Genomic DNA, 230686 nt, shown 5'->3' on the forward strand with positions numbered 1-230686 from the left:
CATCATCCGCCTCACGCCAGCGCCGATAGAGCAACAGACCCTCTGCCTGACGCAGCTCATCCCCGATCGCGCGGTAGCGTGCCGCCTGGCGGGCCTGCCGGGCGAGTTGGCTCAGTTGATTTGCCAATTGCTCGATCACGTCATCAACCCGCGCAAGGTTGGTTTCGGCGCCTTTGAGCTTCAACTCCGCCTCATGGCGACGCTGATAGAGACCGGAAATCCCTGCCGCCTCTTCCAGAATGCGGCGGCGCGCTTTGGGTTTGGAATTGATCAGCTCAGCAATCTGGCCCTGACGCACCAATGCGGGGGAATGCGCCCCGGTGGAGGCATCGGCAAAGAGCATCTGCACATCGCGGGCGCGCACGTCTTTGGTGTTCACCTTATAGGCGCTGCCCACATCGCGGGTGATGCGGCGCACGATGTCGAGCGCGTCATCATCGTTAAATCCGGCTGGCGCAAGACGTTCGGAGTTGTCGATCTGCAACGAAACTTCTGCGAAGTTGCGCGCAGGCCGCGTGGCGGCCCCGGCAAAAATCACGTCTTCCATACCCCCACCGCGCATGGCTTTGGGACGGTTTTCCCCCATGACCCAGCGCAGCGCCTCCAGCAGATTGGACTTGCCGCAGCCATTGGGCCCGACAACACCAGTGAGACCATCAGCGATGATCAGATCGGTGGGGTCCACGAAGCTTTTGAAGCCGGTCAGTCTGAGTTTGGAGAAGCGCAAATGCTCTGCGGTCCTTGTTTCTGGGGTGATTCCTATGGTTTCAAGGAGTCTGCAGAGGCTTGTGGCGTTGAGTCAACGGCAAACCACAGGATATGGCGAAGCAGGCAGACTTATCCACAAGATATCGACACACCTCCGAGACACAGAGGTTGAAACACAGCTGCCCATCCCTCCCAAGCGCAGCACCGCCTTCGCCGCACGTGCTGACATCCTGTGCGCTTTGTGCGCAGTGCTGTCCTAGGGTGACATGTTTTGGGCCGTAGATTTGCACAGTGCTGGACAGCCTTGCCGTCCACTGCCAGATAGATGGTGAGACACGTGAGGGGAGAGTACATAATGTCACAGAAGTCGAACGGCATAGACGTGGTTGCGGGCGATCCGCGCGAGCCACAGGCCACTGCGCTGTTGCAGGCCAGTCATGCGCTGATGCAGCAGTTGTTTTCAGAAGAAGAAAACCACTACCTTTCGATTGACGAGCTGTGCATCCCCTCCATCCGCTTTCTGGTGGCCAAGGAAGGAGACACAACGCTTGGATGTGTCGCACTGGCCAACAAAGGGGCGTATGGCGAGATCAAATCCATGTTTGTGGATCCCGCAGCACGCGGCAAAGGCATTTCCCACAAGCTCATGCAGCACCTGGATGCAGCGGCGCGCGCGCAGGGTTTGGCAGAGATCAAACTTGAAACCGGCGACAAGCTGAAAGAGGCGCACAGCCTGTATCGGGCCCATGGGTTTGTCGATTGCGGACCGTTCGGCGATTATGAAGCCAACAGCTCTTCTATCTTTATGACAAAAACACTCGATTGACGGGAGACGCGGCAGGGCTTGCCCTCCGTCGCGCGGCGTGGTCAAATTACCTGACCAGTTTGATGCGCTCATTTTGAGCGAAAGGAAAGCCATGCCGTTTCAGAAGGTTCAACCGGAAAAACTCTCCACCTCAGTCGTGCGTCAGATCGAGCTTTTGATTTTACGCGGGATTTTGCGACCCGGAGAACGGCTTCCAGCAGAACGGGAATTGAGCGACCGTCTGGGCGTCTCCCGTCCCAGCCTGCGGGAAGCCATTGCCACCTTGCAGGACAAGGGGTTGCTGACCTCCAAAGCCGGGGCGGGCATTTTTGTGGCGGACGTCTTGGGCAGCGCTTTTTCTGACGCGCTTGTGCAGCTTTTTTCCGCGCATGATGAGGCGGTGTTTGACTACATCGCCTTTCGCCGGGACATGGAAGGTCTGGCAGCGGAGCGGGCGGCAACATTTGCCTCCGACACGGATTTGCAGGTCATTCAGGCGGTGTTTGACAAGATGGAAGCCGCCCACCCCAAGCGGAATCCGACCGATGAGGCGCAACTGGATGCGGATTTCCATCTCGCCATCATTGAGGCGAGCCACAATGTGATCATGCTGCATATGATGCGTTCAATGTATCAGCTGCTGCGCGAAGGCGTGTTCTACAATCGGATGATCATGTTCAAACAGCGCACCACACGCGGTGAGCTGCTGGAACAACACCGCGCCATCAACTCAGCGCTTCAAGCACGAGATGCGCAGGGATCACGCAATGCGGTGATTGCGCATCTGGATTATGTGGAGTCGGCCCTGTCGAACTACAAGAAATCTGCCCAGAACGAAGAGATTGCAAAACAGCGCTATGAGCATGAATTAAGCCGCTAAGGACCCTCCCCCAGCGGCTTTGCCAGCGCCCAATCAGGCCGTCTTACTTGGTCTCGTCGCCGACGTTTTCAGCAAAGGACTTTTCGAAGTCTTTCTGCTGGGCGGCGCTGGCCTCGGTCTGATAGTTGGCTTTCCACTCCGCCATTGTCATGCCGTAGAAAATCTCGCGCGCTTCGTCTTTGCCCATCTCGATGCCACGCTCATTGGCGGCTTCCTGATACCAGCGCGACAGACAATTGCGGCAGAAGCCAGCCAGATTCATCATGTCGATGTTCTGAACATCGGTGCGCTTTTCCATCAGATGTGCACGCAATGTGCGGAAGGCCGCAGCCTCAAGTTCGATTTGGGTCTGTTCGTCCATGTCACTCTCCTCAGAGCATATTTTGTTTATGGCGTAGCAAGCCCACACATGGGCGACAATACACTCACAGCAATTTCAACGCGATCCAAGGCACCAGCGCAAATACGAAGATCAACAGTTTGTAGGTGCCAAGCCACTGAAAATAGAGCGCGGGCAACCTGTCGTGGGACACACCGGTTAAGCGCGCATGGATTGCAGCCACCTTGCCCTGCATCCCGAAAATGGCCAAGGACGCCGCCAACAGCACGCCAATATGGATGACCGACATCCATCCAAAAAAACTTGTGAGCATGTCATGGGTCATGTTCAGCCTCCTTTTCGGCAGTGCTTGTGGGTCACACAATATATGGTGGCCTCAGCGCTCTGACGCAAGGAAGAGGCACAGATACAATCTGCGCTACAACCCGCTTTCCGTGAGTGTGTCCTGCAGCAGTGTGGCGAGACGTTCCGCCCATGCGTTTTGCTGTGCTTCGGTCTCGATTTCATCGTTGCGCAGTTCGATCAGCGCATTCAGGCGCTGTGGCTGCAAGGCATGCTGATCAATGCTGTCACCGGGCAGATCGCCATCATAGGGCTCATTGTCGCCTACGGTCAGATCCTGTTCACGAGACAGGCGGCTCAACAGCGCGTGGCCAAAACGGTCTTCTGGCTTGGCGTGCAGCACGCCAATTTCCCAAGGCCGTGGCGCGCGCCCTTTGAGCTGCGGAGAAAAACTATGCAGGGCAATGATAATCGGCGCCTGCCGCCCTGCCGCGAGGGCCTCCAGAGCGTCGTGATATGGCCTGTAGTGCGTGGCCACCCGGCGTGCAATTTCCCCTTCATCCACATCGCGATTGCCGGGAATGATGGTGCCATCATAAAGGCGCATCACCAATGTCGGGTCGTCCAAGCCGCGATTTGGATCGATACACAGGCGCGAAAAGTTGGTGCAGATGACAGGTGCATCCAAGAGCTCCCCAAGGCGCATCGAGGTGCCCCGCGCACCGACATCATAGGCAATGTGACGCGCCATATCTTCGGCGGGCAGGCCGAGGTCACCCCCTGCAATGTCGCTGGGCACGTGGTTGGAGGCATGATCACATGTGATCAGCCAGCGCGCGGTGCGGTCTTCGCCAAATGTGGAAAACGGAGTATATGTCATGGGTCTGTCATTGCTTTTTGCTGAGAGTTAAGAGAATTCAAGGCAAAAGGGAATTCCGCCGGAGGTAAAACTTGCATTTGTTAGCGTTAACAGGTAGCGCAAAGCGCGAGACTTGCCAGATGGGTGAGACCGCCTGCCGCTGGGCAGGCAAAGCAAAGAAAGACCGATCATGAGACGACTGAGAAACGTGAAAATCGTGGCCACTTTGGGCCCTGCCTCTGAAACCTACGACATGATCCGCGCTTTGCATGAAGCGGGTGCAGATGTGTTCCGTCTCAATATGAGCCACGGCAGCCACGAGGAAATCCGCGAAAAGCACCGCATTATCCGGCAGGTGGAAAAGGACCTGCAAAGCCCGATTGCCATTCTGGCGGACCTGCAGGGACCGAAGCTTCGTGTGGGTGTTTTTGCCAATGGTGCAGAAGATCTGGAAGATGGGGCCAAGTTCCGTCTTGATCTGGACAAAGCTGAAGGCGACATCAATCGCGTCTGCCTGCCACATCCTGAAATTTTTGCAGCGCTGAAGCCTGGCGCGAACCTTTTGGTGAATGACGGTAAAATCCGCCTGCAAGTCGAAGACTGCGGCGATGACTTTGCCAATTGTGTCGTGACCACAGGGGGCACGATCTCCAACCGCAAAGGCGTGAATGTGCCGGATGTGGTGCTGCCGCTGGCCGCGCTTTCAGACAAAGACCGCGATGATCTGGAATTTGTCTGTGGACTGGGCGTGGACTGGCTGGCGCTGTCCTTTGTGCAGCGCCCTGAAGATGTGACAGAAGCACGGGAGCTGGCCCAAGGGCGTGCGGCCATTCTGTCGAAGATTGAAAAGCCCGCTGCTGTCGAAGCCTTTGACGATATTCTGGCGGTGTCTGACGGGATCATGGTTGCGCGCGGCGACCTGGGTGTTGAGTTGCCCGTCAGTGCGGTGCCCCCGATCCAGAAGCGCCTGGTGCGCAAATGCCGCCATGTTGCGAAACCGGTGATCGTTGCGACGCAGATGCTGGAAAGCATGATCGAAAGCCCGATGCCAACCCGCGCAGAGATCTCTGACGTTGCGACCGCGATCTATGAAGGGTCTGACGCCATCATGCTGTCTGCTGAATCTGCGGCAGGCGACTATCCAATTGAGGCGGTGACCACGATGAACAACGTGGCCGTCGAGGTAGAAAACGACCCGACCTACCGCGAAATCATCGAGGCGAGCCGCACGCAGCCGCGCACAGGTGTGGCGGATGCGATTGTGGCCGCGGCACGGGAGATTGCAGAAACCACACAGGTGGCTGCGATTTGCTGTTTCAGCCAATCTGGAACGACTGCCCTGCTGATTGCACGGGAACGTCCACGCGTGCCGATCATCGCCATGACCAGCCTGCGGGGAACCGCGCGACGTCTGGCACTGAGCTGGGGCACCAACTGCGTGATCACATCTAACGTCAGCCGCTTTAAAATGGCGGTTGTGGCGTCGGCTCGCGCCGCGCGTGATCTGGGCTATGCGCAGGAAAGCGATCAGATCGTCGTCACGGCAGGCTTGCCCTTCAACGTACCGGGCACAACGAACATTCTGCGCGTTTCGCCCTGTGACGAGCGTTTGATCTTCAACGTCGATTCAGAGTAGCGTCAGCCGGCAATCAACCGGGCCAAAAAATGATCACCGATTATCTGATCACCATCGCACTTGTGGTTGGGGTGTTTGCCATCCCAGCCATGATTTCCGCTTATGCGGACAATCGTTTGCCCAAAGTACCCTTTGCGATGTTCGTACTGTGTGCTGCTGGCATCGCCACGACGATACTGCTTCATCCGGAGCGCTACAGCCTGCTTGGTTTACCAGATGTTGTGGTGCGCGTGATTGCCGATATCCTGCACTGAGGTTTTCCGCGCCAAATCAGCGAATTCCCCCTTGCACCAAAGTCAGAGCCGCTCTATACGGCGCCTCTATTCGCGCGACCGGCTGGATGGCATGCCGAGTCGCGTTTGTCACCGACCGAATACAAAGGAGACGGAAATGCCTAAGATGAAGACCAAGTCGAGCGCAAAAAAGCGCTTTAAGGTCACTGCCTCTGGCAAAGTGAAAGCCGGCCAAGCCGGTAAGCGCCACGGCATGATCAAACGCACCAACAAATTCCTGCGTGACGCACGCGGCACCACAACGCTGTCCGCACCGGACGCCAAGATCGTCAAGGGCTTCATGCCCTACGACCGCTAAGAGGAGATTGATATATGTCCCGCGTTAAAGGTGGTACCGTAACCCACGCCCGTCACAAAAAAGTCGTTAAGGCCGCAAAAGGCTATTACGGCCGTCGTAAAAATACCTTCAAGGTCGCACGTCAGGCCGTCGACAAGGCGAACCAGTACGCAACTCGTGACCGTAAGAACCGGAAGCGTAATTTCCGTGCGCTCTGGATCCAGCGTATCAACGCTGCTGTGCGCGCACACGACGAAGCACTGACATATTCCCGCTTCATCAACGGCCTGACATTGGCTGGTATCGAAGTGGACCGTAAGGTTCTGGCCGACCTGGCCGTGCATGAGCCCGAAGCGTTCACCGCGATCGTGGATCAAGCGAAAGCCGCACTGGCTGCATAAGCCAAAGCGACAGCAATTTGAAAAGGCTCGGAACGCAAGTTCCGGGCCTTTTTGCTTGTCAGATCCCACGATCAAGGACGTGGCGCCACGTTTCCACATGAAAAAAACAGGAACATATCAAATATCTTAGGAGAACAAATCAGAACAAAAGAAAAACGAATTACCAATTGTTTACCATTTCACCCCCAAGATTGCCCTCGTGGCGTGTGTTGCCGCAAGCGTATTGGTATCTGGAAGTTAACATGGCGCGTATCATCGAGCTGCATTTTTCAAATGACTTGGTTCACCCAGCCGGGGTCGAAGATTTTATTGAAGTGGTCTTGGATCACACAGAAAACGCGGCAAGTTTCATTGTGTCCTGCTACCAAACAGATGGCACCGCACGGACAGAGATCGCACTGACGGAGAGCGGCGTGCTGTCGTCGACGCCGCCAAACTCAAACAAGCAATGCTATGTGATCTCCGCATCGCGGTTTCCTGTGTTGTTTGCCCCCGATGACCGTCGCAGACGTGTCTCAGCCGTTGCGCTGACCGATCTGATATCCGGGCGCGTCGTTTGCTTTGTTGACACGCGCAGCAACAGCATCCCAATTGAGGCGGTCGATGGCGCGGCGGCTGGCGCGATTTCTTCGCGCGCCGCAGCGCGCACTGCTTGGGCTGCGCCTGCACTTGAGATACCTGATCAGCCCGATCTCCCAACGCCGCCAATTGCAAAAATACGCACAACGGGCGGCTTGGCATGCTTTGGCGCGGGCACGCGGATTCGCACTGCAGTGGGCTTTCAACTGATCGAAACCCTTAAGGCGGGGGACCAGATTTGGACCCGCGACAACGCACTTCAACCCCTACAGTGGATCGGCAAACGCACGCTGCCAGCGCGGGGTCAGTTTGCGCCTGTTCAGATCGCCCACGACACCTTTGGCGCCTTCAGGCCGCATCTTGTCGCCCCCGATCATCTGGTGCTGCTGACTGGATGGCGCGCAGAACTGATTTATGGGGAAACGGAGATCCTGATGCCAGCCAAGGCACTTGTCGACAACTGTGACGTCCGCATCGGCCCGAGCGACCAGATCACCTATTATCACCTTGCCTTTGACGCCCCGCAGATCGTCAGCGGCGACGGGGTGCTGAGCCAATGTTTCCACCCAGACGCAGAGCCTGAAGCCTATTGCGCGCAAGCGGGCCGTGCCGAAATGTTTGCCCATTTTCCCGAATTGGCAACAGAGGTTCATGTCTATGGCCGCAACAGCCATCCGACGTCTAAAGCGAGCTTAGGGCCGCTTTTGGTACGCTCCGGTTGATTTTCTACCCGCTCATCCGCCCTTTTGAGCAAAAAAACAACGCAAAGTGAGGGGATCCCCATTCCCCCCACCTGGCGACAGAGGTAAGGAGGCGCCGAAATTTGAGTCGGGCCGCAGATCTACATGCTCGACCCCGCAGCGACGCTGCGCCAACGACACAGGACGATCATGGAAACCACTGCCCACGCCGCCGAGACCGGAGGTGTCTTCGCCTCTTTTACAGACACGCTCGTTCCGATGCTGGAAACCGCTGTGAACACCACCAATGGGGTGCTTTGGGGGTATCTGTTGATGTACCTTCTTATCGGGGCAGGTCTGTTCTTCACGGTCCGCCTGCGGTTCGTGCAGTTTACAAGCTTTCGCGATCAATTGCGCCTGACGGTGGCGTCTCGGGAGAATGATGGCGCAGGTATTTCGCCATTTCAGGCGCTGTCGGTCAGCCTCGCATCACGTATCGGCACGGGCAACCTCGCCGGTGTGGCCGTTGCAATCTCCCTCGGTGGTCCTGGTGCGATTTTCTGGATGTGGATCGTCGCGCTGGTGGGCATGGCCACTTCCTTTTCAGAATCAACGCTCGCTCAGCTATACAAAACGCGCGGCCCTGGCGGCACCTATCGTGGCGGCCCCGCGTTTTACATTGCCCGCGGCCTGAATATGCGCTGGCTTGGCATCATCTTTTCGTTCTTCCTGATCTATGCCTTCGGCCTTGTGGTCAACGCGGTGCAATCCAACTCAATTGCACAGGCCATGAATGAAGCCTTCGAAATCCCGAAAACCGCGACGGGGTTGGTGATTGCCGCCGCCACCGGGATGGTCATCTTTGGGGGCATCCGTTCCATCACACGTGTTGCCGAACTTCTGGTGCCGCTCATGGCCGGGGCGTACATGCTGGTCGCGCTGTATATTCTCGCAACCAATTTCACAGAAATCCCAAGCGTGTTGGCACAAATCATACGCGGCGCCTTCGGCCTTGAAGAAGCGGCGGGCGGTGCGGCTGGTGGCATGACCGCGGCCCTTCTCAACGGAGTGAAACGTGGCCTGTTCTCAAACGAAGCAGGCATGGGCTCTGCCCCAAACATCGCCGCGGCGGCAACACCGGTGCCAAATCACCCTGCCTCTCAAGGTTTCGTGCAGGCGTTTGGTGTGTTTATCGACACCATTCTTGTGTGCACCGCGACAGCGGTGATGATCATTGTATCAGGCGCACATAAAATGGTTGATGCAGAGGGCAACGCTTTGGAAGGCATCGCCATGACCCAACAGGCAGCGGCGGCTTTCCTTGGCCCATTTGGCACCTACTTTATCGCCATCGCAGTGTTGTTGTTTGCATTCACCACCATCATCGCCTGCTACGGATATGCCGAAAGCGGCATGGCGTTCCTCAACCAGGCAGAAAAAAAGCAACTGACCTTGCTGCGCGTTGGCGTGATGTTGTTTGTATTCTGGGGTGCGGGCCAGTCTGTGGCCGTGGTGTTTAACGCGGCAGATATGGCCATCGGGATCATGGCGCTGTTCAATCTTGTGGCGCTTGCGCTGTTGTCGCCGGTGGTGGCGCGGGTTGCGCGTGACTACCAAACCCAGCGCAAGGCCGGTAAAACGCCGAACTTCAGCATTTCTGACCACGCAAAGATCGCGCGTGGTGTGGACGCTGAGATCTGGAAATAACGCTTTAGGCCGGGGCCCCTGCGGGGGCCCTGTGCCTCGACGCTTGCAATCAACAGACCTTGTGGTAGGAGGTCTGCGGTAATTTCTTCACTTGGGACAGCCCTGTCATGGACGATCTGCGCATCAAATACATCGACGCCATTGCCGCCGCTGCGGATGAAGCCGCTCTGGAAGAGCTGCGCCTGCAGGCCGTGGGCAAAAAGGGCGAAGTCAGCCTGAAAATGCGCGAGCTGGGCAAGATGACCCCAGAAGAGCGTCAGGTGGCCGGCCCGGCGCTGAACGCGCTGAAGAACGAGATCAACTCTGCCCTCGCCGCCAAGAAAGTGGCGCTGGCGGATGCGGCGCTGGATGCACGTCTTGCAACAGAATGGCTGGATGTGACCCTGCCGGCGCGCAACCGCCGTGTGGGCACAATTCACCCGATCAGCCAAGTGACCGAAGAGGTCACCGCGATCTTTGCCGACATGGGCTTCGCCGTGGCCGAAGGGCCGCAGATCGAAACCGACTGGTACAACTTTGATGCGCTGAACATTCCTGGCCACCATCCGGCCCGTGCCGAGATGGACACGTTCTACACCCATCGCGCCGAAGGGGACGAGCGCGCGCCGCATGTGCTGCGTACCCACACCAGCCCAGTGCAGATCCGCTCGATGGAGAAAACCGGCGCACCGATCCGCATCATCTGCCCCGGTCGTGTGTACCGTGCGGACTATGACCAGACCCACACGCCGATGTTCCATCAGGTCGAAGGGCTGGCTTTGGGCCGCGACATCTCCATGGCGAACCTCAAGTGGGTGCTGGAAGAATTCTTCTCTGCCTTCTTTGGCACAGAGGTGAAAACCCGCTTCCGCGCGTCGCACTTCCCGTTCACGGAGCCTTCCGCCGAGGTGGACATTCAGTGCAGCTGGGAAGGCGGCACGGTGAAGGTGGGCGAAGGCGACGATTGGCTCGAAGTACTGGGCTCCGGCATGGTGCACCCCAAGGTACTCGAAGCGGGCGGCATTGATCCAAACGAATATCAGGGCTTTGCTTTTGGCATCGGCATCGACCGTCTGGCGATGCTGAAATACGGCATCCCCGATCTGCGCGCTTTCTTTGACAGCGACCTGCGCTGGCTGCGCCACTACGGCTTTGCCTCGCTGGATCAGCCAACACTGCACGGCGGTTTGAACCGCTAAGAACACCCCACACTTATGACGTTAGAGCGCCTGCGGGCGCTCTTTCCATTCTTGCAGACTTCACAGCACCTAACGAGCCTACCGTGACACGCCTCCTTATTGTTGAAAGCAACTCCACCGATCTTTTGGCACAAAGCCGGTCTGCATCCTCTTATTTCCTGAAGGCCTTTCAGGCGCTCATCCCACAGGCGGAGCTGCGGGTGGTGGCCCCGTACGCCGCCCCGCTCTCAGCAAATGTGTTTGATGGCGTGGACGGCATTGTGTTCACCGGCTCCGGGGTGGCTTGGACCACCTGTGATGAGCGCGCGGCACCATTGCGGGACGCGATGGAGATGGCCTTTGCCACTGGCCTGCCGGTCTGGGGATCGTGCAACGGCATGCAACTCGCGGCCTCGGTACTGGGCGGCCATGTGAACGATTCGCCAAATGGGTTGGAATTTGGCCTCGCCTCCGGCGTGACCTTCACCGACGCAGGCAAAACGCACCCGATGTTTGCAGGCCGCAGCTGTGGCCTTGCCAGCCCCTGTGTGCATTCCCATGAGGTGATCCGTCTGCCCGAAGGCGCGGTGGTGCTGGCGTCAAACGGGCATTCCGAGGTGCAGGCCATCGCATATCAGAAAAACGGTGTGGATTTCTGGGGCGTGCAGTATCACCCGGAAATGGCAGCGCTGGATGTGGGCCGAATTGCCAATGCCCTACATCTGAAAGAGGACCACGCCGCCATGGTGCCGGATCTGTTGTCCGCTGACAGCGATGCGGATGCGGCGCGACGTCTGGGGGCGCGGCCCGAGGATTTGACCCCACAGATGCGCATGCGCGAGCTGTCCAACTGGCTGGATTATATCAGCAAGGCCGCCTGACTTAAAACAGGTCTGGCAAAGGTCAAACCCGCCCACAAACATGTGACATGACAGCGCCTCTGCCTTAGGTAGTGTCTGCGCCATGAGATATCTTGCCTTCATATGTGCTGCCACTTTGGCGGCCACCCCCGCTGTCGCCATGGGCCCTTGGAAAGCCTCGTTAGAGCCTTGCGGCGACGCAGTGGCCTGCCCGCTGGGGGAGCGCTCTTATCATGTGATGGAACCTGAGGGTTGGGACGGGGAGAGCCCCTTGCCTGTTCTGCTGCATTTTCATGGCTGGTCCCGCAATGGCATCCACCCACAGCGCTCTGAACGGGTCGGTGCCTCCACCAAACGGCGCGGCGTGCTGCTGGTGACGCCGAACGGGCTGGGCAACAGCTGGAGTTTCTGGCGTGCAGGCTCCCGCGATGTGCCATTTGCAGATGCGGTTCTGGAAGACGTGGCGCTGCGCTATCCGGTGGATGCGGAAAAAATCTATGTCTCCGGCTATTCTTTTGGGTCTGCCATGGCGTGGCGCTATGCCTGCGCCAGCGGTGAGGATGTGGCCGCGCTTCTGGCCATTGCAGGCAGCATTGATCAAAGCGAGGTCTGTGCAGAGGCCCCGGCAGAGGTGCGCCATGTGCATGGGCTGGCGGACACAGTGATGGATTTCCCCATGGGACCGGAAGGAGACACCACCTATCCCGTCGCGCTGTGGCGGCGCGCCTTGGACTGCGCGGCGACAGGGACGGATCAAGGCGACTGGCAGGTGCGCAGCTTTCTGACTCTCAGCCGCACCACATGGGACTGCGCGCGGGGCGATGTGACATTGGATCTGCATCCGGGCGGGCATTTCATCCCTCACGGGTGGATTGGCCGGCAGCTGGACGAGCTTTTGGGCCTCGCTCCGAGCTATCCGTAGACCTGCATTTGCAGCAAGGCTTGCACATAAGGGCAATCTTTGTCATTGCCTGCTGCAACAAACATGGCTTGCCATAGGACACCGGACAGATGAAATTCACGCTTTCTTGGCTGAAAGACCACCTAGAGACCGACGCAAGCGTCGATGAGATTGTTGAGGCGCTCACCGACCTCGGCCTTGAGGTAGAAGATGTGTTCAACCCAGCAGAGCGGTTGGCCGATTTCACGCTGGGCAAAGTGGTGCACGCCGAGAAACACCCGGATGCCGACAAACTGCGCGTCTGTAAGGTGGAAACCGATGAAGGCGAACTGCAGATCATCTGTGGCGCGCCCAACGCGCGCGAAGGCATCACCGTGGTGGTGTGCAAGCCGGGTATGTATATTCCCGGCCTCGACATCACCATCAGCGTGGGCAAGATCCGTGGCGTGGAAAGTTACGGCATGATGGCCTCTGAGCGCGAGCTGGAACTGTCTGACGAGCATGATGGCATCATTGAGCTGCCGTCCGGTGAGGTGGGTGACAAGTTCATCGACTGGCTGGCGGCAAACGATCCATCCAAAGTGGACACGGTGATTGAAATCGCGATCACGCCGAACCGCCCCGATGCGCTGGGTGTGCGCGGCATTGCACTTGATCTCGCGGCACGCGGGCTGGGCAAGATGAAGCCTGCCAAAACCGCAGAGATCACCGGCAGCTACGCCAGCCCGATCACTGTCACCATTGACGAAGACGCAGCCACCGATGGCTGTGAGGTCTTTGGCGGGCGTCTGATCAAAGGCGTGAAAAACGGCCCCTCCCCGCAATGGTTGCAGGACCGCCTGAAGGCCATCGGCCTGCGCCCGATTTCCGCGCTGGTGGACATCACCAACTTCTTCACCTTTGACCGCAATCGCCCGCTGCATGTGTTTGACGCGGACAAGGTCAAAGGCAACCTGCGTGTGCACCGCACCCAAGGCGGCGAGACCCTGATGGGGCTGGATGAAAAAGAATACACCTTCGGCCCCGGCATGGTGGTGATTTCTGATGACGAAGGCGTGGAATCCATCGGCGGCATCATGGGTGGCCTGCCCACCGGTTGTACGGATGAGACCACCAACGTTTTCCTCGAAGCGGCGGTGTGGGATCACGTACAGATCGCCTACACAGGCCGTGGTCTGAAGATCAACACCGATGCGCGTTATCGCAACGAGCGCGGCATTGATCCGGCTTACAATATGCAGGCGTTGGATGACGCGACCCAGATGATCGTCGAGCTGTGCGGCGGTGAGCCGTCTGAGGTTGTGACCGCTGGCACCGTGCCAGATGTGGCGCGTGCCTATAAGCTCGACACAGATCGTGTGCAGTCTCTTGTTGGTATGGAAATCCCGGCAGAAACCCAGCGCGCCACTTTGGAAGCGCTTGGTTTCACCATCGAAGGTGACATGGCCCATGTGCCGAGCTGGCGCCCGGATGTGCGTGGCTCTGCTGATCTGGTCGAAGAGGTGGCGCGAATTGCCTCGCTGACCAAGCTGGAAGGCAAGCCCATGCCGCGCGCCACCGCAGGTCTGCCAGAGCAGATCCTGTCGCCCATGCAGAAGCGCGAACAGATCGCACGCCGCACCACCGCGAGCCTTGGCTACAACGAGTGTGTGACCTACAGCTTCATCGACAAAGCGGCGGCAGAGCTGTTTGGTGGCGGTAGCGATGCGACCATGCTGGAAAACCCGATCTCCAGCGAGATGAGCCACATGCGCCCGTCCCTGCTGCCGGGTCTGCTGCAGGCCGCCGCCCGCAACCAGGCACGTGGTTTCATGGATATGGCGCTATTTGAATGTGGTGCCGTGTTCCATGGTGGCGAGCCGGGTGAGCAGGAAAACCTGCTGACCGGGATTCTGGTGGGCCGCACCGTTGGCAAAGACATTCATGGCGAAAGCCGTGGCGTGGATATCTATGACGCCAAGGCGGATATGGAAGCGGTGATGGAAGCGCTCGGAGCGCCTGCAAAGCTGACCTACAATCGTGGTGTGAATGGTTGGTGGCATCCGGGACGCAGCGCCAAGGTGGGTCTGGGGCCAAAGAAAATACTCGGTGCCTTTGGTGAGATTCACCCGAAGGTGCTGGATGCGCTGAACGTTAAGGGCCCGGTTGTGGCCTTTGCGATCCACATCACGGAAATCCCACTGCCCCGTAAAAAATCCGCCTCCAAAGGTGCTGTGACCATGTCTGACCTTCAGGCGGTGGAACGCGACTTTGCCTTTGTGGTGGATGCGGACGTCGAAGCCCTGACACTGGTGAATGCTGCGGCGGGTGCAGACAAAGCGCTGATTGAAAACGTGCGTGTCTTTGACGAGTTCATTGGCGGCGCGTTGGGTGAAGGCAAGAAATCCCTCGCAATCACCGTGCGCCTGCAGCCCACCGACAAGACGCTGAAAGAAGCCGATATCGAGGCCGTGGCGACGAAGATCGTCGAGAAAGTCAGCAAAGCCACCGGCGGCACGCTGCGCGGCTGACAAAGCTCGGTCAAACCCCATGTCACGCGCCCGCAGAGATCCCTCTTGCGGGCGCGTTTTTTATGCAACCCGTTTTTGATTGCATCCCTGCAAGAGGCGCGGCACCAATGTGACAATCAGAGGAGAGTGTCATGAAGGATATCGCCAAGTTCTGGGACGGGATTGCGGAAAAATATGCCAAATCTCCGATCCGCAATGAGACAGCATATGAGCACACTTTGGGGCGCACGCGTTCTTATCTGAAAGACACAGACACCGCGCTGGAGTTGGGCTGTGGCACCGGCACCACCGCCATCAAGCTGGCGGATGCGGTGGCAGAATTCATCGCCACGGATATATCAGAGGGTATGCTGGAGGTGGGCCGCCGTCGCGCGGCGGAGGCTGGTGCCTCCAATGTCACGCTGCAGAAAGCCACCGCACAGACCGCACCAGAAGGTCCCTTTGATGTGATCTTGGCCCACAACCTGATCCATCTGTTGGACGATCCAGACGGTGATCTGGCAGCCGTCGCAGCGCGTGTAAAACATGGCGGGCTGTTCATCTCCAAAACGCCCTGTCTGAAAGGCAAGGTCGGCTCTTGGAAACTGACGCTGATCAAACTGGCGCTGCCGCTTGCACAGCTGCTGGGCAAAGCGCCGCCCGTCCGCTTTATGTCGGTCGAAGAGCTGGACGCAGCCGTGACAGCCGCTGGCTTTGAGATTATCGAAAGCGGGAATTTCCCCGCATCGCCCCCCAGCCGTTATGTGGTCGCACGTAAAATCTGAAACAGTTTCGCGGCTTTTGCGATTGGCCTGCGCAACCTGCAGCTTTATTTCGAAGGCCAAGCAAGAGAGGATACCCCCATGAGCTTGAATGTTTACCTGTCCGGCGAAATCCACACCGACTGGCGAGAACAGATCATCACGGGCGCCGCAGATCTGAATGTCACTTTCAACAGCCCGGTGACAGATCATGGCGCATCGGATGATTGCGGCGTGGCCATTTTGGGCGCGGAAGACAACAAATATTGGCACGACCATAAAGGCGCGATGGTGAACGCGATCCGCACGCGCAAAGGCATTGAAGATGCCGATGTGGTGGTGGTGCGTTTTGGTGAGAAATACCGCCAATGGAACGCGGCCTTTGACGCCGGATATGCGGCGGCACTGGGCAAATCCATCATCGTTTTGTCGATGCCAGATCAACAGCACGCTCTGAAAGAGGTGCATGCCGCGGCTTTGGCTGTGGCCGAAGAGCCCAAACAGGTGGTGGACATCCTGCGCTACGTACAGACCAGCGCTCTGCCATAGGATGCAATAAAGGGGGCCAAGCGCCCCCTTTTCTTTTTAAGCCTCAGGCCGGGACGGCGTGTTTATCCCCTTTTGCACGGCTGGCCGGGCCAGAAAACGCTCAAGATAGGCGTTCACATTGGGCAGATCGGTCCAGCCGACCAGTTCTTTGGTCTGATAATACTCAAGCGCGTTAAGCCACGGGGCAATGGCAATATCGGCAATGGAATAGCTGCCCGTGATCCAATCACGGCCTTCGAGTTGCTTCTCCAGCACAGCAAGCAAGCGTTTGGCCTCGTTCTGATATCGTTCACGCGGGCGCGGGTCTTCGATTTCAGACCCGGCGAATTTGGTGAAGTAGCCAAGCTGCCCGAGCATTGGGCCAACACCGCCCATCTGGAACATCACCCATTGAATGGCCTCATATTTTTCTGCGGGAGTGGCGCCAATAAGCTTGCCGGATTTCTCCGCCAGATAAATCAGGATTGCACCGCTTTCAAACAGGCTAACGGTTTCACCATCTGGCCCATAGGGGTCAATGATCGCAGGGATCTTGTTGTTGGGATTGAGCGCGAGAAACTCCGGGCTTCTGACATCCGCATCGCTCAATGTGACGAGGTGGGCCTCATATGGCAGCCCGATCTCTTCGAGCATGATCGACACCTTCACCCCATTGGGGGTGGGGAAAGAATACAGCTGCAAAATGCTGGAGTCTGCGGCGGCCCAGCGTCGATTGATCGGATGGTCGGTGATGGATGTCATAGGGGGCTCCTGTTCTGAGACTAAGAGGATAAATAAGCTGAATTCAGCGTGACACCAGCGCCCAAAGCATGCGACAGCGGTACAATCTGGACATTTGGGGGATTAGGCTTGCGCAGCCCCCCGTCTTTAAAGTTAAAATTCCTGCTAAATTGACCAAATAGAGAGTGATTACATGGAAGCGATTGTGGAAGGCGCACAGGGGTTTGCGCCGTTGATTGTGTCTGCCGTGAAGGCACTGGTGGTTCTGGTCATCGGGTGGATGGTGGCTGGATCGGTCAGTCGCATGGTGCGCAACCGCGTGAACAAGACGCCTGAAATCGACCAGACATTGGGCAATTTCGCTGCGAGCATTGTGCGCTGGGTGATCCTGCTGATGGTGTTGGTTGCGATCCTCGGCATCTTCGGGATTGAGGCAACTTCGCTGGTGGCCATGCTGGGTGCGGCCACCCTCGCGATTGGTCTTGCGATGCAGGGCACATTGAGTGATCTGGCAGCCGGTTTCATGCTGATCCTCTTCCGCCCCTACAAGATCGGACAATATGTGGATGTGGGCGGCACCGCTGGCACTGTGGTGGATCTGAACCTGTTTGTCACCGAAATGGTCACACCGGACAACGTGCAGATCATCATCCCAAACGGACAGGCCTGGGGCTCGATCATCACCAACTTCTCTGCACATGACACCCGCCGCGTGGATGTGGTGTTTGGCATCGACTACGGAGATGACGCAGAAAAAGCCAAGAAGATCATCATCGACACTGCCTATGCAGATGAGCGGGTTCTGAGAGATCCGGAAGGCTGGGCGCGGGTGACCAATCTGGGGGACAGCTCGGTAGACATCACCATGCGCGTCTGGTGTAAGGCGGAGGACTACTGGGAGCTGAAGTTTGCCCTCACGCAAGCGATCAAGGAAGCCTTTGACAAAGATGGCATTTCGATCCCTTACCCACATACGGTTGAAATCAAGCGCGAGGCTTGAGCCCAAGCATCCGGTAGAAAACGAAAAAAGGCGCCTGTTTGGGCGCCTTTATTGTCCGATCTACAAATGGTTCGGTACATTCTGCCAAAGTCTGGTGCTCTACATCAGAATGATGTTGGAGAATCCGGACCCACGGCGCAGCGCGTGGACTTCTGCGAATTCGGGATCTTCAATCCAGGCCTTGGCGGCGGCGCGATCTGGGAATGTGAGAAGGACACTCACGGTTGGCGCAGCGTCCCCGCCTTCGATCACTTCGGCCTCTTTGGACACATGCAACGGCGCAGCGCCATGTTTCTTGAGCGCAAGCCCTGCCTTTTCACGATAGGCCTCAAAGCTATCCGGGTTGGTGATTGTCAGATTCACAAATGCGTAGGCAGTCATTTTCATGTCTCCATAGGGTTGGGTTACCTTCTACCTAGGGGCACTGAGTGTGTGAAGAAATGATCATTGATGCAACCTCTCTGTGCATTTATGATCACCCTATGAGCAACTGGGATGATCTAAAATTTGTTCTGGAAACCGCGCGCCAAGGGGGCACCAGCGGGGCCGCGCGCGCCCTTGGGGTCAATCACGCCACGGTTGCGCGGCGCATCTCTGCCGCCGAAACCACGCTCGGCGCACGCCTGTTTGAGCGCCTGCCCAGCGGCTATGTCCCGACGGAGGCAGGCTGGGAAGCGGTGCGTGCTGCGGAAGCCATGCAGGATGTGGAACGCGGGCTGAGTCGGCAGATTGCGGCGCGGGACACAACCATTCGCGGTGCGCTGAAAGTCACCGCACCAGAGCTTTTGATCGCGCGCGTCCTGTCCCCGATACTGGCGGATTTCATCGCGGAGCACCCCGACATTGAACTCTCGCTTGTGGCCACAAACGAAACGGTCAACCTTGCGCAGCGAGACGCAGATGTGGCCATTCGCTTTGCCAAGTCACCGCCCGAAACACTGGTGGGTGTGCGGCTTTTTGAACAGAAGGGTGCGGTATTCGCAAACCACGCCCTGCTGGCCCGTGATGCGGGCGGTGCGGCAGCGCTGGACTGGATCCGCTTTGCGCATTGGCCTGGGCCACCAGAGGCCATCAAGGCGCTGCGTCCGAATTTGCGCACGCGGCTGACTGTGGATGATATGGCCGCCGCCGTCGGGGCCGTGCGCGCTGGGATTGGCGCAACGCGCATGGCCTGTTTTCTTGGGGACAGCGACCCGGCGCTGGCGCGTGTGCCCGGATTGCCGCTCTTTTCCCAAGTTCCGCTTTGGGTGCTGACCCACAGTGATTTACGGCAGGTGCCGCGGGTCCGCGTATTCACACGGTTTGTCACCCAGCGGCTGAAAGCGCTCCAGCCGCTGTTTGAAGGGGCATGCCCTCAGGATTTCAGCGCAAGCGACGGGGAAATCACATCCAAACCCAGCGCCTTGCCCACGGCATAATAGGTCAACTTGCCCGCATGCACGTTCAGACCATTGAGCAAGTGCGGATCCTCTTCACACGCCTGCTTCCAACCTTTGTCCGCAAGATTCAGAAGGAAGGGCAATGTGGCATTGCCCAGCGCCTGAGTGGAGGTGCGTGCCACTGCGCCCGGCATGTTTGCCACACAGTAGTGCATGATTCCGTCGACCTCATAGATCGGGTCCGCATGGGTGGTGGCGCGAGATGTTTCAAAGCACCCACCCTGATCAATCGCCACGTCTACCAATGCCGCACCCGGCTTCATCTCTGAAAGCTGCGCCCGCGAAACAAGTTTTGGGGCCGCTGCGCCGGGGATCAGAACGGCACCAATCACCATGTCGGCCTCACGCACCAGCTCGGCAGTGGCACCTGCGGTGGAATACTGGTTCTTGAAACGGTCGCCAAACACATCGTCCAGATACTTCAGGCGATTGAGGGAGCGGTCCAGCACAGTGACATCTGCGCCCATGCCCGCGGCGATTTTGGCCGCATGGGTGCCCACGACACCGCCGCCAATCACCACGACTTTGGCCGGGGCCACACCGGGCACGCCGCCCATCAAGACGCCACGGCCACCGTTGGCCTTCTGCAAAGTCCATGCGCCAACCTGCGGTGCAAGTCGTCCGGCCACTTCAGACATCGGCGCGAGAAGCGGCAGACCACCATGCGCGTCGGTGACGGTTTCGTAGGCAATGGCCGTGCAGCCGCTTTCCAAAAGATCTTTGGTTTGCTCGGGATCCGGTGCCAAATGCAGATAGGTAAAGAGCAACTGGCCTTCGCGCAGCATCTTGCGCTCTACCGCCTGAGGCTCTTTCACTTTCACGATCATATCCGCTGTGGCGAAGATTTCTTCGGCGGTATCCAGCAACACCGCGCCTGCTGCGCGATAATCGTCGTCAGAGAAACCAGCACCAGTGCCAGCCCCCACCTGAATGATCACCTCGTGACCATGGGCCACGGCCTCGCGGGCGGCATCCGGCGTCATGCCGACCCGGAACTCCTGAGGTTTGATTTCGGTGGGGCATCCGATTTTCATGGGTTTCACTCCTAACTGAACCTAAGGTCAAGTTAAGATGGGCAGGCATGAATGTGCTTCATTTTTAGGCAAAATGAAAACTCGCCAATGCAAGAAACTTCGAATAATGAGGGAAACCACGCAAGGAGCTTTCACATTATGTCTCTCGACCCGACAGATCGTCGCATCCTCACAGTGCTGCAAAAGCAAGGACGCATATCCAACGCAGAGCTGTCGGAACGAGTGAACCTCTCCGCCTCTGCCTGCCACCGCCGCGTGCATCGGCTGGAAAGCGAAGGCTACATCAAGGATTATGTGGCCCTATTGGATCCGCGCAAAATGGACGTGCCCACAACCGTTTTTGTGGAAATCACCCTGTCAGGTCAAGCGGATGAGGTTCTGGATGCATTCGAAAAAGCCGTGGCGCGTATTCCTGATGTGCTGGAATGTCACCTGATGGCAGGGACGGCGGACTACATCCTAAAGGTCGTTGCAGAAAACACCGAGGACTTTGCCCGCATCCACCGGCAACACCTCGCGCGACTGCCCGGTGTGGCGCAGATGCAGAGCTCTTTTGCTCTAAGGACAGTGTTTAAAACAACCGCACTTCCGGTTTGATCCCCACATACAAAACGGGCGGCGCCGATGCACCGCCCGTCTGTTGTCTAAACCAATAGAGTGCTTACTCCGCCGCAGGCTCAAGCTTGTCCTGAGTGCGGGTGTCGAAATCTTCGGCTGCGTGACGTTCGTGCAGTTGCTTGTCCAGATCGCCCCAGCTGCGGTTGACCATCACACCGCGTTTCACGGCAGGGCGGTCGTTGATCTCTTTGGCCCAGCGCTGCACGTGTTCATAGCTTTCCACATCGAGGAACTCTGCCGCCTCATAAAGGCGCCCCAGTGCCAGCGCACCGTACCAGGACCAGATCGCGATATCGGCAATCGTGTATTCATCACCGGCGATGTACTTGTTTTCCGTCAGCTGGCGGTTCAGCACATCCAGCTGACGCTTGGTTTCCATGGCAAAGCGGTTGATCGGGTATTCCCACTTCTCCGGCGCATAGGCGTAGAAGTGACCAAAGCCACCGCCCAGATATGGCGCGCTGCCCATCTGCCAGAACAGCCAGCTGATCATTTCAGCGCGGTTTTCCTTGGGGCCAAGAAAGGCGTCAAATTTCTCGGCCAGATGCAGAAGAATGGCACCGCTTTCAAACACGCGCACTTCTTTGTCGCCACTCAGATCCATCAGCGCAGGGATTTTGGAGTTCGGATTAACATCCACAAAACCAGAGCCGAACTGATCGCCTTCGCCGATGTTGATGAGATAGGCGTCATATTCCGCGCCTTTGTGACCTGCCGCCAACAGCTCTTCGAGCATGACGGTGACTTTCACACCGTTGGGCGTCGCCAGAGAATAAAGCTGAAACGGATGCGCGCCGCGTGGCAACTCTTTGTCATGTGTCGGTCCAGCAATTGGGCGGTTGATGCTGGCAAATTTGCCGCCGCTCTCAGAATCCCAAGTCCAGACTTTCGGGGGGGTGTAGGTTTCAGTCATGCGATCGCGCCCTGTGTATAAAATTGCGTTGTCGTTAACATAAGAACTTCACCCAACTTTCAAACCGTTCGAAGTAAATTGTTTGTCATCAGATTCGGACCCAGCTCCGCCCCTCTGAAGAGACACCTATACAGCCCATCCGTTTTGGTCTATGTGCTGCGCTTCTTGCCACAAATGATGATGAGAGCGGTTCAGTTTTTGAGGGAGCCCGCCGACGCCGTCCTGCTGGCACTCCTCAGATGAAAAGTGAACATCACCGTGAAAACCGCACTTCAGGCCGCGCTTGACGCCAAAGGCTATGACAAACTCACCCAGGTTCAGGAAGCCGTTATGGCCCCGGAACTTGCGGGCAAAGACCTTCTTGTTTCCGCGCAGACCGGATCAGGCAAAACACTGGGCTTTGGCCTTGCGATCTCTTCCACTATTTTGGGCGAGGCAGACGCCTTTGAAGACGCCGCCGCACCGCTGGCGCTGGTCATTGCACCAACCCGCGAACTGGCGCTTCAGGTCAAACGCGAACTGACCTGGCTCTATGCCGAAGCCGGGGCGCGTGTGGCCTCCTGTGTCGGCGGCATGGACATGCGCGATGAACGCCGCGCACTTGCGCGCGGGGCGCATATTGTGGTGGCAACCCCCGGTCGTCTGCGCGACCACATTGACCGTGGTTCGATTGACCTGCTCGATATCCGCGCCGTGGTGCTGGATGAAGCCGATGAAATGCTGGATCTGGGCTTCCGCGAAGAACTGGAATTCATACTGGAGCAGGTCCCGGAAGAGCGCCAGACTCTGCTGTTCTCCGCCACTGTTCCCAAAATGATCGCGGAGCTGGCCAAGAACTATCAGCGTGACGCCATCCGCGTGGAGACCAAATCCGAGCAGAAGCAGCACGCGGATATCACCTATCGTGCGATGACCGTGTTGGATCGCGATGCGGAAAACGCGGTGATCAACACGCTGCGCTTTTATGAAGCGCCCAATGCGATTGTCTTTGCCAACACCCGCGCAATGGTGGCGCGCCTGACAACCCGCCTTTCCAACCGGGGCTTTCAGGTGGTGTCGCTGTCTGGGGAGCTGTCTCAGACCGAGCGTACCCACGCCCTGCAAGCGATGCGCGATGGACGTGCGCGTGTCTGTGTGGCAACCGATGTGGCTGCGCGCGGCATCGACCTGCCCAACCTCGATCTGGTGGTGCATGCCGAACTGCCCAACAACCACGAAACTCTGCTGCATCGCTCTGGCCGGACCGGACGCGCAGGCCGCAAAGGGGTCTCCGCGCTGATCGTCACCCGCAAATCCCGCAAAAAGGCAGAGCGTCTGCTGCGGTGGGCAAAGCTTGAAGCCGAATGGTCTGGCGCACCTTCTGCAGAAGAAGTCAGCACGCAGGATCAGGCGCGTATGTTTGCCGATCCAGACTGGATTGTGGAACCAACTGACTCAGAATTGTCGCTAATTGAGTCTTTGCTTGGCACATTTTCACCTGAACAAGTGGCAGCGGCATATCTGCGGCTTTACAATTCCAAACATTCCGCTCCTGAAGAAATTTCGGAAAGCGATGCAAAGCCAGCGCCGCGCAAAGATTTTGGCCCCTCGGTCTGGTTCTCCATTTCCGGTGGTCGCAAAGCCGGTGCTGAGCCGCGTCGCCTGCTGCCAATGCTGTGCAAGCTGGGCGACCTGACCAAAGACGACATTGGCGCGATCCGCATCAACCCCGAAGAAAGCTATGTGCAGGTTCTGGAGACCAGTGTGGCAGGCTTCCTCGCTGCGATTGGCCCGAACATGACGCTGGAAGAAGGCGCGAAGCTGACGCAGATGGAGAATGCTCCGGTGCTGGAGCGCAGCCCACGTGAAGGGCGAGACGGAGGTAAGAAACCTTTCGGCAAAGGCCCGCGCAAAGAGGGTGGCAAACCCCATCGCGGCAAAGGAAAGTTCGATAAACCGCGCCAAGACCGGGACGAGACCCGCCCTGAGCGCGGCGAAAAGTCTGATTTTCACAAGCCAAAACGCGATAAATTTTCTGAAAAGCCCAACAAATCTGCCGCTCCGGTAGACTGGAACGACGATCCGGCCCCGCGGCAGAAAAAGCCAAAACCTGGTGCGGCCAAGCCGGGTGCCAAGGGTGGCAAACCCAAAGCGAGTTCAAAACCCGCCTATGGTGCAGCCGCAGGCGGCAACGCGGCACCACGTTGGCGCGCAATGGCGGATGGCGCATTGAGCGATGCCAAACCGCACCGCAAGGGCGGCGACAAACCCAAAGGCCCACCGCCTCCCAAAGGCAAAGCCAACAGCAAGAAAAACAAAGCACGTCGTGCGGCGGCGGCATCTGCAGCCGCTAAAGGCAAACAGCGCGGTTAAGCCGGCATAGTCTCTGGCGTCAGCGCCTCAAGGGCGCTGCCGTCTGGCGCGGTCAATGTCAGCATCTGCGTGGCACTGGCCCGCCCCCGCAGGGTGGTTTCTTCCACCTGCGCCAATCCCAACCCCATAGGCAGTGTGATGTCATTGGCGGTTTCTGCATCCAAAATCACCGACAGCCCATGCGCCTTGCAGGCCTCTTGCAGGCGTTTGGCACGGTTGATCGTGTCACCGATGTAGACCACCTGACGCTTCTCCCACCCACATTCCCCAACGGCGACGGGCCCGCCAGCGATCCCCATGCGCAATGAAGGCGCGACGCCGTATTTGTTCATGTAGTGATCATGACGCGCCGCCACGATTTGAAAAATCTCATCAATGCACTGCAGCAGACGCATATTGCCATCCGGTCCGCGATCCAGCCAGCTCATGATGACCTCATCCCCAACATAGTTGTGGATCACGCCCTGACGCTTGGTGATCACAGGATCGATGTCCAAGAAAAACCCAGTGATCATTTCCAACGCTTTCTGATCGCCAAGCTTTTCGGTGATGGACGTTGAGCCTTTCAGATCCGCCAGCACAAAAATGCGGCGCTCCTCAGTGGGGCGTGCGTAGCGACCAAGTAAGAAGTATGTGAGCGTACGCCCGCCAATCAAACGCCGTGCCTGCAACATGAACTGAATAAAAATGCCTGTGCAGAAGGCAAACAGGAAGTCCGGGAACAAACCCTGCTGGAACCACATCACATAGGTGTCTTTATCTCGGATCAGCACAAGATGCGTCGCGGCCAGCGAAAACAGCAAAATACAGCATGTGATCAGCATCCGAAGCGCGAGCCCACGGCGAAATTTTAGACTGCGTTGCCAGCGCCCCACCGGACTGTTGCTGATCCAAACCTCAAGGCCGACGGCAATTGCGGCCACGATGACCCCGCGCACGGCCCCTCGCCACAGCGCCAGAAGGCCCAACCCCCAGCCCATCATATCTGCGAGCACATAGCTGTATACTGCGCCGACGATGGCCCCCACCGTCAGCACAAATACGAAAGATCCCAGGTTGCGAGATAACATGGCTGCCCTCAATCTTTGTGTCGGGACCGCTACTGAAATCCCGGCCTTGTCTGGCACCTAAGCATTAAATGCCATGTTATCAAAAAGACAAACCCCCATAGCCGGGCCATGGGGGTCGTCAATTCTTGTGTCCAAGCTGGAGAGGTGTGCTTAGAGCAAACCTTCACGCTGTGCTTTCTTACGTGCCAGTTTACGGGCACGGCGGATCGCTTCAGCCTTCTCGCGCGCTTTTTTCTCGGACGGCTTTTCGAAATGTTGCTTGAGCTTCATTTCGCGGAAGACGCCTTCACGCTGCAGCTTTTTCTTCAGGGCACGAAGCGCCTGATCGACGTTATTGTCACGAACACTAACCTGCATGTGGTTTTCACCACCTTTCTAAGTTTGAGTTGCAATGAAATTGCAGGAGACCGGCGTATAGCAAGTCACTTCATCTTTGTCTAGTATGGGGGCAACGCTGTATCGACAGGGAGAAAACCCATGACGGACACCCCCACAACTGACCTAAAATCCCGCCTTCTGGACGCGGCAGAGATGCATGTGCCCTTTGATGGCTGGTCTGAGGCCACTTTTACAGCAGCCATCGCAGACAGTGGTGTCGACGCGACGGTTGCGCGCGCGATCTGTCCGCGCGGCGCGGTGGACCTGGCCGTGGCGTTTCACAAGCGCGGTGATTCTCAGATGGTCGAGGCCCTGACAGATGTAGCACTGGCGGAGATGAAGATCCGAGAAAAGATCACCCATGCGGTGCGTCTGCGCCTTGAGCTGTGCCCGGATCGCGAGCTGGTGCGCCGTGGCTCTACGCTTTTTGCCCTGCCACAGCACGCCGCGACCGGCGCGCAGCTGATCTGGGGCACGGCGGATGCCATTTGGAATGCCATCGGCGACAGTTCGCGTGATCTGAATTGGTACACCAAGCGTGCAACGCTTTCTGCGGTCTATTCCGCCACCGTTCTCTACTGGCTGGGGGATGACAGCGAAGGCAACACCGCCACCTGGGCGTTTCTGGACCGGCGCATCGAGAATGTGATGCAGTTTGAAAAAACCAAAGCGCAGTTCAACAAGAGCCCGCTAGGCAAATTGATGAACGCCCCGCTTGTGGCCATGTCAAAGTTCCGCGCGCCCGATTTGCCCAAGAACATGCCGGGCAGCTGGACACCGCCATCACGTTAAGAACCAGCGCTCAAACTTTTCATTCTAACAGTATCACAGGGTGGTCGCCGCTTGCAGCGGCGAGTGCCGCGCGCTTCGCGTTGTTCAAATCCCTCACGTCACTGCCCAAAAGGCTCTGTGCGTGGCGACGCTTGCTCTGCTACAAACTTTCCAACACGCGAGACCAAAAGGGACAGATCATGACAGAGACCATGCGCGCCGTTGAAATCACCAAACCCGGCGCAGCCGACGTGCTGCAGATGGCCGATCGCCCTATTCCTGTACCCGGTGCTGGCGAAGTGCTGATCAAGATCGCCTATGCAGGTGTGAACCGCCCTGACGTTTTGCAACGTGCAGGGCTCTACAATCCGCCCGCCAATGCCTCTGACCTGCCCGGACTGGAAGCCTCGGGCACCATTGCAGCCGTAGGTCCCGGTGTGACGATCTGGTCAATCGGTGATGAGGTCTGTGCACTGTTGCCGGGGGGGGGCTACGCCGAATATGCGCTCACCCCCGCCACTCACTGCTTGCCAATTCCTGAAGGGATGGACCTCAAAGAAGCGGCCTGCCTGCCTGAAACCTTTTTCACCGTCTATTCCAACGTGTTCCAACGTGGCGCATTAAAAGCAGGCGAGCGGTTTCTGGTGCATGGCGGTTCCTCCGGCATTGGCACAACCGCAATTCAGCTGGCAAACGCCTTTGGCGCGCGCGTCTTTGCGACGGCGGGTTCGGATGAGAAATGTCAGGCCTGCCTCAATCTGGGGGCTGAACGCGCCATCAACTATCGCACTGAGGATTTTGTCGAGATCCTGCGCGCGGAAGGGGGCGCAAACCTGATCCTTGATATGGTCGGGGGCGACTACCTGCCGCGCAATGTGAAATGCCTTTCTGATGAGGGCAGGCTTGTGCAAATTGCCTTTCTTCAGGGTCCAAAGGTCGAATTGAACTTTGCGCAAGTCATGATGCGGCGTCTCACGATCACCGGCTCCACTCTGCGCCCGCAAAGCGATCTGGCAAAAGCCAAGATCGCCGAGGCGCTGCTACGAGATGTGTGGCCACTGCTGTCCTCTGGCCAAGTTGCGCCGGTGATGGACAGTGAATTTGCCTTGAGCGAGGCCACCGCCGCGCATCAACGCATGGAAAGCAGCGGTCACATCGGTAAGATTGTAATGAAAGTCGCATAAATCAAAAAAGCCGCCTCAAGAGGCGGCTTTTCTTCTGAATGTCGTGCGCGCTTAGATGGCTGCCTTGCGGCTCTCGTCCAAGTAAATCTCACGCAGACGTTTCGCGATTGGTCCCGGTGAGCCATCCCCCAGCGCGATACCGTCGATTTCCACAACCGGCATGACAAAGGCAGACGCAGAGGTGGTGAACGCCTCATCCGCCTCTTTGGCTTCCTCAATGGTGAACAGGCGCTCTTCGATCTTTAGCTGCGCTTCTGCGGCCATCCGCAGCACCGCCTTGCGGGTGATGCCGTGCAGGATGTCGTTGGACAGCGGGCGAGTCACGATCACACCATCTTTGACGAAATAGGCATTGTTGGAGGTGCCTTCAGTCACATAACCGTCTTCGATCATCCACGCATCATCTGCGCCTGCTTTCTTTGCCATCATCTTGCCCATGGAGGGGTAAAGCAGCTGCACGGTTTTGATGTCGCGACGGCCCCAGCGGATGTCCTCGATCGAGATGATCTTGGCGCCTTTCTTGGCGGCTGGGCTGTCAGCCAGACCAGGTTTGTTCTGCGTGAACAGCACGGTGGTCGGCTTTGTATCTTCGCTTGGGAAAACAAAATCACGATCCCCATCAGAGCCGCGTGTGACCTGAAGATAAATCAACCCTTCGTCGATCTCGTTCAGCTCCACCAACTTGCGATGGATCTCCAATAGCTCTTCCTTGGTGCAGGGTTCCGCCATGTCCAGCTCATCCAGAGAGCGCTTGAGACGCACCGCATGGCCTTCAAAATCAATCAGTTTGCCGCCCAGAACACTGGTCACCTCATACACCGCGTCCGCCATCAGGAATCCCCGGTCAAAGATAGAGACTGTGGCTTCGGTTTCTGGCAGGTATTCGCCGTTCACATAGACGGTGCGGGTCATGATTGGATGCTCCTTACGGGTTGTTTCAACTCCACCGCGATGCGTGTACGCCACGCCCCTTCGCAATGGAACAAAAATCTGGAAAACGAGGTCTCAATCAGCCCCAAAGCGCGACATTGGGCGGATGTACGCCTTTGTCATCAAACAACAGCGGTGTGTCGCGATCTTCGCCAAGCAACAGCGGCCCATCGAGATCAGTGACCATAGCCCCCTGCGCCAGCAAGGTCGCGGGGGCCATCGCCAGGCTAGAGCCCACCATACAGCCCACCATCACCTTATAGCCTTCAGCCACTGCCGCCTCACGCAGACGCAATGCTTCTGTCAGGCCACCGGTTTTATCAAGTTTGATGTTCACCACATCATATTTGCCTTTGAGCTTTGGCAGGCTTGTGCAGTCATGTGCACTTTCGTCGGCGCAAACCGGCACAGGGCGCTCCATGCCGATCAAGGCGTCATCTTCGCCCGCAGGCAGCGGTTGTTCCACCAAGGCAACACCAAGGCGTACAAGGTGCGGCGCCAGATCAGCATAGACCTCCGCGCTCCAACCTTCGTTGGCATCCACAATGATTGTGGACTTCGGCGCACCAGCCCGCACAGCCTCCAGCCTTGGCATGTCATCGGGGGTGCCAAGTTTGATTTTCAACAATGGGCGATGCGCATTTTTTGCCGCTTGCGCCTGCATATCGGCAGGGGCCGCCAGCGACAGCGTATAGGCGGTGATTTCTGGCCCCGGCTTTGGCAGTCCGGCCAGATCCCAAGCCCGCTTACCAGCCTGTTTGCACTCCAGATCCCAAAGCGCGCAGTCCACCGCATTGCGTGCGGCCCCTGCCGGCAACAAATCGTAGAGAGCTTCGCGATCAATCTTTGCGGGCAGGCCTTCGATCTCTTCCGTCACACTTTCCAGTGTTTCATCGTAGCGCGCATAGGGCACGCATTCGCCCCAGCCAACAACGCCGTTTTCTTCGACGCGCACAGTCAGCACTTTGGCTTCGGTGCGGGAGCCGCGCGAAATGGTGAACACCTGCGCCAGTTTGAACACATCGGGGGTGACGGTGATTTTCATGCGGTCCTCTAAGTCCTGTGACTGAAGGGCGCGATACACAGGGCGCGCCTCTTCCTCTTGCCCAAAATATCCCGGGGGTCCGGGGGCAGCGCCCCCGGCTTGGTCTAAGCCAACTTACAGTGCGGCCAGCGCATCCACCAGTTTGCCCGCACCAAAGCGGAACGGATCAGTGGCGGGCAGGCCCATTTCTGCCTCAACTTCAGCAAGATAGGCTTTGGCTTCGTCCTCTGCCATGTGCTGGGTGTTGATGGAAATGCCAACAACTTCGCACGCAGGGTTAGACACTTTGGCCAGCGGCAACGCTGTGTCGCGCAGCTGTTTCAGAGTTGGCAGATCGTAATCTGGCAGGCCACGCATGTGCGTGCGTGTGGGTTCATGTGCCAAAACCAACGCGTCTGGCTGGCCACCATGGATCAACGCCATGGTCACACCAGAATAAGACACATGGAACAGGCTGCCCTGACCTTCGATGTGATCCCAGTGATCTTCGTCGTTGTCAGGTGTGAGCCATTCCACAGAACCGGCCATGAAGTCGGCAATCACCGCATCCAATGGCACGCCGTCGCCGGTGATCAAAATGCCCGTCTGACCAGTGGCGCGGAACGAAGATTTCATGCCGCGCTTGCGCATTTCCGCATCCATGCAAAGCGCCGTGTACATCTTGCCAACGGAACAGTCGGTGCCCACCGCAAGGCAGCGCTTGCCGCTGCGTGTTTTGCCGTTGGCAATCGGATAGTCCACTTCAGGCACACGCACATCATGCAAAGTGCGGCCCGTTGCTTCGGCCACGGCCACCAGATCAGGCTCGTCACGCAGCAGATTGTGCAGACCAGATGCCAGATCAAAGCCCTCTTCCAGCGCCATCACCAGCACTTTTTTCCACTCTTGGGAAATCACGCCGCCACGGTTGGCCACGCCGATCACCAGAGTTTTGGCCCCCGCTTCGCGCGCCTCAACCAGCGTCATGTCTGTCAGGCCCATATCGGCCTTGCAGCCCTCCATGCGGAACTGCCCAACGGCATTTTCCGGGCGCCAGTCCTTGATGCCCTGCGCCACTTTGCCCGCCAGCTGGTCAGGCGCGTCACCCAAAAACAGTAGATACGGTGTCTCGATCATCGCGCGTCCTTCCCTATCGTCATCGCGTAAGTCTTGTTGACCTATAATCTGCGAATTTTGATGCAATTTCCTTGTGAAGCCTGCTCAAATCCCTTCCGACTTCGAAGATTCATTCAAGACGGGACGTCTTTTGTGAATTTTCTTCTACATCTTGATGACATCACAGCAACCTCTCCGCTGGTGCGCCGATTGCGCTGCAACGCGGCGTCGCATCGCCGCATGTGCAAAATATCCTTGCGAAAGGCGGCGCAACTTCATACCACAAACGGGACCCAGAATGTAATTTCATTACCGAGAGACCGACAGAGATGAGCTTCCGTATCCAGCCTGCCGCCCCAGCCCGCCCCAATCGTTGTCAGTTGTTTGGCCCTGCCTCCAACACAAAACTGTTCGCAAAGATGGCCGCTTCGGCAGCTGATGTGATCAATATTGATCTGGAGGATTCTGTAGCCCCCACGGACAAAGACACGGCACGCGCAAACGCGATTGACGCGATCAACACTGTAGACTGGGGCACCAAGACCATTTCTGTGCGCATCAACGGGTTGGACACACCATACTGGTACCGCGATGTAGTGGACCTGCTCGAACAAGCTGGCGAGCGCCTTGATCAGATTATGATCCCCAAAGTGGGCTGTGCCGAAGACATCTATGCTGTGGATGCGTTGGTCACGGCGATTGAGCGCGCTAAGGGGCGCACAAAGCCGATTGCTTTTGAAGTTATCATCGAATCAGCCGCGGGCATCGCCCATGTGGAAGAGATTGCAGCAGCCTCCCCACGCTTGGAAGCCATGAGCCTCGGCGCGGCAGATTTTGCCGCCTCTATGGGCATGCAAACCACGGGCATCGGCGGCACGCAGGAAAATTACTACATGCTGCGTGACGGGCAGAAACACTGGTCTGATCCGTGGCACTGGGCGCAGGCAGCGATCGTCGCGGCCTGTCGCACACATGGTGTGCTGCCAGTCGATGGACCATTTGGTGACTTCTCTGACGACGAAGGCTACATCGCGCAGGCCAAACGCTCTGCAACGCTGGGTATGGTCGGCAAATGGGCCATTCACCCCAAACAGATTGCACTGGCCAATGAGGTTTTCACCCCATCTGAAGCGGCTGTCACCGAGGCGCGCGAAATTCTCGCGGCGATGGAGCAGGCCAAAGCCAATGGTGAAGGCGCCACGGTCTACAAAGGGCGGTTGGTGGATATCGCATCGATCAAACAGGCCGAAGTGATCGTGGCACAAGCCGAACTGATCGCAGCCAGCTAAGGTCAGTCATGACCTGATCAAAAGGCCTCGCCGGTCCGGCGGGGCCTTTTGCCGCCCCTTATGCCCGCTCATCCTTGGGAGAGCCCATCACCACATAGCTGGTGATCGACACCACCTGTGGCACAGTGCCCAGCACATCTGTGTGAAACGACTTATAGGCTGCGAGATCCGCAGCCTCGACCCGCAGCAGATATTCCTTCTGCCCGGTGATATTGTGACATTCCCGCACTTCCGGTGCGTGGGACATGGCACGCTCAAACGCCTTTTGCGCATCTTTGGTGTGCTTACTCAACCCAACCGTGATGTAGGCCACAAATCCTGAGCCCAACGCGGCGCGGTCAAGCACGGCGCGGTACCCAGTGATAATGCCAGCCTTCTCCAGTGCCGCGACACGGCGCAGACACGCAGAAGGCGACAGGCCGACCTTCTCTGCCAGGGCCAGATTGCTCATCCGTCCATCGCGTGACAACTCACGCAATATATGTTCGTCAATTTGATCCAACTTAGTCATAGGTTGTGTAAATAAATTGCAGACGCACAAAAACGCAATCAAATAGCGTGCGAGGTGCGCGAAATTGCCGAAATGACCAACGATGTACTTACCGCCCTCCTCCTCTTTGCCTTTGTCTCCACAATCACGCCAGGCCCCAACAACCTAATGCTGATGGCCTCTGGTGCGAACTTTGGGTTCGCCCGCACGATTCCCCATATGCTGGGGGTCGGTGTCGGCTTTGTTGTGATGGTCGCCCTCGTAGGTCTTGGCCTGATGCAGGTTTTTGACCACATCCCTATGGCACACACTGTATTGACCGTTGCATCGGTGGGGTACCTGATGTGGCTTGCCTTCAAAATCGCACGCTCAGGTGCGCCTGACGAGACCGAGACAACTGGCACGCCGATGACCTTTTTGCAGGCGGCAGTGTTCCAATGGGTCAATCCCAAAACATGGACGATGGCGCTTACTGCGATCACACTTTATGCTCCAGATCGCAGCGTTGTGGCAATCTTGCTCGTCGCAGCGGCCTTTGGGGCTGTGAACCTGCCTTGCATTTCAAGCTGGATCGTTTTGGGTCAGCAAATGCGCCGCCTGCTGACCTCCCCTGCCCGCCTCATGGCGTTCAACTGGACAATGGCGGCGCTGCTTGTGGCCTCTCTTTACCCGGTGGTGTTCTCCGGCTGAGGCCACGCGCTTTACTTCTCTGCCAATGGCATGCAGATCTCCGTGATCAGGTCCTCTGGCGCCGTATCACGGGGATTGTTGAGATAGATCTCATAACATGGCTGATCTGCGGGCTCCTCGCCAGACGCAGGCAGCCAATTGCCATAGAGCGAATGATAGGCCGCGGTTATGCCGGAATATGGCCCCTTGTAGGTCAGCACCGCAGTTTTCCCGCCCGGAAGCGCAAAGTCTTCCATTCCTTCCGGCGTGCCTTCTCCAACAAACTCGGCACCGGCCAAGCTGCGCAGCTCCGCCTCGGGCACAACCTCGGGGCTGTCCCGATACACCGCGATCACCGCGCGTGTATTAGGCCAGAGATTGCGGCTTTCACACATGGCCCCGAAGGCTTCGAAACTTTTGCCAATCTCATGATAGGCGCCTTTGTGTGGCAATCCGACCAAACGGCGGCGAGGTTCATTGCGAATATCTACATCATGCATGGGGTAACGTCCTGTTTTTAAATCTGGGTTGAGCAATGCCACCTGACCCTCTGCGCGATAGGCGGAGGGGCTGAGGCCATAAGCGTCAGAAAACGCGCGCGAAAAGCTGCCCTGCTTGCCATACCCTGCACGCCTGGCGATTTCCGGCAGAGACATTTCGCCCTGCGCCAACCAAATCGCAGCGCGATGCAGACGAATACGACGCACCGCCTGTGCACAGGTTTCACCGGTCAATGCGTGAAACACGCGATGCCAGTGAAACCGAGACATAGCCGCCACATCCGCGAGCGCATCCAGTGACAGATCTCCATCGGTATTGTCATGGATATAGGCCAAAACCCTAAGGATCCGATCTTCGTAGCTGGCAGCCATTGATGGCAACTCCCATTGCACGTGGTTCAGGTTTGCAGGGCAGCATCACAAGCGATCCTGACACAACCCAGATGACATGAAGCCAATTCACAAATCTTGCTAACTTGCGCAAAGGCCCAATTCCATAGCGCGTCCATGGCGCGCACCGTTGCAATTACCCTCCGTCAGCGTCATATAGCGATGACGTACAGACTGCGCCGGGAGTGCCCAATGACCAACTATCTCGACTTCGAAAAGCCACTCGCAGAGATCGAAGGCAAAGCCGAAGAACTGCGTGCACTGGCGCGCCAGAACGAAGAGATGGACGTGAGCGACGAGGCTGCGGCACTGGACCGCAAGGCCGCCGATCTGCTGGAAGAGCTTTACAAGGACCTGACGCCATGGCGGAAATGTCAGGTGGCGCGCCATCCGGAGCGGCCGCACTGTGGCGACTATATCAACACGCTTTTCACCGACTACACGCCACTCGCTGGCGACCGGAACTTTGCGGATGATCTGGCCGTCATGGGCGGTCTTGCACGCTTTGACGGCAAACCCGTGATGGTGATCGGTCAGGAAAAGGGCAACGACACCAAGTCCCGCATCGCCCACAACTTTGGCATGGCGCGCCCAGAGGGCTATCGCAAAGCGGTGCGCCTGATGGAAATGGCCGGTCGATTTGGCCTACCTGTTGTCACCTTGGTGGACACGGCGGGTGCGTACCCGGGCAAAGGCGCCGAAGAGCGCGGCCAATCAGAGGCGATCGCGCGCTCCACCGAAATGTGTCTGCAAATCGGCGTGCCGTTGGTATCTGTCATCATTGGCGAAGGCGGATCTGGTGGGGCTGTGGCCTTTGCGACGGCAAACCGGGTCGCAATGCTTGAGCACTCTGTCTACTCGGTGATCAGCCCCGAAGGCTGCGCTTCGATTCTCTGGAAAGACAGCACCAAGATGCGCGAAGCCGCCGAAGCTCTGCGGGTGACTGCGCAAGATTTGCATCAGCTCGGTGTGGCAGATCGAATCATTACAGAGCCCACTGGCGGCGCACATCGCGACCGTGCAGCGACCATGGACAATGTGCGCAAAGCCATTGCTGATATGCTTGGCGAACTGGAAAACATGCCCGCAGAAGAGCTGATCGCCAACCGTCGCAAGAAGTTCCTGAACATTGGCGCCAAGGGCTTGGCCGCATAAGAGCCCCCCTGAATGCAGACGCGCAATCCGGAGCACCACTCCGGATTGCCATCGATAGGCAAGCGATACTGCACAGACATCTTTAACTGCAGTATTTGGCTACATACGCCCACCTCAATGACATGTTGCGCGAACAAGCACCCGACCACGCCCAGCCGGGATAAGCAGTCCGTTCAGCGCGCCAGAAGCCGAAGGCCTTGCGTCACATCAGAGCGCACAGCGAGCCTCAGCCCCGGCTCATCTCCGGCCTTAAGCGCAGCGATGATCAGGCGATGGTAATGTGGCGGCTCTGTGCGGCGCAACCGCCCGTAAAGCGCGCGCATGGTCGGGCCAAGCTGTAGCCAAACTGTCTCCGCCATTGCCAACATCGCCGGCGCCTGCGCGCGCAGATACAGCGTGCGGTGAAAATCCAAATTGGCGCGTATGTAGCCCACAGCATCCCGCTTACTCACCGCATCCGCCACCGTGCTGTTGATCGCTGTCAACCGATCAATCAAAGCCATATGGGCGCGGGGCAAAGCGCGGCTCGCAAGCTCCACCTCTATCAGCGCACGCAGTGCCGCAAGTTCTTCCAATCGCTCACTTGAAAGTTCGGGCGTCGCCACCCGCCCAGAGCTTGAGAGCGTCAGCGCGCCTTCCGCAACCAGCCGTCGCACGGCTTCGCGCGCAGGCGTCATGGAGACCTCATAGTCTTTGCCAATCCCGCGCAGGGTCAACGCTTCGGCTGGCGCCAATTCGCCATACATGATTTTTGTGCGCAACGCGCGGTAAACGCGGTCATGCGCTGAAGTGGATTGATCTTGAGACGGGCGTGGTTGTGGGATCATGGTGCCGTTGTGATCACAAAGCCCCGCCACGTCAATGGCTCACCCCAAAAGATGATCAGGCGCCATCAAACCTGTAGCGGTGCAAAACTTGCCCATCGGTCCGCAGCCAGCGGCGCGACACCTCGTAGGGGCCATAAAGCCGCGCCACAACATCCCAAAACGCCTGAGAGTGGTTCATCTCCTTCAAATGCGCCACCTCGTGTGCAGCGACATAATCCAACACATCTGGCGCAGCCATCACCAAGCGCCATGAAAACATTAAAGCCCCAGCCGATGAACAGGATCCCCACCGTGACCGCGTGTCCCGCAGCGTCATACGACTGTAAGGTCTGCCCAAGAGCGCTGCATAGTGATCCACCGCTTCAGACAGGCGATGCCTTGCCAGCTCTTTCAGAAAACCCTGTACTTTGCGCCCGACCAAATCCGGGCGCCCCGGCACGGCAATCTCATCGTGCCCCAGCACAACACCCCGTCCAGTCGCCCCAACAACCAATCGATCCCGCCCAGCCACGGGCAATACGGCCCCCGGCGCAACCAGCACCTGTTCAGGTTGCTGCGCCAACTGTCGACGCAGCCAGGCCTGCTTTTCCTCGGCAAAACCGAGCGCCTCTCGCGTACTGACGCCGCGAGGCACAGTCAGAGTGACCTTGCCATCCAAACGCGACACCCGGAGGCTGATGCGCCGCGCGCGTGCAGATTGACGCAACGCCACCGTTAAAGGTGGTGTTCCGGGGATGATATGTTGCGTCATATACGCTCCTTGGCCGCGTTTCCTGTGATACCCTTTGACACGCGGCCCTTGATATGGCACGTGGCGCAAACCGTCGAGAGCGACTCAACCGATTGAAGGGGATTACCCATGCCCAAAGAAGAATGGGGCGTCAAACGCGTGTGCCCAACCACTGGCAAGCGTTTTTATGACCTGAACAAAGATCCCGTTGTCAGCCCCTACACAGGCGACATCGTGGAAGTAGATGCGGGCAAAAGCCGCATGATTGCAGCAGACGCCGAGGATGCCGCAACACTGAAAGCCAAAGCCGCCAATCTGGACGATGCAGATGACGTGCTTGATGATGACGACGCCGTTGATCTGGACCTCGAAGATGATGTTCTGGACGATGACGAGGACGACAACGTTTCGCTCGATGAGATCGCGGACGTGGCCTCAGAAGACGACGACAGCTGATCGTCAGAAAACTGACAAAAAACTTCTCCGGGGCGGAATTTTTCGCTTGAACCCGCCCCGGGATACGCCTAATCAGGCGCACACAGGCTGAGAGGCCTGACAGGTTTGGGGCCTTAGCTCAGCTGGGAGAGCGCTACAATGGCATTGTAGAGGTCAGGAGTTCGATCCTCCTAGGCTCCACCAAACCCTCCATAGACAAGCAAACACAGGTGCTCTGAACGGCGTGTTGTGCTATGAGGAAACGCGTTTGTTGCGATGGAAAGCACCATTGGTCTGTCGCTGCGGGGCGGGAAATCGATCAAATACAAACAATAAGCACACAGTTCTTCGTTGAATTTACTTGGCTTTTCCCGCACATTTTTAGAAACGGAATGTAAATAGACCCACCCATTTAGCCGACTTGAGGCGCTGGACATTAGAAAGCGCAGCACTGGGCGACACAGCCCCTGCTGTGGAACCAAGAAAGGCCCACATGGTGCAGAAGCGATTGGGGAAACTGCCGTTTTCGCCTCCTGTGGGCTCTGTTGTGATTCTATCATTGGCGGCCGTTATCGTTGCCTTTGTTTTTGTGTTTTACCGAATTTGGGTGTCCGAACAGACCGCTGCCATTCGTGAAAGCAGATTTGTCGTACAGATGTATGATCGCGTTCAAAGCAGCATGCTCGCTGCTCTAAAACCTTACGCAGCTTCGGATGCCGCCTATCGCAACGTTTCGATCGACTTCGATTTGCCTTGGGTCGAACAACGCTTCGGCCGTGACATGGGGGCTGAAACAAATTTCAGCGCCGTGTTCATGATTGCACCAGACGACAGCATCGCATTTCAGGACCTATCGCGAGACGATCTTCCGCAAACCATTGAACGCTCAGACATGCCAAGTGTCTGGGAAGCGGCAGAAACGATTCGAAACGCCTATTTAGCAGAGGTGCGAACGCGCACCCCTTCTGACAGCAATTTCTCTGGAAAACTGCGCCAACTCTCTGAGATCCATGCACTGCGATGGGGAGAGCACATCGCACTCGCCGCGAGTTACGCCGTCGTCCCCGACCCTGGCGCAGCACCGCTGGTTGATGAACCACCTTACATCCTGACAGCGCTATGTGTCTTGGACCCAGCAAAACTGTCCCGGATATCCCCGAATGTTTCCCTGGTGGATGTTTCAGAGGCGTCAAGCATTCGTGCAGACCAAAACGCTTTGCTGATCACTGACCAAAACGGGGCGCCGCTTGGCTACATCACATGGCCACCCATGGGACAGGGCACGCGCATCATCGTCGCCGCGGCCCCGCTTTTGGTATTGCTCATTCTCACGATCACGTGGCTGAGCTGGCGGGTGGTGCGTAGCAACGCTGCGGCACAAGAGAAACTCGCGGAAATCGCACTGCAGTCACGCTATGACGCCGACCACGACAACCTCACCGGTTTTTCCCTGCGCGACCATTTCTTCGCGCGCGCAACAGCTGCTCTGGAAGCGCACTCGACGGAGCTACAGGCGCTGGTGTATTTGGATTTGGACAACCTTAAGCACGTGAATGACACGTGGGGGCATGCAGCCGGCGACCATCTGGTTCATTCCGTCGCAAATCGCATCACAGATCGTCTCGGCACACATCAGATCGCAGGACGGATTGGGGGAGACGAATTCCTCATCCTTGTGAGCGGCTTTGCGCAGCAAGCGGAAATCGAAGCGCAATTCAGGGAGGTTTTGCTCGCCCTCAAACAACCGCTCCGGTTTGAAGGTCATCTGATTGAGACATCCGCAAGCGCTGGCGTGGCCTATTTCCCAGAGCATGGCAGCACAATAGAAGAGCTCGTACGTGCCGCTGATGTGGCCCTGAACCGCTCCAAAGACATCAGCCAGTTTGGCATCGCCGTCTTCGACCCAACAATGGACGCCAGCTTGAAAGAGAACAGGGACCTGCGTGCCGACCTCCAGAAAGCGGTACAAAACGGCGAGCTTGAGCTCTTCTACCAACCGATCATATGCGCGCAGCACGGCAAACCTACCCACGCAGAAGCCCTTCTGCGCTGGAACCACCCGTCGCGTGGCCGCATTCCACCGGATCGCTTCCTACCATTGGCAGAGGCAAGTGGGCTGATGCCCGAAATCAGCCGATGGGTCACCCAAACCGCGATCAAGGATGCCGCCGAATGGCCGATGGACTTTGGCGTCAATATCAATGTGAACACATCACAATTGCTAAATGCAGGGTTTCCGCAAGAGATCGGGACACTGCTGGCCCAGAGCAAGCTGCCCCCCGATCAGCTGACTATCGAAATCACAGAGCGTGAGATTCTGGACAGAATCGACGACACCAAATCCGTCCAGAAAGAGCTCACAGACATTGGCGTGCGTTTTGCACTTGATGATTTTGGCACCGGCTATTCCAGCCTCAGCTACTTGCATTTGTATGACTTCCAGACACTGAAAATCGACAAGAGCTTTCTGTCCGGCCCTGACCTGTCTGAAGATGCAAAGGGCCTTCTGTCGACCATGATCAACCTAGGACAGGTGCTCGGCATGACAGTTGTGGTGGAGGGTGTTGAAACCAAGGAACAGCATGATTTTCTTACTGAGTCTGGCTGCTCTGAGTTACAGGGGTTTCTTTTTGCCAAGCCAATGCCTTTGTCGGAGCTGACTGCGCTTTACGGTCGTCAAAGCAAATCCGGCTAGTTCTTGCTGCGAACTCTAGTACGCTCCCCGCTCCGCAAAAATGCCCAAGATCATCCTGCATCTCAAATCGAATGACGCCAACCCAGAGCTGAATGGGTGGCATCTCCGTCTCTATAGAGAGATTGTAAATTTAGGGCATGCTGAAGGCATCGCTGTCGATATTCGGGTACGTGACAGCGACATACGCGTCGGCACGCGCAGTGTTCCAGATGACCGGTTTAACGACGGAAACCTTCACATCATCGATGATCGCTCCGTGAGAGCACCCGGTGTTCTGAATGCTGGCGTCGCATACCTATGGGAGTTTTGGCACCTAGATCCGCATGGAACCAAAGCCTTCTCATCAATTGGAGAGGACACTTACGCCCCCTCCATGATTTCAGATCAGCGCACGGAGACGTTTGCTCGCAATATTAAGCGACGCTATTTGGAGAAGCGGAAGTCGAAATATGACCAGCCCGAAATTCGCGCAGACTTCGCGCCAAAGGCGGTCGCGGTTTTCTTTCAAGGCCAATATCCCCTCAACTCAGGCGCAACGCAGCACTCCGACATTGAGGTGCTGAAGGCAACGCTCCGCGCGACGGGCGATCAGCCGATTGTGGTGAAGCCACACCCAATCTCAAGTGACGCAGCGACAATTGCCAAGGTAAAAGCTCTGGCGCAGCACGATTCACGCATCACGCTGACACACGCGAACGTCCATGACATCCTCCGAGCAAGCATATGTACGGTTTCAATGAATTCCACCGTTGCCCTTGAAGGGTATCTTCACGGTGTGCCTGCAATTTTGTGCGGCAAAGCCGACTTCCACCATCTCGCACACACCGTTACCGATCTGAACAAAATGTCACATGCTCTGAAAAATGCTCTGTCCTCGGAAGAGGATTTGGAACGCTACTTGACTTGGTACTTCCTCAAAAAATGCATCCCGATAAACAGCGGGCAACTCCACAAAAAGATCTGGGAAAAATTTGAAATCGCGGGCTTTCCAAGAGAACGGTTTGGCTAAGTCTCAAACCTCTATCAACGCCCTTTTCCCAGATAACGAGGGCTGCGTGCGTCAGATCGCACACACAGCCCCCAGTAAAAGATGTATGGCGCGTTATAGCCCCTCCGGCTGCCCGACAATGACAAACTGTAGGGCATCACTGTCCAAGAGCTCGCCGGCAACCCGCGCGATATCCTCAGGCGTGACAGCATTCACCTTGTCATTGCGGGTCGCGATGTAGTCGATGGGCATGCCATCCATCTGCATGGACACCATGATCTGGGCAATCGCCCCATTGCCATCAAACCGCAACGGATAGGCACCGGTCAGCAGCGCCTTGGCTTTGTCCACTTCCTCTGCGGTGGCCCCTTCGTTCGCCATACGGGCCCATTCGTCCTTCACAACACTGACCGACTGCGCAACGCGATCGTTGGCAGATGACACGCTGCCCATGTAGACGTTCGCCAGATCTCGCAGAACCAGGTAACTGTAGACCCCATAGGTCAGGCCACGCTTCTCACGCACCTCTGTCATCAAACGGCTTTCAAAGCCCCCGCCGCCCAATATGGTGTTGAGCACATAGGCAGGGAAGAAATCTGGATCGTTCCGATCGATGCCGTTTTGCGCCCACAGGGCGACTGACTGTGGTGTGTCATAGTCAACAACGTCGATGCCGCCCGTGATGGCAACATCTGCTGGCCCAGGCAGGGGCGCGCCTGTCTCAGGCAGATCCCCCAGAAGCGCATCAAGCATGGGGCCCAGCTCTTCTTCAGTGATGTCGCCGACAACACCCACAAACAGCCTGTCTTTGGCGAGTGCCCCCTTATGAGCTGCAGCAATGTCTTCTCGTGTCAGAGCGGCGACGCTTTCAAGTGTGCCTTCACCGGGCGTGCCATAAGGATGGTCGCCATAGACCAATTCAGCCAGACGCGCGCCTGCGATCTGTTCAGGATCTTTCAAATCAGAGCGAATGCCAGACAGAACCTGCTCGCGCACGCGATCCAGAGCGGTCTGCGGAAAGCTCGGCGCCACGAGGGAGCGCCGCAACAGCTCAACGGCCTCTGCCCGGTTTTCTGTGAGCATGCGTGCGGAAATAGAAACCGCATCGGAATGGCTGTCATAGCCAAACTGAGCCGCAAGCTCTTCGCTGGCCCGTGCAAAACCTTGGGCATCCAGATCGCCGGTGCCCTCTTCCAACAAACCGACCATCAGATTGGTCGCCCCACGCTTCCCAGGAAGATCCAAGGATGTGCCGCCCTTGAAACGCAGCTCTAAGGCCACAAAAGGAATGGATGGCTCTTCAACAAGCCATGCCGTGATGCCGCCAGCAGATGTGACTTCTTTGATTTTGATTTCCGCCCACGCAGCTGGCGCGATGACGACAATGGCAATGAATGCATAAACAAAACGGATCATTGGCTCACCTCTTGTTCTTCGGTCATCAGCCAGCCTGTGACGGAAGTGCGCAGATCGAACACCTCTTCCGCCGCGGCCATGATGTCTTCACTCGTGATCGACTGCAAAATCTCTGGCCACTCTTGGATATCCGCTATGGTGAGACCCGAAGTCAGCCCTCGACCGTACCGATTGGCCACGCTTTCAACACTGTCCCGTTCATACACCTGGCTGGCGCGCAGCTGCATCTTCAGACGATCCAGATGCGCCGCGTCAACACCTTCCGCCATGAACTCTGCAACCGCCGCGTCCATCGCGTCTTCGGCCTCCTGCATCCCAATGCCGGGGGCCGGCACCATGATGAGGTTGAAGGTCGTCGCATCAAGTGAGGTGCCGCGATACCAACTGCCAGCATAGACCGATTGCTTTGTCTCAAACTGAAGTTTCTGGCTCAGAACCGACGTCTGTCCACCTCCCAAAAGTTCGGCAAGAAGGGTCAGCGCGGCCGCTTTGCGTTGATCGCCACTGTTGCGCTCAGGAGCCAGATAGCTGCGTGTGACATAGGGTTGCGCCACCCGTGCATCATAAAACACCATGCGTCTTGCGCTGGATTGCGGCGGTTCGCTGGGGCGCAGACGGGGCGGCAAATCTGGATTGGCTGGTATGACGCCATAATATTGATCCGCCAATGCTTTCACGTCTTCAGGCTCTACGTCGCCCGCGACGATCAAGATTGCATTATTGGGCGCGTAATACGTCTCATAGAACGAAAGCGCATCGTCCATATCCAGCGCCTCCATCTCATGACGCCAGCCAATTACGGGAATGCCATAGCGATGGTTGAGATACTGCGCTGCGGTCAGTTGCTCCCGAAACAGGGCCCCGGGGTTGTTCTCAACCCGTTGATTGCGCTCTTCGATGATCACCTCACGCTCGGTCAGAATCTCTTCTTCGCCAATACGCAGATTGACCATGCGGTCACTTTCCATACGCATCATCAGCTCCAGACGATCAGAGGCCACCCGCTGGTGATAAGCCGTCACATCGTAGCTGGTAAAAGCGTTGTCGCGCCCCCCATTGGCAGCAACCGTCGACGAGAATTCCCCCGACTCCATGGTGTCTGTGCCTTTGAACATCAGATGTTCGAGAAAATGCGCAATGCCGGATACACCGGGTTGCTCATCGGCAGAACCCGCTTTGTACCAAACCATATGCATCACCACCGGCGCGCGGTGGTCTTCGACCACAACGACCTGCATGCCATTTTCAAGCTCATAGGTGGTTACCAAATCATCGGCAGCCTTCAGGGGCGCTGACATCCCCACACTGACGGCCACCGCCAACACCATGCGTCGCAACATCAAAATGTCTCCCAACCAATCGCCGCTTAACATCGATACGCAGGACACGCCGTCAGCAGCTCACTTTATATAAAGAGTGACGCCCCAAGAGGGGCGCTTCAAGATCACTTACGTGATTGTGAGCCAACCAATGTCTGGCTCATACGATTGGCTAGGCGCAGCTGCGCATTGGCGTTTGAGATCAATTGCCTGGCGCAGCAGGGGTGCGCACGCCAGCGCGCTTCCAGCGCCACCATTCCTGCCTGTAGTCCAGTGCTTGAGGCTTATAGACCTGTTCGTACAGCCCCTTCTTGGAGACCCGAATGCTGGTAAACCGCCCTCTGCGATCACGGAACTCTTCGTCTTCCTGTGCAACAACCTGCCGAATGTTCGCATCACGCCCATAACGAGAGGAATAGGACACAAGACCAGTATCAGAGTTTGGAACAGCTGTGTTCAAAGGGCTGCGCGCCGCAGCAGAGCCCCCCAAAGCCGCAACAGCATCACCAAGCGGATCTTGATCTGTACGGTTCACGCCTGTGGGCGTGGGCGGCGGCAGCGCGGACAAATCACTGGGAACCACGAGCTCTTTGCTTGGCAAGATGCTAAACTCATCTGGGCCATTGCCCGAGCTTACATTGGAATGCAACGTTCCACCCGATGTGCATCCGGCCAGCGCCAACACGACAGAAACGCCCAAAATCTTCAAACGCGCCACGCTCATATTCACTTCTCCAAGAGCCATTGGCACAGCTTTACCCGATCCCAAAGCGGAGGTCACGTCTCTCTTTTGTTACTCCCAAAAAGGATAAGGCCAAATGCCCCGGCAAAGATCCAAACATCCGCCACGTTGAACGCGTAAGGGTTGTCAATTCCGCAGCAAGACATGTTCAGGAAGTCCACAACAGCGCCAAAAAGCAGTCGATCCACCACATTTCCCAGTGCGCCCCCGATCAGCAGCCCTGCGCTGATCATGCCCCATTTGCCCGGCGGATCTTTGCGCACCCAATGCATCACAAAGCCACAAATCAAAACAGCAAGCGAGATCAGAACCCATTTTGCGGCGGCCGGACTGCCGGAAAACAGGCCAAAGTTAATCCCGTCGTTCCACGCCATATGAAACCGCAAAACAGGCGGCAGAACATCAATCTGCATCACCTCACGCAGATTCAATGCGTTCAACACCAGAAACTTGCTCGCCTGATCCGTGATGAAGGCCCAAAAGCCTGCCCAAAACACAAGACGCATATCCTGCGCCCCCTTTCTGCCTAACTGCCCCAATGTTCTGTGTTGATCACAGAAACGCTGATTTTTAACTTTGCCGATACTCTATGTCACATTTGTTCAATGGAACAAGCGCATTGGCGGATTTTCGCACCCGCCAAGCAACGGCTCGCCAAGCTCAGTTAAGAAAGGCGCAGCCGGGCAACCCCCGGCCACGCACGCTTAAGCTTAGTGGCGGAAGTGGCGCATGCCGGTGAATACCATCGCCAGACCAGCCTCATCAGCAGCTTTGATCACCTCGTCATCACGCATGGAGCCGCCCGGCTGAATCACACAGGCACCGCCCGCAGCAGCGGCTTCCAATAGGCCATCCGCAAAGGGGAAGAATGCATCTGACGCCACAGCGGACCCTTTTGCGGGGCTCTCAGAAAGACCCAGCTCATCGGCCATGCGCTGCGCCTTCGCTGCGGCCACATTGGCGCTGTCCAAACGGCTCATCTGGCCGGCACCTACGCCGACAGTTGCCCCGTCTTTTACATAGACGATGGCGTTGGACTTCACATGTTTTGCCACTTTCCAGGCAAACAACAAATCGTCCAGCTGCTCATCCGATGGCGCAACCTTGGTCACCACCTTCAGATCGTCTCGGCTGACGTAGCCCACATCTTTGTCCTGCACCAGCACGCCCCCGGCGACCTGCTTGTAAGCCGTGATCGCTTCACGCACGTTTGGCAGACCGTCAGTCAGCAAGAGACGCAGGTTTTTCTTGGCCGCGAAAATTTCTTTGGCTTCATCAGACGCGCCCGGCGCAATCACCACCTCAGTGAAGATCTCAACAATCTTGCTGGCGGTCTCTGCATCCAGCGGCTGGTTCAGCGCCACAATCCCACCAAAGGCAGAGGTGCGGTCACAATCAAACGCTTTCTGATAGGCTTCCGCCAAGGTCGCGCCAACCGCCACACCGCATGGGTTGGCATGCTTGATGATCGCAACGGCAGGGCTGTTGGCTGGATCAAATTCCGCCACCAGCTCAAAGGCTGCGTCGGTGTCATTGATGTTGTTGTAGCTTAGCTCTTTGCCCTGCAGCTGAGTGGCGGTTGCAACGCCGGGGCGGCCAGACCCATCGGTGTAGAAGGTCGCTTCCTGATGGCTGTTCTCGCCATAGCGCAAGGTTTGTTTGATCTCACCGGCGAAGGCGCGACGGCGCGGCGCTTTCTCTTCCAGCGCTTTGGCCATCCAATTGGACACGGCGGCGTCATAGGCTGCGGTGCGCGCATAAGCGGTCTGTGCAAGCTTTTGGCGGAACGCAAATGTGGTCTGCCCGTCATTGGCCTCCAACTCGCCCAGAAGCGCATCGTAGTCTTCGACGTCCACAACAACGTTCACGAAGCCATGGTTTTTGGACGCCGCACGGATCATTGCCGGGCCGCCAATGTCGATGTTTTCAATGCAGGTCTCATAATCACCGCCTGCAGCCACGGTGGCCTCAAACGGATAGAGATTCACCACTAAGAGATCGATTGCACCGATGCCATGCTCATCCATTGCCGCAACATGATCATCGTTGTCGCGCAGCGCCAACAGACCCCCATGTACTTTTGGGTGCAGGGTCTTCACACGACCGTCCATCATCTCAGGAAATCCGGTCACCTCGGAAACGTCTTTCACCACGAGCCCAGCATCGCGCATCGCTTTGGCGGATCCGCCTGTAGAGAGGAGCTCGACACCCCGGTTGGAAAGCGCGGTGGCCAGTTCGATCAATCCGGTCTTGTCGGATACGGATAGCAATGCGCGGCGAATGGGGTGGAGATCGGTCATAGGGGCGTGGTCCTTGGGCTCAGCTGTTCAAATCCATCTCATCCCGGTTCAAGTCCCTGATCGCCATGTTGGTCTCATGGGCTTTGCTCAGCGACCACCGGATGCGGGTCGCATACTCCATTGCCACGCCAGATAGAACGATTTGTTTGGTCGCACGCGGCTTTAATCGCCCTTTTTCGAGAAAAACGCTGGCATCCAGCCGCATTTTGGCGATCGCATCGTGCCGGAACACCCATGTCTCGCCACTTTTCAGGGCAATCGAGACGGCAGCACCGCCCATATCAAGGCTCGCATCGACCTCCGGATGTAGGTGAAATGCAATTTCATAAGGCACGCCTTGCAGGGCGCCTTCATCCATCACCTTGTCAAATCGGCGTTTGGCCGCGTCATCCATTGTGACAAGCAAGTCTTCGCCCGCCATGCCCCGCCCATCAAAGGTCAGCTCCAAAGTGCGCGCATGGGTCAGACCATGGGTCTTTACATAGCCGTTGTGCCCGCCTTCAAACCGCAATCCGTCACTGGCATTGCTCATCTGAATAGGCACATCTGTGGGCGCGTCCACCAGCTGCTCCTCGCGCCAGCCTTTGCCCTCTTGGCCAAGCCGTGCGCTGGAAAGCTCATCAATCGTCACGGTGGAATGTGATGGCGTTGCCCGGCCAAACCGCCGCCAATCTTCACCAAAGCTCGCGCCGGATCCGCAATTCACAATCACCGGCCGCCGTCCGCTAGTCAGCTCAAAAGCCAATGTGGAGGCATGCGCATTGGGGGCATTCATGCCACTGGGCGGAACGCTTGCATCCACCACAACGCTGGTACGCCCAGCGCTCAGACGGGCATAACCCATCGCCAACCCATCCGCCTGTCGCGTCTTGTTTCCACTTTCCGCCAGAGCATGGTCCAACCGCCCCTCCAGACCGCGCCCGCCGCCATGAAACCGCGCCAAGCCACCATCCGCATGGCGCAAGGTCCGCAAGGTTGGGGCAATACGTTCTATCGCCCGCAGATGCATATCCGAAGGCGTCTGTCCCGCATCTCTTAGCGCGGCAGCCGCCCAGGTGAGCAACGTGAAAACCTCCAACAACTCTTCAGGATTGCGTGTCGGAATACCGCCTTGCACATCTACCTGCTGCGCGCATTCCTTATCAAGTGCTTTACAGGCAGGCGCCACATGATGCTCCATGCCTTCAAGCGCCAAGCCTGCATAAATCAGCCCGGTCAGCGCTTCAAAACGCGGCAGCCCCGGTGCCGTTTTGTGCCACCGTTTACTTAGGAAAATGGTCTGTTGGCCCAGTGACTGAAAAAAGGCTTCCGACGGGTCGGATCCCTGCGCCCGCAACAAAAAAATCGCATGGCTGATCCAGCGGATCAGACGACGGCCGGTGAGATCAGGAGTCCATCCTGGGCCCGTACCCCGCCCATAAAGGTCGATCCAACTCCAGACCCATTCCTGCGCACGATCCCGCGCCGCCATATCACCAACAGCGGCCAGATCATCAAGCCAAGCGAATCCTTGTAGTTCCTGCGCGAAAACGTCGTCAGGCACATCAATGTCCCAGATCAGCGTCTTGGGGGCGCTCACCAGATGCCCGGCAAATAGAAAATTGCCTGCAACCAACTGCTTACCGCGGGCAAACAGCCCAATGGTGCGTGGCTCAGGCGTGCTGGTGAAACCGGTGGCAGGACGCGCACGCGCACTGCTGCGCGCAGCCACGCGGTGCATCAGCCGCGTCCATCGTGCCGAAAAACTATGTGTTCTGGACATCCACTCTGCCTCTACGCTCTGCTGGCGTTTGTCGGGAGTGTAGCGAGCAGATCGCCTCAAGTCACCGATTCAATCTGCCAATAGAAATCGTGCGTGCCCCATAGACAAACGTCGGGCTGGTCTCTTCACGTCGCTAGATGCCTTTGCGCAACATCGCGACGTAAAAGCCATCCATGCCGCCTCTGTCAGCCCAGAAATCAGGCCGCAGCCGCAGGCCGCCTTCTTCCGTCACCCAAGACGGATCAATCCCGTCGATCAACACCGCGTCTCGATCCACGGTCACATCCGCCCAGCGTTCGACCGCCTCTTCGATCTGAACCTCGCCCTCGTCAGGCAGCAAGGAACACGTGCAAAACACCAAGCGCCCGCCGGGTTTCAACAGGCCAATGGCGTGATCGAGAAACACTTCCTGCATACCGATCAGATCACCAAATTCACTGCCATCCTTGGCAAAAGGCAAATCCGGGTGGCGCCGAATCGTCCCTGTGGCTGAACAAGGCGCATCCAACAGGATCGCATCATATTGACCGTCCTGCGCCATCACATCGCCCACCACGACCTCGGCATTCAACTGCACGCGTTTGAGATTTTCCCGCAGGCGCTCCATCCGCGCGGGATTGTCATCCACCGCCGTAACCTGCGCACCTGTTGCGGCGATCTGCATGGTTTTACCGCCGGGTGCTGCGCAGAGATCAAGCACGGTCTCGCCAGGCTGGGCATTGAGCACACGCGCCGGGATTGCCGCAGCCGCATCTTGCACCCACCATTGCCCTTGTTTGAACCCTTCGAGCGCAGTCACCTGCCCCCCCTCGCGCAGACGCACGGAACCGGTGGGCAGCACCTCTCCGCCAACAGCCTTTGCGACAGCTACTGCATCTTCCTTGGCGGTCAGATCAAGCGGCGCGCCCGCATAATGTGCCGCCTCTATTTCAAGCATGATCTCGGCGTCATAAGCCTGCGCCAGAGGCTTACGCAGCCATTTTGGCAACCGTGGCACACGCAGCTTTGCCCACTCATCGCGGCCCTTGTCATCAATCTTGCGCAGCACAGCATTCACAAGGCCCTTCATGCCCGCTGTGCGCTTAGATTTGCTGACGATCTCTACCGCGTCATTGACCACGCCATGCGCCGCGCCGCCTTGACAAATCTCCATCGTTGCCATGCGCAGCACATTCTGCACCGTCATCGTTGGGGTCTTTTTGAGATGCTTCTGAAGCACGCGATCCGCCCGCTCCAGATTGCGCAATGTGTCGGTGGCCAATCGTTGTGCCCGCGCACGCTCTGCTGGCTCCAGCTTTTGCAAGGCCCCGCCTGCAATCACATCTGACAGCAAACGCCCTTCACCCATCACCTGATCCAAAAGATAAACCGCACTGCGACGGGTCGGGTAGCTGGATTTGGACATGTAAGAGACCTTCAGAGATGGTTGGCCACAACACATGCGTGGCGACAGGGGACTTGTCGTTGTCAGACGGGCGCGTATATCAAGGGTCAGGCTTAAAAGGAACCCTTCTATGAGCGACACATCTCAAACCCGCGATGATTTGCCCGAAGCTGCAAAGCGCGCTCTGGCGGAGGCCGAAGACCGCCGCAAGAAAGCAAAAGAGCTCGAACTGCCGACTGAGCTTGGCGGACGAGATGGGCCTGAGCCGGTGCGCTATGGAGATTGGGAAAAAAAGGGCCTCGCGATCGATTTCTGAGGGCACCTACTCAGGGTTCTCCCACCCCGCAGCGTGGAGCAAGCCCAGAAACCTTTGCTCATGTGCAGCGCCAATATCTGGCGCAAATACACCATGAACCAGTTCTGGCCGGAAGTTTGGCCAGGTTTGCCCTAGCATCGAAATCATTTGCTGTGCCTCATCAAGGCGCCCCTCAGCCTGATACGCAGCGGCAAGGTACGCTGCGCGCACTGCGTTTTGTGCAACACCTTGCTGCAGCGCCAATTCAAAAGACTCAACGGCGGTGGCGTAGTCTTTCAAGTAAAACGCCGCAAAGCCGCGAATGGCTGTGTTGCCTGTCCCAAATGCGCTTTGAGCTGGGTCCGTGACCAGCGCGGCATTTTCGAAGTCACCAGTAAACAGCGATATCAACGCGTGGTAGATCAAATGATGCCGCTGCCCTTGGCTAAGCTCATAGCCTTGTTTGCTGAAGTCCTTGGCCAAGTCCCAGTCGGTACGGGCGTACGCCACCCATCCCGCTGCGGAAAGTGTCCAGGAGTCCTCAGGCGCTAAGGCGCGCGCCTGATCTAACATCGTCTGGGCCTGCCCCAAAAAGACCTGAGACTTGCCGGACCCACGCATTAAGATCGCGATGCTGCCTAAGCTGTGGGCGGCAGTGGCAAAGCTGCCCGAATAGTCGGGATATTGCGCAATCACTGCCTGCGAATGGGCGATCACCCGCTTTTGGCGCGCGATGTCCATAAATGAAAACATATGATCGCGTCCAAGCGCGTCTAAACTGATCGCAGTTGGGGCCTCTAACTTGGCCGCATCTGGCAACAATACACCTTCTGCCTGCTGGCGCGACGACTGCGTCACACTGACCCCAGAGGATTGAGACACCGTTTCGGCCTCCTTGGCATCCGGCAAATATTGCGGAACGACGACAAAACCGATTGCAAGTATCGCAACAACCAACGCCAAGGCCCAATGCCTCTTGAACTTTGGCCGATCAAACGACGATTCAGGATCTTCCTGCAACTCTGCGAAGGTGAGCTCTAGATTTAAACTTGTTGGATCCAGCCGGAAAAGCAACGCATCCCAACGCCCCTCCTCGGCGAAATAGCTCTCTAGCAAAGACGCCAACCGGTGTGCATCCGCGCGCGCTAGGCGCAGCGCTTCATCACCATCAAAGTCCGCATAGAGTATGGGCAGCAACGTCTGGATGGAAACTTGTTCCCCGAGCCCTGCGATGTGTTCTTCAGCCAGAAAGCGCAACAAGGCATCAACGCGCACAATTTTGTGGAACCGGTCACTCGCAATAATACGCGCTACGGCGACGCGAATAATTTCAGGCGCTATCGTATCCACAGCGTGAAGATCGTCATTGCTATCATACATCACTTTCTGTCCAGTTCTGTCCAACAACCATGCTCTTACGGGCGTTCAAACACCCCTTGAATGGGGCGTTGTTGAGTTAGAGCGAAACGATTAAATAGCTGCAAACTTACAAGTCGGGCGCAGCAAGCGCTCTAAAGTATTCCTCCTATTGTAGTCTTTAACGCCCCCCAAACTATTGATGCAGGTCAAATACAAAATTTCCGCACCTCAGTAAAAAACACGACTCGCCCGGGGCGGCTACTTTCAGTCAGCACTGTCTGGGACCGGTCTCGACACCTGATAGAAAAATCGGGGCTGGCGCCCCGACCTGTTTCTTTTCTGCAAAACGCTATAGCCCCAGTGCTTGTCGCCGCTCTTCTGCGAACCCCTGCACCAGGCGATCCGCCACAAGTGCAAGAATCGCCATCGCAGCACCCGCTGTTACGCCAAGCCCCACATCCGCCTGACCCAGCGCCAGGTAGATCGATTGACCCAAACCCGTGGTTCCGATCAGCGCTGCAATCACCAGCATTGCAAATGCATAAAGGATGGTTTGATTGAGCCCCAAAAGGATTGTTGGCGCAGCATAAGGCGCGCGCACTTCAAGCATCGTCTGCCAACGCCCTGCGCCGCTGGCTGTCGCCGCCTCGATCATTTCATCCGGTGTCGTGATCAGTCCATGGCGCGTGTAGCGAACCATCGGCACCACCGCATACATACAGATCGCCAGAAATGCAGAAAACTCGCCAATCTGAAAGAACATCAGCACAGGTATCAAGAACACAAAGAGCGGGATAGTCTGGAGCGTGTCACAGATGGGTCGGATCACCAGCCAGGCACGCGGGCTCATCGCAGACCAGAACCCCAGAAAACCGCCAACCAACGCACAGGCCGCGACCGCCGCCCCACTCAGATAGAGCGACAGAAGCGCACGTTCCCAGAGGCCTGAGATCAGGATCAACCCCAGAAGCAGCGTCACCTGCAACGCAAGCTTGCGGCCGCTCGCAACCCAGCCAAGTGCGGCAACGCCACCTATGAGGATCGGCCAAGGCAGTTGCGCCACGCCAATCTCAAGAACCATCGCAGCGATCATCACAAACCCCGCGCCGGCCACATGCCCTCGCAACACCATCAGGCCCGAAATAGCAGCAAAGACCGCGTAGAACACAAACGTATGCGTGGCCGTCCAGGCAAATCCCCAGGTGAAGGGCAACACGGCGTCAGACAGTCCAATCCGCAGCGGAAGCAGCCCATAAAACATCGCCGAGTTTTTGAGCGCGTCTAAGTTTGTGCCGTAACTTGCCGTGAATTGCCCAACCCCTTGGTCCACAGCTTCGGCCACACCGTCCATTGCTGCAAACCCAGCCGGGTTCCACTCTGCAACCGCCGCCCATACCGCCACAGCTGCGCCAATCGCAAAGATCGTCGCCGCCACGCGCTTATCTTGGGCCGGGCGTGGCTCTGCAAGGGCCGCAGACATACGGTCGATCACCACAGCAAAGACCACGATCACCGATCCTGCCAGAAACGCTGGACCAAACAGCGCCTTGCGCATGGTCAAAAGCACTTCCCAGCCAATGTCTTCAAAGCCACCGATCACGGCGGCAATGATCACCATGCTGAGCGCGGCCATCAGACATTGATTGAACCCAATCATGATTTGTTGAGAGGCCGCCGGCAGTTCCACAAGGAAAAGCTGTTGGCGGCGCGTGCCACCCGCCATCACCGCCGCTTCCCGGATCTCCGGCTCGACACGCTCCAGCCCCAGCAGCACGTTGCGCGCCATCGGAGGGGCTGCAAAAATCGCAGATGCAATCAGCCCAACAACGGGACCGAAGCCAAAAAGCACAAGCAAAGGGGTGAGATAGGCAAATGTCGGCATGGTCTGCATGACATCCAGAACCACATTCACACTGCCTTTGAGCTTGGGATATTCAAACGCAAGGATGCCGATTCCGGCCCCGAGCAACGCCGCCAGCGGCACCGACACCGCCACAAGCGCAAGCGTGTTCATCCCTTCCAGCCAGTAGCCACTGATGACCACAAAGCCAAAGCCAAAGAACGCCAGCGCCGCCATGCGCGCGCCACCGATAAGCCAACCCAAAGCGGTCACCGTGCCAAGCACCAAAGGCCAGGGCGCACCACCAAGCAGGCCGCCAACCCATGTCATCGGAAACGCCAAGAGATAAGAGAACAAACGCGCAATGGGCTTGAAGACATCGAGAAACCCACCCACTACGGTGCCGACCCAATCCGTCATCGGAACCGTCAGTGCGGCAGGCCAAGCCACAAGCCACTCAAACTGCGCCCCAAACGAACGGCAAATAACGGCCACAGCCAAAACAACAATCGCTGCAATGCCACCCTTGCTCAGTTGCAATCCGCGCTGTCCAGAAACGGGCCCTTCCTCTGCGATACTCATGTCTCTTCCGCCTGCAATGCCGCCGCCAGATCAGACGGATTTACCGCCCCCACAAGCGCGCCCTGTGCGTCATGCACCGGCACAGGCTCATACAAAGACATGCATTTCGCGAGCGCAGTTTCGATGGTCATCCCCACCTTCAGACCCGGATCATCTGGCATATTTTCAGGAATATCCTGCGTCATCACGTTCTCAACGCAGCCGTGCCGACCTTTGGGAACATCTTTGGAAAACTCGGCAACATAATCATTCACCGGGTGCAGGACGATCTCTTCGGGCGTGCCAATCTGCACCACTTCGCCGTCTTTCATGATGGCAATGCGGTCGGCCAGTTTCAGTGCCTCTTGGATGTCGTGCGTGATGAACACGATGGATTTTTTAAGCGTCGCCTGAATGTTGAGAAACTCATCCTGCAGCTGCCGCCGGATCAACGGGTCCAGCGCGGAAAATGGCTCATCCAGGAACCAAATGTCAGGGTTCACAGCAAGAGAGCGGGCGATGCCCACACGCTGGCGCTGTCCACCGGACAGATTGCGTGGATATGTATCCTCCCGGCCTTTCAAGTCCACAAGATCCAGAACTTCCAGCGCGCGTGCCCGCCGCTCTGCCTTGCCCATGCCTTGCATTTTCAAAGGGAAACCAACGTTGTCCGCCACCGTCATATGAGGGAACAAACCAAAGTGCTGAAACACCATGCCCAGCTTGTGGCGACGCAGCTCAATCAAACGCTTTTCATCGGCCTGAAGAATGTCTTCACCATCAATGCGCACCGAACCTGCAGTCGGTTCAATAAGGCGCGAAATACAGCGGATCAGCGTAGACTTGCCAGACCCTGACAGGCCCATAATCACAAAGAGTTCGCCGGATTTCACTTCGAAGTTCGCAGCCCGTACGGCTGGAATCAGGCCTTTGTCCTTGAGTGCCTGAGCGGTGGACGCATCGGTTCCGGCTCCGCGTGCATCACGCAGAGCCGTCTGGGCGTTTTCGCCGAAGACCTGCCAGAGGTCTTCGACTTCAATCGCCGGAGCGGTCGTTTTTTGTTCGGTCATTCGGAGTTACTTGATTGCGGCGTCCACGACGGACTTCCACTTGTCTTCGTTTGCACCCATCCAGGCCGCCACAACGTCCTCAACGGACTCGCCGTCTACATCCACTGCGCCCATCATCGGCTGCTGATCTTCCACGGCCAGTTGATAGTTCACCAGAATTTCATGTGCCGCTGGCCACTTGTCTTTCAGTCCCGGCCATCCCGCCTTGAAGATGCGGCTGGGAGAGAAATCACAATCGTTGATCGCATTCGGGTTCGGCCCCCACGCAGGATCGGTGAAGCAAGCGTCTTCGCCTGCGGGCAGGTCTACAAACTGCACGTCATAGGCAGACATCGCCCAATGCGGCTGCCAGAATGTGATCAACAGAGGGGACTTCTTTTCAGTGGATGCACGCAGTTCCGCAATCAATGCGCCTTCGGAACCGGCTGGCACAGCCTTGAATGGCAAATCGAGGCCCGTCATCCGGTCCGCACCAGGCGTGCCCCAGTCCGCAGGGTAATCCACCAGACGCCCCGCTGGCAGGGTTTCAGCGGTCGCGAAGTTGATTGCACAAGCTTTCAGTGCTTCCCAAGCGGGCAGGCCGGGGCAAAGATCGGCAACATGGGCAGGGTAGGCAATGCCTTCACGGGCATTGAGGCCCAGATCAGACAGCTCTTCCAGCTTCCCCTCATCTTTGAGCACAGCGTATTGATCAGACACATTAGAAGACCAGATCTCAAGCGTCGCGTGGATGTCACCATCTGCAATCGCTTGGAATTGGTTCATCATGCCTGCGGTGACATATTCCACATCATAGCCTGCCGCCTTCAGCATTTCCCCTGCCACATGTGTCGTCACATGCTGACCTGTCCACTCGTTCAGTGCCAACTTGATGGGCTCGTTGGCCGCGCCCAGTTCGGCTGCCTGCGCAGATCCTGCTACCGCAATGACCGCCAGTGCGGACAGTCCCGCCTTCAGAATGGTCGTCATGATCTTCTCCCTGTCATCGTTTTTTAAATGGTCATTTAATTTTTTGACTGTCGGCATAAAAACACAGGGGCGCGCACCTGCCAACAAAAAAGACGCAGCCATTGCTCACAACGTCGGGTGAGCAACAGCACGCTGAGAAAAAGAGCACTTTGACACAGCGAACTCGCCGCACGCTTAAGCAGAAATCTGCGCGCAGGTTTTTGTCATGGGCAATCTAACACGATTGCCCAAGCAAGCCGACCCGATTTAAGCAGGCCAAATCTGAATTGCAGACACCCGGGTGTTAGAGCCCCAACACATCCATCATGTCATATTCGCCGGGCTTTTGCCCTTGCCCCCACAGCGCGGCTTTCAGCGCGCCACGGGCAAAGATCGCGCGATCCGTCGCCAGATGACGCAACACAATGCGCTCGCCTGCGGCGGCGAAAAGGACATCATGTTCTCCCACAATGTCGCCACCGCGGATGGCGGTGAAGCCGATATCCCCACGTTTGCGCGCACCGGTGATACCATCACGGCCACGATCGGCGACATCAGCCAAATCAACCCCACGCCCTTCCGCTGCGGCTTCGCCAAGCATCAGCGCCGTACCGCTTGGGGCATCAACTTTATGATGATGGTGCGCTTCAATGATTTCGATATCAAAATCTTCATCCAACGCGGCGGCCACTTTCTGCGTCAGGCGGGTCAACAGGTTCACCCCCAGGCTCATATTGCCCGCACGCACAATCACCGCATGACGGCCACAGGGCTCAAGCTGCGCAATGTCCTCGTCGGTCATCCCTGTGGTGCCAATCACATGCACAGCACGGGCCTGCGCAGCCAGTTTGGCGAAGGCGATCGTGGCCGCTGGCGCCGTAAAATCAATCACCGCCTGCGCTTTGGCAAACGCCTCCAACGGCTGGTCTGTAACCGTCACGCCAAGTGGCGCGCCGCCCATGGCCTCCCCCACATCGCGGCCCACCCAGTCATGACCACTGCGTTCCACCGCGCCGACAAGCTTGGCCTTATCGCTCTCGCAAACCGTCTTGATCAGCATCTGCCCCATACGGCCAGAGGCTCCTGTGATGACGATTCCGGGCAAGTCTTGCATAGCATTCTCCAATGTTTGAGCCGGTGGATCGGCGCTGCCTCTGCTTACAGAAAGCAATCCAGCTTGGCAAAGGGCCACAGAAGCCCTAAGTGGGGAAGCATGGCAAAGAACACATTTTCTGAGGGCCGTGGCCCCTCCCAGCGCCAACTCCGTGTGGGCGAAGTGATCCGACGCACCCTGTCGGAGGTCTTGATGCGCGATGAGTTGCACGACCCCGATCTCAGCCGTCTGTCCATCACCGTCGGCGAGGTGCGCGTGACACCTGATCTATCCATTGCAACGGCCTTTGTGCTGCCTCTGGGCGGCGGCAAACAGGATGAGGCAATCAGCCTTCTGGCAAGCCACAAGGGCGAGCTGCGGCGCATCATCGGTCGCAAGGCGAAACTCAAGCACGCGCCTGATCTCCGCTTCCGCATCGACACAACCTTCGATCAGATGGACGCAACGCGGCGCATGCTGGCTGACGACCGTGTGCAAGCCGACGTCGCCAAATCTGACAGCGAAGAGGATGGCACGTCCTCGTGATCCGGCTTTGGCTCTGTTTTGCACTCATGGCGCTGCCCACTCTGGCCAGCGCTGTGAGCTGCGAAAACGTGAGCTTTGAGCGCAAAAGCTTCACCGTCTGCACCGTCGACGCATCTCAGGAAAACCTGAGGCTGTTCTTACGCGATGATGAGGGCGCAGTCTTGGGCCAGTTCCCAAATGTTGCCCGCAGTCTTCCCCCGCAAGAAACCCTCTCTTTCGCGATGAACGCGGGCATGTACCACGCAGATCGCAGCCCCGTCGGCCACTATGTGCAAGATGGCGCGGAGGAGATGCGGCTGTTGACTGGAGAAAGTCGCGGTAATTTTGGCCTCCTGCCCAATGGTGTTTTTTGCCTGACAGACGGCAGTGCCCGGGTCTACGAGACCCTCGATTTTGCCGCACAGAAACCCATCTGTCGTGATGCCACGCAATCCGGTCCGATGCTGGTGATCGACGGCGCATTGCATCCGCGATTTCTGGTCGACAGCACCTCAAAATTCATCCGCAACGGCGTTGGCACCACATCTGATGGCCAAACTGCCATATTTGTGATCTCTAACAACGCGGTAACCTTCCACGAATTTGGGCGTTTCTTTCGCGATGTGCTGCAAACGCCCAACGCGCTCTATTTTGATGGCAAAATCAGCCGCCTCTATGCGCCACAGCTGGATCGTTCCGACGCCGGTTTCTGGATGGGACCAATCGTTGGCGTGGTCGAAACGGCACCAGCTGTCACTGAATAACTGCGCTGCTCCATTCCTTTATGAACGTGCGCCGCTTGAGCGGATCAAGATAGGTCATCAAAGCAGGCTCCAGCGTGATCACCGTATGCCCGCTTGCATCACTCATAGGCTTGAGCGAGGGCAAAGGAAAAACATCACGGTTGCGGGGCTGTGACTGCATTGCCAACAGATGCCTGACAAAGGCAACGGCATCGTCTTCCACAAAGGTCTGTGCCGTTACAAAAGCTGTGCGCATCATCGTGGTCGGAAAATCAGAAGGTAATACAACTTCCAAATGATCGGCCACATCCAAACGCGCGGCCACGTAACTGCCCAGCACATTATACGCCACAAGCAACTCACCGCTTTCCAGATCGTCAATCATATCACCAGAGCAACAGTATAGCCGGGCCCCCAGACCGCCCATCACCTCCATAAGCCGCCAAAATGTCTCAGAGGCGCGCGCATCCTGAGTTGCAAAAAGATATCCCAAACCAGACTCGCGGACATCATAAGTTCCGACGCGCCCACGAAACAACTCCGGCTGCGCACGCAGCGCCTGAATCAACTCTTGCCGCGACTGTGGTACGGCGCCATCGGGAAAAGCCGCGCGGTTCACAACCACCGTTGCGGGCTCAGACGTAAATGCAAATAAGCTCTTGCGCCACTGCGCCCAGTCAGGCTGATCCAAGTTGGAAATTTGCAAAGCATAGCCATCATTCACAAGCTTTAACTGCAGGTCCATCGCACTTGAAATCACAACGTCATAGTCATTGGGATGCGCCCTGTAGATCTCATCGATTTGCGCGGTTCCAATGACAAAATAGTCAACAGACAGGCCGGTTTTCCCACGTAAGAACGCCTCGATTATTGGCGCAAAAAACGAGGTGTCCGTGCTCGACAATACCCGAAGTTTGCGTTCCGCGGTCAGTGGGCCAAAATGGGTGTGCTCTTCCCAATCTTGCGCCCAAAGGGCCGCTGGCAATAAACAGACCATCAAAGAGAAAAAATAACGCATGCGCCTCCCTCCGGGCGGTTTTCCAGCCTGAGCGTCCCACCGTGTGCTTGTGCCACGTCCTGAGCAATCGTAAGCCCCAACCCCGATCCAATTGTACCGGTCGCATTTGTGCCACGCAAAAACCGCGTGGCAAGGTTGTTGATCTGATCGGGCGGAAACCCTGGCCCTTCGTCTTCTACCAGCACCCGTGGGCCGGGCGAAGCACTCACAGTAATGACGATTTCACTCTCGACAGGCGAATATTTCAGAGCGTTGTCCACCAAGTTACGCAGCGCATTCTGCAGCAGTATCGAATCCGCAGCAACATTCACCTCTGCGTCACTCACCACCGTCAGCGCGATGTCCTTCATCTCAGCAATCGGAGTCAGCCGGATCACAAGATCCTGCACTATCGCCACCAGATCCAACGCCTCTCGCTCCAGATGGTCGGTGCGAAATGTGATCATCGCATGATCCAAAAGCTGTCCAGCCGCGCGGGAGCTTTCGTCGATTGCCCGTACCATGGCCCGCAGGGCCTGACGATTGTCCTCTCGCTCAACCCGCTGCAACGTTGTTTCTGCATGACTGCGTACCGTGGCCAATGGCGTGCGCACCCGATGCGCCGCTTCTGCAATGAAATCTTCTGACTGAGACAACGAGGTGCTCAGGCGCGCCATGAAATTGTTCAGCGAAGACACCAGAGGCCCCATTTCCTGCGGCACGGGCTGGGCCACCGGTGTCAGGTCCTTGGGCCCCCGCCTTGTGATCGAGTGGGTCAGTCGTTCCAACGGACGTATCGTGGTTGACGTGGCCCATGACGCAACCAAAACCGACAACAGGAAAAAGCCCACACCATAGTAGGCAACATTCGATGAAATACGGTTCAGCGTCACCTGCAACGCGTCCCGTGTTTGAGCAACAGATACTGTTACCTGTGTGCGCAAGTCGGCCCCAACCAAAATGCGCGACGCCGATGCAAGGCGAATAGAAGCCCCTCGCATTTCGCCTGACACATGCGTGACCTCCGCGCCAACACGCGCCGGCACAACGGGCAAACTTTCATAGCCAGAGAGCAAGGCACCATCCTGATGAATCGCATAAAACACGCGATCATCCTCTTCGGTGCCCAAAATGGCGAAAGCAGCGTAAGGAAAATCCACCTCAACAACACCATCGCGCAAGATCGCAGCGTCCAAAATTGACGTAACAGAGGCTTCCAAAATGCGATCCTGACCCTGCTGCGCAATTTGCGCCGCATAACTGCGCACCACCACAAACATCAGGATTGAAATGCCAGCAGCCCCTCCAATCAGGGTCAGCGCCAGCCGCGCCCGCAGCGAACCGGAAACATTGGCCGTTTCACGCATGATCGAGCCGATACCCGAGCCCACGCAGCGTGGTAATTTGCAGGCTGGAAGAGGCCAGATGCCGCCGCAAGCGTCCGATGTAGACTTCGATCGCGTTCTCAGAGACGTCCTCGTCATAAGAAAACAGTCTGTCTGCCAATTTTGCCTTGGAAAAGATCTGCCCGGGCGCGTTGATCAGCAGCTCCAGCAAACGCAGTTCTCTGTTGCGCAGAGTCACCGTTTTTGCCCCCACTCTCAACTGTCCAGCCACAGGGTCCAGTGTGACGTCTCCCAATTGCACGGACGCCTGCGCATGCCCCGCATTGCGGCGCAAAACCGCCCGGCACCGGGCCTGCAGTTCCTCATAGTCAAAGGGCTTGGTCATGTAATCATCGGCCCCAAGATCCAGCATACTGATTCGATCACTCACCTGTGACCGCGCTGTCAGAACAATGACGGGCGTGTCATTGTTTCCGGCGCGGTGCCGCTTCAAAAAACCGCGCCCATCGCCATCCGGCAGCATAATATCCAATAAAATTAGATCATAATCCCCGGTATCGACAAAAGCCGATGCATCCGCAATTTTATCTGCGTGATCAACAACATGACCATCCATTTTCAGCCGTTCGCACACCGCGTTGGCCAGATCGAGATTGTCTTCGACCAGCAAGAATTTCATCGAAGCGCGGCCTTTCTTCATCCGTGACAGGTTTGTGACAGGTTGCAGTGATTGAGTCGCCCCAACTGAGCCAGCTTTCGGACAGTTGTCAAATTGGGAGGAAACAATGTTGAAATTTGACATGGGCCGTCGCGCCCTGATGGCGACGGCTGTCGCCGCAATGGCATTTGCCGGTCCTGCACTTGCAGACGGGCACAAAGTTGTGGACAGCATCCACTTTCTGATCCCCGGCGGCGCTGGTGGTGGCTGGGACGGCACCGCACGTGGCACTGGTGAAGCGCTCACCAAAGCGGGCATTGTCGGCAATGCATCCTACGAAAACATGTCCGGCGGCGGCGGCGGCAAAGCCATTGGCTATCTGATCGAAAACGCCGACAGCAACCACGGCACATTGATGGTCAACTCGACCCCAATCGTGATCCGCTCACTGACTGGCGTGTTCCCACACAACTTCCGCGATCTGACATTGGTGGCGGGTACCATTGGTGACTACGCCGCCATCGTTGTGGGCAAAGACAGCCCGATCAACTCCATGGACGATCTGCTGGCCGCATTTGACGCGGACCCATCCGGCACCGCCATCGGCGGCGGCTCTGTGCCGGGCGGCATGGACCACCTTGTGGCTGCCATGGTTATGGAAGCGGCAGGCAAAGACGCGCTGGGTGTAAAGTACATCCCATATGACGCAGGTGGTAAGGCCATGGCGGCGTTGCTGTCTGGCGAAATCGCCGCGCTGTCCACCGGTTTCTCCGAAGCCGTTGATCTATCCAATGCGGGCGAAGTGAAAATCATCGGCGTCACTGCAGATGACCGCGTGTCAGCAGCGCCAGACGCCATGACCATGAAGGAACAGGGCATCGACACCTCTTTTGTGAACTGGCGCGGCTTCTTCGCGGCCCCTGGCCTGCCAGAAGACAAGCTTGCGATGTACCAGGACGCGATCGGCAAAATGTATGACACCAGCGAGTGGGAAGAAGTTCGCGCACGCAACGGTTGGGTCAACATCCACAACAACGGCGCAGACTTCCAAAGCTTCCTTGAGGAGCAGGAAAAGGTCATCGGCGACCTGATGAAAAAGCTCGGCTTCCTCTAAGAGCCTGAATTCACATGTCTAAAGGCAGAGCGGACCCCCGCTCTGCCTTCCTTTTCATACAAAGATGCAGGAGGGCTGGATGGCTCTTGATCGTTGGATCGCACTGATCCTGCTCGGCATTTGCCTGACATATGGCTACGCCGCTTGGTTCACGATGGATGGCAGCCTCGCACCATTCATGAGACGCAACCCCATTTGGCCCAGCACGTTCCCAAAACTGCTGTCCCTCTTTGGCATCATCGCCTCGTCGATCATCCTCTTGGGCTTTGAAAAAAGCGAACCCAAAGAGGCGGACATCGATTACCGCCGACTGCATGAGTACAAACTCGGTCAGGCAATCATTCTGCTCGCACTCATGGTGGCCTATGCGCTTCTGCTGCGCCCCGCAGGTTTCCTGCTGTCCACTAGCGGATTCCTGATCCTGGGCTCCTTCATTCTGGGCGAACGCAAATGGCACGTCATGGTGCCCGTCTCCGCAACCGCCACCCTCATCGTCTGGTACCTCGTGCAAGAAGTACTCGGCATCTACTTGCGCCCGTTGCCGGGCTTTATCGGAGGCTGACATGCTTGAAGGACTTCTGATTGGTCTGCAAACGGCCTTCTCTCTACAAAATCTTCTGATGGTGATTGGCGGCTGCCTGATCGGCACCTTCATCGGCATGCTGCCGGGCCTTGGCCCGATGTCGATCATCGCCATCATGATCCCCGTCGCCATTTCCATGGGCGACCCTTCCGCCGCTCTGATCCTACTTGCGGGTGTCTACTACGGCGCCATTTTCGGTGGCTCGACCTCCTCCATCCTGCTTAACGCGCCGGGGGTCGCGGGCACTGTGGCCTCAAGTTTTGATGGCTACCCGATGGCCAAACAAGGCAAGGCCGGCAAAGCGCTGACCATCGCCGCGATCGCAAGCTTTGCGGGCGGCACCATCGGCGCGCTTCTGCTGATGATTTTTGCGCCCATGCTGTCGTCTGTCGCGCTGCTGTTTCATTCGGCGGAATATTTCGCGCTGATGGTCGTTGGCCTCTCTGCCATCGCGGCTTTCGCAGGCACCGGTCAGGTGGCCAAAGCGTTGATGATGACCGTGCTGGGCCTGATGATGGCCACCGTCGGCGAAGGTGCGCTGTTCAACCTGCCCCGCTTCACCATGGGCATCATGGATCTGCAATCCGGCTTTGGCTTCATCACACTGGCCATGGCGATGTTTGCATTGCCCGAAGCACTGTTCCTTGTGCTCAAACCCCGCGTTGCCAAAGAGGGCGGCGAAGGCGAGATCAAAGAACTGCGCATCTCCCGCGAAGAGGCCAAGGCCATCACCCCGGTGATTGGACGCCAATCCATTCAGGGCTTCTTCATCGGCGTGCTGCCCGGCGCAGGTGCCACCATCGCGAGCTTCCTTGGCTACGCGGTGGAGCGCAACATCGCCCCCAAAGAAGAGCAGGAGCAATTTGGCAAAGGCGCCGTCAAAGGCCTCGCGGCCCCAGAGACCGCCAACAACGCAGCCTGCACCGGCTCTTTTGTGCCGCTTCTGACATTGGGCATCCCCGGATCTGGAACTACGGCGATTCTGCTGGGTGCATTGATTGCACTCAACGTTACCCCGGGCCCGCGCCTGATGATTGATGAGCCACAGGTGTTCTGGGCGGTGATCATGTCGATGTTCATTGGCAATCTGGTCCTGCTGGTCCTGAACCTGCCGCTGATCCCCTACATCGCCAAAGTCCTCTCGGTCCCGCGCAACTACCTGATCCCCTTCATTTTGTTCTTCACCTTGATGGGGGCCTATATCGGGCAGAACAACGCCACCGAACTGCTGATCCTTGTGGGTTTCGGCGTCTGCGCAACCGCGCTGCGCTTTGCGGATTACCCGCTGGCCCCGCTGCTGATCGGCTTCATCCTTGGCGGTATGCTGGAGGACAACTTCGCACGTTCCATGCAACTCTATGATGGCATTGCCTTCATCTGGGAACGCCCGATGACACTGGGCCTTTTGGTCATCGCAGCTCTGCTGGTGCTGCTGCCAAGCTACCGCGCCCGCCGTGCACGCTTGCGGGCTCAAGGTGTGGCAGACGGGGATTGATGCATCCCCCACCGCAAAAACAAAAGGCCGCCGAAACTCTCGGCGGCCTTTTCATTTTGGTCCGGCGTTACGCTGCGGAGAACCCCGCATCCAGCGCTGACAGGATCGTGTCGACCTCCGCCTCCGATATGGTCAGCGGTGGTGACATGAGGATATTGTGCATCCCCAAACGCACCATCGCCCCGGCCTGATAGGTCGCCTCATGTATCTTTTTCATGGTCGCCATATCCATCGGAGTTTTCGCCACCTTGTCAGAGACAAGCTCAATCCCCGTCATCAACCCATGACCACCGCGGATGTCACCGATGATGTCATGTTTCTCCGCCAGCTTTTTCACGCCCTCATAAAGCTGCGTGCCACGGGCGGCAGCATTGGTTTTCAGATCAAGCCGCGTGGTTTCCGCCAAACAGGCCACCACAGCGGCCGAGCCAACGGGATGCGCCGAGTAGGTATAGCCGTGGAAAATCCCAGCCTCCCCGCTTTCATCTTTCTCGAAAACCTCCGCCACTTTGTCGCCCACCAGACAGGCTCCAACCGGGAAATAGCCCGATGTGATCCCCTTGGCCGTGGTCATCATATCCGGCTGCACGCCCCAGTGCCGCGCACCAGACCAGTCGCCAGTACGGCCAAAGCCAGTGATCACCTCATCGGAAATCAGCAGGATGCCGTGGCGGTCACAAATCTCGCGCATCAGCCCCATAAAGCTCGCATCCGGCACAATCACGCCACCCGCGCCCTGTATCGGCTCCATGATAAAGGCGGCAATGGTGTTGGCCCCCTGAAACGCAATCTCATCTTCAAACGCCGCCGCAATATTCTGCGCCAGTTGCGCGGGGTCGGTTTCATGGAAAGGATTGCGATAGGTGTATGGGCTCGGCAGGTGAAAACAGCCCGGCAGCAGCGGCTCATAATTGATGCGGAACCGGTTGTTGCCATTCACAGACGCACCGCCAAAATGCGTCCCATGATAGCCTTTCTTCAGCGACAGGAACTTTGTCCGGGTCGGCTCGCCACGCAAGCGATGATACTGCCGCGCCAGACGCAGGGCGGTTTCGACACTGTCTGACCCACCCGAGGTGAAAAACACACGCGTCATACCATCCGCTTCAAAGAATTCGCGCACCGCATAAGACGCCTCAATCGCCGCCGGATTGGAGGTGCCCGCAAAGGCAGAATAATACGGCAGGTCATAAAGCTGCTTTGCAATAGCCTCTTTCACCACATCATTGGAATAGCCGAGGTTCACACACCACAAACCGCCCACGGCATCGACCGTGGAATGCCCTTCAAGATCGGTGATGTTCACACCCTCGGCGCTCTTGATGATCTTGGGCGCGTGGCTCTGCAAATCCCCCGGCGCACCCATAGGATGCCAAAGATGGCGGGCGTTATTCTCTTTCAGAAAGTTATCATCTTTCATTGTGGTGCTCCCTTGCGTGCGGCGGTTTCTACCCGCGCGCGTCGACTCAATAATTTGATCAAATTATGCGATTGCCGCCGCGCGCTGTCCAGTAAGAGTGCGACATGTCACCCGATTAAACTGGCGCAAAAACGACTGGCGAAAACCCGCAATCTCGGTGGTAGAATCAAACGAGAACATGCTACATTTCGTGACATGCCTGTGGATAACCCCAATATAAGCTCTTCGAACGCGCCAATGCAGCCCGTGATCCGTCAACTTGATGATGCCGCGATCAACCGGATCGCCGCTGGCGAAGTGGTCGAACGCCCCGCCTCTGCGGTCAAAGAGCTGGTTGAAAACGCAATCGATGCAGGCGCAACGCGCATTGAGATCGCTTATGCCGATGGGGGCAAAACCCTGATCCGCATCACCGATGATGGCTGCGGCATCACAGAAGAGCAGCTGCCCCTCGCCCTTTCCCGCCACGCCACCTCCAAAATTGATGGCAGCGATCTGCTGGATATCCACACTTTCGGCTTTCGTGGGGAAGCGCTGCCCTCGCTAGGCGCAGTCGGGCGTCTCAGCATCACAAGCCGCGTGGGCCGCGCCCCGGCAGCCAGCATCACGGTCGAAGGCGGCGCGATGGGCCCCGTCAAACCCGCCGCACTTTCAGGTGGCACCATTGTTGAGTTGCGCGATCTGTTTTACGCCACGCCCGCCCGCCTCAAATTCATGCGCAGCGACCGGGCAGAGGCACAGGCCATAACCGATGTGGTCAAGCGCCTTGCCATGGCGGAACCCTTCATTGGCTTCACCCTGCGCGATGTGACCGGCGGCGGCGAAGGGCGTATTTCTTTCCGCGCAGAGGCCGAAAGCGGCGATCTCTTTGACGCGCTGCACGGTCGTCTTGCGCGCATTCTGGGTAAAGAGTTTGCCGAAAACGCGCTCAAGATTGATGCCGAACGCGAAGGTCTGCGCCTGATTGGCTATGCCGCCCTGCCCACCTATTCGCGCGGCTCATCTGTGGCGCAATATCTTTTTGTGAATGGCCGCCCGGTGAAAGACAAACTTCTGGTCGGCGCGCTGCGTGGGGCCTATTTTGACTACCTCAGCCGGGACCGTCATCCGGCAGCAGCTCTCTTTATCGACTGCGATCCACATCTGGTGGACGTAAACGTCCACCCGGCCAAATCCGAAGTCCGCTTCCGCGATCCCGGGATGGCCCGCGGTTTGATCGTCTCCAGCCTGCGTCACGCACTCGCAGAGGCCGGCCACCGCGCCTCCACCACCGTTGCCGGGGCCACGCTTGGCGCCTTCCGTCCCGAACCTATGGGCGCACTTGGTGCAACACCACAGCCCCACTCATCAGGCCCTGCGCGTGTTTATCAAATGGATCGCCCTTCGCTCGGCGCGCGCACCGCCGCCTATCAGGCACAAGCGCCCTATCCACAATCACCTGTCTCTCAGGATCCGGGATTTGCCGAACTCAGCGAATCCTACAGCGCACGTGTCGAGCCCCTTGAAACGCACGACGCCCCACAGGACGCGCCTGCCGAAGGCCTTCCGCTCGGAGCTGCCCGCGCGCAGGTGCATGAGAACTACATCGTTGCCCAGACTGAAACCGGTATGGTGATTGTCGATCAACACGCCGCGCACGAGCGGTTGGTCTATGAAAAACTCAAGCGCCAGATGGCAGAGAATGGCGTTGCGGCACAGGCGCTTCTGATCCCCGAGATCATCGAACTGTCAGATGGCGACTGCGCCCGCATTCTGGCGGTGGCCACGCCCCTGTCCAATCTGGGCCTCACCATCGAAGCCTTTGGCGGCGGAGCAGTGGCCGTGCGCGAAACCCCGGCCCTGCTGGGCGAAGTCAACGCCCGCGCCATGGTGCTCGACATCTTGGACGAGCTGGACGAAGACGGCGAAACTATGCTGGTGCAAGCGAAATTAGAAGCCATCCTCAGCCGCGTGGCCTGCCATGGCTCGATCCGCTCTGGCCGCCGCATGCGCGCCGAAGAAATGAATGCCCTGCTGCGCGAAATGGAAGCCACGCCGCATTCCGGCCAATGCAACCACGGGCGCCCAACCTATGTGGAATTGAAATTGGCCGACATCGAGCGGCTGTTTGGACGGACCTGATGACCGAATTGACCACCCTGCTTGCCAACACGGACACCGCGTCGCTCTACCTTCTCGGCGGCATTGGTTTTGCCGTGTTGGTGCTATTTGTGCTGCTGCGCAATGGCGCGCAGAACCGCGCAGCCCAGACCGAAGACTTTATCGCTCAGCATATGGGCCAGATGGCGCAACGCGTGGATCAACTGGCCACCGGTCAGGCCCAGCTTGACGGCGGCCTGCGCGCACAGGCGCAAACACAAAGCCAGATTGCCACCTTGATGGAGCAACGTCTGGGCGAAGTGCAGGTCAACATGCACGAGAACCTCGCCAAAGTGCAGCGCAGCACCGGCGAAAACCTCGCCACCATGCAGCAGAAAATGACCGACACATTGGCCGCCCAACAGCTGCAGATGCAGGAAAACCTCTCCAACATGCAGATGCGCACTGGCACCGCGCTCAATGACATGCAGGAGAAACTCAACACCTCGCTTATGGGCAACGCCAAGCAAACGGCAACCTCGCTCACACAGCTGCAGGAACGCCTGCAAACCATCGACAAAGCGCAAGAAAACATCACCCGCCTGTCCGGTGATGTGCTGAGCCTGCAGGACATTCTGTCCAACAAACAGACCCGTGGAGCGTTTGGCGAAATCCAACTGAATGACATCGTGTCTAAAGCGCTGCCCAGCGACAGCTACGCCCTGCAGCACACGCTCTCAAATGGCCGCCGCGCCGACTGTCTGATTCACCTGCCAAATCCACCCGGCCCCATTGTGATCGACAGCAAATTCCCGCTGGAAGCCTATGAGGCCATGCTGCGCTCAGAGACTGAGGCAGAGCTGAAGGCAGGCATCCAGATGTTTAAAACCTCGGTGCGCAAACACATCAAGGATATTTCAGAGAAGTATATCCTTGAGGGTGAAACAGCCGATGGCGCGCTGATGTTTTTGCCCAGCGAAGCGATCTACGCAGAGCTGCACGCCAAATTCCCAGAGCTCGTGCATGAAGGCTTCACCGCACGGGTTTGGATCGTCTCCCCCACCACCTGCATGGCCACGCTGAACACCATGCGCGCCATTCTGAAAGATGCGCGTATGCGGGAGCAGGCCGGAGCCATCCGCAAGGAGCTTGGCCTGCTTTATGCCGATGTTGACCGCCTCGGCACCCGTGTGGACAATCTGGACCGTCACTTTGGTCAGGCCGCCAAGGATATCAGCGAAATCAAGATCAGCGCGGACAAAGCCGGGCGGCGCGCACGTCGGCTCGACAATTTCGACTTCGAAGAGCTCGCACAGCCAGATGATGGCAAAGTTGTCCCTCTCACCAAGCCAGACGCATAACCCATCCGCAAAAATCACATTCAAATACAAGTTTGCGCCATATCAAAGACGCTGCATGATCATCGTATCAATCTGATTGCAGGACTTTTATGGAGGCGCAAAATGCTTGAAATCTCAGCCTGGAAAGTGGCGCAAGTGGTGCTCATGTCGCGTGAGCTTGACCGCGCTGAAGGGGAACTGCGGGCCTTTATTGACCGCCTGAACGAAGACGAACAGGCCAGCCTTGTTGCGATCATGTGGATTGGCCGCGACAGCTTCGCTGCCGAAGACCTCGCAGAGGCAATTATGACAGCCAAGACCGAAAAAACCGTGCCAACCGCGGATTACCTCCTCGGTTCACCGCATGTGTCCGACCACCTAGAGAACGGCATGGAAGAGCTTGGTCTTTCGCTGAGCGATGCCGAAGACGAGCTGGTGCGACGCGGCTAATCACGCCTCTATCTGGGGCACCAGCCACGCAGCCAAGTAAGTTTCCATCCGGTCTCGGGGGGTGGTTGCGTTGTGCAGAGAGCAAAACATCAGTGAAACCGCCTGAATCATAAAGGCCTGAACGCCTTCGGCCTGCAGCTCTGCTGAGATGTCTTTTCGAAACGGACGTGCGCTGAGCCATTTGGCAATCACCTCCGCATGGCGCCCAAAGGTCATGGCGATAGCTCCAATCTCACTTTTGGCCGCCGCCCCTGAATGGCGCAGGATCACATCAAACACATAGCGTTCGCAGCTCATAAACGCGGTGAGCGGCATAAGCGCCTCAACCATCTCTGACACGCTGCGCGGGCTGGGCAGCTGTTCCAGCATGTCGAGATGGCGATCTATTTCCACGCCAATCAGGTGATCCATCAACGCGTCTTTGTCTTTGAAATGGGCAAAAAAGGTGCCTTTCGCCACACCGGCGCGCAACACCACCTCCTCCACGCGCATAGCTTCATAGCCGCCGTCTGAAATGATGGCCGTTGCCGCCGCCAACAACTTGGCGCGGGTCTTTAAGGTACGGGATTGGACAGCTCTGCTCATACCGACTTCTCACACAAATAATGACTGCGGTCAAATTTATATTGACCATGGTCATTTTAGAGTGCACTTAAATTGACCACGGTCAGTATCTAGGAGAATCGCAATGACCCGCACACGTATTTTCGTTTTGAACGGCCATCCTGCCGAAGCTTCCCTGACGGGCGCTGTGGCCAAATCATATGCCAATGCCGCACAGAAAGCGGGGCATGAGGTCCGCTTCACCAACCTGCATGATCTGGAATTCGACCCGGACTACGGCTTTGGTGGTTATGTGAATCAAAAGCCTCTGGAGGCAGATCTGGAAAAGCTTTTGCAAGACATCGAATGGGCCGAACATGTGGTGGTGGCCACGCCCATGTGGTGGGGTGGTCTGCCGGCCAAACTCAAAGGGGTGTTTGACCGCGCCTTCCTGCCCGGCCGCACCTTCGATACGCGCAACACCACAAAACTGGGCCTGCCAGCACCTTTGCTCACAGGGCGCACTGGCCGCGTGCTCCTGCTGTCAGACACGCCAGGCTGGTTCTTCCGCCTGTTTTATCGCAATGCGCTGATTGTACAGATCCAGCAGCAAATTCTGGAGTTTGTCGGCATCAAGCCGGTCAAAGTCACGCAGTTTGCAGGTGCCAGCCATCCCAAAGACGGTGTCGTAGACAAATGGATCAAACGCGCCGCCAAAATTGGGGCGCAAGCGGCGTGACCACACAAAAAAACGGGCCTGAGAGTGCTCCCCTCAGGCCCGCTGCAATGTCATTTGAAAACCATCACGCCTTGTGATCGACGATTTCCAGATGCTGTGCCAATGTGCCGATGTGATCCAGCCAGCTGTTGAACAACGCAGGCTCTGACGGCGCCGCATGCACACCCGGTGCAATCGCGCCATCCAGAACGGATTCGATGGCCAGTGACACCGGAATGGACACAAGTCGCGCCATCGCCGTGCCACGATCGTCACCCCAGGCGTCCATTGCATAGGTCTTGTGATAGACCTCCGCGCCGTCTTTCTCCGCCTTCAGCCCCACACAGAGGATCACACGGTCCGGCTCGCCTTCGTCGTAGGAGTTTTCGTCCCAGAACTGGTCGGACATCTCTTTCAGACGCGCATCGCCTTCGGGGCCGGACAGCGTTTCGATCTCGCGGAACACATCGCCCCAGGCCTCCGCCCAACCGTTCAGACGCAAGGTGCCACGCACGAACTCTTTCACGTTCCAAGCGGGATCAAACTTATAGTCTTCCATGAACGGAATGCTGTCGCGGTTTGGATAAACCTCAAAGCTCTCCGGCGTCGCAAGCGGCGCCTCATAGCTTGAAATCGCATCCCACGGACGATTCACATCAAACGGTTTGCCATCGCGGATCGAACGGGACGGCGAGCGCAGCGCCTTCAGCACGCCCAGCGGCGACCAGCTGAATTTATAGCGAAACGGGTTGGCATGTTTGGGCACACCGCCGCAGTAGCTGATGAAGCTCAGGGTGTTGTCTGCATCAAAGCGCTCAGACGCGCGGTAGTCCGCCACCAGCGCATGCGCCATCAGGTGGTCGATCCCCGGATCAAGCCCCACCTCATTCACACAAGCGATGCCCGCCTCTTTGGCCTTGGCATCCAGCGCTTTCATCTCCGGCGCAATGTAAGACGAGCTCACAAAATGCGCTTGCTTAGAAATGCACAGCTCCGCCAGCGGCACATGCCAGTCACCTGGCAACATGGACACCACGACGTCGCCTTTGGCCAGAACGCCGCCCAGCACGTCAATGTCAAACGCACGGATATCCTGGGTCAGATCGCCCACCGCTTCCTGTGCCTTCTCCACCGTCCGGTTCCACACAGTCACCTCACGGCCTGCTTCAATCAGGCGGCGCAGGCCGGGAATGGCCGACAGGCCGGTGCCACACCAATGAATGGTCATATCTCTTCTCCCCTCAGAGGTCTTTTTCACAAATCTTTGGAATGCGTGATGAAATCAGCTTCCGCGCGGGTCCAGACCCCGCCGCTCAGGTCATCAAGTGTCATCAAGGTCTCAAGCAACTGCGCCGCGTAATCTTCCGAGCTTTCCACCGGCAGCATGGAGGGCAGGTTGTCGATCGCCATTACATCCAACACCGGATCCTGCGCCACGCGCAGCGCGGGCGCCTCCCAGGTTGTGGCCCGATCATAAACCGGCACCGGGTTGTAGTCGCTGTCCGGATCACAGGCCACATCGCCAATCGCCGTCAACTGACGCGCAGCGCTCAGCGCCTCCTGCGGCACAAATACGGGCGTGCCGGGGCGTGCAAAAATACAGTTCAGGAACAGATCATGCGCCAGAATTTCAGGGAACGGCCCACCAGAGGCGGTTTCCGCCATGTCCCATTTGGTCACGTCACAGCCCATCGCCGTCAGCAGATCTGCGGCTCCAGTGCCGACCCGGCCCAACGCGCCAATCACAATGGCAGTCGGGCGCGCCGCATCCAACGCATCAAGCTCAGCGCCAAGGTCGGCCAGCAACGCCTCTTTGCCACTATAGACACCAACCGGCCCACACAGCGCGCCCCGCTGTTGTGCTGCCCAGCTCTTCAACGTGACAGCAGCGCCCGCATAGCCCGCCCAATAGCCAAAGGCCGCAACACGACGCCCGGTCTCATCCACCAGATATTCCAGATCATAAAGCGTGCCGCCACCGGCCTTGAACCGCTTCAGCAGCGCCACACCGGAGTGCTGCCCTTTGAACGCATGGCCAAACATGATGTGGCGATGGGGCAGCGGCGTGCCATCTTCGGGCAGCTCCTTGAGACCAAAGATGATCGCCTCTTTGGGGGCATCCGGCCAGCTGTTCTCAGCCGCGATTTCACAGCCCGCAGCCTTGTATCCGTCGATCGCAATCGCACGCACAGAGCTTTCCTCTACGGTGACGCGAATGCCTTTTTCAATCAGCGCCTTCGCCCCATCCGGCGTCAGCCCGACGCGCTCTTCATTCGGCCGCTGCTCGGCCCGCACCCAAAGATGTGTCATCTGTGCTCCCCTGATAGTTGCGCTCCCATAGATCAGCCCGCCGCGTCAATGACAAGAGGTTGCGCCGATCTCGCAATTTCCGGGTGGCGGTGCCGATGGCCACATGGCACAACGGAGCCAAGCAAAAAGAGGACCACGCGATGGGTTTTGGCAAAGGATGTCACCTGCATCTGATCGACGGATCGGCTTTCATTTTCCGGGCCTACCACGCCCTGCCGCCCCTCACTCGCAAGTCTGACGGGCTGCCAATTGGCGCGGTCTCTGGATTCTGCAACATGCTGCAGCGCTATATCGAAGACAATTCCGGCCCCGATGCCCCGACCCATGTGGCTGTGATCTTTGATTATTCCGGCAAAAGCTTCCGCAATGATCTCTATGACCAATACAAAGCCAATCGCCCCCCGGCGCCCGAAGATCTGGTGCCGCAGTTCCCCCTGACGCGTGACGCCACCCGCGCCTTCAACATCGCCTGCAAAGAGATCGAAGGCTTTGAAGCCGATGACATCATCGCCACCTTGGCCTGTCAGGCCCGCGAGGCCGGTGGCCGCTGCACCATCATCAGCTCTGACAAAGACCTGATGCAGTTGGTTGGTGATGGCGTCGAAATGCTTGATGCCATGAAAAACAAACGCATCGACCGGGATGGTGTGCACGAAAAATTCGGCGTCGGCCCAGAGCGTGTGGTGGATGTGCAGGCGCTTGCGGGCGACAGCGTGGACAACGTGCCCGGCGCGCCCGGCATCGGCATCAAAACCGCCGCGCTGCTGATCAACGAATACGGCTCACTCGAAGAGCTTCTGGACCGCGCCGAAGAGATCAAACAGCCCAAACGCCGCCAGACCCTGATTGAGAAACGCGACCAGATCGAGTTGTCCAAACAGCTCGTGCAGCTCGATTGCGAGATGACGCTCGATTTCACGCTGGATGATCTGGAAGTGCAGGACGCAGAGCCTGACACGTTGCTCGGTTTCCTTGCTGACATGGAGCTGCGCACCCTTCTGAAACGCGCCGCAGATAAGCTTGGCGTCGAAGCACCTGTTGTACCCGAACCCGCAGCATCAGCCGCTGCAACTGTCGAGGACAGCGCCGAAGATGTGCCCTTTGAGGCGGACAAATACGAATGGGTCCGTGATCGTGCCGCGCTGGATCGCTGGATCGCCGCCATCATGAAACGCGGCTATGTGGCGGTGGACACGGAAACCAACTCGCTCAACGAAATGGTGGCCGAACTGGCCGGCATTTGCCTCTCCGTTGAGCCGGGCGAAGCCTGCTACATCCCTGTGGGCCATAAAAAAGGGGCCACCGACGATCTCTTTGGTGGCGATGAGCCGCAAGAAGGGCAGATGCCGCTCAATGAGGTGCTTGATGCGCTGAAACCTGTGCTCGAAGATGCCTCTGTTTTGAAAATCTTCCAGAACGCCAAATACGACTGCAAGGTTTTTGCCAATTACAACATCGCCGTTGCGCCGATTGATGACACCATGCTGCTCAGCTACGCCCTGCACGCAGGCGAGCACAACCACGGCATGGACGCGCTGAGCGAGCGGTACCTCAGCCACCAGCCGATCCCGATCAAATCCCTGCTGGGCACCGGCAAAAGCGCGATCACCTTTGACAAGGTCGCCATTGAAGATGCTGTCAAATACGCCGCAGAAGATGCCGACATCACTCTGCGCCTGTGGAAGCTGTTCAAGCCGAAGCTGCACCAGCGGCAGGTCACACGCGTCTATGAAACACTGGAACGCCCGCTGGTGCCAGTGCTCGCACAGATGGAGCGCCACGGCGTCAAAGTGGATCGCGACACCCTCAGCCGCATGTCCAACGCCTTTGCCCAGAAAATGGCAGGGTTGGAGGCTGAAATCCACGAAATCGCAGGCCGCAGCTTCAATGTCGGCAGCCCGAAACAGCTCGGCGAAATCCTGTTTGATGAAATGGCCCTGCCCGGCGGCAAGAAAGGCAAAACCGGTGCCTATGCCACCGGGGCCGATGTGCTCGAAGATCTCGCAACCGAACACGCTCTGCCGGGTCTCGTGCTCGACTGGCGCCAGCTCAGTAAGCTGAAATCGACCTACACCGACGCACTGCAGGAACACATCAACGCAGAAACAGGCCGCGTGCACACCTCTTATGTGCAGACCGGGGCCAACACCGGGCGCCTCGCCTCTTCCGATCCCAACCTGCAAAACATCCCTATCCGCACTGAGGAGGGGCGCCGCATCCGAGAAGCCTTTGTCGCTGAAGAAGGCAAGACACTGATCTCGCTCGACTACTCTCAGGTGGAGCTGCGCCTCCTCGCGCATATTGCAGAAATCGACGCCCTCAAAGCCGCCTTCCGTGACGGTCTCGACATTCACGCCATGACCGCCTCGGAGGTCTTTGGCGTGCCAATGGAAGAGATGACAAGCGAGGTCCGCAGCCGCGCCAAAGCGATCAACTTTGGTGTGATCTACGGCATTTCCGGCTTTGGTCTCGCCCGCAACCTGCGCATCCCGCGCGGCGAAGCCCAGGATTTCATCAACCGCTATTTTGAGCGTTTCCCCGGCATCCGCAGCTACATGGATGAAACCAAGGAATTTGCCAAAACCCACGGCTATGTCGAAACCTTGTTTGGCCGCAAAATCCACACACCGGAAATCAACGCCAAGGGCCCACGCGCGAGCTTCGCCTACCGCGCCGCAATCAACGCGCCAATCCAAGGCACCGCCGCCGACATCATCCGCCGCGCCATGATCCGCATGCCTGCCGCGATCAAAGATCTGCCTGCAAAAATGCTGCTGCAGGTACACGACGAATTGATCTTTGAGGTCGAGGACAGCGCGGTTGACGATACCATCGCAGTCGCTCGCGACGTGATGCAAAACGCCACAGAACCAGCGATCAAACTGGATGTGCCTCTGATTGTCGATGCTGGCCGCGGCACCAACTGGGCAGAAGCGCACTAACGCGCGCCTGCCATTGGATTCAGCCTGAAATCAACCCGCGCTGCGCCATAGGTGCAGCGCGTTCAGGCCACTACCCCCGCCAATCAAGCCCCTGATCTGTGCGTTTGAGTGGGTTGTATTCTGCGCTCACCGTGCCCTGATAGCCGCTGGCATCCAGCATCTCAAAAAATGCGGGGTAATCGAGGTGTTTGCTTTTCAGCGGCTCATGCCGATCCGGCAGCCCGCCAATCTGAATGTGTTTCACCCGCGCCTTGTGCTTGTCCCAACAGGCCAGCACATCCCCATGGATGCGATGAGCATGATAGGTGTCAAACTGCAGCGCCAGATTGGGCGCATTCACCGCGTCCAGTATCTCTGCGGCGAGATCAAAGCTGTTCAAAAAATACCCCGGCATATCCACGTCATTGATCGGCTCAATCGTCAATTGCTGCTTGGGCGCAAAGGCGCAGGCCCATTTCAGGTTCTCAACAAAGGTCGCACGCGCCGCATCACCGCTTGCCGCGCCCGCCATGATATGCACCACATCCGCGCCCAGCGCTTCGGCATAACGCAATGTGCGCCGAAAATCGCGCTGAAACCGCTCAGACAAGCCCGGCACAGCGGCAAACCCACGTTCGCCGCCCGTGTAATTTGGTGGCGGGCAATTGATCAGCGCCAGTGACAAACCATTGCGCACAAGTTCCCGGCGTGTGTCAGGCGCTGGCACATCATATGGAAACAACACTTCCACCCGGTCAAACCCAGCCTCTGCAGCGGCCTCATAGCGCTCAATTTCGGGAAACTCGGTAAACAGCATTGTCAGATTGGCGGCAAATTTTGGCATGTCTTCCCCCTGCTCACGCGGAGTATTCCAGCTTTGACGCCATCCAAACAGTCTGTTTTTGCGTCACTTTTAGCGAGATCGGCAGGATATCGCCTTAAGCAACCGCCTCTGAGGGCAAAAATGGAAAAAACACGCCTGAGGAGAAGACGCCAAACTGGCTCTCGCCATCCACCTCTTGATGGGTGGCGAGCTCCACAAGCCTGTAAAACGCCTTTCGCGTGATCCGCGCCTCCAGATTGGCACGCACCGTCACGTAGGGCGTTGGTTCTTCGCTTTCGGGGTCAATCTCTACCCGGATCGGGGTCTCAGCCCCCACTGCAACATGATCGCCCACATGAGTTTCAAAGGTCAGGACCTGATCGCCCCCCGCGCCACTCACCTCAAAATCCTCAGCAACAAACGGCACATCTTCAACCGTGATGCCAACCTTCTCCACTGGCGTCACCAGCACATAAGCATCACCATCTTTGCGCAGAATGTTGGAAAACAGCCGCACCATCGCAGGCCGTTTGATCGGGCTGCCCTGATAATACCACGTGCCATCGCGCGCGATGTGCATGTCCAGATCGCCGCAATGGGGCGGGTTCCAAAGATGCACAGGCGCCGGGCCGCGCCCTTTGGCGGCGGCATTGGCGGAGCTGGCGATGGTGTCTGCAGTCACTTTCACAGGAAATTGTTCCCTCATTGCTTTTGCCATTTCATCTGAGAACGCTACTGTCAACGTAGGCAAGTCACCATACGGGAGAGTCAGCATGGCGGATGAGAACGATCTGGTCGCAGAAATCGAAACTCTGGGCACCAAGCTGGCCGCAGCCAAAGCGGCCATCACCCGCCGTTTCATCGGTCAGGAACGTGTCGTCGATCTGACCCTTTCCGCCTTGCTATGTGGGGGCCACGCCCTGCTGATCGGCCTGCCGGGCCTTGGCAAAACCCGCCTTGTGGACACGCTCTCCACCGTGATGGGGCTCAATGGCAACCGCGTGCAATTCACCCCCGATCTGATGCCCGCCGATATCCTTGGCTCCGAAGTTCTTGAGAAAGCCAAAGGCGGCGCGCGCAGCTTCCGATTCGTTCCCGGCCCGATTTTCTGCCAGCTTCTGATGGCCGATGAGATCAACCGCGCCAGCCCGCGTACACAATCGGCCCTTTTGCAGGCCATGCAGGAAAAACAGGTCACTGTTGCCGGCGAAGACCGCCCGCTGGAGGCCCCGTTTCACGTGCTCGCCACACAGAACCCGATTGAACAGGAAGGCACCTATCCTCTGCCTGAGGCGCAGTTAGACCGCTTTCTGGTGCAGATCGACGTGCCTTACCCAGACCGCGACACAGAGCGTGACATTCTTCTCGCGACCACTGGTGTGCAAGAGGATGAGGCCCATGAAGTTTTCACCGCAGACGAGCTGATCGCCGCACAGACCTTACTGCGCCGTATGCCGGTGGGGGAGAGCGTGATGGAGCTGATCCTGGATCTTGTGCGCGCCTGCCGCCCCGATGATGAAAGCGCGAGCGAGGCCGTGCGCGAAAACGTTGCCTGGGGCCCCGGCCCCCGTGCGGCGCAAGCGCTGATGATGACCGTGCGCGCGCAGGCCCTCCTACAGGGCCGCCTCGCGCCCAATGCGCAGGATGTGATCGACATGGCGAGCCCTGTGCTCAGCCACCGGATGGCGCTGACATTTGCCGCCCGTGCGCGGGGCGAATCCTTGCCCGACCTGATCGCGCAAACCGTCGCCCGGTTTGACACCATGGGAGCCGCCGCGTGAACGCAGCCCTGCATCTGCGCAGCCGCGCCGAGACGGAGGCCGCGCGCCTGCCGCCCCTGCTTGCGCAGGCGGATCATCTGGCAGGCACGGTGCTTCTGGGCGAACATGGTCGCCGCCGCGCCGGCATGGGCGACGATTTCTGGCAATACCGCCCGGTCCAACCCGGGGATAGCCTGCGCATGATCGACTGGCGACGCTCCGCCAAATCGGATGCGCAATTTGTCCGTCAACGTGAATGGCAGGTGGCGCAATCCATCATGATGTGGGTCGACACCGCCCCATCCATGCAATTCACCAGCGACCAGAGCCTGCCCAGCAAAGCAGATCGCGCCCGCCTTCTGGCCCTGTCCCTCGCCATCCTGCTCATTCGCAGCGGCGAGCGCGTGGGCCTCACCGGCACCGATTTGCCACCCCGCCGGGGCGAAGCACAGATCCTGCGGCTTGCTGAAATGTTCCTGCGCGATGATCTGGAGGGCGACCTGCCCGACTATGGCACACCAGAGGCCCGCGCCATGCTGCCCCATGCCCGCGCGGTGTTTGTGTCTGATTTCATGGGCGATTTTGATGCCGTCTCGGCAGCCCTTGCCAAGGCCTCTGATCGCGGCGTGCGCGGCGTCTGCCTGCAAATTCTCGATCCCGCCGAGGAAAGCTTCCCCTATCGCGGGCGCGCCATTTTTGAAAGCATGGGCGGCGGCCTCAGCCATGACACCAAGAAAGCCGATGATCTGAAAGACCGCTATCTGGAGCGCCTTGCTCAACGTCAGGCGGCATTGAAAGATCTCTGCCGCGTCACTGGCTGGCTCTATGGCTACCACACCACACAACACAGCGCGCAATCGGCACTGCTCTGGGCGCACCGCGCATTGGAGAAACGCGCATGATTGGCGGGTTGGCCATCGGCTTTGCCACCCCGTGGCTGTTGGCGGCCCTGATTGCGCTGCCGGTACTCTGGCTCATTTTACGCGCAATCCCCCCCGCCCCGATCAAACGTCGCTTCCCCGGTGTGGTTCTGCTTCTGGGCCTGTCTGACGAAGACACAGTGACAGACCGCACCCCGTGGTGGCTGCTCTTGCTGCGCACACTGGCCATTGCGGCACTGATCATCGGGCTGGCTGGCCCGCTCCTCAATCCGCAAAGCCGCGAAGCGGGCAAAGGCCCCCTGCTGATCCTGATGGACGCAAGCTGGGCCTCGGCCCCTGATTGGGAAGCGCGCCGCGAGATGGTGGCCGCGCTGCTGGATGAGGCCGCCCGCGACGGTCGCACCGCCAGCGTGCAGCGGCTGACCATGCCAGAACAGCTGCGCTTCTTGCCAGCCGATGCGCTGCAAAGCCGCCTCGCGGGCGTGACGCCAATGGCATGGGAACCCAACAACGCCACGATGACAGCTTTCGCCGCCACACTTCCTGAAGCCCCCTCAGGTCAGGGCTTTGACACGGTCTGGCTGTCAGATGGTCTTGCACGTGAAGGGCGCGACACCCTGCTCACTGCGCTGCAAGCGCGCGGGGCAGTGCGTGTCATTCAAACCGGCCTGCCCACCACGGGTCTGCTGCCAGCAACATACGAAGATGGGCGCCTTCTGCTCAGCGCGATCCGCAGTCAGAGCGGCCCCGCGCAGGACGTCACCGCCCGAGTGATCGGCACCGACCCCAGCGGCGCAGAACGCGTGCTCGCAACCCTCCCGCTGGACTTTGATCTTGGCGCCACCTCCACCGAAAACGCCATTGTTCTGCCTTCAGAGCTGCGCGCCCGCGTGTCTCGTTTCGAACTTGCGGGCCTGCGCTCCGCTGGCGCAGTGGCGCTGAGTGATGACAGCCTGCGCCGCCGCGAAATCGCGCTCATTGCAGGACGCGACGATCGCGAAGGGCTGCAATTGCTCTCGCCCCTGCACTATTTGCGTCAGGCTCTTGTGCCCAGCGCGGATGTGATCGAAGGCCCGCTTGCGGACATCCTGCCCGCCAATCCAGATGTGATCGTCATGGCAGATGTCGCGATCCTCTCAGATGGCGAAACAGAGGCCATGCTGGCGTGGCTTGAAACCGGCGGTCTGCTCTTGCGCTTTGCCGGCCCCCGCCTTGCCGCCAGCGAAGTCAGCCGCTCCGAAGAAGATCCCCTGCTGCCCGTGCGCCTACGCGCAGGCGGGCGCAGCATTGGCGGCGCGATGAGTTGGGGAGAGCCGAAATCCCTCGCCCCGTTTGATCAGGACAGCCCCTTCTTTGGTCTTGAGGTACCAGAAGAGGTCACCGTCACCGCACAGGTCATGGCCCAGCCGGATCCCACATTGGCGGATCGTGTGATCGCGAGCCTGAGCGACGGCACGCCGCTGGTCACCCGAAAGCCTGTGGGCGAAGGACAGGTTGTGCTCATGCATGTCACCGCCAATGCAGAATGGTCCGGCCTGCCGCTGTCTGGCCTGTTTGTGCAAATGCTGGACCGTCTTGCCGTGCTCAGCGCCGTGGGCACCGACTCCGAAACACAGCTCGCGGGCACCACATGGCAACCATTGAAAGTGCTCGACGGCTTTGGCCGCTTGGAAGATGCACAGACTCTGCCCGGCGTCAGCGGTGAAGCACTGGCTGAGGCCACGCTCAGCGAAACCCTGCGTCCCGGCCTCTATCGGGACGGCGACAAAACCCTCGCGCTTCCGGTTCTTGCGGCTGGTGCCACGCTCGCCCCCGCAACCTGGCCCATCACGGTCCCTGTCGAAGGGCTGCGCGGTGCGGTGACACGTGACCTCGCCGGGCTATTCCTCTCCGCCGCGTTGATCCTGTTGGCCGTCGACGTGCTGGCATCGCTCTTGGTCTCCGGTCGCCTTTGGGGCGCGCGCGCTGCGGCCAGTGTGCTGGCTTTGCTTTTGGTGTCGCCAGACGCATTCGCCCAAGACGACCTGCCCCCACCTGCCAAAGCCATAAACAGCTATGAGGTGGTGCTCGGCCACGTACGCACCGGCAACCCGCAAGTCGATGACACAGCCCTTGCTGGCCTGCGCGGCCTCAGCAATGTGCTGTATTTCCGCACCTCAATTGAACCCGCGACCCCCACCACCGTCGATCTGGAAACAGACGAGCTGGCATTTTACCCGTTCCTCTACTGGCCCATCACCCCCGATCAGCCGATCCCCTCGCGTGAGGCCTATGGTAAGTTGAATGCCTATCTGCGCTCTGGCGGTATGATCCTCTTTGACACGCGCGACGCAGATGTGGCGCGTTTTGGCACCGCCAGCCCCGAAGGCCGCATGTTGCAACGCCTTGCGGCAGGTCTCGACATTCCACCGCTTGATCCGCTGCCCGAAGACCACGTGCTCACCCGCACGTTCTATCTGCTGCAGGACTTTCCGGGCCGCTACATGAACCGCGATGTCTGGGTCGAAGCTGCCCCAGCGGATGCCGAGCGGATCGAAGGCATGCCGTTTCGCAATCTCAATGATGGCGTGACACCTGTGGTCATCGGCGGCAACGACTGGGCCGCCGCCTGGGCTGTCGACACACGCGGCAACACGCTTTTTCCCGTGGGCCGGGGCCGCGCGGGGGAGCGCCAGCGCGAGCTGGCCTACCGCTTCGGCATCAATCTCATCATGCATGTGCTGACCGGCAACTACAAAAGCGATCAGGTCCATGTGCCTGCCCTGCTGGATCGGTTGGGCCAATGACGCGAGGCTGCTCATGACCGGATCTCTGATGTTTGACCCGATCGTGCCACTGTGGCTTCTGGCTGCGCTCGTGGCGCTTTGTACCGTTGCAGTCTCCTTCGCACTGTGGCGCAGACTGAACGGTTGGGGCTGGCGTGGATTGGCGGCGTTTGTGGTGCTGGCCGCTCTTGCAGGCCCCGTCTGGCAAACCGAAAACCGCGCCGCCCTCAGCGACATTGTCCTGATGCTGGTCGATCAGTCCGCCAGCCAGCGCCTTGCAGACCGCCCCAGTCAGACCGAAGCCGCCGCCGCTGAATTGCAAGCCCGGCTTGAGGCCCGCGCCAACACCGAAGTGCGCCGAATCCCCGTGCGTGACGCCAGCGGAGATGGCGGCACCGAAATGATGGCAGCGCTGTCAGAGGCCCTCGCCCAAGAGCCGCAAGGCCGTATCGCAGGCGTCGTCGCCCTCAGCGATGGTCAGGTCCACGACATGCAAGTGGCCCCAGAGCTGCCCGCCCCCTTCCACCTGCTGCTCAGCGGACAATCTGACGACTGGGACCGTCGCCTGATCGTGCGCAACGCTCCCGCCTTCGCCATTCTTGGCGAACCCGTCACCCTGACCCTGCGTGTGGAAGACAGCGGAGCTGCACCGCAAAACGCGGATCGCGTGCCGCTCGATATTTCCGTGGATGGCGAAGAACCGCAACGCTTCATGGTGCCGATTGACCGCGACATCGAACTGCCCGTGACCCTGCCCCACGGCGGGCGCAATGTGATCCAATTCACCGTACCGCCTGCCGAAGGCGAACTCACCGACCGCAACAATGCCGCCCTTGTGCAAATCAATGGCGTGCGGGACCGCCTGCGCGTGCTTCTGGTCTCAGGTGAGCCGCACCCCGGCGGGCGCACGTGGCGCAACCTTCTGAAATCAGACGCCTCTGTCGACCTTGTGCATTTCACCATCCTGCGTCCCCCAGAAAAGCAGGACGGCGTGCCGGTCAGTGAGCTTTCCCTGATTGCCTTTCCCACCCGCGAGCTGTTTCTGGAAAAGATCGACGATTTTGATCTGATCATCTTTGATCGCTACCAGCGCCGGGGCATCCTGCCCTCGCTTTATCTCGACAATGTGGCCCAATATGTGCGCGGCGGCGGGGCCGTGCTTGTGGCCGCAGGTCCAGACTATGCCAGCGCCGACAGCATCTATCGCTCCCCCCTTGCCGATGTGTTGCCCGCCAGCCCCACCGCCCGCGTGGTCGAAGAGGCTTTCCGGGCAGAGATCAGCGACCTTGGCGCGCGTCACCCGGTCACCGCAGGGCTGCCCATGGAGGGCGAATGGGGCCGCTGGCTGCGCCAGATCGAAGTCACCCCAGATGCGGGCGACGTTCTGATGACCGGCACCGAAGGCCGCCCGCTTCTGGTGCTCAACCGTGTCGAGGAAGGCCGTGTTGCCCTGCTGGCCTCCGATCACGCATGGCTCTGGGCGCGAGGCTTTGAGGGCGGCGGCCCGCAGCTCGAACTCCTGCGCCGCTTGGCCCATTGGATGATGGGCGAGCCGGAACTCGAAGAGGAGGCGCTCTGGGCCGAGCCGACAGGTCAAAGCCTGCGCATCATCCGCCGCAGCCTGTCTGAGGAGGTTGGCGAAGTCATCATCACCACCCCGTCTGGCGACACCGAAACCCTCTCCATGAAAGAGGTCAGCCCGGGCCAGTTTGAAACCCGCTATGACGGCGCAGAGATCGGCCTCTATCGCCTCAATCAGGATGACAAAGAAACCGTGGTCGGCCTCGGCCCGGCCGCACCACGTGAGTTTGAGCAAACCATTGCCAGCGCCGAGGTGCTCGCCCCCCTGCAAGAAACGACCCGAGGTGGTGTCCTGCTCCTTGAGGACGGCGTGCCGGGCCTGCGCAACGTGCGTGCGGGCCGCCCCGCTGCCGGCCGCAACTGGATCGGCCTCACACCGCGCGAGGCTTATGAAACGCTCGATGTTGCACGCGCACCTCTGCTGCCAACATGGCTGGTTCTGCTGCTCGCCTCAGGTTTCATTCTCACAGGATGGCTGCGCGAAGGCCGCACCTAGCCGCGACGTGGCAACAGCGCACGCGCTTTGCGCCCTAGGCGGAACAAAAGGCGCGCCTCCCGCGCGGCTTTTGCCTGCGCAGCCTCAAATTTCTGCAACATAGGCAAGCCCAGAGGATCCGCTTCCGGCGCAGGAAAGCTGCGCGGCGCGCTCACTTCGACGCCCAGCCCATGATGCCCTTTGGTGTAGATCTGCACACTCTTGAAAGATTGAGGGGTTTCCGCAATCTCACCCGCAGCTTCACGCGCCTCAATCTCATCCAGCGCGGTTTCAATGTCATCAAAGGCAACACCGGCAAGATCATTGATATCAAACCGCCACCAACGCAGGGCCAGCAGTCGTTCAATCACTGCGCGGTCAAAGCGAAACCGCAGGTGTTGCGCGGGAAGCCCCGCCACAATCGCATAGGGCGGCACATCCTTGGTGACAAAGGCATTGCCAGACACAACCGCCCCATGGCCGATCTTCACCCCCCGTCGAATGGTCGCCCCGCCACCAATCCAGACATCATGCCCAATGGTCACATGCCCCTGCGCACCGGTGTTGTTTTTGGCAGTGCGTGCCACACGGCGGCGTTTGGTGGCTTCTTTTTCGGGCGGATAGAACTTGAACTGCTCATAGGTGTACTGACTTGGCGAGGTCGACAGCCAGTTGGTGGGGTGCTCGCCTTCGCCAATCGTCACGCCAGGGCCAATGCTGCAATAGCGCCCGATCCGATCCACATAACGCACAATCCCCGTGCGCAGATAGGAATACATCCCGATCTCAAGATTTTGATAGTAAAACGCTGGCGCATTGTTCAGCTGACTGGGCGCCTCAAACCGCACGTGCAGATGTTTGCCCCGCGTATCAATCCCCTGCACAACACGCAGCCCCTGCGGCGTCAGCTCCCCAAACGGGCGAAATTCAGAGGGTTTGATGTTGGCCACCTGTAGAAAGCTCTCTTAGCAAAGGTCGCCCCATTTATCGCACAGCCCAGTTAAGGATGCGTTTACCACAAAACGCGCACCAAATGGGCCGCCAAACGCTCAGCCTGAGTGCAATTGCCAAAAACAGGTTCCTTCACCCTCTGTGGCACGCTAGAACGCCAGTGATTGAGGCGTTTAATCCCACTGGAGCAAGAAGATCATGGCACCCAAGCCCGTTGTTTTGTGCATTTTGGACGGCTGGGGCCTGTCTGAGCAAACCGAAGCCAACGCGCCATTTCTGGCCAACACGCCAAATTTTGATGCCATGATGGCCGATGGCCCCCATGCCACACTGATCACCCACGGCCCGGATGTGGGCCTGCCAAGCGGGCAGATGGGCAATTCAGAGGTCGGCCACACCAACATCGGCGCAGGTCGCGTGGTGGCCATGGATCTCGGCCAGATCGATCTGGCGATTGAGGACGGCTCTTTCTTTGAAAACGCTGCTTTGCAGGCCTTTATCGCAACGCTGAAACAGACCGGCGGTACGGCGCATCTGATGGGCGTGGTCTCTGATGGCGGTGTGCACGGTCACATCACTCATGTGATCGCGGCGATCAAGGCGATCACAGACGCAGGCGTGCCCGTGGTGCTGCACGCGGTCACAGATGGTCGTGACGTCGCGCCAAAATCAGCGCTGACCTATATCGACACGCTCATGGCAAACCTGCCCGAGGGCGCCTCCGTCGGCACCGTCACCGGGCGCTACTATGCGATGGACCGCGACAACCGCTGGGAACGTGTGTCTCAGGCCTTCACCGCATGGACAACTGGCACCGCGGCCCACAGCGCTGCAGATGCCAGATCCGCGGTGGAAGCCGCCTACGCCCGCGACGAAAGCGATGAATTCATCGCCGCCACTGTGGTTGACGGCTACACCGGTGCCAAAGATGGCGACGGCTTCTTCTGTCTCAACTTCCGTGCTGACCGCGCGCGCGAAATCCTCGCAGCCTTGGCGCAGCCTGACTTCACCGATTTTGACGCATCTGCCCGCCCAAACTGGGCGACCGTACTGGGCATGGTCGACTATTCTGAGGCCCACAACGCCTATATGACCACCGCCTATCCCAAACAGGATATCAAAAACACGCTGGGCGAATGGGTCGCCAAACACGGCAAAACGCAGTTTCGCCTCGCCGAAACCGAGAAATACCCGCATGTGACCTTCTTCCTCAATGGGGGTGAAGAAACCCCCTCTGAAGGCGAAGACCGCTTCATGCCCAAGTCCCCCAAGGTTGCCACCTACGACCTGCAGCCGGAAATGAGCGCAGATGAGGTGACCGAGAAATTCGTGGCCGCGATTGAGCATGGCTATGACCTCATCGTCACCAATTTTGCCAACCCCGATATGGTCGGCCACACCGGCAGCCTTGAGGCCGCGATGGCCGCCTGCGAAGCAGTGGACAACGGGCTTGGCAAAGTGCGCGCCGCACTTGAAGCCGCTGGCGGCACCATGATTGTCACCGCCGATCATGGCAACTGCGAAGTGATGGTGGATCCCGAAACCGGCGGACCACACACCGCCCACACCACCAATCTGGTGCCTGTGGTTCTGGTCAATGGCCCAGAGGGTACCAAACTGCGCGATGGCCGTCTGGCCGATCTCGCCCCAACGCTGCTGCAGCTGATGGATCTGGATCAACCGTCTGAGATGACTGGGGAGAGCCTGATCTCTTGAGACACCTCCGCACCCTTCTGGCTGTGCTTGGCCTCAGTCTTGCGGCGTCGTTGACGCATGCAGAGACCAATCCCGCAGAGGCCGCACGCCAGGCAGCGTTGCAACTGGAAGAGGCCTCCGTCGCCCTGGCGCAGGCCAAAACCAGCCGTGACCGGGTCAAATCCCTCACATCTGTGGTGCAAGCCTACGAAACCGGTCTTACGGCCCTGCGCGCGGGGCTGCGACGCGCCTCCATTCGCGAGGCACAGCTTGCACGACAGCTCAAGGCACAAGAGGTCGAAATCGCAAGCCTGCTCGGCGTGCTCCAGTCCATGTCAAAAGGCCCAGCACCAGTGATTTTGGTGCATCCCGGTGGCCCTATGGGCACAGCGCGCTCAGGCATGATCATTGCCGATGTCGCGCCCGCTCTTGAAGCCAAAGCCGCACAGGTGCGCCGCGACCTCGAAGAAGTCTCCATTCTGCGCAGCCTGCAGGAGGGCGCCGCAGAAACCCTTCAGAATGGCCTGACCGGCGCACAAGATGCGCGCACTGCATTGTCCAAGGCCATTGCAGACCGCAAAGATCCGCCACTCCGCTTCACCGAAGATCCTGTGCAGACCGCATTGCTGATTGCGTCCACCGAAACGCTTGAAGGCTTTGCCAGCGCTTTGGTGGATCTGCAGGTCGAAGGGCTGCAGGAAATCCATCTGCCTGACGTGCGCGACCGCAAAGGCGCGCTGTCCTTGCCTGTCGCCGCAACCGTTCTGCGCCGCTCGGGAGAGGCCGACGCAGCCGGCATTCGCCGCCCCGGGCTGGTGCTGGCAACACGCCCCGCCGCTCTGGTGGTCAGCCCGACCCCGGCGACAATTCGCTATCGCGGTCCATTCCTGAATTTCGGGAACGTGATGATCCTTGAGCCGCAGCCGGGTGTACTCTTCATATTCGCAGGTCTTGCACAGGTGTTTGGCGATGTGGGTCAGGTGCTGTCCGAAGGCGCACCTGTGGGCTTGATGGGAGGAAATGAATTGGAAACCGGTGCAATTCTCTCACAGTCTGGTGATGACGCTGGCAATGCACGGCCAGAAACGCTCTATATAGAAGTCAGAGAGGGCAAGGCGCCCGTGGACCCGGAAACGTGGTTCCAAACGAATGAGGATGGATAAGCAATGAAGAAGTTCGTCGCCGCCGCGACAGGAGGAATCCTGGCGGGGCTATTGGTCACCACTCAAGTGGCTGGTCCGCTCCTAGCGCAAGAAACCGAACGCAAGACCAACGTCTATGAACAGCTTGACCTGTTTGGTGACATCTTTGAACGCATCCGCATTCAATATGTCGAAGAGGTGGACGAAGCCGACCTGATCGAAGCGGCCATCAACGGCATGCTGACCTCGCTTGACCCACACTCAAGCTATCTGTCCCCCGATGACGCCAACGACATGCGCGTGCAGACACGGGGCGAATTTGGCGGACTCGGCATCGAAGTCACGCAGGAAGAGGGCTTCGTCAAAGTTGTCTCTCCGATTGATGACACCCCGGCGGCCTCTGCTGGTATTGAGGCAGGCGATTTCATCACCCATGTGGATGGCGAAAGCGTTCTGGGCCTGAACCTCGACGAAGCCGTAGAAAAGATGCGTGGCCCGGTGGGCAGCGAGATCGTGATCACCGTGGTGCGCGAAGGCGAGCCGGAACCGTTTGACGTGACCATCATCCGCGACACCATCAAGCTCACCGCCGTACGCTCCCGCACGGAGGGCGACAGCGTTGTGCTGCGTGTCACCACATTCAACGACCAGACCACACCAAACCTTGAGAGCGGTTTTGCAAAACAGGTCGAAGAACTCGGCGGCATAGACAACGTCAATGGCATCGTGCTCGATCTGCGCAACAACCCCGGTGGTCTGCTGACACAAGCGATAAGTGTCTCTGACAGCTTCCTTGAAAAGGGCGAGATTGTCTCCACACGTGGCCGCAACCCGCAGGATGGCGAACGCTACAACGCCACCCCAGGCGATCTGGCCGAAGGCAAGCCGCTTGTGGTGCTGATCAACGGCGGCTCTGCCTCGGCATCTGAGATTGTGGCTGGCGCGCTGCAAGATCACCGCCGCGCCATCGTTGTGGGCACCAAGAGCTTTGGTAAAGGGTCTGTGCAAACCGTCATGCCTCTGCGCGGCGAAGGCGCGATGCGTCTCACCACGGCGCGCTACTACACCCCTTCAGGCCGCTCCATTCAGGCCCTCGGCGTCAGCCCGGACATCGTGGTTGAACAGCCACGCCGAGCCCCTGAAACCGAGGAGGAAGAGGAGAACGCCCGCAATATCCGCAGCGAAGCGGATCTGCGCGGCAGCCTCAACAATGACAGCCTGACCGAGGATGAGCGTCGCCAAATCGAAGAAGACCGCGAAAAGGCTGAAGCAGCGGCCAAGCTGCGCGAAGAGGATTATCAGCTCGCTTACGCGCTCGACATCCTCAAAGGTCTCTCTGCATTGGGACCAAAAGAATAATCATCAGACGACTGATGAAACAAAAAAGGGCGCTGATCTTTCAGCGCCCTTTGTCATTTCCATGGACTGCCCGCGGTCACTCCGCGGCCCATTGCGATCCATCGTCCTGCTGGGCAAGCTCATCCAGGGCGTCCTGCGCGTCCGAAACTGCAAAATGCGCCATCAAACCAGAGAGCTTCTCTGCGTTCTGACTCAACAGTTGCCCCGCTGCGCTTGTTTCTTCCACCATCACTGCGTTTTGCTGCGTCACTTGATCAAGATGCGCAACAGACTTGTTTGCTTCCTCCAGCCCGCTGGCCTGCTCCGCAGAAGACTGGGCGATATTGCTCACCAAGCCGGAAATATGCCCAACACGATCAGAAATGCTGCGCAGGGCCTCACCGGTCTTGGCAACCAGTTCAACACCATGTTCCACCTGCTGCGTGCTCTTGGAAATCAACGCTTTGATTTCGCTTGCTGAGTCTGTCGTGCGATGTGACAAACTCCGCACCTCAGAGGCCACCACCGCGAACCCCCGCCCCGCATCGCCAGCGCGCGCCGCCTCAACACCCGCATTCAGCGCCAAGAGGTTCGTCTGGAAGGCAATATCATCAATCACACCAATGATCTGTGCGATCTGCGACGAACTGGCCTCGATGTCCTGCATCGCGCGCACGGCACTTTCCACAACCAAGCGGCTTTCTGCGGTTTCTTCACTGGCATTTTCCGTGGTGGAGGCTGCATCCTGTGAGCCATCAGCGGCCGATTTCACACTGTTGGTCAGCACTTCAATCGACGATGCGGTCTCTTCCAGGGTCGCGGCCTGGCTCTCCGTGCGATGGGCCAGATCATCCGAGGCCTGACTGATTTCCGCAGAGCCATTGCGAATAGATTCCGCAACACTCACAACTTCCTGCACGGTCTCATTCAGTGTCTCAGCCGCTGTGTTGAAGTCATCCTTCAATTTGGCGTAGCCCTCTGTCAGCTCCGCTTCAATCCGGTAGCTCAAATCCCCTTCAGAAAGCTTGGCCAAACCCGTGCCAATCGCATCCACCGCAGCCATCTGTTCAGCCCGGCTCTTCTCCCGCTCCGCATCCGCGACACGCGCGTTTTCTTCCTTTTCCACCAGACCATCACGGAAAACCTTCAGCGCAGTAGCAATCCGCGCAATCTCATCGCTGGCCCGCTCAAATCCTGCCACCGGGCTCATATCACCCTGCGACAAGCGTTCGGTTGTCTTGCTGATCCCATCCAAGGGCCGAATGATCAGGAAATGGGTCAACAGCAATGCCACGCCGATCAGGGCAAGCGCCGCCCATCCCATAAGTTTGAGATGCTCTTTGACTGTTGAGGCATCCCCAGCCAGCGCCACCGCCTGCGTTGTGATCGTCTCCTGACTGTCGAGCCCCAGCATCGACGCCTGTCCCGCAATTTTGAGCACCGCATTCACAGTGGCATGCGCAGCGTCACTCGCGGCTTCATCCGCCTGAATGGACTTGATGCGCAGCGCTGCGAGGCCTTCTCCCGGCACTGCAATTGCCGTGATCTTGTCAATTCTCTCGGCAATGCTGCCATCGCCAAAATCGCGATAGGACGCAAGCTTGCCCGCAGCGGCAGCCATGGTTTTCTCTTTACCCAGCGCATCCTCAACTGTGTGCGCCGTCACAACTTTCAAAGCTTCACTTTGAAACACGCCAAGCGACGAATTGATCTCCAAGAGTGCGTTGATAAACGCAACTTCATTGTCCAACAGCCCCTGAATGGCATCCCGGTTGCCGGTGGCAGCATCATCCGCCGCAATGGTCAGCTCAAACAGCATATCATCCACGGCGCTCACCAAGATCGCATCCGCACGCTGCCGAATGGACAGCACTTCGTCACGCGGCACCCCACGCCCGATCAGGCCCGCAGAAATCGCTTTCAGCAGCCCATCTGAAACCTCTTGCAGTGACTCCGCAACCGGCGCACCCGCTTCAAATCCTGTCAAAGTCGCAAGCGCCTCTTTCAAACGGTTGTGAGAAGAAATGCCAAGGTCGGAAAGGATCGAACGCATGGCGCGATCCTTGGAGGTTGACATGGCCAAGGACACCCCGGTCAGAAAGTTGATCTCTGCACGTGTGTCCAGCAACGCCTGCAGCGTCGCAAAGCGCGTGTCGACAAGATCCAGCAGCGTGGCATCAATCGATGCCATCGTATCTTCGCCCTGAATCACGATATCAAAATACGCATCGTCAGCAATTTCCAGCAACGCGCCGGTCAACTCCGCACCTGCTTGCTGCAACGCCTCGATCATCATGTTGGATTGTTCTGTATGCGCAAACGCTGATGTGCGCGCGGTGATCGAAGACTTCAGCCTTTGCAAAACTTGCGCAAGATCCGCCTCAAAGCCCGCTTTTGTCTCCTCCGGAAGCGCGCCCACAGCTTGGGTCAACTCATCGCCCGACTTTTGCACCTTTTGTGCCGCTTCTCCAAGCTCCGCAGCCGTGTTGGCAACCAACACTGCAATCATCGCATCTTTGGTATGGCTCGCAGACATGATCAGCGCGTTACTTTGTGCCAGCTGCGGCAAATCGCTGTCAGTCATCTGACGCACACTCTGATCAACGCGGTCAAACGACTGATAGTTCACATAACCTGCCCCAAAGGCGACAGCCATAAGCGTGAGCAAAAGAAACGTGATTTTGCCGCGAATGCTCGACAGAACATTCAGCTTGCGCAGGATTTGAAACCACCTTGAACGGAGCATGGGTGTACCTCTGGAATTCTTTGGCTAAGTGCCCCGCCCATTACAGGCGGGGCAATTTGGCGGGTGTCAGTGGCTGTCTTCAGGAACCGCCTGCGGAAACGATGGGCGTAAAGCTGCCATCGGCTGCGATACGTGTCAGGAAAACATCATCCATGCCCTGATTGTCATCGGCCCCAAACATCATGGTCACGCCGCCAAGATCGACGGCCTCTAGACCGCCCATGGCAGACAGAAAGCTCTCACGCGTCAGCGATTTGCCCGCTGCATTCAGACCTTCAATCGCCAAACGCCCAACCATGTAGCCTTCGAGGGTCACGAAGCCCGGCTTTGCTTCCGCATCAACCGCGGCCAAGGCTTCAGTGTACTGCGCCACAACTGGAATGGAGGCATCCCATGGGAATGGCACCACTTGGCTAATGATGACCCCTTCACCATCGGCCCCAAGTTCATTGGCAAGCGCAGAGGAGCCGACAAAAGAGATATTCACAAACTCCGCGTCGATTTTCATCTTCCGGGCCAGCTTGATAAACTCGGCAACAGGCTTGAACGCCCCAACCATGACAACGGCATCTGGTTTTGCTTTGCGGATCGACAGCAGGGCTTTTTTCACGGCAACAGTGTTGCGGGTGTAGGTGCCTTCCGCCGCAAGGCTCATGCCACGCTTTTCAAGCGCTGCGTTCACACCAGAAAGCCCCACACGGCCAAAGCCGTCGTCCTGATAAAGGATTGCGATGTTCTGGAGCCCCTGCTGATCGACCAGATATTCAATCCACGCTTCTGTTTCAGCGGCATATGTTGCACGCACATTGAAGATGTTGCCGTGGCTCGCATCCCGCAGAAAGCCTGCGCCGGTGAATGGGCCAATGAAAGGCATGTTGGCTTCGGTCGCAATAGGCTGCGTCGCCGATGACGTCGGCGTCCCCACCGAACCGATCAGACCGATATGGTTGCCCCCCTCAACAACTGATTTGACAAGCGTGGCAGAGCGATCCGGTTCATAGCCGTCATCCATGCTGTCCAGTTTGAGCATACGACCATGCACACCGCCCGCCGCGTTTGCCTCCTCAAAGGCGGCCATAATTCCAAGCCGCATGCCAGTCCCAAGCGCAGCCGCAGGACCATCCAGCGCCGCCACCTGTGCAAAGGTCACGCTGGTGTCTGTGATGCCCTGTTCTGCGCTGGCAAACATGGGCAATACGGCAAAAGTGGCTGCCGCGAGTATCGTGTTTTTCGAAAACATGTATAAATCTCCGGTTCGCTGATCATTGCAGCCTTGAAGCCGGGCGATAAATTTCAGTTAATCGCGAAATGAAATTGCGCACAGCGGACGCAAAACTTTCTTCAATTTTATCAATCCCCAAAAATCATAGAGATTCATGCACCTTGAAGTGTATCTGTCAGACCACCACTCACCCTAAATCTTAGGATATGAACGATTCTTCCGTTACTGCGTGTTAAGCTTTCCGTCAGTGCGGGCGCGATCCCGCGCGCTGCGCGCCGGTTTTCAACGCCTCCTCCCCCGCAGAAATTGACACCTCTCCCCCAATCCGCTACCCCGCCGCCTTCACGGCATTTTCTAAACAGACAAAGGTTGGGTCATGGGACGTAAGCGCAAAGGACGTGATATTTCTGGCTGGCTCGTGGTCGATAAACCCGCGGGCATGACCTCGACTTCTGTGGTCAACAAAGTGCGCTGGGCCTTTGACGCCAAGAAAGCAGGTCATGCAGGCACGCTTGATCCAGACGCGACCGGCGTTTTGGCTGTTGCGCTCGGCGAAGCCACGAAAACCGTGCCGTTCATCACCGACGCGCTGAAGGCCTACACGTTCACTGTGCGCCTCGGTCAGGCCACCAACACCGACGATGCCGAAGGCGAAGTCATCGCGTCCTCCGATCTGCGCCCCTCTGACGAAGAGATCAAAGCCGCACTCGGTCAGTTTGTTGGCGACATCATGCAGGTGCCCCCCAAATTTTCCGCGGTGAAAATCGACGGTCAGCGCGCCTATAAACTGGCCCGCGATGGCGAAGACGTGGAAATCGCCGCCCGCCCGCTCTGGGTCGAAGAGCTGGTGATGGTGGACCGCGAAGACGAAGACCACGTCACCCTCGAAATGACCTGTGGCAAAGGCGGCTATGTGCGCTCCATTGCACGCGACCTTGGCGCCGCACTTGGCTGCCACGGCCATGTGCGCGAATTGCGCCGCATCTGGTCCGGCCCGTTTGACGCAGCTGACGGCCTCACCATCGAGCAGATCGACGAAATGGCGAAACAGCCCGAGCTCGACACCCACCTGCGTCCGCTTGAGCAAGGTCTAGAGGAGCTCACCGAAGTCAAAGCCACACCAGATGGCGCCGCCCGTCTGCGCAACGGCAACCCCGGCATGGTGATCGCCCATGATGTGGAATACGGCGAGGAATGCTGGGCCAGCTATGAGGGTGAGGCCGTGGCCGTTGGCATTTTCAAAGCAGGCGAGCTGCACCCCAACCGGGTGTTTGTGAAAGCCGGATAAACTTGGTCGCTGCTGCATGATCACGCGCCATTTCCAAAAAGATGATGCCACCTCCTCCGCGATCTATTCAGATTGCGAAACCTATCGCTATGCCCTGACCCGCGTGTGGGACGCAGGACAGCAGCGCGTCCTCTTCATCATGCTGAACCCCTCCAAGGCCACAGAGCAGCAGAACGACCCCACCATAGAGCGCTGCGAACGCCGCGCGCGTGCGCTGGGGTTTGGCGGCTTTCGCGCGGTCAACATCTTTGCGCTGCGCGAAACCGACCCTAAGAAAATGCGCGCCCACCCGGCCCCGATCGGCCCGGACAATGACGCCATCGTGGCCGAAAGCTGTGACTGGGCCGATGTGATCCTCGCAGCCTGGGGTGCCCATGGCGATCACCTCAACCGTGGATTTGAAATGCGCGATGTGCTCGCCGGACTGAGCAAACCGATGCACACGCTGGGCCTGACCAAAGCGGGTCACCCACGCCACCCACTCTATATTGCCTATGCCCAGCAGCCCGAGCTCTGGGATCTGTCCGCAGTATAACGCACAAAACCCTTTTCTTTTTGACCTTTCGGGACTAAACACGCCCATCCTTCGGAGATTCTCCGGAGGTGATCTCTATGGACCCTGCTGGACGACATCCCGGCTTGTGCCCGCAACCCTTTGATATAGGAGACCCCGATGTCGATCACTGTTGAAGAAAAAGCACGCCTGATGAAAGAATTCGCAACCAAAGAGGGCGACACCGGTTCTCCGGAAGTCCAGGTTGCAATCCTGACATCCCGCATCAACACCCTGACCGAGCACTTCAAAACCCACAAGAAAGACAACCACGGCCGCCGTGGTCTTCTGAAAATGGTTGCTCAGCGCCGTAAGCTTCTGGACTACACCAAAGGCAAAGACGAAGCGCGCTATCAGGACCTGATCAAGCGTCTGGGCATCCGTCGCTAAGACGTCGCCGACTGCGAGATTATCTGAAACGCCTGCTCCCACGAGCAGGCGTTTTGCGTTGGGCTGCCTGTCCGGCTTTACGCAAAGTCAAATTTGACAGTCCCAGCACAAGCAAACAGACTGTGCTGCCAAAGGGAGAGCACATCATGAAAGACGCATTGTCGGTATTGATCCGTATGGGCAGCCTGCACCGCCTGCTGCCATTCTGGCTTGTTGGTCTGTGGCTGATCACCCAGAATCTGGCGTGGTGGATCCCTGTCGCGCTGGTCTATGGCTACATCGCGCAGCTGTTTGTGGAATACGCCATGCACCGTTTCTTGCTGCACCGCGAACCGCCCACCGAACAAAGCGTGTTTAACGAACTGTATCGCAGCCACATCGGCCATCACGAATACCCATCCGATGCAGAGTTTTTCACCGGCGGCGACCACTGGTACCCGGTGCGCTTCGGCCTGATCTCTGTTGCCATTCACACGGCCCTGCTCTGGCCGCTGCTGGGTCTCAGCATGGCGTTCACGGTTGCGTATATTGCGCTGTTTGTCGGATCCGTGACCGCCTTTGCCACCTATGAATACTGTCACACCCTGTCGCACCTGAATGTGAAAAAGGGCCGCTTTGGCCAATATGTGACCCGCAAGCACCTGGCCCATCACTTTCAGGACCATCACGCCACGTTTCAGGTCAGCTTTGGCTTGGATTGGATCGACCGCCTGTTTGGCACCGCCCATGACAAAGACGTGGCAAAAGAGCGGTTTGATCGCAAAACCATTTTGTCGATGGGCATGGATCCCGAAGATCTGCGCCTTGTGACCGCACGCAAAGCATTCGGCATCAACCGCCGCCCCGGTGCCAAAAAAGCGTCGTCCTAAGCCACCACAGAAAGTTTCGGCCTGCCCACTTTGCGATGGGTGGGCTTTACCCCCGCCGGAAAGCGGTGTGAAAAACTAAGCCCCGCGCGGATCAGATCAGGGTCCATTCGGCCACGGGTCACAAACGCCACTGCGCTTCGCGCGCCAGAGGCTTTGTCTCGGCGCATGTGATGCAGCATCGACATAATCTGCATCTCATCATCTGTCATTTTCAGCCGCGCCTCTGTGCACAACGGATCCATCATCTCAGGCCCATCTTCACGGCTTTCAGCCAACGCCAGCGCAACCTTGTTCAGCAAGTAGGCAGCAGGCAGACCAACCGCCTCGCCCCACCGCTCAACTGCAATATCTTGCCCCCGGGTCCATCCATGTGGATCGGCTTCATAAAGACCCAGCATGATGTGGCGCAGAACCGCCAGCAAGCCAAACTCGAATTCGTCACAGCCAATCGTGCGCAACGCTTCGATCGGGCGCGCAAGGGTGTCGGTATTTTCAACCAAACTCATGCCCGCTTCCTCTCGTTTCCGGGCACTTCAGTGATTGGCACCACATTGTCTGGCAAATCGCTCGGCGCAATCGCCTCTGCCTGCATCGGAGAGGCCGCCACCGCAGGAAACCGCAGGCTCGCTTCCATTGCCGCGCGCAACTCTGGCTTTAAGCCGCAACCGGCCTTTTGTGCCAAGGCATCAGCCGCCAACAGATCCCGGAAAATAGTCGCCATGATCGGTCCTTTCACAGAGCCATTCGAAATGGCGATGCACAGCACCAAAGACGCGCGCACCGTCACTTCATGAATTGGAAAACCACAGCTATGTTCGAGGGTCGTCTGGCTAGGTGCGCGCTTTCTGACAAAATTAGTCAGAAATTGCAATAGCGGAATTTCGCGCAGCTCAACGAAAAATGCCGCGGCACCCGGACCACGGCATTTGCAATTAACGTCAAATACTTAACAGCTCAGCGCCCGCTGTCCTGCGCCTTGATCACTCCGGCCACACGGTTGCCTATGGCGCGGCTTCCCTTAAGCGAGGGGTGAATCATGTCGCCACTGTGGAAGCTGCGATTGCCATGCGGCACCAGATCCGCCAGCGACACAAAATGCACCCCACTATCTAAGGCGGCGAGCTTGGCGATCCGTGCTTCAAGCGCATCCCCATTGTCGCGGCACCCTTCAATCGGCGACCATACTCCGGGGCTTCGCAAATAGCCGACCCATGCCACCTGAGCACCTTTGTTACGCAACTCCTGCACCAGCATGGGGATTGCACCGCGCTTGCCATCTTCACTGATCAGCTTGTCCATTTTTCGCGTGCATTTGCCACAGCCGCACCCAAACCAAAGATCATTGCCCCCGCCATTCAGAACCACCCAGTCCCAGTCTCCCTTGCGGTATTGGCTGGCGATCTTCATGCCCATTGCCCCGGAAATCGGCAAATTATACAGCATGCGCGCCCCGCTCACCGCCGTGCTTGCCACCGGCTCACCCAGCGCGGTCTCCAAGGCATGAGACACCGACTTCTGTGTCACACTGTGCCAGGCCATCATACTGTCGCCCATCGCCAGAATGCGCGGGGTGTCCTCGGGCGCAGTTACCGCGTTTTTGGCCACAACATCCGTCGTGGAGTTTGCCGCAGCGGCCGCAGTGGCATCCTCAGAAATCTCATCGGGCATGGCCTCAAGCGGCGGCGTCGATGCGCATCCCGCAACAAGAAACACAACGGCAAAGCCGATGGCCAACAAAAGGGTATATGGGGCTCTTATCAAATACTCTCGCATACGCACGCCTGGTCCAACAAATATCGAATCGATCACGGCAAGCCCCCAAGCCGCATCAACGCGACACAATCTCACCCAATTTATGGTTAATTGCCACGATCAGGTCGTGAACAATCTGTTGCGCTTCCCGCCATAGTAGCACAATCGCAGGTCAGAAACACGTGCATGCGCGCGGGCCGCCTGCTCAGCTTATGCAAAATCAGGTTTCCAAAAGCCTTATTTTCCGATATGGGCCAGCCATCTGAAAGCTTGCGCTCTGATCCCGGCGCTCGAAGCAAGATAAGGGGGATCGGCGGCAATGGGGCCGCTATTTCAAACGGGAGACCCGGGATACGCCCGGGAGGGCTCCCAGCTAGGATACGATGATGTTCGAAGTAACAAAGAAATCCATGCAGTGGGGCGAAGAGACGCTCACACTGGAAACGGGCAAGGTTGCCCGTCAGGCCGACGGTACCGTGATCGCCACTCTGGGCGAAACCTCCGTCATGGCCAACGTGACCTTTGCAAAGGCACCAAAGCCCGGTCAGGACTTTTTCCCGCTGACCGTACACTACCAAGAGAAATACTACGCCGCCGGTAAAGTACCGGGTGGCTTCTTCAAGCGCGAAGCGCGCCCTACTGAAAAAGAAACACTGACCGCGCGTCTGATCGACCGTCCGATCCGCCCGCTGTTTGTTGATGGCTTCAAAAACGAAGTTCTGGTGATGTGCACCGTGCTGTCCCACGATCTGGTCAATGACCCAGACATCGTGGCAATGATCGCAGCCTCTGCCGCGCTCACCATCTCCGGCGCACCATTCATGGGCCCAATCGCGGGCGCACGTGTGGGCTTTGAAGACGGCGAATATGTTCTGAACCCAACCGTTGACGACATGCAGGACCTGCGTTCCAACCCAGACCAGCGTCTGGATCTGGTTGTGGCCGGCACCAAAGACGCCGTCATGATGGTTGAATCTGAAGCTTACGAGCTGACCGAAGCAGAAATGCTTGGCGCCGTGACCTTCGCACATGAGCAGATCCAGCCAGTGATCGACCTGATCATTGAACTGGCCGAAGACGCCGCCAAAGAGCCGTTTGACTTCCAACCACCAGAATACACCGAGCTGTTTGAAGCGGTGAAAGCGGCTGGCGAAGAGCAAATGCGCGCAGCTTTCGCTCTGCGTGACAAGCAGGAGCGCACCAGCGCTGTTGCCGCTGCCCGTGACGCGATCAAAGAGGCGCTGACAGAAGAGCAACTCGAAGACGCAAACCTCGGTTCCGCGCTGAAGAAGCTCGAAGCAGGCATCCTGCGTGGCGACGTTGTGAAAACCGGCGTTCGTATTGACGGCCGTAAAACCGACGAAGTCCGCGACATCGTTTGTGAAACCGGCATGCTGCCACGGACCCACGGCTCCGCTCTGTTCACCCGCGGTGAAACACAGGGCTTGGTTGTGACCACTCTGGGCACCGGCGACGACGAGCAGATCATCGACGCGCTGCACGGCAACTTCCGCTCCAACTTCCTGCTGCACTACAACTTCCCTCCCTACTCCGTGGGTGAAGTTGGCCGCGTGGGCTCCCCGGGCCGTCGTGAAATCGGTCACGGCAAACTGGCATGGCGTGCGCTGCAGGCAGTTCTGCCAGCGGCAACTGACTTCCCATACACCGTGCGCGTGGTATCCGAGATCACCGAATCCAACGGCTCCTCCTCCATGGCGTCCGTTTGCGGTGGCTCGCTGTCCATGATGGACGCAGGTGTGCCTCTGAAATCCGCCGTTGCCGGTGTGGCCATGGGCCTCATCCTGGAAGACAGCGGTGACTACGCGATCCTGACCGACATCCTGGGTGACGAAGACCACCTCGGCGACATGGACTTCAAAGTGGCGGGTACCGAAAACGGCATCACCTCGCTGCAGATGGACATCAAAGTCGCAGGCATCACACCTGAGATCATGGAAAAAGCGCTCGCACAGGCGAAAGAAGGCCGCATGCACATCCTGGGCGAGATGAACAAATCTCTCTCCGGCGCATCCGAGTTCTCCGTCCACGCACCGCGCATCGAAACCATGAACATCCCAACCGACAAGATCCGCGAAGTGATCGGCTCCGGTGGTAAAGTGATCCGCGAGATCGTCGAAGTGTCCGGCGCCAAAGTCGACATCAACGACGAAGGCGTGATCAAGATCGCGTCCCCGAATGGCGACTCCATTCAGAAGGCCTATGACATGATCCACGCGATCGTGGCAGAGCCAGAAGAAGGCGCGGTTTACACCGGTAAAGTTGTGAAAATCGTCGACTTCGGTGCCTTCGTGAACTTCTTCGGCAAGCGCGACGGTCTGGTGCACGTGTCTCAGATCGAGAACCGCCGCCTGAACCACCCTTCCGACGTTCTGAAAGAAGGCCAGGAAGTGAAAGTCAAACTGCTTGGCTTTGACGACCGCGGCAAGGTGCGCCTGTCCATGAAAGTTGTGGATCAGGAAACCGGCGAAGAGATCGTTCCTGAGAAAAAAGAAAAGTCTGACGACTAAGTCTTGAATTTAAGACACCAGAGAGCCCCGGCCATTGGTCGGGGCTCTCTTGCTTAACGGCTTTGGCGACAGTGTGGGACAAAACATGCCACAGCAACAAGATGAAGCTCCACTCGCACAACTGGCGACTTGGGTCATCAATTTGGAAACGGACGCTGAGAGGCTTCGCGTAACAGGCAGCCTATTGCAAGACGCGGACCTCCCATGGTCTCGCTTTCCTGCTGTCGATGGTCGGGCAACCAATCTGAAAACCCATCACCTGAACAATAGCAAGCGACAATCCCATTTGTTTGGGCGTGAGTTGAACAGTGGCGAAATTGGGTGTTTCCTCAGCCACTTACATGCACTCGAAAAATTTGCCACCGGCTCCGAAGAATACCTTCTCATTCTGGAAGACGACGCCGATGTTCCGAAATCATTGGCCCGAGACGTATCTGAAATAATAAAGTGGCACGAAGCAAATCCCAAACACCGTTTGGATTGCGTCAATCTTTGCAATGCATATCGCAAACGAAACACACCGCTCGCGGCACTGTCAGGTCGTCAACTATTGCGGTCTTGGTATTTCCCGGTCCTCACGACCGCTTGTCTGTGGACCAAAGAAGGCGCACGCGCGTTTGTAAACCAAGTGCATCACGGCGGCATTGATGGCCCACTTGACGATCGCATGCGCGCTTGGTTCGCCAAGACAGGTGGCGGCATGCACCTGGACCCAGTCCTTGTACCTCCGCGCCAAGTTGCAAGCTCCATAGACGCAATGGGATCCCGGTCCACAAGCACTTTGCCACGCTCAAAGCAGATTCTACGGCGAAAGCTCCCGGTCTACGGGTGGGTTTTTCTGAACAAACTCAAGAGCCTCTTCCGGGCTTCGTAGCAAACGGATCGATGAACCGAACGCGGAAGGCCGCAAACAAATCGACCGCCCCCGGAAACAGGAGCGGTCATATTTTTCTCAGGGGCAAAGGGCTTTAGGCCGCTGCCCACTCTTCGTCATCATCATCTTCAAACAAGATGGCTTCTTCAAAGGCTTCCTCAACCGCTTCCGCCACACGGAACCCGGACAACCCATCCACCAGACGATCCACCGCCATATCAAGGCTGGAGGTCGCCGCAGAGGCTTCTTCAGACCGCGCAGCATTGGCCTGCGTCTCAGAGCCAATCGTTTGCATGCTGTCGCGGATTTGAGCCACCGATTGCGCTTGCTTGTCAGAGATCTCGGAAATCTCGGCAATATTGGTGCGCACTTCGCTCACATCGCCCAAAATGGTCTCCAGCGCCTCACCAACTTCACGCACCAGCGACACGCCGCTGGACACATGCCCGTTGCTTTGGCTGATCAGCCCATTGATGTTTTGCGCAGCTTCAGCCGACCGGTGCGCCAGCTCGCGCACCTCCGAGGCCACGATCGCAAACCCTGCGCCCGCTTCCCCGGCCCGCGCCGCCTCTACCCCGGCGTTCAGCGCCAAAAGGTTGGTCTGGAACGCAATGTCCTCAATCAGCGCCACAACCGTGTCAATCTGTGCCGAGCTCGCTTCGATTTCATCCATTGTGCTGACAGCTTTGCGCACAACTTCAGTGCCTTCGCGGGTCAGCTTTGTTGTGTTGTCAAACCGGTGTTGGGTATCGACAGCTTTATCAACTGCGCCCTTCATGGCATCCGCGATCTGCTCAACAGCCTCAGTGACATGCTGCAGCTCACCCGCTTGTTTTTCCGTGCTGTGCGCCACATTCAAAGACACTTCACGCAGTTCGCGGCTGTCTGTTTCGATCTGATTAGAAATCGTGGTCACGGAGCTGACAATGCCACTCAGCGACGTCACCGACGCATTGAAGCTTTTGCGCAGATCCTCATAGCTGTCCTCAAACGGAGTATGCACATAAGCGTCGAGATTGCCTTCAGAGATCAGCGTTAACTTGTCGTGCAGCGTCTCCACCACTTCGGTTTGCACTTTCTCTTTGGTCTCAATGCTGGCCTTTTCCTCGTTCAGCGTATCCATCAGATCTTGCTGCGCTTGTTGCTCTTTGGCCAGTTCCTGAAGCTGCTTGCGATAGTTGTTCACCGACACAACCAGAATACCAGTCTCTGCAACCACAATCAGCGCGTGCACAATGGTACGCCCAAGGTTCTCAACCAAATCAACAGACGGGTACACCAAAACTGGGAACAGAAACGTCAACGCCAGATGGTGAACCGCGACAACACCAGCGGCGGCCAAAATCGCAACCGGACATATCATCACCGTCAAAATCGCCAACATCGCAAAGAACATCATATGAATGTCGAGCTGCCATGCATGGCCAGCCATAGCGGCAAGCAGCACCATAATTTGGCCAGAGCTTGCAACGGCAACGCTCAAACGCGCAGCCAGATTGCCTTGCAGGCGCATCGCATAAACCGACAGGCCAACCAGCACCGCCGAGGCGCCGCCAAGCGCTACAAAATTGCCGCCGCGCAGAATTGCGACGCCAAACGCCAACGCACCCAAGAGTGCTGTGACAATTGCGACGACTTTCACACCAGTCTGATGTGATTGGGTAAGTTTGGGATGTTCAATCATGTTTTCACTCCGCAGAGCCAGGATAGCGCTTCGCCGTCCAAAATGGCCCATGCCCCGTTTTCCTTAAGTCTGTCTTCAAAATCTTCGACATCAGATGCGCCCATGACCGCCATTGGCGCACGCGAGACGCCAATCACCCAGCCACCAGAGGCCTCAACAATGCGGTTCAGATCCGCGCCCGGCGCTGCCACCACCACCACCGGTTCACCCTCTTTCAAAGGCGCGCCCACAACTGCCAGAACCGGGGTTACCGTCAGGCAGAAAACGATTCCAAGAATCGCAGGCAGAAATTGGACAGGTCGGGTCATTGGTCCATCTGCACGCAAAATAATTGCCACCAAATTAATCGATGCCAGCAAGCGCAGAAACAAACGCCTAAGAATTTATTGGTTTTCACAGAGGAAAAAGTGCGGCTAGAGCAAATCAATCAAGCAAAGAAAAAGGCGCCGCGCATATCGCACGACGCCTTCTCATTTGATTGTTTGTATGCCGTAGCACCGTCAGCGTACGGGCCTCCCTTAATTAACCTGGCAACTTAGTGGTGCGCAGATAAGGGAAATGGGTGGTGAACTCCCCATATTTGGCAGTCGCATCCGCATCGCTCACGGCCACTGGAATGACCACATCACCACCCGGTGTCCAGTTTGCCGGCGTCGCAATGTTTTCCTTCGCCGCGGTCTGCAATGCCTCAAGCGCCCGCAGAATCTCTGCAAAATTGCGCCCCACATTCATCGGGTAGGTCATTGACAGCTTCAGCTGCTTGTCAGGCCCGATGATAAAAACAGAACGTACAGTGGCACTGTCAGCAGGCGTGCGCCCATCTGGCAAATAGGCTTCTGCTGGCAACATATCGAAGGCTTTGGACACCTCTAGCCCCTCATCTGCGATGATCGGAAATCCAGCATCCGCACCGCCATAGCTCTCAATGTCCTTCTTCCAGCCCTTGTGGTCTTCGACACCATCAACGGAAACACCCAACACTTTGGTGCCACGCTTGGCCCATTCATCTGCCAATTGCGCCACTGCACCAAATTCAGTCGTGCAAACCGGCGTAAAGTCTTTGGGGTGCGAAAACAGGATCGCCCAGCTGTCACCTATCCAATCATGAAACGTAATCGTGCCCTGATCCGTTTCTGCCGTGAAATTTGGCACAGTATCATTAATTCTAAGGCCCATCTGAATCTCCCTATTCGCGGGTCTGTCTGTCAGCGGCAAATGTTGTCGCAGTATAAAAACACCTCGTAGGAAATGGCCGCTCAGAATAGGCCTTTCCATCCGCAGGCAGGCACAGACTACATCACCAGCTTCTAAGCACCACCCCTTTTGGGATCAGGATATATCCAAAATAACCCGGCGTCCGATTGCACGTACACACTCTTGCACAGCCCGGATGTCGCGGGCAGAGTGCCCGCAAGGATCGATAGGGAGGGAACCATGATCGATAAACGCCAATTCTACATCAACGGCCAATGGGTTAATCCCGTGACTGCCAATGACCTCACTGTCATCGACCCATCCACCGAAGAGCCCTGCGCGGTGATTTCTCTCGGTGATCAGGCAGATACAGACGCCGCCGTGGCCGCGGCACGTGCCGCCTTCCCCGCCTGGGCGGACACTCCACTGGAAGAGCGTGTGGCACTGGTCAAGAAACTGCGCGAGATCTACGTCGCCCGCCGTGCAGACATGGCCGAGGCCATCCGTGCAGAAATGGGCGCGCCGCTTGATCTGGCCAGCAACAACCAATGGGGCGCCGGAGTCTGGCATCTGGATGGTTTCCTTGAAGCGCTGGAAAACTTCGAATTTGAATACGCCATGGGCGCAGATCGCATGCGCAAAGAACCCATCGGCGTCTGCGGCATGATCACCCCGTGGAACTGGCCCATGAATCAGGTCTTCCTGAAAGCGATCCCTGCGCTTCTGGTGGGCTGCACCATGGTGCTGAAACCGTCTGAAATCGCGCCGCTCTCCTCCATCGTCTTTGCCGAAATGATGGACGAGGCAGGCTTCCCGGCGGGTGTGTTCAACATGGTCAACGGCGATGGCGTCGGCGTCGGCAGCCAGCTCTCATCCCACCCGGATGTGGATATGATCAGCTTCACCGGCTCCACCCGCGCAGGCATCGCCATCTCCAAAGCCGCCGCCGACACCCTCAAACGTGTCAGCCTGGAACTCGGAGGCAAAGGTGCCAACATCATCTTTGCGGATGCGGATGAAAAGGCCGTCAAACGCGGCGTGATCCACTGCATGCAAAACTCCGGCCAGTCGTGCAACGCGCCCACCCGCATGATGGTGGAAAGCAGCGCCTATGCCGCCGCCGTGGAACAGGCCAAAGCCGCCGCCGAAGCGGTGCAGGTCGGTGCCACAACTGAGTCAGGCCGCCACATCGGCCCAGTGGTCTCTGAGGTGCAGTTCAACAAGATTCAGGGCCTGATCGAGATCGGCATCAAAGAGGGCGCAACCCTCGTGGCCGGTGGCCTTGGCCGCCCAGAAGGCATGAACAAAGGCTACTACGTGCGCCCCACCGTCTTTGCCGATGTCACGCCAGACATGACCATCTACCGCGAAGAGATCTTCGGCCCGGTGCTCGCTATCTCCCCATTTGACAGCGAGGCGCAGGCGGTTCAGATGGCCAACGACACCGTCTATGGCCTCACCAACTACATCCAGACGCAGGATGACGACAAACGCCTGCGTGTCGCCCGTCAGGTGCGCTCCGGTATGGTGGAAACCAACGGCGTGGGCCGCGTCAACGGCTCCCCCTTTGGCGGCTACGGCCAATCTGGCAATGGCCGCGAAGGCGGCGGCTGGGGTCTGGAGGAATTCTGCGAAACCAAGGCGATTTCCGGCGTGCCTATGGCCTAACCGGGACGCTCCATCAAAACAAAAGGCCGCAGCACACCGCTGCGGCCTTTTTTGTTTATGCTGTATTTATGCCGCTGGCTTGCGCGAGCGATTGCGCCGCCGACGCGGGCGACCGCCACCCGGCTTGTCATTGCCATTGGCTGCGCTCTTTGGCTGACCGCCACCGGACTTCGCAGCACCACCGGGCTTTCCGCCGCCGGGTTTGCCGCCACCACGCTTACGCCCGCCGCCACCGGAGCGTGGCCCGGTGCCGTATTCTTTCTTCATCTCCCGAAGTTCATCGGTAGGGCGGTCAAACTTGCGCCCGATCAGCTTTTCGATGTCCTTCAGATAATCCCGCTCATCCAGCGCACAGAAGGAAATCGCGCGCCCATCACGGCCCGCCCGCGCGGTGCGGCCAATCCGGTGCACATAGCTTTCAGCCACATTGGGCAGGTCAAAGTTAATCACCAGCGAAATCACCGGAATATCAATCCCACGTGCCGCCACATCAGTGGCCACCAACACAGTGATCTCACCATCGCGAAACGCCTTAATCGCGCGGTCCCGCTGCCCCTGGCTCTTGTTGCCGTGGATCGAAGCCGCGTTGAACCCGTCAGCGACAAGCTGCTTCATCATCCGCTCCGCACCATGTTTGGTGCGGGAGAAAATCAGCGTGCTCTCGCCCATGTTCTCCGACAAGATCTCCCGCAGGCGCACACGTTTTTCGCCCTTTTCCAGATACTCCACGCTCTGCGTGATCTTATCCGCGGTCTTACCCGGAGGCGCGATCTCCACCCGTTTGGGCTTGGTCAGATAACTCTGGCTCAGTTCTTCCATCTGCTTGGGCATGGTGGCCGAAAACAGCATGGTCTGGCGCGGCGTGCCCAGATGCGGCGCAATTTTACGCAAGGCATGGATAAAGCCCATGTCCAGCATCTGATCCGCCTCATCCAGCACCAAGTTGGTAACAGTGGACAGGTTGATTTCCTTGCGGTCCAGCAGATCAATCAGCCGCCCCGGTGTGGCCACCAGAATATCGGTGCCGCGCGACAGCATCGCAATCTGGCGGTTGATCGACTGGCCGCCCACCACAGTCATCACCTTCATCGGTGTGCCCTGCACCAGCGGGCGCAGGTTGTCGGCGATCTGATTGACCAGCTCGCGCGTCGGGGCCAGCACCAGCGCTTTCACGGATTTCGGCAAAGGCTTGCCCGGCTGTTCCAGCAGACGGTCCATCATCGGCAAACCAAAGGCCAGCGATTTCCCGGTGCCTGTCTGTGCGAGGCCAAGAATGTCATGTCCTTCAAGCGCCAGCGGTATGGCCTTGGCCTGAATCGGTGTCGGGGCGTCAAAGCCGTGTTTCTTCAACCCTTTGAGCAGGGTGGATGACAGGCCCAGATCTTCAAATTGCGCCACAATATGTCCTTTCAACCGCACGCATCACGCACGGCAAACAGCGGTGCCGGCGGCATCCGCTCAGAGGTTTGACAGCACCGCCATTGCACAGACCCATTCTGCGCCAACCCGGCCTATCCGTCAGAACCCTGCGTGATGGGAACGAAAGCGTCGTTGATGCGCCTGTCCGCCCTCTTGGGGGCGCGGCGCGGCCTGCTCACGCGGCTGCGCAACGACGCGCCTCACATATAGTGTGTGCGTAGAATGTCAATATCCTTGCCCTATCGCCAATCCAGAACCACCTTGCCTGACTTGCCGGATTTCATCGCCGCGAACCCGGCTTTGAAATCCCCCACCGGCATCTCATGGGTGATCACCCGGCTGACATCGAGACCATTCTGCAACATCGCGATCATCTTGTACCAGGTCTCAAACATCTCCCGGCCATAGACACCTTTGAGGGTGATCGCCTTAAAGACAATCCGGCTCCAGTCCACAGGCGACTGCCCCGGCGGAATGCCCAACAGGGCAATCTTGCCGCCCATCACCAGCGCCTCCACCATCTGATCCAGCGCCACCTGCGCGCCGCTCATCTCAAGCCCCACGTCAAAGCCTTCCTTCAGGCCCAGCCCGTGCATCACATCATTGAGATCTTCCTGCGCCACATTCACCGCGCGTGCGTTGGGCACCACATGTTCCGCCAGCGCGAGCCGATCCGGGTTGATATCCGTGATCACCACATGGCGCGCACCCGCATGTTTGGCCACCGCAGCCGCCATGATCCCGATTGGCCCCGCGCCTGTGATCAGCACATCCTCCCCCAACAGATCAAAGCTCAGCGCCGTGTGCACCGCATTGCCCAGAGGGTCCAGAATCGCGCCGATCTCATCGGGGATATCATCGGGCAAAGGCACCACATTAAACGCAGGCAACCGCAGATATTGCGCAAAGGCCCCCTGCACATTCACGCCAATGCCGCGCGTGCCGGGATCAAGGTGAAACTTCCCCGCCCGCGCCTGACGGCTCTCATGGCCGATGATATGGCCTTCCCCCGAACAGCGCTGGCCGATCTCCAGCCCCTCAACCCGCCGCCCGATCTCCACGATCTCACCTGCAAACTCATGGCCCGTGATCATCGGCACCGGCACCGTGGCGCTGGCCCAGTCATCCCAGTTCCAGATATGAATATCCGTCCCACAGATCCCGGTTTTGTTGACCTTGATCAACACCTCATCCGGCCCGATCTCAGGCACTGGCGCTTGCACCATCCACAGCCCCTGCTCAGGGTGGGATTTCTCAAGCGCAGTCATCGTATTTGGGCGCATCTGCTCACTCCCACAAATCGGTGGACAGATATTTCAGGCCACTGTCACACATCACAATCGCCACACAGCCGCCTTTTTCCGACCCGCGCAACAGCTCCGCCGCCGCTGCCAGATTGGCCCCTGCAGAAAAGCCTGCGAAAATCCCTTCGCTCTGCGCCAGCAAACGCGCGCCCTCGCGCGCGGCGTCCCCCGTCACCGACAGATGCCCCGCCAGCGCAGTGCCGTTCAGATGCACCAGATCGCCCATGGCATAGCCGCCGCCTTGGATCGGGTGCTCTGCCTGCGTCACGGTTTCGCCCGCAATTGCCCGCGCGCCCTCCGGCTCCACCGCATAACAGCGTACACCTTTGGGGCCGAGATACGCCGCCGCCCCCGCCAATGTGCCACCAGATCCTGCAAAGTCACAAAAGGCCGTCACCGCCCCGTCAGACTGCGCCCAGATCTCTGGCCCGGTGCCAGTTTCATGCGCCTTCGGGTTGCCTTCGTGGCCAAACTGATCTGCGCGAAACGCCCCGCGCTCTTGGGTGATCCGCTGCGCCGCCTCATCCACCATGGCAAGGTCCGCCCCCGAGACTTCGCCCGGCTTACTGCCCGCGGCCTGCGGCACAATCACCACTTCCGCGCCCAAGGCCCGCATCATCCGCGCCCGCTCCACCGAATTGCCCGCGCTCATCACCGCAACAAACGGATGCCCCAGAATGCCGCAGACAATCGCCAGTCCGGTCCCCATATTGCCAGAGGTAAGCTCCACCACCGTCTGCCCCGGCGCAAGCGTGCCATCCTTGCGCGCCATCTCAATGATCGCCTTGGCCGCACGGTCCTTCTTGGAAAACCCCGGCAGCAGGTAATCCAGCTTTGCCACAATCCGCCCGTCCAACTCCAGCCGCGCGCAAATCCGGCTCAGCTCCACCAGCGGCGTATCGCCAATCGCCTCAACAACAGAGGGTAAGATCATGTCAAAACTCCCAGCTCTTTGCCCACTTTGCCAAACGCCGCCAGCGCCCGGTCCAGCTCTTCTTTGCTCAAGGCCGCATTCATCTGCGTGCGAATGCGCGCCTGCCCGCGTGGCACCACCGGGAAGAAGAAACCAGAGACATAGACCCCCTCCTCAAACAGCCGCGCCGCCATCTCCTGTGCCAGCGTCGCCTCGCCCAGCATCACCGGAATGATTGGATGCTCACCGGGCAGAATGTCAAAGCCCAGCGCCTCAAGCCCGGCCCGCCAATAAGCCGCATGCTCAAACAGCCGCGCGCGCATCTCCGCACCTTCTTCCACCAGCCGCAGCGCTTCGATCCCGGCGGCAACAATGCTCGGCGGCAACGAATTGGAAAACAGGTAGGGCCGCGCCCGCTGCCGCAGCAGGTCGATCACTGGCTGCGGCCCCGCGATGTAACCGCCGATTGCCCCCCCAAGGGCCTTGCCCAAAGTCCCGGTGAGAATATCCACATCCACGCCAAAATGATCCGGCGTGCCCGCTCCGTTTGGCCCCATGAACCCGGTCGCATGGCAGTCATCCACCATCACCACCGCGTCATACTCTTTCGCCAGCCGCGTGATCTCCGGCAGGTTCGCCAGATAGCCATCCATGGAAAACACGCCATCCGTCGCAATCATGACATGGCGCGCACCCTCATTGCGCGCATGTTTCAGCATCCCTTCCAGGTCATGCATGTCATTGTTGGCGTACCGATAGCGCTTCGCCTTACAAAGCCGGATGCCATCAATGATCGACGCATGGTTCAGACTGTCCGAGACAATCGCATCCTCCGGCCCCAACAGCGGCTCAAACAGCCCGCCATTGGCATCAAAACAGGCCGCAAACAGGATCGCGTCATCCTTTTTGAGAAACGCCGCCAGCTTCTGCTCCAGCTCCCGATGAATGTCCTGCGTGCCACAGATGAACCGCACAGAGGCCATGCCAAAGCCGCGTGGTTCCATCGCCCCCTTGGCCGCTTCAATCAGCGCCGGATTGTCCGCCAGCCCAAGATAGTTGTTGGCACAAAGGTTGATGACCTCGCGCTCTCCAACCGCAATTTCCCCGCCCTGAGGCGAGGTGATCATGCGTTCCCGCTTCATCATCCCCTCCGCCTCAATGGTTCTGAGCGTGGCGCGGATGTCGTTCAAAAAAGCGTCTGACATGGGAATCTCCATAATGATGGACAATCATCTATCATAGCGGATTTACCTCCGTGAAGAGGAAATTTCACTATAGCGGACAAAAATCCTGAATTTTGGAATTCATTTGACTTCAAGGTATCATACGAACGGCAGCATCGCCGGCCGATAGGTCGGGCTGCACCCATCGCGCGACAGGGTATTGCCACAGGCAATGTCCCGAAAGCGGGGCTGACCCTCGGCAGGTGCATCAGCAACGCTGGATGAAGTGAAACCGGTTGCGGGTTTTGACAGGCTTTGATCCAAAACCTCCGTCTGACTGCACCTACTCAGGCAGGCGCACCCCTACGCGCCAAACCTCACCCATTCTTCACAATCAAAAACACCCGCGCGGCCTCGCTGGCCTCAATCCCATGCGCCACATCCGCCGCATAGCGCGCCGTGTCGCCCTTAGCCAAGTCTTGCGCGGCTGCGCCGCTGCTCACCCGCACCGCGCCTTCCAGAACGGTCAGCTGTTCCTGCGCGCCGCGTTTGTGGGGCTGGCTCATCAAACGCCCGCCCGCCTCAAACCGGATGTCATAGACTTCATGCCCGCCCACATCTTCGGGCGGGGACAGGATATGGATCAGACAGCCCTCACCCATATTGTCAAAACGCGGCACATCGCTGGCGCGCAGCACCTCAACCTTGTCTGCAGCTTCCGCATCCAGCAACCCGGCAAAATCCACCTGCAAAGCCCGCGTCAAATTCCACAGGGTCGCTATGGTCGGGCTGCTTTCGCCACGTTCAATCTGGCTCACCATAGATCGACTCACGCCGGACAGTTTCGCCACAGCATCCAGTGACAAACCTTGCGCACGCCGCGCTTCTCGCAACCGGCTCGGCAGCAAATCCAGAATGGGCAAATCGGTATCCATGCCCCCAGATGCTGCGAACATCCCCAATTTGTCAATCAACAGCCCGCCATCCAACACGCCCCCATCCGTAAGACTACGGGTGCCGCGCTGTGACGCTCCGTTTCTGGTGACGCCCCCTTTCTGCATCTGCATAGTGCAGCGCAAATACGACGGAGAGGAGATCACCCATGTCGGACATCGTAATTCTGGGCGGCGCACGCACCGCTGTTGGCACTTTTGGCGGCGCGCTTGCCAACACCCCCCCTATTGAGCTGGCCACTGCGGTCTCCAAAGCCGCCATCGAACGCGCGGGCGTTCAGGGCGACCAGATCGGCCATGTGGCTTTCGGCCATGTCATCAACACTGAGCCGCGCGATATGTATCTGTCCCGCGTTGCTTCCGTTGAAGCAGGCGTGCCCAACACCACCCCGGCCATGAACGTGAACCGCCTCTGCGGCTCTGGCCTTCAGGCGATCGTGTCTGCCACCCAGTCCCTGATGCTGGGCGATGCGGATTTCGCACTGGCCGGTGGTGCCGAAAACATGTCTCGCTCGCCCTACATCATGCAGCAACAGCGCTGGGGCCAGAAAATGGGCGATGTGAAAACCCTCGACATGATGCTCGGCGCGCTCAACTGTCCGTTTGGCACCGGCCACATGGGCATCACCGCCGAAAACGTCGCCGATGAACACGACGTCACCCGCGAAGATATGGATGCCTTTGCCCTCACCAGTCAGGAACGTGCCGCCGCCGCGATCGAGGCCGGCTATTTTGACGAACAGATCACCCCAGTCGACGTCAAGGTGAAGCGCGACATGGTGCCGTTTGTACGTGATGAGCATCCAACCGCCTCCACACTGGAAAAACTCGCCAGCCTGCGTCCGGTCTTCAAAAAAGACGGCCGTGTGACCGCAGGCAACGCTTCAGGGCTCAATGACGGTGCCGCCGCTGTTGTGCTCGCACGTGCAGAGGCTGCAGAGGCCGCTGGCCTGACACCAAAGTTCCGCGTTCTGGGCTATGCCCACGCTGGCGTCCGTCCAGAAGTGATGGGCATTGGCCCTGTTCCAGCCGTGGAAAACCTGCTGGTAAAAACCGGCCTGTCTGTTGGCGACTTTGACGTGATCGAAAGCAACGAAGCCTTCGCCGCACAGGCGATCGCCGTGAACAAAGGCCTTGGTCTGGACACTGCCAAAGTCAATCCAAACGGCGGTGCGATTTCCCTCGGCCACCCGGTTGGCGCAACCGGCGCAATCATCACCGTAAAGCTGATGTATGAACTGGAGCGCACTGGCGGTTCCAAAGGTCTCGCCACCATGTGCATCGGCGGCGGTCAGGGCATCGCACTGGCGATTGAGCGCATCTAAATCTTTCTCAGAATCTGGTGGGCGGTCAAAAGTTAACGCCTTGGCCGCCCACCGAAATGGCACCTACGCAATACAGTCGCGATACCGACGCAATACCGACAGCTCTGCAAATGGTTAATTTGGGCCCTAATCGACCCAGACAGTGATTCGATCCGACTGTCCACGCGCATCGATCACGGTCAGAGTTGCACTGCCCCGCCCTACCGTGGGAACGGTCACATCACTCCTGCGCACCCCACTCGCAACTGGCGCGCCATTGGCCAATACGGTCAGCGGATAAGCCGCATTTTTGACTTTGAGCGTCATGCCCCCCACCGCATTCGCAAGCCGCGCGCCCTCAGGAGGAAACGCCACCTCAAGGGCGTCCTCTGCGCTCTCAAAAACAGCATTGCGCCCTCGAAATTTTTGAAGAGGCTCAGGCAGTTGCGCCGTGTTGACGATCAGCGTTTCCGGCGGCGGTGCTGACAGCGGATCAAGCGTAGGTTTCAGCCTCTGAAACACATCGAACAGCACCGGCGCCGCCACCTCAGCGCCAAAAGCCCCCGGCACAGGTGTGCCATCCGGTCGGCCAATCCAGACCCCAGCCACGTGCCGCCCATCAAAGCCAATCGCCCAAGTGTCCCGATGCCCATAGCTGGTTCCGGTTTTATAGGCCAAGCCACTGCGCGGCGCCCCCGCAGGCGGCGCAATATCAGACAGGATATCCCCCAGATGCCAAGCCGCCGACCGGCTCATAACCCTCTGTCTTTGTGAGGTATTTCTCCCAAACTTCCACAACAAAGGTGTCGAAACACCCCCCTGTGGGATCATCGCATAGAGCGTCACCAGCTCTTCCAACGACACCCCAACGCCGCCCAATGCCACCGCCAGCCCAGCGGTCCCTCCCGGCACCTCAGGGGCCATCCCCGCCGCGCGCATGGCGGCCATCAAATTGGCCGGCCCCAGTTCATCCGTCAGCATAACAACAGGGATATTCAGCGACTGCGCCAAGGCCTCCCGCACCCGCAATTCTCCGCGAAAGCGCCCGTCAAAATTCTGCGGTGCATAGCGTCCAAACCGCGTGGGCCGATCCGTAATCATCGTGTCCGGATGCGCAAGTCCTCGGTCAAAAGAAAGTCCATAAACCAAAGGCTTAAGCGTCGATCCCGGAGATCTCTTGGCACGGGTCATATCAATAAACCCCTGCCGCGCATCCGCACCAATGACCCCAGCGGAGCCAACTGAAGCGAGGATCTCTCCGCTCGTGTGGTCCGCCACAACCATTGCAATCGACACCCGTGCCTCCAGCCCTCGCAGTGCGTCCTGTGCCAAAGCCTCCAACGAAGTCTGCAGCGCACGATCCAGCGTCACCTCATGCCTCTGAAGCTCCGGCGTCTCAGCCAGTGCCCGATCCGCCAAATGCATGGCAACTGAGGGAAACGCCCGCCGCACCCTTGGCACGGGAGTCATCAGCGCTCCAGCGACGCTTTCCTGATCTAAAACACCGGCTTCCTCAGCCCGCCTCAGCACCCTTTCCCGCGCGTCCGCAGCCGCAGCGGTATGGCGATCCGGCCGCCGTGCATTGGGGCTTTGCGGCAACGCAACCAAAAGCCCCGTCTCGGCGGGTGTAAGTCGTTGAGGTTCTTTGCCAAACCAAGACAGAGTGGCAGCACGTATGCCTTCGAGATTGCCGCCAAATGGCGCATGGGTGAGATAAAGTTCAAGGATCTCGCGCTTGCTCATATGCTGCTCCAGCGCGAGCGCCACACGGATCTGACGCAGCTTGCCCGCCCAGGATCCGGTGCCAGAATCCTCAATCAACCGCGCCACCTGCATTGTCAAAGTGGAGCCGCCAGAGACCACCCGACCGTGCCAAAGAGACTGCGCTGCGGCACGTAAAAGCGCCCGCAAATCAACGCCTTGGTGATCCCAAAACCGTTTGTCTTCATATGCCAGAAGTACATCTATGTAGAGCGGATCCACCTCACCATAGCCCGCACCAAGCCGCCACAATCCCCCTTCTACGGTATAGGCGCGCAGCAGCAGACCGTTCCGATCCACAACTTCCACAGAGGTATCAGCCAGAAGGTTGGGCAGCTCTGTCGTTTCGACCCATTTGTCAAAAGCGTCTCGCGCCCCTGCTACAAACAGAAGCGCCAGCACCAGAAAAACGGGCAAAAACCGCATGTTATTCGGTCACAACCAAACGCGACGCCGCGGTGTTGGCGCGGTACTGCGGGCGATACATATCTTCAACAGACGCCGCTGGATGATGGTAATCCCCGGGGCTCACCGCACGCACCGTATAGGACAACTGAAACGGCTGGTCCGAACGCCAATCCACCGCCGCCAGAAAGCGATCTGCGCGGAACTCAGTGTTGGCCGCCTCCACAGATTGCAGCCAATCCATGTCACGCAAATCCCCTGCTGCCAGCAGGTTGGGATTGTCGATTTCAAAGCCTGCCGGCAATGGGTCATTGACCATCAAACGCGCTCCACCGTCGCTTGCTGGCACAACTGTCAGCACTGTCACAAAGCGCTCTCCCGCGCGTACCGTTTCCAGCTCAACAGGTTGCCCCTCCAAAGAAAAATACGCGCGTTCAAGCCGATAGCCATAGGATCGCGCCTCCGTTGGATAGGTTGGCACACCCACGGTGGTCACGGTCACAACCTGAGGCACGTCGCCTGCGTTCGTAAGGGCGACCTCTTGTGACACATCCTGTTCCTTCAAGCGCTGCAAAAGCGGCCCATTCAACGCTTTCCCATTCAAAATCAGCCCATTGGGACGTTCATCCTCAGTCAACGCATGCGCCGCCATCAACGACCACACCGCCTCTTGGGTGGATCGCTCCTGCCTATCCGCGGCCACTTGGTGCAGCAAGCCGTCTATATCGATCGCCTCACTACCGGCTGCAACCGCCAGCGCAACCGCGCCCGCAGCGTCGCGCAGGTCGGTGCCATAATCGGCGCGCCAAAGCGGTGTCTCTTCACGACCCTCCTGCGCTTCGATCTTACGCGCTGCCGTGCGGAACATTTCGTCCGCACGCATCTGATCACCATAAAGCGCCAAGGCTGCCCCCAACTGCGCAGCAGCCAGCGGCGTGGCAAAAGCTGTGCCTTTCACATCGGCGTAGTAGCGCAGATCGCCCATAGCAGCGGCACCTTCACGTGCCAGCACCATCAGGGCGTAGGCCAAGTCCTCGCCACCGCTGTCAAAATCCGGGGCATAGTTCACACGATTGCGCAGGTTGTTCATCGCCTGCTTGAATGCCGGGTCAGGAACCGCATGCCCCTGCGCGCGTGCGCGCGACAGAAAGTCAGTGACATAAGCGTCGAGCCAGAAGTCACCGGACTCAGGACGCCAAAGACCAAAGCTGCCATTGCTCGCCTGACGCGTCAAAACAAGCGAGATCGCCTCAGCAATGCGTGCATCAATATCTTGATCGACCCCAAGCCCCAAACCATTTGCCACATCTTCAAAATAGAGGAGCGGTAGGGTTTGAGAGGTCACCTGCTCAGTACAGCCATAAGGGTAACGGTCCAGCGCCTGCAGCAAGCCCGGCGCATCAAAACGCGCCAGCGCGCCAGAGGAAACCACCGCTTCCGCACTACCGGCGCGCAAATCGACAAACAAATCAGCCCCCAACGACAGTGTTTCACCTGCGGCCAGCGTGAGTTGCCGGGTTTCGCTCACCGCCGGATCATTGGCCCGAACAGGCAGCATGAGAGATTTGGTCAAGGTCTTGCCATCGGGTGTCGTCAGCGCAACTCGCACAGCATGATCGCCAGTTTCCAGCGCGGTGAGCGGAATAGAGAAGCTCTGTGTCCCCTGCGCAGCGAGATCAAACCCCGAAGGATTCGCAGCCGCATCAAGGGCAATGCCCTCGGCTTCCACATCTAGTCCCATCCGGCCAGCGGCACCTTCTGCATGAACAAACTCCAACAGCAACCGGCTCTGATCACCGGGCGCAAGGAATCGCGGCAAGCTAGCCGTCACAACAACCGGATCACGCACCAGCACCTCAGCCTCTGCCTGGCCAACGCCTGTTTGAGACCACGCCACCGCCATCAAGCGCACCGAGCCGTTGAATTCGGGGATATCAAACTGCACATTCGCAACCCCATCCTCGCCAACCGCGACAACACCGCTAAAGTAGGCAACCAATTCTTCGGTTGGCGGTGGCGAGTCAAAACCTCCTGCCGCATTGGCATCGCCACCAGACCGCAAGCGCCCCATGGCCCCACTCAAGCCGTTGATCAGGCGACCATAGACATCGCGGACCTCCATACCCAATCGGCGTTGACCAAAGTAGTGTCCCGACGGGTCAGGGCTCGCAAAGCTAGTAAGATTGAGAATCCCAACATCCACAGCTGCCAAAGTCACATAGGCCGTTTCACCAGGTTTCACACCATCCACTTGCAGCGCCACATCAAGTGGACCGCGTGGATCCATCACATCAGGCGCAGCGATAGACACCGCTAGCTGCTTTTCTGCCGGATCGACCTGCGCATATTGCAAACCAAGCGCACGTGCAGGGTTTTGCCCTGCTGCCGCGTTCCCGGCCCGAATGACCGATGCGGTGACATAAGCGCCTGCACCCCATTCGTCTGTCACGTCCAAGTCTATCAGGTTCTCGCCCTCCTGGACCTCAACGGTTTTCATAGCGATGAGCCGGTTGGACATCACAGAAATCAACGCGGTCCCGGCAAAACGCGGCACAAGGCGCAACTGCGCAGTCTCGCCACTGCGATAACGCTCTGCATCCAGCGACAACTCAAGCGTATCGGGGGTTTCGGTCGCGTCTACCGGGGCATACCACCCCGCATCAAACGTGATCGCGGTGGAAACATAGTCACCGCCGTCTTGGGTCACAACTATCTCATAGCGGCCCCAATCAACATCTGCGCTGACCACCAACGGCGCACCGTCGAGCGTTACGGACCCGCGCGCCACAACCTCGCGCGTGGTTGTGGGCTCCCACTCCCAGCCGCCATTGAGCTGATACCACTGGTAATGCGTGCGCAAACGGTTCACGGTCCAATTGACTGGCATGGCGGCGGGGGTCAGATCGGCATTAAGTGCAAGGAGCTCAAAGCTGGCTTGGCTGCCTTCCGGCACAACGTCCTCGCCAAAACGCGGCTTGATCCCCACCATCGGTGTTGTTGCGGCGACAGGATGGCTGATGCGACGTTCCACTGGTCTGCCAGACCCTTCCAGCACGCGTACGGCCACCTCCGCGATCAGGGAACGGCCTTTGGCCTCTTGCTCCGGCAATGGCACAAAGATATCTGCCTGACCTTTGCTGTCTGTCACGTCGCCAGAGAAATACTCGGTCTGCCCATAAAACGGCAGATCATATCGACCAAAACGGAAACCCGGATATTCCTCAAACGTCTCGCGCGCTTTCAGTGTCACTTGCCCTTCCACATCCAGATTGGCGGCAGGAGCGCCAAAAAGGTATCTGGCACTAAGCGCCAATGGGCTCGGATTTTGCACGTCAAAAGCACCATCTGGCGGGGTCAGGTCAAAGTCGATCCGCTCAGGCAGGAAGTCTTCGACAAGCACCTTGGCTGTCGCCAAGGCAGGCGCTTCCAGATCGGACTTAAGCGCCAGTGACCAGCGCCCACGCGGCACAGTGGCGCCTAGGGGCAGTTCAAAGACATGCCCGCCAGCGACACCATCAACGGAAATCCGGCGACTGTATTCCACACCATCCGGACGTGTGAGAATGGCCGTCAAGGGCAAGGCCGGCAGCGCCTGTGCACGATCACCGCGCGCCAAGGCGGTCACATAAATCGTCTCACCCGCGCGATAGACCCCGCGATCTGTGGTGACATAGACATCAATTGGCGGCGTAGCGGGGCGCCCTTCAACGCCACGATCTGACAAATCAAAGGCGGGGTCTGTCAGGGACAGGAAAGAGAAATCATCCCCCTTTTGCACCATAAGCAGTGCAGGCGACGCGCTGCCGGCACCACGTGTCAGACCTGCATCAAAAACAGCATATCCTTCATTGTCAGCCACTGCCTCCGCCAAAACGCGATTGGCGCGCGACAGCAAAGTGACCGTTGCACCACTTAACGCGCCTGCATCGGACAGCTGTCGCACAAACACGTGCAAACCATCGCTGCCACTTAAGCTCGAAATCCCGATGTCAGACAGAAGAAACCACTGCGTCGTCGATGTTTCATCATATTTGTCGGCGCCCGGCACATCCGCCGTCAGTGCGTAGACACCTGCAGCCTGTCCCGCGACCAAATCTGCCATTGGCAGGCGCGTTGTCATGGTCTGGTTGAGCGTGTTTTCTACTTGTCCAGTGCCGGTCCATACGGTTTCTGCAACATCACGATCAAAATCCTCCATCTGCCAATAGCTCAGAGGTTGCCCAAAATACCCGTCCTGCATGGCACGCAAAATATTGCGATCGTTCACCCGCTGAAGCGTCAGGGACACTTCGTTGAGGTTAACAGTCTCAATGGGTATCGCCGCATCAGAACTGCGCGGCAAAACATAAGCTCTGCCTGCAAACGCAACGCGCGGGCTTCGATCGCGCACATACGCACGGACATTGGTGTCGCGTACAAGGCTCTCCCCGCTTTTTGCTGGCAGCCCTTCCCTGAAGGTGACCTGAATGTCCTGCCCATGTGCCAAACCTTCCACGCAGATACGCCGCTCTTCCACACGAAGTGCCAAACGGGCATCGGGCAATTTCACGTAAGGCGTGTAATCCTGACCGGTCTCGATGAGCGCTTCGTTGAATTCCGCGCACAAGCGCGGGGCTTCCAAGTCGCTTTCAACTTGGTGATCAGAGACGCGAAAGCCGTACTTTCCGATGGCATCTTCCAGTTTGTCCAGAACCTCACTGCGTGGGCTGATCGTCTCGGCAAGACGCAGGCTGCGCAGCACCGCCTTGCCCCGGTCCTGGTCTTCCAGACGCTCGGCCATCAACACCAACGCGTTCACTTGCTCCGCGTCTGAGGTGGCGCGCAGGTATGCATTTATAGAGGCAAGGTAAGCTTGCTCTTTATATCTTCGCGTCTCAGAAGTGCGATCCCCGCGCAAACCAGCATTGAGCCGACCATACTCCAGCCAAAGGTCACTGCGATCCGCTTTGCTCAGCGCGCCACCTGTCCAACGCATTGCGCTCAACATGTTACCTTCGGCGCGACGCTCTTTTGCCGCCTGAAGCATATCGGCAACCGTCCAAGGGCCGCCTGCGTGCCTGCGTCCGATGTTGGCAGCAAGGTCTTTGGCACGAGCAAGATCATTCTCCGAAAGGAACCCCAAGTCTTTGCCCCGAGCCTGAGCTGTCCTCAGGGTTGTCTCCGAAGCCGAAAACACCTCAGCCGACACGGCACCATCGTAGGGCTGCCGCTCATTGACTTCAGATTTTGGAAAACACGCATTGGAGCGCTGGTTGAACGTAAAGGCCACACATTCAGGCTTGCTGAGGCAGGTCTGTGCGCAAGCCTCATAAGTTGTATCAAACAGGTTTTGCAAATCGGATCCGTAGAAATCGACATCGCGACTCACCACCAGGCGTTTCTCCGGCACATAGCTTTCTTGTGCTTTCGCCGCCGTTCCCGCCATCGCAAACAGCCCAATTGCTAAAATCCGCAGCATTCTATTCTCCAACAATCAATAACTTGATCGTGCCATGTCACAAACCTGCATTGCAACGATGCAAACACATCCCGGTATTAAGCAGATGTTCATCGACTGACAGGAATATGGCCTCTAACGATAAGACGGCTTGAGGATCGGCGTATGTCGCTGGCGCAAAAACTTGCTGACGAACGGCGTGCCCGTTTGGCGGCAGAACGCTTGTTAGAGTTGAAAAAGCGTGAGCTTTATGCAGCCAACCGCAAGTTGGGCAAACATGCTGCGCAACTCTCAAACGAAATTGTGGAAGCCCGTGCGACAGTTGAAACTGTTACCAAAGAAAACAACAAGTTTCGCTCTGATCTGGAAACAGCTCAGGAACGCGCAGACAAGGCAGAAAGACGTCTTTGGCATTCCCTTTCCACAATCCGAGATGGCTTTGCCTTCTTTGACGACAGCGGCAAAATGATCGCCGCCAATCCCAGCTATCTGGCAATCTTTGAGGGTGCCGACCACATAAAACCGGGCGTGTCTTATCAAGAGATCATGGAATTTGCGGCACATGAAGGGCTGTTTATTCTCGAAGACACCTCTCCGGAAGACTGGTGCACGATGATGGAGCAGCGCTGGCACGCAGAAGAGCCAGAACCTGTGATCGTTCAGCTTTGGAATGAAGAGTTTCTGAAGCTCATCGATCAACGCGATCTCGGGAATGACCGGGCCAGCTTGGCCATGAACATCACAGAGTCGGTTCGCAACGAAGCGGAGTTGCAGCGTGCGCAGCATGAGGCCGAAGCGGCGAGCCAGGCCAAATCTGCGTTTTTGGCCAACATGAGCCATGAACTACGGACACCAATGAACGGTGTTGTCGGGATGGCCAGCCTGTTGATGGACACAACGCTGACTGAAGAACAGCGTTTGTTTGCATCAACCATCAAGAACTCGGGCGAGGCACTGCTGAACATCATCAACGATGTCTTGGACTATTCAAAACTGGGCACCGAAAATGTCGGGCTGCGCAATGAGACCTTCGATCTGGAGCGTTGCATCCATGAGGTGATGACGCTGCATCAGGTGTCTGCCCGCGAACGTGGGCTCGAATTGCTGGTCGACTACGACCTGTTCCTGCCAACTCAATTTGTTGGCGACATTGGACGCTTCCGTCAAATTCTCACGCATCTTGTTGGAAACGGGGTGAAATTTACACACACCGGTCATGTCTTGGTGCGGGTTGTTGGCGTTATCACAAACGATGGGTCTAACGCTGTGTTGCATATCACAGTTGAGGATACAGGCATTGGCATTGCCGACGAACAGCTGGAACACATTTTCGGAGAGTTCAATCAGGTCGATACAAGCCAAAACCGTGAATTCGAAGGCACTGGGCTTGGTCTTGCACTGACAAAACAGTTGGTCAACCTGATGTCCGGCGAAATTTGGGTCGAATCCGCATTGGGCATGGGTACGTCTTTTGGGTTCCGACTGACGCTACCGATCGAAGAAGACTGCGATCATCTTCCAATCCCACTGCCTGACAACATTCAGCATGTGCTCGTTGCCTCTGATACCGAAGTGAACAGCGATCTGCTCAGAAAGCAGCTTGAGCAAATGGGCGCAACGGTAACGATTTGCACAGATCAGTCGCAGGCAATGTTGCTTGCACCTCATGTGGATCTGATTTTGGCAGATCATGCGGCCGGCGACATTGATGCACGGCAGTTGAACCGTGACATGCTTGAGCAGAATTTGGCGACGCCCATTGTTGCGTTGACCTCTGATCCCAACAGTTTCGCGGATGTTGATGACCTCGGGCTTATCAAAAGCCTGCTGCCCAAACCCGGTTCCCGCGCGGAGCTGAATCTCGGCATTGCAAAGGCGGCTTTGGCCAGCCCCAACAACAGCACTCCAGGCAATTCAAGCGCCCGGCGACGCATGCGCATTCTGTCAGCAGAGGACAACAAAACCAACCGCTTGGTGTTGGAGAAATTGCTCAAACCACTCGACATCGAATTGATGTTTGCGCATGACGGTGTCGAGGCGGTGGAGCGGTACGTTTCTTACTCTCCGGACCTTATCTTTATGGACATTTCCATGCCACGTATGGATGGCACCGAGGCCACAAAGAAGATCCGGGCGCTGGAGGCAAACAACAACCGACGGACCCCGATTGTTGCGCTCACAGCCTTGGCCAATGAAGGCGACGAAGAGCATGTGCTCAGCAACGGGTTGGATCGCTACCTGACAAAACCCCTGCGCAAGTCTGAGATTTTCAAAGTGATCTCAGAAATGCACCCAGAAGAAACGATTGATCCGTTCAAAGACAATTCAGAGGCAATCGCCAGCTGACGCCCTTCACTTGGCTTCCGGGTAGTCCCTGAGAAACACCCAACGGTCCCCTTCTGACATGTCGTTCTGAAAACGATAACCGCCGTAGTCAAAGCTCTTAAGCCCTTCGGGATCCTGAATGCGATTGTGGATCATAAAGCGCGCCATTGAACCACGTGCTTTCTTGGCAAAGAAAGACACGATTTTGGCTTTGCCATCTCGCTCTTCCATAAAGACCGGGGTGATCACGCGCATTTTCAACGCCTTAAGGTCCACCGCTCCAAAGTATTCTTGGCTGGCACAGTTGACGAGCGTGTCAGTATTCAAAGCTTCAGCCTGTGCATGCAGGGCCTTTGCCGGAGCAGTCCGCCAATACTCGTAAAGCGATGCTCCGCGGCGGGTCTTCAGACGGCTGCCCATCTCCAGCCGATATGGCTGAATCGCATCCAGCGGCCGCAGCACACCATATAAGCCTGACAAAATGCGCAGATGTTCCTGAGCCCAGGTCATTTCCTCTGGTTCAAGACTGGCCGCATCCAATCCCACATAGGTGTCACCAGCAAAAGCATGAACCGCAGGGCGCGTCATGTCTGCATCGGGCTCTGCCTCAAACGCTTTAAATCGGTCGCGATTCAGACGCGCCAGATCTTCGCTCAAGTCCATCAGCTTGCGCAGCTCACCCAAAGTCAGGTTCCGCGCTGTTCTCGCAAGGCGTACAGCGTCTTCCTGAAAGTCTGGCGCGGTCATAGGGCCGTCAACAGCGTCCCAATTCAGGCGTTTGGCCGGAGAAATCACAACAAGCATTCGGCAGCTCCATCTGGTTTAGAACTCTTCTAATCCGCTCTATGCAGAACGTCCAGAAAAGCTGCACCAAATCGATCTGCTCGCCGATCCCCCAGCAATCGCTCCATGTCCTGAGAGGTGCGCGGCTTTTGGCTCGCGATTTTCGCCAAGAGTGACGCTGAACAGCTCATTGGTTTGTCAATTCCGGTAGGGCCCCGCATCAGTTGCGACTGCGCCTCCAACAATTGGTCATAGAGGTCAGCATCCTGCCGTCCCGCAATTTTACGGCGACTGGGGTGCAATTGCTCTGCCTCGCCGTTGATCACCTCCAAGAACGCATCACCATAATTGGCAAGTTTCTTGGCTCCGACCCCACTCACCCTTGCCATCTCATCAAGATCTGCAGGCCGTGTTTCTGCCATTTCAGCCAATGTGCGGTCAGGGAAAATAACATATGCAGGCACTTTGGCTGCTTCTGCTAAGGCGCGTCTTTTGGCTTTGAGGGCAGACATCAACGGGGTGTTTTCTTCGCTCACAAGTGTCTTTGCGGCGGGGCGACGCGAGGTGACACGAATGGTATCGCGACGCAGCTCAACGCGTTCTTCATCACGCAATACCGGACGCGCGCGCTCTGTCATCGTCAGGGCGCCATGGCGTTCGGGATTTGGACGCACCAGATCGTGCCCCATCATCTGCCGGAACACCGCTTGCCACTGGCGCTTGTCAAATTCGCCACCTACGCCGAAGGTGGGCAGCGCATCGTGACCACGTTCGCGCACTTTGTCAGTTTCGTTGCCGAGCAAGATGTCGATCAAGTGGCCGGTGCCAAACCACTCGCCTGTCCTCAAGATCGCCGAAAGCGCTTTGCGCACAGCTTCGGTGCCGTCAAAAACTTCGGGCGGCGTATCGCAGAGGTCACATTTGCCGCAGGTGACCTCATCTTCGCCGAAGTACTTTAGCAACTGTTCCCGGCGGCACTTCAGCGCTTCGGCCAGCCCCAACAACGCGTTGAGCCGCGCATGATCTGCGGCGCGGCGCTCCGGCGGGGCGAGTCCCTCATCAATCTGGGAACGGCGCAGACGAATGTCATCGGGGCCAAACAACGTAAAGGTCTCTGCTGGTGCACCATCGCGCCCTGCCCGGCCAATTTCCTGATAATAGGCTTCAATAGATTTTGGCAGATCCGCATGAGCCACCCAACGGATATCGGGCTTATCTACCCCCATGCCAAAGGCCACAGTCGCCACAACGATCAACCCATCTTCACGCTGAAACGTCGCCTCTGTTTCACGCCGTTCCTGCGGGTCCATGCCTCCGTGATAAAACAGAGCCTGATGACCGTCTTCGCGCAGCGCTTTGGCAAGGCTTTCGGTTTTCGCGCGGGTCCCGCAATAGACAATGCCGGACTGCCCTTTGCGGGCTGCCGCGAACTGCAGGATCTGGCGGCGTGGGTTGTCTTTCGCAGCGAACGCGAGGTGTAAATTGGGGCGGTCAAAACCGTGCAGGAACACCTGCGGCGTGCGCCCGTCAAACAGGCGTTCAACAATTTCGTCGCGCGTTTCCGCATCTGCGGTGGCGGTGAATGCGGCAATTGGAACACTCAGCGCGCGCTGCAATTCTCCGATGCGTAGATAATCTGGGCGAAAGTCATGCCCCCATTGGCTGACACAATGAGCCTCATCCACGGCAATCAGGCTCACGCCAATCTTGCGCAACATGCCCAACGCGGCACCGGAGGCCAATCTCTCAGGCGCGATATAAAGAAGTTTGAGCCGCCCGGCTTCAATTGCATCCCAAACTTGGGCTGTCTCCTCATCAGTATTGCCCGACGTCAACGCGCCGGCCTCAACACCGCTTTCCCGCAGCGCGCGCACTTGATCCCGCATCAGAGCAATCAGCGGGGATATCACAACCGTGACACCATCCCGCAGCAAGGCCGGGAGTTGAAAACAGAGAGATTTACCGCCACCCGTGGGCATGATGGCCAGGACATTCTCGCCCGTAGCCACCGCATTGACGATCTCTTCCTGCCCAGGGCGGAAGGCGTCAAAGCCAAAAACATCACTGAGAACGGTGCTGGCGGCCCGCATTGTTCACCTTATTTATCTGGGCAATCTGCTCTGGGCAGTTGTCCCATAGTGTCCAAGCGGGCTCAAGCCCGAACAACGATTTAGAACAGGATCGCAGGCAGGATGTAGTCACGCAAAGAAATGATGATCACAAAGACCACCAAAGGCGCCAGATCCAGAGGCCGCGTGTCCGGCAAGATCCGGCGGACAGGTTCATAGATTGGCTCCAGCAAACGGTTCAGACCGGTCCAGATTTGCGCCACAATCGGCTGACGCAAGTTGAGCACCTGAAAATTGATCAACCAGCTCATGATGATATGCGCCAGCATAAAGAAGAAGGCGATGTCCAAGATCAGCTTCAGCGGACCGTAAATTGCCATCATGAGAGGCTCCTTTGCTTTGATTGGCTCACAGTTAAGCGCGACGGGCAAAAAGCACAAGACTGACGCGAGGAAGTCGGTTGACGAAGCGTTTAAAGCGCCGTTCAAGAGCGCCAAAGGAGAGACCGATGTATCCAATCATGCGCATGGTCAAAGAGCTGATCAAATACCGCAACGCTGCGCCTCTGCCGCTGACTGGCACCCATGTGTCCTCTCACCGTTGCTGGCCCTCAGATATTGATCTCTGGATGGAACTCAACAATGGCCGCACCCTGACACTGTTTGATCTGGGGCGGATCCCTTTGGCCAGCCGCATCGGGCTCGTGCCAGTGCTCCGCCAAAACAAATGGAGCCTCACCATGGCAGGTGCGTCTGTGCGCTACCGCCGCCGCATTCGCACATTTGAGAAAATCGAGATGCGCAGCCGCACCGCTTTCTGGGATGAGCGCTTTGTCTACATCGAACAATCGATGTGGAAACAAAATGGAGAGTGCGCAAACCACGCGCTATATCGTGCGGCCGTGACAGATCGAAATGGCATCGTATCACCGGCGCGCGTGATGGAAGCGCTTGGCAGCGCAGAAACCCCGCCTCCTGCGCCAGAATGGATCCTCGCCTGGATTGAGGCGGAGACCACCAGACCATGGCCCCCAATGCAGGAATAGCTTGCTCTGGTTGAGTATCCCTGTCTAATTGACGTCAAAATCCGAAGGGGATGCGGATGGAAAAAACAACGACGCGCAAGCGCATCTGGGGTTGGTTCTTTTTTGATTGGGCGAGCCAGCCATATAACACGCTCCTGATCACTTTTATTTTTGCGCCCTATGTCAAAGACTTGATCGGCGATGGCGCGAAAGCACAGGCGGCATGGGGTTTTGGCATTGCCGCCGCAGGTGTGATCATTGCCGTTCTGGCCCCTGTTTTGGGTGCCATGTCAGACACCTCCGGCAATCGCTTGCGCTGGATCTGGCTGTTCTCGGTGATGTATGTGGTTGGGTCTTTTGGGCTATGGTGGGCGGCGCCAGACAATTTCAACCTGACATGGACATTAACGCTCTTTGCGATCGGCATGATCGGCATGGAGTTCGCCACAATTTTTACCAACTCGATGTTGCCGGATCTTGGCAGCAAGGAAGAAATCGGACGGATTTCAGGAAATGGTTGGGCCTTTGGCTATGTGGGTGGTCTGATCGCGCTTGTGATCATGCTCACCTTGTTTGCCGAAGACGCAAAGAGTGGCAAAACGCTGATTGGTCTGGACCCGATGTTTGGTCTGGATGCAGAGCAACGTGAAGGCACCCGCTTTGTCGGTCCTCTTACGGCAATTTGGTACGCCGTCTTTATGATACCCTTTGTGCTTTGGGTTCGCGATCCGCGGCCGACCAAACCAAGAAAAGGCGCCGTTGGCAAAGCACTTACCAATGTTTGGGGAACGGTCCGCAACCTGCCCAAAACGCCGTCTCTCTTTGCCTATCTTGGCAGCTCGATGTTTTATCGCGACGCCCTCAATGGCATGTATACTTTCGGGGGCATCTATGCGGCGGGCGTGCTGAACTGGTCGGTTGTGGATGTTGGCATCTTCGGCATTCTGGCAATCATTTCCGGCGCTATTTTTGCGTGGCTTGGCGGGAAGGCTGACACGCAATTTGGCCCAAAGCCGGTGATCAAAACCTGTATCCTGATGCTCTGTGGAGTCGCAATCGCGACCATCTTTGTGTCGAGAGAGAGCGTTTTGGGCATCGCTGTGGAGCCTCAGTCCAAACTGCCAGACTATGCCTTCTATGTGCTGGGCATCGTGATTGGCGCGGCGGGCGGTGTGATTCAGTCCGCAAGCCGCACAATGATGGTGCGCCAAGCCATTCCGGAACGCACTGCAGAATCTTTTGGTCTCTATGCCCTGGCGGGCAAAGCCACGTCTTTCATCGCCCCATTTTTGATCGGTATCATGACCACGGTATCAGGCAGCCAACAGATTGGCGTTACGCCGCTCATCGCTCTTTTCTTGTTAGGCCTGATCCTGCTACGCTGGGTTGACCCAGAAGGAGATCATGCAAAATGGGGCCACGCCTCCTCATCCTCCTAACACTGTTTGGCCTGATAGCCTGTCAGAGCGATACGGATACAAAGCCCACGCTTGCGGTTTCGACGCAGCAAGAAGTGCCCGCGACAATGCAAGGGATTGCCGCCAAACAACTGTTTGGCGCAAAGCCTGATGGTTCAAATCAGAGCAGTGCACCCTTTGGCAGCTATGCAAAAGGGTGCCTTGCAGGCGGTGCTGAACTTTCTGAAACGGGCCCAACCTGGCAAGCAATGCGGCTTTCACGAAACCGCAACTGGGGCCATCCTGAAACCATCTCCTACATTCAGGAACTCTCCGCCAAAGCTGCCCAACAGCCGGGGTGGAACGGCCTCTATATTGGAGACATCAGCCAGCCCCGCGGCGGGCCGATGTTGTCAGGTCACCGCAGCCACCAGCTTGGTCTTGACGTGGATATCTGGATGCGGCCGGCGGATCGGCTCAATCTAAGTGCCAGTGAACGCGAAAGTATTTCCTCAACATCCATGCGGCGCAGCAATGGGGCTTATGTCAACAGCAGCTGGACGCGACAGCACCACGAGATCCTGAAGGCTGCTGCGAAGGACCCTCGCGTGGCCCGGATTTTTGTGTTTCCCGGCGCAAAGGTGCAAATGTGCGAGGACGAAAAAGGCGATCGCGCTTGGCTCAGGAAGATCAGACCGTGGTGGGGGCATCACTATCACTTCCATGTGCGCCTGAATTGCCCAGCGGGGACACAAGGATGCATCAATCAAGATCCCCCGCCAGCAGGTGACGGCTGCGATGATGCCCGAAAATGGGTGCAGGACATTCTCTTCCCACCACCGCCGCCACCGCCAGATCCCAATGCGCCCAAGCCGAAACCACGCCGTGACCTTCAAATGACAGATCTGCCTCGCCAATGTATCGCCGTCTTGCAATCTCAATAGTTGCCTGCCTCACGCTTTCTGCTGGATTTGCACTTTGGGCGGAAGCGGGCAACCCAAAGACTGGTGAGGCGGACCACCTGTCGACCTATCGCTGGCAAATTCATGAGGGCTGGTTCGGCGGGTTTTCCGGCCTTGAAGTGTCTGACGATGGGACGCGGCTGGTGACCATTTCTGACAGAGGCCACATTGTAACTGCCGATATTTCACGTGCGCGTGGCGACATTGTTGGTTTGGTCAATGTCACGCAATTCAAACTTCTGAATCCAGAGGGGGCCTTTCCCGCGCAACCGACTCGTCGCGATAGCGAAGGGTTGGCGCAGCTTCCGAGCGGGCAATTGGTCGTTTCCTATGAAGGAAACCATCGACTGGAACGCAGGGCATCCCCAGATGCGCTGCCTGCCCCACTTCCTCGAGATGCGTGGTTTAAGACCATGGCAGCGAACTCAGGCTTTGAAGCGCTCGCTGTCAGCAGCGATGGGAGACTGTTTGCAATGCCAGAAGCCGCTGTCGAGGACACGAATCGCATTCAGGTCTACACGCTGCTGGGGTCTCACTGGCACCCTGCCTTTACTTTGAACCGGGATACAAAGTTTCAACCCGTGGGTGCCGATTTTGGACCGGATGGCAGATTCTATGTTCTCGAACGTGGCTTCAACGGGATCGGTTTCCGCACGCGTGCCCGCAGTTTCCGTATCGATGGCACCGAGGCAAACGATGAAAAACTCCTGTTTCGCAATGGCATAGGTGGCCATGACAATCTCGAAGGCATTTCGGTCTGGCGCGACAGTGAGGGGCGCATTCGTCTTACCATGATCTCGGATGACAACTTCAGACTGATCCAGCGCACAGAAATTGTGGAATATGTCATTCCTCAATAAAACTTGATTTGCCCTCTTCTGACTTATACACGCCTGACGTCCCGCGATGCGCGTGGGGCCAAGTCGCCGCTACCTTGTCAAAACGGGCTAAAGCTTATGAACAAGACCTATCTTCCTGGCATTCTTGCCATGGCTGCCATCGTGGTGGCCTCTAACATCCTTGTGCAGTTCCTTTATGGCCAATGGCTGACATGGGGTGCATTTACCTATCCTCTCGCTTTCCTCGTGACCGATGTGATGAACCGGGTGTACGGCGTTTCCGCTGCGCGCCGTGTGGTTCTGGTCGGCTTCATCGTTGGTGTGATCTGCTCCTTCATTGGTACAAAGATCATGCTGGAAGGCGACGGGTTCACCTATCCGGCTGTGACGCTGCGGATTGCGATTGGCTCTGGTTTGGCGTTCCTGACCGCGCAACTGCTTGATGTTGCTATCTTTGATCGCCTGCGCAACGGGGCTTGGTGGCGGGCGCCGCTGGCGTCCACGCTGATCGGCTCTTCGCTGGATACCGCGATTTTCTTCACCATTGCCTTTAGTGGCGCACTCTCCTTCATCGAACCTGGCAACGACGTGAGCTGGGCCGGTGAAATGCTGCCGCTTCTGGGCGCGGGTCCAGTGGCCCCTCTGTGGGTCAGTCTTGGATTTGCTGATTGGATGGTCAAACTATCGCTTGCTTTGCTCGCTCTTGTGCCATTCCGCATCATCGTGGGGTCTTTGACAGCACGCACCACATGATTTTGTTTGACATATCTCCAACCTGTGGCAGGCTGAAGATACGCGAAACAATCTGAAAGGAGGTGCCCATTGTCTAGAGAAGCTATGGAGAACGGAGTCGGAACAGTTTGGAAGGAGTGCAGCTGAGGCAGCCCTTGGCTGACATAAGATCCGAATTGGTGTTGACCTAACCGGCGCACCTCCAATCATCTCGAAGGGCTGTTTCCAACGCGGGAAGCAGCCCTTTTTGCTGGCGTGTTAACCGCTTTTATCGGCAAAAACCCCACATCGGTATTGCGTCGGTATTGCGACTGTATTGCGTAGGTGGAATTTTTGGGCGCATAGAAAAGCACATCTGTTAACCCACCGGCCGCGCAACGCGGGGAGCGCCATGCTGAGAATCAGCGATGACATCACGATTGAGGACTGGGAGCTGACCGAACAGTTCGTCCGTGCCAGTGGCCCCGGCGGGCAGAATGTGAACAAGGTCTCCACCGCTGTTGAACTGCGATTTGAGGCGGCGCGCTCGCCGAATCTGACCGCGCCGATCAAGGCACGGCTGAAACGGCTGGCGGGACGTCGCTGGACAAAAGACGGCGCGCTGATCCTGCAATGTGATGAAACCCGCAGCCAATCCCGCAACCGCGATATCGCGCGCGAGCGTCTGGCCGAGTTGATCCGCAAAGCGCTGGTGGCACCCAAGCGCCGGATCAAAACCAAACCCACATATGGCAGTCAGCAGCGGCGGCTGAAGGCCAAAAAGGAACGCGGCGAGGTGAAATCCATGCGCGGCAAAATCCGCGGCGAGGACAGCTGAACCCAGCCAAGCGTCGTGCCGTTACGAAATTACCACAAAACCCCGCTTGGCATGCCCGGACGATCAACCTAGGGTCGCGCCCAAATTGGGGAGACTGACATGACCAGCAGCATTGAACGCCGTGCCCGGCTTTTGGGGCCACATATGACCACCTTCTACAAAGAGCCTGTGCATGTGGCGCGCGGCGAAGGTGTTTGGCTGTGGGACACCGATGGCGCGCAATATCTGGACTGCTACAACAACGTGCCGCATGTGGGCCATTGCCACCCCAAAGTGGTGGAAGCGATTGCGAAACAGGCGGCGGTGCTGAACACACATACGCGCTATGTGCATGACGGCATTCTGGAATACGGCGAAGCGCTGACTGCGAAATTTGACCATGATCTCAGCAGCATGGTGATGGTCTGTTCCGGCTCTGAAGCCAATGATGTGGCGCTGCGCATGGCGCAGGCGATGACCGGTAAGACCGGGGTGATCACCACCGACAACACCTATCATGGCAACACCTCTGCGGTGAGCCAGCTGAACAGCTCCAAGGTGCCGATTGGCGGTTTTCAGGAGCATGTGCAGCGTGCGCCGGCGCCAGACAATATGATGCCACCCGGCGGCACACGCGAAGGTCAGGCAGCGGCTTTTGCCGCAGGCGTGAAACAGGCGATTGCCACATTGGAAGAAAACGGCCACGGCGTTTCGGCGCTGATCGTGTGCCCCTATTTTGCCAATGAAGGCTTCCCGACGCTGGAAGAGGGGTTTCTGGATGAGGCGATTGCGCTGGTTCGAGCGGCGGGTGGCCTGATCATTGCCGATGAGGTGCAGCCGGGCTTTGGCCGGATTGGCAGCCATTGGTGGGGGCATCAGAAACTGAATTTTGCGCCTGACATCGTGACGCTGGGCAAGCCGATGGGCAACGGACACCCGGTGGCGGCAGTGATCACGCGGCCCGAAATCCTGACCTGTTTTCAGGAAGGGTTCAAATATTTCAACACCTTCGGCGGAAACCCGGTGAGTGCGGCGGCGGCGATGGCGGTGCTGAATGTGGTTGAGGATGAACAGCTGGTGGCCAATGCCAAGACGGTGGGCGACTATACGCTGGATCTGCTTGGCGCCTTGCAGGCGCGCTATGATGTGATTGCGGATGTGCGCGGCTCTGGCCTGTTTCTGGGCGTAGAGCTGTGGCGTGATGGCAAACCTGCGACCGAGTTGTGCGATGCGGTGGTCGAGGCGATGCGCCATCGCGGGGTTCTGCTGCACACCGAAGGACGGTTTGACAACACACTGAAAATCCGCCCGCCCTGTGTGTTTGACAAGGCAAACGCGGATCAATTGGTCGATGTGATGGACGCAGCACTCAACGCAGCACTGGGAGCAATGGCATGAACGAAGCACAAGCCATGAGCGCCGCGCAGGACGCACTGACAGCATGGGGCGTGTCCGCAGCACCCCGACTGATCAAGAACCGTGAAAACATCGTGTTGGAGGCGGTCGGCCCCGATGGGCAACGCGCGGCGCTGCGCCTGCATCGGCCCGGCTATCAGAGCGATGATGCGATCCGTTCTGAACTCTGGTGGTCAGAGGCGTTGGTGGCGGCGGGGATGACCGTGCCACAGCCGATCCGCACCCTCGCTGGGGATGTGCTCGCCACGGGTGGCGCGCGGGTGGCCTCGTTGGTGACCTGGCTTGAGGGCGAACCGCTCGGCGAAGGCGGTGTGCCGCTGGCGATGGATGCGCCAAAGCAAGACGCGCTGCATGAAGCGCTTGGCGCAGAGCTGGCCCGCCTGCATGTGGCGAGCGATGCGATGACGCGGCCTGACGCCTTTGAACGGGTCACGCTCGATCTGGAGGCGCTGCTGGGCGATGATCCCGCCTGGGGCCGGTTTTGGGAAAACCCCAGCCTGACCGCAGAGGAATCCGCGCTGCTGCAAACCACCCGCGACAAATTGCGCGATGTGATTGCCGCCCATGCAGAGACGGGTGGTGACTTTGGCCTGATCCACGCGGATGCGCTGCGGGAAAACGTGCTGGTGCAGGGCGATCAGGTGCGGCTGATTGATTTTGACGACGGCGTCTTTGGCTTCCGCATGTATGAGCTGGGCGTGGCCATGTCGCAGAACTATGATCAGCCCAATCAGGATGCGCTGGGGGCGGCCCTGTTGCGTGGCTATGCCTCTGTGCGTCCGCTGCCGGATAACGCGGCTGCGCTGCTTGAGGCGTTCACTTTGATGCGCGGGCTCGCGAGCTGTGGCTGGACCATAGGGCGCTATGCAGATGAGGACCCAGCGGTGCGCGACTATGCCGAACGGGCGCTGGAAATGGCGCGGCGGTGGCTGGGCTGATCGTATAGATCATCCACAGACCAGAGTCGGCGCGCTCAGACGATCACGTCCATTTTGTCCTGTGCGCCGACGCTGAACACACGTTTGTAACGGTCGATTTCGTCCTGCGGCCCCATCGCCTTGTTGGGGTTGTCAGAGAGTTTGACCGTCGGGCGGCCATCCGCCTTGATCGCCTTGCAGACCAGAGAGAACGGCGCGAGGCCATCATCGGGGGTGAGACCTCGGAAATCATTGGTGAGCAAAGTGCCCCAGCCAAAGGACACGCGCGCGCGGCCGGCAAACTGGGTATGCAGCTCGGCGATTTTGTCGGTGTCCAGACCATCGGAGAAGATGATGAGTTTCTTGGTGGGGTCTTCGCCGCGCTCTTTCCACCAGCGGATCGCGGTTTCCGCACCTGTGGCGGGGTCGCCGCTGTCGATGCGAATGCCGGTCCAGCCTGCAAGCCAATCCGGCGCGCGTTTCAGGAAGCCTTCGGTGCCATAAGTGTCTGGCAGGATGATGCGCAGATTGCCGTCATGTTCCACATGCCAGTCTTCGAGCACCTTATAGGGCGCGCGGGCGAGTTCCTGATCGGTGTCCGCGAGAGCAGAGATCACCATGGGCATTTCATGGGCGTTGGTGCCAATCGCCTCCAGATCGCGTTTCATGGCGATCAGGCAGTTGGAGGTGCCGACAAATTTGTCGCCAAGCCCCTCGACCATGGCCTGCACACACCAATCCTGCCACAGGTAGGAATGGCGGCGGCGGGTGCCAAAATCGGCAATGCGCAGATCCGGCAGGGTGCGCAGGTGATCGATTTTTTCCCAGAGCTTGGTCATGGCGCGGGCATAGAGCACCTGCAGCTCAAACTTGCGCATGTCATGCAGCACGGCGCGGCCGCGCAGCTCCATCAGTACGGCCAGCGCGGGAATTTCCCAGAGCATGACCTCATGCCATTTGCCTTCAAAGGTCAGCTCATATTGGCCGTCGCGCTTCTCCAGATGGTAGTCTGGCAAGCGCATGTTCTCAAACCATTCCATGAAATCGGGGCGGAACATCTGGCGTTTGCCATAGAAAGTGTTGCCGCGCAGGAAGGTGCTTTCCCCGCGTGAGAGCGACAGCGACTTGATGTGATCGAGCTGTTCGCGCAGCTCGCCTTCGTCGATCAGATCAGCCAGCCGCACTTTGGAGGAGCGGTTGATCAGGCTGAATGTGACATGGGCATCGGGGCGGTTTCGAAAGATCGACTGACACATCAACAACTTATAAAAGTCGTTGTCGATGAGAGAGCGCACAATTGGATCAATCTTCCATTTGTGGTTCCAGACACGGGTTGCGATATCGACCATCTTGACTGGCCCCCAAATTCACAGATTTTGCTTTTGATACCGACAATAAGACCCGGCTCCAAGCCCATAAGGCGGGCTTAGACCTCTAAAGGTTCCGCATCGCGTGTTTCCAGCACGCTGGCGAGGGTCTCAAGCAGTTCTGCACGGCGCAGAGGCTTGCTCAGGAAGCTGTCCATTCCGGCCTGCATGCAGGCTTCTTTGTCGCTGCGATAGGCGTTTGCGGTGATGGCGATGATTTTTGGCTGCGGGATGCTGAGTCGGCGAATTTCGCGCGTGGCGTCCAGACCATCCATCACCGGCATAGACATGTCCATCAGCACAACGTCGGGCTCTTCACAGATGGTTTTTGCCACCGCTTCCGACCCATCCTCAGCAATCACCAGCCGGATCGGCAGCGACTTCAGCATCTTTTTGATCAGCAGCTGGTTGGTGCGATTGTCCTCTGCCAGCAACAAGGTGACCCCTTTGAACACAGTTTCATCGGGAAGATTCTGAGCGCAGGTTTTGCCTTGCTCGGGGGGGCGCGCCTTCAAGATGTTCACATCAATTGTGAAACAGGATCCGAGCCCCAGCGTGCTGGTCGCGGTAACGTCGCCGCCCATCATCCGCGCCAACTGACGCGAAATCGCCAGGCCAAGCCCGGTTCCGCCAAATTGGCGGGTGGTCTCAGCGTCCGCTTGTTCAAATTGCTCAAAAATATGCGACAGCCTGTCAGATGAGATCCCCATGCCTGTGTCACGTACCTGTATGGTAAGGCCACCGCCGCCCTCGCGGCATGCGACATCAACATCGACGCTGCCAAATTCAGTGAACTTAATCGCGTTGCCGATCACGTTCAGCAGGATCTGACGCAGGCGGCCATGATCCCCCAGCAGATACTGTGGCAGCCCCTCCTGAATGTTCACATTCAGTGCCAGATCCTTGGCACCGGCCTGTGGACCAAGCAGGGTGCTGATTTCCTGTATGAAGGTCGGCAACTCAAAGCGGGTGGGATTGATTGTGACACTGCCATCTTGCAGCTTTGAATAATCCAGAATGTCATTGATGATCGTCAGCAGCGCCTCAGAGGAATGCCGGATGGTTTGCACGTAGAGCGCATCTTCTGGCCCCAAGTCGGAATCTGCGAGCAGATCCGCCATGCCAATGATCCCATTCATGGGTGTTCGGATTTCGTGGCTCATATTGGCCAAGAAAATGGTCTTTGCCTTTTCACCAATCTCCGCAGCACGCTTGGCCTCTGCCATGTCCGTTTCGTAATTTTTCTGCTCTGTGATGTCGCGCTCGATTGAGACATACACTTCCAATTGGCCGTCCTCATCAAAGACAGGCGCGGCATTGCTTTCGACCCAAAAAGGTTTGCCGGATTTGGTGTAGTTCAGATTGACGGTCTGTGCGCTTTCACCAGTTAAGACCGTATCTGAAAGTTTCTTTTGCACTGTGTCGTCAGACTCTGGGCCATAAAGAAATTCGCCGGGACGTTTGCCGAGCACCTCATCCAATGTGTAACCGGTGCGTTTGGTGAAGGCCGGGTTCGCCCAAAGAATGCGGACTTCTTTGTCCAGCATGAGCACGCCTTCGGCGGCATTTTCTGGAATGGAGGCAAGACGACGGGTTTCGCGCTGCTGGGCAAGCAGTGAGGCGTTTGCCTTGGCCAGCGCCAGCGCCTGTTCAATCTGTCGACGCTTTTGTTTGAGATCGCGAAAGCGGCCCTTGGTGACATATCCCACAAATGGCAGCATCGCATAGACCACCATCCCTGTGGCCGCCATATCAAACAGCAGCTGCGTGCCATCGTGACTGCCCAGATAGAAATTCGCCAAGTAAAGCAGGGACAACGCGAGCGCAAAGACCGACAGCCGGATCAGTGAGGCGGTGCGATGGAACGCCAGTGACATGATGGCGTTAATCGCACCGGCGATAAAGTAGCTGATACAAACAAGAAGCCCCGCTTCGCCGGGGATGTTAAACCACATCACTGAGACAAAAACAGAGAGGCCGCAGGCCTGAAACAGCGCAGACAGGCTGGTTTGAAAGAAGATGGTATCGGGGGAGGTACCCGCCTTGAGCCGCGCACTGACCCGGCGGAGCAGCATCAAATCCACGACCTCGCCAATCAGCGCGGCAGAGAAAGCCAGCAAACCGACCTCAATGGACGATGCCATCATCAGCATGACAGCGCCAATTGCGACGATCAGCTGACGGTTGACGAAATGACGGCGACGCCCCCGCGCGTATCGCGCCAGCCGACCGGACCGCGTGTTGCTGCGATCAAAGTTGGCAAGCGCTTGTCTTAGTTCTCGTATGCCTGCTGACATGCGCAGATCCCCAAAAGTAATACACTGTTAATGCCTCTAAAGGGTTAACAAATTCCAAATTGTTAATATTAAATTTTAGCAACACCCGCGGACTGCATCGCTTGCCATGCGGCGGCAAGAGATCCGTCCAGATCAATGGCGCGGCAGAGGCTGTCTTGCACAGAAACTTCAAACCCAAGACGTGCCGCATCCTGCGCGGAGAAACTGACGCAGAAATCAGTGGCCAAGCCAACCAGTGTCAGCGCGGTGACGCCCCGGGTGCGCAGATAGCCTTCGAGCCCGGTGGGGGTGGTTTGATCATTTTCAAAGAAGGCAGAATAGCTGTCGATGGCGGGGTTCATGCCCTTTCGGATGATGAGATCGGCACGATCGGTATCCAGACCCTTGTGAAAGGCTGCGCCATCGCTGCCCTGAACGCAGTGGTCCGGCCAGAGCACCTGCGGCCCGTAGGGCATATCCACCATATCATAAGGCGCCTTGCCTGCGTGGCTGCTTGCAAAGGAGGAATGCCCCGATGGGTGCCAATCCTGGGTCAGCACAATGGTGCCAAAATCCTGCATACGCGCATTGATGCCCGGCACAATCTGATCGCCCTCAGGCACCGCCAATGCGCCACCTGGGCAAAAATCATTCTGCACATCGATGACGATCAATGCTTCGGACATGGTGCTCTCCTCATTGCTTTTGACAGCAAGGTGAAGAAGCCTGTGCGCAAGGTCAATGATGACGTCTGTTTGGTGCTGCCGAAGCGATGCGACAGGCGCAGCGCTGGCGCGTTATTCGGCGGCCACATCTTTCTGGGTATCGGCACCCAGCTCTGTGATCTCTGAAATCACGCCGCGCAGGCGGTTGCGGAAGGTTTCAAAATCCGCATTTGGCGTGATCTCGACCTCATCCATATAGAGAGAGCGGTCGATCTCTATCTGGATGGCATGCTGGCGGCGATGGGGGCGGCCGTATTGCTGCGTCACATACGCACCGGCAAACGGGGTGTTGCGCGACACGCGAAAACCGGCGCGCGCAAAGGCGGCTTCGATCTGATCGACGAGGTCCACATCCGCGGCGGCCCCGAAGCGATCCCCCAGCACGATCTCCGGCCGACTGCCGCCCCGGCGCGAGACGCTAGCGACCGCTTCATGTGGCATGGAGTGACAATCAATGAGAATCGCTTCGCCAAATTTGGCATGTGCGGTCTTCAAGAGATTCGTCAGGGCTGTGTGGTAGGGCCGCCAGTAGTGATCGACTCGGTGATCGGCCTCTGCGCGACTCATTTTTCCGTGATAAATCGCCCGCCCATTGGCAACGACTCGGGGAATCACCCCAAGGCCAGAGGCCACGCGCGGATTGTGACCCACTTTGCGCACGCCCTGAATGAGGGCCGGATCCAACTCTTCGGCGGCGCGGTTGAGATCCAGCAAGGCGCGCGGGGCCGTGGCGACCAGAAGCGGCGCGCCAAAGCCCGGCGCATCGGCAAACAGCTTATCTACAAAGGCATCTTCCGAGGATCGAATCGTATGCGCGTTGAGCAACGAGCGCTGCACAAACCAATCCGGATAGTCATTTCCGCTGTGCGGAGACGCAAAAACCACCGAAGTGCGGCGGTTTTTGGGGGCAAAAATGTGATAAGCCTGCTTTTGCATCGTCTCTCCTGTTCCCCTAAATTATAGACGCAAAAATTACTGTGCCAAAAGCCCTTGATCCCCCTCGCGACTCCTTTTATAGAACCGCAACCGGCGCGGATTTCCGCGCCCCTTTCATTAGGGGCTCGGACTTATACGTCGGTAAAGGGCGATTAGCTCAGCGGTAGAGCACTTCGTTGACATCGAAGGGGTCACTGGTTCGATCCCAGTATCGCCCACCATGAATTCATCGCCTCTCGTTATGAGAGGTCCCGTAACCCCAGGCGCAATGCAGCGCCGCGAAATGAGGAGAAGGCCCATGAAGGTCAAGAACTCGCTCCGCTCGCTCAAGAACCGGCACCGCGATTGCCGCGTTGTGCGCCGCAAGGGCCGCGTTTACGTGATCAACAAGACCCAGCGTCGCTTCAAAGCACGTCAGGGCTAAGTCGCAAGACTTGCATCACAGAATTGAAGAAGCCGCCTTTTTGGGCGGCTTTTTTGTGTTTGGTAACACAGTGCATAGAGCTCAATTGAAGGTGTGCGCATAGCCGATAAACGGGCCGGACGAAGACAGATCTGCGCCAAACGGGCCGCCTGCGCGGCTGGTTTGGAAGTCGATATCATAGTGGCGCCAGCCAAAGACCAGAGAGGATCTGTCATTAAAGCGGCGCGCCACGCCGAGGGTCGCACTCCAGGCGAGGTCGTTGCCATTTGCACCAAAGCCGCTGGCATCCACCACAAAAGCGCCATCCCAGCCGTCGGCAAGCCCCCAGGTGAAACGGGTGGCCACAACCGGTTCCCACCACCGTTCGGTGCCCCCTGCATCGAGCGCGCCGCCAGAGCCAACAATGCTTTGGGTCAGACGGTTGTAGCGGGCCCCGCCTTGCACATCAAAAGCGTAGGGGCGGCCGTTGGCGAAGCTTCCAAGGGCAAGACGATAGCCCGCCATGAGGCTGAGCCAGGCCTGCGTTGATTCGACCTCCACGGAATTGCCTGCGAAGCCTCCTTCGGTTGCTGTCGCGCTTTCACTGAGGCCGATATAATGACCTTCCGCAATCAGACCAAAATTGCCCCGCCAAGCCTCAAACCGGCCAGTGGCGGTTAGGTCCAGATAATCGAGCGCATCGCCCAGATCGAGATCGACATCCGCTGCACTGCCATCAACCGTGACGGTGCCAGTGGTGCTCGTCGCAGCAAAAAGCGCGAGCGATCCGTGATATCGCCAACTGTCGCTGTCTGTCAGCACCAGTGGGTTTGCCACCGCCTGCTGACCAAGAATCACAAACCCCAAACCCAAAAACTTCAGATAACGCATCCAATCGATTCCCAATACAAAACCTCCCTTCAGCATAAGCACATTCCTTAAAAGGGAAATAAGAAACGAAAAACGCCATCAACGTGCGTTGACGATGCGCGTTCGCGATGATTGAGTGACGGCGGGCGGAAGACCGCTATGAGCGCGTGGATCAAAGACTTGGCTGACATCGTTTCCGGCACAGTAAACCCACCTTGGTATGTGAATGTCGCGTTTGATGGCGACGCTCCTCTGGGAGCGATTGAACTCGGTCTGGAGCAGAGCGATTTGATGAGGGTGTTGCGACGTGCCGATGGCAGCATTTCGTATATCCGCCCGCACATTTATACCAAAGGGATGGTGCTTAATCGCGCGGTAGTGACGGGGAAACACCTGTGGCGTATGCGTTATATACGCGCCGAATTTGCGGTGTCGGACACTTTTATGAGCCTGTTCAAGGCCCATAAACTTCAATTTCTTGAACAGGCTTACGCTGAAGAGCGCTGAAGCTTTTCAAATGCGCAACGTCGATGCTCTTCGACAGTTACTCTGACACGCTTCCCCCAACAAAAAACGCCGCCAACCTGCGTTGACGGCGTTTTTGATGGTGTGATTAGACTGGGATCAGAGATCCAGCTTTTTGCCTTTGATCGGCGCCCAGAGCTTTTTGTTGGTCAGGTAGAGCAATGTGCTCAGAACCACCAAGAACAGAACCCCAGTCAGACCCGCCTGTTTGCGTGCCATCATCTTGGGTTCCGCCGCCCACATCAGGAAGGCAGAGACGTCTTCGGCTTCGTGGTGCAGGGAGGTGGAGTGGCCGTCGGCATATTCCACATCCTCACCGTAAAGCGGTGGCGCCATGGCGATCCAGCCGCCCGGGAATGCGGTGTTTTCATAGAAGGTGGTGCCCGCTTCCTCTTTCTCCTCGCCGGTGTAACCGGTCAGGATGGAGGCGATGTATTCCGGGCCACCCATGCCTTTGACAAGCTGGTTGATGCCGGTGCCATAAGGGCCGGAGAAGCCTGCACGGGCTTTGGCCATCAGGCTGAGGTCCGGCGCGCTTTCCAGACCACTTTCTGGGAAGTGGTCGGTGGGTTTGCGCGGGCGATCCTCGTCCAGTTCTGCATCATAGATGTCAAACTGCGCCGCATAAGCACGCACCTGATCTTCGGGCAGGTGTGGGCCGCCTTCATCCGCCAATGTGCGCAGAGGCACATAGCGCATGCCGTGACAGGCAGAGCAGACTTCGGTGTAGACCTGAAGGCCGCGTTGCAGCTGGTTCTGGTCAAACTTGCCAAAGGGGCCTTCGAAGGAGAAGTCCACATCGTGAATGTGACCTGCGTCCCCTGCGGCCAGTGCGCCACCTGCCGAGAGGGACAAGGCAGCCAGTGCAGCCATGCTAAGTTTCTTAAGCATTATCCTGTGTCCTTCTTATTCGGCAGGCTGGAAGCTGGCGTCAGCTTCGTCGGCGGGCTTTGGTTTGTAATGCGCGTTGAAGTCATCCTCGATGGTGGCCGGCGGTGTGGTCGGCGTTTCGATGATGCCCAGCAGCGGCAGGATCACGAGGAAGTATGCAAACCAATAGGCCGAAGCGATCAGCGAGAAGGTTGCATAAGGCTCTTCTGCAGGCATGGCACCCAGCCACATCAGCACCACGAAGTCGACAACCAGGATCGCATACCACCATTTGAACATTGGACGGTAGCGGCCAGAGCGCACGCGGGAGGTATCGAGCCAAGGCACCAGCGCCATCACGATGATCGCAGCAAACATCGCCAGAACCCCGAAGAATTTCGCGTCGATGATGCCACCAGTGATCCAGCTTGCGAACATCACAACCCAAACGTCGGCAGTGAAGGCGCGCAGGATCGCGTAGAACGGCAGGAAGTACCACTCAGGCACGATGTGTGCAGGTGTCGCCAGCGGGTTGGCTTCGATGTAGTTGTCCGGGTGGCCGAGGTAGTTTGGCATGAAGCCAACAACCGCGAAGAAGATGGTGACCACAATTGCCAGACCCACGAGATCTTTGATCACGAAGTAGGGCCAGAACGGCAGCGTGTCTTTCTCGGCTTCTTCTTTGGAGCCGCGACGCACATCCACACCGGTTGGGTTGTTGTTGCCAGTGGTGTGGAACGCCCAGATGTGGACGATCACCAGTGCGGCAATCACAAACGGCAGCAGGTAGTGCAGCGAGAAGAAGCGGTTCAGCGTGGCGTTGTCCACCGCAGGGCCGCCGAGCAGGAAGGTCTGCAGGCTTTCCCCGACAAATGGGATCGCGCCAAACAGGCCGGTGATCACGGTTGCGCCCCAGAAGGACATCTGACCCCAAGGCAGAACGTAGCCCATGAAGCCGGTTGCCATCATCAGGATGTAGATGACCATGCCGACAATCCACGTGATTTCACGCGGGGCTTTGTAGGAGCCGTAGTAGAGGCCACGGAAGATGTGGATATAGACCGCAAAGAAGAACAGCGACGCGCCGTTCATGTGCAGGTAGCGCAGCATATGGCCCCCGTTCACATCGCGCATGATGTGTTCGATGGAGGCAAAGGCCATATCGACGTGCGGGGTGTAGTGCATCACCAGCACAATGCCGGTTACGATTTGCAGAGCGAGACAGAACGCCAGCACAATGCCCCAGATCCACCACCAGTTCAGGTTTTTGGGGGTTGGGATCATGATGGTGTCATAGAGCAGGCCAATCACCGGCAGGCGGCTTTCGACCCATTTTGTGCCCTTAGATTTGGCCTCGTAATGGTCGTGAGGAATACCAGACATGCGTGCGTCTCCTTAGCCTAGAACCAGTTCACTGCCCTCGAAACGGGCAACGGGAACATGGAGGTTTTCGGGAGCCGGACCTTTGCGGATCCGACCGGAGGTGTCGTAGTGGGAGCCGTGACAGGGGCAAAACCATCCGCCAAAGTCACCGGCGCCATCTCCAAGAGGCACGCAGCCAAGGTGGGTACAAACCCCCATCATCACAAGCCATTCACCGCTGTCATCCATCGCGCGGTTTTCATCCGCAGCGTCGGTGCCTGGTTTGTTAGCGTTTTGGCTGGTGGCGTCGATCGAAAGATCTTCCATGGTCACAGCGCGCGCATCGTCGATTTCGGCCTGCGTGCGGCGACGGATGAAAACCGGCTTACCAAGCCACTTGACCGTGAGCTGTGTGCCCGGCTCGATCCCGGCGGTGTCGACGCGGATCGAGGAGAGCGCGCGCACATCGGCGGAAGGATTCATCTGGTTCACGAGCGGCCAGACGGCGGCACCAGCGGTTACCGCACCCGCCCCTGCTGTGGCATAGTAGAGGAAATCTCTCCGGGTGCCTTCGTGATCTTCTGCGTGGGACACGAGTATTCTCCATTTAGCGACCGCACTGGGCGGCCTGAATAGCTATACGGCCGCGGATTCCCGCAGCTGATTGCGATCAATTTTTAGTCAAGGCGACGCTTTGCGTCCAGAAAACAAATGACCAAAGGTGGGGGACGCGTCCCTGTGTCGCGCTTCTTGCCGGGCTGCGCAGGCTCCGACCGCGCGGCGGCAGGGGTGACACGTGTATTTATGTGCGTTTTTGCAAAGCTCAAGAGGCCGCTCAAACCGCGTCGAGAGGCCACAGCAGCAGATTCGGTGCGTTTCCAATGGCCTGCCCAAATGCGCACAGAATCGCGTGACACTGGCTCGTTGCGTTCAAATTGGCTAGAGAAGCAAAAGCGCCCGACCGTAACTTTCGACCGTGGCCGGGCAAAAGGAGGTCCATCCGTTGATCAGCTTGAAAGATCTGGAATTTCTGACCTCGCTGGCCCGGCATGGGCATTTTGCGCGCGCGGCAGAAGATTGCGGCGTGTCGCAGCCGGCCTTCAGCATGCGGATTCGCAAGCTCGAAGAGCGGTTGAACGCAGCGATTGTGAAACGCGGCAATCGATTTCAGGGCTTCACTCCGGAAGGCGACGCGCTGATGCGGCATGCGCGCAAGATCATGGACGGCGTGAAACTGATGGAGGAAGAATTCCGGTCTGCGAGCGGTGAGGTCACCGGGCAGCTGTCCCTCGGGGTGATTCCCACGGCGGTTGGTTTCGCGGCGGAGGCTGTTGGGCGTCTGCGTGCTGAACATCCGGGAATCACTGTGCGCTTGCAGACGGCCTCCTCTCTGACGATCCAGCAGGGTTTGGAAAAACGCGTTTTTGATGCCGGAATTTCTTACGGGGAGGGCGTGTCACCGGAAATGATGCGGGTGGAAGCGCTGTATGACGAGCGGTATGTGCTGCTTGCCCCAAAATCCTTGGCCCCGCGTCAAAGCGGAGAGGCGAGCTGGGCTGAGGCGGCGGAATTGCCGCTCAGCCTGCTGGAGCCAAGCATGCAGAACCGGCGCATTCTGGATTTGGTTTTTCGGGAGGTGGGCGCACTGCCGAAGGTGGTGGCGGAGACGGGGGAATTCACCTCTTCGATGCTGATGGCCGCGAGCGGTGTTGCGGCAACCGTGGTTCCCGAAGGATTGCTGAACAGCCTGGGGAAAATGCCCGGCATTGTAGCCCTGCCCCTGAGCGAGCCACCGTTGGAAAAAGACGTGAGTTTATTGACCCCACACCGCTTGCCTGGCCTGTCGACGGTGGAAGCGCTGCGGCGCGTTCTTGCGCTCGAAAATTGATAAGCAAAACTTATCTAAACATAAAAAATGCCTGATTGATTATCACCCTTCGTGATGCCACCTTGAGCCATCTAGTAGGGAGAGCACTATGGTACCGCTGGACGACTCCAAAGGCGTTTGGAAGAAAAAAGGCACCGGGAAATCACGTCGCACACCAAAGGGGCGACAGGTCGATGATGTGGCACTGCACGAGGTGCAGGCATTGCTGGGCGACAGCCCGCGCCGCCGCGATCTGCTGATTGAATTTCTTCATCTTATTCAAGATCGTTATGGGCATTTGTCAGCCGCGCATCTGCGCGCATTGGCCGAAGAGATGCGGCTGGGACAGGCAGAGATTTATGAGGTTGCGACATTCTATGCGCACTTCGATGTGGTGGCCGAAGATGAGACCCCGCCCCCTGCACTGACGATTCGCGTGTGTGATTCGCTGTCTTGCGAACTGGCCGGAGCCGAGCAGCTGCGCAAAGCGCTCGAAATTGGCATGGACCCATCCGAGGTCCGCGTGCTGCGCGCGCCCTGCATGGGCCGCTGTGACACAGCCCCTGTCGTCGAAGTGGGCCACAACCACATTCTGCACGCCACCCATGAAAAGGTGAATGCCGCGATTCATGCCGGGGAAACCGATCCGCAGATCGGTGATTACCAAGGCCTGGCGGAATATAAGGCTGATGGCGGCTATCAGACCCTGCGCTCCCTGCGTGAAAACGGCAATTGGGAAGAAGTGCAGGAGCAGATCAAAGAGGCTGGCCTGCGTGGTCTTGGTGGTGCGGGCTTCCCCTCTGGCACCAAATGGGGCTTTGTGCGTGCCAACCCCGGCCCCCGCTATCTGGCGGTGAACGGCGATGAGGGCGAGCCCGGCACCTTCAAAGACCGTCACCATCTGGAGCGCAACCCGCATATGTTCCTTGAGGGCATGCTGATTGCGGCCTGGGCTGTGGAAGCGGCGACCTGCTTTATCTACATGCGTGACGAAAACCCCGGTGTGATCAAGATCCTGAAGAAGGAGATCGCGCATCTGGTGGCAGAAGGCATTGTGGCCGAAGGGTACATCGACGTGCGCCGCGGCGCAGGTGCGTACATCTGCGGCGAAGAAAGCGCGATGATCGAATCGATCGAAGGCAAGCGTGGCCTGCCACGTCACCGCCCGCCATTTGTGGCGCAGGTTGGCATCTTCAACCAGCCAACCCTCGTGCACAATGTGGAGACGCTTTACTGGGTGGCGCGGATTGCCCGTTTTGGCCCTCAGGTGCTGAATGCGGTGGAAAAGAACGGCCGTAAGGGTCTGCGCAACTACTCCGTTTCCGGCCGTGTGGCGGAACCCGGCGTTTACCTGTTGCCGGCTGGCTCCACCATTGATGACATCATCGAAGCCGCAGGCGGCATGGCAGAGGGCCATGTGTTCAAAGCCTATCAGCCCGGCGGCCCCTCCTCCGGTCTGTTGCCTGCAACGCTGAATGATGTGCCGCTGGACTTTGACACGCTGCAACCCCATGGCACCTTCATCGGGTCTGCCGCTGTGGTTGTGCTGTCTGATCAGGACAGCGCCAAAGATGCGGCGCTCAACATGCTCAAATTCTTTGAGGATGAGAGCTGTGGCCAATGTACCCCCTGCCGCACCGGCTGTGAAAAAGCGGTGAAGCTGATGCAGGCGGAAAGCTGGGATCAGCCACTTCTGGAAGATCTGTGTCAGGTGATGGGCGATGCCTCCATCTGTGGTCTGGGGCAGGCGGCCCCCAACCCGATCCGCCTTGTGATGAAACACTTTGGGGAGGAGATCTGAGATGGCTGACGGCGCACAACTGAACATGGTGACCTTTTCCCTGAACGGCAAAGATGTGACCGTGCCGGAAGGCACAACGATCTGGGACGCGGCCAATGGCGACGGCTTTGTGATCCCGCACCTGTGCCACAAACCGGCCAAGGGCTATCGCCCCGATGGCAACTGCCGCGCCTGTGTGGTGGAAGTGGAAGGGGAGCGCACGCTTGTCGCTTCATGCATCCGCCCCGCCAGCGACGGCATGGTGGTGCACACCGAAAGCACCCGCGCCAAGAAGGCGCGCGAGATGGTGATCGAACTTCTGGCGGCAGATCAGCCAGAAGTGAAGCATGACGCCTCCAGCCATTTTTCCAAGATGGCCGAGCAGGTGGGCGTGGACCAGTCTCGTTTCCCCGCAAAAGCGCCAGACACGGTGCCTTTGCTGGATGCCTCGCATGTGGCGATGAATGTGAACCTTGATGCCTGCATCAACTGTAACCTTTGTGTGCGCGCCTGCCGCGAGGTTCAGGTGAATGATGTGATTGGCATGGGCGGTCGTGGCAGCACCTCCAAGGTGATCTTTGATCAGGATGACGCCATGGGGGCCTCCAGCTGTGTGGCCTGCGGTGAATGTGTGCAGGCCTGCCCAACGGGCGCCCTGATGCCGGCCACCATGCTGGACGAAAATCAGGCCGGTGACAGCGCCGATTTTGACCGCGAAGTTGAAAGCGTCTGCCCCTATTGCGGGGTTGGCTGCCAGATCAAATTCAAAGTCAAAGACGACAAGATCCAATATGTGGAAGGCATTGACGGGCCAGCCAATGAAAACCGGCTCTGCGTCAAGGGCCGCTTTGGATTTGACTATATTCACCACCCGCACCGTTTGACCAAACCGCTGATCCGTCGCGAAGACGCGCCAGCCAAGGGTCTGAACGTGGATCCGGGCAATCTGATGACCCATTTCCGCGAAGCAAGCTGGGAAGAGGCGCTGGATTTTGCCGCCGGTGGCCTGGCGAAGCTGCGCGCCGAAAAAGGGACCAATGTGGCCGGGTTCGGCTCTGCCAAATGCTCCAACGAAGAAGCCTATCTGTTCCAGAAGCTGATCCGTCAGGGCTTTGGTCACAACAACGTGGACCACTGCACCCGCCTGTGTCACGCCTCCTCGGTGGCGGCGCTGATGGAGAATGTGGGCTCTGGCGCGGTGACGGCGACGTTTAATGAAATCGAGAACGCCGATGTGGCGATCGTGATCGGCTGTAACCCGGTGGAAAACCACCCGGTCGCAGCGACCTATTTCAAACAGTTCGTCAAACGCGGCGGCAAGCTGATTGTGATGGACCCACGCGGCCATGGCATGAAACGCTTTGCCACCCATATGCTGCAGTTCAAACCCGGCGGGGACGTTTCGATGCTCAATGGCATCATGAACGTTATCGTCGAAGAAGGGCTGTATGACCGTCAGTACATCGAGGCCTACACCGAAAACTGGGAGGCCATGAAAGAGCATCTGAAGGACTATACCCCTGAAAAGATGGCACCGATCTGTGGCATTGAGCCTGATACGCTGCGCGAGGTGGCCCGCACCTTTGCTGGTGGCAAGGCCGGGATGATCTTCTGGGGTATGGGCGTCAGCCAGCACATTCACGGCACAGACAACGCCCGCTGCCTGATCAGCCTTGCGCTGATGACCGGTCATGTGGGGCGCCCGGGTGCCGGTCTGCACCCGCTGCGCGGGCAGAACAACGTGCAAGGGGCCTCTGATGCGGGTCTGATCCCGATGTTCCTGCCTGACTATCAGTCGGTGATGGATGATGGTGTGCGCTCTGCCTTTACCGAGGTTTGGGAAAGCGAAGACTTCTCCAACCAGAAGGGTCTGACCGTTGTGGAGATCATGGATGCGATCCATGAGGGCGACATCAAAGGCATGTATATTCTGGGCGAAAACCCGGCCATGTCCGACCCGGATGTGGATCACGCCCGTGATGCGCTGGCGATGCTGGATCATCTGGTGGTGCAGGACATCTTCCTGACGGAAACCGCCAACTACGCCGATGTGATCCTGCCAAGCTCTGCTTGGTATGAGAAATCCGGCACGGTGACCAACACCAACCGTCAGGTTCAGATGGGCCGCCCTGTCACCCCGCCTCCGGGCGAGGCCAAGGAAGACTGGTGGATCGAAGTCGAGCTGGCGAAACGTCTGGGTCTGGACTGGAGCTACACCCACCCCAAAGAGGTGTTTGCAGAGATGAAGCTCAACATGGGCTCTCTGAACAACATCACCTGGGATCGACTGGAAAAGACCGCTGTGACCTATCCGTCGCTCACCCCGGAAGATCCGGGTCAGGCGATTGTGTTTGGCGATGGCTTCCCACGGGCCGAAGGGCGCGCGCGGTTTGCGCCGGCGCAGGTGATCTCGCCGGATGAGACGCCGGATGCGGAGTATCCTATGGTCTTGATCACCGGGCGTCAGCTGGAGCATTGGCACACCGGGTCAATGACCCGCCGCGCCAGCACGCTGGATGCGCTGGAGCCTGAGGCGAACTGTTCGCTGCACCCGGCGACCCTGCGCAAGCTGGGCGTGGAAGCCGGCGACTATGTGCGCCTGAGCACGCGGCGCGGCTCTGTCACCGTGATGGCGCGGGCGGACCGGGCTGTGGCGGAGGACAATGTGTTCCTGCCGTTTGCCTATGTGGAAGCGGCGGCGAACATCCTGACCAACGCGGCGCTGGATCCTTATGGCAAGATCCCGGAGTTCAAGTTCTCCGCCCTGCGCGTGGAGCGGGCAGAGAGCCCGACCATCGCGGCAGAGTAAGGCACGCCACAAAAGAAGGAGGCCGCGCTTCGGGAAGGAGCGCGGCCTTTTGCGTTTCTAGATCATCGTCCCAAAAATCTGTGGCGCTTGGTCTCTGCCAAAACGCAGGCGGCGAAGCCGACCAGCCCCCGACCCTCCCCGTTTTGCCGGAGGCAAACCTCTGGTTTTACGGGAGGGGGCTTCACCCCCACCCAGGGTCAGGGGCCGATCTATGTGACCCATTACAGTCGTTGCAGATTTGTTGGACGATGATCTGGAATGTGTCTCTCACATAGCAAAATCGTGCGCCTCTGGGGACACACGGAGGGGCGGACGGGCGATGCCCGGCGGCGCGCTGCGCCTTTGCTCCGGGCCAAAGCCAGTTCAGTCACAAGGCTCAGTCAGAGGGCATTGTGGCCTGCATGCTGTCGCGCTTGGCAAATTCCGCGTACCAGCCTGCGAGCCCGTCACGGCCCTGCCGCCAGTTGCGATCGCCATGGCGGAAATCGAGATAGCCCAGCGCACAGGCCACAGCGATCTGGCCCATGTCCAGCGGGCCAAACAGGTGGCTCATCCAACGTTCGTTGATGGCATCCAGCGCACCGGTGACCTTGCCCCACTGTGCCTCGATCCAAGCCTCAGAAACCATCTCCTCCGGGCGCACACGGCGCTCATAAACCGCCAGCACCGCCGCATCCAGAATGCCGTCTGCGGTGGCCTCCAGCGTGAGCACCTCCCACAGGCGGTCTTCTGGGTAAAGATCGGCCCCCGCGCGCGCCGCCAGATAGCGACAGATCACACGGCTGTCGTAGATCGCTGGGCCATCCGGGCGCACCAGTGCCGGGATCTTGCCCAAGGGGTTGGCCGCTGCGGCCGCATCGGCTGTGGCCACAGGCGTGGTTTTGACCCGCACCAGCTCCACATCATCGGTTTGTCCGGTCTCTGCCAGGGTGACATTCACCTTGCGCACAAAGGGCGAGGCCGGGGAATGGATCAGTTGCAACTTCGACATTGTTCACTCCGTATCAGGGTCTGCAAAGGGAGATTGCATCAACGCCGCAAGCTCCCGCGATTCGCTGCCAAAACCATAGGCCGCCATCTGTGACGCCGCTGCGTGGCGCACCTCGGCGGGTTTGTTTTGGCCGAGTTTCCATGTGCCCTGCACATCCTCGATGTGGAGGCGGAAGGGCAGGATCATGCGCAGTATGCGCTCAAACGCGCCTTCACTCATCTTGTCCCGTGTCCAGAGCGGCTTGGGGGTGAGCTCTGCCTCAAACTTGGCGGAGAGACGGTCCAACAGATCTGGCAAGGCCTCAGTGGAAAGTGGCTCCAACTGCCCGGTGAGATGCACCGCCACATAGTTCCATGTGGGCACCTGATCCGCCACGCCGTACCAGTCAGGTGAAACATAGCTGTCAGGCCCCGTCACGGCGAGGCGCGCTGGCACTGCGGATTTGGCTGCGCGCACCATCGGATTTGAGCGCACAAGGTGCAGATCGGCGTAGTCACCCGCCTCAGAAACCAGAAACGGCACATGGGACAGCAGGGGCGCGCCGTCCGCTGCGGAGAGCGCCAGCGTGCCAAAGCCGCGCCCGCGCGCGAAGGCGAGGTTTTTGTCAGGTGCTGTGCCGCGAAAGGCTGGGTTGGGGTGCATAAAAACCTCACGTCGTTCGTTGTGCGCGATGTTGCAAAGCTGACCCCATGTTGGCAAGGTGCCATCGTTCTCAGGGCGGGGTGAAATTCCCCACCGGCGGTATGCGGGCACGACCCGTAAGCCCGCGAGCGGCGTCTTTGTTTGGATACATCCACATCCCCAAAAGTGGGAACCGGTTTTGGGATAAGATGTGGCGCCAGAAAAGATGTGTCAGCAGATCTGGTGAGAGGCCAGAGCCGACGGTGATAGTCCGGATGGAAGAGAACGTGCGATGGGTGTGGCCGTGGGGCTGCGCCTCATGCGCGCGTAATCGCCTTGGGTGACGTGTCTGAACCAAAGGAGATTACGATGACACACACCCGATTTGCCTTCATCAAGGCACAATGGCATGCCGATATCGTCGATCAGGCGCTCAAAGGGTTTTGCGAGCTGATTCCAGAAGCCCAGGTGGATGTTTTTGACGTGCCCGGCGCGTTTGAAATGCCCCTGCTGGCGCGCGATCTGGCCGAAAGCGGCCAATATGGCGCAGTGGCCGCCGCCGCGCTGGTGGTGGATGGCGGGATCTACCGCCATGATTTTGTGGCCCAAGCCGTGGTGGATGGCTTGATGCGCGCCGGCCTGGACAGCGGTGTGCCCGTGCTGTCCGTGTCGCTCACGCCACACCATTTTCAGGAAACCGAGCACCATATGGCAATCTACAAAGCACATTTTGTGGAAAAAGGCCGCGAAGCCGCCCGCGCAGCACTCGGCATTCTGAAAACCCGAGAGTCGCTTCAGAAAGCGGCTTAAGGTTTTTCAATGTGCCCGCAGAACACTGTGGGCGCATCCCCCGCCTGCCAGACCGGCAGTTTGGGCATGATGTTGGCAAAAGCGTCAGACGCCAAGAACAGCGCCAGCCATTGGGCGAGGTTTGGCCCCGCCTCCGCATCAAAGCGGGCTTTGTCGATAAAGGCGAACTGGCGCACAAAGGGCAGGATCGCCATATCCGCCAAGCTCGGCTTGCCTCCAAACAACCAGCCGTCGCTCAGCTGTGCGTCCAATCCATTCAAGAACCCCATCGCGGCGGCGCGGCTCTCTTCGGGATCGGCGTCCGCATAACGCGTGTGATATTTGGTGCGGTCGAGCGCGCGTTTGAACGGGCCATCGGCCTCTTCAATCAGCGCAAAGCCAGCTTCTGGCATCGACAGCCACCCCTCGGGGTCCTTCTGGCGCAGCGCCCAGAGCATGACATCCAGGCTTTCATCAATCACCTCTGCGCCGTCTTTCAGACAAGGCACCGTGCCGCTGGGGGAGGTGTCCAGAAAGGCCGCCGCCTTGTCGCGCAACAGGATTTCTCGCAGCTCCACAGAGACGCCAGAGACCGCCACCGCCAGCCGCGCGCGCATGGCGTAAGGACAGCGCCGGAAAGAATAGAGAATCGGGGCCTCTGTCATGGTCTCACGTTTCCTCTTGCCCAAAATATCCCGGGGGACTCGCGCCTGCGCGATGGGGGCTGGCCCCCAATCTTACGATGCCAGCAGTTGCGTGCCTTGCACAGCGGTGATCGCCGCCGTGACAATCGCACCTTCCTGTTGCGGCGCGTCAAACTTCACCTCGGTGAACTGTTCTGTACGGCCCATATGGGCGTTTTCCATCAACACCTTATGGGTTTTTCCCAGCTGAGCAGCCAAATGCCGGGCCACCTTGGCCTCGCCTGCCGCGCGCAGCTCTGCGGCGCGGGCTTTGATCACCTTGCCATTCACCTGACTGGGGATTTTCGCCGCTGGCGTGCCTTCGCGTTTGGAATAGGGGAAGACATGCAGCCATGTGAGGTCGCAGTCCTCCACGAGCTTCAGTGAATTGGTAAAATGCGCGTCTGTTTCGGTGGGGAATCCTGCGATGATATCCGCGCCAAAAGTCATGGCGGGGCGCAGCTTTTTGGCCTCTTCACAGAATCGGATGGCATCATCGCGCAGATGGCGCCGCGCCATGCGTTTCAGAATCAGATCATCGCCATGTTGCAGGCTGAGATGCAGATGCGGCATCAGACGTGGCTCGGTCGCGATTGCCATCATCAGGTTTTCATCCACCTCGATACTGTCAATCGAGCTGATGCGCAGGCGGGGCAGATCCGGCACCAGTTTCAGAATGCGCATCACCAGATCGCCCAGCTTTGGCTGCATCGGTTGATCCGCGCCCCAGCTGGTGAGATCCACACCGGTCAGCACCACCTCGTTGAAGCCCTTGTCCACCAGCCGTTTGATCTGATCGACCACCACACCAGCAGGCACAGAGCGCGAATTGCCCCGACCGTAGGGAATGATGCAGAAGGTGCAGCGGTGGTCACAGCCGTTTTGCACCTGCACATAGGCGCGTGAGCGGGTGCCAAAACCGTCGATCAAGTGGCCAGCGGTTTCGGTGACCGACGTGATGTCGTCCACCTGCACCTTTTCGGTCTCGCCAATGAAGTCCGGGCCGCGGGGGCGGGCCATATCCTGCCATGTGCCGGGCTGCATCTTTTCGGTGTTGCCGACCACCTTATCGACCTCACCCATGGCGGCAAAGGTCTCCGGCTCTGTCTGAGCAGCGCAGCCGGTGACAATGATTTTGGCGTCAGGGTTCTCACGGCGCAGGCGGCGAATCTCCTGACGGCTTTTGCGCACCGCCTCGGCCGTAACCGCGCAGGTGTTCACGATCACGGCGTTTTCCAGCCCGGCAGACTGCGCCATGTCTTTCATCGCCTCAGACTCGTAAGAATTGAGACGACACCCAAGCGTGGTGAACTTTGGCGGGGCGACAGTCATTTGGTGCGCTCCAGAAAAGCGGCGGTGAATTCGCCGGTGAAGACATGTTCGGTTGCGCCCGTCATCCAGACGCCATCCTCAGCCCATTCAATCCAAAGCGTGCCCCCATCCAGATCAATCTGCACCTTGCGGCCTGTGAGGCCCCGGCGCGCGGCAGCCACGGCGGTGGCGCAGCTGGAGGAGCCAGAGGCCAGTGTGATGCCCACACCCCGCTCCCAGACCCGCATACGAATGTGATTCTCCCCCACAATCTGCGCGACCTGCACATTGGTACGCTCGGGATAGAGGGGATGGTGTTCATGCGCTGCGCCAAAAGCGGCCAGATCCACAGCGGTGACATCCTCAACAAAGAAAGTGCAATGAGGGTTGCCCATGCCTGTGGCGGTTGGCGCGCCTTCAATGGGCAGCTCCAGCGTGTCCATCTCATGGGAGAGGGGAATCTCGTCCCAGCTCAGCTGCGGATGGCCCATGTTCACGGAAACCAGCCTGTCACCCGCTTCGCGCGCAAACAATGTGCCGCGGTCTGTGGTGAGGGTCAGCGCGCTGGCGCCGGATTCGTCCATAAGATGGCGGGCAATACAGCGGGTGGCGTTGCCACAGGCCGCAGAAGTGGAGCCATCGGCATTATAAAACGTCAGATGCGCATCGGCGTTGCTGCCCGCAGCGCCATGGGTGATCACCGCAAGCTGGTCGAATCCCACAGCTTTCTGACGATGAGAAATCGCCATGATCTGATTTTCTGTCAGCGCAAAGGTGCGCGCGCGTGCATCCACCACGACAAAATCATTGCCGAGACCATGCATTTTCATGAAGGAAATAGGGGTTTGAGCACGTGTATCCATGGCGCGCATATACGCCCGCCACAAATTAATTTCCAGTGGTGCGATTTTTTTCTCAGAATCCGCTTGACCCCCCCCGTAGCTAACTCTAAAAGCCGCCCTCACAGAGTGGGCCGTTAGCTCAGTTGGTAGAGCAACTGACTTTTAATCAGTGGGTCGTAGGTTCGAATCCTACACGGCTCACCACTTTAACCGATTGATCGGTAAACGAAAAACCGGCAGCGATTTCGCTGCCGGTTTTCGCTTTTTAAAGGCACAGCGCCAACACGTTCTCCGCTAAGCCAGAGATCGCCCTGTGTGGCCACCTTACGTGCCGATGGGCACGAGGTGGTTGTCAAATTGCACTGGTTGCTGACGCACCGAGTCGCCCAGCGCGCCCACTGCGCCGGTGCCAGTGGTGAAAAAGAATCCCGCCGCTCGCGACCCGATTCCACAGACATCTTCCAGCTCCACCCCACGCAGAAAGGTGCCGCTGGCCAGGTCAAACACATGCACAACTCCACCACGTGGGGAGGTGATCGCCACCTCGCGGCCATCGCCAGAGATCGCCACACTGCCTGCATAGCCATCAAGAGCGCCGTGGAGGCGCTCAGGGGCCGCCAGCAGGGTGATGGGGCCGCCACGCCGGTGCAGGCCCAGCAGCGGCGGTGCGGCCCCCTCTGCACCCTGCCACTGCATTGCCAGCGCCACGGTTCCGTCGCTGTGCAAGGCGAGGTGGCGGATGGAGTTTTTGTGAAAGGCGACTGGCAGCGACGCGGTTTCAACAATCGCGCCGGAAAAATCCAGATAGGTAAGATTGGGGGCCATGGTCGGAATGTTGAGTTTGGCGCGGCCCATATCGGGATGGGTTTCAATGCCGCCATTGGCGACCACAAGGCTCTGCCCGTCTGGCATCAGCCGCATCTCATGCGGGCCAATGCCGCCCGAGGAGACCTCTCCAAGACGTTTGTAGCCCGCCGCCACATCCCAGACGCCAATCACGCCGAGACCGGCCTCATAGTCGTTCTCTGTGGTGAACAGCTGCGTGCCGTCCGGGGAAAACGCCCCATGGCCATAAAAGTGACGCCCCTCTGGCGCGTTGAGTCGGGCAAGCACGGTGCCATCGCGACAATCCAGCGCCAGCGCAAAGGTGCCGGGGCGGCGGGCGAAGGCGACCGCCTCCGCACGTGTGGGTTGCGCCGCAGCGGCATGACCGCGTGCGGGCAGAGGAATCGTGAAGCTGATGTCACCGGTCTCTGTCAGACCGGTGAGCACAAACTGCCCGTCCGGGGCGCGTGCGGCGGACAGAAAGGCAGGTGCGCCGACGCTCGCCCAGCCAGCGGAGGGCAAAAGACTGCTGGCGGCAAGTCCGGCCAGCACACGGCGTCGGCTGACCATTTTAATCGCCATCCAGCGCGTTAAACCCTGCGCTGACCCCCAAGGCCGGACCGAGTTCAAGCGTGGTGATGCCCCGCGCGCGGTTGATGTACTGTTGTAGAATTTCGACACGGAAACGGCCCTGCACCTCTTTCACACCGGCAAAGACAGGATCATTCTGCAAGTCCGTCGCCTGCTCCTGAATGAGCGCAAAGGCAGTGCTGTAGTCAGCGCGGATGGTGTCGCTCTCTGACGATAGAATGTGCGCCAGCTCTGCAAGGGCTGCGGTGGACACGGTCACATTGCGCAGGCTGCGGCCTGAGCGGCGCGCCTCTGCGCGGGTGGGGCGCGGCTTGTCAAAGGAGCCAAGCGGGCGGCCCAGTCGCACCTCAGCGTCAAATTGAAGCCCGGAATCCAGCGCCTTGTAGATCACCTGTAGCGACTCTGCGTCGGTTTCATAAGATCCGGCCTCTGACGGCTCTGTCAAAAGGGTGGCGAAGCCGTTCACCCAATCTGTATGGATCGCGCCTGAGGACAGAGCGATGTCGGCCGCAACACGGCGCACCAGAGCGCAGTGATAGTCAGCTGCGCCCAACGTGCTGATGCGGGGGTCATAAAGCAGCTGCTCGAGCGCGAAAAAGCCCCGCCCGGCGACAGAGACCGTTTGGAAGTCGGTTGCGTCCGCGATCACCGGATCCTCATCGGCAATCAGGCGACCCAGCGCTTTGGGGGTGAACCCTTTGGTGTCGGGCCAGAACGCCAGACCAAAGGCGCGCTCATCCACCTCAGTAGGGCCAAAACGCAGGTGACTGACGCCCATCCAGGCGTCAAACGCCGTGTGGAAGGCGGCGCGCAGCGGTTCTGAGGTGGGGCTGCACTCTGTCTCTGCGGCCGCACTCAGCGCCTGAGTGGTTGTTGCAAGCGCCTCAAACCCCGGCAGGATGTGCTGCGCCACCGCAGCCTCAACCAAGGCACCCTGATCAACACGCACAGCCTCTTGGGCAAAGGCAGGGGCCACGAGGGCAAAGCTGGCCACTAAAGCAAAGGATTTCAGCATCAAAGACTCTCCAGAAAACGGATCAGGGCGTCGCGGTCAGCGGGGGGCATGGCAATGACGCGCTCTTTCATCGGCTGCGCTTCGCCACCATGCCAGAGCACGGCCTCCAGCAGCGAGCGGGCACGGCCATCGTGCAGGAAGTCGCTGTGGCCAGAGACACGTTCGGTCAGCCCCACACCCCAGAGCGGGGGCGTGCGCCATTCGCGGCCTGTTGCACGGGCTTCGGGGCGGTTGTCGGCCAGATCCTCGCCCATGTCATGCAGCAACATATCCGTGTAGGGCCAGATCAGCTGAAAGCTCTGGGCGGGCTGATCAACAAGGCGGTGGGTGACATAGGCCGGGCGGTGGCAACTGGCACAGCCGGTGTCGTGAAAGACCTCTTTGCCGCGCAGCACTTCGGGGGCGTCCACATCGCGGCGCATCGGCACCGCGAGATTGGCGCTGTAAAAGGTGGTGAGGTCGAGCCCCACGTCATCCACCTCAAATACGCGCACATCTTTGTCGCCATGGATGGCGTTGACGCAGGCCTGCTGCGCCTCGGTGCAATCGCCGTGACCTTTGGTGAACAGCGGGCTGGAGATGCCGATGTCTGTGGCAAAGGCGCCAGCGGTTTGTTGGCGCAAGGTTGGGGCGCCTGCCTTCAGGCCGAACCGGCCCAGCATCGGGCGCTGAAACTCACGCGACCAGACGATATTGGCGCGGCCCGAAATGCCATCGCCATCCACGTCGTCAGGGTCTGTGTTGGCAAGAATATCCGCGGCGGGAATGGCCTCCAGCAGGCCAAGGCCAATCATCTGAGGGGCCACCCGCGCGCTGAACATCGTGTCGGGGTGGAAGTCCCCATAGCCCAGATCCTGTGCGGTGACGGTGGGGCGGCGCAGGGTGGCCACCTCGCCACCAGACAGCGCCACCTCAAAGGTTTCATAGGTGACTTCCAACCGCGCCTCTGCCGGTTGGCCGGGCAGGCTGAAATCCTGAATTTGGCGGCCATAGCTGGGCTCTGGCCGGGTGCCGACAAACGCAGCGATCTCATAGATCTGCTCTGCCTGTGTGCCGGGGATGGAGAGTTTCAGGGCGAAGGAAATGGCGTCATCTTCGGGGCCCTCGGGCGCATGGCCACGCCCCCCGCGCATGTGGCAGCTTTGGCAGGCGCGCGCGTTGTAGAGCGGACCGAGACCATCAGAGGCCAGCGTGGAGGTGGGAGAAGACACCCAAAGCTTGTCAAACATCGCCTCGCCAAGGCGGAAATCCAGCCCGGCGTCGATGTCGAGATTTGCGGAGGGCTGATCAAACACCAGATTGTCGCGGCGCACAGGCACGGAAGCTGCGCCACCGGGGCGGCTTTCAAATTTCTGAGGTTTGGAGAAATCAGTGGGCGGCGCCGTGACTTTGGCAATGCGCGCTGCCTCTTCGGCGGTGCGCGGCACAACGTTCAAATGTCGGTCATCCAGCTCTTGCGCGCCTGCTGTGCCCGCAAGGGTTCCGAATGCCGCGGCTAGAAGAAAAGGTTTGGCTGGCATCGTCGCTACAGAAAGAAAAGGGGGCGGGACCATCCCGCCCCCTGTTGTTGGGTGGTATTATTCGAACACTGCGTCCGGATTGTCGAGGCTGTCGGAGCCTTCGAATGCCAGCTGGTCCAGACCCAGCGCAGCCACAGCGGCTTCGATGGATTTGGTCTGCTCGACAAGGCCGTTCACGCCGCCCATCACCAGCGCTTCGCCGGCTTCGTTGCCGCGCTCCAGCATCTGGTCATAGGAGAAGCCGGATTCAGCGGCGGTTTTGATACGGCCCAGACCCAGCATGGTGTCAGACAGTTTGCCTTTCAGCTCTGCATCAAGGCCCGCGTCGGCTTCGGCCACCAGATCGGACAGGGAGGCACCGGACACGAGGGAGCCGTCCACACGCACATATTCGCCAAGGTAGACGTTCTGGATGCCCAGGCCGTCATAGTAGTGGCTGTTGTGGGTGTTGTCAGAGAAGCAGTCATGCTCTTCTTCTGGATCGTTCAGCAGCAGGCCAAGGCGCATACGCTCACCGGCTTGCTCGCCATAAGACAGGGAGCCCATGCCGGTCAGGATGGCCACGATGCCTGCGTCTTCGTCGCCGGTTACAGCTGTGCGTGCTTCGCCGCCGTCAACCCATTGTGCTGCCATCCATTCCAGATCGCTGACCAGAAGGTCGGTCGCGGCTTTCAGGTAAGCTGCGCGGCGGTCACAGTTGCCGTTGGTGCAGTCATCACCTGCGGCAAAATCGGTCCAGCTGCGGTCGCCTGCGCCATGCTCGTGGCCGTTCAGGTCCTGGCCCCAGAGCAGGAATTCAATCGCGTGGTAGCCGGTGGCTACATTGGCCTCAACACCGTCTGCTTCGTGCAGGGTACTTTCCAGCAGCTCAGGGGTGATGTTGGTTGCGTCCACAGTAGTGCCGGAGATGTCGAGCGTCGCATTGGCAACAACGTTCAGTGCCGCAAGAGGGTTCTCATCGGTTGGGCCGCCGTAAGATGCATCCACATAGTCGATCAGACCTTCGTCCAGCGGCCATGCGTTCACTTTGCCTTCCCAGTCATCCACGATGGCGTTGCCAAAGCGATAAACTTCGGTCTGCTGATAAGGCACGCGGGAGGCCAGCCAAGCGTCTTTGGCGGCTTGCAGCGCTTCTGCGGAAGGCGCTTCCACCAGCGCGTTCACTGCGGCTTGCAGGGTTTTCGCGGTGGTCAGGCTGTCTTCGTATTTTGCCGCAGCAATATCGGCGTAGTTGGTCAGAACGTCCGCTTTGGTGGCAGCAAAAGCCGGAGCGGCGAAGGCCATAACGGCCGCGGTTGTGGTCAGAAATGCACGTGTCATAAACTCGATCCCAAGGTTGAACTCTCGCGCATTACTGAGAAAATTACTCAGAAAGGTCAATCCTTATTGTTTCACTAGGTATTCAATTTTTGGGCGAGAAGGCCAACAAACATACCTTAAAAATATAGATTAACGCTCCAGAAGCGTCTCATAGCGCGCATCGGTCAGGGTCTTCAGGAAGGCCACAATTGCGTCAACACGTCGATCATCAAGGGCGGGACCGTGTGTGAGCTCCTTGACCGCGAGTGTTGCGGGCATTGCAGGCCGTCCAAAACGTTCGCCCGTCTCTGGGTTGATTTGTCGCGCCTCATCAAAGGTGTTGTAGCGATTGTAAAACAGAACCACCGTGCGCAGATCTTCGAACACGCCGTTGTGCATATAGGGCCCCGTCACCGCGACATTGCGCAGGCTGGGGGTTTTGAATTTGCCGCGTTGATCTGAATCTCCGGCCACCGCAGGGTTGTTCATCAAACCGAGATCCACAGTGCCCAGAGCCACCCCATTGGCCGCACGCAGCGTGGTGTTCTCTGGCACACCAATGTTGTGGAACTGGTAGTTGGTGAAGGTCTCGCGCGGATCGGTCGCACTGCGACGCAGCTGATGACAGAGGTTGCAATTGGTGAACTGCTGCGAAAAGAACAACACTCGCCCCAGATCTTCTTCGCGGGTCAATTCTGCTTCGCCGCGCAGGAAACGATCATATTTACTGTCAAATGGGGCGAATAGCTCGGTTTGCTCAAAGGCGGCAAGCGCCTGCGTCATCGCCGCATACCCAGCTTCTGCCGTTGCAAGTGTATCAGGTGCAAACAGGGTCGCGAAGGCTTGTTCATAGACTGCGTTTTCGGACAAACGCGCAACAACGGCAGCTGCGTCCTTCATCCCCATTTCCGCAGGATTGGTCGGCGGCCCGCCCGCCTGCGCGGCAAGCCCCGCCGCACGGCCATCCCAGAACTGGCCACCGACCCAGTTGCCTTCTTCATTCTGGTGGAACGCTGGGGAAAACGCCGCATAAGTGGCGCTGGGGGCGTTGCGATCCCCGAGTGACACGCCATCATCCCCAATCGATGCCATCCCGCGTGGATCTGCAAAACCAAAGTCAGGACTGTGACACGTGGCGCAGGACTGCGTGCGGTTGGCCGATAAATTCACGTCAAAAAACAGAAGCGCGCCCAAGTCTTCCAGCGTTTGCGGCACATCGGATTGGGCAAGTGCCACACCGGCCCCAAAAGCAAAGAAGACGAAAGAGGCCAACACGCATTTCATGACGCACTCCATTGGCTGAGTTGTTTTATCAGGTTTTCACGCCGCGTGCCGTCAGAGTCAATCTGTGCCCATTGTCGCAGGGGGGGGCAAACCACCAACAAAAAAGCCGCCCCAAGGGGCGGCCTTTATAACCTGTGATGCGCCAATTGCGATCAGCGGTCGCGGAACTGTGGTTCACGCTTTTCAACGAAGGCGGCCATGCCTTCGGTCTGATCCTCGGTGGCAAACAGCGAGTGGAACGCCCGACGCTCAAACAGCAGGCCTTCGCGCAGGGTGGTTTCAAAGCTGCGGTTCACGGCCTCTTTGGCGGTCTGGCTGGCGATCAGCGATTTCTCTGCGATCTTCTGGGCTGCGCCCATCGCCTCTTCCATCAGCTTTTTGGGTGGCACAACCCGGCTCACAAGGCCAGAACGCTCTGCTTCGGCGGCATCCATGAAACGCCCGGTCAGGTTCATATCCATGGATTTGGCTTTGCCCACCGCACGGGTCAAACGCTGGCTGCCGCCGATCCCGGCAATCACACCCAGATTGATTTCCGGCTGGCCAAATTTCGCGTTCTCAGCCGCAATGATGAAATCGCAGGCCATCGCCAGCTCACAGCCGCCGCCCAGCGCATAGCCGGACACCGCCGCGATCACCGGCTTGCGAATGTCCTGAATGCGGTCACCAAACTCGGCAAAGAGGTTGGAGAGGTTCACATCCGCAAAGCTCATTTCCGACATTTCTTTGATGTCGGCGCCTGCGGCGAAGGCTTTCTCAGAGCCGGTCAGGACGATGCAGCGGACTTTGTCGTTTTTGTCCGCGCTTTGCAGCGCTTCCAGCAGCTCCCCCACCAGCTGTTGGCTGAGCGCATTGAGCGCGTCAGGGCGGTTGAGCTTGATAAGGGCGACGTGCTCTTCGATTTCGACGATGATCGTCTCAAAAGCCATGAGTGATGCTTTCATTGTTCCGGTCAGGAGTGATTCCTTACCATTTGAGGCAATTCGATCAAGTTATCTTTGGCATTGCGCGCAATAGAAAGATGAGCGGCCAGATTGGGTGATTCGGCTTATTTTGCTTGTGCAGCTAGGGGTTTTGCAGGGCTCACCCTCCCGTCCATAGACATCAAAGCTGTGTTGAAAATACCCCAGTTCCCCATCCGCCTGACGAAAGTCACGCAGCGAACTGCCCCCGGCCTCAATCGCCTCTGCGAGGACCTGCCGGATGATCGGCACAAGAGACTGTGTCCGCTCTTTTGAAATGGCGCCTGCCTTGCGTTTCGGCGCTATCCCTGCGCGATAGAGCGCCTCGCAGACATAGATGTTGCCAAGGCCCGCCACGATGCGCTGATCGAGCAGGGCGGATTTGATCGGCGTGTTGCGCCCTGAGAGCTGCTCGACAAGGTAGGATTCGTGAAAGTCATTGCCCAAAGGCTCCGGCCCCAGCTTGGCCAGAAGCGGGTGGGTTTCGGCAGTTTCAAGCGGCAGCAGATCCATCGCGCCAAAGCGGCGGGGATCGTTGAAGGTGACGCGCGCGCCGTTGTCCATGTCAAAGACCACGTGGTCGTGTTTCTCAGCCTGCGGGTGATCATGGGCAAATTGGCCCAGAGGATCGCCCGACACCGTCATGCGCCCGGACATGCCCAGATGGATCAGCAGCGACTCGTCTGTATCAAGGTCGGCCAGAATGTATTTGGAGCGGCGGCGCAGGCGCAGGACTTTCGCTCCGGTCAGCCGCTCGGCCATACGCTCTGGAAATGGCCAGCGCAGATCGGGGCGGTTCACCGCCGCAGTGGCAATCACCGCGCCTTCCATGGCCGGTTGCAGACCACGACGGACGGTTTCAACTTCGGGGAGTTCGGGCATGTTTCTGTGACTCCTTTGACTGCGCAGGACAATGCGCAAATTGAGCTGATGGGCGCAAGTCACCTTCTCGGCCCGCACAGCGGGCCGCGCACTCACCAATTCGACGCATTGTACCTGTTCCACACGCTCTATATGTAGAGAGCAACCAAGAGGATTGCGCGTGATGGCGAACAACGACAACACCACCCATTTCGGCTTTGAAACCGTGCCGGAAAGCGAGAAAGCTGGCCGTGTGCAGGGCGTCTTTGGCTCGGTGGCCTCCAAATACGATGTGATGAACGACGTAATGTCGATGGGCATCCACCGCATCTGGAAAGACGCGATGATGGATTGGCTTGCGCCACGTCCCGGCCAGCGCCTGCTGGATGTGGCGGGTGGCACCGGCGACATCTCGTTTAAGTTCCTCAAGCGCGCGGGCCACGGCCATGCCACTGTCTGTGACCTGACAGAGCCAATGCTGGTGGAAGGGCGCAAGCGGGCTGAGGCCGACCATATGGCAGAAAGCCTTGATTGGGTGGTGGGCGACGCGATGGCGCTGCCTTTTGCCGACAACAGCTTTGACGTTTACACGATCAGTTTTGGCATCCGGAATGTGACCCGCCCGCAAGAGGCGCTGAACGAGGCGTTTCGCGTGCTGAAGCCCGGTGGCCGCCTGATGGTGCTGGAATTTTCCCAGATCCCAAATGACATGATGCAGAAGGTCTATGATCTTTATTCCTTCAACATCATTCCGCGCATGGGGCAGGTGATCGCCAATGACCGCGACAGTTACCAGTATCTGGTGGAGAGCATCCGCAAATTCCCGGATCAGGACACATTCCTTGATATGGTCAAAACCGCAGGGTTTGAGAACGCGAAATACCGCAACCTGACCATGGGCATCGCGGCGCTGCATTCGGGCTGGAAACTGTGAGAGGCCCCCACAATATCATTCGCCTGATCCGCACCGGTGCCACGCTGGAGCGCACCGGCGCCATGGGGGTGGTGCTGGATGCGTTTGAAGCGCCGCGCCATGTGCGCATGGTGCTGCGCGGGCTGGCCTGGCCATTTCAGTGGCTGGCGATCAAAGGCGACCCTGAGGCCCCGCCCCTGCCGCGCGCGCTGACCGCGCTTGGCCCGGCCTACATCAAATTTGGTCAGGTGCTCTCCACCCGCCCCGATGTGGTGGGCGGCGATCTGGCCACCCAGTTGCGCGTGTTGCAGGACAAGCTGCCGCCGTTTTCTGTGGCAGAGGCCAAGGCCGCCGTGCAGCAAGAGCTGGGCCTAGATGCGGATGAGATCTTCTCAGAGTTTTCCGAACCCGTCGCCGCGGCTTCTATTGCGCAGGTGCATCGCGCGCGTCTGGCGGCAACAGGTGAAGAGGTGGCTGTGAAGGTGCTCCGCCCCGGCATTGAGCGGGCCTTCCGCAAGGATGTGGATGCGTTTTACTTTGCCGCCAATGTGATTGCCTCGCTCTCACCAGCCTCGCGCCGTCTGCGCCCGATGGAGGTGATTGAGCATTTTGACGGGGTGGTCACAGGCGAGCTGGATCTGCGGCTGGAATCCGCCTCAGCAAGCGAGTTTGGGGCCAACACCCAAGACGATGAAATGTTTCAGGTGCCCACCATCAACTGGGCCTATTCCGCAAAACGCGTGATGACGCTGGGCTGGGCGGAAGGCACCCCAATTGGCGACAATGACGCGCTGGATGCGGCGGGCCATGACCGCGCCAAACTGGGTGCGCGGGTGCTGGAGCTGTTCCTGAACCACGCGCTGCGCGACGGGTATTTCCACGCGGACATGCATCAGGGCAACATGAAGGTCGCCGCCAATGGGGATATCATCGCCTATGACTTTGGCATCATGGGCCACATCGATGAATACACCCGTCGGGTTTACGCGGAGATCCTGTTTGGCTTCATCCAGCGCGATTACAAACGCGTGGCCGAGGTGCATTTTGAAGCCGGGTATGTGCCTGCGGATCAAGATGTGGATGAATTTGCCCGCGCCCTGCGCGCGGTGGGCGAGCCGATCTTTGGCATGGATGCCGATCATATTTCCATGGGTCGGCTGCTCAACTACCTGTTTGAGGTGACAGAGCGCTTTGGCATGGAAACCCGCACCGAGCTGATCCTGCTGCAACGCACCATGGTTGTGGTTGAAGGCGTGGCCCGTTCGCTGGATCCGCATCTCAACATCTGGGACGTCGCCAAACCCGTGGTCAGCGCCTACATTCAGAAAAGCATCGGTCCGCGCGCCCTGCTGCGCGATCTGGCCAAAACCGCGCGTGTGATGACCCGCTTTGGGCCACGATTGCCTGCGATGGTTGAGGCGGCCCTGATTGCACAATCCGATCAGAAAGAACCTGCATACCCAAAGGTCTGGCCTTGGGTGGTGTCTGGTGCCGTGGCCGGGGCTTTTGCCGCCGCAATGTTGATTGGTCTGGGCTACGAGCTCTGGCACTGAAATCCGGCCTGAGAGATTTGGCCTGAGAGATCTGGCCTGACCTTCACCATCAGATCAAAACAAAAGAAGCGCCCCAGGGGCGCTTCTTCTTTATGGGCAAGAGCCCCTATAAAACTGCGACTTACAGCAGGCCGGCGTGGGCCATGGCTGCGTCGATCTGCGCTTTGGTGTCATCGGTCAGGCAGGTGAGCGGCAGGCGCACCTCCTCATTGCAAAGACCCAGACGCGACAGCGCGTATTTTGCGCCCACAAGGCCCGGCTCTACAAAGATCGCCTCATGCAGTGGCATCAGCTTGTCCTGATATTCCAGCGCTTTGGCGTAATCACCCGCCAGCGTCGCCGCCTGGAATTCCGCGCAGAGTTTCGGGGCAACGTTGGCCGTCACAGAAATGCAGCCCACGCCGCCATGGGCGTTAAAGCCGAGTGCGGTGGCATCTTCGCCGGAGAGTTGGACGAAGTCAGCGCCACAGGTGGCACGTTGCTGGCTCACGCGGGCCAGATCGCCGGTGGCGTCTTTCACCCCCACAATACGCGGCAGCTTGGCCAGCTCCCCCATGGTTTCCGGGGTCATGTCGACCACCGAACGGCCCGGAATGTTGTAGATGACAATCGGCAGCGTGCAGCAATCGTGGATCGCGGTGAAATGCGCAATCAGGCCACGCTGGGTTGGCTTGTTGTAGTAAGGCGTCACCACGAGGATGGCGTCTGCACCGACTTTTTCCGCGTGCTGCGCCAGATGGATGGCTTCCAGCGTGTTGTTGGAGCCCGCGCCCGCAATCACCGGCACACGGCCTGCGGCGGCGCGCACCACCTCTTCTACCACAGCTTCATGCTCGGCATGGCTCAGGGTGGGGCTTTCACCGGTGGTGCCAACGGGCACAAAGCCATTGGTGCCTTCGCCGATGTGCCACTCCACCAGTTTCTTGAGCGTTTCCAAATCCAGCTCGCCGTTCGTGAACGGCGTGACGAGTGCGGGGTAAGACCCTTTGAACATGGCACGCTCCTTTGTTTTGCGCAGCTGGGCGGAATTGCCCGGGGTATGAAATCGCGCGGACCCTAGCGGGAAGTTGCCCGCTTGCCAAGATTGTGAGTTGAGGCTGGGGAAGGCGCGTCGTATCGTGCGGGTTCTATCCTGTTTGGCATGGGAAAATGCAAGCCATGTTGCGTCTTTTTCTGACAGTTGTTGTGGCCTTGCTTATGGCCATGCCCGCCACCGCCCAGCATCGTGAAGAGCTGCGCGCCGCGATGAGTTCTATCCGCGCAAAAGATTGGGAGGGGGCCGCAAGGGCGGTGCGCAACACCGATCAGGTGGCGCGCGACATCGTCGAATGGCACCGTCTTCGCGCCGGAGAAGGCAGCCCGGATCAGGTGCTGGCCTTTCTGGATCGGCGCGGCGACTGGCCCGGCCTGCCCTATCTGCGCAAACAATCCGAAGCCGCTTTTGAAGGGGTGAGCCGTGAAATGGCGATGTCCTTCTTTGTGCATGGCAACGCACAGACCGCCGAAGGCGCGCTGGCGCAAGCGCGCATGTTGGAACAGGCCGGAGAGGCAGGCGCCGCGCAAGCGGGCATTGTGGTGGCTTGGCGCACCATGGCGATGAACGCACAAACCAAGGCCGACTATCTCAAACGATATGGCGATTTGCTTGCGCCCCATCACACCGCCCGGCTGGACAGCATGTTGTGGAAAAACTGGCAGAGCAACTCGGAAGCGATGTATCCCCATGTTTCAGATGGCTGGGTCGCGCTGGCCAAGGCACGGCTGGGGCTGCGGGCCATGGCCAAAGGGGTCGACGGGCTGATCAATGCCGTGCCTGAGAGTTTGCAGAATGATCCCGGCCTGGCCCATGAACGTTTTGTCTGGCGTCACCGAAAAGATCGCGACGAGAGTGCCATTGAGCTGATTCTGGCACGCAGTGAGGCGGGCACTTTGGGAGAACCCGAAGAATGGGCGCCACGGCGGCGCTCTCTGATCCGCAGCCAGATGCGGGCAGGCAATTATCGCACCGCTTATGCGCTGGCGGCCACGCATCGCCTGACACCCGAGGCGGGCTATGCCTATGCCGATTGTGAATGGCTCGCGGGTTATCTGGCGCTGCGCTATCTCGACCGCCCTGAAGAGGCCGCCGCGCATTTCCTGCAGTTTGCGCAAGCTGTGGAAACCCCGATTTCGCTGGGGCGCGCGGGCTATTGGATGGGCCGCGCTTATGAAGCGTTGGGAGACACGGCCACGGCCCAGCAGGCTTATGTGGCGGGTGGCGCCCATCAGACCAGTTTTTACGGACTACTGGCCGCCGAAAAAGCCGGAATTGCTTATGATCAAGCGCTGAAAGGCACCGAACGTTTCCCCGATTGGCGCGCGGCCGCCTGGACCACCTCCAGCGTGCATCAGGCGGCGCGCATGTTGCTGGCGGCGGGTGAGCTGGATCTGGCAGAACGGTTCTGGGTGCATCTGAGCGAAACACAGGATCGCAGAGCGCTGGGGCAGATGGGCCAGATGGCGCTGGATCTGGGGCAGCCGCATGTGGCGGTGATGCTGGGCAAACAGATGGTGCGGATGGGCGTGACCCTGCCCGGGCCCTATTATCCGCTGCATCCGCTCTCTGAGCAAAGCCTGCCGGTCGCCGATGAGCTGTCGCTGGCGATTGCGCGGCGGGAAAGCGAATTTGACCCGGTGGTGGTGAGCCACGCGGGCGCACGCGGGTTGATGCAGCTGATGCCCGGCACGGCGCAGCTGATGTCGAAGTCAACGGGCGAAGCCTATGTGCTGGGCAATCTGACAGCGGATCCAGCCTATAACGCACGTCTGGGAAGCGCCTATCTGGCGCGGCTGTCAGAGCAGTTTGATGGCAATATCATCATGATTGCGGCGGGCTATAATGCGGGGCCCAACCGCCCGCTGCGCTGGATGGAAAACAATGGCGACCCACGCGGCGGATCAACCGAGGCGATGATCGACTGGATCGAGATGATTCCGTTCAACGAGACCCGAAACTATGTGATGCGGGTGGCCGAAAGCCTGCCGGTTTATCGCGCGCGGCTGGGCAAGGACCCGCATCCGGTGCCCTTTGGGCGCGAGATCGTGGGCGCCACCATTCAGAGGTTGAACTAAGCCGCCTGTCGTTCACGCCACCATGTGAACAGGCCAGCGGCCAGCACAATTGCGGCCCCGATCGCCACATTGAGGCGCAGCGTTTCGCCAAAGGCCGCCATGCCCAGCGCGGCCGCAAAAGGCAGTTGCAAATAGGCAAAGGGCTGCACCGCGCTGGCTTCGGCCACGTCATAGGTGCGGATCAACAGCCAGTGACCAAAGACACCGCTGCAACACAGAATCGCCATCCAGATCCAATCCGGGCCAGAAATCGGTTCCCAGTAAAACACCCCGATGGCCGTCATCACCACACAGCCGACGACACCGGTGTAAAAGAAACTGGTCTGCGCGCTGTCTTTGCGCGCCACATAGCGGGTCATCAGGCCATAAACGGCAAACATCAGCGCCCCCAGCAAGGGCACCGCTGCTGCCGGGCTAAACACGCCTGAGCCGGGTTTCAGAATGATCATCACGCCCACGGCGCCAAGGCCAATGGCCAGCCAGCGCCGCCAGCCGACACGCTCGCCGAGCACGGGGCCGGAGAGCGCGGCAACCATCAGCGGATAACAGATGAAAATGGCATGGGTTTCTGTCAAACCAAGAAGCGTGAAGGCCAGAACCGTCACACAGATTTCCAACGCCAGCAGCGCGCCGCGCCCGACCTGCAGCCATGGAAAAGCTGTGCGTGCGACTTTGCGCAAACCGCCAGCGTGCCGCGCCGAAATCGCAATCACAAAGGCTGCAAAAAACCAGTAGCGGATCATCACCACCAGATAGGTGTTGTATTCGCCGGCCAAATGCCGCGACAGGCCGTCCTGCAGCGCAAACACCAAGGTGGTGAGTGACATCAGCAGAATGCCAAGCCGGTTGTTAGCAGCGCTCATGTGGCGGGTTTCACACATTGGGTCATGTGGCGCTTGCGGCCAAAGCCCGGAATGCGCGTGACTGCGAACCCCGCCGCCTCCAGATTGCGGCGCACAAAGCCTGCGGCCGTGTAGGTCGCGGCCGTGCCGCCCGCTTTGGTGTGTGTGCCCACCTGCGCCAACAGGGCCTCATCCCAGAGCTCGGGGTTTTTGGCTGGGGAAAAGCCATCCAGAAACCAAGCGTTTGCTTCAAAATCCATGGCCGCGAGTGTTGCGCGTGCATCTCCAACAACCACCTGCGCCTCAATGCCTGCGAGCGTGGCCAGCGTTTGGTCTTCGCGATAGGCCGCCACAAGACGGTCGGCATAGTCCCCCAGCTCAGGGAAAGCGGCCAGCGCGCGCGCCATTTCATCCGCGCTCATCGGGAAGGCCTCAAAAGAGGTGAAGCGCAGCGGGCCTTGCCCACCCGCCTGATCCCAGGCCATCCATGTGGTCAAAAGGTTCAGCCCGGTGCCAAAGCCCAGTTCGGCAATGTGAAACCCCGGGGCAAAGCGCGCGGGCAGGTCATTGCCTGCCAGAAACACATGGCGCGTTTCGGCCAGCCCATTGTCGAGGCTGAAGTAAGGGTCATCAAAACGTGTGGACACGGGAATGGCATCCTGCCGCCATTCAAGATCCGCCTGCTGGTCGCTCATCATGCTTTGCCTTATGGAGGTGTGCGCGGCATTTGACCACAAACGCGCGCTTTGGCAATGGGCTTCAACACAGACAAGGACGGAACCATGGTGGATGTAACGGTGATGGGCGCGGGCGCTTTTGGGCTGTCGGTGGCCTGGGCCTGTGCAAAACGCGGCGCCAAGGTGCGGGTGATTGACCCAAATGGCGTGGGCGCAGGTGCAAGCGGGGGGCTGGTGGGCGCGCTGGCTCCGCATACGCCGGAGAATTGGAACGTCAAAAAGGCCTTTCAATTTGAGAGCCTGATCATGGCAGAGAGCTGGTGGGCGGAGGTCGAGGCCGCAGGTGGCGTGACTGCGGGCTATGGCCGCACTGGGCGCATTCAGCCGATCCGCGACGCGCACGCGCTGACACTGGCCAAGGCCCGCGCCGAAAGCGCCAAGGAACTTTGGCAGGGCAAAGCCATCTGGGCGATTGTGCCGCAAGACAGCCTTGGCGATTGGGCCCCGATCAGCCCCACCGGCTGGCTCATTCACGACACGCTGACCGGCCGCATGTTCCCGCGCCGCGCCTGTGCAGCACTGGCTGCCGCGCTCATCGCGAAGGGTGCCGAGATCACCAAAGAGGCCACGCCTGAGGGCAAAGTGGTCTGGGCCACGGGTTATGAAGGCTTGCTGGCGCTGTCAGACGAGATGGGCAAAGCGGTCGGCAATGGCGTCAAAGGTCAGGCGGCGCTGTTGCGGCTGGACCAATCAAAAGCGCCGCAGCTCTTTGCCGATGCGGTGCATATCGTGCCCCATGCGGATGGCACGGTGGCAATTGGCTCCACCAGCGAGCGCGATTTTGACAACCCAACCAGCACCGATGCGCAACTTGATGCGGTTCTGGCGCGCGCCTATGCGGCGGTGCCTGCGCTGAAAGAGGCTGAGGTGATCGAGCGCTGGGCCGGGGTGCGCCCGCGCGCCAAAAGCCGTGCGCCGATGCTGGGGGAACACCCCATCCGCAGTGGAGAATTCATCGCCAATGGGGGCTTTAAAATCGGCTTTGGCATGGGGCCAAAAGCGGGGGAAGTGATGGCGGATCTGGTGCTTGAGGGCAAAGACGCCGTGCCTGACGCCTTCCGCCCTGAAGCCTCGCTGTAGGTGTTTACTGTCCGCGCGCAACATCCGCTTTGAGCGTATCCATCAGCGTGGTGAGCGAGGCAGTGTAGTGCTCGCTCATCAGTCGACCGTCGGCATCAAACTCATTGCTGCTATTGGCCAGACCAAATTCCGGGGCCAATGTGATGCGGGGGCGAAAGGCCACCAGACAGCTGCGCAACATGGTTTGGGCACGCACACCGCCTGCCCGCCCCGCCGCCGCGCTCATCAGGGCCGTGGGTTTGCCGACCATTGGCTTCTCAGAGTGGCGACTGATCCAATCCAAGGCGTTTTTCAGAACGCCGGTGACACCCGCGTTATACTCCGGCGTGGAGATCAGCAGCGCATCGGCCTCTGCGATCTGCGCCACAAGCGTATTCACGCCTTCGGGCAGGCCGCTTTCGCTCTCCAGATCCCCGTCATAAAGCGGCAGGTTGAGATCCGCCTCAACATAGTCCGTGGCACCATACAGGCGTGCCGCTTCGCGCAGCAGAAGCCGGTTGGTCGAGCCCGTGCGCAGCGCGCCAGACAGGCCAAGCAGTTTATGGGGCATGATCATCCTCCTTGTTCACACAGACACAAGGTAGGCAAAAAGGCGCCGTTTACAAACGACGCCTTTCAAACATTTTCTGTGCGTATGCGCAGAGCCGCGTTTACGCGCTGGTCGGTAGGATCACGATTTCCACACGACGGTTCTGGCGACGGCCCGCCTCATCGAGGTTGGAGGCAATCGGCTGATCCTCACCGCGGCCAATCGCATCGATGCGGCCAAAGGGGATACCATTGTTCAAGAGCACATCCGCAACCGCGTTGGCACGGCGTTCCGACAAGGTCTGGTTATAGCTGGCCGCGCCAGTGTTGTCGGTGTGCCCCAGAATTTGCACGGTGGAATTTGGATAGGCTTCAAGGCTCTTTGCCACTTTGGCCAGATCATCCTGAAGGCTCGGGCTTACCTCGACGCTGTCCACAGCGAACAGAATGTCCTGCGGCATGGTCAGGATCAGGCGGTCACCGGTGTTTTCGATGCGTACGTCACTGTCCAATTGTGCGCGCAACTCTGCTTCCTGCTTGTCGAGTTCGTTGCCAATCAGCGCGCCCACGCCCGCCCCTACAGCTGCGCCCACAGCGGCGTTGTTGTCTGTCGCAGCCGCAAGGCCCGCGCCCAGAATGCCGCCAATGATCGCGCCGCTTTTGGTTTGCCGGTTGGGATCGGTGCCTGCACCAGTCACATAGTTGGGATCGGTACAGGCGGCCAAAGCCACCAAAGACAGCGCACAGCAGGACAGAGTAATTTTTTGCATATCAAAGCCTCAATATTTAACTTAGCCGCCGGTTTTCCGGCTGTTGGCCTCTGTATAAGCTATCGCGCAGGCTCGCCCAAGCGTTTTGCCGCCCGATGTCGGCAAATAGACGCCGAAATCCCCGCTTTGTGATGGGTCTTTACCCCAGTGCTCAGGCTTCTGCGCGCGCGCTTTCATATGCCAGCAGGGCGCGTTTCACCGGCACGCCCCAGTGATAGCCGCCAAGGCCACCGGATTTGCGCATTGCGCGATGGCAGGGAATGAGCCAGCTCACCGGATTGCGCCCCACCGCCGTACCCACCGCACGCACCGCTTTGGGATTGCCGATCACACGGGCAATTTCGGAATAGGTGGTGACCTCGCCCGAAGGGATGCGCATCAGCGCCTCCCAGACTTTGATCTGCAGCGCCGAGCCGATCATATAGACTGGCACTTTATCAAGCTCGGCACGCTCGGCCTGATAGGCGGCCAGCACCCAGGGGCGCAGAAACATTGGGTCTTCGACAAAATTGGCCTTGGGCCAGCGTGAAAACAGATCTTCGATGGTTTCCGCCTCTCCCATCTCAGCTGCAAAGCCAATGCCGCAGATGCCTTTTTCGGTGCCTGTCACCAGCGAAAGGCCAAACGGGCTGTCAAACCAGCCCCAGTAGATTGTCAGTCCCGCGCCGCGTTTGGCATATTCACCCGGACTCATCGCCTCCCAGCGCAGGAAGAGATCATGCAGGCGGCCGGAGCCTGACAAGCCAACCGAATTGGCGGTGTCCAGCGTGGTGAAATGCTCATGCAGCAGGGCTTTGGCGTGGCCCAATGTCAGATATTGCTGAAACCGCTTGGGGGAGACCCCGGCCCAGCGCGTGAACAGCCGCTGAAAATGTGCCGGGCTCATCCCCATTTCCTGCGAGAGCTGCTCCAGAGGCATGGTTTCGCCAGCCTGATCGATCAGCTCAATTGCACGGCGCATGACATTGTAGTGGTAGCCTTCGCTCATGTCGTTCATGGCGGATCTCCTCTTCTGCGGACACCCTAGGCGCTGCAAAAAACGCAAGCGACCCGAAAATTGCGCATTTTCAGCCTGCCTCTTGAATTTCCGAAAAAATGAGACATCTTTGTCTCATGACACATGGAACACACTCCAAAATCATCGAGGCGGGCTTTGCCGTCTTTTCCGCAACCCCCACAGCCACGTTGCAGGATGTGGCAGATGCGGCCGGGATCGGCCGCGCGACACTGCACCGACATTTCAAAGGGCGCGACGAGCTGATGGCCGCGCTCGCCATTGCCGCCATGAAGGAACTTGACGCTGCGATTGAGGCCAAAACACAGGATGCAGACAGCCATACAGAGGCGCTCCGGCTCAGCTTTGAGGCCATGATCCCGCTGGCAGACCGGCAGATGTTTCTTGCCAATGAGCCACTGGATCATGTGCCGGAGGTGCTCGCGGCCTACACCCGGCAGCTTGAGGAGCTGGCAGAGGCGGTGAAGGCCGCCAAGGCAGAAGGCGGCTTTGACGCCGCGGTGCCCACCGCCTGGATTGTGCAGGCTTATGAAACGCTCACCTATGCCGCCTGGACCGTGGTGCGCGACGGCGACGTCACAGCCCAAGAGGCTGCCGCGCTGGCGTGGCGTACCCTCACATCCGGCCTGACCACCGACACAAAAGGAGGCAAATGATGCTGCCTGAACGCTTTATGGAGCTCGCCCAACAAGTGGATGAGGTGTTTTTCATCATCGGCATCGCCATTCTGGTGATCGAAATCGCGGAGGCCTGGTTCAAAGGGGCGCTCAAAGGCAAAACCTGGCTTGAAATGCTGGCCAGTGCGTCCACGCAGGTGCCTTACATTCTGGTGGAAGCCAGCATGATGACGGCGCTTTACGTGGGGCTTTATGTGTTCAGCGACACAGTGGTGAGCTGGCATCTGCCCACGACTTGGCCGTGGATTGTGGCCGCCATTCTGCTTGCGGACCTCACCTATTATTGGGAGCATCGCATCGCCCACCGGGTGCGCCTGTTGTGGACCCAACACGCCGTGCACCACTCCAGTCGAGACTATAATATCGTCACCGCCATACGTTTTGGCCCGCTGGAAAGCCTGTGGTCGTTCATCGCCCATATTCCCATGGTACTGGTTGGTTTCAGCCCGGATGTGGTGTTGGGCTCCGTGGTTCTGGTGCTGGCGTACCAGACTTGGCTGCATACGGAACTGATCGGCAAACTTGGCCCGCTGGAATGGATCCTGAACACGCCATCCCACCACCGGGTTCACCACGGCTGTGACGACAAATACATCGACAAGAACTATGCTGGTATCCTGATCATCTGGGACCGCCTGTTTGGCAGCTTTCAGGTGGAAGAAGAACGCCCGCGCTATGGGCTGACCACCGATTTTGACAGCCAGAACCCGGTGAAGGTCTGGTTCTCTGAACTGCCGGCGCTGTGGCGCGACATCACCCGCGCCAAGTCAGGACGCGAGCTGTTTGGCCGCCTGTTTGGTCCTCCGGGCTGGAAGCCGTAGCGCGGGCTTTCAGCGGTGCCATGGGGGCGTGCGGGTTGCGAAACCCCACGCCCCTCCCATATGAAAGCGCGGGACAGCCTTCGCATGCAACTTTGAGACAACCTATATGAGCCTTCGCGACACCATTGGCGCCTTCATTGAGCGCCCAGCCTTTCGCAACGCCATTCTCGGCGTGATCCTCTTCAATGCCGTCATTCTTGGGCTGGAAACATCCAAGCCGCTGATGGGCGCCATCGGGCCGTTGTTGATCACTCTGGATGGGGTGTGTCTGGCCATCTTTGTCGCAGAGATCGCGGCCAAGCTCTATGTGCAGCGAGGGCGCTTTTTCTCAGATGGCTGGAACCTCTTTGACTTTGTGATTGTCGCTGTCGCACTGGTGCCAGCGGCACAAGGGCTGGCCGTCTTGCGGGCACTGCGCATCCTGCGCTTGTTGCGCGTTGTCTCTGTCGCCCCGTCGCTGCGGCGTGTGATCGAAGGGCTGATCAACGCGTTGCCTGGTATGGGCTCGGTCTTTCTGCTGATGGCGCTGATCTTCTATATCGGCGCGGTCATGGCCACAAAACTGTTCGGCGCCGCCTTCCCCGACTGGTTCGGCACGTTGGGCAAATCCGGCTATTCGCTGTTTCAGATCATGACGCTGGAGAGCTGGTCCATGGGCATCGTGCGCCCGGTGATGGAAGTGTACCCCTACGCCTGGATGTTCTTTGTGCCGTTTATCCTGCTGACGACATTTGTGGTGCTCAACCTCGTGGTCGGCTTGGTGGTAAACTCTATGCAGGACGCCCACCACGTCGAAGCAGAAGCGGAAACCGGCAGCTATCGCGACGAAGTTCTGAGTCGTTTGGCCGAAATTGAAAAAGCCTTGAAAGACAAAACAACCAAGTAACCATATGGTTACATTGGGATTTCGTCCATTCGGTAAAATTTGAGATATTTTCTGAGGCCCTACCACTTTGGGATAGGGTGAATTTCGCCCCGAAAAACGAGACCGGAGAAACATCCAGTTTTTGGATGGCTCTCGCCGGTGTTTCGGGTGCGCGCTTGGCGCGTGCAATCCCCTTATTTTTAAAGACGACGCGCATTAACCGGATTTCTTATTTGTATTCCAAATGAACATTTTATACTGCAGAACCCATAAGATACTGAAGTATATATATTTTTTTCGCAGTATTTAAAATCGAAAGACAAATTTGAGCAGATCGCCTGTTTGCGACATGCCGTCATACATCATTAACACGTTGAACGATCTTTTCTCTGACGGACAGCACGCGGAGACGGACAATGGACACAGCGATCACAGAAAATCTCGAAAGGTTTGCCCTCACCGGGGCGGATCTGGACGCCCTTAAATACGCAGCGAAGATCGTCACCCCAAACCTTGATGATGTGTTGGACGACTTTTACGCATTCGCGACCGATCGCGCGGAAATGGCGCGTTTTTTTCCTACAGAAGACATTTTGAACCACGCACGAAGGCGCCAGAAAGAGCATTGGGAAATGCTGTTAAGCGGTGACTTTGCACAGGCATATCTCACATCAGCGGAAATCATTGGCCAGGTGCACTACCGCATCCAGCTGCCATTTGAGCTGTACCTGTCTGGCTATGCGCGTGCCTCAAGCCAATTGCAGGATCTTCTGTTGAAAAAGACCAAGACCCGCTGGCCCCGTCGGGATCGTGGCCGGCGCTCGGCGGCGCTTGGCGCGCTGACCCGTGCGTTCTCACTCGACACCAGCCTGGTGATCGATTCCTATTTTACCGCCCAGCGCGAAGAGCGTGAACGTGCGATGAACCACCTGAACGCCGCCATGGGGCGTATGGCCAACAAAGACCTGTCGCAGACCATCCCAAGCCCTGAAGACAGCGACTATCCAGAGCGGTTTGATGGCATTCGCACCGACTTCAACCATCTGATGCTCGCGATGCGCGATATTATCAAGACCATTAAAGACGCAACCGTCGATCTTGATCTGACAGCCAGCGAAGTCAATGACTCCACCGAAAGCCTCGCGCGGCGCACAGAGTCTCAAGCCGCAACACTGGAACAAACCGCACTGTCAGTGGATGAAATCAGCAGCAGCGTTCAGGCCTCGTCTTCTGCCACAGCAGACACAGATCGCGTGGTCTCCGCCACCCGCACCAATGCCGCCAATGGCCACAGCGTGGTGTTTGAAAGCGTCAAATGCATGAAAGACATCGCGGAGGCCTCTGCCAAGATCTCTGACATCTCTGGCTTGATTGACGAAATCGCCTTTCAGACCAACCTGCTTGCGCTCAACGCAGGTGTCGAAGCTGCGCGCGCCGGCGATGCGGGCCGCGGCTTTGCTGTGGTGGCCTCTGAAGTGCGCAGCCTCGCGCATCGTGCTGCCGACTCTGCGCAACAGATCAGCGAGCTGATACAGGGCACAAATGACCTTGTGGAACACGGTGTGGATCTTGTCGATCGCGCAGGCTCGGCGCTTGGTACGATTGTGTCAGATGTGGAACATGCGGCCAGCCTGAGCTCTGAAATTGCCTCATCGTCCAAAGAACAATCTGCCGGGCTCAAGGAAATTGCCCAAGGCATCTCGCAGCTCGACAGCGTGACACAGGAAAACGCCGCAATGGTGGAACAGACCGCAGCCGCGATGAGCTCCATGCGCCGCGACACCGAAGCCATGTCACAACTGGTGAATGGGTTCATTCTCAGCGAAGTGCGCCCGGTCGTTGCAAATGACGCCGACGTCTCGCAGGACGAAACCGAAGCAGAGGAAACCTGGGAGGATGTGGCCTAAGCGAATGGCCCATCCGCTTCAGAAGAAAGGCGCCTGCGGGCGCCTTTCTTGGTTTGAAAACGCTGCAGAGGGGGCGAAAATTCGTCAGATCTTCATGTTGCGCGCGGAATCTTTGATTGCGTCGTATTGCCCGGAGGGGCGGAACCGCCACAGATATTCTGCCAGCACCGCTTCTGGGGCAAGCGGCGTAATCCCGAGCGCCTCAAACCCTTTTGCCCCTTCTGAGACAACATTATCACTGCGCAGCAAGATCAGCTGATCCCCGGTGATCACCGAATTGTGCCAAAGCCCAAAGGTCACGGCCTGCAACAGACCAAAGCCGCCCGCCATCAGCCGCCCAACACCAAAGGGCAGATTGATCACTGCGCGCTTGCGGTGGATCACCTCAAGCATCTCATCAATCCAGCCGCGCAGGGTTTTCACCTCAGGCCCGCCCAACTCATAGAGACCACTTGCCGCGCCTTTGATGCCCATCACCGCCGCTTGGGCCACGTCATCCACAAACACCGGCTGAAACTTGGTGTTGCCCCCCATGATCGGCAACATGGGCCCCATGCGCGCCATGGCGGCGAAGCGGTTGAAGAATTCATCGTCCTGCCCAAAAATCACCGAAGGGCGCAGGATCATCGCCTCCGGCATGTGTTTTAAGACACCTGCTTCGCCCAGCGCTTTGGATTGCGCATAGTGGCTGGCGCTGCCTGCATCCGCCCCAATCGCGGACACATGCACCATGCGCCCCACGCCCTCAGCGGCCGCAATTCGGGCAATACGCTCTGCGCCTTCGTGCTGAACGCTGCCAAAGGTGTTCTTGCCCCGATTGGCCAGGATGCCAACACAGTTCACCACTGCGTCCGATCCCTCCATCGCGGCTTTGACAGAGGCATCGTCACGAATGTTGCAGAACACGGGCTCTACCTGCCCAACCGCACCGTAAGGCTTTACAAACATCGCTTCATTGGGGCGACGCACCGCCACGCGCACCCGCCAGCCCTCTTTGGCCATCCGTTGCGCAATGTGACGCCCCACAAAACCAGAGCCGCCAAAGATGGTAACAAGTTGAGACATGGGATCTCCTCCGCTCTGCGTAGTGCAATCTATGCTGTTACTACGAAATACTGGCTCGATTGGCTCACAACAGCAAGTCACAACCCCTGCTCCGCGACAAGAATACCCAAGCAAACGACCCGGCATTTCAGGCCCGCCGCAGACAATTTCGAGGTGGGAGAGATATTTTTCAAAAAACTTCCAAAAACGCGTTGACACCCCCCCCGCACAGGTCTAAATGCCTGCCTCACCAACCCGTGCCCAGATGGCGGAATTGGTAGACGCGCTAGCTTCAGGTGCTAGTGTCCGTATGGACGTGGAGGTTCGAGTCCTCTTCTGGGCACCAATTTTTCTACGAAGAATTGGTCACAAAAAACGCCGCGCTACAGCGCGGGTTTTTTGCTTTTGTGGCCCTGTTTTTTTCGCGATGTGATCGACCGGCGCGCCCCTCAGGCGTGCGTCCGAAACAACTCCAGCACAAATGGGATCGCCTTGAACTCGCGGGATTTGTTGCCTGCGCGCCTCTGGATCGGCTTGGTGACCCAATCCACCCAGCGCAACCGCCGACAGGTCTGTTGTGCCAGCGGCCAAGCCCCTTCAGGTGCAGAGCTGCGGTATACGGCCATCGCTTCATCCAGGCTTCCCCGCATGTGCGCGGAATTTGCGGCCACGTTGAACGCAAAGATCACCAAATCCCGCGCCTGCCCTTTGAGCGTGTTGTTTTTGGCCTGGTAGCGCTCAAAATCAAGCAGCAGCACCTGATCATCCACCAGGCACATGTCTTTCGGGCTGGGACGTCCATGCGCAAACCCGAGAGCATGAAACGCCCCAAGGGACTGACTGGCATTCAATAGAAGGTCACGCCCCTCCCCAGTGTCGCCTGCATCCCCAAGCCGGCGCCGCAAATCTTTGCCGCAATCAGGCAGCACCAGAAAGTCAGGACCATCCGCCACCACCTGCGGCACAGGCGCCTGTACGGCGTTCATGTCGTGATAGGCTTGGCGCTCACGTCTGAAAGAGGTCTCTGGATTGCCCTTTTGCAAACGGTAGCGCAGGTCCAGCTTCTCTGGGCGTTTGATCCAGAACACCTGCCCCCCCTGCTCTATTCGCTCCACACGCGGCCCTGCTTCACGGGCACGGGTTTCCACGAGCATTTTAAGCTCATCATTAACGGTAAGAGGGGGTCGAAAATCCATGACCTGCTATCTAGGATGTCATCAAACCGTCGTAAAGATGCGTTCCCAAACGCCGCCAAGCTACAGTGGCCGCCTGCACCGCATCGCAAATCACGGCATTGGTCCCAAATACGCACCCTGCAAAACATTGAAACACCGCCCTGAAACCCGTAAGTGCAAGGCATCCGATTACGCGAGGCACTCATGGCAAATTTTCTGTATCAAAACGACCTGCCCGACGGGCTTGATCTGGGCCCTATCGTGGCCATCGACTGTGAAACCATGGGGCTGAACCCACATCGCGACCGGCTGTGCGTGATCCAGATGTCTGGGGGGGATGGCAACGCCCATCTGGTGCAGGTCGCCAAGGGCCAGACCAGCGCCCCCAACCTGCAGAAGATGCTCGAAGATCCCAATGTTCTGAAGCTGTTTCACTTTGGTCGCTTTGACATCGCCGCGATGTACAACGCCTTTGGCGCGCTGACCGCGCCGGTCTATTGCACCAAAATCGCCTCAAAGCTGGTGCGCACCTATACAGATCGCCATGGCCTCAAGAACCTGCTGCAGGAACTGCTGGGGATCGACATTTCCAAACAGCAGCAGATGAGCGACTGGGGGGCCGAAACCCTGTCCGAGGCTCAGCTCGACTATGCGGCCTCTGACGTGCTGTATCTGCATGCCCTGCGTGAAAAGCTGAACGAACGCCTGGCGCGGGAAGGCCGCACAGAGATGGCACAGGCCTGTTTTGACTTCTTGCCCACACGTGCAAAGCTCGATCTGGCTGGTTGGCCCGAGCAAGACATTTTCGCACACTGAAGGATCCCACTGATGACGGATGGCGACAAACAGACCTTTCTGGAAACCGCGCGTCGCGTGGTGTCCATCGAGACCGACGCGCTGCGCCTGCTGGGCGAAAGCTTTGGCAGTGAAATCGGCGACGCGGTTGAGTTGCTGCTGTCGGTCAAAGGGCGCGTTATCATTTCGGGGATGGGCAAATCCGGCCATATCGCGCGCAAGATTGCCGCCACTTTTGCCTCCACCGGCACACCGGCGCATTTTGTGCACCCAGCAGAGGCCAGCCATGGCGATCTGGGGATGATGGCACAGGGCGATGTGGCGCTGGTGCTGTCCAACTCCGGCGAAACACCTGAGCTGGCCGACCTTGTGGCCTATACCCGGCGCTTCAACATTCCGCTCATTGGCGTGGCCAGCCGAGCCGACTCTACGTTGATCAAACAAAGTGATATCGGCCTCATCCTGCCCAAAGCGCAGGAAGCCTGCGGCACGGGTGTTGTCCCAACCACTTCCACCACCATGACGCTTGCGCTGGGTGATGCGCTGGCTGTGGCGCTGATGGAGCACCGCCGCTTCACCCCGGAAAACTTTCGTGAGTTCCATCCCGGCGGCAAACTGGGCGCGCAGCTGTCACGCGTGCGGGATCTGATGCATTCCGGTGACGCCTTGCCGGTGATCGCTGAGAACACCGCCATGAGCGATGCGCTTCTGGAGATCAGCCAGAAAGGCTTTGGTGTGGTTGGGGTCACCAATGACGCGGGCAAACTGCTGGGCATCATCACCGATGGGGACCTGCGCCGCCATATGGATGGCCTGCTGGAGCGCACCGCGACAGAGGTCATGACCGCAGCGCCGCAAACCATCGCGCCCAGCGCATTGGCAGAAGAGGCGGTGGGGATCATGAACCAGCGCAAAATCACCTGTCTGTTTGTGGTGGATCCTGAAGGCGACGGTGCACCCGCGGGCCTATTGCACATTCACGACTGTCTGCGCGCGGGGCTTGGTTAAACCACGTGCGCATTCGCCTGACATATTCCAATCTGGTGACCTGGCTGAAGGTCCTGCTGCCGCTCGCGGCGCTTGGATTGCTGTCGACGCTGTTTCTGGTGTCCCAGAAAGTCGATCTGGAAAGCGCCATTCCCTTTGCGGAGGTGGAACTGGAAAAAAGGCTGCGCGATCGTCAGATCACCGCGCCTTATTTCTCTGGCAAGACAGATCATGGCCACGACATCACCGTGACGGCAGAAACTGCGCATCCCGATGCCGAGGACAGCTCGCGCCTCATCGCTCAGAACGTCGGCGCCCTGCTGACCATGGAGGGCGGCACCGAGATCACGGTGACCGCCAAAGAAGGCGACATGGACGGACGATTTCAAGAGCTGTTATTGGATGGCGAAGTCGAGATATTGACCTCCACGGGCTACACAATTGAAACTCAGGCCATGACATTCGGACTGGAAGAAGCCCGTGCCGAAACCGCCGGCACCGTGACCGCAAAAAGCGCGCTTGGGCAGTTGGAAGCGGGCCGTATGGCGCTGCGCCCATCGGGCGAAAACAATGAAATATATTTGTTTTTCACAAAAGGTGTGCGACTGGTATACACGCCGCAAACGACAACGAGGTGACCTGTGTTTCTTTACCGCACGCTCTTGATTAGTGTCCTGGCGATGACGCCAGCGGTCGGCACCGCTCAGGGGCTTCAGCTTGGCTTCGGCCAGAGCCAGCAAGACACAGGCCTGCCGGTCGAAGTCACTGCAGAGAGCCTTTCCGTCAATCAATCTGACGGCAGCGCCGTGTTTGAGGGCGATGTGGACATCTCTCAGGGCGACATGCGCATGACCGCCGACAAGGTGAACGTGCATTATCTGCCAGACAACAGCGGCATCGACAAATTGGTGGCACAGGGCAATGTGCTGCTGGTACAGGGCCCGGATGCAGCAGAAGCCAATGAAGCGGTCTACACCATTGCCAGTGGCGATGTGGTGATGAGCGGGAACGTGACGGTCAATCAGGCCGGAACCACGATTTCTGCTGATCGCATGGTGCTCAATCTGGAAAACAACACCGCCCGCATGACAGGGCGCGTGAAAACGGTTTTGAAGACGGAATAAGACATGGCCAAACCCACTCTGTCCGTCACCGAAGGCACCTCTGGTCTGCGTGTTGAAAGCCTGCGCAAGGCGTACCGCAAACGGGTGGTGATCCGCGATTTCTCCATGGAGCTTCAACGCGGCGAAGTTGTTGCGCTGCTTGGCCCCAACGGCTCTGGTAAAACCACCACGTTTTATGCAGTCGCTGGCCTCCTGGTGCCCGAAGGGGGCCGTGTCTCCATTGATGGGCGCGATGTCACGACCTTGCCGATGTATCGCCGTGCCAAACTGGGCATCGGGTATCTGCCGCAGGAAATGTCGATCTTCCGCGGGCTATCTGTTGAGGACAATATCACCGCGATCCTCGACATCACCCACCGTGACCGCCACAAGCGCCGTGAGCGGCTTGAAGAGTTGCTCTCTGAGTTTTCCATAGAGCACCTGCGCCGCGCCCCTGCGCTTGCGCTTTCTGGTGGCGAGCGGCGCCGTGTCGAGATTGCGCGCTGTCTGGCGGCGGATCCCAAATATTTGCTGCTCGATGAACCTTTTGCTGGTGTTGATCCGATCTCTGTCGGCGATATCCGCCATCTGGTTGCTGATCTCAAAAAACGCGGCATTGGCGTTTTGATCACCGACCACAATGTGCGTGAAACCCTCGAAATCGTGGACCGCGCTTATATCCTGCATGATGGCAAAGTGCTGATGTCTGGCACACCGGACGAGGTTGTGGAAAACGAAAACGTGCGTCGCGTGTACCTCGGGGAAAACTTCAAGATTTCTTAATCCTAGAAATTGAAAAACCCGAAATTTTGACCTGCATCATTGACTCTCGCGATTGGGAATACTCAAATACTGAGTATGACATTTGCTCAAACCCCCGCTGATACCAGGGTGGCCTTTCTTTCAAGGCCCGGTCTTAAGCAAGGTTCGCATTTGTCGATTACCAGCATTCGGACCTAACTGATAACGGGCACACAAAGCCCGTGGTCCGACATGTCATCGAAAAGGAGACAGGATGCGCTATCAGATCACCGGAAAACACATCGACGTTGGCAATGCGTTGCAGACACATGTCCAAAACGAACTTGGCGATGTCTTACAAAAATACGCCGGCCGTCCGACTGACGCGACAATCACGTTTTCAAAACACGCACATGAATACATGTGTGAAACCACCGTACACCTGTCCACCGGACTGACTGCGCAAGCCAAGGCCCATGCGACTGAAATCTACGCAGCCTTTGATGGATGCGCCGAAAAAATGGACAAACAACTGCGTCGCTACAAGCGTCGACTGAAAGATCACCATAAGGAAAGAGCCGAACCGGTTGAACTTTCGGGGGCTTCCTCGTATATCCTCGCGCCTGAAGCTGAAGAACATGAGGCAGAGCCAGAAACGCTACAACCTGTGATCGTTGCCGAGATGGAAACAAAGATCCCATCTCTGAGCGTCGGCGAGGCTGTGATGCAGATGGAACTTTCAGGCGCGCCTGTATTGGTCTTCAAGAACGAAGGTAAAGCTGGGTTGAATGTGGTCTACCGTCGTGACGACGGAAACATTGGCTGGATTGATCCACAGACATAAGGTGAAAGGGCGCAAAGCGTCCGAACCGGAGTACAGGCAAGATGGACCTTTCTACGATCCTCAAGCCAGAGGCAGTGCGTGTGGTAACTGCTGCCTCAAGCAAAAAACGTTTGCTGCAGGAATTTGGCGATCTCGCTGAATCCGCCTATCAGTTAAACGCGCAAACCGTGGTTGAAGCGCTGCAAGAGCGTGAAAACCTTGGCCCCACAGGTGTGGGCCATGGTGTGGCACTGCCACACGCACGGTTTGATGGCCTGCAAAGCGTGGTTGGCGCCTTCATCCTTCTGGAAAAGCCCGTTGATTTCAACGCGGTGGACCGGCAGCCCATCGACATCGCATTTGCGCTGTTTGCCCCGGAAGAGGCCGGCGTCGAGCACCTGAAGGCGCTTGCCAAAGTCTCCCGCCAGCTGCGGGAAAGCGCGATCTGCGCCAAACTGCGGGCCAACCCGGATCCGGCAACCCTGTTCACCATTCTGACTGAGGGTGACACCGTACAAGCCGCCTGAGTTTCAGGCTGCCCTGCAAACAAAGATCACGCGCCTCAGCCCTTGCTGAAGGCGCGTTTTTTATTGCCAGCGGTCGAAGCCGAAAGTGATGTAGTCGCGCTTGTAAATGTCCTGCACAAGCGCCTCGATCTCTTCGTCATATATGGCGCTCAAAGGCACCGGATGATCTGGCACCACATCGACCGGGTCCGCCGCGTCCAACCGGCCCACCTGCATGGCCAGAGCGGGCAGATAGCTTTCCATTTCACTCTCACGCACAACCATGTCGGGCAGCGCCAGATTCGCGAATCCTTTCATCGCCACGGCCTGACTGCCCCAATGGCCATCCTGGCGCAGGCTTGTCTGCCCCAGGAGATTCGCTTTCACAAAGCTCAGAAACGCCAAGAAGGCGGCGCGATGCGCCTCTGCATCATAGTCTGCCTTGGGTGGGTCCTTTGGGATCGGCATCTTGTAGACACGCCGCAATGTGTGCCGGATCTTCTTGTAGATCCCCTCGTCTGCCGACAAAACCTGCTCACAGAACGCCGCATGCACCCGCGCCACCGGGTGGCGCACCACGGTAAAACTGCGGTGGTGTCGGTTGGCTTTCTTCCATTGGCGCAGCGTCTTTTGACTGAAGTTGCCAATCAGCCCGTCCACCTCCACGTGATCAAGCCCCGCCATCCAATGCGTCACCGTTGCTTGCGGGCCGGACGGGATCGGCAGATAGAGCAGTGGCGCCACCGCACAGGCCACATAGTTTGGCACCGCCGCCCCACGCCGAGGCTCAAAATTAGGGGTGCGGCTCAGATTGAAGCGATCAAGCTCTTCGAGGGCACGCGGGATCTCTGCAAAATTCTCAACCTTCTCTGACAAGGCGGCTGGGTTCTGCGGCTTCAGCTTCTTGTTGACCGCGTCAATCGTGGCGTCGTGGCCCAAAAATTTGGCCAGACCATTCATCACCTCAACGTCTTGCAAGTCCTCATAGGCCACATAGAACGCCGTCTGCCCACTGGTCTGCAAAGCCCGCATGATCTGTATCTGAAACGCCTGCAGCGCCTCTACATGCTGTTTGAACTCAGCGCCATCAAACTGCACTGTGCTGTCTTTGCGACGACGCACATCGGTCAGTTTCCATTGCCCCGTGGCTTTGGCGATTTTCCAGCTGACGTAACTGTCCAGCGGATTGCGGGTCAGAACGATTTTCGCGCAACGTGGATCGGCGAGCATCGTCTCCAAGACGCGAGGGTCATGGTCATGAAAGTACCGAAACCCCGCCACCCCCTGATCGGCCTTCACCGCCGCGATCAACTGCATCGGATCCTCAGTGCGCGCCTCGAGCGTGATACCAAGAAGGTCCTCTTTGCGCGGATAGCCAATGAAATGTGGGTTGAATGCCTCCCCGTGGCAAGTCAGGCCTTCAAATTCATTGATGTTGGCCTCCAGTAAATTAGAGCCCGTGCGCATCTCGGCAAAAACCACAAAATAGTCAAAGCGTTGGTCCATGGGAATTTACTGCACCAAATAGGGTTTGCGTGGGGGTTTTTTCTGTGTGTTTTCCGATTGTGTGACCGGAAAATCCCCCATCAGATAAGGATGCATGCCCTGATTTTTCAGATTTTGCAGAAACTGTCCAAAACCGTTCAGATCCGTCATCCGGGGCGCTTCCGCCAAACGACGGGCGGGATCTGTGCCGATCTCGTCAATGATTGTCTGCAATGGCTCCATCGGAGATTCAATAAACTCGGCCAGCGACCAGATCCGCACGCGCGCTTTGGCATAGGGGCTGCGCAGGGCCAAAAGCTGGTCGCTTTCAATTTTTTGCAGCCGAGCCGCTTCTTTGCGAATGTCAGCAAAGTTCATGTTTGATTTGAACAAGGGCAATGCCCAGGACCCGCTGATCACGGACACCTGTGCGTTGGGATCTTTGGCGATGAACCAGACCGGCACATGTTCGTCACGCGGCCCCGCCTGAAAACACTGTCGCTCACCGCGCGTGTTCCACACCAGATTGGTTAGGAACGCAATCGGGTTATAGTCTCTGAGTTTTGCAGAATCGCTCAGCGCTCCATTGAGGAACCTTTGAGCGCCCTCAAACTCAACCCGCTCTGGGGCATAGAGATGGCCATGCACACGTGTCCCCGTGGCGCGTGCGAGCCAAGGCTCGAAATCCTCAAACAGCTCGGTAAAGCCGTGAAACACAGAATAGCGGCCAAAGGTCATGCCATTTTCCCAGCCTTCATTGGGAAAACGGCTCTGCATATAGAGCCCCGGACGCCCCTTTGTGCGCCGCTCTACGGCCTTTGAAAAGATCCGGTCGATCTTTGCCGGGTTGGGCTCACTCATCTTGATGGCCCCATCAGGATCGCGCAGGAAACCGCTGTAAATCTTGTCCGCATGGGGCCAGATCTTGCGCGCCACAAAGCAATCAGACCGCCGCAACAATTGCAGATGGTCGTCATAGAAAATATGCGGCTTGCCCTGAAAATCGAACTTGGACAGCGTCAGGGAGCGGCTTTCCACATTGCTGGAGTACACCCGCACCAAGGTCTGAAAATAGCTTTCATCCGGGATCCAGACCCGTTTGAAAAACGCGTCAAAAACCTCCCGATCTGGGTCTTCCAAAATCGCAGACAGCGTTTGGCGGGTCAGGCACCACCACTGGCTGCCCATATGTGGCACGATCCCTTTGGGAATGCGGCGTTTGAAACGGATAAACCGTTGGATATCGACCCATTTGTCAAACAGGTAGCGGTGCTTCTTCCACGAAAATGGGAAGCGCAGCGTAAACCGCTCACGATCAAGTCCGCCAACGGTCCAAGGCACATCCGAGGTTGTCGCGCTTTCGATGAAATCTGTTCTGCGACGGGCAGCCAGATAATCCTTCAGCTCCTGCACAGGGCGCAGCGGCAAGCACGACCCTGACGACAGGTACACATGATGGACCTCATGAAACCGCTCGAGCATGAGTTCAGCCGCGGACTGAGACGCCGCCACAATGCCCCACATACCCCACTCGCAATTGTGGCGTTTGCAAAACACGATCAGGGCGTGATCGGAACAGGCCTCAACAAAGCGGTCATAGGTCTTGCGCGGCACCTTTTTATCGACATGGATCACAACCGGACAGCCAGCATTGGCCCAATGGCGTGCCACCTGTTCCGCGCGGTCCAGCGCGGTGTGCACCAGCATGAGGATGCCGACGCTCACGCCCAATTGCCCTTTGACATCAGGCCGAGAATCTCAAGCTGGCGCCAGTTGATGTATTTTTCGCTCCACTTACACCAGAGCTCGGGATGGGTGCCCAGCTGCTCAGCATAGGCTTTATACTCGCGCGAGCTCGCATAGTGTTGACCACGCCCCATCTCTTCGAGGGCTTTTTCAGAAAGCGTATTGAGGAATTTTGTATGCAGAAGCGCGCCGCTCGCCTTTTCGCCGCCCCATTCGTCGTAAACTTGATTAAGCCCACGCGGCAGCAGGCTATGAGTGGAACTCACATAGGCATAGCGCCGGTTCCATTTGACCAGCGGGATTTTGTTGAGCGCAGGCGCCTTCTTAGGATTGTCCGCAAAGAACACACGCGCACGCGGCCCGCCCTGTATCCAGAGGTTGCCATAAGCTGGGTTTTTCTCAAGCGTGTAGTTGCCGGCATCAAACCAGTTTGCGATCTCCAGCGGATCCTGTCCCGGCAGATAGGTGGTGCGATCCAGGCGTCCGCGCGGATATACGTCCACCAACATCGCGCCAAAGCTGCGGATCGAAGAATTGTCGAGCCAATCCGTCAAGGCCCGGATCGGGCGGGTGTCACAAAACGGGTAAATAAAAAACTCATCCGGATCGACAACCAGACACCAGTGCCCATGCGCGTATTTGCGTTGCAGCCCGTTCATCCAGTCGATGCCAAATTTGGCGCGCCGATAGCTGTGTTTGGTGTGCCAGACGGAAATATCGTCTTGCCCGCTTAGATACTCCAGCGTGCCATCTGCGCTGTCATTGTCCACAAAAAGGAAATGATCAACGCCAAGATTCCGATAATACTCGAGAAAATAAGGCAAACGCACCAACTCATTGCGAAAGGTGCTGACCAGCAAGATATCGTTGGGTCGAATGGCATGTGTGTTGTTTTGAACGGGGCTCAGCTCGCGTGCTTTGCGCACAGACCGCATCAGCCGATGACGCCGGCGCAACCGCATTCTGTAAGAGTCCCAAAGGCCCACGTCTGTCCAACCTCTCCCCCCAAAGCTTGCACAGAATATGAGGGAAATTTATCATGTTTCTAAGCTTATGCCACGGTAACCATATTGGAAGCAACGCCTTTAAAAACGGTTACATAGCGGCAAAACTCTTCGTGGCTGACACGCTGGCGCACGGGAGATTTCACCAGCCCCCTGCCCGCATCAATCCCAGCGCTTCCAGCTGTTGCCATCCGGAGAATTTTTGTGAGTCTGGCGTCCATAGGTCTGGCGCCTCAGCAATCGCATCATAGTAATCCGCAAATTTTTCAGGCCGGTGGAAGTGCTGCTGACGCTGTTTTTCTATTTCCGATTTGGCGACAATCTCAGGCAAGAACTTGGTGTGCAGCAGCACCCCTGACGGCGCCTCACCACCCGGACCATCATAGCCATGATTGAGCGCCGCAGGCAGCGCTGAGTGACAGGAATTCACATAGGCATAGCGCCAAGACCACCGCACCAGCGGGATTTTATTGAGGGTCGGAGAACGCTTCGGATAGCCCTGAAAGAATACACGCTCCCGCATGCCGCCCTGCACCCAGAGATTGCCCAGAGGCATCTGACGTTTGGCACGATACGGCCCCGCGTCAAACCATTGCAGGACTTCCATCGGGTCTTGTCCGGGCGTGTATGTTGCCTCTGACAGCGCGCCTTTGGGATAAAGATCCAGCATGTGTGCACCAAAGACACGGCGCCCCTGTGCATCAAGCCATGCGGTCAGCGCGCCTAAGTCGCGACTGTCATGGTGGGCATAGATCAACAGCTCATCGACATCGACCATCAAGCACCAGCGATCATCGGCATATCGCATCTGCAGCCAGGTCATCCAATCCAGACCGAAGCGCGCCGCACGATAGCTGTGCGCAGTCTGCCAGAGCGAGACATCCGACTGCTCTGCCAAATAGTCGCCACTGCCGTCGCTGCTGTCATTGTCCACGATGAGAAAATGCCCAACACCCAGACGCCGGTAGTGGGCCAAGGTAAAGGGCAGCCGCGTGCGCTCATTGCGCAGGGTCATCACGACAACCACACCCCCCGGTGCAATCTGCCCCGTACGGTCCACGCGGCAGGTCAGCTGATGACGGCTGCGAAAGCTGCGCCACAGCAGGCCACGCCGCCGCCAACGCATGCGGTAGGCGGCCCATAGATCCGGCTTTGGCAGGGGCGCGGTGGTCAGCTTACTTGTCGTAGTGCCCGTTCTGATGCCATCTCCATGCATCGGCGATCATTTGGTCCATTTTGGAGCGTTCGGGCACCCACCCTAGCTCTTTCTCAGCACGAGTCGAGCCTGAAACCAATTTGGTGCAGTCGCCCGCACGCCGTGCGCCCTCCTTGTAAGGCACCTCGCGGTTGGTCACGATGCGGGACTGGTCAATCACCTCTCGCACGGAAAACCCGCTGCCAGTGCCGAGGTTGAACACACGGCTGCCTTTACCATCCTGCAGCCACTTCAGGCCCAGAACATGCGCATCCACCAAATCACACACATGCACATAGTCCCGAATACAAGTGCCATCCGGCGTCTCGTAATCTGTGCCATAAATCGTCAGTGCGTCCCGCTTGCCATCAATGGCGTCGAGCATCAGTGGGATCAGATGCGTCTCTGGCTGATGGAATTCCCCAACTTCTGCGTCCGGATCTGCGCCAGCCACGTTGAAGTAGCGAAAAATCACACTCTCCAAACCAAAGGCCGCGCCAAAATCTTTGAGCATATCCTCAATCGCGCGCTTGGACGCACCGTAAGCATTGATCGGCGTTTGCTGCACCTCTTCATCCAGCATCACATTGTCATGGTCGCCATAGGTTGCGCAGGTTGAAGAGAAAACAAAGTGCTTCACCCCCGCCGCAACACAGGCTTCGATCAGATTGAGGGATCCATTCACATTGCTGCGCCAGTATTTGCCCGGCTCAGCCATGCTTTCACCGACTTGCGACAACGCCGCAAAGTGCATCACGGCTACTGGCTTATACTGCGCAAACACCTCATCGATCCGCGCTCGATCCATAAGATCCCCGCGCTCCAGAGGGCCGAATTTTACCGCCTCTTCCCAGCCGGTGCTGATGTTGTCAAAGGTCACCGGATTGAACCCGGCAGCGGCCAAAGCTTTACATGCATGCGAGCCGATATAGCCCGCACCGCCCGTGACGATCACGTTTTTCAAGGAATTGATCTCCTGCTACTTATTGCGCCGCGCGACGCGAGGCGATCAGCTCTTCCAGATAATTGGACAGTTCGTCCTGCAAATCATCGCGCGCCAGACCAAAGGCCACAGTGGCCTGAAGGAAGCCCGCCTTGGAGCCACAGTCATAGCGCTGGCCTTGGAAGCGGTAGCCATAAACCCCAGCGTCTTTGGCAACTTCGGTTGCGATGGCGTCGGTCAATTGGATCTCGCCCCCTGCACCGCTTTGCTGAGACGCAAGATTTTTAAGGATCTGCGGCGTCAGAATATAGCGCCCAATCACGGCGAGATTTGACGGCGCGGTGCCGGGCGCAGGTTTTTCCACCATCCCTTTAACGGACACAAGCGATCCCATGTCTTCTTTGACATCCAGAACACCGTAGGAAGATGCCTTGTCATGCGGCACTTCCATCGCGGCAACCATGCACCCACCCGTGTCTGCGTAGGCATCAACCATCTGCTTAAGGCAGCCAACTTCACCCGCGATCACATCGTCTGGCAAAATAACCGCAAAGGGCTCATCCGCCATCAAACGGCTCGCACAGGCCACTGCATGCCCCAGACCAAGCGCTTTGTGCTGACGGATGTAGGCGATTGAGCCGCTTTCCATGTTAGAGCGCTCGAGCTCTTCCAATAGTTTGGTCTTACCTTTTTCCCGCAAGGTTTGCTCAAGCTGAGGCGCATGGTCAAAATAGTCTTCAAGCGCGCTTTTGCCGCGGGACGTGACAAAGATAAATTCTTTGATCCCTGCTTCGCGTGCTTCATCAATCGCATATTGGATGAGCGGCCTGTCCACCAACGTCATAATTTCTTTGGGCACTGATTTAGTCGCAGGCAAAAACCGCGTTCCCATACCTGCGACTGGAAAAATAGCTTTGGTAACCTTACGCTGCATGAAGAGTACTCTTTCTTTTGCTTACAAAAAACTGGTGCGACTATCGCCATCTAAAATGAATTTACTTAATCAGACAACGCCTCAGATAGCACGAACCGCAGCGCATTTCTACATAACGCGCATGACGTTATTCTTACGATGCGATAATGCCTCAGATAGCACACCAGCAGCCCAATCTGCCCGATTGATGATCAATTAAAAACATTTGAGATGGCAAACAGAGATCCAACCAGTGCAATCGCGGCTTGTGCAGGGCGCACCGCCGACTCACTTGCCACAACGATGTCACCTGGCTGTACTTGGAATGCGCTGGCCCCGAACAGGCTGTCCGATTTTGTCAGATCAAAAGAAAAGACAACATGCTGCTGATTGGGTCCGGTCACATCACTACGGACATCATCGGAATCATAAGTCCGTAAAATATAAAGGCCCTGAGGGTTTGCACGCGCAGCATCTAGACCGCCCAGCATTGTGACCGCTTCCATCGCGGTTATGTTTTCCTGATTAAAGAAAACCTGCCGTTCAGTTTCAGTGGCCCCCATCGCAATGAAGTAGCGCTCATCTTCTTCAACGATGATCTGATCTCCACCACGCACAATCACGTTCTTTGAAGGATCTTTGAGCAAGCTATCCAGCGGAATTTCGTAGGACTTACCCTGTCGCTGCAGGCGCACCAACGGGTTCTCCAAAGCATCACTCACGCCACCGGATTGCGCCAAGACCGAGAGGATGGAAACATTGCGGTCCGCCAGGGGCAAACGTGAAGGGGTGGCAACCCCCGTCACCACATCGACAGAGTTCTGCGGGCCGGGGCTGACATCAATTTGCACCTGTGCGGATGGCGCAATAGGAGACAACTGCCCCTGAATTTTTTCACGTGCTTGATAGGGCGTCAGGCCTGAAACCATAATGTCATCTACATAAGGCACAAAGATGGTTCCCGCCTCAGTGACTTCGACAGGCCGCAAAGGGGTGGATCGCTCTGCTGGTCCAAGCAACAGCGAGTTGTCTTGGTTGTCCCAAACTGTGAGTGTCACAAGATCACCGGTCTGTATCAGGCGGCTCTTGGGGCCTGGGGACCGCGCAAACCAATGATAGTGACCGTGCCAGCCTGACTTTGGCCAACCGGAAATGTTCTTTGCGCTCACCCGATCTACGACCTGAACCTGAATATCTTCGGGTACGTTGCTCTCTCCTACGATCTCAGAGGCAATCGGCCCACTGCGCGGCAAGGCACAGGCACTAAGCAGCATCAGAGACACCAAAGCAGCTATTCTGTACATGTGATCTAACCGCCTCATATTTCAGCTTCACGTCTTTTGCCCCCTTGTAAGGCCGCGACCCCTAGGCCCACAACTCTTTATTCCGTCAAAGAGCTGAAACGTGTGCGCGAAAACACATCAACGTAGTAATCTAAGCCCAAAGACATCGAAAACCACTTACCCAGAAGCTGCAGAAACAAGCGCTTAGTGTCTTTAAAAGCGCGCAATCGGCAGAGAATTGACGATCTCGTGACCTCTGGGTTTGATAACTACCCCAAACGGGTATAGACATTTGACGGAAAGGTTACCTGAAACAGCGGATAGACAAGTCTATACCGCCCGTCGCCCAACAAGACTGAAAGGCCAGTCACAATAATTTTTTATACAAATCAAAGACATAAAACCAAAGCCACTGAAATGCTACATAAGACTGTCCTTTCGCTTTCACAGCCTCAGAAAGCCAAAATCTTTGTTCTGGTTGATCTTATCGCCCTGACGGCGGCGCTGTTACTGGTTCAAAAATTTTCAGGACACACAATTGCGCTCTTTGCCATCGCTTGGCAGCTTCCAATTTTACTGGGTGTTGCCGCGAGCTTGATTCATCTGTTGGGTCTGAACCGCATCAAGCTAAATGCTTACGGCATGGAAGATATTACAAAGAGCTTTGGCGTTGCCACGGCACTACTGTGCACCAGTTTCTCGATTAACTTCCTGCTAGGCGCGGGGCGCGTACCATTTGAAGCGATTGCGCAATTTGCAGGGATGTTCCTCTTGCTGTCGATCTCATTCCGCGTGATCATGCACAAAATCGTCAAGTATGTGTATGACTCAAGTCGGTCCTTGCGCCACGTTCTGATCTACGGCGCTGGTCAAACCGGGCAACAAATGGCTGCAGCACTTCTGACCGACCATGAATTCAAAGCCTCTTGCTTTGTCGATGACAATCCGAACCTTCAGAAGCTCACGATCAATGGGCTGCGGGTGTACCATCCAAATGCAATCCCAAAGCTGGTCAGGCAGGGGCGTATCGACCGTATTGTACTTGCGATGCCATCGGCTGACCAACGGGTGCGCATGCGCCTGGCGAAGCGTTTGTCGGGGCTTGGGTGTGAAGTGCTCGCCCTGCCATCTTTTGCAGACATCGTCCTGCGCGGCGAAGACGTGAAAGCCGCCGCCCCACTCACGATGGACAGCCTCTTGGGTCGCGATGCCATCAAAGACGAGCTCCCCGACACCGAGTCCGCCTACCGTGGTCGTCGCATTCTGGTAACAGGCGCGGGCGGCTCAATTGGCGGCGAATTGTGTCGCCAGCTTGCGCGCTGTGAACCGGCAGAACTGGTGTTGCTGGATCATTGTGAGTTTGCGCTCTACAAAATTGCAAACTCGCTGAGGGAAAGCCGTCCAGACACCAAGTTTACCGCTGTATTGGGCTCTATCGAACACGCAGAACTCATCGCAGAAACACTTCAGACCCACGAAATTGATGTGGTGTTTCATGCAGCGGCCTACAAACATGTGGGGCTGGTGCAAGAGAATGCATTTGAAGGCATTCGCAACAATGTGCTCGGTACCCGGATCGTGGCAGAAGAGGCACAGCGTGCAGGTGTTGAACGGTTTATTCTCGTATCCACAGACAAAGCCGTGCGCCCAACGTCGATGATGGGCAGCTCCAAACGGGTTGCTGAACTTGTCATTCAGGATCTGGCGACACGCTCCACAACAACCAAGTTCTCTATGGTGCGCTTTGGCAATGTGCTGGGCTCATCAGGCTCCGTCATTCCATTGTTCCAACAGCAAATCCGCGAAATGGGTCCTGTCACGGTGACTCACCCAGACGTCACCCGCTATTTCATGACGATTGATGAGGCGGTGCGCTTGGTGCTCTTGGCTGGCACATTCTCTCGCGGGGGCGACGTTTTTGTGCTCGACATGGGGACGCCCGTCTCCATCTACGACATGGCGCGCAAAATGATTGCGGCTGCAGGCTACACCGTGCGCGACGCCGACAATACTGCTGGAGATATCGAAATCACCTTCACCGGCCTCAAGGAAGGTGAAAAGATGCATGAAGAACTGCTGATCGGCAGCGACATGCTCACCACGCCGCATCCGAAAATCCTGCGCGCTCAAGAAAACCTGATGTCTGAACTTGAAGTGGCCAGCGCCCTGCAGGATCTGCGCCGCGCTGTTGAAATGCGTGATGCGGTTCTTATGGAGGCCACCTTGCTGCGTTGCTTGGAAGCGGACCAGCATCCAGTCGACATCACAGCACTCAGTCAAGCCTCAGACGGCGCGCATTTGACGCTCGCGGGTGAATAACAGACCTGTGTCCGCTCCGCGGCAGCGGTCAAGCGCCGACACATTGCAAGGCAGATTTCTGACCTGACTTAGGTGTGTGAGCCTTATGGCTCATACCTCATAGAAATCACGATACCAGGCCACAAACTTCGCCACGCCCTCTTCAACGGGGGTCGCAGGGATATCTCCAGTCAGCTGATCAAGCAGTTGCGCCTCTGCCCATGTTGCGGGCACATCGCCAGGCTGCATATCCATGAAATTCTTTTGCGCCTCTTTGCCAAGCGCAGATTCAATCGCTTCTACAAACTTCATCAACTGCACAGGCTGGCCATTGCCAATATTGACCACCCGCCAGGGCGCCACCGGGCTGAGGCTGTCACCTGTCAGCGCGGCTTCACGCTGCCCCACCTGCGCAGGCGCGGCCTCGACCAGATTCACAATCCCTGTCACCAGATCATCGATGTAGGTGAAATCACGCTGCATATCGCCGTGATTGTAAATATCAATCGGGCTGCCTTCGAGGATCGCTTTGGTGAACTTGAAGAGCGCCATATCTGGTCGCCCCCAAGGACCATAGACCGTAAAGAAGCGGAACATGGTGGTCGGCAGATGATAGAGATGCGCATAGGAGTGCGCCATCACCTCGTTGGCCTTCTTGGTCGCCGCATAAAACGACATCTGATGGTCCGCTTTATGCACCTCGGCATAGGGCATCTCAGTATTGGCGCCATAGGCAGAGCTGGTCGACGCCAGCAGCATATGCGCCGGAGGATAGGCGCGCGCGGCCTCCAGAAGCTCAAATGTGCCCACCAAATTGGCTTCCACATAGGAGCGTGGCGCATCAATTGAGTAGCGTACGCCCGCTTGCGCCGCGAGATGGATCACCGCATCAGGTCGATGATCCTCAAAAAGGCGCATCAAGGTGCCTTCACTCTCAAGCCGCGCCTCGACCGCCTCGAAGTGCGCATGCTGTTGCAGGATCTGGTGGCGGCGTTCTTTCAGCGTGACGTCATAGTAATCGGTCATCGCATCCAGCCCGATCACACGCCAGCCCTCCTGCAAAAGCCGCTGAGCGGTGTGAAAACCAATGAACCCCGCGGAGCCCGTCACCAAAGCTGTGCGCTGCAACATAGGTCTCGCCTTTTCTTCAATATTTGAGTGTATTTCTGGCTTTTAAACCAACTTAGGGCGTGCCCATTTCGGCCATCATGGCCTCAATGCGCGGCACATCTTCGGGGTTGTTGAGTTCCCAAAACTGACGCCCACGCGCCTCTACTTCGACACACAATACTTGCCGCCCATGCTCCATAAAGCGCAGCTGCTCCAGCCCTTCCAGCTGCTCAAGCGGGCCAGACGCCCAGCGCGGATAGGCCCCCAGCGCAGAAGGCCGATAAGCATAGACACCCACATGGTGAAACACCGGTGTTTCATCCTCATCCGCATAGGTTTCGCTGGTGAAAGGCACAACTTCTTTGGAGAAGTAGAGCGCATGGCGATCTGTGGTGAACACAGCCGTGGTACCACCCACGCGCCCCGCTTTGCGATCCTCCAGAAAACCGTTCAGTGCGCGCCCATCACAGCGCAGCACTGGCGTGGCCACTTCAGCCATTGGATCTTTGCGCAATCCAGCCACCAGATCTTCAATAAACCAGGCTGGCGTCAAAGGCGCATCGCCCTGCAGGTTCACCACCACGTCATAGCCACCGCCCAGCACATCAAAGGCTTCCGCGCAGCGTTCGGTGCCATTGGCGCAGTCAGGTGAGGTCATCACCACCTCTGCGCCAAAGGCTTCACTTGCTTCTTTGATCCGATCGTCATCCGTGGCCACAACCACCCGATCCACGCCTTTGACCTCACAGGCCGCCTCCCAGCTGCGCTGGATCAGGCTTTTGGCCTCCCCCGTCGCGCCTTTCAGCGTGGCCAGTGGTTTGCCCGGGTATCGGGTTGAAGCATAGCGGGCCGGAATAACAATCAGAACAGACATCAGGCTTCTTTCAGTTCTACCTTCGGCGCATAAGCGATGAAGAACGGGTTGGCAAAGTCTTCCTTGCCATAAGTCAGGGGTGTGTGATCGTCAAACCGGACCACGTCGCCACCTGCGCCCAGCAGCACCGCGTGGCCCGCCGCTGTGTCCCACTCCATGGTGCGGCCGACGCGCGGATAAATGTCCGCCTCACCTGTCGCCACCAGACAGAATTTCAGCGAGGAGCCCGCGCTTTTCATATCTTTGACGTTGTATTTGTTAATGTAATCATCCGTCGCCTGATCGCGGTGGGATTTCGATGCCACCACAAACAACGCGTCATTGTCGCTGTCTGCAACGTTGATTGCGGCCACAGTTCCCACCTTTTTAGGATCAAACATCCCGGTTTCTTCTACCGCTTGGCCATCCGCTTGGGTGAAGAACATACGATTGCGCGCAGGAGCGTAAACCACACCGCGCTGGGGCACGCCGTTTTCCACATAGGCGATGTTCACAGTGAAATCGCCGCGACGGTGGATGAATTCCTTGGTGCCATCCAGCGGATCCACGATAAGGAAGGTATCGCCTTTGGCTTTGTGGCTGTCAGACTGCTCTTCGGTCACCAGCATCACATCGGGGAAAGCCGCTTTCAGACCTGCGGAAATCAAGGCATCCGCGGCTTCGTCTGCTGCGGTCACAGGGCTGTCGTCGCTTTTGACTTTTACGTCAAAGTCATCGGCCTCATAGATTTCCATGATCTTTGCGCCGGCTTCAATGGCAAGCTCGCGCATGACGGGAATAAGCGTCTCGTAATCCAAATTACCTCTCCTAAAGGACATTTGTTGTCTAATACGGTCGTGCCCCTTATGGTCGCTGCGTAAGGGAACAGCAAGAATTCCTTGTTATTCTGAGGTCACGTAACAGCGACAGAGGCAATGTTTCAGCAAACCGCTCCCAAAACGACGCTTGCATCAGCACTCAATCTGACGGAGCTGATCTATCACGCGATTGTCCGCAGCGTGCGCAAAAGCCATGGCAATGCGCTGATGTCGATTGTTATGAACATGCTTCAAGCCGTCATTTTCGTGATGGCGTTTTATGTGATGTTCTCTGTCTTGGGCTTGCGGGGCGCCGCGTTGCGCGGGGATTTCCTGATTTATCTGATGTCCGGTGTGTTTTTGTTCATGACGCACACCAAAACCATGAGCGCGGTCGTCGGGTCTGAGGGGCCGTCTTCGCCCATGATGAAACATGCGCCCATGAACACGATCATTGCGATTTTATCCGCGGCACTTGGCACGCTTTACATTCAGGTACTGTCGCTGTCTGCGATCTTGTTTGTCTATCACGTCGCCTTTACGCCGTTTGAAATTTATCAACCGATTCAAACATTTGGCATGTTACTGCTGGCTTGGTTCACCGGCCTCGCCATCGGGACAGTGTTTCTGGCGCTGAAACCTTGGTTTCCAACATTCGTGCGGATTGCCAACACAGTCTATTCGCGGGCCAATATGATTGCATCGGGCAAGATGTTTGTGGCCAATTCTCTGCCGCCTTTCATGCTGGCCATGTTTGACTGGAACCCCCTGTTTCATTGCATTGATCAGGCCCGCGGCTATGCGTTCATCAACTATGTCCCGCGCAACTCCTCGGTGACATATCCGTTGATGGTGGGTCTTGTGCTGCTGATGATTGGTTTGATGGGCGAGTTTTACACCCGCAAACACGCCTCTCTCAGCTGGGGCGCACGGCGCTAAGCGGCCTGTGCGCTTGCGGGCGACACGCACGGGCCTCCGCACGCTCTTATTTGGGATTGCCACCTTTTTTGGTCTATGCGGCGCCGCTGCGCAGACCAAAGATCCTGCCCCACAAGGCAGCACCCCCCAGTTTGAGCAGCCGCTTGATGCTCTCTGCGGCTCGGGGCAACACCGCACAAAAGGCTGTCAGGCGATCAGAGACCGCACGGTCCTTGACGCTGCAACGGCGCCCTGGCACGCCATTGGCCGCGTCAATTTTGCGAGCACAGATCTGCGTCAGCATTGCACCGGCACACTTGTGGCGGAGCGTGTCGTGCTCACGGCGGCGCACTGTCTATACAACTTTGCGCGCAAATCTTGGATCCCGCCCCAAAGCATACGGTTTGCCGCCGGATACCAACGTGGCACGGCCATCGCTGTGTCACAGGTCGAACGATATGTTCTGCAAGATATCCACGCGCTAGACAGCCGGACATTTCACGCGGATTTTGCACACGACTGGGCCTTGCTGATCCTAAACACCCCGCTTGGACAAGATGTGGGGGTTCTAGACACACTGGCAGCAGACGATATTTCTGAGCCAGACAGCGTATTTGCCCTTGCCGGATACCCCGCGCTGCGGCCGCATGTCTTGTCACTCACGCGTACATGCGGCGCACCGGATGTGCACAGCCGACCCGGTGTGATGCTGCAGAAATGTGCCATCATGTCTGGCGACTCAGGGGCCCCTGCTCTTGCCCTTATCAACGGCAAACCAAAGGTGATTGGCGTTCTCTCTGGCGCAATCTCCACGCACAGCACGTTTCGCAGCGTTGCCGTGCCACTGGCCGCCTTTCACACCGCATTGGACCGCGCACGCAACACGCAGGGGCAATAAGCCGCATCCCGGTTGTAATTTGTGCCAGACAGGCGCAAGTTGTGCGCAAATAAGACATATCGCGGATCTCACCCATGCAGAAAACGCTCCTCCTCACTGGCGCCAGCCGCGGCATCGGGCACGCCACTGTAAAGCGCTTCTCAGAGGAAGGCTGGCGCGTGCTGACCTGTTCCCGACAGCCTTTTGATCCGCGTTGCCCCTGGCCGGACGGTGAGAAAAACCACATCCAACTCAATCTGTCTGACCCGGCAGACACGATCAACGCGGTAGAGCTGATCCGCGAGCGGCTTGATGGGCCGCTGCACGGGCTGGCCAACAATGCCGGCATTTCGCCCAAAGGCCCCAATGGCGAGCGGCTGAACACTTTCACCACCGATCTGATGGACTGGGGCAAGGTCTTCCATGTGAACTTCTTTGCCTCCGTGATTCTTGCGCGTGGCCTGCGCGAGGAACTGGCCGAGGCCAAAGGCTCCATTGTGAATGTGTCCTCTATCGCAGGCTCAAGGGTGCACCCCTTCGCCGGGGCCGCCTATGCCACCTCCAAAGCCGCGCTGGTCGCATTGACCCGCGAAATGGCGCATGATTTTGGCCCGCTGGGTGTGCGCGTCAACGCCATCGCACCAGGCGAGGTGGAGACCTCCATTCTGTCGCCTGGAACAGAGAAAATTGTTGAAGCACTGCCTATGGAACGCCTTGGACAACCCAAGGAAGTGGCCGATGTGATCTATTGGCTGTGCTCAGATCAGTCGAGCTATGTGACCGGCACCGAAATTGAAATCAACGGCGGCCAGCACGTTTAATGCGCACATCGGCGGTGGACCACCGAAACGGTAGAACCCACTCGACAATGGGATCCCATGCCGACTAAGCTGATGAAATGGATCAAGAGTTCGAGCAATTTTTGACCGATATTTCGCAGGCTTTTGTTAGACGGGATCTGGCGCGCTGGAGATCGCGCCTGCTCCTGCCATTTTCACTTATCACCAAACGCGCGCCCATTATTCTCAGAACAGAGGCAGCCGTAGCCGAAAACTTCGCTCTCTATCTGCGTGCCATGGATTTGATGAATGGGGATTTTGTTGATCGCGCTCCAATCGGCCTTGAGCAATGCCCGGATGGCAGCTGGCTTGGCACTTTTCAAACGCGTTTGCTTAGCCGTGAACAATTGGCTGCAGATCCCTATACATCCACCGCACTCTTGCGCGTTCAAAACAACCGCTTCCGCATGTCCTCCATGCTAAATGCACGCGGTCACTATGATTGGACCGGCGTCGTTGAAAACGACTGACGGGCTTATCAATCGCGATCGCACTCACCCCTCAACAACCCGCAATGTCACATTGATGCGCCCGCCATCGGGCAACAAAGACGAGCTGCCAAACCGGATGCGATCCACCCCGTGATAGGCCAGTCGCGCAGCGCCCCCCATCACCACCACATCTCCCGATGTCAGCCAGACCGATTGGGTCTTCCCGCCCCGCTCGGTGCCGCCCATGCGAAACAATCCGTCATCGCCAAGTGAAATCGACACCACAGGATAGGAAAAATCGACTTCATCCTTGTCCTGATGCAACCCCATCCGCGCGCCTTCGCCGTAATAATTGATCAGACAGCAATCCGGCGCACGATCTAGCCCGGTGATGTCTTGCCACAACGTCAGAACGCCCTCGGGAATCGGCGGCCAGTCCATGCCATCGGGATGCTTGGGCTCATAGCGATAGCCGCGCCGGTCGCTGGTCCAGCCAACGCGGCCTGCGCTGGTCATTTTCACGCTCATCGGTTTGCCCCAGCGAGTCACCGGCGAACGCATCGGTGCAACCTTCGCAACCGCGCGCAAATCGTTAACCAAATCCAGCTGATCCGTCCCGCTCAGGTAGGCTTTGAACAGCTCAAAACCGCCAATATTCATGGCTTGTTCCATTTTCCCCGCCCCCACGGCAAAAAACCTCTGCAAAATGTAGCCAAAGGACCACAATCGCTCAATGGAGACGCTTGCAGGCTTTTTTCATGCTCCCTATATACGCTGCGAAGCGCATTTTGGCTCAGTTGTCAGAATGTCCTATGGATCGAGGCTTGGATGCCACAAAGGGTCCGACCTTGAAATATCGCCTTAAGTAGAAGGGATCAAAAATGAGCAAAGTGATTGGTATCGATCTCGGTACAACAAACTCCTGTGTCGCCATCATGGATGGCTCTCAGCCCAAAGTAATCGAAAACGCCGAAGGCGCGCGCACCACGCCGTCCATCGTTGCGCTTACAGATGACGAGCGCCTTGTGGGCCAGCCGGCGAAACGTCAGGCCGTCACCAACCCGGAAAACACCATCTTTGGTGTGAAGCGCCTGATCGGTCGTCGTCGCGATGACGCGGCACTGGCCAAAGACCTCAAGAACATGCCATTCTCCGTGGTCAACGGCGGCAACGGCGACGCGTGGGTCGAAGCCAAGGGTGAGAAATACTCCCCATCGCAGATCTCCGCCTTCATTCTCGGCAAGATGAAAGAGACCGCTGAAAGCTATCTTGGCGAAGACGTGACACAGGCCGTGATCACCGTGCCTGCATACTTCAACGACGCTCAGCGTCAGGCCACCAAAGACGCGGGCAAGATCGCGGGCCTTGAAGTGCTGCGCATCATCAACGAGCCAACCGCAGCCGCGCTGGCCTATGGTCTGGACAAAGAAGACACCCAAACCATCGCAGTCTATGACCTCGGCGGCGGTACCTTCGACGTGACCATCCTGGAAATCGACGACGGTCTGTTTGAAGTGAAATCCACCAACGGTGACACGTTCCTGGGTGGTGAAGACTTCGACATGCGCATCGTGAACTACCTCGCGGGTGAGTTCAAAAAAGAGCACAACATCGACCTGACCAAAGACAAGATGGCGCTGCAGCGTCTGAAAGAAGCCGCAGAGAAAGCCAAGATTGAGCTGTCCTCGGCCAACCAGACCGAAATCAACCAGCCGTTCATCTCCATGGACCCAGCCACCGGCACCCCGCTGCACATGGTCATCAAACTGACCCGTGCGAAGCTGGAAAGCCTGGTCAACGACCTGATCAAAGCTTCGCTGAAGCCTTGTGCCGCAGCTCTGAAAGACGCGGGCCTGTCTGCAAACGAGATCGATGAAGTTGTTCTCGTGGGCGGTATGACCCGTATGCCAAAAGTCATCGCAGAGGTGACCAAGTTCTTTGGCAAAGAGCCTCACAAAGGTGTGAACCCTGACGAAGTTGTGGCCATGGGAGCCGCGATCCAAGCCGGTGTTCTGCAGGGCGACGTGAAAGACGTTGTTCTTCTGGACGTGACCCCGCTGTCCCTGGGCATCGAAACCCTCGGTGGCGTGTTCACCCGCCTGATCGACCGCAACACCACCATCCCAACCAAAAAGTCTCAGATCTTCTCCACAGCCGAAGACAACCAGAACGCTGTGACGATCCGCGTCTTCCAAGGTGAGCGTGAGATGGCGGCGGACAACAAGATCCTCGGTCAGTTCAACCTCGAAGATATCCCACCGGCGCCACGCGGCATGCCTCAGATCGAAGTGACCTTCGACATCGACGCCAACGGCATCGTGTCTGTGGGCGCGTCGGACAAAGGCACCGGCAAAGAGCAGAAGATCACCATCCAAGCGTCCGGCGGTCTGTCTGATGCAGACATCGAAAAGATGGTTCAGGACGCCGAAGAGAACGCCGAGGCCGACAAAGAGCGCCGCGAGCTGATCGAAGCGCGCAACCAGGCCGAAAGCCTCGTGCACGACACCGAGAAGCAGGTGGCAGAGCATGGCGACAAAGTGGACCCATCCACTGTCGAAGCCATCGAGCTGGCTGTGGCGGCACTGAAAGACGAGCTGGACAAAGACGATGTGACTGCAGAGAAGCTGAAGTCCGGCATCCAGAACGTGATGGAAGTGGCGATGCGTCTGGGCGAAGCGATCTACAAAGCCAGCCAGGACGATGCCGGCGGCGCCGATATGCCTGACATGGACGACGCGGGCCCAGCGGCTGACGATGATATCGTTGACGCCGACTTCGAAGATCTGGACGACAACAAGCGCTGATCCCAGCGCTCCCGGACATGAAAATCGGGCCGGTCCGATCTCCGGACTGGCCCTTTTCATTCCGACCAAAGGAGTAACCCATGGCAAAACGTGACTTCTACGAGGTGCTTGGCGTCAGCAAAGGGGCTTCGGCGGACGAAATCAAAAAAGCCTATCGCAAGAAGGCCAAAGAGCTGCACCCCGACCGCAACAAGGACAACCCTGAGGCGGAAGGCCAGTTCAAAGAGGCCAACGAAGCCTACGAAATCCTCAAAGACGCAGAAAAGAAAGCCGCTTACGACCGCTATGGTCACGCTGCCTTTGAAGGTGGCATGGGCGGTGGCGGTGGCCGTGGCGGCCATCCGGGTCAGGGTGATTTCGCCTCAGCCTTCTCTGACGTGTTTGACGATCTATTTGGCGACTTCATGGGCGGCGGTGGCCGTGGCGGTGGCGGGCGTCAGCGCGCCTCTCGTGGGGCTGACCTGCGCTACAACCTGCGTGTGACGCTGGAAGAAGCCTACTCTGGCCTTCAGAAAACCATCAACGTCCCAGCCTCCGTGTCCTGTGAAAAATGTTCAGGCTCTGGTGCTGAAGGCGGTGCTGAGCCGACCACCTGCCCCACCTGCTCCGGCATGGGCAAAGTGCGCGCGCAGCAGGGCTTTTTCACGGTGGAACGCACCTGCCCGACCTGTTCGGGCCTCGGTCAGATCATCAAAAACCCCTGTAAGGGCTGCCACGGTCAAGGCCGCGTCGAGAAAGACCGCGCCCTGTCTGTGAACATCCCAGCAGGTGTGGAAACCGGCACTCGTATCCGCCTCGCTGGCGAAGGCGAAGCCGGCATGCGTGGTGGCCCCGCAGGCGACCTCTACATCTTCATTGAGGTGGCGCAGCACAAGATCTTTGAACGTGACGGTGTGAACCTCTACTGCCGCGTCCCGGTCTCCATGTCCGGCGCAGCTTTGGGCGGTGACATCGAAGTGCCAACCATCGACGGCGGCCGCTCCCGCGTGAAGATCCCCGCAGGCTCCCAGTCCGGCCGCCAGATGCGCCTGCGCGCCAAAGGCATGCCCGCCCTGCGCGGCGGAGGCTCTGGTGACATGATGATCGAACTGGCGGTGGAAACCCCGGTGAACCTCACCAGCCGCCAGAAAGAACTTCTGCGCGAGTTCGAAGAGCTGTCAGAGGAAAACAACCCCGAAAGCAGCAGCTTCTTCAGTTCTGTGAAGAGCTTCTGGGACAGCATGAAGGGGTGAGCGGCGAATGAGAATTGCTCCAGTGGAGCAATTCCGCCGCGAACGGGCGGAGCCCTGGGCCTGCAAACCAACAAACGTAAGAAAGCTCCCGAGGTAATCTGCGGGAGCTTTCTTCGTTCCTAAAACGATCAAAGAGCGAAGCCAGCGCGTCCTATTCAGTTGCTTGCTCCTGTCTTGAGCGCTCCAGAAACAGCACTTCCTCGTCTCCATATCGTCCCAAGATGTCGCGACCATATCCCAGCTTTCGCGCGACGTTGATCGAGGCTGCATGTGCTGGGTCAAACATTGCCACTGTGGTTGGAGAGGCCAAATTTTGATCCGCCCAACTCAATACGGCACCCACTGCTTCGGTCGCGTACCCCTGCCCATGAGCAGCAGTGGCGAAAACCCACCCCGCCTCTGGTATCATTTCAAATGTGGGGTACGTGTCCCGCTTATAGTTCGCAAAACCGACCTCCCCCAGAAAAGCGTTGTCTTTCTTGCGTGTCACCACCCAGTAGCCAAATCCCAAGAGGTGCCAATGGCCTGCATACCTCAGCAACCGGGTCCAGGATTGCTCTTCACTAGACGGAATTCCGGAGATAAAGGCCACGACATTGTCGTCGGCCCACATATCCGCGCTGCTGCGAAAATCGCTTAGACTATGCCCCCGCAAAAGAAGCCGTTCTGTTTCTAAAACAGGCGGTGAGTTCTGGCTCAACATTTTAGAGCCTTCATCAGATTTCATGCCCCAGCCCCCTCCAAATGCCCCAACACCGCTGCCAGAACTTCCTCCGGCTGCTCCTCAATCAGGAAATGTCCCGCTTCAACGCCCTTCCCCACCGCATTTGGGAACCACGTCTGCCAGCACTCCAGCGGGTCCACATGATGGGCGATCACGCCCTTGGTGCCCCAGAGCACCAGACAGGGCATCTCAAACTGCCGCCCTTCATCCGCGCGGTCATGCTCCAGATCCACACTGGCTCCTGCCGCATAATCGCCACACCAGGCATCCACCACGCTGGGCTTGCGTGCCGCTGCCTCATAGGCTGCCAGAGCCTCTGGGTGAAACATCTCCAAGGCACCTGACAGTCCCGCCAGCGCGGAATGTAGATACAGCACCGGATTGCTGTTGATCAGCGCCTGTGGCATGCCACCGGGCTGCGCTAGAAAGCTCCAGTGGTAGTATTTCTTGGCCAGCCAGTCATCCATCGTGCGCCACACATCGAGCGTGGGTAGAATATCCATCAGCGCGACGGACTGCACCGCCTCCGGGTGATCCAACACCATGCGATGCGCCGTGCGGGCGCCGCGGTCATGGGACACCACATGAAACCGCTCATGCCCCAGCGCGCGCATCACCGCGACCTGATCCTGCGCCATGGCCCGAAACGTGAAATCCCCGTCATGGGCGACAGAGTCACCATAGCCGCGCAGATCCGGCACGATCACCCGATACCGCTCTGCCAGCTGTTCGGCGATGCCGTGCCACATCACATGGGTTTCCGGAAACCCGTGCAACAACAGAAGTGGCGCGCCTGCCCCGCCCACACGCAGATGAATGCGCGCAGTGGGCAAGGCAATCTCTTGTGTCACAAAGCCTGAAAACACGCCGCTTACTCCTCGCGTCTAATGCAACCGCCTCACTGCGGAATCGGCGCCATGGTGAACATCGCGCGCAGGAATTCCCCCGGCTGAATGCCCGGCAGCGTGGTTTCAAAGATTTTCTGCATCACGCCACGGGCATACATCGCAGACAGGATACCATCGACCATCAAGCGGAACTCCGTATCACCGCGTGCCATGGCAAGGCCGTGCTGCTCCACAGTCAGGATTGCGTTGCTGAGTTTGAGATTGCCACGCTGTTCGCTGCTCAGCCACAAAGCGGCCAGAATGGACTGGTCCGCGAAATAGGCATCGAGCTCGCCTCCCTCAAGCGCGGCCATTGCGGCCTCATGATCGGCAAATCGTACGACCTCGGCAAACAGCCCTGACGCAGTCAACGTGTTGTTGAGAGCCGCTTCTGTCGTCGTATCACGCCGCACGCCCAGTTTTTTGCCCGCCAGCTCGGCAAAGTTGTCTGGCGCATTCAGCGGCAACAGGATTGATGTGCCATCAGCAAAGACCGGGATCGAGAAATCCACAACAGCCCGGCGGCTGAGTGTGATGGTCGCCGCACCGCACAACAGGTCAATCTCTCCTGCAGCCACTTTTTCAAACTGATCCTTTGCATCGACAGCAACGAACTCAACATCCAGATTGGGGATCTTGATGGTGTTCAAAATACCCTGCGCCAGCTCGGCACACACCAGTGGGGTGTAGCCGCCCGGGTTGCCGTCTTCTGCCTGAAACGACAGCGGCGCCGCGTCGACACGATAGCCCAGCTTAAGCTGCGCGGTTTCCTTGATCCGGTCGATGGTCTGCGCGCTCGCAGCTCCCGCAAAAAGTGCTGTGGCCACAATAAGGCTCAAAAGGGATTTCATGGGGTATCCTGTCTCAAAAAAATTATACTTGGCGCAACCTTCACAGCTTCTGGTCAGCCCCACAAGCGCGATTTCTGTGCGCAAAGGTTAACAAAATCGGCACTCCCGCGTTACAGACGCAATACAGACGCGATACCGACGTTCGATTTTGCAGAAAACCGGCTGCTGTTAACCTTTAATTTACCATGTTTGGACATTGTTAACCTATGTCCAGAGCGCGCGACTTTGGGGAACGGCCACTCCCGCTTTTTGAAGCGGACGAGGCCGTTGGGTCGCCGCTAACGGCCGGTAAACGACCCTCCTATATTGCGGATCACCGCAAACGCCTGCGCAGCCGCTTCATTTCGGGCGGCGCGCAGGCTCTTCCTGATTATGAGCTTCTGGAGCTTGTCCTGTTCCGCGCCATTCCCCGTCAGGATGTCAAACCTCTAGCGCACAAGCTGTTGCAAACATTCGGAGATTTCAACGCCGTGGTGAGTGCCCCAAGCCCGCGCCTGGCGGAGGTCAAAGGGGTGGGCGACGCCGTGATATGCGAGCTCAAGATTGTCGAGGCCGCCGCGCATCGGCTGGCCCGCGCCCGCGTGATGCATCGCCCCGTACTCTCTGGGTGGGAAACGCTGCTGGATTACTGCCATACCACCATGGCCCACCGCGACACAGAACAGTTCAGAGTCTTGTTTTTAGACACAAAAAACACGCTGATCGCCGACGAAGCGCAGGCAGAAGGCACCGTCAATCACGTCCCGGTTTATCCACGCGAAGTGGCCAAACGCGCGCTGGAACTCAACGCCAGTGCGCTGATATTGGTGCACAATCACCCGTCTGGCGACCCCACTCCGTCAGAAGCAGACATCGCCATGACTCATCAAATCGACAGGGCTTGCCAGACCCTGTCTCTGATCCTGCATGACCATATAATCATTGGGAAATCTCGTGAATTGAGCTTCCGCGCCGAAGGGCTGATTTAGGTCACTTGACCCAGATCTCCACCCGCCGGTTCACCTGTCGCCCCCAGGCGCTGTCATCACAGGCCATAGGCATCGCCTCGCCAAAGGCATGCACCTGTAGATCCATGCGATCTGGGTTCGCTGTCTCCGCTGCCGCAAGCACCGCTTTCATCACTGAGTCAGCGCGGCGTTGCGCTATTTTTTGGTTGCCAGCCGCTGGTCCGTTTCCATCTGAAAACCCAACAAAATAAAGGCTTCTCGCATCATAAACCCCTGCCTCAAAGGCCCGTGCAAGTTGCTGCACATTTGAGCGCGACTGCGCATCCAGCTTTGAGGACCCGGCCTGAAATCTGAATGAAATCGACAACCGCTTCATACCCGACAGTGTGCTTGTCATGCGTTGCAGATCAGCAAGCTCTACCTCCTCTCCAGCCGCAGAAATCGCATTGGCAAAACGGTCTCCCTGCAGGTTGATGGACACTTCTTCAGCTGTTTGATCCACAAAACCAGCCCGGCGTATCACGATCTGTGCCGCTGGGCCTCGGGTGTAGCTGAGAAAGTCTCGCGCAATTTTGGGCAAACGCCGCGCTGGAAAATACAGAAACATCGGGGCGTTAAGCGGATAGTCTTCGGTTTTGATCGTCCGTCTGGACGCCGCCAGAGAAAATCCGCAAGAGCCTCGCAAGGTCACGAGCTGCGTATTGGAGCGCTCGGCGTAAGACGCGATTCCAATCGCAAAAGGATCGCGCTCGACAGCCTTTATCAGCGCCTCATTTTGAACGTGCCGCACCGCTGTTTCCGCGGTGGTGGCGTTGGCCCGTTTCATCAACTGGTCTTCAACCGCCTGCGCAAAACCAGACTCCGCCGCCATCATATGTACCGAGATCGGTGCATCTGGGCCGCCAAGTTCAGACCAATTGGCTATTTTTCCTGAAAAAACTTCCGCCAGTTGCTGCAATGACATCGCGGTGACAGGGTTGCCCGGCGCCACAACCGGCACCATCCCATCCAACGCCAACACGCGGCTGCGGTTGGCGTCGGTCATATCCCCCAAACCCGCTTCATATCCAAGTTCCGCTTCTTTGGGCCGGATCTCGCGTAGAGACATCGCTATGTCAGCCTCATCTGCGAGAAGGTCGGCAAAACCCTCCTCTGCACTGCTGGCATGAAAGCGAAAACGCGCAAGGGTTTCACCACTGTCCGACGCAGCGAGCACATAAGTAAAACGTTGTTTGTTTTCAGATTTTCGGGAAACCCTATACCCTTCAGCCTGCGCAAACGCTTCCAGCAAGGCAGGCATGAGGATTTCAGCCATAGTGGCGGAACCAGATATGGCAACATCTGCCACGAAGTTGATCAAATTGGGGCACCCCGGCCCTTCACAGAACACGCCGGAGCCATCCACAGTGAGTTCGCCGTAGATCGTTTGAACCCGATAGAATTCACCATCAAATCCAAGAAGCGTGCCGGAGATTTCCACATCACCATCGTGGGATTTCAGAAAAACATCCTGCGAAACCGCTGATGTAACACCCAAAAAAAGAAAAAGTGCGGCGCAAACCGCCGCACGAAAATGCATCATTGTGATGTCCTGACCGCCAGCTTAATTTTGCGCGATTGTCAGGTTTTGCACCAGGTTTTTCAACACCAGAAATTCACCAACTGCGGTGCAATCTGGCATTTGAATTTCCAGCTCATGCCGTACTGACACTTCGCCTCTCGTCAGCCCAAGACTTGTCAGGCGCACCTCTTGGTCGCAGTTGGCCTCTGTCACCGCAGCTTCAATGCTGATCTGGATCTCACCTTGGCTGCTGCTGATGCCTGATGGGAAGGTATAGATTTCTGCCTGCGCAGACTGTGGCCCACCCGCGGCTCCCAGGCTCAACAGAAAGCCTGCATTGCCCCCAACCAACGCGCTGACATTGCGAGGGGCTTCGCGCCACACATGCCCGCTCTCTCCATAGAACGCGCCAAATTCGCGTGCATGAAGCTCTGGTCCTGCTTCACCGCGCCATTGCATCACGACCCGATCATAAAGCGGCAAAGCATCAATCCGCGCGGAGGCAACCGCACCGTCTCCATTGGCAAAAGTCGCAGCAAACACAGCCGTTTCTGACAGCGCAGGCACGATCAGTTCGGCACTGCCTTCGCGTGAAACCTCGGCATGAAAGGCCAGATCCTCATGCTCGATCAGAACGCGCTCATTTGGATGACAAGGCGCGATGAGTTGAAGCGACACAAGCGCTGCCGCCGATGGTTCTGCGCGCAGTTCAGGGCCACAGCCAAGCGCTGGGATCTGCTCTTCATTCGGCAACAGGCCAACTGGCAAATCGTCCGCCACAGCCACCAGCACCTGTTGCTGTGGCAGGCTTGTTGCGTGCCTCACGTCTGCGGGCATGGAGGGCAAGCTTTGGCGCGTGCCCAAATGTGGCACCGCTACGTCCTTTGGCAGGGTAACAGGCCCATTCAGATCGGCAGATGCGATACCCTCCTGATCTGATGACACAACAGCGGCTTCGCTGGTTTGCATCACAAAGCCGATGCAAGCCGCAGTGGAGGCTGTCGCAAATGCAAAGGCATAGCGGCGGTAAACATTTTTGAGATTCTGCATCGTGGCTCCTTCTGAGATCGCAAATCCCGTCAGGACACTTTCACAACAGAAAAGGGCGCTCATAAGGCGCCCTTTAGATCATTGTCTGTCGTTGGCGCTGAAAAGTCAGGCCAGTTTGCCGTGGCAATGTTTGAATTTCTTGCCCGATCCACAAGGGCAAGCTTCGTTGCGCCCGGGGTTGCCCCATGTCGATGGATCATTTTCGTCAAAGCCTGCGATGGCTTCTCCGGCGGGCTGACCAGTCGCAGCGGCGTCACTTTGCGCAGGCGCCGTGTTGGTTTGTGCAGCACTCATCATCGCCTGCTGACGTTGTGCCATCTCCAGTGCGAGTTGTTTTTGCTCGTCTTCGGAAATTGGACGAACGCGCGACAACATGGTTGTCACATCAATCCGCAGGCTGTCGAGCATGCTTTCAAACAGCTGGAACGCTTCGTTTTTATATTCGTTCAGCGGATCACGCTGCGCATAACCGCGGAAGCCAACAACAGAGCGCAGGTGCTCCAACGTCAGAAGGTGCTCACGCCACTTGCTGTCAATGGTCTGCAGCAACACCTGCTTTTCGATCATGCGCATGGCATCTGGACCAAAGCTGGTGGCCTTGGCAGCCATCATCTCATCAGCGGCTTTCTCAAGGCGTTCACGCATGCTGTCATCATCCACGCCTTCTTCATCGGCCCAGTCAATCACGGGCACGTCAACACCCAGATGTTCAATGGAAGCCGCATAAAGCCCTTCTGTGTCCCATTGATCGGCATAGGTTTTGGGCGGCAGGTGACGCTCCACCAGATCGTCAATCACTTCATGGCGCATGTCCTGCACGATCTCAGACAGATCGGCGGCTTCCATAATTTCCCGACGCTGGGAGAAGACCACTTTACGTTGGTCGTTCATTACATCGTCGAATTTCAGAAGCTGCTTACGGATGTCAAAGTTGCGGCCCTCGACCTTTGCCTGCGCACGCTCTAGGGATTTGTTGACCCAAGGGTGCACGATCGCCTCACCTTCTTTCATGCCCAGCGACGACAGCACTTTGTCCAGACGGTCAGAGCCGAAGATACGCATCAGATCGTCTTCGAGGCTCAGGAAGAAAGAGGACCGACCCGGATCGCCCTGACGGCCAGAGCGGCCGCGCAGCTGGTTGTCGATGCGGCGGCTTTCATGGCGCTCTGTGGCCAGAACAAAAAGTCCACCAGCCTTTTTCACGGCCTCTTCATCATCCACATGCTTGGTTTCAATCTCAGCACGTAGCGCTGAGTGATCCCCATCCGGATCTGCCGCGATGGCTTCAAGCACCTTAAATTCAACGTTCCCGCCAAGTTTAATGTCGGTGCCGCGACCGGCCATGTTGGTGGCGATTGTGACTGCACCCAGCTTGCCAGCATCGGCAACAATCTGGGCTTCCTGCTCGTGCTGGCGGGCGTTCAGAACGTTGTGCTTCACGCCTGCCTTTTCCAGCAGACCGGACAGGAACTCTGATTTTTCAATCGAGGTGGTGCCCACAAGGATCGGCTGACCCTTTGCATGTGCTTCCTTGATGGTTTCAACGATGGCGTCGAATTTCTCGCGCGCTGTGCGGTAAACCGCGTCGTCTTCATCAATCCGCGCCACACCTCGGTTGGTCGGCACTTCCACCACACCCAAACCATAGATTTCATGGAATTCTTCAGCTTCGGTTGCCGCGGTGCCTGTCATGCCGCCAAGTTTGTCATAAAGGCGGAAGTAGTTCTGGAAAGTCACCTGCGCCAATGTCACGTTCTCTGGCTGGATCTGACAACCCTCTTTGGCCTCGATCGCCTGGTGCAGACCGTCAGACAGACGACGCCCAGCCATCATGCGGCCAGTGAATTCGTCGATCAGCACAACCTGACTGTCGCGCACAATGTAGTCTTTGTCTTTGACGAACAGCTTGTGTGCCCGCAGGCCCTGGTTCACATGGTGCACCAGCGTTGTGCTTTCCGGATCATAAAGGCTTTGCCCCTCAGGAAGGAGCCCCCGCGCGTGCAGATGCTCTTCCAGAAATTCGTTGCCCTCATCCGTGAAGGTCACGTTTTTCGCTTTTTCGTCGAGCGTGTAGTGGTCGTCTTGCACATCCGGAATGAGCTTATCGATCGCAACGTACATCTCGGTACGGTCTTGTGCCGGGCCAGAAATAATCAGCGGCGTCCGCGCTTCGTCGATCAGGATGCTGTCGACCTCGTCCACGATGGCGAAGTGATGATCGCGTTGCGACATCTCCGCGAGCTCGCTCTTCATGTTGTCGCGCAGATAGTCAAAACCAAGTTCGTTGTTGGTGGCGTAGGTAATGTCGCAAGCGTAGGCGGCGCGTTTTTCATCTTCAGGCTGCTGCGGATACACAACACCAGTGGTCATCCCAAGCGCCGCAAAAACGTTGCTCATCCAATCCGCGTCGCGACGAGCGAGATAGTCGTTCACCGTCACCACATGCACACCCTTGCCGGTCAGCGCATTCAGATAGGCCGGGAAAGTCGCCACAAGGGTTTTGCCCTCACCCGTCTTCATTTCAGAGATATTGCCCTGATGCAGGAAGATGCCGCCCATCAGCTGCACGTCAAAGGCGCGCAGGCCAAGGGCACGTTTCGCAGCTTCGCGGCAGTTGGCGAAGGCTTCCGGCAGAAGGGCATCCAGCGACTCGCCACCTTTGGCGCGCTCCGCCAGCTCTTGAGTTTTGGCCTTCAGATCATCGTCAGACAGTTTTTCAAAGTCGGGCTCAAGTGCGTTGATCTTTTCGACAAGTGGCCGGGTCGCTTTGACTTTGCGGTCATTTGGCGTGCCAAACACTTTTTTGGCGATTTTTCCGAAACCGAGCATATAACTTGTCCTTCGTTGCGCTTTCGTGCGTGGCTAATTCTTGCTGTCCCGGCCCTGTGCTCCTAGAAACGGGAAACAGCCTGTTTGCCTTGACCTCAGAGCGATGTAAGGGTCGTCAGGAACAGTGTCAACGCCGCCAAGTGGTGCGGCACCAGCCAAGGACGAAACGATGTCAAAACACCTCAATTTCTTGCGCGCCACTGCGGTTGCCGCCTGCTTTGCTCTCCCTGCGTTTGCACAGGAAGATCCATCGCTGGACACCGTCGTCGCAACCGTCAACGGCGAGGCGATCACATTGGGTGACATGATCTCGATCCGCGCCGGTTTGCAGCCGCAATATCAGCAGCTTCCGGCAGAAACGCTTTTTGCCAGCATTCTGGAGCAGCTTGTGCAGCAAACCGCGCTGGCGCAGTCCCTGAACGAAAATGTCCCGCAGTATATCGAAATTGCACTCAACAATGAACGTCGCACCTTGATGGCAGGCGAAGCGCTGGAAGCTTTTGTGGCGCAAAACGAAATCAGTGACGAAGAATTGAAGAGCGCCTATCAAGATCGCTATGCGAACTATGAAGGGGCGGAAGAATACAACGCCAGCCACATCCTTGTTGCAAGCGAAGAAGAGGCTGTTGCGATCCGCCAAGACCTGCAAGACGGCGCAGACTTTGCAGAAACCGCAAAAGAGAAATCCACCGGCCCGTCCGGTGCATCTGGTGGCAGCCTCGGCTGGTTTGGCGCAGGCCAAATGGTCAAGCCTTTCGAGGATGCGGTTGCAGAGCTGGCTGTTGGGGAAATCTCGCAGCCAGTGCAGACGCAATTTGGCTGGCACCTGATCATCCTGAACGACGCCCGCAAATCCGAAGCGCCTTCTTTTGAAGAGGCGCGTCAGGAGTTGCTGAATGATGCACAGCGCACCGCAGTGCAGGCTTATATCGCCAAACAGTCGTCTGAAGCGGTTGTGGATCAATCCCCAGCTGACAGCATTGACCCCTCTGTTCTGCAGCGCATCGACCTGCTGAACCCAGTGCGCGTTCAGGAATAATTCATGGCAGAGATCACCACTGTGTCACCATTGGCTCCGGAACATTTTCCGGAGCTTCCCTTGATCGAAGGCGTCAAGTTTGCGGCGGTTGAAGCCGGTATCAAATACGCAGGGCGCAAAGACGTGATGCTGGCCGAGCTGGTGCCCGGCACGACAATGGCCGGCGTGTTCACCAAATCGGCCACCCGCTCTGCCGCCGTGCTCGATTGTCAGGACAAGATCGGACAAGACAGTGATGCGGGCGCTGCTATCCTTGTGAACGCGGGCAATGCCAATGCGTTCACCGGCAAGAATGGAGTCAGTTCTGTCAAAGCCGTCACCGAAGCGGTTTCGGCCTGTGTCGGGCTGCCCGAGGCGCGCGTGTTCACCTCCTCCACCGGTGTGATTGGCGAACCGCTTCCGCATGATCGGATCACAGGAAAACTTGAGGAGCTGAAAGGCAAACTCTCCGCCAATGCGATTGGTGATGCCGCAGAGGCCATTCGCACCACAGATACCTTCGCCAAGGGCGCCATGCGGTCTGTCAGCATCGGCGGCCAGACGGTGAAAATTGCTGGGATCGCAAAAGGTTCTGGCATGATTGCGCCTGATATGGCGACCATGCTGGTCTATATTTTCACGGATGCAAAAATCGCGCGCGCCGATTTGCAAGAGCTGGTCTCTTCTCTCAACGAAGTCACGTTCAATGCCATCACGGTGGACAGCGACACGTCTACGTCTGACACACTGCTGATGGCCGCAACTGGCGCGTCAGGCGTCGCGGTGGATCGGGACGAAACGGCCTTCAAAGGGGCCTTGCATGAAGTGATGCGGGAGCTCGCACATCTCGTGGTGCGCGACGGCGAAGGCGCGACCAAGTTTGTTGAGATCAACATCAGTGGCGCAGCCAGCGCAGAGGACGCGCGTGCGCATGCCATGGCGATCGCCAATTCACCGTTGGTGAAAACCGCGATCGCCGGGGAAGATCCAAACTGGGGCCGTATCGTCATGGCGATCGGAAAATCCGGCGCGCGTGCGGACCGTGACCTTTTGAGCATTCGATTTGGGGATACGCTGGTTGCCGAAAATGGCTGGGTTGCGCCGTCCTACAAAGAAGAAGACGGGGCCACCTACATGCAAGGCCAAGAGATCGCGATCAACGTGGATCTCGGACTGGGCACTGCCACGGATACGGTTTGGACCTGCGATCTGACCCACGGATACATCACGATCAACGCGGATTATCGGTCATGAAAACAGTTTTGGTCGCCGCCGTTGTGCTGATTGATGCCGACGGGCGCATCCTTTTGGCACAGCGCCCTGAAGGAAAATCTATGGCTGGGCTCTGGGAGTTTCCCGGCGGCAAGGTGGAAGTCGGTGAAACACCCGAAGCCGCTTTGATCCGGGAACTGCAGGAAGAGCTGGGAATCGACACCTGGGAAAGCTGTCTGGCACCGTTAACGTTTGCGTCTCACAGCTATGAGGATTTCCACCTTCTGATGCCCCTCTTTGCCTGCCGTAAATGGGAGGGCATTCCTCAGGCCAGAGAGGGACAAACACTTAAGTGGGTGGCAACAAAAGACCTCAGAGACTATGATATGCCGCCCGCTGACATCCCGTTGATTCCTATGATCCGGGACTGGGTATAGGCGCGAGATTGAGCAAAAGCCCTAAATTTCCGCCATTTTTCATGGCGGAAATGAAACCTCAGCGCTTTCGTCATGCCTAAAAAAAGATTACTATGACACTTAAGTGACCAATTGGTCGCTAAGACTAAATTAACTAATCTCGTGTGAAGTAGGCGTCAATCAAGTGGGGATTTTTGACATGCTGAAGACAATCACTGTGGGTAGTTGTGTTTCGATACAAGGCCCAGTTGTTAAGAAACTGCCGGACGGGCGCGTGTCCATTCGTGTAGGCGACAAAGTGTATTCAGGTAAGCCGATCTCCTGATCATCTTATCTGAAAGCGAAGAAAAAAGGCCGCTCCAAACTGGAGCGGCCTTTTTCATTGTCCGATTGATCACCGCGTGGCGGCATACGCTGGATTAATCCAGCGTACGCGTAACCTCTTCACGCTCAAAGATCTCGATCACGTCGCCTGCGCGGATATCATCGTAGTTCTCAAATGCCATACCGCATTCCTGACCAGACTGAACTTCCGCCACTTCGTCCTTGAAGCGCTTCAGGGTCTTCAGCGTGCCTTCGTGGATCACCACGTTGTCGCGCAGCAGACGCACGCCAGCGGAGCGACGCGCCACACCTTCGGTCACGATACAGCCAGCCACTTTGCCCACACCGGTCACTTTGAACACCTCTTTGATGTTCGCATAGCCGATGAAGTTTTCGCGGATCTCTGCAGACAGCAGACCGGAGGCCGCAGCTTTCACGTCGTCCACAAGGTCATAGATCACCGAGTAATAGCGGATCTCCACGCCTTTCTGGTTGGCGGTGTTGCGGGCAGAGGCATTGGCACGAACGTTAAAGCCCATAACCGGTGCTCCGGACGCTTCTGCAAGACCAACGTCGGTCTCGGTGATCGCGCCCACACCGGAGTGCAGCACACGCACGCGCACCTCGTTGTTGCCGATCTTTTCCATCGCTTGAACGATGGCTTCGGCAGAGCCCTGCACGTCAGCTTTAACGAGGATTGGCAGCTCGGCCATATTCTCGTCGTCCTTGGCCTTCTGCATCAGCTGTTCAAGCGTGGTCGCCGCACCTGCCGCCGCACGTTTGTCTTTGGCAACTTGAGCACGGTATTCCGCAATCTCACGCGCCTGCGCTTCGGTTTCGGTGACGTTCAGAACGTCGCCCGCTTCCGGTGTGCCATTCAGGCCCAGGACCTCAACTGGCACAGATGGGCCAGCTTCTTTGACGCGCTCACCCTTGTCGTTGATCAGCGCACGAACCTTACCGTACTGCTCACCCACAACGAAGATATCACCTTGGCGCAGTGTGCCTTTCTGAACCAGTACGGTCGCCACTGGGCCACGGCCCACATCCAGCTGCGCTTCGATCACAGCACCCTGTGCCGCGCGGTCTGGGTTGGCTTTCAGCTCAAGGATCTCTGCCTGCAGCGCAATGGCTTCCAGCAACGCATCCAGACCTTGGCCGGTGTGCGCAGAAACTTCTACGTCCTGCACTTCACCAGACATCGCTTCCACGATCACTTCGTGCTGCAGAAGCTCTGCGCGCACTTTGTTTGGATCTGCAGCCGGTTTGTCGATCTTGTTGATCGCCACGATCATCGGCACTTCGGCCGCCTTCGCGTGGTTGATCGCCTCGATCGTCTGCGGCATCACAGAGTCATCAGCGGCCACAACCAGAACTACAATATCGGTCACCTGTGCACCACGGGAGCGCATGGAGGTAAACGCCGCGTGGCCCGGAGTATCGAGGAACGACAGCGTCACGCCATCATCGGTTTTCACCTGATAGGCGCCGATGTGCTGCGTGATGCCGCCAGCCTCACCAGACACAACTTTCGCATCGCGAATCGCATCCAGAAGCGAGGTCTTACCGTGGTCCACGTGGCCCATGATGGTGATCACCGGCGGACGGGACTGCAGATCGCCTTCATCGTCCTCAACATCAGAAATCACATCTTCCACGTCGGCGTCAGACACGCGCACAACTTTGTGGCCGAACTCTTCGATAATCAGCTCTGCTGTGTCCGCGTCGATGGTCTGGTTCTGTGTCACCATCATGCCCATTTTCATGAGCTCTTTCACAACATCAGCCACACGCTCGGCCATACGGTTGGCCAGCTCAGACACCATGATGGCTTCTGGCAGCTGCACGTCACGTACAACCTTTTCGCGCTCAACCGCACCCCCCATAGCCTTCTGACGCGCACGCTCTTGCTTACGCTTCATGGACGCCATGGACCGATGACGGCTGTTTTCGCCACCTGTTGCCTGACCCAGTGTCAGCTTGCCGGAACGACGGCCATCATCACGGCCTTTGCCGCGACCACCGCGCTGCTCACGCTCACGGTCTGCTTTGCGCTGGGTTGGCTGCGCCGCAGGCTTGTTGGCTGGTGCACCGCGCCCTTGTGGCGAAGATGTCGTAGAAGGTGCAGGCGCAGCTGCAGCACGCTTGGCGGCTTCTGCGGCTTCGGCCGCTTCTTTTTTCTTGCGCTCTTCTTCTTCGGCCTTTTTGCGTGCACGCTCTTCAGCTTCACGCTGCTCACGCTCTTTGGCTTCCGCTTCTTGGCGACGACGCTCACGCTCTTCGGCGCGGGCCTTTTCTTCGGCTTCGCGCTTTGCGGCGTCTTCAGCTTCGCGGGCTTTCGCAGCCTGAAGTGCCTTCAGGCGGCGTTCCATTTCCGCATCAGAAATGCCAGCGGGGCGGCGATTGGGATCGCCACCAGATTTGGAGCCACCACCGCCACCGGTTTTGGTTGCACCAGGCTTGGGCACCACAACGCGTTTGCGCTTCGTTTCCACCACGACATTTTTCTTGCGTCCGTGGCTAAAGCTTTGCGTCACATTGCCAGGGCGGTTCCCACCGCGCAGACCCAAGGTTTTTTTACCGTCGTTATCGCTCATCTGGCTGTCTTGTCCTTCCCGGAGGCCGCTGCCGCCGTTTCTTCGCGTACGCCTTTTAATCTTAGGGCTTCCTCTACAACACGATTTGTGAGTCCGCCAGACGCAAGCGCTCCATGTATCACAGTTTGTCGCCCAAAAGCCAAACCCAATTCGTTAGCTGTGAGCCAGTCTATGTGGTGACCACCATATGGCGGCCTCAGTTTCGTTTTCCCGCGCTCCGATCCGTCGCTGGCCTGAAGCAGCACTTCTGCCTCATCTTTGACCAGCCAGTCCTTGACCTTCTCAAAGCCTGTCACCGCAGATCCGGAGCGACGCGCCAGACTGATCAACTCAATCACGCGCTGCCCCAATTGGCGGGACACCTCTTCAACCAGATCCTCAGGCACTTTGACCTGCTGTTTGGCGGCACGGGCAAAGACACCCTTCTTTACCGCCTTATGCAGCGCCGAGGCCGTTGCAGTTACCCACATGCCGCGACCTGGCAATTTGCCCCTGACGTCGGGCACAACCTGCTGGTCAGGCCCGACAACAAATCGGATCAACCCCTCCTTAGGAGTGGTCGCGCCCGTGGCAATGCACTTGCGCTCTGGTTCCTCAGCCCGTTTGCCCGGACGGCCACCGCGGCTCATCTATCGCCCTCTGAGGCCTGCAATCAGGCCTCAGCCTCCTCAGATGTGTCTTCTTCGCCCTCTTCGGCGTCTGCTTCAAGCTCCGCAGGGTCTACCCAACCCAGCACAACGCGCGCGGTCATCACCATGTCTTGCGCTTCTTCAAGGGACACGTCGAATGGCTCAAGGATGCCATCGTCTTTGACGCGCTCGCCATTCACAGAGGTCCAGCCACCGGCCAGTTCCCAATCTGCACAGGTTGCGAAATCTTCGAGGTTCAGCACGCCATCTTTGGCCAGTGCTTCGATCATTTGGGGTGTCAGACCCTCAAATGCAACCAGGCTGTCCTGAACGCCCAGTTCACGGGCATTGTCGAGCGCGGCTTTGTTCTGTGCGTCGATGTAATCACGCGCACGGGCCTGAAGCTCGTTTGCCGTGCCATCATCTACGCCATCAATGACCAGCAGCTCATCAACTTCAACGTAAGCAACCTCTTCCAGGTTGGTGAAGCCTTCAGACACCAGCAACTGCGCGAAGAATTCATCCAGATCCAGCGTGTCCATGAACAGCTTGGTGCGCTCTTCGAACTCTTTCTGGCGACGCTCGGATTCTTCTGCTTCGGTCATGATGTCGATATCAAGTGCGGTCAGCTGGGACGCCAGACGCACGTTCTGACCACGACGGCCAATTGCCAGAGACAGTTGCTCGTCAGGCACGACCACTTCGATCTTGCCTGCCTCGTCATCCAGAACCACTTTAGACACTTCTGCAGGTTGCAGCGCGTTCACAAGGAAGGTTGGCTGATCTTCGTTCCAAGGGATGATGTCGATTTTCTCGCCCTGCAGCTCATTCACAACTGCCTGCACACGAGAGCCCCGCATACCGACACAGGCACCGACTGGATCAATGGAGCCATCGTGAGAGATCACAGCGATCTTCGCACGGGAGCCCGGATCACGGGCCACGGCTTTGATGTCAATGATGCCATCATAGATTTCGGGGACTTCCATTTTGAACAGCTCAGCCATGAATTCTGGCGCGGTGCGGCTCAAGAAAATCTGGTGGCCACGTGGCTCACGACGCACTTCTTTGATGTAAGCGCGCAGACGGTCACCGGAGCGATAGCTTTCGCGGCCAATCTTGTCGTTGCGACGCAGCACGGCTTCAGCACCGCCGAGGTCCACGATCACGTTGCCAAATTCTTCGCGCTTTACAGCACCGTTGATGATGGTGCCCGCACGATCTTTGAATTCTTCGTACTGACGGTCGCGCTCTGCTTCACGCACTTTTTGCAGAATCACCTGCTTGGCAGATTGGGCCGCGATTCGGCCCATTTCTACCGGGGGCACTTCCTCTACAAACACGTCGCCCACTTCTGGGTTCGCCATGTATTGTTTGGCCTGCTCGACAGTGAACTCTGCCTGATAGTTTTCCAGCAGGTCATCTTCGACAACGGTGCGTACCCGGGTGAAGGTGGCCTTACCCGTCTTGCGGTCGATGGACACGCGGATGTCCATTTCTGCGCCATAGCGGCTCTTGGCGGCACGAGCGAGGGATTCTTCCATCGCTTCAACCACCAGACCGGGGTCGATCATCTTTTCGCGCGCAACGGCTTCGGCAGTCTGAAGCAGCTCAAGTTGGTTTGCAGAAGTGATAGCCATTGTCTTACTCCTCGGACTCTTCGGTCTCGACGTCGTCAAAATCGTCTTCGTTCAAGATGCCCGCCTCTTTGCGGGCTTTCAGCATTTCTTTGATCAAATCATCGGTCAGCATCAGTTTTGCATCTGACAGCCAATCAAAGTTGAGACCAACAGTCACAGTCTCACCCTGATTCTCGATGTTGATGAGAACATCTTCGCCTTCGATGCCAGCCAGCGTGCCTCTGAAGCGCTTGCGCCCATCAATCAGCTCGCTGGTTTCGATCTTCGCTTCATAGCCTTCATAGGCTTCAAAATCTTTCAGGCGCGTCAGCGGACGGTCCACACCGGGGCTGCCCACTTCCAGCGTGTAGGAGTCCGCCAGCGGGTCTTCCACGTCCAGCACCGCGCTGACCGCATTGGAAATCTGCGCGCATTCATCCACTTCGATGCCGCCACCCGGGCGTTCCGCCATAATCTGCAGGGTGTGGGTTTTCCCCCCCATCAGACGCAGGCGCACCAGCTCAAACCCCATGTCTTCAATCACAGGGCCAACAATTTCTGCCAGCTTGCGGTCAATCGCTGCTTTGGCAATCAGGTCACTCATAGGCGAGCTCCAAACACAAAAAAACGGGCCCGCGGCCCGTCGATCTTTCTCGGTGGTGCTTTCGGTGTCAGCCGATCGCGCCGCTGTTGAAAAGCCATATACGTGTCAGAACGTGAGTCTGCAAGGCTGAATGTGAAAGCGCGCGCAGCGCGCGCTTATGCCCGCCACCAGCGCTCAGCAAAACGCGCATTGTCCATCGCGTAGTGCGCGCCGGTGCTGGGCGGCGTGGCTATCGATTTGGAGGTGGCCTGAAGGTGATCGGCAAAGGCCGGAACAATCAGATTGCCCGAATGCGCAACAAGCTGCTGTAACTCACCATAAAGCGCCCGACGCTTGGTGCTGTCCATCTCAGAGCGGGCGGCACTCAGGAGACTGTCAAACAGAGGATTCTCCCAACCACCCCGGTTCCATGTCGCGCCCGGTGCAAGATAGGTGGCCATCGCCCAGTCCTCGGTGGCACGGCCCGCAGAAGTGGAAAGAGACAGCTGGCTGGAGTGCGCAGAGACGGTGATATCTACGCCAACTTGCTTAAGTTGCTTGCCAAAAACAGCGGCCGCAGCTTGGCCCTGCCCGCCCGACCCGCCGATGAGTCGCAACGACAGCTGATCAACACCTGCAGCGCGCAGAAGGTGCGTCGCCTGTTCTGGATCATGCGGCAGCGCCCCAAGGGTGCCCGCGTAGAATGGGTTTGAGGGGCCAACCGGGGTATCCCCACCCACAGCGCCATATCCGAGCAACAGATCATCGACAAAGGCCTGACGCTCTACCGCATGTTTGAGCGCCCGCTGCACCGCATCCGCTTCAGCCAGGTTGTAACGCCCATCCAGTGCAAAGCTATAATGCTGGTTGCCGCGCAACTGTTGCAGCGCAATGCCCTCAGCCTCTGCGATCTGGGCCGCATAAACTGGCGCGATTTGCGCTACCGCATCCGCCTGCCCTTCCAAGAGAAGGTTCAAACGTTCCGAAGGCGCATCGACGTTCACAAAATCTAGCTCTTCAAAGAAACCGGCGCGTCCATCCTTGTAGTGAGACGTCACGCGCGTCGCCTGCAGGCGCTGTCCCGGCTCAAAGGTTTGTACGCGATAAAGCCCCGTACCGATCCCGTTGAGCATTGCCAATTCGACATAGCCAGCTGGATAGATCACCAGATGGTAATCGGCGAGAAGATAGGGGAAATCCGCGTTGGACGCCGCCAAAGTGAACTGAACCTGATGATCGCCCAGCGCATGGATGCCGGTCACATCCCGCAACAAAGGCTGCGCAGGTGATGGGTGCGCAGGATCAAAATGCAGCGCAAAGCTTTCCAGCACATCCTCGGCCACAAAGGGTTTGCCATTGTGGAAGGTCACGTCCTTGCGCAGATCAAAAGTCCAGACACGTGCATCTGTGCTCGCGCTCCAGCTTTCGGCAAGTTCGCCCTTCAACGCGCCATCGGCACCGATTTCTGTGAGACAATCAAACACCGCACCATGCGCGGCAGCCATCATAAACAGGCTATCATGATCCCTTGCGTCCCAAGTGTCTTGGGCTGTGCCACCGGTCAAAACACCACGCAGCGTGCCACCTGTTTTTGGCGTGCCCGCCATCAACGCAAGACCGGAAGCCGCCAGCGCACCGGCTGCGGCACCAGAGGTCAGAAGGCTGCGTCGACTGATACGAGACAAGAAAGATCTCCAATTTGCGGACTTTGATCAGACGCGCACGCCCGCACTTTGTCCAGCGGTTTTGTCAGATGCGCGCCAATTGATCCATAATGCGCACCAATTCTGCGCTTATGCCCGGCTCTGACAAGGCATGCCCGGCATTCCTGATCATGCGCAGATCCACCATGCCGCCCCAAGCCTGCGCAAGTTCATATGCAGACTTCGGCGGACAAATCATATCATATCGTCCCTGCACGATGTAGCCGGGGATATCTTCGAGACGCGCCATATTTTTCAGAATATGTCCATCGCTTTCAAGAAACCCATGATTGCGGAAGTAGTGATTCTCCAGTCGCGAAAAAGCCCGCGCATATTCCGCAGGCGCATCGCCTCCAGAGCCGTTTGAGTACACCGACGCCAATGCGTTTTCCCAGCTTGCCCAAGCGCGCGCATATTTGATCTCCGTCGCGCGATCTCCGCAGAAGAGCCTGCGATGGTAAGCCTCGATGAAATCGGCTTGTTCGTCCTCAGGCACCAGTGATGTAAACCGTGCCCATGGCTCCGGCCAAAAATTCCCAGCACCGCCACCGTAGAACCAGTCGAGCTCCGCTTGTGTCATTAGGAACACGCCCCGCAGCACAAGACACACCGTGGTTTCAGGATGAGATTGCGCATAAAGCAGGGACAGCGTTGCGCCCCAGCTTCCTCCAAAAACAATCCACTCCGCGATGCCAAGCGTAGTGCGGATATGTTCCATATCTGCAATCAAATGCCAGGTCGTGTTGTGCGCCACTTCTGCGTGAGGGCGCGAATGGCCGCAGCCGCGCTGATCAAACAGAATGATACGGTAGACCTTGGGGTCGAAGTAGCGCCGCATCGCAGGGCTGCTGCCGCCACCGGGGCCGCCATGCACAACGATCACCGGCAGCCCTTGCGGATTGCCGGATTGTTCCACATAGATCGTGTGACCATCGCCCACGTCCAGCATCCTCTGGTCGAAGGGTTCGACCGGAGGGTAGAGGTAGTGCACTGCGCCCTTTTGGCCCGAGTTTTTGTCCATGTCCTACCTATATCGGTTGCGACGCCCAAATGAGCACGGAGAGAATAAAATGCAAGCCACGAATACCACGGTAGATCCAGCCGAAGTGGCCAAATTCGAAGCGATGGCGGCAGAGTGGTGGGATCCGAACGGTAAGTTCAAACCGTTGCATATGCTCAACCCCTGCCGACTTGACTATATTACGTCTCAGATCGCCGCAGAGTTCAATCGCGACTTATCCGATACATTGCCTTTTGCAGGACTTCGTATCCTGGACATTGGCTGTGGCGGCGGATTGTTGTCAGAGCCTATGGCCCGTTTGGGCGCAGAAGTGGTGGGGGCGGATGCAGCGGAAGGCAACCTGCCAGTTGCGCGCGTCCACGCCGAGCAATCAGGGCTGACCATAGACTATCGCCACACCACAGCTGAGACGCTTGCAGAAGCTGGCGAACAGTTTGACGTGGTTCTGAACATGGAAGTGGTCGAGCACGTCGCCGACCCGCTCAGCTATTTGACAGCCTGCCAGCAGCTTCTGAAATCGGGTGGTTTGCATATCTGCTCGACCATCAACCGCAATCCGAAGAGCTTCGCCATGGCGATTATAGGCGCCGAGTATGTCATGCGCTGGCTGCCAAAGGGCACCCATGAGTGGAACAAATTCATCACCCCGGACGAGTTGTTTGCATTGATTGAACAGGCTGGGCTAGCCCCAGTGGATCGGAAAGGATTCGTGTTCAACCCGATCAGCTGGCAGTGGTCGCTCTCGGACCGAGACTTGAGTGTGAACTACGTCACCGCAAGCACAAAAGGGTGACCCCTTAGCTGCTGTCTTCGAGCTTGAGACGCAACTCACGCAAGATCGGGAGCGCGGCGCGCACCCGGTCATCGCCCAGCTTGCTCACCATTTCATTGATAATCGGCGCCATACTGGCAAGCGCGGCATCTCGCGCTTGTCGCCCCGCGGGGCTGATTGCCACAAACTTGCGGCGCGCATCGTCCCAATCTGGACGGATATGCACGTAGCCTGCCACCTCAAGTTTGTGGAGCGTATTTGTCATCGCGCCGCGGGTCAGGTGAAAGGTTTTGGCCAACTGTGCCGGGCTGCGCTCCGCATTGGAGCGATCAAGATGATTCAACACGGAAAAATGCGACAACTCCATGCCTTTCGGCAGGACCTTAGACAAACGCGAGCGGGCCAGCTGGTCCACCATTAGAATTTCACCAAACAAGGTGATCGCCAATCCGCTTTTGTCGTTCATTTAAGGACCGTTGAACTCTCGATCATGCTGAAGTGCAGGCACCTGCCTGCGGGCTTTTTGAACCAAAGACAGATCAACATCAACAACCGTCACACCTGTTTCAACGCCCGCGTCCACAAGAACCTCTCCCCAAGGCGCTACAACCATAGAGTGCCCATGAGTTCGTCGTGAATGCCCTTGGCCTGACGGGTGGGTGCCGGTTTGCGCGGGGGCAATGACAAAACAACCGGTTTCGATTGCCCGTGCCCGCAAGAGCGTTTCCCAATGTGCGGCCCCTGTCACATGCGAAAACGCGGCAGGAACAGTCAGTATTTGCGCGCCAGCCTGTGCAAGTGCGCGGTGCAATGCGCCAAATCGCACATCATAACAGATCGTCATGCCAATCTTGCCAAAGGGGGTCTCGGCAACAACAGCTGTTTCACCGGGGCGATACCCCTCTGACTCTCGGTAAGTTTCTTCCGGTGACACATCCACATCAAACATGTGAATCTTGTCATAGCGCGCGACGATTTCACCTGCGTCAGAAATCACAAATGAGCGATTGGCAAACCGCCCATCTGGATCGTTTGTTTTCAGACCCAGACTGCCAATCAGCAGCCAAATGCCCAGCTCAGCACACAGCGCGGCAAGCGCAGGCAGAGTCTCGTCGTCCTCCTCCAGCTGCAACACCTCCTTCTGGTGGCGACGACTGGTGGACAAGCAATTCATCACCTCCGGCAGAAAGGCGAATTCCGCCCCCTCAGACTTGGCCTGCCGCAGCATCGCTGAGGCCACGGCCAAATTGTCTGAGGGTATGTCAGACGATGTCATCTGCAAGAGAGCGACACGCATGTTCAATCAGGCCGACAGCAGTGGATCAAGTTTGCCTGCACGCTCCAGCGCCATCAGATCATCACAGCCCCCCACATGGATTTCCCCGATGAAGATCTGCGGCACTGTGCGGCCACCATTGGCGCGTGTCACCATCTCTTGCTTGCGACCAGGGCTGGTGAGAACGTCGATTTCGGTAAAGGCGACATTTTTCTGCGTGAGCAAACGTTTGGCGGCATGGCAATAGCCACAGAGCGGGCTGGTGTAGATTTCGACAGGCTTCATCGTGTTTCCTTTGTGCACTCATGTGTTTGTCAGGCATTTAGGAAAGCTTTGCAACGCGCGCCAGTACCAGAACGCTGACATCTTTGGCATTTGCAGCGAAACAGGCTTCTGTTGCTGACTTTAATGTCGCACCGCTGGTCAAAACATCATCCACCAACAGCACCGACGCACCGTCTAGCCGATCTGTCCGTTTCGGGTTCGGCACGATTGCCCCACTAAGTTTTTCCTGTCGCTCTTTTGCGCTGAGCCCTTCCAGACTGCCGGCCCCGCGATTTCGGATCAAAAGATCTGGGCAGAAGGCTACGTGGACTTCTTTTGCAAAAGCCTCCGCCAGTAAAGCCGCCTGATTGTATCTGCGCTTCAACAAGCGCATTCGGTGGAGTGGTACAGGCGCAACCAGAGTATTGGCCGCGAGCAAGGGGTCTGCGACGCGCGCAAGCCATTTCGCTGCCGGTTTCACAACGTCAGTCCGATCGCTGTGCTTAAGACCCAAGATAAGCTGTCTGCCTGTTCCAGAATAAAGCAACGCCGCTCGCCCTCGCTGCCAAGGGGGCCGGGTATTCAGGCAAGTGTCACACACCACGTTCTCCTCACCAGCCAGCCGCGTGACAGGGGCTGCGCAGACGTCGCACGCATCGTCGCCGAGAAACACCATATCTGCCCAACACGTCGGACAGAGACCGAAATCACTCTCGACCATCTCTCCACACCCCACGCAGCGCGGCGGAAACAAAAGATGCAGCGCTGTTTGAAACTTGTGGGCGAGATGATTATTTCTGGCGCTATGCAAAACCGACCTCACCTCACTGACAGACCAATGCTGACCCGCAATCGCGCGCGCGCTGATCTGAAAGACGCGATGTTCCTACACGATATGGCGATAGATGAGGTTCAGGATCGGCTCAGCATGGTTAACAAAGGGTTTACATCCCCAGCCATCGTGACCGGATTTCCCAGCATCTGGCAGCGATGTGTCCCAAACGCAAAGATCGTCGAAGACACAGAGGTGCTCGCTCTGGAACAGGGTGCGCATGACCTCCTGATACACGCGATGGGGCTGCATTGGGCGGACGACCCTGTCGGGCAAATCATTCAGAGCCGTCGTGCTTTGAAAAATGATGGGTTGTTTCTAGCGGTGTGTTTTGGCGGCCAAACACTGCATCAATTGCGCGCAGCCCTTGGGCAGGCGGAGGTAGAACTCTCTGGCGGACTGTCGCCACGCGTCGCGCCGATGGCGGAAATCAGAGATCTCGGAAGCCTCTTGCAGCGTGCTGACCTGGCACTGCCTGTGGCTGACACTGCCCCCATAACTGTGACCTATGAAACGCCTTGGGCTTTGATGAGCGAGCTGCGAAAAATGGGCGAAGGCAATGCGCTACAGGGGCGCATTCGCACGCCAACGAAGCGGTCCATTATGATCCGCGCTTGCGAAATTTACGTAGATAGCTTCATGAAAAATGGTCGCATACCCGCAACTTTTGAATTGATCTATCTGACAGGGTGGGCCCCTGACGCCAGCCAGCCCAATCCGCTCAGGCCGGGATCGGCCACAACCCGACTTGCCGACGCGCTCGGCGCTTCTGAAATCAAACTGCCCAAGTGACTGCACACGGAACGGACCCTATTTTTATGACTCACGCCACTTGCCCAGCCCACGCCCCTGCGGATCACCCGAAGGTCGCGCGAGGCAAAACCGGCATTCTGCTCGCCAACCTTGGCACCCCTGACGATTATAGTTACTGGCCGATGCGTCGGTATTTGAACGAATTTCTCTCCGACAAACGTGTGATCGATTACCCAGCATGGAAATGGCAACCCATTCTGCAGCTCATCATTCTCACCAAACGTCCGTTCTCAAGCGGCGAAGCTTACGAATCGATTTGGGACAAAGAGCGCGGCGAAAGCCCACTGATGGTGATCACCAAGGAGCAGACCGCCAAAATTGC

General features: G+C 57.9%; 208 protein-coding genes, 4 tRNA genes, 1 pseudogene and 1 riboswitch (2 of these 214 running past the window's edge). Of the genes and pseudogenes, 100 read left to right on the plus strand and 113 right to left on the minus strand.

Going from position 1 to position 230686, the window contains the following annotated elements; translation table 11 throughout:
* On the minus strand, positions 1-727 hold the start of the coding sequence (gene smc, locus J7413_RS05545) for a chromosome segregation protein SMC (protein ID WP_209097075.1). It extends 2729 nt beyond the left edge of the window; only the first 727 of its 3456 coding nucleotides appear in the window; the start codon lies at positions 725-727; its stop codon lies beyond the left edge, outside the window.
* A gap of 336 nt (positions 728-1063) precedes the next feature.
* Between smc and J7413_RS05550 the strand changes: the two genes are divergently transcribed.
* Together J7413_RS05550 and J7413_RS05555 are read left to right on the plus strand one after the other, a co-directional pair.
* Complete coding sequence (locus J7413_RS05550) at positions 1064-1534, plus strand: GNAT family N-acetyltransferase (protein ID WP_209097076.1); 471 nt, start codon at positions 1064-1066, stop codon at positions 1532-1534.
* A gap of 91 nt (positions 1535-1625) precedes the next feature.
* Positions 1626-2393 (plus strand): FCD domain-containing protein, encoded by a 768-nt coding sequence (locus tag J7413_RS05555; RefSeq protein WP_209097077.1) that lies wholly within the window; start codon positions 1626-1628, stop codon positions 2391-2393.
* A gap of 43 nt (positions 2394-2436) precedes the next feature.
* On the opposite strand, the gene J7413_RS05560 is transcribed toward J7413_RS05555, so the two are convergent.
* The 3 genes from J7413_RS05560 to J7413_RS05570 form a co-directional block, all read right to left on the minus strand.
* Positions 2437-2754 (minus strand): DUF1244 domain-containing protein, encoded by a 318-nt coding sequence (locus J7413_RS05560; RefSeq protein WP_209097078.1) that lies wholly within the window; start codon positions 2752-2754, stop codon positions 2437-2439.
* A 64-nt stretch (positions 2755-2818) separates the two neighbouring features.
* Positions 2819-3058: a DUF6868 family protein gene (locus J7413_RS05565; RefSeq protein ID WP_209097079.1), complete on the minus strand. Its 240-nt coding sequence runs from the start codon at positions 3056-3058 to the stop codon at positions 2819-2821.
* A 93-nt stretch (positions 3059-3151) separates the two neighbouring features.
* A complete protein-coding gene (locus tag J7413_RS05570) occupies positions 3152-3895 on the minus strand; it encodes an N-formylglutamate amidohydrolase (RefSeq protein ID WP_209097080.1) in 744 nt (247 codons plus the stop codon).
* A gap of 169 nt (positions 3896-4064) precedes the next feature.
* On the opposite strand from J7413_RS05570, the gene pyk reads away from it, so the two are divergent.
* From pyk to J7413_RS05630, 12 genes are all read left to right on the plus strand, one after another.
* Entirely contained in the window at positions 4065-5510 is a 1446-nt protein-coding gene (gene pyk, locus J7413_RS05575) for a pyruvate kinase (protein ID WP_209097081.1), read from the plus strand.
* Positions 5511-5539: 29 nt separating this feature from the next.
* A complete protein-coding gene (locus J7413_RS05580) occupies positions 5540-5764 on the plus strand; it encodes a hypothetical protein (protein ID WP_209097082.1) in 225 nt (74 codons plus the stop codon).
* Between the two features lie 136 nt (positions 5765-5900).
* Positions 5901-6101 carry a 50S ribosomal protein L35 gene (gene rpmI / locus J7413_RS05585; protein ID WP_058241085.1) on the plus strand — a complete coding sequence of 67 codons (201 nt, stop codon included), beginning with the start codon at positions 5901-5903 and terminating at the stop codon, positions 6099-6101.
* 14 nt (positions 6102-6115) lie between these two features.
* Complete coding sequence (rplT, locus tag J7413_RS05590) at positions 6116-6481, plus strand: 50S ribosomal protein L20 (protein ID WP_209097083.1); 366 nt, start codon at positions 6116-6118, stop codon at positions 6479-6481.
* Between the two features lie 242 nt (positions 6482-6723).
* On the plus strand, positions 6724-7782 hold the full coding sequence (locus J7413_RS05595) for a Hint domain-containing protein (RefSeq protein WP_209097084.1): 1059 nt from the start codon (positions 6724-6726) through the stop codon (positions 7780-7782).
* A gap of 123 nt (positions 7783-7905) precedes the next feature.
* On the plus strand, positions 7906-9447 hold the full coding sequence (locus J7413_RS05600; protein WP_247743347.1) for an alanine/glycine:cation symporter family protein: 1542 nt from the start codon (positions 7906-7908) through the stop codon (positions 9445-9447).
* 107 nt (positions 9448-9554) lie between these two features.
* On the plus strand, positions 9555-10625 hold the full coding sequence (gene pheS, locus J7413_RS05605) for a phenylalanine--tRNA ligase subunit alpha (RefSeq protein ID WP_209097085.1): 1071 nt from the start codon (positions 9555-9557) through the stop codon (positions 10623-10625).
* A gap of 83 nt (positions 10626-10708) precedes the next feature.
* Positions 10709-11485 carry a gamma-glutamyl-gamma-aminobutyrate hydrolase family protein gene (locus J7413_RS05610; protein WP_209097086.1) on the plus strand — a complete coding sequence of 259 codons (777 nt, stop codon included), beginning with the start codon at positions 10709-10711 and terminating at the stop codon, positions 11483-11485.
* Between the two features lie 82 nt (positions 11486-11567).
* Positions 11568-12386: a polyhydroxybutyrate depolymerase gene (locus J7413_RS05615; protein ID WP_209097087.1), complete on the plus strand. Its 819-nt coding sequence runs from the start codon at positions 11568-11570 to the stop codon at positions 12384-12386.
* 89 nt (positions 12387-12475) lie between these two features.
* A complete protein-coding gene (pheT, locus tag J7413_RS05620) occupies positions 12476-14875 on the plus strand; it encodes a phenylalanine--tRNA ligase subunit beta (RefSeq protein ID WP_209097088.1) in 2400 nt (799 codons plus the stop codon).
* Positions 14876-15006: 131 nt separating this feature from the next.
* Positions 15007-15639: a class I SAM-dependent methyltransferase gene (locus tag J7413_RS05625; RefSeq protein WP_209097089.1), complete on the plus strand. Its 633-nt coding sequence runs from the start codon at positions 15007-15009 to the stop codon at positions 15637-15639.
* Positions 15640-15717: 78 nt separating this feature from the next.
* Positions 15718-16164, plus strand: a complete 447-nt coding sequence (locus J7413_RS05630; protein ID WP_209097090.1) for a YtoQ family protein — start codon at positions 15718-15720, stop codon at positions 16162-16164.
* A 36-nt stretch (positions 16165-16200) separates the two neighbouring features.
* Here the strand turns inward: J7413_RS05630 and J7413_RS05635 are convergent, their stop codons facing one another.
* On the minus strand, positions 16201-16905 hold the full coding sequence (locus tag J7413_RS05635) for a glutathione S-transferase N-terminal domain-containing protein (RefSeq protein ID WP_209097091.1): 705 nt from the start codon (positions 16903-16905) through the stop codon (positions 16201-16203).
* A gap of 172 nt (positions 16906-17077) precedes the next feature.
* Here J7413_RS05635 and J7413_RS05640 point away from each other — a divergent pair, with 172 nt between their 5' ends.
* Positions 17078-17884, plus strand: coding sequence for a mechanosensitive ion channel domain-containing protein (locus J7413_RS05640; RefSeq protein WP_209097092.1), 807 nt, complete (start codon positions 17078-17080; stop codon positions 17882-17884).
* A gap of 99 nt (positions 17885-17983) precedes the next feature.
* On the opposite strand, the gene J7413_RS05645 is transcribed toward J7413_RS05640, so the two are convergent.
* On the minus strand, positions 17984-18265 hold the full coding sequence (locus J7413_RS05645) for a DUF1330 domain-containing protein (RefSeq protein WP_209097093.1): 282 nt from the start codon (positions 18263-18265) through the stop codon (positions 17984-17986).
* A 101-nt stretch (positions 18266-18366) separates the two neighbouring features.
* Here J7413_RS05645 and J7413_RS05650 point away from each other — a divergent pair, with 101 nt between their 5' ends.
* On the plus strand, positions 18367-19302 hold the full coding sequence (locus J7413_RS05650) for a LysR family transcriptional regulator (RefSeq protein WP_209097094.1): 936 nt from the start codon (positions 18367-18369) through the stop codon (positions 19300-19302).
* Here the strand turns inward: J7413_RS05650 and ald are convergent.
* Positions 19239-20357, minus strand: a complete 1119-nt coding sequence (ald, locus tag J7413_RS05655; protein ID WP_209097095.1) for an alanine dehydrogenase — start codon at positions 20355-20357, stop codon at positions 19239-19241. The genes J7413_RS05650 and ald overlap by 64 nt on opposite strands.
* 138 nt (positions 20358-20495) lie before the next feature.
* Between ald and J7413_RS05660 the strand changes: the two genes are divergently transcribed.
* Positions 20496-20954 (plus strand): Lrp/AsnC family transcriptional regulator, encoded by a 459-nt coding sequence (locus J7413_RS05660; protein WP_209097096.1) that lies wholly within the window; start codon positions 20496-20498, stop codon positions 20952-20954.
* Positions 20955-21018: 64 nt separating this feature from the next.
* On the opposite strand, the gene yghU is transcribed toward J7413_RS05660, so the two are convergent.
* The gene (gene yghU, locus J7413_RS05665) at positions 21019-21888 is read right to left on the minus strand and encodes a glutathione-dependent disulfide-bond oxidoreductase (protein WP_209097097.1); all 870 of its coding nucleotides are present in this window, start codon (positions 21886-21888) and stop codon (positions 21019-21021) included.
* Between the two features lie 258 nt (positions 21889-22146).
* On the opposite strand from yghU, the gene J7413_RS05670 reads away from it, so the two are divergent.
* Positions 22147-24240, plus strand: a complete 2094-nt coding sequence (locus J7413_RS05670; protein WP_209097098.1) for a DEAD/DEAH box helicase — start codon at positions 22147-22149, stop codon at positions 24238-24240.
* Here the strand turns inward: J7413_RS05670 and J7413_RS05675 are convergent.
* Positions 24237-25310: an adenylate/guanylate cyclase domain-containing protein gene (locus tag J7413_RS05675; protein WP_209097099.1), complete on the minus strand. Its 1074-nt coding sequence runs from the start codon at positions 25308-25310 to the stop codon at positions 24237-24239. The genes J7413_RS05670 and J7413_RS05675 overlap by 4 nt on opposite strands.
* A 150-nt stretch (positions 25311-25460) precedes the next feature.
* Positions 25461-25667: a 30S ribosomal protein S21 gene (gene rpsU / locus J7413_RS05680; RefSeq protein WP_005614280.1), complete on the minus strand. Its 207-nt coding sequence runs from the start codon at positions 25665-25667 to the stop codon at positions 25461-25463.
* 120 nt (positions 25668-25787) lie between these two features.
* Between rpsU and J7413_RS05685 the strand changes: the two genes are divergently transcribed.
* Both J7413_RS05685 and J7413_RS05690 read left to right on the plus strand, forming a co-directional pair.
* Complete coding sequence (locus J7413_RS05685; RefSeq protein ID WP_209097100.1) at positions 25788-26480, plus strand: COQ9 family protein; 693 nt, start codon at positions 25788-25790, stop codon at positions 26478-26480.
* Between the two features lie 179 nt (positions 26481-26659).
* Positions 26660-27643, plus strand: coding sequence for an NAD(P)H-quinone oxidoreductase (locus J7413_RS05690; RefSeq protein WP_209097101.1), 984 nt, complete (start codon positions 26660-26662; stop codon positions 27641-27643).
* A 51-nt stretch (positions 27644-27694) separates the two neighbouring features.
* Here the strand turns inward: J7413_RS05690 and J7413_RS05695 are convergent, their stop codons facing one another.
* The 3 genes from J7413_RS05695 to dgcN all read right to left on the minus strand — a co-directional run bounded on the left by J7413_RS05695 (position 27695) and on the right by dgcN (position 30734).
* Positions 27695-28555, minus strand: a complete 861-nt coding sequence (locus J7413_RS05695; protein WP_209097102.1) for a D-amino-acid transaminase — start codon at positions 28553-28555, stop codon at positions 27695-27697.
* Positions 28556-28652: 97 nt separating this feature from the next.
* Positions 28653-29618, minus strand: coding sequence for an N-acetyl-D-Glu racemase DgcA (dgcA, locus tag J7413_RS05700; RefSeq protein WP_209097103.1), 966 nt, complete (start codon positions 29616-29618; stop codon positions 28653-28655).
* 114 nt (positions 29619-29732) lie between these two features.
* Complete coding sequence (gene dgcN, locus J7413_RS05705; RefSeq protein ID WP_209097104.1) at positions 29733-30734, minus strand: N-acetyltransferase DgcN; 1002 nt, start codon at positions 30732-30734, stop codon at positions 29733-29735.
* A 308-nt stretch (positions 30735-31042) separates the two neighbouring features.
* Between dgcN and J7413_RS05710 the strand changes: the two genes are divergently transcribed.
* On the plus strand, positions 31043-32002 hold the full coding sequence (locus J7413_RS05710) for an L-malyl-CoA/beta-methylmalyl-CoA lyase (RefSeq protein ID WP_209097105.1): 960 nt from the start codon (positions 31043-31045) through the stop codon (positions 32000-32002).
* 58 nt (positions 32003-32060) lie between these two features.
* On the opposite strand, the gene J7413_RS05715 is transcribed toward J7413_RS05710, so the two are convergent.
* Entirely contained in the window at positions 32061-32513 is a 453-nt protein-coding gene (locus J7413_RS05715) for an Lrp/AsnC family transcriptional regulator (RefSeq protein WP_209097106.1), read from the minus strand.
* Positions 32514-32585: 72 nt separating this feature from the next.
* On the opposite strand from J7413_RS05715, the gene J7413_RS05720 reads away from it, so the two are divergent.
* Entirely contained in the window at positions 32586-33182 is a 597-nt protein-coding gene (locus tag J7413_RS05720) for a LysE family translocator (protein ID WP_209097107.1), read from the plus strand.
* A gap of 11 nt (positions 33183-33193) precedes the next feature.
* Here J7413_RS05720 and J7413_RS05725 read toward each other — a convergent pair whose 3' ends face one another.
* A complete protein-coding gene (locus tag J7413_RS05725) occupies positions 33194-34033 on the minus strand; it encodes an AraC family transcriptional regulator (RefSeq protein WP_209097108.1) in 840 nt (279 codons plus the stop codon).
* 210 nt (positions 34034-34243) lie between these two features.
* Between J7413_RS05725 and J7413_RS05730 the strand changes: the two genes are divergently transcribed.
* Positions 34244-35206 carry an acetyl-CoA carboxylase carboxyltransferase subunit alpha gene (locus J7413_RS05730; protein WP_209097109.1) on the plus strand — a complete coding sequence of 321 codons (963 nt, stop codon included), beginning with the start codon at positions 34244-34246 and terminating at the stop codon, positions 35204-35206.
* A gap of 173 nt (positions 35207-35379) precedes the next feature.
* Here J7413_RS05730 and J7413_RS05735 read toward each other — a convergent pair whose 3' ends face one another.
* Positions 35380-36033, minus strand: coding sequence for a GntR family transcriptional regulator (locus J7413_RS05735; protein ID WP_209097110.1), 654 nt, complete (start codon positions 36031-36033; stop codon positions 35380-35382).
* Positions 36034-36088: 55 nt separating this feature from the next.
* On the minus strand, positions 36089-36784 hold the full coding sequence (locus J7413_RS05740) for a SprT family zinc-dependent metalloprotease (RefSeq protein WP_209097111.1): 696 nt from the start codon (positions 36782-36784) through the stop codon (positions 36089-36091).
* A 108-nt stretch (positions 36785-36892) separates the two neighbouring features.
* Between J7413_RS05740 and J7413_RS05745 the strand changes: the two genes are divergently transcribed.
* From J7413_RS05745 to J7413_RS05760, 4 genes are all read left to right on the plus strand, one after another.
* Positions 36893-37219 (plus strand): TIGR02300 family protein, encoded by a 327-nt coding sequence (locus tag J7413_RS05745; RefSeq protein WP_209058958.1) that lies wholly within the window; start codon positions 36893-36895, stop codon positions 37217-37219.
* 107 nt (positions 37220-37326) lie between these two features.
* Positions 37327-37402, plus strand: a tRNA-Ala gene (locus J7413_RS05750).
* Positions 37403-37691: 289 nt separating this feature from the next.
* Positions 37692-39893 carry a bifunctional diguanylate cyclase/phosphodiesterase gene (locus J7413_RS05755; RefSeq protein WP_209097112.1) on the plus strand — a complete coding sequence of 734 codons (2202 nt, stop codon included), beginning with the start codon at positions 37692-37694 and terminating at the stop codon, positions 39891-39893.
* A gap of 40 nt (positions 39894-39933) precedes the next feature.
* The gene (locus J7413_RS05760) at positions 39934-40902 is read left to right on the plus strand and encodes a hypothetical protein (RefSeq protein ID WP_209097113.1); all 969 of its coding nucleotides are present in this window, start codon (positions 39934-39936) and stop codon (positions 40900-40902) included.
* A 93-nt stretch (positions 40903-40995) separates the two neighbouring features.
* On the opposite strand, the gene J7413_RS05765 is transcribed toward J7413_RS05760, so the two are convergent.
* The 7 genes from J7413_RS05765 to J7413_RS05795 form a co-directional block, all read right to left on the minus strand.
* Positions 40996-42297 (minus strand): pitrilysin family protein, encoded by a 1302-nt coding sequence (locus J7413_RS05765; RefSeq protein ID WP_209097114.1) that lies wholly within the window; start codon positions 42295-42297, stop codon positions 40996-40998.
* The gene (locus J7413_RS05770) at positions 42294-43637 is read right to left on the minus strand and encodes a pitrilysin family protein (RefSeq protein WP_209097115.1); all 1344 of its coding nucleotides are present in this window, start codon (positions 43635-43637) and stop codon (positions 42294-42296) included. Before J7413_RS05770 ends, J7413_RS05765 begins: the two co-directional genes overlap by 4 nt.
* 181 nt (positions 43638-43818) lie before the next feature.
* Positions 43819-44340 (minus strand): DUF3035 domain-containing protein, encoded by a 522-nt coding sequence (locus J7413_RS05775; RefSeq protein WP_209097116.1) that lies wholly within the window; start codon positions 44338-44340, stop codon positions 43819-43821.
* A 53-nt stretch (positions 44341-44393) separates the two neighbouring features.
* Entirely contained in the window at positions 44394-44864 is a 471-nt protein-coding gene (gene lspA / locus J7413_RS05780) for a signal peptidase II (protein ID WP_209097117.1), read from the minus strand.
* Positions 44865-45068: 204 nt separating this feature from the next.
* A complete protein-coding gene (gene purH, locus J7413_RS05785) occupies positions 45069-46658 on the minus strand; it encodes a bifunctional phosphoribosylaminoimidazolecarboxamide formyltransferase/IMP cyclohydrolase (protein ID WP_209097118.1) in 1590 nt (529 codons plus the stop codon).
* Between the two features lie 19 nt (positions 46659-46677).
* Complete coding sequence (locus J7413_RS05790; RefSeq protein WP_209097119.1) at positions 46678-48420, minus strand: heparinase II/III family protein; 1743 nt, start codon at positions 48418-48420, stop codon at positions 46678-46680.
* Between the two features lie 133 nt (positions 48421-48553).
* On the minus strand, positions 48554-49825 hold the full coding sequence (locus J7413_RS05795) for an RsmB/NOP family class I SAM-dependent RNA methyltransferase (RefSeq protein ID WP_209097120.1): 1272 nt from the start codon (positions 49823-49825) through the stop codon (positions 48554-48556).
* A 109-nt stretch (positions 49826-49934) separates the two neighbouring features.
* On the opposite strand from J7413_RS05795, the gene J7413_RS05800 reads away from it, so the two are divergent.
* Positions 49935-50120: a DUF1674 domain-containing protein gene (locus J7413_RS05800; RefSeq protein WP_209097121.1), complete on the plus strand. Its 186-nt coding sequence runs from the start codon at positions 49935-49937 to the stop codon at positions 50118-50120.
* 6 nt (positions 50121-50126) lie between these two features.
* Here the strand turns inward: J7413_RS05800 and J7413_RS05805 are convergent, their stop codons facing one another.
* The 5 genes from J7413_RS05805 to dapB form a co-directional block, all read right to left on the minus strand.
* Complete coding sequence (locus J7413_RS05805; protein ID WP_209097122.1) at positions 50127-51479, minus strand: hypothetical protein; 1353 nt, start codon at positions 51477-51479, stop codon at positions 50127-50129.
* A 328-nt stretch (positions 51480-51807) separates the two neighbouring features.
* Positions 51808-53880, minus strand: coding sequence for an ABC transporter permease subunit (locus J7413_RS05810; RefSeq protein WP_209097123.1), 2073 nt, complete (start codon positions 53878-53880; stop codon positions 51808-51810).
* Positions 53877-54929: a glycine betaine/L-proline ABC transporter ATP-binding protein gene (locus tag J7413_RS05815; protein WP_209097124.1), complete on the minus strand. Its 1053-nt coding sequence runs from the start codon at positions 54927-54929 to the stop codon at positions 53877-53879. Before J7413_RS05815 ends, J7413_RS05810 begins: the two co-directional genes overlap by 4 nt.
* 6 nt (positions 54930-54935) lie before the next feature.
* Positions 54936-55889, minus strand: a complete 954-nt coding sequence (locus J7413_RS05820) for an ABC transporter substrate-binding protein (protein WP_209097335.1) — start codon at positions 55887-55889, stop codon at positions 54936-54938.
* Positions 55890-56181: 292 nt separating this feature from the next.
* Positions 56182-56991 carry a 4-hydroxy-tetrahydrodipicolinate reductase gene (dapB, locus tag J7413_RS05825; RefSeq protein WP_209097125.1) on the minus strand — a complete coding sequence of 270 codons (810 nt, stop codon included), beginning with the start codon at positions 56989-56991 and terminating at the stop codon, positions 56182-56184.
* Positions 56992-57090: 99 nt separating this feature from the next.
* On the opposite strand from dapB, the gene rbfA reads away from it, so the two are divergent.
* Together rbfA and J7413_RS05835 are read left to right on the plus strand one after the other, a co-directional pair.
* Positions 57091-57516, plus strand: coding sequence for a 30S ribosome-binding factor RbfA (gene rbfA, locus J7413_RS05830; RefSeq protein ID WP_209097126.1), 426 nt, complete (start codon positions 57091-57093; stop codon positions 57514-57516).
* Positions 57517-57542: 26 nt separating this feature from the next.
* Entirely contained in the window at positions 57543-58259 is a 717-nt protein-coding gene (locus J7413_RS05835) for a phosphodiester glycosidase family protein (RefSeq protein ID WP_209097336.1), read from the plus strand.
* Here the strand turns inward: J7413_RS05835 and J7413_RS05840 are convergent.
* The 3 genes from J7413_RS05840 to J7413_RS05850 are packed head-to-tail and all read right to left on the minus strand — an operon-like array spanning position 58249 to position 61260.
* Positions 58249-59256 carry an ABC transporter substrate-binding protein gene (locus J7413_RS05840; RefSeq protein WP_209097127.1) on the minus strand — a complete coding sequence of 336 codons (1008 nt, stop codon included), beginning with the start codon at positions 59254-59256 and terminating at the stop codon, positions 58249-58251. The genes J7413_RS05835 and J7413_RS05840 overlap by 11 nt on opposite strands.
* Entirely contained in the window at positions 59235-60602 is a 1368-nt protein-coding gene (locus tag J7413_RS05845; RefSeq protein WP_209097128.1) for a sensor histidine kinase, read from the minus strand. Before J7413_RS05845 ends, J7413_RS05840 begins: the two co-directional genes overlap by 22 nt.
* Positions 60595-61260: a response regulator transcription factor gene (locus J7413_RS05850; protein ID WP_209097129.1), complete on the minus strand. Its 666-nt coding sequence runs from the start codon at positions 61258-61260 to the stop codon at positions 60595-60597. Before J7413_RS05850 ends, J7413_RS05845 begins: the two co-directional genes overlap by 8 nt.
* A gap of 106 nt (positions 61261-61366) precedes the next feature.
* Between J7413_RS05850 and J7413_RS05855 the strand changes: the two genes are divergently transcribed.
* From J7413_RS05855 to J7413_RS05865, 3 genes are all read left to right on the plus strand, one after another.
* Positions 61367-62353, plus strand: a complete 987-nt coding sequence (locus J7413_RS05855; protein WP_209097130.1) for a tripartite tricarboxylate transporter substrate-binding protein — start codon at positions 61367-61369, stop codon at positions 62351-62353.
* Positions 62354-62432: 79 nt separating this feature from the next.
* Positions 62433-62915, plus strand: coding sequence for a tripartite tricarboxylate transporter TctB family protein (locus J7413_RS05860; RefSeq protein WP_209097131.1), 483 nt, complete (start codon positions 62433-62435; stop codon positions 62913-62915).
* Position 62916: 1 nt separating this feature from the next.
* Positions 62917-64431 (plus strand): tripartite tricarboxylate transporter permease, encoded by a 1515-nt coding sequence (locus J7413_RS05865; protein WP_209097132.1) that lies wholly within the window; start codon positions 62917-62919, stop codon positions 64429-64431.
* 67 nt (positions 64432-64498) lie between these two features.
* Here the strand turns inward: J7413_RS05865 and J7413_RS05870 are convergent, their stop codons facing one another.
* Positions 64499-65851 carry an aminotransferase class III-fold pyridoxal phosphate-dependent enzyme gene (locus tag J7413_RS05870; protein WP_209097133.1) on the minus strand — a complete coding sequence of 451 codons (1353 nt, stop codon included), beginning with the start codon at positions 65849-65851 and terminating at the stop codon, positions 64499-64501.
* Positions 65852-66046: 195 nt separating this feature from the next.
* On the opposite strand from J7413_RS05870, the gene mutL reads away from it, so the two are divergent.
* The 3 genes from mutL to J7413_RS05885 all read left to right on the plus strand — a co-directional run bounded on the left by mutL (position 66047) and on the right by J7413_RS05885 (position 69720).
* Entirely contained in the window at positions 66047-67972 is a 1926-nt protein-coding gene (mutL, locus tag J7413_RS05875; RefSeq protein WP_209097134.1) for a DNA mismatch repair endonuclease MutL, read from the plus strand.
* The gene (gene rmuC, locus J7413_RS05880) at positions 67972-69291 is read left to right on the plus strand and encodes a DNA recombination protein RmuC (RefSeq protein WP_209097135.1); all 1320 of its coding nucleotides are present in this window, start codon (positions 67972-67974) and stop codon (positions 69289-69291) included. The genes mutL and rmuC overlap by 1 nt, the downstream gene beginning before the upstream one ends.
* A 102-nt stretch (positions 69292-69393) precedes the next feature.
* Positions 69394-69720 (plus strand): DUF3775 domain-containing protein, encoded by a 327-nt coding sequence (locus J7413_RS05885; protein ID WP_209097136.1) that lies wholly within the window; start codon positions 69394-69396, stop codon positions 69718-69720.
* On the opposite strand, the gene J7413_RS05890 is transcribed toward J7413_RS05885, so the two are convergent.
* The gene (locus tag J7413_RS05890) at positions 69721-70305 is read right to left on the minus strand and encodes a TetR/AcrR family transcriptional regulator (protein WP_209097137.1); all 585 of its coding nucleotides are present in this window, start codon (positions 70303-70305) and stop codon (positions 69721-69723) included.
* Positions 70306-70408: 103 nt separating this feature from the next.
* Between J7413_RS05890 and J7413_RS05895 the strand changes: the two genes are divergently transcribed.
* Positions 70409-71002: an NAD(P)H-dependent oxidoreductase gene (locus tag J7413_RS05895; protein ID WP_209097138.1), complete on the plus strand. Its 594-nt coding sequence runs from the start codon at positions 70409-70411 to the stop codon at positions 71000-71002.
* Between the two features lie 64 nt (positions 71003-71066).
* Here J7413_RS05895 and J7413_RS05900 read toward each other — a convergent pair whose 3' ends face one another.
* Together J7413_RS05900 and J7413_RS05905 are read right to left on the minus strand one after the other, a co-directional pair.
* Positions 71067-72209 (minus strand): saccharopine dehydrogenase family protein, encoded by a 1143-nt coding sequence (locus J7413_RS05900; protein ID WP_209097139.1) that lies wholly within the window; start codon positions 72207-72209, stop codon positions 71067-71069.
* Between the two features lie 26 nt (positions 72210-72235).
* The gene (locus tag J7413_RS05905) at positions 72236-73291 is read right to left on the minus strand and encodes a saccharopine dehydrogenase (protein ID WP_209097140.1); all 1056 of its coding nucleotides are present in this window, start codon (positions 73289-73291) and stop codon (positions 72236-72238) included.
* A gap of 140 nt (positions 73292-73431) precedes the next feature.
* Between J7413_RS05905 and polA the strand changes: the two genes are divergently transcribed.
* Complete coding sequence (polA, locus tag J7413_RS05910) at positions 73432-76233, plus strand: DNA polymerase I (RefSeq protein ID WP_209097141.1); 2802 nt, start codon at positions 73432-73434, stop codon at positions 76231-76233.
* Between the two features lie 70 nt (positions 76234-76303).
* On the opposite strand, the gene J7413_RS05915 is transcribed toward polA, so the two are convergent.
* Both J7413_RS05915 and J7413_RS05920 read right to left on the minus strand, forming a co-directional pair.
* Positions 76304-77056, minus strand: coding sequence for a TIM barrel protein (locus tag J7413_RS05915; RefSeq protein WP_209097142.1), 753 nt, complete (start codon positions 77054-77056; stop codon positions 76304-76306).
* A gap of 94 nt (positions 77057-77150) precedes the next feature.
* Positions 77151-77741: a DUF1285 domain-containing protein gene (locus J7413_RS05920; protein WP_247743349.1), complete on the minus strand. Its 591-nt coding sequence runs from the start codon at positions 77739-77741 to the stop codon at positions 77151-77153.
* Positions 77742-77808: 67 nt separating this feature from the next.
* Between J7413_RS05920 and J7413_RS05925 the strand changes: the two genes are divergently transcribed.
* Genes J7413_RS05925 through J7413_RS05940 form a run of 4 tightly spaced genes read left to right on the plus strand, consistent with a single transcriptional unit; the run spans position 77809 to position 84518 of the window.
* Positions 77809-78816 carry a MoxR family ATPase gene (locus J7413_RS05925; protein ID WP_209097144.1) on the plus strand — a complete coding sequence of 336 codons (1008 nt, stop codon included), beginning with the start codon at positions 77809-77811 and terminating at the stop codon, positions 78814-78816.
* The gene (locus J7413_RS05930; protein ID WP_209097145.1) at positions 78813-79697 is read left to right on the plus strand and encodes a DUF58 domain-containing protein; all 885 of its coding nucleotides are present in this window, start codon (positions 78813-78815) and stop codon (positions 79695-79697) included. The genes J7413_RS05925 and J7413_RS05930 overlap by 4 nt, the downstream gene beginning before the upstream one ends.
* Positions 79694-82462 carry a DUF4159 domain-containing protein gene (locus J7413_RS05935; RefSeq protein WP_209097146.1) on the plus strand — a complete coding sequence of 923 codons (2769 nt, stop codon included), beginning with the start codon at positions 79694-79696 and terminating at the stop codon, positions 82460-82462. Before J7413_RS05930 ends, J7413_RS05935 begins: the two co-directional genes overlap by 4 nt.
* A gap of 13 nt (positions 82463-82475) precedes the next feature.
* Positions 82476-84518, plus strand: coding sequence for a hypothetical protein (locus tag J7413_RS05940; protein ID WP_209097147.1), 2043 nt, complete (start codon positions 82476-82478; stop codon positions 84516-84518).
* Here the strand turns inward: J7413_RS05940 and J7413_RS20635 are convergent.
* The gene (locus tag J7413_RS20635; RefSeq protein ID WP_348538727.1) at positions 84515-85447 is read right to left on the minus strand and encodes a CatB-related O-acetyltransferase; all 933 of its coding nucleotides are present in this window, start codon (positions 85445-85447) and stop codon (positions 84515-84517) included. The two genes, J7413_RS05940 and J7413_RS20635, sit on opposite strands and share 4 nt — an antisense overlap.
* A 196-nt stretch (positions 85448-85643) precedes the next feature.
* Here J7413_RS20635 and gpmI point away from each other — a divergent pair, with 196 nt between their 5' ends.
* Genes gpmI through J7413_RS05960 form a run of 3 tightly spaced genes read left to right on the plus strand, consistent with a single transcriptional unit; the run spans position 85644 to position 89644 of the window.
* Complete coding sequence (gene gpmI / locus J7413_RS05950; protein ID WP_209097338.1) at positions 85644-87164, plus strand: 2,3-bisphosphoglycerate-independent phosphoglycerate mutase; 1521 nt, start codon at positions 85644-85646, stop codon at positions 87162-87164.
* The gene (locus J7413_RS05955) at positions 87161-88306 is read left to right on the plus strand and encodes a peptidoglycan DD-metalloendopeptidase family protein (protein WP_247743351.1); all 1146 of its coding nucleotides are present in this window, start codon (positions 87161-87163) and stop codon (positions 88304-88306) included. Before gpmI ends, J7413_RS05955 begins: the two co-directional genes overlap by 4 nt.
* Positions 88307-88309: 3 nt before the next feature.
* Positions 88310-89644, plus strand: coding sequence for a S41 family peptidase (locus J7413_RS05960; protein ID WP_209097148.1), 1335 nt, complete (start codon positions 88310-88312; stop codon positions 89642-89644).
* Between the two features lie 76 nt (positions 89645-89720).
* Here the strand turns inward: J7413_RS05960 and J7413_RS05965 are convergent, their stop codons facing one another.
* The gene (locus J7413_RS05965) at positions 89721-92369 is read right to left on the minus strand and encodes a methyl-accepting chemotaxis protein (protein ID WP_209097149.1); all 2649 of its coding nucleotides are present in this window, start codon (positions 92367-92369) and stop codon (positions 89721-89723) included.
* A 79-nt stretch (positions 92370-92448) separates the two neighbouring features.
* Positions 92449-93609, minus strand: a complete 1161-nt coding sequence (locus J7413_RS05970; protein WP_209097150.1) for an ABC transporter substrate-binding protein — start codon at positions 93607-93609, stop codon at positions 92449-92451.
* Positions 93610-93967: 358 nt separating this feature from the next.
* Between J7413_RS05970 and truB the strand changes: the two genes are divergently transcribed.
* From truB to J7413_RS05990, 4 genes are all read left to right on the plus strand, one after another.
* Positions 93968-94879: a tRNA pseudouridine(55) synthase TruB gene (gene truB / locus J7413_RS05975; RefSeq protein WP_209097151.1), complete on the plus strand. Its 912-nt coding sequence runs from the start codon at positions 93968-93970 to the stop codon at positions 94877-94879.
* 16 nt (positions 94880-94895) lie between these two features.
* A complete protein-coding gene (locus J7413_RS05980) occupies positions 94896-95414 on the plus strand; it encodes a DUF1643 domain-containing protein (protein ID WP_209097152.1) in 519 nt (172 codons plus the stop codon).
* Between the two features lie 138 nt (positions 95415-95552).
* Positions 95553-95822, plus strand: coding sequence for a 30S ribosomal protein S15 (gene rpsO / locus J7413_RS05985; protein WP_058241030.1), 270 nt, complete (start codon positions 95553-95555; stop codon positions 95820-95822).
* Between the two features lie 146 nt (positions 95823-95968).
* Positions 95969-96691 (plus strand): sterol desaturase family protein, encoded by a 723-nt coding sequence (locus J7413_RS05990; protein WP_209097153.1) that lies wholly within the window; start codon positions 95969-95971, stop codon positions 96689-96691.
* On the opposite strand, the gene J7413_RS05995 is transcribed toward J7413_RS05990, so the two are convergent.
* The 3 genes from J7413_RS05995 to J7413_RS06005 all read right to left on the minus strand — a co-directional run bounded on the left by J7413_RS05995 (position 96688) and on the right by J7413_RS06005 (position 98500).
* On the minus strand, positions 96688-97197 hold the full coding sequence (locus tag J7413_RS05995) for a hypothetical protein (RefSeq protein WP_209097154.1): 510 nt from the start codon (positions 97195-97197) through the stop codon (positions 96688-96690). The genes J7413_RS05990 and J7413_RS05995 overlap by 4 nt on opposite strands.
* Positions 97194-97412 (minus strand): hypothetical protein, encoded by a 219-nt coding sequence (locus J7413_RS06000; protein ID WP_209097155.1) that lies wholly within the window; start codon positions 97410-97412, stop codon positions 97194-97196. Before J7413_RS06000 ends, J7413_RS05995 begins: the two co-directional genes overlap by 4 nt.
* Positions 97413-97645: 233 nt before the next feature.
* Complete coding sequence (locus tag J7413_RS06005) at positions 97646-98500, minus strand: SGNH/GDSL hydrolase family protein (protein ID WP_348538728.1); 855 nt, start codon at positions 98498-98500, stop codon at positions 97646-97648.
* A gap of 329 nt (positions 98501-98829) precedes the next feature.
* Between J7413_RS06005 and pnp the strand changes: the two genes are divergently transcribed.
* Complete coding sequence (gene pnp, locus J7413_RS06010) at positions 98830-100971, plus strand: polyribonucleotide nucleotidyltransferase (protein ID WP_209097156.1); 2142 nt, start codon at positions 98830-98832, stop codon at positions 100969-100971.
* Positions 100972-101056: 85 nt separating this feature from the next.
* On the plus strand, positions 101057-101845 hold the full coding sequence (locus tag J7413_RS06015; protein ID WP_209097157.1) for a glycosyltransferase family 25 protein: 789 nt from the start codon (positions 101057-101059) through the stop codon (positions 101843-101845).
* A 94-nt stretch (positions 101846-101939) separates the two neighbouring features.
* Here the strand turns inward: J7413_RS06015 and J7413_RS20640 are convergent, their stop codons facing one another.
* The 3 genes from J7413_RS20640 to J7413_RS06030 all read right to left on the minus strand — a co-directional run bounded on the left by J7413_RS20640 (position 101940) and on the right by J7413_RS06030 (position 104705).
* The gene (locus J7413_RS20640; protein WP_209097158.1) at positions 101940-103529 is read right to left on the minus strand and encodes a methyl-accepting chemotaxis protein; all 1590 of its coding nucleotides are present in this window, start codon (positions 103527-103529) and stop codon (positions 101940-101942) included.
* On the minus strand, positions 103526-103837 hold the full coding sequence (locus J7413_RS06025; protein WP_209097159.1) for a hypothetical protein: 312 nt from the start codon (positions 103835-103837) through the stop codon (positions 103526-103528). The genes J7413_RS20640 and J7413_RS06025 overlap by 4 nt, the downstream gene beginning before the upstream one ends.
* A 214-nt stretch (positions 103838-104051) precedes the next feature.
* Positions 104052-104705 carry a peroxiredoxin gene (locus J7413_RS06030; RefSeq protein WP_209097160.1) on the minus strand — a complete coding sequence of 218 codons (654 nt, stop codon included), beginning with the start codon at positions 104703-104705 and terminating at the stop codon, positions 104052-104054.
* 258 nt (positions 104706-104963) lie between these two features.
* On the opposite strand from J7413_RS06030, the gene J7413_RS06035 reads away from it, so the two are divergent.
* Positions 104964-106391, plus strand: coding sequence for an aldehyde dehydrogenase family protein (locus J7413_RS06035; RefSeq protein WP_209097161.1), 1428 nt, complete (start codon positions 104964-104966; stop codon positions 106389-106391).
* A 66-nt stretch (positions 106392-106457) separates the two neighbouring features.
* Here J7413_RS06035 and J7413_RS06040 read toward each other — a convergent pair whose 3' ends face one another.
* The 5 genes from J7413_RS06040 to J7413_RS06060 all read right to left on the minus strand — a co-directional run bounded on the left by J7413_RS06040 (position 106458) and on the right by J7413_RS06060 (position 112125).
* A complete protein-coding gene (locus J7413_RS06040) occupies positions 106458-107789 on the minus strand; it encodes a DEAD/DEAH box helicase (RefSeq protein ID WP_209097162.1) in 1332 nt (443 codons plus the stop codon).
* A gap of 260 nt (positions 107790-108049) precedes the next feature.
* Positions 108050-109078, minus strand: a complete 1029-nt coding sequence (gene tdh / locus J7413_RS06045; protein WP_209097341.1) for an L-threonine 3-dehydrogenase — start codon at positions 109076-109078, stop codon at positions 108050-108052.
* Between the two features lie 19 nt (positions 109079-109097).
* Positions 109098-110048, minus strand: a complete 951-nt coding sequence (locus J7413_RS06050) for a cysteine synthase family protein (protein WP_209097163.1) — start codon at positions 110046-110048, stop codon at positions 109098-109100.
* Complete coding sequence (locus tag J7413_RS06055) at positions 110045-111232, minus strand: glycine C-acetyltransferase (protein WP_209097164.1); 1188 nt, start codon at positions 111230-111232, stop codon at positions 110045-110047. The genes J7413_RS06050 and J7413_RS06055 overlap by 4 nt, the downstream gene beginning before the upstream one ends.
* Before the next feature lie 335 nt (positions 111233-111567).
* A complete protein-coding gene (locus J7413_RS06060) occupies positions 111568-112125 on the minus strand; it encodes an XRE family transcriptional regulator (protein WP_209097342.1) in 558 nt (185 codons plus the stop codon).
* Positions 112126-112292: 167 nt separating this feature from the next.
* Between J7413_RS06060 and J7413_RS06065 the strand changes: the two genes are divergently transcribed.
* Complete coding sequence (locus tag J7413_RS06065; protein ID WP_209097165.1) at positions 112293-113468, plus strand: acetyl-CoA C-acyltransferase family protein; 1176 nt, start codon at positions 112293-112295, stop codon at positions 113466-113468.
* Positions 113469-113594: 126 nt separating this feature from the next.
* On the opposite strand, the gene pbpC is transcribed toward J7413_RS06065, so the two are convergent.
* Together pbpC and J7413_RS06075 are read right to left on the minus strand one after the other, a co-directional pair.
* Positions 113595-115634: a penicillin-binding protein 1C gene (gene pbpC, locus J7413_RS06070; protein WP_209097166.1), complete on the minus strand. Its 2040-nt coding sequence runs from the start codon at positions 115632-115634 to the stop codon at positions 113595-113597.
* Position 115635: 1 nt separating this feature from the next.
* The gene (locus tag J7413_RS06075; RefSeq protein WP_209097167.1) at positions 115636-121071 is read right to left on the minus strand and encodes an alpha-2-macroglobulin family protein; all 5436 of its coding nucleotides are present in this window, start codon (positions 121069-121071) and stop codon (positions 115636-115638) included.
* Positions 121072-121215: 144 nt separating this feature from the next.
* Between J7413_RS06075 and J7413_RS06080 the strand changes: the two genes are divergently transcribed.
* Positions 121216-123396, plus strand: a complete 2181-nt coding sequence (locus J7413_RS06080) for a response regulator (RefSeq protein WP_209097168.1) — start codon at positions 121216-121218, stop codon at positions 123394-123396.
* Positions 123397-123402: 6 nt separating this feature from the next.
* On the opposite strand, the gene yaaA is transcribed toward J7413_RS06080, so the two are convergent.
* From yaaA to J7413_RS06095, 3 genes are all read right to left on the minus strand, one after another.
* The gene (gene yaaA, locus J7413_RS06085) at positions 123403-124179 is read right to left on the minus strand and encodes a peroxide stress protein YaaA (protein ID WP_209097169.1); all 777 of its coding nucleotides are present in this window, start codon (positions 124177-124179) and stop codon (positions 123403-123405) included.
* A gap of 29 nt (positions 124180-124208) precedes the next feature.
* Positions 124209-126248, minus strand: a complete 2040-nt coding sequence (gene recQ, locus J7413_RS06090) for a DNA helicase RecQ (protein WP_209097170.1) — start codon at positions 126246-126248, stop codon at positions 124209-124211.
* Between the two features lie 80 nt (positions 126249-126328).
* A complete protein-coding gene (locus tag J7413_RS06095) occupies positions 126329-126610 on the minus strand; it encodes a YggT family protein (RefSeq protein WP_209097171.1) in 282 nt (93 codons plus the stop codon).
* Positions 126611-126735: 125 nt separating this feature from the next.
* On the opposite strand from J7413_RS06095, the gene J7413_RS06100 reads away from it, so the two are divergent.
* From J7413_RS06100 to J7413_RS06135, 8 genes are all read left to right on the plus strand, one after another.
* Positions 126736-127272, plus strand: a complete 537-nt coding sequence (locus tag J7413_RS06100) for an acyl-CoA thioesterase (RefSeq protein WP_209097172.1) — start codon at positions 126736-126738, stop codon at positions 127270-127272.
* Between the two features lie 56 nt (positions 127273-127328).
* On the plus strand, positions 127329-128690 hold the full coding sequence (locus J7413_RS06105) for an MFS transporter (RefSeq protein ID WP_209097173.1): 1362 nt from the start codon (positions 127329-127331) through the stop codon (positions 128688-128690).
* 86 nt (positions 128691-128776) lie between these two features.
* Positions 128777-129592, plus strand: coding sequence for a penicillin-insensitive murein endopeptidase (gene mepA / locus J7413_RS06110; RefSeq protein WP_247743378.1), 816 nt, complete (start codon positions 128777-128779; stop codon positions 129590-129592).
* On the plus strand, positions 129565-130470 hold the full coding sequence (locus tag J7413_RS06115; RefSeq protein WP_209097175.1) for an esterase-like activity of phytase family protein: 906 nt from the start codon (positions 129565-129567) through the stop codon (positions 130468-130470). Before mepA ends, J7413_RS06115 begins: the two co-directional genes overlap by 28 nt.
* A 96-nt stretch (positions 130471-130566) precedes the next feature.
* Complete coding sequence (locus J7413_RS06120) at positions 130567-131202, plus strand: queuosine precursor transporter (RefSeq protein ID WP_209097176.1); 636 nt, start codon at positions 130567-130569, stop codon at positions 131200-131202.
* A gap of 370 nt (positions 131203-131572) precedes the next feature.
* On the plus strand, positions 131573-131998 hold the full coding sequence (gene arfB / locus J7413_RS06125) for an alternative ribosome rescue aminoacyl-tRNA hydrolase ArfB (protein ID WP_209097177.1): 426 nt from the start codon (positions 131573-131575) through the stop codon (positions 131996-131998).
* Positions 131999-132097: 99 nt separating this feature from the next.
* Positions 132098-133375, plus strand: coding sequence for an aminotransferase class III-fold pyridoxal phosphate-dependent enzyme (locus J7413_RS06130; RefSeq protein ID WP_209097178.1), 1278 nt, complete (start codon positions 132098-132100; stop codon positions 133373-133375).
* Positions 133372-134331 carry a phosphotransferase gene (locus J7413_RS06135; protein WP_209097179.1) on the plus strand — a complete coding sequence of 320 codons (960 nt, stop codon included), beginning with the start codon at positions 133372-133374 and terminating at the stop codon, positions 134329-134331. Before J7413_RS06130 ends, J7413_RS06135 begins: the two co-directional genes overlap by 4 nt.
* Positions 134332-134366: 35 nt before the next feature.
* Here the strand turns inward: J7413_RS06135 and pncB are convergent, their stop codons facing one another.
* The 4 genes from pncB to J7413_RS06155 all read right to left on the minus strand — a co-directional run bounded on the left by pncB (position 134367) and on the right by J7413_RS06155 (position 139614).
* Positions 134367-135659, minus strand: coding sequence for a nicotinate phosphoribosyltransferase (pncB, locus tag J7413_RS06140; protein WP_209097180.1), 1293 nt, complete (start codon positions 135657-135659; stop codon positions 134367-134369).
* A gap of 77 nt (positions 135660-135736) precedes the next feature.
* Entirely contained in the window at positions 135737-137974 is a 2238-nt protein-coding gene (locus tag J7413_RS06145; protein ID WP_209097181.1) for a PAS domain-containing hybrid sensor histidine kinase/response regulator, read from the minus strand.
* A gap of 68 nt (positions 137975-138042) precedes the next feature.
* On the minus strand, positions 138043-138639 hold the full coding sequence (gene pncA, locus J7413_RS06150; RefSeq protein ID WP_209097182.1) for a bifunctional nicotinamidase/pyrazinamidase: 597 nt from the start codon (positions 138637-138639) through the stop codon (positions 138043-138045).
* Between the two features lie 111 nt (positions 138640-138750).
* Entirely contained in the window at positions 138751-139614 is an 864-nt protein-coding gene (locus tag J7413_RS06155) for an N-formylglutamate amidohydrolase (protein ID WP_209097183.1), read from the minus strand.
* Positions 139615-139760: 146 nt separating this feature from the next.
* Between J7413_RS06155 and J7413_RS06160 the strand changes: the two genes are divergently transcribed.
* Together J7413_RS06160 and ykgO are read left to right on the plus strand one after the other, a co-directional pair.
* Positions 139761-139835 (plus strand) — tRNA-Val (locus tag J7413_RS06160).
* Between the two features lie 77 nt (positions 139836-139912).
* Complete coding sequence (ykgO, locus tag J7413_RS06165; protein ID WP_008562923.1) at positions 139913-140038, plus strand: type B 50S ribosomal protein L36; 126 nt, start codon at positions 139913-139915, stop codon at positions 140036-140038.
* 81 nt (positions 140039-140119) lie between these two features.
* Here the strand turns inward: ykgO and J7413_RS06170 are convergent, their stop codons facing one another.
* A complete protein-coding gene (locus tag J7413_RS06170) occupies positions 140120-140908 on the minus strand; it encodes a hypothetical protein (RefSeq protein ID WP_209097184.1) in 789 nt (262 codons plus the stop codon).
* Positions 140909-141046: 138 nt separating this feature from the next.
* Between J7413_RS06170 and J7413_RS06175 the strand changes: the two genes are divergently transcribed.
* On the plus strand, positions 141047-141394 hold the full coding sequence (locus J7413_RS06175; RefSeq protein WP_209097185.1) for a hypothetical protein: 348 nt from the start codon (positions 141047-141049) through the stop codon (positions 141392-141394).
* Between the two features lie 117 nt (positions 141395-141511).
* Here J7413_RS06175 and J7413_RS06180 read toward each other — a convergent pair whose 3' ends face one another.
* Genes J7413_RS06180 through petA form a run of 3 tightly spaced genes read right to left on the minus strand, consistent with a single transcriptional unit; the run spans position 141512 to position 144238 of the window.
* Positions 141512-142303, minus strand: coding sequence for a cytochrome c1 (locus J7413_RS06180; RefSeq protein WP_209097186.1), 792 nt, complete (start codon positions 142301-142303; stop codon positions 141512-141514).
* Positions 142304-142318: 15 nt separating this feature from the next.
* Complete coding sequence (gene petB, locus J7413_RS06185) at positions 142319-143665, minus strand: cytochrome b (RefSeq protein ID WP_209097187.1); 1347 nt, start codon at positions 143663-143665, stop codon at positions 142319-142321.
* A gap of 12 nt (positions 143666-143677) precedes the next feature.
* On the minus strand, positions 143678-144238 hold the full coding sequence (gene petA, locus J7413_RS06190) for a ubiquinol-cytochrome c reductase iron-sulfur subunit (protein ID WP_209097188.1): 561 nt from the start codon (positions 144236-144238) through the stop codon (positions 143678-143680).
* Positions 144239-144647: 409 nt separating this feature from the next.
* Here petA and J7413_RS06195 point away from each other — a divergent pair, with 409 nt between their 5' ends.
* The 3 genes from J7413_RS06195 to fdhF all read left to right on the plus strand — a co-directional run bounded on the left by J7413_RS06195 (position 144648) and on the right by fdhF (position 150100).
* On the plus strand, positions 144648-145532 hold the full coding sequence (locus J7413_RS06195; protein ID WP_209097189.1) for a LysR family transcriptional regulator: 885 nt from the start codon (positions 144648-144650) through the stop codon (positions 145530-145532).
* A gap of 88 nt (positions 145533-145620) precedes the next feature.
* Entirely contained in the window at positions 145621-147312 is a 1692-nt protein-coding gene (locus J7413_RS06200) for an NAD(P)H-dependent oxidoreductase subunit E (RefSeq protein ID WP_209097190.1), read from the plus strand.
* Between the two features lies 1 nt (position 147313).
* Positions 147314-150100, plus strand: coding sequence for a formate dehydrogenase subunit alpha (fdhF, locus tag J7413_RS06205; RefSeq protein ID WP_209097191.1), 2787 nt, complete (start codon positions 147314-147316; stop codon positions 150098-150100).
* A 376-nt stretch (positions 150101-150476) separates the two neighbouring features.
* Here the strand turns inward: fdhF and J7413_RS06210 are convergent, their stop codons facing one another.
* Both J7413_RS06210 and J7413_RS06215 read right to left on the minus strand, forming a co-directional pair.
* Positions 150477-151082 carry a glutathione S-transferase gene (locus J7413_RS06210; protein WP_209097343.1) on the minus strand — a complete coding sequence of 202 codons (606 nt, stop codon included), beginning with the start codon at positions 151080-151082 and terminating at the stop codon, positions 150477-150479.
* A 12-nt stretch (positions 151083-151094) separates the two neighbouring features.
* Positions 151095-151733: an FMN-binding negative transcriptional regulator gene (locus tag J7413_RS06215; RefSeq protein WP_209097192.1), complete on the minus strand. Its 639-nt coding sequence runs from the start codon at positions 151731-151733 to the stop codon at positions 151095-151097.
* A gap of 62 nt (positions 151734-151795) precedes the next feature.
* Positions 151796-152003: riboswitch (FMN riboswitch) on the plus strand.
* Between the two features lie 78 nt (positions 152004-152081).
* On the opposite strand from J7413_RS06215, the gene J7413_RS06220 reads away from it, so the two are divergent.
* Positions 152082-152522, plus strand: coding sequence for a 6,7-dimethyl-8-ribityllumazine synthase (locus J7413_RS06220; RefSeq protein WP_058238613.1), 441 nt, complete (start codon positions 152082-152084; stop codon positions 152520-152522).
* Here J7413_RS06220 and J7413_RS06225 read toward each other — a convergent pair.
* The 3 genes from J7413_RS06225 to dapF all read right to left on the minus strand — a co-directional run bounded on the left by J7413_RS06225 (position 152519) and on the right by dapF (position 155367).
* The gene (locus J7413_RS06225) at positions 152519-153166 is read right to left on the minus strand and encodes a glutathione S-transferase (RefSeq protein WP_209097193.1); all 648 of its coding nucleotides are present in this window, start codon (positions 153164-153166) and stop codon (positions 152519-152521) included. The two genes, J7413_RS06220 and J7413_RS06225, sit on opposite strands and share 4 nt — an antisense overlap.
* A gap of 72 nt (positions 153167-153238) precedes the next feature.
* Positions 153239-154516, minus strand: coding sequence for a tRNA (N(6)-L-threonylcarbamoyladenosine(37)-C(2))-methylthiotransferase MtaB (gene mtaB / locus J7413_RS06230; protein ID WP_209097194.1), 1278 nt, complete (start codon positions 154514-154516; stop codon positions 153239-153241).
* Positions 154513-155367, minus strand: coding sequence for a diaminopimelate epimerase (dapF, locus tag J7413_RS06235; protein WP_209097195.1), 855 nt, complete (start codon positions 155365-155367; stop codon positions 154513-154515). The genes mtaB and dapF overlap by 4 nt, the downstream gene beginning before the upstream one ends.
* Before the next feature lie 98 nt (positions 155368-155465).
* Here dapF and J7413_RS06240 point away from each other — a divergent pair.
* Positions 155466-155541: transfer RNA gene (locus tag J7413_RS06240), tRNA-Lys, on the plus strand.
* 120 nt (positions 155542-155661) lie between these two features.
* Here the strand turns inward: J7413_RS06240 and J7413_RS06245 are convergent.
* The 7 genes from J7413_RS06245 to mutM form a co-directional block, all read right to left on the minus strand.
* On the minus strand, positions 155662-156732 hold the full coding sequence (locus tag J7413_RS06245; protein WP_209097196.1) for a DUF1513 domain-containing protein: 1071 nt from the start codon (positions 156730-156732) through the stop codon (positions 155662-155664).
* Between the two features lies 1 nt (position 156733).
* Entirely contained in the window at positions 156734-157768 is a 1035-nt protein-coding gene (locus J7413_RS06250) for an imelysin family protein (protein ID WP_209097197.1), read from the minus strand.
* On the minus strand, positions 157768-159288 hold the full coding sequence (locus J7413_RS06255) for a di-heme oxidoredictase family protein (protein WP_209097198.1): 1521 nt from the start codon (positions 159286-159288) through the stop codon (positions 157768-157770). The genes J7413_RS06250 and J7413_RS06255 overlap by 1 nt, the downstream gene beginning before the upstream one ends.
* Before the next feature lie 57 nt (positions 159289-159345).
* On the minus strand, positions 159346-160608 hold the full coding sequence (locus J7413_RS06260) for an imelysin family protein (protein ID WP_209097199.1): 1263 nt from the start codon (positions 160606-160608) through the stop codon (positions 159346-159348).
* Between the two features lie 129 nt (positions 160609-160737).
* A complete protein-coding gene (locus J7413_RS06265) occupies positions 160738-161871 on the minus strand; it encodes a cytochrome c peroxidase (protein ID WP_247743352.1) in 1134 nt (377 codons plus the stop codon).
* A 152-nt stretch (positions 161872-162023) separates the two neighbouring features.
* Positions 162024-162800, minus strand: a complete 777-nt coding sequence (locus tag J7413_RS06270; protein ID WP_209097344.1) for an enoyl-CoA hydratase — start codon at positions 162798-162800, stop codon at positions 162024-162026.
* Between the two features lie 63 nt (positions 162801-162863).
* Positions 162864-163715, minus strand: coding sequence for a bifunctional DNA-formamidopyrimidine glycosylase/DNA-(apurinic or apyrimidinic site) lyase (mutM, locus tag J7413_RS06275; protein ID WP_209097201.1), 852 nt, complete (start codon positions 163713-163715; stop codon positions 162864-162866).
* A 163-nt stretch (positions 163716-163878) separates the two neighbouring features.
* On the opposite strand from mutM, the gene ubiE reads away from it, so the two are divergent.
* Complete coding sequence (ubiE, locus tag J7413_RS06280) at positions 163879-164628, plus strand: bifunctional demethylmenaquinone methyltransferase/2-methoxy-6-polyprenyl-1,4-benzoquinol methylase UbiE (protein WP_209097202.1); 750 nt, start codon at positions 163879-163881, stop codon at positions 164626-164628.
* Complete coding sequence (gene ubiB / locus J7413_RS06285) at positions 164625-166160, plus strand: 2-polyprenylphenol 6-hydroxylase (RefSeq protein ID WP_209097203.1); 1536 nt, start codon at positions 164625-164627, stop codon at positions 166158-166160. The genes ubiE and ubiB overlap by 4 nt, the downstream gene beginning before the upstream one ends.
* A 121-nt stretch (positions 166161-166281) precedes the next feature.
* On the opposite strand, the gene dapA is transcribed toward ubiB, so the two are convergent.
* Entirely contained in the window at positions 166282-167154 is an 873-nt protein-coding gene (gene dapA, locus J7413_RS06290; RefSeq protein ID WP_209097204.1) for a 4-hydroxy-tetrahydrodipicolinate synthase, read from the minus strand.
* Positions 167155-167318: 164 nt separating this feature from the next.
* Between dapA and J7413_RS06295 the strand changes: the two genes are divergently transcribed.
* The gene (locus J7413_RS06295) at positions 167319-169271 is read left to right on the plus strand and encodes a lytic transglycosylase domain-containing protein (protein ID WP_209097205.1); all 1953 of its coding nucleotides are present in this window, start codon (positions 167319-167321) and stop codon (positions 169269-169271) included.
* Here the strand turns inward: J7413_RS06295 and J7413_RS06300 are convergent.
* Together J7413_RS06300 and mnmD are read right to left on the minus strand one after the other, a co-directional pair.
* A complete protein-coding gene (locus J7413_RS06300) occupies positions 169268-170134 on the minus strand; it encodes a DMT family transporter (protein ID WP_209097206.1) in 867 nt (288 codons plus the stop codon). The two genes, J7413_RS06295 and J7413_RS06300, sit on opposite strands and share 4 nt — an antisense overlap.
* Positions 170131-170808, minus strand: coding sequence for a tRNA (5-methylaminomethyl-2-thiouridine)(34)-methyltransferase MnmD (gene mnmD, locus J7413_RS06305; protein ID WP_209097207.1), 678 nt, complete (start codon positions 170806-170808; stop codon positions 170131-170133). Before mnmD ends, J7413_RS06300 begins: the two co-directional genes overlap by 4 nt.
* An 87-nt stretch (positions 170809-170895) precedes the next feature.
* On the opposite strand from mnmD, the gene J7413_RS06310 reads away from it, so the two are divergent.
* On the plus strand, positions 170896-171930 hold the full coding sequence (locus J7413_RS06310; protein WP_209097208.1) for an FAD-dependent oxidoreductase: 1035 nt from the start codon (positions 170896-170898) through the stop codon (positions 171928-171930).
* Positions 171931-171934: 4 nt separating this feature from the next.
* On the opposite strand, the gene J7413_RS06315 is transcribed toward J7413_RS06310, so the two are convergent.
* From J7413_RS06315 to J7413_RS06325, 3 genes are all read right to left on the minus strand, one after another.
* Positions 171935-172480: an NAD(P)H-dependent oxidoreductase gene (locus tag J7413_RS06315; protein ID WP_247743353.1), complete on the minus strand. Its 546-nt coding sequence runs from the start codon at positions 172478-172480 to the stop codon at positions 171935-171937.
* Between the two features lie 100 nt (positions 172481-172580).
* A complete protein-coding gene (locus J7413_RS06320; protein ID WP_209097210.1) occupies positions 172581-173228 on the minus strand; it encodes an OmpA family protein in 648 nt (215 codons plus the stop codon).
* Between the two features lie 151 nt (positions 173229-173379).
* Positions 173380-174225 (minus strand): bifunctional helix-turn-helix domain-containing protein/methylated-DNA--[protein]-cysteine S-methyltransferase, encoded by an 846-nt coding sequence (locus J7413_RS06325; RefSeq protein ID WP_247743354.1) that lies wholly within the window; start codon positions 174223-174225, stop codon positions 173380-173382.
* Positions 174226-174341: 116 nt separating this feature from the next.
* Here J7413_RS06325 and J7413_RS06330 point away from each other — a divergent pair, with 116 nt between their 5' ends.
* From J7413_RS06330 to J7413_RS06345, 4 genes are all read left to right on the plus strand, one after another.
* Positions 174342-174899, plus strand: coding sequence for a TetR/AcrR family transcriptional regulator (locus J7413_RS06330; protein WP_209097211.1), 558 nt, complete (start codon positions 174342-174344; stop codon positions 174897-174899).
* Positions 174899-175741 carry a sterol desaturase family protein gene (locus tag J7413_RS06335; RefSeq protein ID WP_209097212.1) on the plus strand — a complete coding sequence of 281 codons (843 nt, stop codon included), beginning with the start codon at positions 174899-174901 and terminating at the stop codon, positions 175739-175741. Before J7413_RS06330 ends, J7413_RS06335 begins: the two co-directional genes overlap by 1 nt.
* 106 nt (positions 175742-175847) lie before the next feature.
* Positions 175848-176627, plus strand: coding sequence for an ion transporter (locus tag J7413_RS06340; protein ID WP_209097213.1), 780 nt, complete (start codon positions 175848-175850; stop codon positions 176625-176627).
* A 395-nt stretch (positions 176628-177022) separates the two neighbouring features.
* Complete coding sequence (locus tag J7413_RS06345) at positions 177023-178513, plus strand: globin-coupled sensor protein (protein ID WP_209097214.1); 1491 nt, start codon at positions 177023-177025, stop codon at positions 178511-178513.
* Positions 178514-178597: 84 nt separating this feature from the next.
* On the opposite strand, the gene J7413_RS06350 is transcribed toward J7413_RS06345, so the two are convergent.
* Positions 178598-179578, minus strand: coding sequence for a complex I NDUFA9 subunit family protein (locus J7413_RS06350; RefSeq protein ID WP_209097215.1), 981 nt, complete (start codon positions 179576-179578; stop codon positions 178598-178600).
* Between the two features lie 238 nt (positions 179579-179816).
* Between J7413_RS06350 and J7413_RS06355 the strand changes: the two genes are divergently transcribed.
* Positions 179817-179903: transfer RNA gene (locus J7413_RS06355), tRNA-Leu, on the plus strand.
* 103 nt (positions 179904-180006) lie between these two features.
* Here the strand turns inward: J7413_RS06355 and J7413_RS06360 are convergent.
* Entirely contained in the window at positions 180007-180711 is a 705-nt protein-coding gene (locus J7413_RS06360; protein ID WP_209097216.1) for a hypothetical protein, read from the minus strand.
* A gap of 225 nt (positions 180712-180936) precedes the next feature.
* Here J7413_RS06360 and J7413_RS06365 point away from each other — a divergent pair, with 225 nt between their 5' ends.
* From J7413_RS06365 to J7413_RS06395, 7 genes are all read left to right on the plus strand, one after another.
* Positions 180937-181548, plus strand: a complete 612-nt coding sequence (locus J7413_RS06365) for a ribonuclease D (RefSeq protein WP_209097217.1) — start codon at positions 180937-180939, stop codon at positions 181546-181548.
* A gap of 12 nt (positions 181549-181560) precedes the next feature.
* Complete coding sequence (locus J7413_RS06370; RefSeq protein WP_209097218.1) at positions 181561-182535, plus strand: KpsF/GutQ family sugar-phosphate isomerase; 975 nt, start codon at positions 181561-181563, stop codon at positions 182533-182535.
* Between the two features lie 5 nt (positions 182536-182540).
* Positions 182541-183152 carry an LPS export ABC transporter periplasmic protein LptC gene (gene lptC / locus J7413_RS20705; RefSeq protein WP_209097219.1) on the plus strand — a complete coding sequence of 204 codons (612 nt, stop codon included), beginning with the start codon at positions 182541-182543 and terminating at the stop codon, positions 183150-183152.
* A gap of 42 nt (positions 183153-183194) precedes the next feature.
* Entirely contained in the window at positions 183195-183638 is a 444-nt protein-coding gene (lptA, locus tag J7413_RS06380) for a lipopolysaccharide transport periplasmic protein LptA (RefSeq protein WP_209097220.1), read from the plus strand.
* Positions 183639-183641: 3 nt separating this feature from the next.
* On the plus strand, positions 183642-184400 hold the full coding sequence (lptB, locus tag J7413_RS06385; protein WP_209097221.1) for an LPS export ABC transporter ATP-binding protein: 759 nt from the start codon (positions 183642-183644) through the stop codon (positions 184398-184400).
* A gap of 232 nt (positions 184401-184632) precedes the next feature.
* The gene (raiA, locus tag J7413_RS06390) at positions 184633-185202 is read left to right on the plus strand and encodes a ribosome-associated translation inhibitor RaiA (RefSeq protein ID WP_209097222.1); all 570 of its coding nucleotides are present in this window, start codon (positions 184633-184635) and stop codon (positions 185200-185202) included.
* Between the two features lie 41 nt (positions 185203-185243).
* Positions 185244-185708 carry a PTS sugar transporter subunit IIA gene (locus J7413_RS06395; protein WP_209097223.1) on the plus strand — a complete coding sequence of 155 codons (465 nt, stop codon included), beginning with the start codon at positions 185244-185246 and terminating at the stop codon, positions 185706-185708.
* Between the two features lie 60 nt (positions 185709-185768).
* Here J7413_RS06395 and J7413_RS06400 read toward each other — a convergent pair whose 3' ends face one another.
* From J7413_RS06400 to J7413_RS06430, 7 genes are all read right to left on the minus strand, one after another.
* Positions 185769-187193: a sulfotransferase family 2 domain-containing protein gene (locus J7413_RS06400; RefSeq protein ID WP_209097224.1), complete on the minus strand. Its 1425-nt coding sequence runs from the start codon at positions 187191-187193 to the stop codon at positions 185769-185771.
* A 6-nt stretch (positions 187194-187199) separates the two neighbouring features.
* Entirely contained in the window at positions 187200-188897 is a 1698-nt protein-coding gene (locus tag J7413_RS06405; protein ID WP_209097225.1) for a beta-1,6-N-acetylglucosaminyltransferase, read from the minus strand.
* Entirely contained in the window at positions 188894-189880 is a 987-nt protein-coding gene (locus J7413_RS06410) for a glycosyltransferase family 2 protein (RefSeq protein WP_209097226.1), read from the minus strand. The genes J7413_RS06405 and J7413_RS06410 overlap by 4 nt, the downstream gene beginning before the upstream one ends.
* A gap of 184 nt (positions 189881-190064) precedes the next feature.
* Positions 190065-191138 carry a glycosyltransferase family 2 protein gene (locus tag J7413_RS06415; RefSeq protein WP_209097227.1) on the minus strand — a complete coding sequence of 358 codons (1074 nt, stop codon included), beginning with the start codon at positions 191136-191138 and terminating at the stop codon, positions 190065-190067.
* Positions 191098-192081, minus strand: coding sequence for a UDP-glucose 4-epimerase GalE (gene galE / locus J7413_RS06420; RefSeq protein ID WP_209097228.1), 984 nt, complete (start codon positions 192079-192081; stop codon positions 191098-191100). Before galE ends, J7413_RS06415 begins: the two co-directional genes overlap by 41 nt.
* Before the next feature lie 19 nt (positions 192082-192100).
* Positions 192101-192994 (minus strand): UTP--glucose-1-phosphate uridylyltransferase GalU, encoded by an 894-nt coding sequence (gene galU / locus J7413_RS06425; RefSeq protein ID WP_209097229.1) that lies wholly within the window; start codon positions 192992-192994, stop codon positions 192101-192103.
* A 191-nt stretch (positions 192995-193185) separates the two neighbouring features.
* Positions 193186-194277 carry a polysaccharide biosynthesis/export family protein gene (locus J7413_RS06430; RefSeq protein ID WP_209097230.1) on the minus strand — a complete coding sequence of 364 codons (1092 nt, stop codon included), beginning with the start codon at positions 194275-194277 and terminating at the stop codon, positions 193186-193188.
* A 396-nt stretch (positions 194278-194673) separates the two neighbouring features.
* Between J7413_RS06430 and J7413_RS06435 the strand changes: the two genes are divergently transcribed.
* The gene (locus J7413_RS06435) at positions 194674-196575 is read left to right on the plus strand and encodes a nucleoside-diphosphate sugar epimerase/dehydratase (protein WP_209097231.1); all 1902 of its coding nucleotides are present in this window, start codon (positions 194674-194676) and stop codon (positions 196573-196575) included.
* Positions 196576-196665: 90 nt separating this feature from the next.
* Here J7413_RS06435 and J7413_RS06440 read toward each other — a convergent pair whose 3' ends face one another.
* The 3 genes from J7413_RS06440 to cysQ are packed head-to-tail and all read right to left on the minus strand — an operon-like array spanning position 196666 to position 199335.
* Positions 196666-197685, minus strand: coding sequence for an SDR family NAD(P)-dependent oxidoreductase (locus tag J7413_RS06440; RefSeq protein ID WP_209097232.1), 1020 nt, complete (start codon positions 197683-197685; stop codon positions 196666-196668).
* A 52-nt stretch (positions 197686-197737) separates the two neighbouring features.
* On the minus strand, positions 197738-198538 hold the full coding sequence (locus J7413_RS06445) for a manno-octulosonate cytidylyltransferase (protein ID WP_209097233.1): 801 nt from the start codon (positions 198536-198538) through the stop codon (positions 197738-197740).
* The gene (cysQ, locus tag J7413_RS06450) at positions 198538-199335 is read right to left on the minus strand and encodes a 3'(2'),5'-bisphosphate nucleotidase CysQ (RefSeq protein WP_209097234.1); all 798 of its coding nucleotides are present in this window, start codon (positions 199333-199335) and stop codon (positions 198538-198540) included. The genes J7413_RS06445 and cysQ overlap by 1 nt, the downstream gene beginning before the upstream one ends.
* 117 nt (positions 199336-199452) lie before the next feature.
* On the opposite strand from cysQ, the gene J7413_RS06455 reads away from it, so the two are divergent.
* The 4 genes from J7413_RS06455 to J7413_RS06470 all read left to right on the plus strand — a co-directional run bounded on the left by J7413_RS06455 (position 199453) and on the right by J7413_RS06470 (position 202439).
* Positions 199453-200274, plus strand: coding sequence for an ABC transporter permease (locus J7413_RS06455; RefSeq protein WP_209097235.1), 822 nt, complete (start codon positions 199453-199455; stop codon positions 200272-200274).
* A gap of 13 nt (positions 200275-200287) precedes the next feature.
* Positions 200288-201151: a trypsin-like serine protease gene (locus tag J7413_RS06460; RefSeq protein WP_209097236.1), complete on the plus strand. Its 864-nt coding sequence runs from the start codon at positions 200288-200290 to the stop codon at positions 201149-201151.
* A gap of 74 nt (positions 201152-201225) precedes the next feature.
* Positions 201226-201951 carry an SDR family oxidoreductase gene (locus J7413_RS06465; RefSeq protein WP_209097237.1) on the plus strand — a complete coding sequence of 242 codons (726 nt, stop codon included), beginning with the start codon at positions 201226-201228 and terminating at the stop codon, positions 201949-201951.
* A gap of 77 nt (positions 201952-202028) precedes the next feature.
* A complete protein-coding gene (locus J7413_RS06470; protein ID WP_209097238.1) occupies positions 202029-202439 on the plus strand; it encodes a hypothetical protein in 411 nt (136 codons plus the stop codon).
* A gap of 24 nt (positions 202440-202463) precedes the next feature.
* On the opposite strand, the gene J7413_RS06475 is transcribed toward J7413_RS06470, so the two are convergent.
* Positions 202464-203072: an alpha-ketoglutarate-dependent dioxygenase AlkB gene (locus tag J7413_RS06475; RefSeq protein WP_209097239.1), complete on the minus strand. Its 609-nt coding sequence runs from the start codon at positions 203070-203072 to the stop codon at positions 202464-202466.
* A gap of 209 nt (positions 203073-203281) precedes the next feature.
* Between J7413_RS06475 and dnaK the strand changes: the two genes are divergently transcribed.
* A complete protein-coding gene (gene dnaK, locus J7413_RS06480) occupies positions 203282-205204 on the plus strand; it encodes a molecular chaperone DnaK (protein WP_209097240.1) in 1923 nt (640 codons plus the stop codon).
* An 80-nt stretch (positions 205205-205284) separates the two neighbouring features.
* Positions 205285-206436, plus strand: coding sequence for a molecular chaperone DnaJ (gene dnaJ, locus J7413_RS06485; RefSeq protein WP_209097241.1), 1152 nt, complete (start codon positions 205285-205287; stop codon positions 206434-206436).
* A 151-nt stretch (positions 206437-206587) separates the two neighbouring features.
* Here dnaJ and J7413_RS06490 read toward each other — a convergent pair whose 3' ends face one another.
* Genes J7413_RS06490 through J7413_RS06500 form a run of 3 tightly spaced genes read right to left on the minus strand, consistent with a single transcriptional unit; the run spans position 206588 to position 208898 of the window.
* Positions 206588-207163: a GNAT family N-acetyltransferase gene (locus J7413_RS06490; protein WP_247743355.1), complete on the minus strand. Its 576-nt coding sequence runs from the start codon at positions 207161-207163 to the stop codon at positions 206588-206590.
* The gene (locus J7413_RS06495; RefSeq protein WP_209097242.1) at positions 207160-208026 is read right to left on the minus strand and encodes an alpha/beta hydrolase; all 867 of its coding nucleotides are present in this window, start codon (positions 208024-208026) and stop codon (positions 207160-207162) included. Before J7413_RS06495 ends, J7413_RS06490 begins: the two co-directional genes overlap by 4 nt.
* Positions 208027-208058: 32 nt before the next feature.
* Positions 208059-208898 carry an amino acid ABC transporter substrate-binding protein gene (locus J7413_RS06500; protein ID WP_209097243.1) on the minus strand — a complete coding sequence of 280 codons (840 nt, stop codon included), beginning with the start codon at positions 208896-208898 and terminating at the stop codon, positions 208059-208061.
* A 206-nt stretch (positions 208899-209104) separates the two neighbouring features.
* On the opposite strand from J7413_RS06500, the gene radC reads away from it, so the two are divergent.
* On the plus strand, positions 209105-209866 hold the full coding sequence (gene radC / locus J7413_RS06505; RefSeq protein ID WP_209097244.1) for a DNA repair protein RadC: 762 nt from the start codon (positions 209105-209107) through the stop codon (positions 209864-209866).
* A 1-nt stretch (position 209867) separates the two neighbouring features.
* Here radC and J7413_RS06510 read toward each other — a convergent pair whose 3' ends face one another.
* The 3 genes from J7413_RS06510 to secA all read right to left on the minus strand — a co-directional run bounded on the left by J7413_RS06510 (position 209868) and on the right by secA (position 215285).
* On the minus strand, positions 209868-211427 hold the full coding sequence (locus tag J7413_RS06510) for a phosphate ABC transporter substrate-binding/OmpA family protein (RefSeq protein ID WP_209097245.1): 1560 nt from the start codon (positions 211425-211427) through the stop codon (positions 209868-209870).
* 21 nt (positions 211428-211448) lie between these two features.
* Positions 211449-212456, minus strand: coding sequence for a translocase (locus tag J7413_RS06515; protein ID WP_209097246.1), 1008 nt, complete (start codon positions 212454-212456; stop codon positions 211449-211451).
* A 105-nt stretch (positions 212457-212561) separates the two neighbouring features.
* On the minus strand, positions 212562-215285 hold the full coding sequence (gene secA, locus J7413_RS06520) for a preprotein translocase subunit SecA (RefSeq protein ID WP_209097247.1): 2724 nt from the start codon (positions 215283-215285) through the stop codon (positions 212562-212564).
* 169 nt (positions 215286-215454) lie between these two features.
* On the opposite strand from secA, the gene J7413_RS06525 reads away from it, so the two are divergent.
* The 3 genes from J7413_RS06525 to mutT are packed head-to-tail and all read left to right on the plus strand — an operon-like array spanning position 215455 to position 217952.
* On the plus strand, positions 215455-216324 hold the full coding sequence (locus tag J7413_RS06525) for a peptidylprolyl isomerase (protein WP_209097248.1): 870 nt from the start codon (positions 215455-215457) through the stop codon (positions 216322-216324).
* A gap of 3 nt (positions 216325-216327) precedes the next feature.
* Positions 216328-217557, plus strand: coding sequence for a bifunctional glutamate N-acetyltransferase/amino-acid acetyltransferase ArgJ (gene argJ / locus J7413_RS06530; protein ID WP_209097249.1), 1230 nt, complete (start codon positions 216328-216330; stop codon positions 217555-217557).
* Positions 217554-217952, plus strand: a complete 399-nt coding sequence (gene mutT, locus J7413_RS06535) for an 8-oxo-dGTP diphosphatase MutT (RefSeq protein ID WP_209097250.1) — start codon at positions 217554-217556, stop codon at positions 217950-217952. The genes argJ and mutT overlap by 4 nt, the downstream gene beginning before the upstream one ends.
* Positions 217953-218350: 398 nt before the next feature.
* Here mutT and infB read toward each other — a convergent pair whose 3' ends face one another.
* The 6 genes from infB to pip form a co-directional block, all read right to left on the minus strand.
* Complete coding sequence (gene infB / locus J7413_RS06540) at positions 218351-220852, minus strand: translation initiation factor IF-2 (RefSeq protein ID WP_209097251.1); 2502 nt, start codon at positions 220850-220852, stop codon at positions 218351-218353.
* A complete protein-coding gene (locus J7413_RS06545; RefSeq protein WP_209097252.1) occupies positions 220849-221481 on the minus strand; it encodes an RNA-binding protein in 633 nt (210 codons plus the stop codon). Before J7413_RS06545 ends, infB begins: the two co-directional genes overlap by 4 nt.
* 23 nt (positions 221482-221504) lie before the next feature.
* On the minus strand, positions 221505-223121 hold the full coding sequence (gene nusA, locus J7413_RS06550; protein ID WP_209097253.1) for a transcription termination factor NusA: 1617 nt from the start codon (positions 223119-223121) through the stop codon (positions 221505-221507).
* Positions 223122-223125: 4 nt separating this feature from the next.
* Positions 223126-223704 carry a ribosome maturation factor RimP gene (gene rimP, locus J7413_RS06555; RefSeq protein WP_209097254.1) on the minus strand — a complete coding sequence of 193 codons (579 nt, stop codon included), beginning with the start codon at positions 223702-223704 and terminating at the stop codon, positions 223126-223128.
* Between the two features lie 155 nt (positions 223705-223859).
* The gene (locus J7413_RS06560) at positions 223860-225368 is read right to left on the minus strand and encodes an ABC transporter substrate-binding protein (RefSeq protein WP_209097255.1); all 1509 of its coding nucleotides are present in this window, start codon (positions 225366-225368) and stop codon (positions 223860-223862) included.
* Positions 225369-225432: 64 nt separating this feature from the next.
* Positions 225433-226407, minus strand: coding sequence for a prolyl aminopeptidase (gene pip, locus J7413_RS06565; RefSeq protein WP_209097256.1), 975 nt, complete (start codon positions 226405-226407; stop codon positions 225433-225435).
* 49 nt (positions 226408-226456) lie between these two features.
* Between pip and ubiG the strand changes: the two genes are divergently transcribed.
* On the plus strand, positions 226457-227200 hold the full coding sequence (ubiG, locus tag J7413_RS06570; RefSeq protein ID WP_209097257.1) for a bifunctional 2-polyprenyl-6-hydroxyphenol methylase/3-demethylubiquinol 3-O-methyltransferase UbiG: 744 nt from the start codon (positions 226457-226459) through the stop codon (positions 227198-227200).
* A gap of 4 nt (positions 227201-227204) precedes the next feature.
* On the opposite strand, the gene J7413_RS06575 is transcribed toward ubiG, so the two are convergent.
* The 5 genes and pseudogenes from J7413_RS06575 to J7413_RS20715 form a co-directional block, all read right to left on the minus strand.
* Positions 227205-227645, minus strand: coding sequence for a MarR family transcriptional regulator (locus J7413_RS06575; RefSeq protein WP_209097258.1), 441 nt, complete (start codon positions 227643-227645; stop codon positions 227205-227207).
* Positions 227646-228476 (minus strand): carbon-nitrogen hydrolase family protein, encoded by an 831-nt coding sequence (locus J7413_RS06580; RefSeq protein ID WP_209097259.1) that lies wholly within the window; start codon positions 228474-228476, stop codon positions 227646-227648.
* A gap of 6 nt (positions 228477-228482) precedes the next feature.
* Positions 228483-228740 (minus strand): glutaredoxin 3, encoded by a 258-nt coding sequence (gene grxC / locus J7413_RS06585; RefSeq protein WP_209097260.1) that lies wholly within the window; start codon positions 228738-228740, stop codon positions 228483-228485.
* Between the two features lie 37 nt (positions 228741-228777).
* Entirely contained in the window at positions 228778-229200 is a 423-nt protein-coding gene (locus J7413_RS20710) for a phosphoribosyltransferase family protein (protein ID WP_348538729.1), read from the minus strand.
* Between the two features lie 114 nt (positions 229201-229314).
* Positions 229315-229542: pseudogene (locus J7413_RS20715) on the minus strand (double zinc ribbon domain-containing protein); the annotation flags it as partial.
* 15 nt (positions 229543-229557) lie between these two features.
* Here J7413_RS20715 and J7413_RS06595 point away from each other — a divergent pair.
* Together J7413_RS06595 and hemH are read left to right on the plus strand one after the other, a co-directional pair.
* Entirely contained in the window at positions 229558-230343 is a 786-nt protein-coding gene (locus tag J7413_RS06595; protein WP_247743356.1) for an SAM-dependent methyltransferase, read from the plus strand.
* 26 nt (positions 230344-230369) lie between these two features.
* Positions 230370-230686 carry the 5' portion of a ferrochelatase gene (hemH, locus tag J7413_RS06600; protein WP_209097262.1) on the plus strand. 736 nt of this gene lie beyond the right edge of the window, so the window shows 317 of its 1053 coding nt (coding positions 1-317); it begins with the start codon at positions 230370-230372; its stop codon lies off the right edge, out of view.

The sequence above is a fragment of the Shimia sp. R10_1 genome (assembly GCF_017744095.1).
GTDB lineage: Bacteria > Pseudomonadota > Alphaproteobacteria > Rhodobacterales > Rhodobacteraceae > Shimia.

Excerpts from the sequence above, each read along its gene's own strand:
- J7413_RS05860 (WP_209097131.1), top strand. The coding sequence starts at position 62,433 with ATGGCTCTTGATCGTTGGATCGCACTGATCCTGCTCGGCATTTGCCTG.
- ubiG (WP_209097257.1), top strand. The coding sequence starts at position 226,457 with ATGCAAGCCACGAATACCACGGTAGATCCAGCCGAAGTGGCCAAATTC.
- J7413_RS05900 (WP_209097139.1), bottom strand. The coding sequence starts at position 72,209 with ATGACCATTCATTGGTGTGGCACCGGCCTGTCGGCCATTCCCGGCCTG.
- J7413_RS06580 (WP_209097259.1), bottom strand. The coding sequence starts at position 228,476 with ATGCGTGTCGCTCTCTTGCAGATGACATCGTCTGACATACCCTCAGAC.
- J7413_RS06180 (WP_209097186.1), bottom strand. The coding sequence starts at position 142,303 with ATGCTTAAGAAACTTAGCATGGCTGCACTGGCTGCCTTGTCCCTCTCG.
- lptB (WP_209097221.1), top strand. The coding sequence starts at position 183,642 with ATGGCCAAACCCACTCTGTCCGTCACCGAAGGCACCTCTGGTCTGCGT.
- J7413_RS05625 (WP_209097089.1), top strand. The coding sequence starts at position 15,007 with ATGAAGGATATCGCCAAGTTCTGGGACGGGATTGCGGAAAAATATGCC.
- J7413_RS06215 (WP_209097192.1), bottom strand. The coding sequence starts at position 151,733 with ATGCACCCCAACCCAGCCTTTCGCGGCACAGCACCTGACAAAAACCTC.
- grxC (WP_209097260.1), bottom strand. The coding sequence starts at position 228,740 with ATGAAGCCTGTCGAAATCTACACCAGCCCGCTCTGTGGCTATTGCCAT.
- J7413_RS06170 (WP_209097184.1), bottom strand. The coding sequence starts at position 140,908 with ATGCGTTATCTGAAGTTTTTGGGTTTGGGGTTTGTGATTCTTGGTCAG.
- J7413_RS06015 (WP_209097157.1), top strand. The coding sequence starts at position 101,057 with ATGCCACAGCAACAAGATGAAGCTCCACTCGCACAACTGGCGACTTGG.
- J7413_RS05940 (WP_209097147.1), top strand. The coding sequence starts at position 82,476 with ATGACCGGATCTCTGATGTTTGACCCGATCGTGCCACTGTGGCTTCTG.
- J7413_RS06370 (WP_209097218.1), top strand. The coding sequence starts at position 181,561 with ATGACGGATGGCGACAAACAGACCTTTCTGGAAACCGCGCGTCGCGTG.
- mnmD (WP_209097207.1), bottom strand. The coding sequence starts at position 170,808 with ATGAGCGACCAGCAGGCGGATCTTGAATGGCGGCAGGATGCCATTCCC.
- J7413_RS05615 (WP_209097087.1), top strand. The coding sequence starts at position 11,568 with ATGAGATATCTTGCCTTCATATGTGCTGCCACTTTGGCGGCCACCCCC.
- J7413_RS06270 (WP_209097344.1), bottom strand. The coding sequence starts at position 162,800 with ATGGCTTTTGAGACGATCATCGTCGAAATCGAAGAGCACGTCGCCCTT.
- J7413_RS05690 (WP_209097101.1), top strand. The coding sequence starts at position 26,660 with ATGACAGAGACCATGCGCGCCGTTGAAATCACCAAACCCGGCGCAGCC.
- rpmI (WP_058241085.1), top strand. The coding sequence starts at position 5,901 with ATGCCTAAGATGAAGACCAAGTCGAGCGCAAAAAAGCGCTTTAAGGTC.
- J7413_RS05725 (WP_209097108.1), bottom strand. The coding sequence starts at position 34,033 with ATGGCTGCCAGCTACGAAGATCGGATCCTTAGGGTTTTGGCCTATATC.
- J7413_RS05805 (WP_209097122.1), bottom strand. The coding sequence starts at position 51,479 with ATGTATGATAGCAATGACGATCTTCACGCTGTGGATACGATAGCGCCT.
- rpsO (WP_058241030.1), top strand. The coding sequence starts at position 95,553 with ATGTCGATCACTGTTGAAGAAAAAGCACGCCTGATGAAAGAATTCGCA.
- J7413_RS05645 (WP_209097093.1), bottom strand. The coding sequence starts at position 18,265 with ATGACTGCCTACGCATTTGTGAATCTGACAATCACCAACCCGGATAGC.
- mutM (WP_209097201.1), bottom strand. The coding sequence starts at position 163,715 with ATGCCCGAACTCCCCGAAGTTGAAACCGTCCGTCGTGGTCTGCAACCG.
- J7413_RS06055 (WP_209097164.1), bottom strand. The coding sequence starts at position 111,232 with ATGTCAGACGCTTTTTTGAACGACATCCGCGCCACGCTCAGAACCATT.
- J7413_RS06105 (WP_209097173.1), top strand. The coding sequence starts at position 127,329 with ATGGAAAAAACAACGACGCGCAAGCGCATCTGGGGTTGGTTCTTTTTT.
- J7413_RS06515 (WP_209097246.1), bottom strand. The coding sequence starts at position 212,456 with ATGCAGAATCTCAAAAATGTTTACCGCCGCTATGCCTTTGCATTTGCG.
- lspA (WP_209097117.1), bottom strand. The coding sequence starts at position 44,864 with ATGCGTCTTGTGTTTTGGGCAGGCTTTTGGGCCTTCATCACGGATCAG.
- J7413_RS06130 (WP_209097178.1), top strand. The coding sequence starts at position 132,098 with ATGACCAGCAGCATTGAACGCCGTGCCCGGCTTTTGGGGCCACATATG.
- J7413_RS06225 (WP_209097193.1), bottom strand. The coding sequence starts at position 153,166 with ATGACAGAGGCCCCGATTCTCTATTCTTTCCGGCGCTGTCCTTACGCC.
- J7413_RS06200 (WP_209097190.1), top strand. The coding sequence starts at position 145,621 with ATGGTACCGCTGGACGACTCCAAAGGCGTTTGGAAGAAAAAAGGCACC.
- J7413_RS05895 (WP_209097138.1), top strand. The coding sequence starts at position 70,409 with ATGACCCGCACACGTATTTTCGTTTTGAACGGCCATCCTGCCGAAGCT.
- J7413_RS06455 (WP_209097235.1), top strand. The coding sequence starts at position 199,453 with ATGTTTCAGCAAACCGCTCCCAAAACGACGCTTGCATCAGCACTCAAT.
- J7413_RS05795 (WP_209097120.1), bottom strand. The coding sequence starts at position 49,825 with ATGTCCAAATCCAGCTACCCGACCCGTCGCAGTGCGGTTTATCTTTTG.
- pheT (WP_209097088.1), top strand. The coding sequence starts at position 12,476 with ATGAAATTCACGCTTTCTTGGCTGAAAGACCACCTAGAGACCGACGCA.
- J7413_RS06315 (WP_247743353.1), bottom strand. The coding sequence starts at position 172,480 with ATGCCCCATAAACTGCTTGGCCTGTCTGGCGCGCTGCGCACGGGCTCG.
- infB (WP_209097251.1), bottom strand. The coding sequence starts at position 220,852 with ATGAGCGATAACGACGGTAAAAAAACCTTGGGTCTGCGCGGTGGGAAC.
- arfB (WP_209097177.1), top strand. The coding sequence starts at position 131,573 with ATGCTGAGAATCAGCGATGACATCACGATTGAGGACTGGGAGCTGACC.
- J7413_RS06325 (WP_247743354.1), bottom strand. The coding sequence starts at position 174,225 with ATGAACGACATGAGCGAAGGCTACCACTACAATGTCATGCGCCGTGCA.
- J7413_RS06300 (WP_209097206.1), bottom strand. The coding sequence starts at position 170,134 with ATGAGCGCTGCTAACAACCGGCTTGGCATTCTGCTGATGTCACTCACC.
- secA (WP_209097247.1), bottom strand. The coding sequence starts at position 215,285 with ATGCTCGGTTTCGGAAAAATCGCCAAAAAAGTGTTTGGCACGCCAAAT.
- J7413_RS06320 (WP_209097210.1), bottom strand. The coding sequence starts at position 173,228 with ATGCAAAAAATTACTCTGTCCTGCTGTGCGCTGTCTTTGGTGGCTTTG.
- J7413_RS06250 (WP_209097197.1), bottom strand. The coding sequence starts at position 157,768 with ATGCTGAAATCCTTTGCTTTAGTGGCCAGCTTTGCCCTCGTGGCCCCT.
- rimP (WP_209097254.1), bottom strand. The coding sequence starts at position 223,704 with ATGAGTGACCTGATTGCCAAAGCAGCGATTGACCGCAAGCTGGCAGAA.
- nusA (WP_209097253.1), bottom strand. The coding sequence starts at position 223,121 with ATGGCTATCACTTCTGCAAACCAACTTGAGCTGCTTCAGACTGCCGAA.
- J7413_RS06265 (WP_247743352.1), bottom strand. The coding sequence starts at position 161,871 with ATGAAATGCGTGTTGGCCTCTTTCGTCTTCTTTGCTTTTGGGGCCGGT.
- J7413_RS05905 (WP_209097140.1), bottom strand. The coding sequence starts at position 73,291 with ATGACACATCTTTGGGTGCGGGCCGAGCAGCGGCCGAATGAAGAGCGC.
- J7413_RS06510 (WP_209097245.1), bottom strand. The coding sequence starts at position 211,427 with ATGATGCATTTTCGTGCGGCGGTTTGCGCCGCACTTTTTCTTTTTTTG.
- galU (WP_209097229.1), bottom strand. The coding sequence starts at position 192,994 with ATGCAGCGTAAGGTTACCAAAGCTATTTTTCCAGTCGCAGGTATGGGA.
- J7413_RS05595 (WP_209097084.1), top strand. The coding sequence starts at position 6,724 with ATGGCGCGTATCATCGAGCTGCATTTTTCAAATGACTTGGTTCACCCA.
- tdh (WP_209097341.1), bottom strand. The coding sequence starts at position 109,078 with ATGACTGCGCTTGAGAAATCCCACCCTGAGCAGGGGCTGTGGATGGTG.
- J7413_RS05675 (WP_209097099.1), bottom strand. The coding sequence starts at position 25,310 with ATGTTATCTCGCAACCTGGGATCTTTCGTATTTGTGCTGACGGTGGGG.
- J7413_RS06410 (WP_209097226.1), bottom strand. The coding sequence starts at position 189,880 with ATGCGGTTGCGCCGGCGTCATCGGCTGATGCGGTCTGTGCGCAAAGCA.
- dnaJ (WP_209097241.1), top strand. The coding sequence starts at position 205,285 with ATGGCAAAACGTGACTTCTACGAGGTGCTTGGCGTCAGCAAAGGGGCT.
- recQ (WP_209097170.1), bottom strand. The coding sequence starts at position 126,248 with ATGCGGGCCGCCAGCACCGTTCTCAGTGATGTTTTTGGCTTTGACGCC.
- dapF (WP_209097195.1), bottom strand. The coding sequence starts at position 155,367 with ATGCGCGCCATGGATACACGTGCTCAAACCCCTATTTCCTTCATGAAA.
- mtaB (WP_209097194.1), bottom strand. The coding sequence starts at position 154,516 with ATGACTGTCGCCCCGCCAAAGTTCACCACGCTTGGGTGTCGTCTCAAT.
- J7413_RS05790 (WP_209097119.1), bottom strand. The coding sequence starts at position 48,420 with ATGTCCAGAACACATAGTTTTTCGGCACGATGGACGCGGCTGATGCAC.
- J7413_RS06475 (WP_209097239.1), bottom strand. The coding sequence starts at position 203,072 with ATGGAACAAGCCATGAATATTGGCGGTTTTGAGCTGTTCAAAGCCTAC.
- J7413_RS05555 (WP_209097077.1), top strand. The coding sequence starts at position 1,626 with ATGCCGTTTCAGAAGGTTCAACCGGAAAAACTCTCCACCTCAGTCGTG.
- J7413_RS06260 (WP_209097199.1), bottom strand. The coding sequence starts at position 160,608 with ATGACACGTGCATTTCTGACCACAACCGCGGCCGTTATGGCCTTCGCC.
- J7413_RS06500 (WP_209097243.1), bottom strand. The coding sequence starts at position 208,898 with ATGAAATCCCTTTTGAGCCTTATTGTGGCCACAGCACTTTTTGCGGGA.
- J7413_RS05570 (WP_209097080.1), bottom strand. The coding sequence starts at position 3,895 with ATGACATATACTCCGTTTTCCACATTTGGCGAAGACCGCACCGCGCGC.
- J7413_RS06120 (WP_209097176.1), top strand. The coding sequence starts at position 130,567 with ATGAACAAGACCTATCTTCCTGGCATTCTTGCCATGGCTGCCATCGTG.
- J7413_RS05565 (WP_209097079.1), bottom strand. The coding sequence starts at position 3,058 with ATGACCCATGACATGCTCACAAGTTTTTTTGGATGGATGTCGGTCATC.
- J7413_RS06310 (WP_209097208.1), top strand. The coding sequence starts at position 170,896 with ATGGTGGATGTAACGGTGATGGGCGCGGGCGCTTTTGGGCTGTCGGTG.
- J7413_RS06075 (WP_209097167.1), bottom strand. The coding sequence starts at position 121,071 with ATGCTGCGGATTTTAGCAATTGGGCTGTTTGCGATGGCGGGAACGGCG.
- J7413_RS06340 (WP_209097213.1), top strand. The coding sequence starts at position 175,848 with ATGAGCCTTCGCGACACCATTGGCGCCTTCATTGAGCGCCCAGCCTTT.
- J7413_RS05765 (WP_209097114.1), bottom strand. The coding sequence starts at position 42,297 with ATGATCCGTTTTGTTTATGCATTCATTGCCATTGTCGTCATCGCGCCA.
- rbfA (WP_209097126.1), top strand. The coding sequence starts at position 57,091 with ATGGCAAAGAACACATTTTCTGAGGGCCGTGGCCCCTCCCAGCGCCAA.
- J7413_RS06350 (WP_209097215.1), bottom strand. The coding sequence starts at position 179,578 with ATGTCTCAACTTGTTACCATCTTTGGCGGCTCTGGTTTTGTGGGGCGT.
- J7413_RS05730 (WP_209097109.1), top strand. The coding sequence starts at position 34,244 with ATGACCAACTATCTCGACTTCGAAAAGCCACTCGCAGAGATCGAAGGC.
- J7413_RS06000 (WP_209097155.1), bottom strand. The coding sequence starts at position 97,412 with ATGGCGACTATTTTCCGGGATCTGTTGGCGGCTGATGCCTTGGCACAA.
- J7413_RS06470 (WP_209097238.1), top strand. The coding sequence starts at position 202,029 with ATGGATCAAGAGTTCGAGCAATTTTTGACCGATATTTCGCAGGCTTTT.
- J7413_RS05770 (WP_209097115.1), bottom strand. The coding sequence starts at position 43,637 with ATGTTGCGACGCATGGTGTTGGCGGTGGCCGTCAGTGTGGGGATGTCA.
- J7413_RS05800 (WP_209097121.1), top strand. The coding sequence starts at position 49,935 with ATGAGCGACACATCTCAAACCCGCGATGATTTGCCCGAAGCTGCAAAG.
- ald (WP_209097095.1), bottom strand. The coding sequence starts at position 20,357 with ATGAAAATCGGATGCCCCACCGAAATCAAACCTCAGGAGTTCCGGGTC.
- argJ (WP_209097249.1), top strand. The coding sequence starts at position 216,328 with ATGGCAGAGATCACCACTGTGTCACCATTGGCTCCGGAACATTTTCCG.
- J7413_RS05550 (WP_209097076.1), top strand. The coding sequence starts at position 1,064 with ATGTCACAGAAGTCGAACGGCATAGACGTGGTTGCGGGCGATCCGCGC.
- J7413_RS06430 (WP_209097230.1), bottom strand. The coding sequence starts at position 194,277 with ATGTACAGAATAGCTGCTTTGGTGTCTCTGATGCTGCTTAGTGCCTGT.
- yghU (WP_209097097.1), bottom strand. The coding sequence starts at position 21,888 with ATGACTGAAACCTACACCCCCCCGAAAGTCTGGACTTGGGATTCTGAG.
- dapA (WP_209097204.1), bottom strand. The coding sequence starts at position 167,154 with ATGTTCAAAGGGTCTTACCCCGCACTCGTCACGCCGTTCACGAACGGC.
- J7413_RS06445 (WP_209097233.1), bottom strand. The coding sequence starts at position 198,538 with ATGTCTGTTCTGATTGTTATTCCGGCCCGCTATGCTTCAACCCGATAC.
- J7413_RS05715 (WP_209097106.1), bottom strand. The coding sequence starts at position 32,513 with ATGACTAAGTTGGATCAAATTGACGAACATATATTGCGTGAGTTGTCA.
- pncB (WP_209097180.1), bottom strand. The coding sequence starts at position 135,659 with ATGGTCGATATCGCAACCCGTGTCTGGAACCACAAATGGAAGATTGAT.
- J7413_RS06255 (WP_209097198.1), bottom strand. The coding sequence starts at position 159,288 with ATGCCAGCCAAACCTTTTCTTCTAGCCGCGGCATTCGGAACCCTTGCG.
- J7413_RS06245 (WP_209097196.1), bottom strand. The coding sequence starts at position 156,732 with ATGGTCAGCCGACGCCGTGTGCTGGCCGGACTTGCCGCCAGCAGTCTT.
- J7413_RS05935 (WP_209097146.1), top strand. The coding sequence starts at position 79,694 with ATGATTGGCGGGTTGGCCATCGGCTTTGCCACCCCGTGGCTGTTGGCG.
- J7413_RS06030 (WP_209097160.1), bottom strand. The coding sequence starts at position 104,705 with ATGGGCCTTAGAATTAATGATACTGTGCCAAATTTCACGGCAGAAACG.
- pyk (WP_209097081.1), top strand. The coding sequence starts at position 4,065 with ATGAGACGACTGAGAAACGTGAAAATCGTGGCCACTTTGGGCCCTGCC.
- truB (WP_209097151.1), top strand. The coding sequence starts at position 93,968 with ATGGGACGTAAGCGCAAAGGACGTGATATTTCTGGCTGGCTCGTGGTC.
- J7413_RS05920 (WP_247743349.1), bottom strand. The coding sequence starts at position 77,741 with ATGAGGGAACAATTTCCTGTGAAAGTGACTGCAGACACCATCGCCAGC.
- J7413_RS05735 (WP_209097110.1), bottom strand. The coding sequence starts at position 36,033 with ATGATCCCACAACCACGCCCGTCTCAAGATCAATCCACTTCAGCGCAT.
- J7413_RS05990 (WP_209097153.1), top strand. The coding sequence starts at position 95,969 with ATGAAAGACGCATTGTCGGTATTGATCCGTATGGGCAGCCTGCACCGC.
- J7413_RS05845 (WP_209097128.1), bottom strand. The coding sequence starts at position 60,602 with ATGCGTGAAACGGCCAATGTTTCCGGTTCGCTGCGGGCGCGGCTGGCG.
- yaaA (WP_209097169.1), bottom strand. The coding sequence starts at position 124,179 with ATGCTTGTTGTGATTTCTCCGGCCAAACGCCTGAATTGGGACGCTGTT.
- dnaK (WP_209097240.1), top strand. The coding sequence starts at position 203,282 with ATGAGCAAAGTGATTGGTATCGATCTCGGTACAACAAACTCCTGTGTC.
- J7413_RS06365 (WP_209097217.1), top strand. The coding sequence starts at position 180,937 with ATGGCAAATTTTCTGTATCAAAACGACCTGCCCGACGGGCTTGATCTG.
- J7413_RS06025 (WP_209097159.1), bottom strand. The coding sequence starts at position 103,837 with ATGACCCGACCTGTCCAATTTCTGCCTGCGATTCTTGGAATCGTTTTC.
- purH (WP_209097118.1), bottom strand. The coding sequence starts at position 46,658 with ATGACCGATCTCCACCCCATTCGCCGCGCATTGCTATCCGTATCCGAC.
- J7413_RS06400 (WP_209097224.1), bottom strand. The coding sequence starts at position 187,193 with ATGGACCAACGCTTTGACTATTTTGTGGTTTTTGCCGAGATGCGCACG.
- J7413_RS05970 (WP_209097150.1), bottom strand. The coding sequence starts at position 93,609 with ATGTTTTCGAAAAACACGATACTCGCGGCAGCCACTTTTGCCGTATTG.
- J7413_RS05995 (WP_209097154.1), bottom strand. The coding sequence starts at position 97,197 with ATGAGTTTGGTTGAAAATACCGACACCCTTGCGCGCCCGATCGAAGCG.
- J7413_RS06525 (WP_209097248.1), top strand. The coding sequence starts at position 215,455 with ATGTCAAAACACCTCAATTTCTTGCGCGCCACTGCGGTTGCCGCCTGC.
- J7413_RS05755 (WP_209097112.1), top strand. The coding sequence starts at position 37,692 with ATGGTGCAGAAGCGATTGGGGAAACTGCCGTTTTCGCCTCCTGTGGGC.
- mutT (WP_209097250.1), top strand. The coding sequence starts at position 217,554 with ATGAAAACAGTTTTGGTCGCCGCCGTTGTGCTGATTGATGCCGACGGG.
- J7413_RS06155 (WP_209097183.1), bottom strand. The coding sequence starts at position 139,614 with ATGCAAAAGCAGGCTTATCACATTTTTGCCCCCAAAAACCGCCGCACT.
- J7413_RS05580 (WP_209097082.1), top strand. The coding sequence starts at position 5,540 with ATGATCACCGATTATCTGATCACCATCGCACTTGTGGTTGGGGTGTTT.
- J7413_RS05640 (WP_209097092.1), top strand. The coding sequence starts at position 17,078 with ATGGAAGCGATTGTGGAAGGCGCACAGGGGTTTGCGCCGTTGATTGTG.
- J7413_RS20640 (WP_209097158.1), bottom strand. The coding sequence starts at position 103,529 with ATGATTGAACATCCCAAACTTACCCAATCACATCAGACTGGTGTGAAA.
- J7413_RS06330 (WP_209097211.1), top strand. The coding sequence starts at position 174,342 with ATGACACATGGAACACACTCCAAAATCATCGAGGCGGGCTTTGCCGTC.
- pnp (WP_209097156.1), top strand. The coding sequence starts at position 98,830 with ATGTTCGAAGTAACAAAGAAATCCATGCAGTGGGGCGAAGAGACGCTC.
- polA (WP_209097141.1), top strand. The coding sequence starts at position 73,432 with ATGGGTTTTGGCAAAGGATGTCACCTGCATCTGATCGACGGATCGGCT.
- J7413_RS06065 (WP_209097165.1), top strand. The coding sequence starts at position 112,293 with ATGTCGGACATCGTAATTCTGGGCGGCGCACGCACCGCTGTTGGCACT.
- J7413_RS06345 (WP_209097214.1), top strand. The coding sequence starts at position 177,023 with ATGGACACAGCGATCACAGAAAATCTCGAAAGGTTTGCCCTCACCGGG.
- J7413_RS05855 (WP_209097130.1), top strand. The coding sequence starts at position 61,367 with ATGTTGAAATTTGACATGGGCCGTCGCGCCCTGATGGCGACGGCTGTC.
- J7413_RS05925 (WP_209097144.1), top strand. The coding sequence starts at position 77,809 with ATGGCGGATGAGAACGATCTGGTCGCAGAAATCGAAACTCTGGGCACC.
- J7413_RS05560 (WP_209097078.1), bottom strand. The coding sequence starts at position 2,754 with ATGGACGAACAGACCCAAATCGAACTTGAGGCTGCGGCCTTCCGCACA.
- J7413_RS06080 (WP_209097168.1), top strand. The coding sequence starts at position 121,216 with ATGTCGCTGGCGCAAAAACTTGCTGACGAACGGCGTGCCCGTTTGGCG.
- J7413_RS05720 (WP_209097107.1), top strand. The coding sequence starts at position 32,586 with ATGACCAACGATGTACTTACCGCCCTCCTCCTCTTTGCCTTTGTCTCC.
- J7413_RS06035 (WP_209097161.1), top strand. The coding sequence starts at position 104,964 with ATGATCGATAAACGCCAATTCTACATCAACGGCCAATGGGTTAATCCC.
- J7413_RS06100 (WP_209097172.1), top strand. The coding sequence starts at position 126,736 with ATGTATCCAATCATGCGCATGGTCAAAGAGCTGATCAAATACCGCAAC.
- rpsU (WP_005614280.1), bottom strand. The coding sequence starts at position 25,667 with ATGCAGGTTAGTGTTCGTGACAATAACGTCGATCAGGCGCTTCGTGCC.
- J7413_RS06220 (WP_058238613.1), top strand. The coding sequence starts at position 152,082 with ATGACACACACCCGATTTGCCTTCATCAAGGCACAATGGCATGCCGAT.
- dapB (WP_209097125.1), bottom strand. The coding sequence starts at position 56,991 with ATGCAAGACTTGCCCGGAATCGTCATCACAGGAGCCTCTGGCCGTATG.
- pncA (WP_209097182.1), bottom strand. The coding sequence starts at position 138,639 with ATGTCCGAAGCATTGATCGTCATCGATGTGCAGAATGATTTTTGCCCA.
- J7413_RS06175 (WP_209097185.1), top strand. The coding sequence starts at position 141,047 with ATGAGCGCGTGGATCAAAGACTTGGCTGACATCGTTTCCGGCACAGTA.
- J7413_RS05840 (WP_209097127.1), bottom strand. The coding sequence starts at position 59,256 with ATGCGTTATTTTTTCTCTTTGATGGTCTGTTTATTGCCAGCGGCCCTT.
- J7413_RS05810 (WP_209097123.1), bottom strand. The coding sequence starts at position 53,880 with ATGAGTATCGCAGAGGAAGGGCCCGTTTCTGGACAGCGCGGATTGCAA.
- J7413_RS06465 (WP_209097237.1), top strand. The coding sequence starts at position 201,226 with ATGCAGAAAACGCTCCTCCTCACTGGCGCCAGCCGCGGCATCGGGCAC.
- J7413_RS05870 (WP_209097133.1), bottom strand. The coding sequence starts at position 65,851 with ATGAAAGATGATAACTTTCTGAAAGAGAATAACGCCCGCCATCTTTGG.
- J7413_RS05600 (WP_247743347.1), top strand. The coding sequence starts at position 7,906 with ATGCTCGACCCCGCAGCGACGCTGCGCCAACGACACAGGACGATCATG.
- J7413_RS05850 (WP_209097129.1), bottom strand. The coding sequence starts at position 61,260 with ATGAAATTCTTGCTGGTCGAAGACAATCTCGATCTGGCCAACGCGGTG.
- dgcA (WP_209097103.1), bottom strand. The coding sequence starts at position 29,618 with ATGAAAATCACCGTCACCCCCGATGTGTTCAAACTGGCGCAGGTGTTC.
- dgcN (WP_209097104.1), bottom strand. The coding sequence starts at position 30,734 with ATGATCGAGACACCGTATCTACTGTTTTTGGGTGACGCGCCTGACCAG.
- J7413_RS06360 (WP_209097216.1), bottom strand. The coding sequence starts at position 180,711 with ATGCTCGTGGAAACCCGTGCCCGTGAAGCAGGGCCGCGTGTGGAGCGA.
- J7413_RS05980 (WP_209097152.1), top strand. The coding sequence starts at position 94,896 with ATGATCACGCGCCATTTCCAAAAAGATGATGCCACCTCCTCCGCGATC.
- J7413_RS06395 (WP_209097223.1), top strand. The coding sequence starts at position 185,244 with ATGGACCTTTCTACGATCCTCAAGCCAGAGGCAGTGCGTGTGGTAACT.
- J7413_RS06545 (WP_209097252.1), bottom strand. The coding sequence starts at position 221,481 with ATGAGCCGCGGTGGCCGTCCGGGCAAACGGGCTGAGGAACCAGAGCGC.
- J7413_RS06050 (WP_209097163.1), bottom strand. The coding sequence starts at position 110,048 with ATGATCTTACCCTCTGTTGTTGAGGCGATTGGCGATACGCCGCTGGTG.
- J7413_RS06145 (WP_209097181.1), bottom strand. The coding sequence starts at position 137,974 with ATGTCAGCAGGCATACGAGAACTAAGACAAGCGCTTGCCAACTTTGAT.
- J7413_RS05635 (WP_209097091.1), bottom strand. The coding sequence starts at position 16,905 with ATGACATCCATCACCGACCATCCGATCAATCGACGCTGGGCCGCCGCA.
- J7413_RS05695 (WP_209097102.1), bottom strand. The coding sequence starts at position 28,555 with ATGACCCGCACCGTCTATGTGAACGGCGAATACCTGCCAGAAACCGAA.
- J7413_RS06595 (WP_247743356.1), top strand. The coding sequence starts at position 229,558 with ATGCTGACCCGCAATCGCGCGCGCGCTGATCTGAAAGACGCGATGTTC.
- ubiE (WP_209097202.1), top strand. The coding sequence starts at position 163,879 with ATGGCGAACAACGACAACACCACCCATTTCGGCTTTGAAACCGTGCCG.
- J7413_RS05710 (WP_209097105.1), top strand. The coding sequence starts at position 31,043 with ATGAGCTTCCGTATCCAGCCTGCCGCCCCAGCCCGCCCCAATCGTTGT.
- J7413_RS05660 (WP_209097096.1), top strand. The coding sequence starts at position 20,496 with ATGTCTCTCGACCCGACAGATCGTCGCATCCTCACAGTGCTGCAAAAG.
- mutL (WP_209097134.1), top strand. The coding sequence starts at position 66,047 with ATGCCTGTGGATAACCCCAATATAAGCTCTTCGAACGCGCCAATGCAG.
- J7413_RS06415 (WP_209097227.1), bottom strand. The coding sequence starts at position 191,138 with ATGCATGGAGATGGCATCAGAACGGGCACTACGACAAGTAAGCTGACC.
- J7413_RS05885 (WP_209097136.1), top strand. The coding sequence starts at position 69,394 with ATGCTTGAAATCTCAGCCTGGAAAGTGGCGCAAGTGGTGCTCATGTCG.
- ykgO (WP_008562923.1), top strand. The coding sequence starts at position 139,913 with ATGAAGGTCAAGAACTCGCTCCGCTCGCTCAAGAACCGGCACCGCGAT.
- lptA (WP_209097220.1), top strand. The coding sequence starts at position 183,195 with ATGACGCCAGCGGTCGGCACCGCTCAGGGGCTTCAGCTTGGCTTCGGC.
- radC (WP_209097244.1), top strand. The coding sequence starts at position 209,105 with ATGTCCAGAGCGCGCGACTTTGGGGAACGGCCACTCCCGCTTTTTGAA.
- fdhF (WP_209097191.1), top strand. The coding sequence starts at position 147,314 with ATGGCTGACGGCGCACAACTGAACATGGTGACCTTTTCCCTGAACGGC.
- pbpC (WP_209097166.1), bottom strand. The coding sequence starts at position 115,634 with ATGCGGTTTTTGCCCGTTTTTCTGGTGCTGGCGCTTCTGTTTGTAGCA.
- J7413_RS05960 (WP_209097148.1), top strand. The coding sequence starts at position 88,310 with ATGAAGAAGTTCGTCGCCGCCGCGACAGGAGGAATCCTGGCGGGGCTA.
- J7413_RS06095 (WP_209097171.1), bottom strand. The coding sequence starts at position 126,610 with ATGATGGCAATTTACGGTCCGCTGAAGCTGATCTTGGACATCGCCTTC.
- J7413_RS06295 (WP_209097205.1), top strand. The coding sequence starts at position 167,319 with ATGTTGCGTCTTTTTCTGACAGTTGTTGTGGCCTTGCTTATGGCCATG.
- rplT (WP_209097083.1), top strand. The coding sequence starts at position 6,116 with ATGTCCCGCGTTAAAGGTGGTACCGTAACCCACGCCCGTCACAAAAAA.
- mepA (WP_247743378.1), top strand. The coding sequence starts at position 128,777 with ATGCAAGGGATTGCCGCCAAACAACTGTTTGGCGCAAAGCCTGATGGT.
- J7413_RS06440 (WP_209097232.1), bottom strand. The coding sequence starts at position 197,685 with ATGTTGCAGCGCACAGCTTTGGTGACGGGCTCCGCGGGGTTCATTGGT.
- J7413_RS05760 (WP_209097113.1), top strand. The coding sequence starts at position 39,934 with ATGCCCAAGATCATCCTGCATCTCAAATCGAATGACGCCAACCCAGAG.
- J7413_RS06115 (WP_209097175.1), top strand. The coding sequence starts at position 129,565 with ATGTATCGCCGTCTTGCAATCTCAATAGTTGCCTGCCTCACGCTTTCT.
- J7413_RS05865 (WP_209097132.1), top strand. The coding sequence starts at position 62,917 with ATGCTTGAAGGACTTCTGATTGGTCTGCAAACGGCCTTCTCTCTACAA.
- J7413_RS05745 (WP_209058958.1), top strand. The coding sequence starts at position 36,893 with ATGCCCAAAGAAGAATGGGGCGTCAAACGCGTGTGCCCAACCACTGGC.
- rmuC (WP_209097135.1), top strand. The coding sequence starts at position 67,972 with ATGACCGAATTGACCACCCTGCTTGCCAACACGGACACCGCGTCGCTC.
- J7413_RS05815 (WP_209097124.1), bottom strand. The coding sequence starts at position 54,929 with ATGACCGAACAAAAAACGACCGCTCCGGCGATTGAAGTCGAAGACCTC.
- J7413_RS05965 (WP_209097149.1), bottom strand. The coding sequence starts at position 92,369 with ATGCTCCGTTCAAGGTGGTTTCAAATCCTGCGCAAGCTGAATGTTCTG.
- J7413_RS05835 (WP_209097336.1), top strand. The coding sequence starts at position 57,543 with ATGGCGCTGCCCACTCTGGCCAGCGCTGTGAGCTGCGAAAACGTGAGC.
- J7413_RS06490 (WP_247743355.1), bottom strand. The coding sequence starts at position 207,163 with ATGAAATCTGATGAAGGCTCTAAAATGTTGAGCCAGAACTCACCGCCT.
- J7413_RS05915 (WP_209097142.1), bottom strand. The coding sequence starts at position 77,056 with ATGCCAAAATTTGCCGCCAATCTGACAATGCTGTTTACCGAGTTTCCC.
- J7413_RS05630 (WP_209097090.1), top strand. The coding sequence starts at position 15,718 with ATGAGCTTGAATGTTTACCTGTCCGGCGAAATCCACACCGACTGGCGA.
- J7413_RS06135 (WP_209097179.1), top strand. The coding sequence starts at position 133,372 with ATGAACGAAGCACAAGCCATGAGCGCCGCGCAGGACGCACTGACAGCA.
- raiA (WP_209097222.1), top strand. The coding sequence starts at position 184,633 with ATGCGCTATCAGATCACCGGAAAACACATCGACGTTGGCAATGCGTTG.
- pheS (WP_209097085.1), top strand. The coding sequence starts at position 9,555 with ATGGACGATCTGCGCATCAAATACATCGACGCCATTGCCGCCGCTGCG.
- J7413_RS05775 (WP_209097116.1), bottom strand. The coding sequence starts at position 44,340 with ATGAGCGTGGCGCGTTTGAAGATTTTGGGCGTTTCTGTCGTGTTGGCG.
- J7413_RS06575 (WP_209097258.1), bottom strand. The coding sequence starts at position 227,645 with ATGAACGACAAAAGCGGATTGGCGATCACCTTGTTTGGTGAAATTCTA.
- J7413_RS05650 (WP_209097094.1), top strand. The coding sequence starts at position 18,367 with ATGAGCAACTGGGATGATCTAAAATTTGTTCTGGAAACCGCGCGCCAA.
- J7413_RS06335 (WP_209097212.1), top strand. The coding sequence starts at position 174,899 with ATGCTGCCTGAACGCTTTATGGAGCTCGCCCAACAAGTGGATGAGGTG.
- pip (WP_209097256.1), bottom strand. The coding sequence starts at position 226,407 with ATGGACAAAAACTCGGGCCAAAAGGGCGCAGTGCACTACCTCTACCCT.
- petB (WP_209097187.1), bottom strand. The coding sequence starts at position 143,665 with ATGTCTGGTATTCCTCACGACCATTACGAGGCCAAATCTAAGGGCACA.
- J7413_RS05890 (WP_209097137.1), bottom strand. The coding sequence starts at position 70,305 with ATGAGCAGAGCTGTCCAATCCCGTACCTTAAAGACCCGCGCCAAGTTG.
- J7413_RS06060 (WP_209097342.1), bottom strand. The coding sequence starts at position 112,125 with ATGGATACCGATTTGCCCATTCTGGATTTGCTGCCGAGCCGGTTGCGA.
- J7413_RS05740 (WP_209097111.1), bottom strand. The coding sequence starts at position 36,784 with ATGACGCAACATATCATCCCCGGAACACCACCTTTAACGGTGGCGTTG.
- J7413_RS06435 (WP_209097231.1), top strand. The coding sequence starts at position 194,674 with ATGCTACATAAGACTGTCCTTTCGCTTTCACAGCCTCAGAAAGCCAAA.
- J7413_RS05685 (WP_209097100.1), top strand. The coding sequence starts at position 25,788 with ATGACGGACACCCCCACAACTGACCTAAAATCCCGCCTTCTGGACGCG.